Origin of the sequence: Arthrobacter sp. MSA 4-2, assembly GCF_016405885.1 — a bacterium.
GTDB lineage: Bacteria > Actinomycetota > Actinomycetes > Actinomycetales > Micrococcaceae > Arthrobacter_D.
The window spans coordinates 1-226,318 of record NZ_JAEKGC010000007.1; the positions used below are offsets into that span (position 1 = coordinate 1).

At 69.8% G+C, this 226,318-nt stretch carries 206 protein-coding genes, 2 tRNA genes and 1 riboswitch (1 of these 209 cut by a window edge); of the genes, 142 read left to right on the plus strand and 66 right to left on the minus strand.

Going from position 1 to position 226,318, the window contains the following annotated elements; genetic code table 11:
* Together I6N91_RS17360 and I6N91_RS09045 are read right to left on the minus strand one after the other, a co-directional pair.
* Positions 1 to 2,669 (minus strand): PKD domain-containing protein (locus tag I6N91_RS17360; protein ID WP_307843299.1); only part of this gene is annotated, 2,669 nt, incomplete at its 3' end.
* A 192-nt stretch (positions 2,670 to 2,861) separates the two neighbouring features.
* A complete protein-coding gene (locus I6N91_RS09045; protein ID WP_198812257.1) occupies positions 2,862 to 4,190 on the minus strand; it encodes an O-antigen ligase in 1,329 nt (442 codons plus the stop codon).
* A gap of 217 nt (positions 4,191 to 4,407) precedes the next feature.
* Here I6N91_RS09045 and I6N91_RS09050 point away from each other — a divergent pair, with 217 nt between their 5' ends.
* The gene (locus I6N91_RS09050) at positions 4,408 to 5,364 is read left to right on the plus strand and encodes a glycosyltransferase (RefSeq protein ID WP_233091671.1); all 957 of its coding nucleotides are present in this window, start codon (positions 4,408 to 4,410) and stop codon (positions 5,362 to 5,364) included.
* Positions 5,365 to 5,403: 39 nt separating this feature from the next.
* Complete coding sequence (locus I6N91_RS09055; RefSeq protein WP_198812258.1) at positions 5,404 to 6,870, plus strand: hypothetical protein; 1,467 nt, start codon at positions 5,404 to 5,406, stop codon at positions 6,868 to 6,870.
* Here the strand turns inward: I6N91_RS09055 and I6N91_RS09060 are convergent.
* Entirely contained in the window at positions 6,867 to 8,165 is a 1,299-nt protein-coding gene (locus I6N91_RS09060) for a hypothetical protein (RefSeq protein ID WP_198812259.1), read from the minus strand. The two genes, I6N91_RS09055 and I6N91_RS09060, sit on opposite strands and share 4 nt — an antisense overlap.
* Positions 8,166 to 8,453: 288 nt before the next feature.
* On the opposite strand from I6N91_RS09060, the gene I6N91_RS09065 reads away from it, so the two are divergent.
* The 3 genes from I6N91_RS09065 (at position 8,454) to sufU (ending at position 11,082) form a co-directional block, all read left to right on the plus strand.
* Positions 8,454 to 9,203 carry a hypothetical protein gene (locus I6N91_RS09065; protein WP_198812260.1) on the plus strand — a complete coding sequence of 250 codons (750 nt, stop codon included), beginning with the start codon at positions 8,454 to 8,456 and terminating at the stop codon, positions 9,201 to 9,203.
* 108 nt (positions 9,204 to 9,311) lie between these two features.
* Positions 9,312 to 10,628, plus strand: a complete 1,317-nt coding sequence (locus I6N91_RS09070; protein ID WP_198812261.1) for a SufS family cysteine desulfurase — start codon at positions 9,312 to 9,314, stop codon at positions 10,626 to 10,628.
* 1 nt (position 10,629) lies between these two features.
* The gene (gene sufU, locus I6N91_RS09075) at positions 10,630 to 11,082 is read left to right on the plus strand and encodes a Fe-S cluster assembly sulfur transfer protein SufU (RefSeq protein WP_133403191.1); all 453 of its coding nucleotides are present in this window, start codon (positions 10,630 to 10,632) and stop codon (positions 11,080 to 11,082) included.
* Between the two features lie 30 nt (positions 11,083 to 11,112).
* Here sufU and I6N91_RS09080 read toward each other — a convergent pair whose 3' ends face one another.
* From I6N91_RS09080 to I6N91_RS09095, 4 genes are all read right to left on the minus strand, one after another.
* Entirely contained in the window at positions 11,113 to 12,855 is a 1,743-nt protein-coding gene (locus tag I6N91_RS09080; protein ID WP_198812262.1) for a PAS domain-containing sensor histidine kinase, read from the minus strand.
* Positions 12,856 to 12,884: 29 nt separating this feature from the next.
* Positions 12,885 to 14,237 carry a Na+/H+ antiporter NhaA gene (gene nhaA, locus I6N91_RS09085; RefSeq protein ID WP_198812263.1) on the minus strand — a complete coding sequence of 451 codons (1,353 nt, stop codon included), beginning with the start codon at positions 14,235 to 14,237 and terminating at the stop codon, positions 12,885 to 12,887.
* A 118-nt stretch (positions 14,238 to 14,355) separates the two neighbouring features.
* The gene (locus tag I6N91_RS09090; protein WP_120166842.1) at positions 14,356 to 14,577 is read right to left on the minus strand and encodes an SCO4848 family membrane protein; all 222 of its coding nucleotides are present in this window, start codon (positions 14,575 to 14,577) and stop codon (positions 14,356 to 14,358) included.
* Between the two features lie 32 nt (positions 14,578 to 14,609).
* Complete coding sequence (locus tag I6N91_RS09095; protein ID WP_198812264.1) at positions 14,610 to 15,107, minus strand: DUF2505 domain-containing protein; 498 nt, start codon at positions 15,105 to 15,107, stop codon at positions 14,610 to 14,612.
* A 280-nt stretch (positions 15,108 to 15,387) separates the two neighbouring features.
* On the opposite strand from I6N91_RS09095, the gene mfd reads away from it, so the two are divergent.
* Positions 15,388 to 18,987: a transcription-repair coupling factor gene (gene mfd, locus I6N91_RS09100; protein ID WP_198812265.1), complete on the plus strand. Its 3,600-nt coding sequence runs from the start codon at positions 15,388 to 15,390 to the stop codon at positions 18,985 to 18,987.
* A 96-nt stretch (positions 18,988 to 19,083) separates the two neighbouring features.
* On the opposite strand, the gene I6N91_RS09105 is transcribed toward mfd, so the two are convergent.
* From I6N91_RS09105 to I6N91_RS09120, 4 genes are read right to left on the minus strand one after another with little or no spacing between them, the layout of a single operon-like run.
* A complete protein-coding gene (locus I6N91_RS09105) occupies positions 19,084 to 19,443 on the minus strand; it encodes a hypothetical protein (protein ID WP_198812266.1) in 360 nt (119 codons plus the stop codon).
* Between the two features lie 43 nt (positions 19,444 to 19,486).
* Complete coding sequence (gene deoC, locus I6N91_RS09110) at positions 19,487 to 20,167, minus strand: deoxyribose-phosphate aldolase (RefSeq protein ID WP_198812267.1); 681 nt, start codon at positions 20,165 to 20,167, stop codon at positions 19,487 to 19,489.
* Positions 20,168 to 20,226: 59 nt separating this feature from the next.
* Positions 20,227 to 21,960 (minus strand): phospho-sugar mutase, encoded by a 1,734-nt coding sequence (locus tag I6N91_RS09115; RefSeq protein WP_198812268.1) that lies wholly within the window; start codon positions 21,958 to 21,960, stop codon positions 20,227 to 20,229.
* 37 nt (positions 21,961 to 21,997) lie between these two features.
* Positions 21,998 to 22,798, minus strand: a complete 801-nt coding sequence (locus tag I6N91_RS09120) for a purine-nucleoside phosphorylase (protein WP_198812269.1) — start codon at positions 22,796 to 22,798, stop codon at positions 21,998 to 22,000.
* Between the two features lie 333 nt (positions 22,799 to 23,131).
* Between I6N91_RS09120 and I6N91_RS09125 the strand changes: the two genes are divergently transcribed.
* From I6N91_RS09125 to I6N91_RS09140, 4 genes are all read left to right on the plus strand, one after another.
* Positions 23,132 to 24,529, plus strand: coding sequence for an NAD(P)H-quinone dehydrogenase (locus I6N91_RS09125; protein ID WP_198812270.1), 1,398 nt, complete (start codon positions 23,132 to 23,134; stop codon positions 24,527 to 24,529).
* Between the two features lie 203 nt (positions 24,530 to 24,732).
* Positions 24,733 to 26,136, plus strand: coding sequence for an MFS transporter (locus I6N91_RS09130; RefSeq protein WP_198812271.1), 1,404 nt, complete (start codon positions 24,733 to 24,735; stop codon positions 26,134 to 26,136).
* 178 nt (positions 26,137 to 26,314) lie between these two features.
* Positions 26,315 to 27,712, plus strand: coding sequence for a serine/threonine-protein kinase (locus I6N91_RS09135; protein WP_198812272.1), 1,398 nt, complete (start codon positions 26,315 to 26,317; stop codon positions 27,710 to 27,712).
* Positions 27,709 to 28,353, plus strand: coding sequence for a hypothetical protein (locus I6N91_RS09140; RefSeq protein WP_198812273.1), 645 nt, complete (start codon positions 27,709 to 27,711; stop codon positions 28,351 to 28,353). Before I6N91_RS09135 ends, I6N91_RS09140 begins: the two co-directional genes overlap by 4 nt.
* A gap of 11 nt (positions 28,354 to 28,364) precedes the next feature.
* Here I6N91_RS09140 and I6N91_RS09145 read toward each other — a convergent pair whose 3' ends face one another.
* The 3 genes from I6N91_RS09145 to I6N91_RS09155 form a co-directional block, all read right to left on the minus strand.
* Positions 28,365 to 30,197, minus strand: a complete 1,833-nt coding sequence (locus I6N91_RS09145; RefSeq protein WP_198812274.1) for a biotin carboxylase N-terminal domain-containing protein — start codon at positions 30,195 to 30,197, stop codon at positions 28,365 to 28,367.
* Between the two features lie 119 nt (positions 30,198 to 30,316).
* The gene (locus I6N91_RS09150; RefSeq protein WP_198812275.1) at positions 30,317 to 30,949 is read right to left on the minus strand and encodes a nucleoside triphosphate pyrophosphatase; all 633 of its coding nucleotides are present in this window, start codon (positions 30,947 to 30,949) and stop codon (positions 30,317 to 30,319) included.
* A gap of 66 nt (positions 30,950 to 31,015) precedes the next feature.
* A complete protein-coding gene (locus I6N91_RS09155; RefSeq protein ID WP_307843315.1) occupies positions 31,016 to 32,665 on the minus strand; it encodes a DUF885 domain-containing protein in 1,650 nt (549 codons plus the stop codon).
* Between the two features lie 217 nt (positions 32,666 to 32,882).
* Between I6N91_RS09155 and I6N91_RS09160 the strand changes: the two genes are divergently transcribed.
* Positions 32,883 to 34,139: a serpin family protein gene (locus I6N91_RS09160; RefSeq protein WP_198812277.1), complete on the plus strand. Its 1,257-nt coding sequence runs from the start codon at positions 32,883 to 32,885 to the stop codon at positions 34,137 to 34,139.
* 30 nt (positions 34,140 to 34,169) lie between these two features.
* Here the strand turns inward: I6N91_RS09160 and I6N91_RS09165 are convergent, their stop codons facing one another.
* Positions 34,170 to 34,388: an acyl-CoA carboxylase subunit epsilon gene (locus tag I6N91_RS09165; protein WP_198812278.1), complete on the minus strand. Its 219-nt coding sequence runs from the start codon at positions 34,386 to 34,388 to the stop codon at positions 34,170 to 34,172.
* Positions 34,385 to 35,968: an acyl-CoA carboxylase subunit beta gene (locus I6N91_RS09170; protein WP_198812425.1), complete on the minus strand. Its 1,584-nt coding sequence runs from the start codon at positions 35,966 to 35,968 to the stop codon at positions 34,385 to 34,387. Before I6N91_RS09170 ends, I6N91_RS09165 begins: the two co-directional genes overlap by 4 nt.
* A gap of 254 nt (positions 35,969 to 36,222) precedes the next feature.
* Between I6N91_RS09170 and I6N91_RS09175 the strand changes: the two genes are divergently transcribed.
* The 6 genes from I6N91_RS09175 (at position 36,223) to ligA (ending at position 43,292) form a co-directional block, all read left to right on the plus strand.
* On the plus strand, positions 36,223 to 37,104 hold the full coding sequence (locus I6N91_RS09175) for an NAD(P)-dependent oxidoreductase (protein ID WP_198812279.1): 882 nt from the start codon (positions 36,223 to 36,225) through the stop codon (positions 37,102 to 37,104).
* Positions 37,105 to 37,141: 37 nt separating this feature from the next.
* Complete coding sequence (locus tag I6N91_RS09180) at positions 37,142 to 38,035, plus strand: biotin--[acetyl-CoA-carboxylase] ligase (RefSeq protein WP_198812280.1); 894 nt, start codon at positions 37,142 to 37,144, stop codon at positions 38,033 to 38,035.
* A 97-nt stretch (positions 38,036 to 38,132) separates the two neighbouring features.
* The gene (locus I6N91_RS09185; protein WP_198812281.1) at positions 38,133 to 38,759 is read left to right on the plus strand and encodes a PH domain-containing protein; all 627 of its coding nucleotides are present in this window, start codon (positions 38,133 to 38,135) and stop codon (positions 38,757 to 38,759) included.
* On the plus strand, positions 38,756 to 39,976 hold the full coding sequence (locus tag I6N91_RS09190; RefSeq protein ID WP_233091673.1) for an adenylate/guanylate cyclase domain-containing protein: 1,221 nt from the start codon (positions 38,756 to 38,758) through the stop codon (positions 39,974 to 39,976). The genes I6N91_RS09185 and I6N91_RS09190 overlap by 4 nt, the downstream gene beginning before the upstream one ends.
* Positions 39,977 to 40,136: 160 nt before the next feature.
* The gene (locus I6N91_RS09195) at positions 40,137 to 40,910 is read left to right on the plus strand and encodes a PP2C family serine/threonine-protein phosphatase (RefSeq protein ID WP_198812282.1); all 774 of its coding nucleotides are present in this window, start codon (positions 40,137 to 40,139) and stop codon (positions 40,908 to 40,910) included.
* Between the two features lie 42 nt (positions 40,911 to 40,952).
* Positions 40,953 to 43,292 (plus strand): NAD-dependent DNA ligase LigA, encoded by a 2,340-nt coding sequence (gene ligA, locus I6N91_RS09200; protein ID WP_198812283.1) that lies wholly within the window; start codon positions 40,953 to 40,955, stop codon positions 43,290 to 43,292.
* A gap of 145 nt (positions 43,293 to 43,437) precedes the next feature.
* On the opposite strand, the gene I6N91_RS09205 is transcribed toward ligA, so the two are convergent.
* From I6N91_RS09205 to I6N91_RS09220, 4 genes are all read right to left on the minus strand, one after another.
* The gene (locus I6N91_RS09205; RefSeq protein ID WP_198812284.1) at positions 43,438 to 44,952 is read right to left on the minus strand and encodes a glycoside hydrolase family 3 protein; all 1,515 of its coding nucleotides are present in this window, start codon (positions 44,950 to 44,952) and stop codon (positions 43,438 to 43,440) included.
* The gene (locus I6N91_RS09210; RefSeq protein ID WP_374058938.1) at positions 44,949 to 45,794 is read right to left on the minus strand and encodes a carbohydrate ABC transporter permease; all 846 of its coding nucleotides are present in this window, start codon (positions 45,792 to 45,794) and stop codon (positions 44,949 to 44,951) included. Before I6N91_RS09210 ends, I6N91_RS09205 begins: the two co-directional genes overlap by 4 nt.
* Positions 45,795 to 45,832: 38 nt before the next feature.
* Positions 45,833 to 46,720, minus strand: a complete 888-nt coding sequence (locus tag I6N91_RS09215) for a carbohydrate ABC transporter permease (RefSeq protein WP_198812428.1) — start codon at positions 46,718 to 46,720, stop codon at positions 45,833 to 45,835.
* Positions 46,721 to 46,814: 94 nt separating this feature from the next.
* A complete protein-coding gene (locus I6N91_RS09220; RefSeq protein ID WP_307843300.1) occupies positions 46,815 to 48,089 on the minus strand; it encodes a sugar ABC transporter substrate-binding protein in 1,275 nt (424 codons plus the stop codon).
* Between the two features lie 265 nt (positions 48,090 to 48,354).
* Here I6N91_RS09220 and I6N91_RS09225 point away from each other — a divergent pair, with 265 nt between their 5' ends.
* The 9 genes from I6N91_RS09225 (at position 48,355) to I6N91_RS09265 (ending at position 57,927) form a co-directional block, all read left to right on the plus strand.
* Positions 48,355 to 48,888: a GNAT family N-acetyltransferase gene (locus I6N91_RS09225; RefSeq protein WP_307843301.1), complete on the plus strand. Its 534-nt coding sequence runs from the start codon at positions 48,355 to 48,357 to the stop codon at positions 48,886 to 48,888.
* Positions 48,889 to 48,992: 104 nt separating this feature from the next.
* A complete protein-coding gene (gene gatC / locus I6N91_RS09230) occupies positions 48,993 to 49,289 on the plus strand; it encodes an Asp-tRNA(Asn)/Glu-tRNA(Gln) amidotransferase subunit GatC (protein WP_198812287.1) in 297 nt (98 codons plus the stop codon).
* Positions 49,290 to 49,293: 4 nt separating this feature from the next.
* Positions 49,294 to 50,799, plus strand: a complete 1,506-nt coding sequence (gatA, locus tag I6N91_RS09235) for an Asp-tRNA(Asn)/Glu-tRNA(Gln) amidotransferase subunit GatA (protein ID WP_198812288.1) — start codon at positions 49,294 to 49,296, stop codon at positions 50,797 to 50,799.
* Positions 50,800 to 52,314: an Asp-tRNA(Asn)/Glu-tRNA(Gln) amidotransferase subunit GatB gene (gatB, locus tag I6N91_RS09240; RefSeq protein ID WP_198812289.1), complete on the plus strand. Its 1,515-nt coding sequence runs from the start codon at positions 50,800 to 50,802 to the stop codon at positions 52,312 to 52,314.
* A 214-nt stretch (positions 52,315 to 52,528) separates the two neighbouring features.
* Positions 52,529 to 53,572, plus strand: a complete 1,044-nt coding sequence (tdh, locus tag I6N91_RS09245; protein ID WP_198812290.1) for an L-threonine 3-dehydrogenase — start codon at positions 52,529 to 52,531, stop codon at positions 53,570 to 53,572.
* Between the two features lie 85 nt (positions 53,573 to 53,657).
* Positions 53,658 to 54,857, plus strand: coding sequence for a glycine C-acetyltransferase (locus I6N91_RS09250; RefSeq protein WP_198812291.1), 1,200 nt, complete (start codon positions 53,658 to 53,660; stop codon positions 54,855 to 54,857).
* A 183-nt stretch (positions 54,858 to 55,040) separates the two neighbouring features.
* The gene (locus I6N91_RS09255; RefSeq protein ID WP_198812292.1) at positions 55,041 to 56,135 is read left to right on the plus strand and encodes an FAD-binding oxidoreductase; all 1,095 of its coding nucleotides are present in this window, start codon (positions 55,041 to 55,043) and stop codon (positions 56,133 to 56,135) included.
* Between the two features lie 100 nt (positions 56,136 to 56,235).
* Positions 56,236 to 56,718, plus strand: coding sequence for a cation:proton antiporter regulatory subunit (locus I6N91_RS09260; RefSeq protein WP_120166782.1), 483 nt, complete (start codon positions 56,236 to 56,238; stop codon positions 56,716 to 56,718).
* 3 nt (positions 56,719 to 56,721) lie between these two features.
* Complete coding sequence (locus I6N91_RS09265) at positions 56,722 to 57,927, plus strand: cation:proton antiporter (RefSeq protein WP_198812293.1); 1,206 nt, start codon at positions 56,722 to 56,724, stop codon at positions 57,925 to 57,927.
* 115 nt (positions 57,928 to 58,042) lie between these two features.
* On the opposite strand, the gene I6N91_RS09270 is transcribed toward I6N91_RS09265, so the two are convergent.
* Positions 58,043 to 58,873, minus strand: a complete 831-nt coding sequence (locus I6N91_RS09270) for a siderophore-interacting protein (protein ID WP_198812294.1) — start codon at positions 58,871 to 58,873, stop codon at positions 58,043 to 58,045.
* 76 nt (positions 58,874 to 58,949) lie between these two features.
* Positions 58,950 to 60,599 (minus strand): histidine ammonia-lyase, encoded by a 1,650-nt coding sequence (hutH, locus tag I6N91_RS09275; protein ID WP_198812295.1) that lies wholly within the window; start codon positions 60,597 to 60,599, stop codon positions 58,950 to 58,952.
* Between the two features lie 111 nt (positions 60,600 to 60,710).
* Here hutH and I6N91_RS09280 point away from each other — a divergent pair, with 111 nt between their 5' ends.
* From I6N91_RS09280 to I6N91_RS09305, 6 genes are all read left to right on the plus strand, one after another.
* Positions 60,711 to 61,376, plus strand: coding sequence for an IclR family transcriptional regulator (locus tag I6N91_RS09280; protein ID WP_198812296.1), 666 nt, complete (start codon positions 60,711 to 60,713; stop codon positions 61,374 to 61,376).
* Positions 61,373 to 63,070, plus strand: a complete 1,698-nt coding sequence (hutU, locus tag I6N91_RS09285) for a urocanate hydratase (RefSeq protein ID WP_198812297.1) — start codon at positions 61,373 to 61,375, stop codon at positions 63,068 to 63,070. Before I6N91_RS09280 ends, hutU begins: the two co-directional genes overlap by 4 nt.
* 102 nt (positions 63,071 to 63,172) lie before the next feature.
* On the plus strand, positions 63,173 to 64,381 hold the full coding sequence (locus I6N91_RS09290; protein WP_198812298.1) for an allantoate amidohydrolase: 1,209 nt from the start codon (positions 63,173 to 63,175) through the stop codon (positions 64,379 to 64,381).
* Positions 64,378 to 65,895, plus strand: coding sequence for an amidohydrolase family protein (locus I6N91_RS09295; protein ID WP_307843302.1), 1,518 nt, complete (start codon positions 64,378 to 64,380; stop codon positions 65,893 to 65,895). The genes I6N91_RS09290 and I6N91_RS09295 overlap by 4 nt, the downstream gene beginning before the upstream one ends.
* Entirely contained in the window at positions 65,892 to 67,151 is a 1,260-nt protein-coding gene (locus I6N91_RS09300; protein ID WP_198812299.1) for an amidohydrolase family protein, read from the plus strand. The genes I6N91_RS09295 and I6N91_RS09300 overlap by 4 nt, the downstream gene beginning before the upstream one ends.
* Before the next feature lie 42 nt (positions 67,152 to 67,193).
* A complete protein-coding gene (locus I6N91_RS09305) occupies positions 67,194 to 67,976 on the plus strand; it encodes a CPBP family intramembrane glutamic endopeptidase (RefSeq protein ID WP_120166767.1) in 783 nt (260 codons plus the stop codon).
* Between the two features lie 287 nt (positions 67,977 to 68,263).
* Here I6N91_RS09305 and I6N91_RS09310 read toward each other — a convergent pair whose 3' ends face one another.
* Both I6N91_RS09310 and I6N91_RS09315 read right to left on the minus strand, forming a co-directional pair.
* Entirely contained in the window at positions 68,264 to 69,025 is a 762-nt protein-coding gene (locus I6N91_RS09310) for a glycosyltransferase family 2 protein (protein ID WP_198812300.1), read from the minus strand.
* A gap of 53 nt (positions 69,026 to 69,078) precedes the next feature.
* Positions 69,079 to 69,720, minus strand: a complete 642-nt coding sequence (locus I6N91_RS09315; RefSeq protein ID WP_198812301.1) for a VOC family protein — start codon at positions 69,718 to 69,720, stop codon at positions 69,079 to 69,081.
* A 107-nt stretch (positions 69,721 to 69,827) separates the two neighbouring features.
* A riboswitch (SAM riboswitch) is annotated at positions 69,828 to 69,942 on the plus strand.
* 52 nt (positions 69,943 to 69,994) lie between these two features.
* Between I6N91_RS09315 and I6N91_RS09320 the strand changes: the two genes are divergently transcribed.
* From I6N91_RS09320 to I6N91_RS09330, 3 genes are all read left to right on the plus strand, one after another.
* Entirely contained in the window at positions 69,995 to 71,311 is a 1,317-nt protein-coding gene (locus I6N91_RS09320; protein ID WP_198812302.1) for a bifunctional o-acetylhomoserine/o-acetylserine sulfhydrylase, read from the plus strand.
* A gap of 6 nt (positions 71,312 to 71,317) precedes the next feature.
* Complete coding sequence (locus I6N91_RS09325; protein WP_198812303.1) at positions 71,318 to 72,460, plus strand: homoserine O-acetyltransferase; 1,143 nt, start codon at positions 71,318 to 71,320, stop codon at positions 72,458 to 72,460.
* Between the two features lie 98 nt (positions 72,461 to 72,558).
* Positions 72,559 to 72,801 (plus strand): hypothetical protein, encoded by a 243-nt coding sequence (locus tag I6N91_RS09330; RefSeq protein WP_120166759.1) that lies wholly within the window; start codon positions 72,559 to 72,561, stop codon positions 72,799 to 72,801.
* Between the two features lie 65 nt (positions 72,802 to 72,866).
* Here the strand turns inward: I6N91_RS09330 and I6N91_RS09335 are convergent, their stop codons facing one another.
* The 5 genes from I6N91_RS09335 to I6N91_RS09355 form a co-directional block, all read right to left on the minus strand.
* The gene (locus tag I6N91_RS09335) at positions 72,867 to 73,322 is read right to left on the minus strand and encodes an Rrf2 family transcriptional regulator (protein WP_198812304.1); all 456 of its coding nucleotides are present in this window, start codon (positions 73,320 to 73,322) and stop codon (positions 72,867 to 72,869) included.
* A gap of 31 nt (positions 73,323 to 73,353) precedes the next feature.
* Positions 73,354 to 74,232 (minus strand): ABC transporter permease, encoded by an 879-nt coding sequence (locus I6N91_RS09340; protein ID WP_198812305.1) that lies wholly within the window; start codon positions 74,230 to 74,232, stop codon positions 73,354 to 73,356.
* The gene (locus tag I6N91_RS09345; protein ID WP_198812430.1) at positions 74,229 to 74,990 is read right to left on the minus strand and encodes an ABC transporter ATP-binding protein; all 762 of its coding nucleotides are present in this window, start codon (positions 74,988 to 74,990) and stop codon (positions 74,229 to 74,231) included. The genes I6N91_RS09340 and I6N91_RS09345 overlap by 4 nt, the downstream gene beginning before the upstream one ends.
* Before the next feature lie 32 nt (positions 74,991 to 75,022).
* On the minus strand, positions 75,023 to 76,069 hold the full coding sequence (locus tag I6N91_RS09350) for an ABC transporter substrate-binding protein (RefSeq protein ID WP_198812306.1): 1,047 nt from the start codon (positions 76,067 to 76,069) through the stop codon (positions 75,023 to 75,025).
* Between the two features lie 183 nt (positions 76,070 to 76,252).
* Positions 76,253 to 77,107 (minus strand): SGNH/GDSL hydrolase family protein, encoded by an 855-nt coding sequence (locus I6N91_RS09355; RefSeq protein ID WP_198812307.1) that lies wholly within the window; start codon positions 77,105 to 77,107, stop codon positions 76,253 to 76,255.
* 114 nt (positions 77,108 to 77,221) lie between these two features.
* On the opposite strand from I6N91_RS09355, the gene I6N91_RS09360 reads away from it, so the two are divergent.
* Positions 77,222 to 77,917, plus strand: coding sequence for an alpha/beta hydrolase (locus I6N91_RS09360; protein ID WP_198812308.1), 696 nt, complete (start codon positions 77,222 to 77,224; stop codon positions 77,915 to 77,917).
* A gap of 12 nt (positions 77,918 to 77,929) precedes the next feature.
* Here I6N91_RS09360 and I6N91_RS09365 read toward each other — a convergent pair whose 3' ends face one another.
* The gene (locus tag I6N91_RS09365) at positions 77,930 to 78,181 is read right to left on the minus strand and encodes an RNA-binding S4 domain-containing protein (RefSeq protein WP_159615893.1); all 252 of its coding nucleotides are present in this window, start codon (positions 78,179 to 78,181) and stop codon (positions 77,930 to 77,932) included.
* A gap of 51 nt (positions 78,182 to 78,232) precedes the next feature.
* Here I6N91_RS09365 and I6N91_RS09370 point away from each other — a divergent pair, with 51 nt between their 5' ends.
* The 3 genes from I6N91_RS09370 (at position 78,233) to I6N91_RS09380 (ending at position 81,692) form a co-directional block, all read left to right on the plus strand.
* Positions 78,233 to 79,240: a DMT family transporter gene (locus I6N91_RS09370; RefSeq protein WP_198812309.1), complete on the plus strand. Its 1,008-nt coding sequence runs from the start codon at positions 78,233 to 78,235 to the stop codon at positions 79,238 to 79,240.
* A gap of 155 nt (positions 79,241 to 79,395) precedes the next feature.
* The gene (locus I6N91_RS09375; RefSeq protein WP_198812310.1) at positions 79,396 to 80,784 is read left to right on the plus strand and encodes a glycine--tRNA ligase; all 1,389 of its coding nucleotides are present in this window, start codon (positions 79,396 to 79,398) and stop codon (positions 80,782 to 80,784) included.
* Positions 80,784 to 81,692, plus strand: a complete 909-nt coding sequence (locus tag I6N91_RS09380) for a GNAT family N-acetyltransferase (RefSeq protein ID WP_198812311.1) — start codon at positions 80,784 to 80,786, stop codon at positions 81,690 to 81,692. The genes I6N91_RS09375 and I6N91_RS09380 overlap by 1 nt, the downstream gene beginning before the upstream one ends.
* Before the next feature lie 105 nt (positions 81,693 to 81,797).
* On the opposite strand, the gene I6N91_RS09385 is transcribed toward I6N91_RS09380, so the two are convergent.
* Both I6N91_RS09385 and I6N91_RS09390 read right to left on the minus strand, forming a co-directional pair.
* Positions 81,798 to 82,613: a lysophospholipid acyltransferase family protein gene (locus tag I6N91_RS09385; RefSeq protein WP_198812312.1), complete on the minus strand. Its 816-nt coding sequence runs from the start codon at positions 82,611 to 82,613 to the stop codon at positions 81,798 to 81,800.
* An 83-nt stretch (positions 82,614 to 82,696) separates the two neighbouring features.
* Positions 82,697 to 83,461: an alpha/beta hydrolase gene (locus I6N91_RS09390; protein ID WP_198812313.1), complete on the minus strand. Its 765-nt coding sequence runs from the start codon at positions 83,459 to 83,461 to the stop codon at positions 82,697 to 82,699.
* Between the two features lie 152 nt (positions 83,462 to 83,613).
* Between I6N91_RS09390 and I6N91_RS09395 the strand changes: the two genes are divergently transcribed.
* The 6 genes from I6N91_RS09395 to I6N91_RS09420 all read left to right on the plus strand — a co-directional run bounded on the left by I6N91_RS09395 (position 83,614) and on the right by I6N91_RS09420 (position 91,681).
* Positions 83,614 to 85,029, plus strand: a complete 1,416-nt coding sequence (locus tag I6N91_RS09395) for a YibE/F family protein (protein WP_198812314.1) — start codon at positions 83,614 to 83,616, stop codon at positions 85,027 to 85,029.
* 262 nt (positions 85,030 to 85,291) lie between these two features.
* A complete protein-coding gene (gene dusB, locus I6N91_RS09400; protein WP_233091696.1) occupies positions 85,292 to 86,422 on the plus strand; it encodes a tRNA dihydrouridine synthase DusB in 1,131 nt (376 codons plus the stop codon).
* A gap of 72 nt (positions 86,423 to 86,494) precedes the next feature.
* Complete coding sequence (locus I6N91_RS09405; protein ID WP_198812316.1) at positions 86,495 to 87,778, plus strand: deoxyguanosinetriphosphate triphosphohydrolase; 1,284 nt, start codon at positions 86,495 to 86,497, stop codon at positions 87,776 to 87,778.
* Positions 87,779 to 87,881: 103 nt separating this feature from the next.
* On the plus strand, positions 87,882 to 89,894 hold the full coding sequence (gene dnaG / locus I6N91_RS09410; RefSeq protein WP_198812317.1) for a DNA primase: 2,013 nt from the start codon (positions 87,882 to 87,884) through the stop codon (positions 89,892 to 89,894).
* A 55-nt stretch (positions 89,895 to 89,949) separates the two neighbouring features.
* Positions 89,950 to 90,022 (plus strand) — tRNA-Asn (locus I6N91_RS09415).
* 171 nt (positions 90,023 to 90,193) lie between these two features.
* Positions 90,194 to 91,681, plus strand: a complete 1,488-nt coding sequence (locus I6N91_RS09420; protein WP_198812318.1) for an SDR family oxidoreductase — start codon at positions 90,194 to 90,196, stop codon at positions 91,679 to 91,681.
* A gap of 64 nt (positions 91,682 to 91,745) precedes the next feature.
* On the opposite strand, the gene I6N91_RS09425 is transcribed toward I6N91_RS09420, so the two are convergent.
* Entirely contained in the window at positions 91,746 to 92,969 is a 1,224-nt protein-coding gene (locus I6N91_RS09425) for a multidrug effflux MFS transporter (protein ID WP_198812319.1), read from the minus strand.
* A 397-nt stretch (positions 92,970 to 93,366) separates the two neighbouring features.
* Here I6N91_RS09425 and I6N91_RS09430 point away from each other — a divergent pair, with 397 nt between their 5' ends.
* The 6 genes from I6N91_RS09430 to I6N91_RS09455 all read left to right on the plus strand — a co-directional run bounded on the left by I6N91_RS09430 (position 93,367) and on the right by I6N91_RS09455 (position 98,741).
* On the plus strand, positions 93,367 to 94,182 hold the full coding sequence (locus I6N91_RS09430) for a phage holin family protein (RefSeq protein WP_198812320.1): 816 nt from the start codon (positions 93,367 to 93,369) through the stop codon (positions 94,180 to 94,182).
* Between the two features lie 45 nt (positions 94,183 to 94,227).
* On the plus strand, positions 94,228 to 94,881 hold the full coding sequence (locus tag I6N91_RS09435; RefSeq protein WP_198812321.1) for a CDP-alcohol phosphatidyltransferase family protein: 654 nt from the start codon (positions 94,228 to 94,230) through the stop codon (positions 94,879 to 94,881).
* Positions 94,882 to 94,953: 72 nt separating this feature from the next.
* Positions 94,954 to 95,829, plus strand: coding sequence for a DMT family transporter (locus I6N91_RS09440; RefSeq protein WP_198812322.1), 876 nt, complete (start codon positions 94,954 to 94,956; stop codon positions 95,827 to 95,829).
* A gap of 49 nt (positions 95,830 to 95,878) precedes the next feature.
* Positions 95,879 to 97,078 (plus strand): glycosyltransferase, encoded by a 1,200-nt coding sequence (locus I6N91_RS09445; RefSeq protein ID WP_198812323.1) that lies wholly within the window; start codon positions 95,879 to 95,881, stop codon positions 97,076 to 97,078.
* Between the two features lie 162 nt (positions 97,079 to 97,240).
* A tRNA-Ile gene (locus I6N91_RS09450) sits at positions 97,241 to 97,314 on the plus strand.
* Between the two features lie 236 nt (positions 97,315 to 97,550).
* Entirely contained in the window at positions 97,551 to 98,741 is a 1,191-nt protein-coding gene (locus I6N91_RS09455; RefSeq protein WP_198812324.1) for an acyl-CoA dehydrogenase family protein, read from the plus strand.
* Positions 98,742 to 98,807: 66 nt separating this feature from the next.
* On the opposite strand, the gene I6N91_RS09460 is transcribed toward I6N91_RS09455, so the two are convergent.
* Positions 98,808 to 99,335: a M23 family metallopeptidase gene (locus I6N91_RS09460; RefSeq protein ID WP_198812325.1), complete on the minus strand. Its 528-nt coding sequence runs from the start codon at positions 99,333 to 99,335 to the stop codon at positions 98,808 to 98,810.
* Positions 99,336 to 100,489: 1,154 nt separating this feature from the next.
* Here I6N91_RS09460 and rpsB point away from each other — a divergent pair.
* The 6 genes from rpsB to I6N91_RS09490 all read left to right on the plus strand — a co-directional run bounded on the left by rpsB (position 100,490) and on the right by I6N91_RS09490 (position 105,742).
* Complete coding sequence (gene rpsB / locus I6N91_RS09465; RefSeq protein WP_198812326.1) at positions 100,490 to 101,407, plus strand: 30S ribosomal protein S2; 918 nt, start codon at positions 100,490 to 100,492, stop codon at positions 101,405 to 101,407.
* A gap of 109 nt (positions 101,408 to 101,516) precedes the next feature.
* Entirely contained in the window at positions 101,517 to 102,353 is an 837-nt protein-coding gene (tsf, locus tag I6N91_RS09470; protein ID WP_198812327.1) for a translation elongation factor Ts, read from the plus strand.
* A gap of 136 nt (positions 102,354 to 102,489) precedes the next feature.
* Positions 102,490 to 103,230, plus strand: coding sequence for a UMP kinase (gene pyrH, locus I6N91_RS09475; RefSeq protein WP_198812328.1), 741 nt, complete (start codon positions 102,490 to 102,492; stop codon positions 103,228 to 103,230).
* Between the two features lie 100 nt (positions 103,231 to 103,330).
* Positions 103,331 to 103,888 carry a ribosome recycling factor gene (frr, locus tag I6N91_RS09480; RefSeq protein ID WP_120166711.1) on the plus strand — a complete coding sequence of 186 codons (558 nt, stop codon included), beginning with the start codon at positions 103,331 to 103,333 and terminating at the stop codon, positions 103,886 to 103,888.
* A 335-nt stretch (positions 103,889 to 104,223) separates the two neighbouring features.
* Positions 104,224 to 105,111, plus strand: coding sequence for a phosphatidate cytidylyltransferase (locus I6N91_RS09485; RefSeq protein WP_233091700.1), 888 nt, complete (start codon positions 104,224 to 104,226; stop codon positions 105,109 to 105,111).
* A gap of 52 nt (positions 105,112 to 105,163) precedes the next feature.
* Positions 105,164 to 105,742 carry a DivIVA domain-containing protein gene (locus I6N91_RS09490; RefSeq protein ID WP_198812329.1) on the plus strand — a complete coding sequence of 193 codons (579 nt, stop codon included), beginning with the start codon at positions 105,164 to 105,166 and terminating at the stop codon, positions 105,740 to 105,742.
* Here the strand turns inward: I6N91_RS09490 and I6N91_RS09495 are convergent.
* Genes I6N91_RS09495 through I6N91_RS09510 form a run of 4 tightly spaced genes read right to left on the minus strand, consistent with a single transcriptional unit; the run spans position 105,731 to position 109,607 of the window.
* A complete protein-coding gene (locus I6N91_RS09495) occupies positions 105,731 to 107,269 on the minus strand; it encodes a cation acetate symporter (RefSeq protein WP_198812330.1) in 1,539 nt (512 codons plus the stop codon). The two genes, I6N91_RS09490 and I6N91_RS09495, sit on opposite strands and share 12 nt — an antisense overlap.
* On the minus strand, positions 107,259 to 107,672 hold the full coding sequence (locus I6N91_RS09500) for a DUF485 domain-containing protein (protein WP_233091676.1): 414 nt from the start codon (positions 107,670 to 107,672) through the stop codon (positions 107,259 to 107,261). Before I6N91_RS09500 ends, I6N91_RS09495 begins: the two co-directional genes overlap by 11 nt.
* An 11-nt stretch (positions 107,673 to 107,683) precedes the next feature.
* On the minus strand, positions 107,684 to 108,403 hold the full coding sequence (locus I6N91_RS09505; RefSeq protein WP_198812331.1) for a LytTR family DNA-binding domain-containing protein: 720 nt from the start codon (positions 108,401 to 108,403) through the stop codon (positions 107,684 to 107,686).
* 16 nt (positions 108,404 to 108,419) lie between these two features.
* Positions 108,420 to 109,607, minus strand: a complete 1,188-nt coding sequence (locus I6N91_RS09510) for a sensor histidine kinase (protein ID WP_198812332.1) — start codon at positions 109,605 to 109,607, stop codon at positions 108,420 to 108,422.
* Positions 109,608 to 109,998: 391 nt separating this feature from the next.
* Here I6N91_RS09510 and I6N91_RS09515 point away from each other — a divergent pair, with 391 nt between their 5' ends.
* Both I6N91_RS09515 and I6N91_RS09520 read left to right on the plus strand, forming a co-directional pair.
* A complete protein-coding gene (locus I6N91_RS09515; RefSeq protein ID WP_198812333.1) occupies positions 109,999 to 110,484 on the plus strand; it encodes a DUF485 domain-containing protein in 486 nt (161 codons plus the stop codon).
* Positions 110,481 to 112,118 (plus strand): cation acetate symporter, encoded by a 1,638-nt coding sequence (locus I6N91_RS09520; protein ID WP_198812334.1) that lies wholly within the window; start codon positions 110,481 to 110,483, stop codon positions 112,116 to 112,118. Before I6N91_RS09515 ends, I6N91_RS09520 begins: the two co-directional genes overlap by 4 nt.
* Positions 112,119 to 112,255: 137 nt before the next feature.
* Here the strand turns inward: I6N91_RS09520 and I6N91_RS09525 are convergent, their stop codons facing one another.
* Positions 112,256 to 112,528: a hypothetical protein gene (locus I6N91_RS09525; RefSeq protein ID WP_198812335.1), complete on the minus strand. Its 273-nt coding sequence runs from the start codon at positions 112,526 to 112,528 to the stop codon at positions 112,256 to 112,258.
* A gap of 189 nt (positions 112,529 to 112,717) precedes the next feature.
* Positions 112,718 to 113,194 carry an Lrp/AsnC family transcriptional regulator gene (locus I6N91_RS09530; RefSeq protein WP_120166694.1) on the minus strand — a complete coding sequence of 159 codons (477 nt, stop codon included), beginning with the start codon at positions 113,192 to 113,194 and terminating at the stop codon, positions 112,718 to 112,720.
* Positions 113,195 to 113,382: 188 nt separating this feature from the next.
* Between I6N91_RS09530 and pdhA the strand changes: the two genes are divergently transcribed.
* The 4 genes from pdhA to I6N91_RS09550 all read left to right on the plus strand — a co-directional run bounded on the left by pdhA (position 113,383) and on the right by I6N91_RS09550 (position 118,234).
* Positions 113,383 to 114,522, plus strand: a complete 1,140-nt coding sequence (gene pdhA / locus I6N91_RS09535; protein WP_307843303.1) for a pyruvate dehydrogenase (acetyl-transferring) E1 component subunit alpha — start codon at positions 113,383 to 113,385, stop codon at positions 114,520 to 114,522.
* Entirely contained in the window at positions 114,522 to 115,529 is a 1,008-nt protein-coding gene (locus I6N91_RS09540) for an alpha-ketoacid dehydrogenase subunit beta (RefSeq protein WP_120166690.1), read from the plus strand. The genes pdhA and I6N91_RS09540 overlap by 1 nt, the downstream gene beginning before the upstream one ends.
* An 8-nt stretch (positions 115,530 to 115,537) precedes the next feature.
* On the plus strand, positions 115,538 to 117,046 hold the full coding sequence (locus I6N91_RS09545; RefSeq protein ID WP_198812336.1) for a dihydrolipoamide acetyltransferase family protein: 1,509 nt from the start codon (positions 115,538 to 115,540) through the stop codon (positions 117,044 to 117,046).
* Positions 117,047 to 117,502: 456 nt separating this feature from the next.
* Positions 117,503 to 118,234 (plus strand): GAF and ANTAR domain-containing protein, encoded by a 732-nt coding sequence (locus I6N91_RS09550; RefSeq protein WP_198812337.1) that lies wholly within the window; start codon positions 117,503 to 117,505, stop codon positions 118,232 to 118,234.
* Positions 118,235 to 118,297: 63 nt separating this feature from the next.
* Here the strand turns inward: I6N91_RS09550 and I6N91_RS09555 are convergent, their stop codons facing one another.
* The 5 genes from I6N91_RS09555 to I6N91_RS09575 form a co-directional block, all read right to left on the minus strand.
* Complete coding sequence (locus tag I6N91_RS09555; protein WP_198812338.1) at positions 118,298 to 118,627, minus strand: hypothetical protein; 330 nt, start codon at positions 118,625 to 118,627, stop codon at positions 118,298 to 118,300.
* A gap of 179 nt (positions 118,628 to 118,806) precedes the next feature.
* Positions 118,807 to 119,424 carry an N-acetyltransferase gene (locus tag I6N91_RS09560; RefSeq protein WP_198812339.1) on the minus strand — a complete coding sequence of 206 codons (618 nt, stop codon included), beginning with the start codon at positions 119,422 to 119,424 and terminating at the stop codon, positions 118,807 to 118,809.
* A gap of 124 nt (positions 119,425 to 119,548) precedes the next feature.
* The gene (locus tag I6N91_RS09565; protein WP_198812340.1) at positions 119,549 to 119,971 is read right to left on the minus strand and encodes a DUF6098 family protein; all 423 of its coding nucleotides are present in this window, start codon (positions 119,969 to 119,971) and stop codon (positions 119,549 to 119,551) included.
* 242 nt (positions 119,972 to 120,213) lie between these two features.
* Positions 120,214 to 120,585 (minus strand): hypothetical protein, encoded by a 372-nt coding sequence (locus I6N91_RS09570; RefSeq protein WP_233091677.1) that lies wholly within the window; start codon positions 120,583 to 120,585, stop codon positions 120,214 to 120,216.
* 86 nt (positions 120,586 to 120,671) lie between these two features.
* Entirely contained in the window at positions 120,672 to 121,985 is a 1,314-nt protein-coding gene (locus I6N91_RS09575; protein WP_198812341.1) for a DUF2252 domain-containing protein, read from the minus strand.
* Between the two features lie 401 nt (positions 121,986 to 122,386).
* On the opposite strand from I6N91_RS09575, the gene I6N91_RS09580 reads away from it, so the two are divergent.
* Together I6N91_RS09580 and I6N91_RS09585 are read left to right on the plus strand one after the other, a co-directional pair.
* Positions 122,387 to 122,944 carry a dihydrofolate reductase family protein gene (locus I6N91_RS09580; RefSeq protein ID WP_198812342.1) on the plus strand — a complete coding sequence of 186 codons (558 nt, stop codon included), beginning with the start codon at positions 122,387 to 122,389 and terminating at the stop codon, positions 122,942 to 122,944.
* Positions 122,945 to 123,158: 214 nt separating this feature from the next.
* Positions 123,159 to 124,433, plus strand: coding sequence for an MFS transporter (locus I6N91_RS09585; RefSeq protein ID WP_307843304.1), 1,275 nt, complete (start codon positions 123,159 to 123,161; stop codon positions 124,431 to 124,433).
* Positions 124,434 to 124,551: 118 nt separating this feature from the next.
* Here the strand turns inward: I6N91_RS09585 and I6N91_RS09590 are convergent, their stop codons facing one another.
* Entirely contained in the window at positions 124,552 to 125,019 is a 468-nt protein-coding gene (locus I6N91_RS09590) for a GNAT family N-acetyltransferase (RefSeq protein ID WP_198812344.1), read from the minus strand.
* Between the two features lie 77 nt (positions 125,020 to 125,096).
* Complete coding sequence (locus I6N91_RS09595) at positions 125,097 to 125,708, minus strand: TetR/AcrR family transcriptional regulator (RefSeq protein ID WP_159615967.1); 612 nt, start codon at positions 125,706 to 125,708, stop codon at positions 125,097 to 125,099.
* Positions 125,709 to 125,823: 115 nt separating this feature from the next.
* On the opposite strand from I6N91_RS09595, the gene I6N91_RS09600 reads away from it, so the two are divergent.
* The 7 genes from I6N91_RS09600 to I6N91_RS09630 are packed head-to-tail and all read left to right on the plus strand — an operon-like array spanning position 125,824 to position 133,612.
* Positions 125,824 to 127,428 (plus strand): carboxyl transferase domain-containing protein, encoded by a 1,605-nt coding sequence (locus I6N91_RS09600; protein ID WP_198812345.1) that lies wholly within the window; start codon positions 125,824 to 125,826, stop codon positions 127,426 to 127,428.
* A gap of 11 nt (positions 127,429 to 127,439) precedes the next feature.
* Positions 127,440 to 129,626 (plus strand): biotin carboxylase N-terminal domain-containing protein, encoded by a 2,187-nt coding sequence (locus I6N91_RS09605; protein WP_198812346.1) that lies wholly within the window; start codon positions 127,440 to 127,442, stop codon positions 129,624 to 129,626.
* A complete protein-coding gene (locus I6N91_RS09610) occupies positions 129,623 to 130,795 on the plus strand; it encodes an acyl-CoA dehydrogenase family protein (protein ID WP_198812347.1) in 1,173 nt (390 codons plus the stop codon). Before I6N91_RS09605 ends, I6N91_RS09610 begins: the two co-directional genes overlap by 4 nt.
* 30 nt (positions 130,796 to 130,825) lie before the next feature.
* Entirely contained in the window at positions 130,826 to 131,608 is a 783-nt protein-coding gene (locus tag I6N91_RS09615) for a CoA transferase subunit A (RefSeq protein ID WP_198812348.1), read from the plus strand.
* A gap of 3 nt (positions 131,609 to 131,611) precedes the next feature.
* Entirely contained in the window at positions 131,612 to 132,265 is a 654-nt protein-coding gene (locus I6N91_RS09620) for a CoA transferase subunit B (protein WP_198812349.1), read from the plus strand.
* Positions 132,258 to 132,794 (plus strand): MaoC family dehydratase, encoded by a 537-nt coding sequence (locus I6N91_RS09625; RefSeq protein WP_198812350.1) that lies wholly within the window; start codon positions 132,258 to 132,260, stop codon positions 132,792 to 132,794. The genes I6N91_RS09620 and I6N91_RS09625 overlap by 8 nt, the downstream gene beginning before the upstream one ends.
* Positions 132,791 to 133,612: a CoA ester lyase gene (locus I6N91_RS09630; RefSeq protein ID WP_198812351.1), complete on the plus strand. Its 822-nt coding sequence runs from the start codon at positions 132,791 to 132,793 to the stop codon at positions 133,610 to 133,612. The genes I6N91_RS09625 and I6N91_RS09630 overlap by 4 nt, the downstream gene beginning before the upstream one ends.
* Positions 133,613 to 133,779: 167 nt before the next feature.
* Here the strand turns inward: I6N91_RS09630 and I6N91_RS09635 are convergent, their stop codons facing one another.
* On the minus strand, positions 133,780 to 135,102 hold the full coding sequence (locus I6N91_RS09635) for an HNH endonuclease signature motif containing protein (RefSeq protein WP_198812352.1): 1,323 nt from the start codon (positions 135,100 to 135,102) through the stop codon (positions 133,780 to 133,782).
* 154 nt (positions 135,103 to 135,256) lie between these two features.
* On the opposite strand from I6N91_RS09635, the gene I6N91_RS09640 reads away from it, so the two are divergent.
* The 10 genes from I6N91_RS09640 to I6N91_RS09685 all read left to right on the plus strand — a co-directional run bounded on the left by I6N91_RS09640 (position 135,257) and on the right by I6N91_RS09685 (position 145,147).
* Positions 135,257 to 135,925, plus strand: a complete 669-nt coding sequence (locus tag I6N91_RS09640; protein WP_198812353.1) for an SDR family oxidoreductase — start codon at positions 135,257 to 135,259, stop codon at positions 135,923 to 135,925.
* A 55-nt stretch (positions 135,926 to 135,980) separates the two neighbouring features.
* Positions 135,981 to 137,234: a 1-deoxy-D-xylulose-5-phosphate reductoisomerase gene (dxr, locus tag I6N91_RS09645; protein ID WP_198812354.1), complete on the plus strand. Its 1,254-nt coding sequence runs from the start codon at positions 135,981 to 135,983 to the stop codon at positions 137,232 to 137,234.
* A gap of 68 nt (positions 137,235 to 137,302) precedes the next feature.
* Positions 137,303 to 138,649 carry a site-2 protease family protein gene (locus tag I6N91_RS09650; RefSeq protein ID WP_198812355.1) on the plus strand — a complete coding sequence of 449 codons (1,347 nt, stop codon included), beginning with the start codon at positions 137,303 to 137,305 and terminating at the stop codon, positions 138,647 to 138,649.
* A 65-nt stretch (positions 138,650 to 138,714) separates the two neighbouring features.
* On the plus strand, positions 138,715 to 139,485 hold the full coding sequence (locus I6N91_RS09655; RefSeq protein ID WP_307843305.1) for a helix-turn-helix domain-containing protein: 771 nt from the start codon (positions 138,715 to 138,717) through the stop codon (positions 139,483 to 139,485).
* Entirely contained in the window at positions 139,485 to 139,949 is a 465-nt protein-coding gene (locus I6N91_RS09660) for a hypothetical protein (protein ID WP_198812356.1), read from the plus strand. Before I6N91_RS09655 ends, I6N91_RS09660 begins: the two co-directional genes overlap by 1 nt.
* Before the next feature lie 17 nt (positions 139,950 to 139,966).
* Positions 139,967 to 140,257 carry a YciI family protein gene (locus tag I6N91_RS09665; RefSeq protein ID WP_120166643.1) on the plus strand — a complete coding sequence of 97 codons (291 nt, stop codon included), beginning with the start codon at positions 139,967 to 139,969 and terminating at the stop codon, positions 140,255 to 140,257.
* Positions 140,258 to 140,357: 100 nt separating this feature from the next.
* Positions 140,358 to 141,524: a flavodoxin-dependent (E)-4-hydroxy-3-methylbut-2-enyl-diphosphate synthase gene (gene ispG, locus I6N91_RS09670; RefSeq protein WP_133403298.1), complete on the plus strand. Its 1,167-nt coding sequence runs from the start codon at positions 140,358 to 140,360 to the stop codon at positions 141,522 to 141,524.
* Positions 141,499 to 142,380 (plus strand): GNAT family N-acetyltransferase, encoded by an 882-nt coding sequence (locus I6N91_RS09675; protein WP_307843306.1) that lies wholly within the window; start codon positions 141,499 to 141,501, stop codon positions 142,378 to 142,380. The genes ispG and I6N91_RS09675 overlap by 26 nt, the downstream gene beginning before the upstream one ends.
* 152 nt (positions 142,381 to 142,532) lie before the next feature.
* On the plus strand, positions 142,533 to 144,332 hold the full coding sequence (locus tag I6N91_RS09680; protein ID WP_198812357.1) for a proline--tRNA ligase: 1,800 nt from the start codon (positions 142,533 to 142,535) through the stop codon (positions 144,330 to 144,332).
* Positions 144,333 to 144,337: 5 nt separating this feature from the next.
* The gene (locus I6N91_RS09685; protein WP_198812358.1) at positions 144,338 to 145,147 is read left to right on the plus strand and encodes a TSUP family transporter; all 810 of its coding nucleotides are present in this window, start codon (positions 144,338 to 144,340) and stop codon (positions 145,145 to 145,147) included.
* Here the strand turns inward: I6N91_RS09685 and I6N91_RS09690 are convergent.
* From I6N91_RS09690 to I6N91_RS17475, 3 genes are read right to left on the minus strand one after another with little or no spacing between them, the layout of a single operon-like run.
* The gene (locus tag I6N91_RS09690) at positions 145,134 to 146,165 is read right to left on the minus strand and encodes an aminoglycoside phosphotransferase family protein (RefSeq protein WP_198812359.1); all 1,032 of its coding nucleotides are present in this window, start codon (positions 146,163 to 146,165) and stop codon (positions 145,134 to 145,136) included. The genes I6N91_RS09685 and I6N91_RS09690 overlap by 14 nt on opposite strands.
* Before the next feature lie 9 nt (positions 146,166 to 146,174).
* Complete coding sequence (locus tag I6N91_RS09695; protein ID WP_198812360.1) at positions 146,175 to 146,897, minus strand: VIT1/CCC1 transporter family protein; 723 nt, start codon at positions 146,895 to 146,897, stop codon at positions 146,175 to 146,177.
* The gene (locus I6N91_RS17475) at positions 146,894 to 147,994 is read right to left on the minus strand and encodes a DUF4439 domain-containing protein (protein WP_198812361.1); all 1,101 of its coding nucleotides are present in this window, start codon (positions 147,992 to 147,994) and stop codon (positions 146,894 to 146,896) included. Before I6N91_RS17475 ends, I6N91_RS09695 begins: the two co-directional genes overlap by 4 nt.
* A 105-nt stretch (positions 147,995 to 148,099) precedes the next feature.
* Here I6N91_RS17475 and rimP point away from each other — a divergent pair, with 105 nt between their 5' ends.
* The 5 genes from rimP (at position 148,100) to rbfA (ending at position 153,826) form a co-directional block, all read left to right on the plus strand.
* The gene (rimP, locus tag I6N91_RS09705) at positions 148,100 to 148,729 is read left to right on the plus strand and encodes a ribosome maturation factor RimP (RefSeq protein WP_198812362.1); all 630 of its coding nucleotides are present in this window, start codon (positions 148,100 to 148,102) and stop codon (positions 148,727 to 148,729) included.
* Positions 148,730 to 148,740: 11 nt separating this feature from the next.
* Positions 148,741 to 149,721 carry a transcription termination factor NusA gene (gene nusA / locus I6N91_RS09710; RefSeq protein WP_133403304.1) on the plus strand — a complete coding sequence of 327 codons (981 nt, stop codon included), beginning with the start codon at positions 148,741 to 148,743 and terminating at the stop codon, positions 149,719 to 149,721.
* A gap of 154 nt (positions 149,722 to 149,875) precedes the next feature.
* Entirely contained in the window at positions 149,876 to 150,133 is a 258-nt protein-coding gene (locus I6N91_RS17575) for a YlxR family protein (RefSeq protein ID WP_374058939.1), read from the plus strand.
* Positions 150,134 to 150,285: 152 nt separating this feature from the next.
* Positions 150,286 to 153,258 carry a translation initiation factor IF-2 gene (infB, locus tag I6N91_RS09720; protein WP_198812364.1) on the plus strand — a complete coding sequence of 991 codons (2,973 nt, stop codon included), beginning with the start codon at positions 150,286 to 150,288 and terminating at the stop codon, positions 153,256 to 153,258.
* 109 nt (positions 153,259 to 153,367) lie between these two features.
* Positions 153,368 to 153,826 (plus strand): 30S ribosome-binding factor RbfA, encoded by a 459-nt coding sequence (gene rbfA / locus I6N91_RS09725; RefSeq protein WP_120166623.1) that lies wholly within the window; start codon positions 153,368 to 153,370, stop codon positions 153,824 to 153,826.
* 84 nt (positions 153,827 to 153,910) lie between these two features.
* Here the strand turns inward: rbfA and I6N91_RS09730 are convergent, their stop codons facing one another.
* Complete coding sequence (locus I6N91_RS09730; protein ID WP_198812365.1) at positions 153,911 to 155,086, minus strand: pyridoxal phosphate-dependent aminotransferase; 1,176 nt, start codon at positions 155,084 to 155,086, stop codon at positions 153,911 to 153,913.
* A gap of 85 nt (positions 155,087 to 155,171) precedes the next feature.
* Here I6N91_RS09730 and truB point away from each other — a divergent pair, with 85 nt between their 5' ends.
* From truB to I6N91_RS09770, 8 genes are all read left to right on the plus strand, one after another.
* On the plus strand, positions 155,172 to 156,074 hold the full coding sequence (truB, locus tag I6N91_RS09735; RefSeq protein WP_307843307.1) for a tRNA pseudouridine(55) synthase TruB: 903 nt from the start codon (positions 155,172 to 155,174) through the stop codon (positions 156,072 to 156,074).
* The gene (locus I6N91_RS09740; RefSeq protein WP_120166619.1) at positions 156,074 to 156,442 is read left to right on the plus strand and encodes a hypothetical protein; all 369 of its coding nucleotides are present in this window, start codon (positions 156,074 to 156,076) and stop codon (positions 156,440 to 156,442) included. Before truB ends, I6N91_RS09740 begins: the two co-directional genes overlap by 1 nt.
* Positions 156,439 to 156,942: a hypothetical protein gene (locus tag I6N91_RS09745; protein ID WP_307843308.1), complete on the plus strand. Its 504-nt coding sequence runs from the start codon at positions 156,439 to 156,441 to the stop codon at positions 156,940 to 156,942. The genes I6N91_RS09740 and I6N91_RS09745 overlap by 4 nt, the downstream gene beginning before the upstream one ends.
* A 142-nt stretch (positions 156,943 to 157,084) precedes the next feature.
* Entirely contained in the window at positions 157,085 to 157,810 is a 726-nt protein-coding gene (locus I6N91_RS09750; RefSeq protein ID WP_198812367.1) for a DUF4345 domain-containing protein, read from the plus strand.
* A 190-nt stretch (positions 157,811 to 158,000) separates the two neighbouring features.
* On the plus strand, positions 158,001 to 158,996 hold the full coding sequence (locus tag I6N91_RS09755) for a bifunctional riboflavin kinase/FAD synthetase (protein ID WP_198812368.1): 996 nt from the start codon (positions 158,001 to 158,003) through the stop codon (positions 158,994 to 158,996).
* A gap of 135 nt (positions 158,997 to 159,131) precedes the next feature.
* On the plus strand, positions 159,132 to 159,401 hold the full coding sequence (gene rpsO, locus I6N91_RS09760; RefSeq protein WP_120166611.1) for a 30S ribosomal protein S15: 270 nt from the start codon (positions 159,132 to 159,134) through the stop codon (positions 159,399 to 159,401).
* Positions 159,402 to 159,670: 269 nt separating this feature from the next.
* Positions 159,671 to 161,929, plus strand: coding sequence for a polyribonucleotide nucleotidyltransferase (locus I6N91_RS09765; protein ID WP_198812369.1), 2,259 nt, complete (start codon positions 159,671 to 159,673; stop codon positions 161,927 to 161,929).
* Positions 161,930 to 162,028: 99 nt separating this feature from the next.
* Positions 162,029 to 163,399, plus strand: a complete 1,371-nt coding sequence (locus I6N91_RS09770) for a pitrilysin family protein (RefSeq protein ID WP_198812370.1) — start codon at positions 162,029 to 162,031, stop codon at positions 163,397 to 163,399.
* Positions 163,400 to 163,469: 70 nt separating this feature from the next.
* On the opposite strand, the gene I6N91_RS09775 is transcribed toward I6N91_RS09770, so the two are convergent.
* Positions 163,470 to 163,724: a MoaD/ThiS family protein gene (locus I6N91_RS09775; RefSeq protein ID WP_198812371.1), complete on the minus strand. Its 255-nt coding sequence runs from the start codon at positions 163,722 to 163,724 to the stop codon at positions 163,470 to 163,472.
* Complete coding sequence (gene moaA, locus I6N91_RS09780) at positions 163,725 to 164,795, minus strand: GTP 3',8-cyclase MoaA (protein WP_198812372.1); 1,071 nt, start codon at positions 164,793 to 164,795, stop codon at positions 163,725 to 163,727. It abuts the gene before it with no gap.
* Positions 164,796 to 165,063: 268 nt separating this feature from the next.
* Here moaA and glp point away from each other — a divergent pair, with 268 nt between their 5' ends.
* Genes glp through I6N91_RS09810 form a run of 6 tightly spaced genes read left to right on the plus strand, consistent with a single transcriptional unit; the run spans position 165,064 to position 169,027 of the window.
* Positions 165,064 to 166,398 (plus strand): gephyrin-like molybdotransferase Glp, encoded by a 1,335-nt coding sequence (glp, locus tag I6N91_RS09785; protein ID WP_198812373.1) that lies wholly within the window; start codon positions 165,064 to 165,066, stop codon positions 166,396 to 166,398.
* A complete protein-coding gene (gene moaC / locus I6N91_RS09790) occupies positions 166,395 to 166,886 on the plus strand; it encodes a cyclic pyranopterin monophosphate synthase MoaC (RefSeq protein WP_198812374.1) in 492 nt (163 codons plus the stop codon). The genes glp and moaC overlap by 4 nt, the downstream gene beginning before the upstream one ends.
* On the plus strand, positions 166,883 to 167,368 hold the full coding sequence (locus I6N91_RS09795) for a molybdenum cofactor biosynthesis protein B (RefSeq protein ID WP_198812375.1): 486 nt from the start codon (positions 166,883 to 166,885) through the stop codon (positions 167,366 to 167,368). Before moaC ends, I6N91_RS09795 begins: the two co-directional genes overlap by 4 nt.
* On the plus strand, positions 167,355 to 167,783 hold the full coding sequence (locus I6N91_RS09800; RefSeq protein ID WP_198812376.1) for a molybdenum cofactor biosynthesis protein MoaE: 429 nt from the start codon (positions 167,355 to 167,357) through the stop codon (positions 167,781 to 167,783). The genes I6N91_RS09795 and I6N91_RS09800 overlap by 14 nt, the downstream gene beginning before the upstream one ends.
* Positions 167,784 to 167,802: 19 nt before the next feature.
* A complete protein-coding gene (gene dapB, locus I6N91_RS09805) occupies positions 167,803 to 168,579 on the plus strand; it encodes a 4-hydroxy-tetrahydrodipicolinate reductase (RefSeq protein WP_198812377.1) in 777 nt (258 codons plus the stop codon).
* Positions 168,572 to 169,027 carry a tetratricopeptide repeat protein gene (locus tag I6N91_RS09810; RefSeq protein WP_198812378.1) on the plus strand — a complete coding sequence of 152 codons (456 nt, stop codon included), beginning with the start codon at positions 168,572 to 168,574 and terminating at the stop codon, positions 169,025 to 169,027. The genes dapB and I6N91_RS09810 overlap by 8 nt, the downstream gene beginning before the upstream one ends.
* 103 nt (positions 169,028 to 169,130) lie before the next feature.
* Here I6N91_RS09810 and I6N91_RS09815 read toward each other — a convergent pair whose 3' ends face one another.
* Positions 169,131 to 170,324, minus strand: a complete 1,194-nt coding sequence (locus tag I6N91_RS09815; RefSeq protein WP_198812379.1) for a heparan-alpha-glucosaminide N-acetyltransferase domain-containing protein — start codon at positions 170,322 to 170,324, stop codon at positions 169,131 to 169,133.
* A gap of 101 nt (positions 170,325 to 170,425) precedes the next feature.
* Between I6N91_RS09815 and dapA the strand changes: the two genes are divergently transcribed.
* From dapA to I6N91_RS09845, 6 genes are all read left to right on the plus strand, one after another.
* The gene (dapA, locus tag I6N91_RS09820; RefSeq protein ID WP_198812380.1) at positions 170,426 to 171,367 is read left to right on the plus strand and encodes a 4-hydroxy-tetrahydrodipicolinate synthase; all 942 of its coding nucleotides are present in this window, start codon (positions 170,426 to 170,428) and stop codon (positions 171,365 to 171,367) included.
* The gene (locus I6N91_RS09825) at positions 171,364 to 173,049 is read left to right on the plus strand and encodes a ribonuclease J (RefSeq protein WP_198812381.1); all 1,686 of its coding nucleotides are present in this window, start codon (positions 171,364 to 171,366) and stop codon (positions 173,047 to 173,049) included. The genes dapA and I6N91_RS09825 overlap by 4 nt, the downstream gene beginning before the upstream one ends.
* 106 nt (positions 173,050 to 173,155) lie before the next feature.
* Positions 173,156 to 175,978: a DNA translocase FtsK gene (locus tag I6N91_RS09830; RefSeq protein ID WP_198812382.1), complete on the plus strand. Its 2,823-nt coding sequence runs from the start codon at positions 173,156 to 173,158 to the stop codon at positions 175,976 to 175,978.
* A gap of 12 nt (positions 175,979 to 175,990) precedes the next feature.
* Positions 175,991 to 176,587 (plus strand): CDP-diacylglycerol--glycerol-3-phosphate 3-phosphatidyltransferase, encoded by a 597-nt coding sequence (gene pgsA / locus I6N91_RS09835; protein ID WP_198812436.1) that lies wholly within the window; start codon positions 175,991 to 175,993, stop codon positions 176,585 to 176,587.
* The gene (locus I6N91_RS09840) at positions 176,584 to 177,057 is read left to right on the plus strand and encodes a CinA family protein (protein WP_198812383.1); all 474 of its coding nucleotides are present in this window, start codon (positions 176,584 to 176,586) and stop codon (positions 177,055 to 177,057) included. The genes pgsA and I6N91_RS09840 overlap by 4 nt, the downstream gene beginning before the upstream one ends.
* Before the next feature lie 134 nt (positions 177,058 to 177,191).
* On the plus strand, positions 177,192 to 177,632 hold the full coding sequence (locus tag I6N91_RS09845) for a helix-turn-helix domain-containing protein (protein ID WP_120166579.1): 441 nt from the start codon (positions 177,192 to 177,194) through the stop codon (positions 177,630 to 177,632).
* 118 nt (positions 177,633 to 177,750) lie between these two features.
* Here I6N91_RS09845 and I6N91_RS09850 read toward each other — a convergent pair whose 3' ends face one another.
* Positions 177,751 to 178,224, minus strand: a complete 474-nt coding sequence (locus I6N91_RS09850) for a MarR family winged helix-turn-helix transcriptional regulator (protein WP_120166577.1) — start codon at positions 178,222 to 178,224, stop codon at positions 177,751 to 177,753.
* Between the two features lie 151 nt (positions 178,225 to 178,375).
* Between I6N91_RS09850 and I6N91_RS09855 the strand changes: the two genes are divergently transcribed.
* The 6 genes from I6N91_RS09855 to dapF all read left to right on the plus strand — a co-directional run bounded on the left by I6N91_RS09855 (position 178,376) and on the right by dapF (position 184,518).
* Positions 178,376 to 178,612 carry a DUF3046 domain-containing protein gene (locus I6N91_RS09855; protein ID WP_120166575.1) on the plus strand — a complete coding sequence of 79 codons (237 nt, stop codon included), beginning with the start codon at positions 178,376 to 178,378 and terminating at the stop codon, positions 178,610 to 178,612.
* Positions 178,613 to 178,807: 195 nt separating this feature from the next.
* Entirely contained in the window at positions 178,808 to 179,857 is a 1,050-nt protein-coding gene (recA, locus tag I6N91_RS09860; protein WP_198812384.1) for a recombinase RecA, read from the plus strand.
* 5 nt (positions 179,858 to 179,862) lie between these two features.
* On the plus strand, positions 179,863 to 180,933 hold the full coding sequence (locus I6N91_RS17480) for a regulatory protein RecX (RefSeq protein ID WP_307843309.1): 1,071 nt from the start codon (positions 179,863 to 179,865) through the stop codon (positions 180,931 to 180,933).
* Positions 180,934 to 181,029: 96 nt separating this feature from the next.
* Positions 181,030 to 182,595, plus strand: a complete 1,566-nt coding sequence (gene miaB / locus I6N91_RS09870; protein WP_198812385.1) for a tRNA (N6-isopentenyl adenosine(37)-C2)-methylthiotransferase MiaB — start codon at positions 181,030 to 181,032, stop codon at positions 182,593 to 182,595.
* Positions 182,592 to 183,566 carry a tRNA (adenosine(37)-N6)-dimethylallyltransferase MiaA gene (gene miaA / locus I6N91_RS09875; RefSeq protein ID WP_233091679.1) on the plus strand — a complete coding sequence of 325 codons (975 nt, stop codon included), beginning with the start codon at positions 182,592 to 182,594 and terminating at the stop codon, positions 183,564 to 183,566. The genes miaB and miaA overlap by 4 nt, the downstream gene beginning before the upstream one ends.
* 4 nt (positions 183,567 to 183,570) lie before the next feature.
* Positions 183,571 to 184,518, plus strand: a complete 948-nt coding sequence (gene dapF / locus I6N91_RS09880; RefSeq protein ID WP_198812386.1) for a diaminopimelate epimerase — start codon at positions 183,571 to 183,573, stop codon at positions 184,516 to 184,518.
* A 102-nt stretch (positions 184,519 to 184,620) separates the two neighbouring features.
* Here dapF and I6N91_RS09885 read toward each other — a convergent pair whose 3' ends face one another.
* The gene (locus tag I6N91_RS09885) at positions 184,621 to 185,232 is read right to left on the minus strand and encodes a class I SAM-dependent methyltransferase (RefSeq protein WP_198812387.1); all 612 of its coding nucleotides are present in this window, start codon (positions 185,230 to 185,232) and stop codon (positions 184,621 to 184,623) included.
* Positions 185,233 to 185,390: 158 nt separating this feature from the next.
* Between I6N91_RS09885 and hflX the strand changes: the two genes are divergently transcribed.
* Both hflX and I6N91_RS09895 read left to right on the plus strand, forming a co-directional pair.
* Positions 185,391 to 186,998 (plus strand): GTPase HflX, encoded by a 1,608-nt coding sequence (hflX, locus tag I6N91_RS09890; protein WP_374058935.1) that lies wholly within the window; start codon positions 185,391 to 185,393, stop codon positions 186,996 to 186,998.
* Complete coding sequence (locus tag I6N91_RS09895) at positions 186,991 to 189,021, plus strand: ATP-dependent DNA helicase (protein WP_198812388.1); 2,031 nt, start codon at positions 186,991 to 186,993, stop codon at positions 189,019 to 189,021. Before hflX ends, I6N91_RS09895 begins: the two co-directional genes overlap by 8 nt.
* A 32-nt stretch (positions 189,022 to 189,053) precedes the next feature.
* Here the strand turns inward: I6N91_RS09895 and I6N91_RS09900 are convergent, their stop codons facing one another.
* Together I6N91_RS09900 and lexA are read right to left on the minus strand one after the other, a co-directional pair.
* Positions 189,054 to 190,199, minus strand: a complete 1,146-nt coding sequence (locus I6N91_RS09900; RefSeq protein ID WP_198812389.1) for a GGDEF domain-containing protein — start codon at positions 190,197 to 190,199, stop codon at positions 189,054 to 189,056.
* A 199-nt stretch (positions 190,200 to 190,398) separates the two neighbouring features.
* On the minus strand, positions 190,399 to 191,094 hold the full coding sequence (gene lexA / locus I6N91_RS09905; RefSeq protein WP_198812440.1) for a transcriptional repressor LexA: 696 nt from the start codon (positions 191,092 to 191,094) through the stop codon (positions 190,399 to 190,401).
* A gap of 382 nt (positions 191,095 to 191,476) precedes the next feature.
* On the opposite strand from lexA, the gene I6N91_RS09910 reads away from it, so the two are divergent.
* The 8 genes from I6N91_RS09910 to I6N91_RS09945 all read left to right on the plus strand — a co-directional run bounded on the left by I6N91_RS09910 (position 191,477) and on the right by I6N91_RS09945 (position 197,684).
* Positions 191,477 to 191,899, plus strand: coding sequence for a LysM peptidoglycan-binding domain-containing protein (locus tag I6N91_RS09910; RefSeq protein ID WP_198812390.1), 423 nt, complete (start codon positions 191,477 to 191,479; stop codon positions 191,897 to 191,899).
* Positions 191,900 to 191,973: 74 nt separating this feature from the next.
* Complete coding sequence (locus I6N91_RS09915) at positions 191,974 to 193,068, plus strand: histidinol-phosphate transaminase (protein ID WP_198812391.1); 1,095 nt, start codon at positions 191,974 to 191,976, stop codon at positions 193,066 to 193,068.
* 92 nt (positions 193,069 to 193,160) lie between these two features.
* Complete coding sequence (gene hisB / locus I6N91_RS09920; RefSeq protein WP_120166558.1) at positions 193,161 to 193,778, plus strand: imidazoleglycerol-phosphate dehydratase HisB; 618 nt, start codon at positions 193,161 to 193,163, stop codon at positions 193,776 to 193,778.
* Complete coding sequence (hisH, locus tag I6N91_RS09925) at positions 193,775 to 194,419, plus strand: imidazole glycerol phosphate synthase subunit HisH (protein WP_198812392.1); 645 nt, start codon at positions 193,775 to 193,777, stop codon at positions 194,417 to 194,419. Before hisB ends, hisH begins: the two co-directional genes overlap by 4 nt.
* Positions 194,416 to 194,571 (plus strand): hypothetical protein, encoded by a 156-nt coding sequence (locus I6N91_RS09930; protein ID WP_198812393.1) that lies wholly within the window; start codon positions 194,416 to 194,418, stop codon positions 194,569 to 194,571. The genes hisH and I6N91_RS09930 overlap by 4 nt, the downstream gene beginning before the upstream one ends.
* A gap of 180 nt (positions 194,572 to 194,751) precedes the next feature.
* On the plus strand, positions 194,752 to 195,510 hold the full coding sequence (gene priA / locus I6N91_RS09935) for a bifunctional 1-(5-phosphoribosyl)-5-((5-phosphoribosylamino)methylideneamino)imidazole-4-carboxamide isomerase/phosphoribosylanthranilate isomerase PriA (RefSeq protein ID WP_198812394.1): 759 nt from the start codon (positions 194,752 to 194,754) through the stop codon (positions 195,508 to 195,510).
* On the plus strand, positions 195,507 to 196,346 hold the full coding sequence (locus I6N91_RS09940; RefSeq protein WP_198812395.1) for an SseB family protein: 840 nt from the start codon (positions 195,507 to 195,509) through the stop codon (positions 196,344 to 196,346). Before priA ends, I6N91_RS09940 begins: the two co-directional genes overlap by 4 nt.
* 30 nt (positions 196,347 to 196,376) lie before the next feature.
* Positions 196,377 to 197,684 (plus strand): MFS transporter, encoded by a 1,308-nt coding sequence (locus tag I6N91_RS09945; RefSeq protein ID WP_198812396.1) that lies wholly within the window; start codon positions 196,377 to 196,379, stop codon positions 197,682 to 197,684.
* Between the two features lie 136 nt (positions 197,685 to 197,820).
* Here the strand turns inward: I6N91_RS09945 and I6N91_RS09950 are convergent, their stop codons facing one another.
* Positions 197,821 to 198,276, minus strand: a complete 456-nt coding sequence (locus tag I6N91_RS09950; RefSeq protein ID WP_198812397.1) for a DUF1844 domain-containing protein — start codon at positions 198,274 to 198,276, stop codon at positions 197,821 to 197,823.
* A 348-nt stretch (positions 198,277 to 198,624) separates the two neighbouring features.
* Here I6N91_RS09950 and infC point away from each other — a divergent pair, with 348 nt between their 5' ends.
* From infC to I6N91_RS09970, 4 genes are all read left to right on the plus strand, one after another.
* On the plus strand, positions 198,625 to 199,707 hold the full coding sequence (gene infC / locus I6N91_RS09955) for a translation initiation factor IF-3 (protein WP_374058936.1): 1,083 nt from the start codon (positions 198,625 to 198,627) through the stop codon (positions 199,705 to 199,707).
* 113 nt (positions 199,708 to 199,820) lie between these two features.
* The gene (gene rpmI, locus I6N91_RS09960; RefSeq protein ID WP_120166546.1) at positions 199,821 to 200,015 is read left to right on the plus strand and encodes a 50S ribosomal protein L35; all 195 of its coding nucleotides are present in this window, start codon (positions 199,821 to 199,823) and stop codon (positions 200,013 to 200,015) included.
* Between the two features lie 92 nt (positions 200,016 to 200,107).
* A complete protein-coding gene (rplT, locus tag I6N91_RS09965; RefSeq protein WP_120166544.1) occupies positions 200,108 to 200,548 on the plus strand; it encodes a 50S ribosomal protein L20 in 441 nt (146 codons plus the stop codon).
* 38 nt (positions 200,549 to 200,586) lie between these two features.
* Positions 200,587 to 201,531: an RNA methyltransferase gene (locus tag I6N91_RS09970; protein ID WP_198812398.1), complete on the plus strand. Its 945-nt coding sequence runs from the start codon at positions 200,587 to 200,589 to the stop codon at positions 201,529 to 201,531.
* A 31-nt stretch (positions 201,532 to 201,562) separates the two neighbouring features.
* On the opposite strand, the gene I6N91_RS09975 is transcribed toward I6N91_RS09970, so the two are convergent.
* A complete protein-coding gene (locus tag I6N91_RS09975) occupies positions 201,563 to 202,786 on the minus strand; it encodes an MFS transporter (protein ID WP_198812399.1) in 1,224 nt (407 codons plus the stop codon).
* Positions 202,787 to 203,049: 263 nt separating this feature from the next.
* Here I6N91_RS09975 and I6N91_RS09980 point away from each other — a divergent pair, with 263 nt between their 5' ends.
* Positions 203,050 to 203,295 carry a hypothetical protein gene (locus tag I6N91_RS09980; RefSeq protein ID WP_198812400.1) on the plus strand — a complete coding sequence of 82 codons (246 nt, stop codon included), beginning with the start codon at positions 203,050 to 203,052 and terminating at the stop codon, positions 203,293 to 203,295.
* A 101-nt stretch (positions 203,296 to 203,396) separates the two neighbouring features.
* On the plus strand, positions 203,397 to 203,843 hold the full coding sequence (locus I6N91_RS09985) for a (deoxy)nucleoside triphosphate pyrophosphohydrolase (RefSeq protein ID WP_198812401.1): 447 nt from the start codon (positions 203,397 to 203,399) through the stop codon (positions 203,841 to 203,843).
* 89 nt (positions 203,844 to 203,932) lie between these two features.
* Here I6N91_RS09985 and I6N91_RS09990 read toward each other — a convergent pair whose 3' ends face one another.
* Positions 203,933 to 205,030 (minus strand): Rv2578c family radical SAM protein, encoded by a 1,098-nt coding sequence (locus tag I6N91_RS09990; RefSeq protein ID WP_198812402.1) that lies wholly within the window; start codon positions 205,028 to 205,030, stop codon positions 203,933 to 203,935.
* A gap of 68 nt (positions 205,031 to 205,098) precedes the next feature.
* Here I6N91_RS09990 and pcp point away from each other — a divergent pair, with 68 nt between their 5' ends.
* Positions 205,099 to 205,737, plus strand: coding sequence for a pyroglutamyl-peptidase I (pcp, locus tag I6N91_RS09995; RefSeq protein ID WP_198812403.1), 639 nt, complete (start codon positions 205,099 to 205,101; stop codon positions 205,735 to 205,737).
* Positions 205,738 to 205,771: 34 nt separating this feature from the next.
* On the opposite strand, the gene I6N91_RS10000 is transcribed toward pcp, so the two are convergent.
* The gene (locus I6N91_RS10000) at positions 205,772 to 206,215 is read right to left on the minus strand and encodes a DUF4157 domain-containing protein (RefSeq protein ID WP_198812404.1); all 444 of its coding nucleotides are present in this window, start codon (positions 206,213 to 206,215) and stop codon (positions 205,772 to 205,774) included.
* Between the two features lie 145 nt (positions 206,216 to 206,360).
* Here I6N91_RS10000 and pheS point away from each other — a divergent pair, with 145 nt between their 5' ends.
* The 3 genes from pheS to I6N91_RS10015 all read left to right on the plus strand — a co-directional run bounded on the left by pheS (position 206,361) and on the right by I6N91_RS10015 (position 211,347).
* The gene (pheS, locus tag I6N91_RS10005; protein WP_198812405.1) at positions 206,361 to 207,443 is read left to right on the plus strand and encodes a phenylalanine--tRNA ligase subunit alpha; all 1,083 of its coding nucleotides are present in this window, start codon (positions 206,361 to 206,363) and stop codon (positions 207,441 to 207,443) included.
* Entirely contained in the window at positions 207,444 to 209,987 is a 2,544-nt protein-coding gene (pheT, locus tag I6N91_RS10010) for a phenylalanine--tRNA ligase subunit beta (protein WP_198812406.1), read from the plus strand.
* 772 nt (positions 209,988 to 210,759) lie between these two features.
* Entirely contained in the window at positions 210,760 to 211,347 is a 588-nt protein-coding gene (locus I6N91_RS10015; RefSeq protein ID WP_198812407.1) for a neutral zinc metallopeptidase, read from the plus strand.
* Between the two features lie 15 nt (positions 211,348 to 211,362).
* On the opposite strand, the gene I6N91_RS10020 is transcribed toward I6N91_RS10015, so the two are convergent.
* Positions 211,363 to 212,328, minus strand: a complete 966-nt coding sequence (locus tag I6N91_RS10020) for a quinone oxidoreductase (RefSeq protein WP_198812408.1) — start codon at positions 212,326 to 212,328, stop codon at positions 211,363 to 211,365.
* Positions 212,329 to 212,458: 130 nt separating this feature from the next.
* Between I6N91_RS10020 and argC the strand changes: the two genes are divergently transcribed.
* The 9 genes from argC to I6N91_RS10065 all read left to right on the plus strand — a co-directional run bounded on the left by argC (position 212,459) and on the right by I6N91_RS10065 (position 222,107).
* Positions 212,459 to 213,490: an N-acetyl-gamma-glutamyl-phosphate reductase gene (gene argC / locus I6N91_RS10025; protein ID WP_198812409.1), complete on the plus strand. Its 1,032-nt coding sequence runs from the start codon at positions 212,459 to 212,461 to the stop codon at positions 213,488 to 213,490.
* The gene (gene argJ / locus I6N91_RS10030) at positions 213,487 to 214,656 is read left to right on the plus strand and encodes a bifunctional glutamate N-acetyltransferase/amino-acid acetyltransferase ArgJ (protein WP_198812410.1); all 1,170 of its coding nucleotides are present in this window, start codon (positions 213,487 to 213,489) and stop codon (positions 214,654 to 214,656) included. The genes argC and argJ overlap by 4 nt, the downstream gene beginning before the upstream one ends.
* A gap of 14 nt (positions 214,657 to 214,670) precedes the next feature.
* Positions 214,671 to 215,618 carry an acetylglutamate kinase gene (gene argB, locus I6N91_RS10035; protein ID WP_307843311.1) on the plus strand — a complete coding sequence of 316 codons (948 nt, stop codon included), beginning with the start codon at positions 214,671 to 214,673 and terminating at the stop codon, positions 215,616 to 215,618.
* Positions 215,615 to 216,910 carry an acetylornithine transaminase gene (locus tag I6N91_RS10040; RefSeq protein ID WP_198812411.1) on the plus strand — a complete coding sequence of 432 codons (1,296 nt, stop codon included), beginning with the start codon at positions 215,615 to 215,617 and terminating at the stop codon, positions 216,908 to 216,910. The genes argB and I6N91_RS10040 overlap by 4 nt, the downstream gene beginning before the upstream one ends.
* Positions 216,907 to 217,863 (plus strand): ornithine carbamoyltransferase, encoded by a 957-nt coding sequence (gene argF / locus I6N91_RS10045; RefSeq protein WP_198812412.1) that lies wholly within the window; start codon positions 216,907 to 216,909, stop codon positions 217,861 to 217,863. The genes I6N91_RS10040 and argF overlap by 4 nt, the downstream gene beginning before the upstream one ends.
* A complete protein-coding gene (locus tag I6N91_RS10050) occupies positions 217,860 to 218,456 on the plus strand; it encodes an arginine repressor (protein ID WP_307843312.1) in 597 nt (198 codons plus the stop codon). Before argF ends, I6N91_RS10050 begins: the two co-directional genes overlap by 4 nt.
* On the plus strand, positions 218,453 to 219,655 hold the full coding sequence (locus tag I6N91_RS10055) for an argininosuccinate synthase (protein ID WP_198812413.1): 1,203 nt from the start codon (positions 218,453 to 218,455) through the stop codon (positions 219,653 to 219,655). Before I6N91_RS10050 ends, I6N91_RS10055 begins: the two co-directional genes overlap by 4 nt.
* 1 nt (position 219,656) lies before the next feature.
* Entirely contained in the window at positions 219,657 to 221,096 is a 1,440-nt protein-coding gene (argH, locus tag I6N91_RS10060) for an argininosuccinate lyase (RefSeq protein WP_198812414.1), read from the plus strand.
* A 90-nt stretch (positions 221,097 to 221,186) separates the two neighbouring features.
* Positions 221,187 to 222,107: an SRPBCC domain-containing protein gene (locus tag I6N91_RS10065; RefSeq protein ID WP_198812415.1), complete on the plus strand. Its 921-nt coding sequence runs from the start codon at positions 221,187 to 221,189 to the stop codon at positions 222,105 to 222,107.
* On the opposite strand, the gene I6N91_RS10070 is transcribed toward I6N91_RS10065, so the two are convergent.
* Positions 222,083 to 223,372, minus strand: a complete 1,290-nt coding sequence (locus I6N91_RS10070; RefSeq protein WP_307843313.1) for an ROK family transcriptional regulator — start codon at positions 223,370 to 223,372, stop codon at positions 222,083 to 222,085. The genes I6N91_RS10065 and I6N91_RS10070 overlap by 25 nt on opposite strands.
* Before the next feature lie 33 nt (positions 223,373 to 223,405).
* Positions 223,406 to 226,318, minus strand: partial view of a glycoside hydrolase family 38 C-terminal domain-containing protein gene (locus tag I6N91_RS10075; protein WP_198812416.1) — the 3' portion only. 120 nt of this gene lie beyond the right edge of the window; 2,913 of the gene's 3,033 nt are visible here — the last part of the coding sequence; the start codon falls outside the window, past its right edge; the stop codon is at positions 223,406 to 223,408.

Below are 226,318 nucleotides of genomic sequence, written 5' to 3' on the forward strand. Positions count from 1 at the left end.
GTGGAGCCGCTGCCGTCGAAGGTGGCGGCCTGCCCTGTGGTCCTGGAGGTGAAGGCCGCAGCCGGGGCGGAGTTCGCAGCGGCCGTGCTGACGGTGACCGGGGCGGACTTGACGCCGGTGGCTCCCTTGTCGTCGGTGACCGTCAGTTTCACCGTGTAGGTTCCGGCCGCCGCGTAGGTGCGCGTTGCGGTGGCTCCGGTTCCCGTGCTTCCGTCGCCGAAGTCCCAGGCATAGGAGGCGATGGTGCCGTCGGAATCGGTGGAGCCGCTGCCGTCGAAGGTGGCGGCCTGCCCTGTGGTCCTGGAGGTGAAGGCCGCAGCCGGGGCGGAGTTCGCGGAGGTGAGCCCTCCGGAGGCCGTCACCACCGATGTGCTCGCCGAGAGGTTTCCCGCCGCATCCGCCGCGCGGACGAAGAAGCGGTTGTTGCCGTCCTTGGGAACCACAGCAGTCGTTCCGGTGGTGGTGGCCACAACGCGGTCGTCGCGCAGGATCTGATACGTCACCCGGCTGCCGGCGTCGGAGGACCCGGCCCAGGTCAGCCGGACGGTCGATGCCGTGTTGTCGGAGATTGTTGGTGTTCCGGGCCGGGTGGGCGCCACCGCATCCCGCTGCGGGAACCGGGCGAACCCGCCGGCCCAGGAGCTGCCGGAGGAGCGGGTGCGGGCAGTGGTCATGTCGCCGCCGGCCCAGAGGGTTCCATTGCTGTCAACGATCTGTGCCCAGATACCCGATCCCGAGCGGAACTTCATGGCGGGCGTGAAGCTGGGGATGTAATCTCCCGTTGCCGCGTTCCACGCACCCGTCCACTCGTAGGCGTCGGCCTGGGTCCAGCCGGTGCCCATGCTTGGCCAGAAGAAGGCGTTCGAGTAGTTGAAGTGGTGTCCGTGGGACCCGCCGTAGACAATTCCGCGCGGGCTCTCGGCAATGGCCTGGAAATCGCCGTTTTTCTGGCCGATGTTCCCCGAAAGTCGCGCGAAGGTGCTCGTCGAGAAGCTGAAGAAGCTGTGCTCGGAGCCGCCGACCCAGACCCGGTTTCCGACCTGGCCGATCGTCTGCTGGTAGTTCGAGTTGCTGCTCCAGGTGGGGTTCCAGGCCGGGGTGGCAAGGGGTGCGCCGTCGACCGTCTGCACCGCGGCCGCCTTGCTGGCCGCCGTCGAGCCCTTCGCCGTGAAGTAGCCGGCCGCGTAGAGGCGGGATCCGTCGTCGCTGGGGTCGATGGAGACCACCGTGCCGTTGAAATCCGGGTTCCAGTTCGTAGCGGGGGTGCCGTCGGTGACTGAGACCCGCGCGGCGTTGCGCGTGTACTTGAACGTGGTGGGATTGCTTCCACCCGCCACGTGGGTGAAGGCTCCGCCGAGGTAGAGCCAGTTGCCCTTGACGGCGAGGTCGCCGACGCGCAGGATGCCCGAGGTGGTCCGGTCTTCGACCTTCACCGTCCAGCCCGGAACTGTCGCACCGGTGGTCGGGTTCAGTGCCACGATTGACGTCGCGGCGGCTCCATTGGCCGTGGTGAAGTAGCCACCGGCGACTAGGTTCCCGTTGGGGAGCACGGCAAGGGACATCACCGGGGCGTTGAGCTTCGGCACGAAGTCGGTGAGCAGTTCGCCCGTTGTGACGTCGAAGGCCGCAAGGAAGCTGCGGGCGACCTTGTCGGTGCCGGTCGAGGTGCGCTGGACGGCGGTGAAGTTGCCGCCGACGAACATCCGGTTGCCGCTCTGCGCGAAGGCCTGGACCTCCACGTCTCCCTCGCGCCGGCGCGTGGTGAATCCGGTGACGCCCCAGGGGCTGTCGAGGGCGACGGACTCGGCCACGGGAAGGTTGGTTTTCGCTGCGGTTCCGGCGTCAGGGATCGCGGTGAAGCCCGTGGTCGAGACGAGCCTCGGCCGGATGAAGACCTCGGTGTAGGGCCGGGCTCCGCCCAGCCCCTCGGTGGCCGACCACAGGTAGGTGTTTGCGCTGGTCGTCCCCTTGACCCCGCTGCCGTAGGCGAAGCCCATGGTGTAGTTCTGCGCTGAGTCGGTCCGCGCATCCGACTTGACCTTCCGGTACGCGTCGTCGACACCGAAACTGGCAGTGACTCCTCCGCTGGGTGCCCGCACGCCGTCGAAGGAGTACCACGTGATGGGGTGCAGGGCGCTGAAGGTCCACACCCACCGGTCCCGTTTGGCGAGGGCGATGCGGGTTTCATGCCAGGCCGTGCCGGTGGTGTTCTTCGCCCGCTTGAGCCGGATCCCGTCGGCGAGCCCGTCGACCCGCCCGCCGTTGAGCAGGGCGTCGACCACTGTCGACGAATACTGGGTGGTGGCTCCCGACATGGGGCTGACGCCGGCGGTCTGGAGGGCGGTCGGGTTCCCGGTGCCCTCGTAGCCGGGCATCCACTTCTCCCTGCCCTTGCCGATGAGGACCCAGCCGCCGCCGCCGGTGACCATGTCGCAGTAGAACTGGGCGGGCGCTGCCATTTTCGGCGTCAACAGCCAGTAGGTGCCGGAGGGCACCGCGGCGTTGTTCTGCTTGATTTCCCAGCAGGAGGCGGCGGCCGTCGCCGCGTCGGCTCCCGTCCGGGCGACGGCGCCCGACGCCGGAGCCGACAGCGCGGCCAGGCCGGTCAGCACCATCAGCGACGCGACCGCCGAGCCGAGGACCTTGAGTAATGGCCGCTGTGTTCCCACGTTCGCGTGTGTTCTCACGTTCGCCCCTAGCACTTGCGCAAGCACGGTTTTCCCCGGTGTCCCGGGGCGGCAATTCCTTCGGAATCCCGCAGAGTGCACAAAGAGTAGCTGTGGGGAGCGCGCGGGCAGAACCCAAGCGGGGACGACTTCGGTACCTGTAAAGGCCGGACCGATACCCTACTTTTTCCTCGCCTACCTGACTGCCGCAGTCTCCCGCAGGGGGAGCTGCGGACGTCCCCGCATTCCGACGGCTGCGATCACCACGAGGATGACCAGTCCCGAACCGAGGATGCCGTAGTAGAAGATCTCCACGAGCCCCACGAGCAGCAGGGTATTGCAGACCAGGCCGACGAGGTCGGTGCGGCGGAGGGTCGAGAGGAAGGCATGGACCAGCCAGGCCAGGAACAGCCCGAGCCCGACGAACCCATGGGAGAAGAGGACGAGCCACACGTGCCCCTGCGTGCCGGCGGAGGGCTGCCCTGACCGCTCGGACGGCCGGGGCGCGCCGTAGCCGAACACCGGCGATTCGAGTGTGCGCCGGAAGGTCTCCTGGTAGAGCTCCCCGCGGTCTTGGATGCTTGAGACTTGGGCGGTGCGCTGCTCGAGCCGCTCAATGACCGGAAGCTGCACCACGGCCACGCCGGCGACGACGGCGAGTGCGAGGATCGTGCCGATGACCCGGGTGCGGCCCAGCAGCGCCGCCCGGAACCCCAGGTAGAGCAGTGCGATTCCCAGGCCCAGGAACATGCCCCGGTTCAGGGTGAGGAAGGCGGGGATGAAGGAGATGGGAAGCGCCGCCACAAGCCACCAGAACCTCCGCTCGCCGCGCACCATGGTGAGGTAGGCAACCACCGCGGGGGTGAGGAGTGAGTAGCCGTTTCCCCATCCATTGGCGTAGAGGAACGGCGCGCTCGGCCGCGGCGCGGAGATGACGGTGGCGTTCGGGTCCGGATTGTACTGGGTGAGATCCCGGGTGGTCATCTCGTCGACGTACGAATTGTCGAGCAGGGCCTGCGGGAGGACATAGGCCAAAGGCGTCTTGAGCTCGAAGAGGGGAAACGCGAGACCGGCGAACCCGCCGGCGACGACGATCAGCCAGAAGACCGTCAGGACCCCGAAGATGCGGCGGTCCGTGAGCGTCTGCCGTGCGTTGTAGACGTAGACGAAGACGACGGTTGCCGCGGCGTAGAGGAAGAACCGGTAGAAGAAGCCGAGGATGCGCAGCGGTTCGTCGATCTGAATCAGCGAACACAGCACCCAGAGCAGGAAGAGCAGCAGGATGCCGAAGCCCCGGGGAGCCCGGACCTTTCCTGCCCGTGCCAGGAGGAGCACCATCGCCGCGCCGAAGATCGGCCATGCCATGTCGCCGAACCCCAGCGCCCACCACAGCGGGAACCCCGCGAAGGCGGCGACGATCGGCCAGGCGGGCAGCCGGCCGACATCGGCCCCGGGACGGGAGGCCGCCGCGGTGCCGGGGGCAGAGCCCGGCTGTGCCTTCCGGCCTTCCACACTGTTGCTCATCAGCGCCGTGCCTCCCATCGTGGGCGTTCCCTCGATGGTAAAGGACCTCGCTCTTTTTGGTAGGGGGAGCCGGAAACTATTTGGGGAGGCGGAATCGCACCGCCGCTTTCCCGATTAAAAGAACCTCTTGCGGGTGGCGCCTTCGCTGGTACAGTGACCCATCAAACGCACTGCAGAGGGACGGCGGAACGTGACAGATAGAGCCACGAGGAGACCGTTGGGGCGGGAACCTCAGTTTCTCGATGCCCCGCCCCTGGTGCTGCCCGCCCCGCACGTGGGCGTCGTGCTCGCCACCCACCGCCGGCCGCAGCTCATGCGCCGGGCCCTTGCCTCAATCCTCGAACAGGACTATCCGGGCGCCATCACCGTCCTGGTGGTCCACGACAAGTGCGACCCCGACGAAGCGCTTGCGCTGGAGGGGGACCGCCGGCAGGTCCTGCCCGTGGCGAACTCAAGGACGCCGGGCCTGGCGGGAGCCCGGAACACGGGAATCCTGAGCCTGACGACGGACTTCGTCGCCTTCTGCGACGACGATGACACCTGGTTCCCCGAAAAGCTGACCCGCCAGATCGCCGCCCTCCAGGCCAACCCGGAGGCCGAATTCTGTTCGACGGCGATGAGTGTCGACTACTCCGGCACGGCGTCGGTCCGCCTCGCAGGCAAAGCGGAGGTGACCTACGAGGATCTGCTGCGGTCTCGGATGGCCATGGTCCACTCCTCCTCCTTCGTCATCCGCCGCGACGCGCTTCTCTCCACCATCGGACTCGTCGATGAGGAGATTCCGAACAGCATGTGCGAGGACTGGGACCTGCTGCTGCGGGCCGCCCGGCGTCAACCGATCCTCCACGTCGATTCACCGCTGGTGCGGGTGTTCTGGGGTGGATCGTCGTACTTCTACGAGCAGTGGGAGGTCAAGAACCGCGCCCACCTGTGGATGCTTGAGCACCACCCTGACATCCTTCGCAGCTCCGTGGGGAAGAGCCGCGTCTTCGGGCAGCTTGCCTTCGGGCATGCGGCCCTCCGGAACCGCAGGGAAGCCTTCCGGTGGGCCGGACGGTCCCTGCGGGCCAACTGGCGGGAACCCCGGGCGGTCCTGGCGCTGGGGGTGGCCGCGGGGGCCGTCTCCGACCGGCGGATTGTCGACCGCCTGCAACGACATGGACATGGAATCTAGGACGTAAACCGGCCGATACAGCAACAGAATGAGACGAAAATGGACGAGAAATCATCGCTGGGAATGGGACATTACCTCGCCGTTCTCAGGAGGCACTGGAAAACCGTCGTAGCGGCCATGCTCATTGGGCTTCTGCTGGCCCTCGCCTACCTGCTGACCGGGGGCGCACGCGTGACCGCCAGCGCATTGGTGAACGTCAATGTCATCGTCTCGGATCCATTCAATCCGTCTCGGCCCGCTTCGGGTCTGCTTGACGCTGCGACCGAGGGGGAGATTGCCAGCTCCTACGTCGTGGCAAGCGAGGCCTCCAAGGAGGTCCCCGGCGGAGACAGCACGGCGGACCTTCGGAACAACGTCGATGTCAAGACCGGAACCGACGGGACCACGGCCCTGATTTCCTATTCCTCGCGCACGGAGGCCCGTGCCATCGACGGTGCCGATGCGATGGCCACCTCCTACCTCGCGTACCGGCAGGACCAGGCCGATACCCGACGGACCACGATGCGCAATCAGCTCGAGGAACAGCTGGCGGCGCTGAACACCTCCCTGGCCGCCCCGGGTGCGGACCGGGTCACCCTCACCAACCGGATTTCGAACATCGAGTTCGAGATCAACGAGCTCAACGCCATCGACACGACGGGCGGCACCGTGATCACCCCCGCCGCCGAAAGCCCCGTGTCAACCAACTACGCCCGCGTGCTCGGGTCGGGGCTCGCCGGCGGACTGGTGGCGGGCGTCCTGCTGGCGTTCCTTTCCCACGCACTCAGGCGCAGGATCAACGACGGATACGACGTCGAGCAGGCGGGAAGCGGGCCCGTGCTCGCGGAGCTGGTGTCACCAGAACCGACCCTTCCTGCGAGGGGGGCGGAGCTCGATGCCTACCGGGCGGTTCGCGAGCGGCTTTTCGCCGGACGGGGCCCGGTGACCGCGCTTGCGGTCATCGACGCGACGAGCGGCCGCGCCTTCTACCCGGTTGCACCGAATCTCTCGGTGGTCCTGGCGCAGGCGGGGTTCGACGTCGAGCTTGTCCTCATGGGCACCACGCCGGAGGAGATGGAGTTGATGACCGAAGCCCTCCAGCTGCGTTTCGGCGCGAAGGAGGGGGGCGCCGAGGTCCTCGTCTCCGACTCGGTCCCCGGACTGAGGGTGGTTGAGGCCGTGCGCGGGGCCTCCGACCACGATGCCGACGATTACGTGACCGATGCCGTCCGGCGGCGTTTCCTCGCCCGGAAGGACTCATCGCCCGTGGTGGTCCTGGCCCTGCCTGCCAACGCGCCAAGCGCCAGCAGGATGGCGGCAGCCCGGCTTGCCGGAGCGGCCGTGCTGACGGTCGAAGGAGGCCGGACCCGGAAGGGAGAGGTGGAGTTGACTGCGACGGAACTCGCCGGAGTCCACGCGGAGCTGCTCGGGACGCTGCTCGTGCGGGGAGGGCGGAGGATGCCGCGCAAGCCGCGCAGCGCCGAGCAGAAGGTCCGGCGCCGCGCACCGGAGCCTGTGGCCTCCTAGCTCCGCGGCGGCGGCGGGGCCCCAGGTCCGGACAGCAGTCCCGCCGCCTTGGCCAGCAGGTCGAGAGTCTGGCTGCGGCTGGTCCGGGAAGCGGACCAGCCGCCGTTGCGGAGTGCGAGGGCCCAGGCCCTTTCGGCCACAACGAGGGCGTAGACAGCGGCGATGTCGGCCCAGCTCGACGGCGGCGCACCTGCCGCCCGCAGGAAGGGCGCGGCTTCGGCCAGGGCCGCGTCAAGGCTGTCGGCCGCAGGGATTCCCGCGGACTCCCTGCGTACGCTGATCGTCCAGTGAAGCGCGTCGAGCCCCGCCGCGGCGTCGGCATCGGAGGACTCCCAGTCCCAGCACCAGAGCTGGCCGTCCGGCTCCCGGGCCGTATTCCACGGCACCAGGTCGCCGTGCCAGCGTGCCGTGACGGGCACGCGCGCGTTCCGCTCGGACAGCAGGGAGGCCAGCGTGCCCGCGGCGCGGGCGACCTCCCCGTCACCCGTGGCGCCGAGCACCTCCAGGCGCTTGGTGAGGGCCGTGAACTGGAGGGTCGAGGAAAGGGAATCGACGCGTTCAACCGGGCAGAGAGCAAACATCTCCTGCGGGGTCGGCATCGGAATGCGGCCCCGGACGCCCCGTACCTTGCCGGGGAGGGGCTCGGTGATGAGGTAGGGACGTCCCTGCCAGCTGCCGGTTCCGAGCAGGCGCGGAGCACGCGTTGGGCCTGTACCGCCGCCGACCTCGGCAAGGGCGGCGGCCTCGGTGGAAATCGCTTCCTGGCTCGCATCGTCCCAGGCCAGTTTGGCGTACCCCGCGGGCACCCCTGCCGGTGAGAAGAGCTGGAGCGTCGGCTTGCGGTTGTCGCCGAGCCGGATGCCGATGGCGGCATACAGGTGCTCCCGGTTCAGGCACGCCTGAAGTTCTTCGAGGGGGAGCGGGAAGGCCCCGCTGGCGGCGCCGGTGCGCCGCTGGACGACGAGCCGGTGCGGTGCGGGCGGCAGCCCGAACCGGGACGGCACGCCCAGGAGGGTGCGGGCCGCCCGTACGCGCACGGGCCGCAGGCCACGGTAGGAAAGGAGCGCCGCGGCGGTAACTGCGGGGTGTCCGCGGGGGATCAGGATCGTAGGCCGTGCGGCGGAGGGGACCACCCAGTAGTCCTCGGCGTCCTCCCAGTCGGTGTCTGGTTCAGGATCAAGGACAATCCGGACGGATCCGGTGGCCACGGGCTCCCGCCACAGCTGCTCCACAAGGGAATCGAGCGGGGAGTCCCCCCGCCCGGTGATGATGCGGCCGCTGGCGCCCTTCCCCATAAGTCCCCTCCGCGTTGGCTTTCCTGTCGATGCCGGCAGCCGGTGCTCCGGTAGTGCCATTGTGCCGGAAGTTAAAGCCGAGCGGGGACATCCGCGGAAAAGATGCGGGAGCTTCACTGCGCCCGAGAGTCCCGTGAACGGCGCGCACCTCCGCCCGGCTGCCGTACCCCGGCCGGGCACCGGACAAATCGGTGGGCTCAAGCTGTGGACAAAGGCCTGGAAGGCAACTACATAATGGAGTCCGATTCCCGGCCGCCGGGAACCCTTTGCCTGGGGAAGGGAAAGTGCATGCTCTCACGACTACGCCCGACGCGAGGGCGCACGGTCCCTCACCTGACTCCCATCGCCCTGGTCGTCGGCAGCACCGTCCTCGCAGCGGACCTGCTGCTGGTCGCGGCGAGCGTCCTCCGCAACTATGTCGATGCCGGCGGTGCCTTCGGGTTCCTCCACCTTGAGCTCTTCGACGGCAACAAGGACCGGACCCTGGCTGAGCTTTTCGGTGATCTCCAGCTCCTCGTCGCCTCCGTCCTGCTGCTGTGGATCGCCGCGGCGCCGGCGCGTAAGGCGGAACGGTTCCGGGACGCGGCCGTGTACGGGGCGTGGGCCCTGGTGCTGCTTGCCATGAGCGCCGACGACTTCTTCCGCATCCACGAGGAGGTGGGCCGCGCCATCGACACCCGGCTCGAGCTTCCGGCGCTGTTCGGGCTGCGCTCGCAGGACCTCGGAGAGCTCCTCGTGTGGGCTGGAGTGGCCGCGGCGCTGGGTGCCCCGCTGCTCATCGCCCACCTGATCAGCCGCGGACGGCCCCGCCGGGACTCCTACGTCTTTATTGGCCTGGCCGTCCTCCTCGCCCTCTTCGCCGTCGGGATGGACATGCTTCACTTCATTCTGGGCGACCTCCTGCCCAGCCTGGCGCTGAGCGCAATGAACCAGCTGGAGATCGCAGGGGAGCTGGGCGCGATGACGCTGATGATGATCTGGGCGGTCCACATCTTCACCCGGCCGGCGAACCCCGCCGGGGACGATGGGTGGCTGTAAGGCACTGGGCAGCGCGGGCCGTTGCACCGTGCGAGAATTAGGTTAGATCCGTGTGATCTAACTGGCCCATGCCGGGCCGGCGCCTGCCGTTCCTAAGGAGCTTCCGCTTTGGCCGTGGTTTCCCCGCCCGTCACCCTGCTGCCCGCCGAGGCGCCGCTCGCCAACGCCGAAGTGCTGCGCATCCGCAATGACTTCCCGATCCTCGGCACCGAGGTCAACGGCCGGCCCCTTGTCTACCTCGACTCGGGGGCGACCTCCCAGAACCCCGTCTCCGTCCTTGAGGCGGAACAGGAGTTCTACGAACAGCGCAACGCTGCGGTGCACCGCGGGGCGCATACCCTCGCCGTCGAGGCGACCGACGCCTACGAGGCGGCACGCGCCGCCGTCGCCGGTTTCATCAACGCGCGCCCGGACGAACTGGTCTGGACGTCGAATGCCACCGAGGCGATCAACCTCGTCGCCTACGCCATGTCCAACGCCGCCGCGGGCCGCGGGGGAGCGCAGGCCGAACGCTTCCGCGTGGGACCGGGCGACACCATCGTCGTCACCGAGATGGAACACCACGCCAACCTCATCCCCTGGCAGGAACTGGCGGCCCGCACCGGCGCCGAACTCCGGTTCCTCCCCGTGGACGACGAGGGCGCCCTCCGGCTTGAGGGCGCAACCGGTGTGATCACGCCGGCGACGAAGATCCTTGCCTTCACCCACGCCTCGAATGTGCTCGGTACCATCAACCCCGTGGCGGAGCTCGTCCGGCTGGCAAAAGAGGTCGGTGCGCTGACGCTGCTCGACGCGTGCCAGTCGGTACCCCACCTTCCCGTCGACGTGAAGGCACTCGACGTGGACTTCCTGGTGCTCTCCGGGCACAAGATGCTCGGCCCCACCGGCATTGGAGCCCTGTATGGCCGCTCCGAGCTGCTCAACGCGATGCCGCCCTTCCTCACCGGCGGCTCGATGATCACCACCGTGACGATGGAGCGGGCGGAATACCTCCCGGCCCCGAACCGCTTCGAGGCCGGAACCCAGCGCATCTCGCAGGCCATCGCCCTCGGCGCCGCGGCGAACTACCTCTCCGAGACCGGCATGCACCGCATTGAGGCGTGGGAAGGCGAGCTCGGGGCGCGCCTGGTGGAGGGACTGACGGCCATCGAGGGAATCCGCGTCCTCGGACCGCGGGCCGGCCTGCCGCGGATCGGCCTGGCCGCGTTCGACGTCGCCGGCGTCCACGCCCACGACGTCGGACAGTTCCTTGACGAGCAGGGCATCGCCGTCCGCGTGGGCCACCACTGCGCGCAGCCCCTGCACCGGCGCCTGGGGCTGACGGCCACCACCCGCGCCAGCACCTACCTTTACAACACCACGGACGAGGTCGACTTCTTCCTGGAGGCCGTCGCCGGCGTCCGTCCCTTCTTTGGAGCGCGCTGACATGGCAACGAACCTCGAACAGCTTTACCAGCAGATCATCCTCGACCACGCCCGCGAGCGTCACGGTTCGGGGCTGCTCGAGAAGACCGGCCCGGGGTCGGTCGGGGAGTCGCACCAGCTCAACCCCGTGTGCGGGGACGAGATCACCCTGCGCACCGTCGTCGACGGCGGCACGGTGGCGTCCCTCAGCTGGGACGGGGCCGGCTGCGCCATTTCCATGGCCTCCGCATCGGTGCTCACCGACCTGATGGAGGGACTCGAGCGGGATGAGGCGGTCCGGCTCATCGATGCCTTCCGCGAGGTGATGCGCTCGCGCGGAACGATCCCGGCCGACGAGGAGGTACTCGGCGATGCCGCGGCCTTCTCGGGCGTCTCCCGCTATCCGGCCCGGGTGAAGTGCGCGATGCTCGCCTGGGTCGCCCTCGAGGAATCGCTCCTGGCGGCCAACAGCTAGCAGCCCGACGCGCGGGCCCGGGCCCGCCGCTCAGTGGGGCTGCGGCAGGGCTATCGTGAAGGTGCTGCCCTGGCCGGGCTCGCTGACCGCGCTGATCGTGCCGCCGTGTTCGGTGACGATGCTCTTGGTGATCAGCAGGCCGAGGCCCACGCCCTGCACGGTCGAGACGCGCACGGCAGGGGAGCGGAAGAACCGATCGAACACCCGGCTGAGCTCTTCGGCCTCGATGCCGATGCCGGTGTCCTCGACCCCGAGCCGGAGCAGCCCATCGGTGAGTTCGGCGCCCACGGTGATGGTGCCGCCCCGGCGGTTGTACTTCACAGCGTTCGACACAAGGTTGTCGAGTGCCTGGCCCAGGCGGACGGGGTCCGCAACGGCGGGCAGGGCGGCAGGGGCGGTGTTGATCAGCCGGACCCCCGCGGCGTCGGCCGCCGGCTGCGCCGAGGCGATGCACGCACCGATCAGCTCGCCGACATCGCACGGCACCGGTCTCACCCGGAAGGTGCCCGCGTTGATGGCGAGGAGGTCATCCACCAGGGCCTCAAGCTGCAGCGCATTCCGCCGCGCCACCGAGAGGTAGCGCACCACGTCGGGCTCGAGGGAATCCCTGCGGTCAAGGATCAGGTCGAGGAATCCCAGGACCGAGGTCAGCGGCGTGCGGAATTCATGGGAGACGTTCGAGAGGAAGTCATCCTTGGCGTGCAGCGCCCTCAGCAGCGAGGTGATGTCAGTGAAGGACACGACCGTTCCGGCGAACGCGCCGTCGTCGTCGGTCATGGCGCGCGCCGACACCGAGACCGCCTGCTGCGCGCGGCCGCTGCCCAGCCAGATCTGGACATCGTCGAAGCTCTCGCCCTGCACCGCACGCCGCACCGGGCGCTCCTCGGCCGGGATCGGGGTTTCCCGGTCGGGGCCGAAGATCAGCAGCTGCCCTTCGTTGGGGTCGTCATTGCCGGGCGGGGCGGCCAGCCCGTGTGAGATCCGCTGGCGGGCGTTCATCAGCACGTCGTGCCCGTCCCGGTCCACCACCACCAGGCCGACCCCGACGGTGTCGAGGATCGTGGCCAGGAGCCGTTCGCGTTCGACCCCCTCTGCCGCCGCTCTGCGCAGCGCGGCCTGGGACCGGCCGACGGCCTCCTGCTGGGCACGGCGCTCAGTGGTGAGGATCGAAATGAACGCCGCGAGTCCCGTTAGCACCACCGGCAGCAGGAACGGCCCGAGGAACTCGGCCGGACCCGGTCTGCCCTCGCCAAATAGCAGGGGCCCCCAGACGATGCACAGGGATCCGCCGGCGGTCAGGGCCGCGGCCGCGGCCGTCGGGATGCGGGAGGCGGCGATCCAGGCGGCCGGGAAGGCTGCGAGCACCCCCACCCCGGAGAGGTAGTCTCCGGCGCCGGCGCGCAGCAGCCCCAGTGCGGCGAAATCCAGCAGCGGAACCGCGAGCGCCGCCGAGGCGGGCAGGCGCTGCCACGGGACAACGAAGCAGAGCAGGAGCAGGCCCGCCTCGAGGAGGATACCGGCCGGGAAGAGAGGGTCGGCGAAGAGGGAATTCGGGTCGAGCAGCCACAGGACCGCGACGACAAGCACGACGACGATCGACAGGGCGCCCTGGCTGAGCACGACCTTCCGCCGCCGGTCGCCGCGGCGCAGCAGCGGGACCTCGGGTCCGCGCGGCCCGGTGCCCGCCGCTCCGCCCGCCGCTCCGCCTGCCGTGCGCGTGCCTGCCGCGCCCGCCGTCGTCCCCGCCGTTTCCGCAGTTGTGTCCGTTGCCATGCCTGCCCCCATAGGTCTCTCCACCGACGTTACCGGTCCCGGTCCTCAAACACGTCGGGGATTCCGTCCCGATCCCGGTCGAGCTTTTCCTCTTCCTCGATGGCCCGGTAGCGTCGATTGCGCAGCCGCAGCACCACAGTGGCGAGCAGCGCCGAGGTGAGCGATGCCGAGAGGATCGCCACCTTGGCATGGTCATTCGACGGGCTGCCGGCGTCGAAGCTGAGGTCGTTGACCAGCAGGGAGACGGTGAAGCCCACTCCGGCGAGGATCCCGACGCCCAGGACGTCCCACCAGCTGAGGCCGGGATCGAGGCTCGCCTTCGTGGTTTTCGTGACGGCCCAGGTGGTGAGCAGGATCCCCGCGGGCTTTCCGAGCACCAGGGCCGCGAGGATGCCGAGGGTCACCGGGTCGCCCAGCGCCGAGACGAATCCCTCGACCCCGCCCACCGCGACACCTGCCGAGAAGAAGGCGAACAGGGGGATCGCCACGCCGGTGGACAGCGGCCGGAACCGGTGTTCGAAGATTTCGGCCAGTCCCGGCTTCCCCGGCCGGGGCGGCTGCACGGTGCCGTCCTTCCGGCGCAGTACCGGCACCAGGAAGCCCAGCAGGACGCCGGCCACCGTGGCATGGACGCCGGAGGCGTGCATCAGGGCCCAGGCGGCGATGCCGAGGGGCAGCAGGATCAGCCAGGCCGCCGGGAGGCGGCGGCCGAAGAATTTGGGGTTGCGCTGGGCCAGGAAGCCGAAGAGGCCGAGCGGCAGCAGCATCCACAGCAGGTACTCGACGTGCACGTCGGTTGAGTAGAAGAACGCGATGATGGCGATCGCGATGAGGTCGTCCACCACGGCGAGGGTGAGCAGGAAGATCCGCAGGGCGCCGGGCAGGTGGGAACTGATCACCGCGAGCACGGCAAGGGCGAAGGCGATGTCCGTCGCCGTCGGGATGGCCCAGCCCCGCAGCGTCTCGGGCGAGGAGAGATTGACCGCCGTGTAGATCAGCGCCGGGACGATGACGCCGCCGGCTGCGGCGGCTACCGGGACGATGGCCCTGCTGGGCCGGCGCAGGTCGCCGGCGACGAACTCCCGTTTCAGCTCGAGGCCGGTGAGGAAGAAGAAGATGGCGAGGAGCCCGTCGGCCGCCCACTCACCGACGGTCAGCTTCAGGTGCCACGGCTCGTAGCCGAACTCGAAGTCGCGCAGCGCGAAGTAACTTCCGGCGAAGGGGGAGTTCGCCCAGATGAGGGCGGCGACGGTGACGACGAGCAGGATGATCCCGCCGACCGTCTCCTTGCGGAGGATCTCGTGAATGCGCAGCCACTCGGGATAGCTTGAGCGCTGCAGGACGCGGTTCGCCGCAGTGCTTCCGCTGTGTTCGTTGCTCATGTGCTGCTCCTCTGGCGTTGACGCTGCCGGGATGCGGTTCTTCGCTGTCCTTACGGCCGTCGAAGGCTGGAAGGGGGAGGCCGGCCCGGACCGGGCCGGCGCGACGGCACCGGCGGGCCTAGCCGGCCAGCGCCCGGACCCCGATGATCGCGGTGGCCAGGCCGAGGATCATCGAGGTCGAAATGAGCATGAAGTGAACCGTCAGGAAGCGCGTCGGCGCTCCCTTCTCGTCCCGGGCGCGCGGATCCTTGAGGATGCGGCGCAGGAACGGCGGCCAGACGATGAGGGTCCAGACCCCAGCGAGGATCAGGACGAGGGCAAGTGGTGCAGGCAGGGACACGGGGAAGTCTTTCGGGGTGGGGGCGCGGAGAGTTAGTGGGTTTCCAGCCAGCGCTGGGCTTCGGCGGCCTGGATGTTCAGTGCCTTGCCGATCATGGGTTCGGCTGCGCCGGCGATCTTTCCGCCGAGGAAGGGGATCGACGAACTGACGGCGCCCTGCAGGTCGACACGTGTCTTCTCTCCGTCGGTGACCAGGCGCTGGACGGCGGTGACGCTCAGCGGAACACCTGCCACGGCCATCTCGACCCGCGCCTCACGGGAACCATCGGCCGCCGGAGCGGCCCAGCGCTCGGTCTGGGTGACCCTGAGCGTTTCCCCAACGAATTTGCGTGCCATGTCCGGCAGCCGCGTCGTGGGCATGGTCCGCACGGCGGTGAGGGTGAAGGGGCCGGTGATCTCGCCGTCGACGGTGAGCGATTCGAGCGCTCCACCGACATGGCGGCTCATGTGCTGGAGGAATCCTTCGTCGGTGAACACACGGGTCACGGCCGCGGCGTCGTAGGGCAGAGTGGTCGAGGCGTTCAGTGCCATAGTTCCTCCGGGGGTTGTAGGTCGGGGGTTGGAAGTCTTTTGTGCCATCCTACGTGCCCGCCGTTGGTCGAACCTGTTCCGAGAAGCGCTGGGACCGGCCGGGGAAGCCGGTAAACTGGGGAACTGTCACCGGGATCCGCAGCGGATTCCGGCCTTTTGTGCTGTCCTGCGGCTCCAACCGGCCGCGGCCGACGCCGGATCCCCAGCGGCGGTACCAGAGGATGTCCAGCGCCGGACGATCACCATCCAACGCGTCACCGATGTGAGGAACCAGATACCCATGAGCCTCAATGGACTGCGGGCCGCACTGGCCGAGGACCCGTCCTACGCGCGGGTGCGGGCAAACGCCGCGCGCCCGGTGGGCCAGCGCAGCACCGACCTGCAGATCGGCGCCCCGGCCGGAATGCGCGCGGCGCTGCTCGCCGAAATGGTCGACGGCCTGCGCCGGGACGACGACGCCAGATCCGGCTCGGCCGTGCCGGTGGTCCTCGCGGTCACCGCCACCGGCAGGGAAACCGAGGACCTCGCGGCCGCTCTGCGCAGCTACCTTCCGGCGGCTGAGGTCGAGGAGTTCCCCAGCTGGGAGACCCTCCCGCACGAACGTCTCTCGCCGCGCTCCGACACCGTGGGGCGCCGGCTCTCCGTCCTGCGCCGCCTCGCCCACCCCGAAGGCTCCCCGGTGCGCGTCATCGCGGCGCCGATCCGCGCCGTCGTGCAGCCGCTCGTGGCAGGCCTGGGGGAGCTGCAGCCGGTCTCGGTCAAGGTCGGCGACGAGGTGGCCTTCACCGAGGTGGTGAAGTCCCTGGCCGACGCCGCCTACGCCCGGGTGGACATGGTCACCCACCGCGGCGAGTTCGCGGTGCGCGGCGGCATCATCGACGTGTTCCCGCCCACCGAGGACCATCCGGTGCGCGTCGAGTTCTTCGGCGACGAGATCGACTCGATGCGCTGGTTCGCCGTGGCCGACCAGCGCTCCCTGAACTCCGATGAGCACCCAACGGTGCTGTACGCGCCGCCGTGCCGGGAAATCCTCATCACCCCCTCGGTGATGTCCCGAGCGGCCAAGCTGCTGCCCGAGCTGCCCGCGGCGGCCGGCATGCTCGAAAAGATCGCCGGCGGGATCGCCGTGGAAGGCATGGAGTCGCTGGCTCCGGTGCTCGTTGACGCCATGGTGCCCTTCATCGGTGAGCTTCCGGCCGGTTCGATCGCCGTCGTGATCGAACCCGAGAAGGTCCGCACCCGCGCCCACGACCTGGCCGCGACCAACGAGGAGTTCCTCGCCGCGGCCTGGTCGACGGCGTCCGACGGCGGAGCCGCCCCGCTCGACCTCAGCGGCGGGCTCGGCACCGACCTGCAGGCCGCGAGCTTCCGCTCCCTCACCGACACACGCGCCACGGCCCTCGGGCACGACGTCGCCTGGTGGGGCATCACCTCCCTCGGCGCCGGAGAGGACCTCCTCGCCGACGTCGACAGCTTCTCCCTTCACGCCCGCGAACCGCGCGGCTATCAGGGCGACGTCGCGGAGATGATGGACTTCATCGGCGGGCGGGTGCGCGACTCCTGGCGCGTCGTCGTCGCCACCGAGGGCCCCGGCCCGGCCAAGCGCCTCGCCGAACTGTTCTCCGACTCGAACATCCCGGCCCGGCGGGTCGACTCCCTCGAGTCCGAGCCGCAGCCGGGCATCATCGAGATCACCACGGCGCGGGCCGGGCGCGGGTTCGTCCTCGACGGCCTGAAGCTGGGGCTGCTCACCGAGGCGGACCTGCTCGGGCGCACCAGCGCCCAGGGCACCCGGGACATGCGTAAGATGCCCTCACGCCGGCGCAACGCCGTCGACCCCCTGCAGCTCAAAGAGGGCGACTTCGTGGTGCACGAGCAGCACGGCGTGGCGCGCTTCGTCGAACTGATGCAGCGCTCCACCGGCGCCGGTCCCACCCGGACCACCCGGGAGTACCTCGTCCTCGAGTACGCCCCCTCCAAGCGCGGCGCCCCCGGGGACCGGCTCTTCGTGCCCACCGACCAGCTCGACCAGGTGACCCGCTATGTCGGCGGGGACACCCCGGCGCTGAGCAAGATGGGCGGCTCGGACTGGGCGAAGACCAAGAACTCCGCCCGAAAGGCCGTCAAGGAGATCGCCGGGGAACTCATCCGGCTGTACTCGGCGCGCATGGCCTCGCGCGGGCACTCCTTCGCCCCGGACACGCCCTGGCAGCGCGAGCTCGAGGAGGCCTTCCCCTATGTGGAGACCCCTGACCAGCTCACCACGATCAACGAGGTCAAGGCCGACATGGAGCGCGAGGTCCCGATGGACCGCCTCGTCTCCGGCGACGTCGGCTACGGCAAGACCGAGATCGCCGTCCGCGCCGCCTTCAAGGCCGTCCAGGACGGCAAGCAGGTCGCCGTCCTGGTGCCGACGACGTTGCTGGTGCAGCAGCATTTCGAGACCTTCTCCGAGCGCTTCTCCGGCTTCCCGGTCACGGTGCGGCCGATGTCCCGCTTCCAGTCCGCCAAGGAGACCCGGGAGACGGCCGAGGGGCTCGCCTCCGGGGCTGTCGACGTCGTGATCGGCACGCACCGGCTGCTCTCCAAGGAGATCGCGTTCCGGGACCTCGGGCTGGTGATCGTCGACGAGGAGCAGCGCTTCGGCGTAGAGCACAAGGAGGCGCTGAAGAAGATGCGCACCAATGTCGACGTGCTCGCCATGAGCGCCACCCCGATCCCGCGGACGCTCGAGATGTCGCTGACGGGCATCCGGGAGACCTCCACGCTGGCGACCCCGCCGGAGGAGCGGCACCCGGTGCTCACCTACGTCGGCCCATACACGGACAAGCAGGCCTCGGCGGCGATCCGGCGGGAGCTCATGCGCGAGGGCCAGGTGTTCTTCGTCCACAACCGGGTCTCCTCCATCGACCGCACCGCCGCGCAGCTGCGCGAACTGGTGCCGGAGGCGCGGGTCGCCGTGGCGCACGGGCAGATGAGCGAGTCGCGCCTCGAGCAGATCATCGTCGACTTCTGGGAGAAGCGCTTCGACGTGCTGGTGTGCACCACGATCATCGAGACCGGCCTGGACATCTCCAACGCCAACACCCTGATCGTGGACCGCGCCGACAACTACGGTCTCTCGCAGCTGCACCAGCTGCGCGGGCGCGTCGGCCGAGGCCGGGAGCGGGCCTACGCCTACTTCCTCTACCCCACGGAGAAGCCGCTGGGCGAGGTGGCCCTTGAACGCCTCAAGGCCGTCGCCTCCCACAACGAGCTCGGCGCGGGCATGCAGCTGGCCCTGAAGGACCTCGAGATCCGCGGGGCGGGCAACATGCTCGGCGGGGAGCAGTCGGGCCACATCCAGGGCGTCGGCTTCGACCTCTACATCCGGCTGGTCGGCGAGGCGGTGGCCAGCTTCAGGGGCGAGGCCGAGGAGAAGGCCGCCGAGATGAAGATCGAGCTGCCGGTCAATGCGCACCTGCCGCACGACTACGTGCCGGGGGAGCGGCTGCGCCTCGAGGCGTACCGCAAGCTCGCCGGAGCGGCGACGAACGAGGCTATCGCCGGCGTCGTCGAGGAGCTCACCGACCGCTACGGGGAGCTGCCGCCGCCGGTGGCGAACCTCATCGCCGTCGCACGCTTCCGCGTCTCAGCCCGGGCGGCCGGACTGACCGACGTCGCGCTGCAGGGCAACTTCATCAAGTTCGCGCCGGCCGAGCTGCCGGAGTCGAAGCAGATGCGCCTGAACCGCATGTACCCGGGTGCCTCGGTCAAGCCGGCGCTGAACGCGGTCCTAGTGCCCAAGCCGAAGACCGCGCGGATCGGCGGGAGGGACCTCGTCGACGCCGAGATCCTCGAGTGGGCCCAGAACGTCGTCGACGCGGTCTTCGCGGCCTAGTCGGCATAAACGCACCCGGAAAACGACGAACGCACCCGGATTATCGGGTGCGTTCGTCGTTTTCGGGCGCTTTAGCCGCGCCTGCGGGAGCCGCGGTCAGGAGTCGACGGCCGCCGAGCGCTTCTTGGCCTTGGTGCGGTTGCCGGCGGCGAGGTCGGCGCCGGTGTCCGAGCGGCCGATCACCCCCTGGGGAATGAAGAAGGCAATGAAGGCCAGGCCGATGCACACGGCGAAGGGCCAGACGTTCTCTCCGTCGGAGAAGCTGATGGCCCACAGGCCGACGAGGAACAGCACGAACATGATCGTGAAGACTAAAATGTTCTCACCGAGGTGGCCGACGCCGGCGTGGGCCGGCTGCTTGCCGGTGGGGCGGCCTGCGTGGTCGCTGTCCGCCTGCTCGCGCTGCGCCTGCTGACGGTCGGACGGGACGCTGCCCGGATCTACCGGATGTGACATTAGTACTCCTTCGAGAGAAAAATCGTGCTGATCGCGCAGTCCGTCAGTACCCTGAGGCGCCCTGTTCACCCTTAAGGATAGCGACTCCGGAGCTGGCGCCGATCCGGGTTGCGCCGGCGTCGATCATGGCGCGGGCGTCGGCCAGGGTGCGCACCCCGCCGGAGGCCTTCACACCGATGTCCGGGCCGACGGTGCGGCGCATCAGGGCGATGTCCTCGACGGTGGCGCCGCCGCCGTTGAACCCGGTCGAGGTCTTCACGAAGTCGGCGCCGGCCTCGACCGAGGCCCTGCAGGCGAGGACCTTCTGGTCGTCGTTCAGCTGGGAGGTCTCGATAATGACCTTGAGGATGGCCCCGCCCTCGTGGACGGCCTCGGCGACGGCGCGGATGTCGAGCACGAGCGCCTCGTAGTTCCCGGCGCGGGCCGCGGCGAGGTCGATCACCATGTCGACCTCGTCGGCGCCGTCGGCCACGGCGCCCCGGGCCTCGAAGACCTTCACCTCGGTGGGGGTGGCGCCGAAGGGGAAGCCGACGACGGAGCAGGTCAGCACGCCGCTGTCCTTGACGGCGGTATGGACGGTGCTGACCCAGATCGGGTTCACGCAGACCGACTTGAAGGAGTGTTCGACGGCCTCAGCGCAGACCGCGAGGATCTGCTCACGGCTGGCTTCGGGCTTCAGGAGGGTGTGGTCAATATAGGAGGCAAGGGAGACGTCGCTAGGCATAGGGCTATCTTTTCACGAGATGGGGAACGGGCGGCACGGCGGGAACCGGGGCTGCGGTGTCAGAGCCCGAGGGCGGCGCCGACATCGGCCCGGACCGCCTCGAGGCGGGCGCGGGCCGTGGCCTTCACGTCGGGAAGCCCCTCGGCAGAGGCGACCGGCTCGATCACCTCGAGGTAACACTTGAGCTTGGGCTCGGTGCCGCTGGGGCGGATGATCACCCGGGTCGAATCCGCGGTGAGGTAGAGCAGACCGTCGGTCGGCGGCAGGTTCTCCGAGCCCAGGGACAGGTCGACGGCGGTGGCCACCGGCGACCCGGCAAACGCCTGCGGCGGGTTCGAGCGCAGCCGGGCCATCATCTCGCCCAGCAGCGGGAGGCTGGCGACCCGGACGGAGAGCTGGTCCGCGGCGTGCAGCCCGTGGGCGAGGAAGGCGTCGTCGAGCAGGTCGAACAGCGTGCGGCCCGCGGCCTTGGTGGCCGCGGCGAGCTCGGCAAGCAGGAGCCCGGCGGAGATGCCGTCCTTGTCGCGGACCGTCGTGGGTGCGACGCAGTAGCCGAGGGCCTCCTCGTAGCCGTAGCTGAGGCCGGGCACCCGGGCGATCCATTTGAAGCCGGTGAGGGTCTGCACGTGGGAAATGCCCGCCGCAGCCGCCACCCGGCCCAGCAGGCGGGAGGACACGATCGAGTTGGCGAACACGGCGCCGCCCGTCGAGCCCCCGGCCGTGGCGCGGGCGGCAAGGTGCGCGCCGAGGAGGGTTCCCACCTCGTCGCCGCGCAGCATCCGCCAGGCGCCGGTGGCGGGGTCCTTGGCGGCCAGGGCGACGCGGTCGGCGTCGGGGTCGTTGGCGATCACCAGGTCCGCGTCGGTCTCCTGCGCCGTCTCCAGGGCGAGGTCGAGGGCTCCCGGCTCCTCCGGGTTGGGGAAGGCGACGGTGGGGAAGTCGGGGTCCGGTTCGGCCTGGCGCTCCACCATCGTCACGTTCTCGAAGCCGGCCGCCTGCAGCACGGAGCGCGCCGTGCGCCCGCCCACCCCGTGCATGGGGGTGAGGACGATGAACAGGTCCCGGTCCGTGAACGCGGGGTCGGCGAGGGCCGCCACGGCGGTGACGTAGTCCTTTTCGATGCTTTCGGGCAGGACGGTCCACCCGTCCGCGGCCAGCGGGACGGAATCGATGCTGCCGACCGCCGCGATGTGCGCGGCGATCCCGGCGTCGTGAGGGGCCACGATCTGCACCCCGCGGGCCTCCGGGGCCACCGCCCGGCCGCCGAGGTACACCTTGTAGCCGTTGTCCTGTGGCGGGTTGTGGCTGGCGGTCACCATGATGCCCACCTCGCACTCGAGGGCGCGCACGGCGTAGGCGAGGACCGGGGTGGGAAGCTCCGAGGGCATCAGGAAGGTTTCAAGGCCCGCCGCGGCGAAGATGGCAGCTGTCTCCTCGGCGAAGACCCGCGAGTTGTGGCGGGCGTCGTAGCCGATGACGGCGCGCGGCACATAGGCGCCGCCGGCCCCGGCCGAGGCCAGGTCGAGGGCGTGCGCCGCGACGCCGGCGGCGGCGCGACGGACCACGACCCGGTTCATGCGGTTCGGCCCGGCGCCGAGTGCGGCCCGCAGCCCGGCGGTGCCGAACAGCAGCGGCCCGGAGAACCGGTCGCGCAGTTCGGCTTCGGCCGCGGCATCGCCCTGCCGTACGGCGTCGAGGAGGGCCTCAAGTTCGGCGGCGGTCTGCGGATCCGGGTCGGCCTGCGCCCAGGCCGCGGCCGAGGACAAAAGGAGCTGCTGGTCGGGGGAAGTCATGGGGAGAACCTGCCTGGGTGGGTCGGGGCGTGGGTGCTTAGAGCTTGGCGACGATGTCGGCAAGCAGGCGGGAGATGCGCGGTCCGGCGGCCTGCCCGGCTTCAAGGACTTCGGTGTGGCTCAGCGGGACCGGGCTGATGCCGGCGGCCAGGTTGGTCACCAGGGACAGCCCGAAGACCTCCATGCCGGCGTGCCGGGCGGCGATCGCCTCGAGGGCGGTGGACATGCCGACGAGGTCGGCGCCAATCCGCTTGGCGTACTGCACCTCGGCGGGGGTTTCGTAGTGCGGGCCGGTGAACTGGGCGTAGACGCCCTGGTCGAGGGTCGGGTCGACCTCGAGGGCGATCTTCCGGATCCGGGCCGAGTACAGGTCGGTGAGGTCGACGAAGGTCGCCCCTTCGAGGGGGGACGTGGCGGTGAGGTTGATGTGGTCGCTGATGAGCACCGGGGTGCCCGGCGTCCACCGCTCCTGCAGCCCGCCGCACCCGTTGGTCAGCACCAGGGTCTTCGCGCCGGTGGCCGCAGCGGTGCGGACCCCGTGGACAACGGCGCGGACGCCCTTGCCCTCGTAAAAGTGGGTGCGCGCGCCAAGGACCAGTGCGCGTTTGCCGGCAGGGGTCAGCACCGAACTGATGGTGCCCACGTGTCCGACGACGGTGGGTGCCGAGAAGCCGGGGATGTCGGCGGCGTCGACGGTGGCCGTCGTCTCCCCGATCAGGCCGGCGGCGCCGCCCCACCCGGAGCCCAGGACGAGGGCGGTGTCGTGCCGCTCCACCCCGGTCTTTTCGGCGATGTAGTCGGCGGCACTGCGGGCAAGGTCAAAAGGATCATTCGTCACCGCACAAACCTACCGCGTGGACTGGGGCCGTTCCACCGGGCGGTGCACCGCGGGCCACGCACCGCGGGCGGCCCGGTGTGCGGGGGCGGTGGAGGCAGCGCCGGACCGGAAAGCGGCCTGCGCACCTGAAAGCGACGAATGTGCCCGTTTTATCCGGTGCGCCCGTCGTTTTCGGGTCCGGGCGTCGGTTTGGGGTGTGCTCGCCGTTCGACGGTGCGGTGGACGCCGGGCTGCACAGCAGTGCCGAGGGGAGATCCTGCCGTCCGACGCGCGCCGGCTGAAGCCCGCCAAATCGTTTGGGCCGCCGCCCGGGATGGGGGACAATAAGGTGCTGTGACCAATCAACTTGATTTCAGCTCCCTGCGTATTGCCATCCTCGGCGGCGGCCCGGGCGGATACGAGGCGGCGATGGTCGCTTCCTCCCTCGGCGCCAACGTCACGATCGTCGAACGGCAGGGGCTGGGCGGCTCGGCGGTGCTGACCGATGTGGTGCCATCGAAGACCCTCATCGCCACCGCGGACACCATGACCCGCTTCTCCGACGCCCACAGCCTCGGCGTCAACTTCACCGACACCTCCGTCGTGGCCGACCTGCACAAGGTCAACCAGCGCCTCCTGAAGCTCGCGGTCGAGCAGTCGGCCGACATCCGCGCCACCCTTGAGCGCAACGGCGTGCAGATCATCATCGGCACCGGGAAGCTCCTGGATAACCACCGCATCGAGGTCGTGTCCGAGGGGGAGACCTCGGTGATCGAGGCCGACGCCCTGCTGATCGCCGTCGGATCCCACCCCCGCGAGCTCTCCACTGCCGTGCCGGACGGGGAGCGGATCTTCAACTGGACCCAGGTCTACAACCTCACCGAGGTTCCCGAACACCTGATCGTCGTGGGCTCCGGCGTCACCGGCGCCGAGTTCGCCTCCGCCTACAACGGCCTGGGCGCCAAGGTCACGCTTATCTCCAGCCGCGACCAGGTGCTCCCCGGCGAGGACGCCGACGCGGCCGCCGTCCTCGAGGACGTCTTCCTCAACCGGGGCATGACGGTCCTCTCGAAGACCCGTGCCGACAAGGTCAAGCGCACCTCGACCGGCGTCGAGGTCCACCTCTCCGACGGCAAGGTCATCGAGGGAAGCCACTGCCTCATGGCCGTCGGCGCGGTTCCGAACACCGCCGACATCGGGCTTGAGGAGGCCGGGGTGGCCCTCACCGAGTCTGGCCACATCGTCGTCGACGGAGTCTCGCGCACGACGGCGCCGAACGTGTACGCGGCGGGCGACTGCACCGGGGTGTTCGCGCTCGCCTCGGTCGCGGCCATGCAGGGCCGGATCGCCATCGCGCACCTGCTGGGGGACACCGTCACCCCGCTCAAGCTCAAGCAGGTCGCCTCCAACATCTTCACCACGCCGGAGATCGCCACCGTCGGTGTCACGGAGGCCGACATCGCCTCGGGCAAGTATCAGGGCGACGTCATCAAGCTTTCCCTCCACACCAACGCCCGGGCGAAGATGATGAACGTCAAGGACGGCTTCGTGAAGGTCATCTCCCGCGCCGGCTCCGGCACGGTGATCGGCGGGGTGGTCGTCGGCCCGCGCGCCTCCGAGCTGATCTTCCCGCTGGCGATCGCCGTGACCAAGAAGCTCCACGTCGACGACGTCGCCAACACCTTCACCGTCTATCCCTCGCTGACCGGATCGATCTCTGAGGCGGCCCGCCGGCTTCACGTCCGCCTGTAGGGCGGCGGGCGGGGCCGCGGGGGAGGACGCCGCAGCCGGATGGCCTCGAGATCGGCACCGGAGTCCGTGTCCACGGGTTGGACACATTTCTCCACTGCGTGGACGCAAGTGGTCCAATATGTGGATTCACCGAACGGAGCGGCCGCCGGGATCGTTTAGGAGCCCCGGCCGGTCCTGAAGCCCCGCAAGAGAAAGCCGATCTCATGTCCTCTTCGTCACCCGCTGCACTGGGCGGGGCCACCAAGCCGCTGAATCCGCGCGGCCGCGTCATCTTTGCAAGCCTCATCGGCACCACCATCGAGTTCTACGACTTCTATATCTATGCCACGGCGTCCGTGCTGGTGTTCCCGGCCCTGTTCTTCCCCAACGCCACCCCGGCGAACCAGCTGCTGAGCTCCTTCGCCGTCTTCGGTGTCGCGTTCGTCGCCCGCCCGCTGGGCTCGATCATCTTTGGCCACTACGGCGACAAGATCGGCCGCAAGGCTACCCTGGTGGCCTCCCTGCTCACCATGGGCATCGCCACCTTCCTGATCGGGCTGCTCCCGACGGCGGAAAACGCCGGCTGGATCATTCTCGCCCCGCTGCTGCTCGTCGTGCTGCGCTTCTTCCAGGGCCTCGCCCTCGGCGGCGAGTGGAGCGGTGCGGCCCTGCTGGCCACCGAGAACGCCCCCAAGGGCAAGCGTGCCGTCTTCGGCACCTTCCCGCAGCTTGGCGCCCCAATTGGCTTCATCCTCGCGAACATCCTCTTCGTCGTGCTCAACACCACCCTGACCGACGAGCAGTTCCTGAGCTGGGGCTGGCGCGTGCCGTTCCTGCTCAGCGCCGTGCTCGTGATCGTGGGCCTCTACGTGCGGCTCAAGCTCATCGAGAGCTCGTCCTTCCAGAAGGTCCAGGACGAGGGCAAGGTCGTCAAGCTTCCCCTCGGCGAGGTCGTCCGCCGGCACTGGCGTCCGCTCCTGCTGGGCACCTTCATCATGTTCGCCACCTACGTGCTGTTCTACCTGATGACCTCCTTCACCCTGACGTTCGGCACCAGCCCTGCGACGGTTGAGCAGGCACGGGCCGCTGCCGAGACTGCGGGCAAGCCGTTCAGCGCGGAAGGATTCGTACCGGGCCTCGGTATCGCCCGCGGCGACTTCCTCTGGATGCTCATCCTCGGCGTCGTGTTCTTCGGGATCTTCACCCTCGTGTCCGGTCCGCTGGCCGAGCGGTTCGGCCGCCGCAAAATGCTCCTCGCCGTGACGGCCGGCATCGCGGTGTTCGGGTTCACCTGGGTTCCGCTGTTCGGCGCCGGTGCCACCGGCGCCATGGTGCTGCTGATCATCGGCTTCATCCTCATGGGCCTGACCTTCGGGCCGATGGCAGCAGTGCTGCCGGAGCTGTTCCCCGCGAACGTCCGGTACACCGGCTCGGCCGTCGCCTACAACCTCTCGAGCGTCATCGGCGCGGCGCCGGCGTCCTTCGTGGCCATTGCACTGTGGAAGGTCGCCGACGGAAGCACCTTCCTGGTGGGGCTCTACCTCAGCATTGCGGCGGTCCTGACCTTCGTCGCACTGTGGATCTCCCGCGAGACCCGCGACCGGGACTACGAGAACCACACCGCCTGATCCTTATCTCAACCAACGACGCCGGCGCGGTTCCCTCGGGGGCCGCGCCGGCGTCGTTTAACCCCCGGCGGGCCGTTTTTCGGGTGGTATCCGCGTTCCAGCAGGTGCCGCGTGGGCTCCGGGTTGCCCGTACAATCAACTAAACGAAGCTTACTTACGATTACTGGATGCGGGAGCGATGACGGTTTCTACACTTGCGGGCGGGCGCTATGCGTTGGGCCGGCGCGTGGGCGCCGGCGGCATGGCCGAGGTGTATCTGGGCCGGGATACCCGGCTCGAGCGCGACGTCGCCATTAAGGTGTTCCGACCGGGCACCGCCGACGGAATCGAACGCGGATCCGTCGAGGCGAGGCTCCTCGCAGGGCTCGACCACCCCGGGCTGGTCCGGGTGCTCGACATGGACACCGAACACGCCTCCGGCGACGGCGCCTACCTCGTGATGGAGTACATTCCGGGCCCCGACCTGGGAGCTGTGCTCCGCACCGGCCCGCTGACCCCCGCCGGTGCCCGCCACGCTGGCCTCGACCTCTCGCGGGCGCTCCACCATATCCACCACCGCGGCGTCATCCACCGGGACATCAAACCCTCGAATATCCTCACCCGCGACGCGGAGCCCGGAAGCGGTGTGTTCACCTACCTGCTGACCGACTTCGGCATTGCCCGGTTCTTCGACGGCAGCGGCATGACGGCCACCGGGCAGGTCATCGGCAGCGCCGCCTACTTCAGTCCCGAGCAGGCCCGCGGCGAGGTGGTGGGAACGCCCACCGACATCTACTCGCTGGGCCTGGTCCTGATCGAATGCCTGACCGGTGAACGGGCCTTCCCCGGGACCGGGGTCGAAAGCGCCCTGGCCCGGTTGCACCGCAGCCCCTCCATCCCGGCAACCGCCGGCGCCGGAATGGGCGAACTCCTGGCCGCCATGACCCTCGACGATCCCGGTGCCCGCCCCGACGCCCGTGCCGTCGCGACGGCGCTGGCCGCGCTCGACGGCGGCGCGCCGGTTGCCGCCGTGCACGCCGCCCTGGCGCCCCTGGAACCCACGCAGGCAGAGCCCGCGGTGGACAGCCCGGCTCCTGGCTCCGGCGCGGGGGCGGACAGTCGGACGGGGCCGGTGTCGCGGGTGGATGCGCCCACGGCTGCCGTGCCGGTAGCGGCGGCCCACACGGTGGCCCTGCCTGCGGCAGCAACCACGACGGCGGCACCGACGGCGGCAGCACCGACCACGGCAGCGGCCCCGACGAGGGCCATTCCCGCCGGTGCCGCCCCCGCCGCCCCGCCCACCGCCGGGGGTTCCGTCCGGGGCGGGGAGACCGCAGGGGTCCCCGAACCGGTGGGTGCCTCGCCGGTCGTCGATCCGGACCGGCTTCCTCCGTCCGGCGGGGACCGCGGTATCCGGCGCAGGCGCGTTCCGGGCTGGCTGATCGTCGGAACGGTGATCCTGGCAGCGCTGGCGGTGCTGGCCGCGGTGCTGCTGAACCGCCCCGCCGGATCGGGCGTCGACCCCGAACCCCTGCCATCGGTGCCGGGAACCACCGGCGAACGGCTTGAGGAACTCTACGAAAGCGTGAACCCATGATGCTGAGTATCCGGCAGGCCGTATCCCGCCCGGTCCTGGTCGCCGCCGTCGCCGGGGCGTTGGCCCTGTCCGGCTGCGGAGCGCCCGGCACGCTGGACGCAGAGGCCGCCCGGGAGCTTTCGGCCTCGGTGCGTGAAATCGCCGGCCTCACCGCTGCGGGGAACACGCAGGCGGCCCTGGACCGCGCCGAGGCACTGCGGCAGGAGGTTGAGGCGTCGGCCGCCGACGGCGCGATGTCCGAGGACCGCGCAGCGCTGATCTCGGCGAGGATCGACGCCGTCGTCGCTTCCCTCCGGGAGGCCGGCGAGGCGCCGACCCCTTCTGCGTCGATGACGCCCCTGGCCCCCGCGCCGGCGACCTCCGCCGCTCCGCCCGCGCCGGTGGTTCCGGCGCCGGTCGAGCCCGCACCGGTTGAACCCTCGCCGGCCGCGCCGGAACCGGAGACACCGGCGTCTGAGGAGCCCACGCCCGAGGCACCGAAGCCAGCGGAGCCAACGTCGGAGGCACCGAAGGGCCCCGAGGAGCCCGGCAAGGGCAATGAGAAGGACGACGACAAAGACGACGATAAGGACGACGACGCCGCGAAGGGCAACGACGACCCCGGCGAGGGGAAGTCGGAGGGGTCACAGAAGGACGGTTGACCGCCCGCCGCTTAGGAGCGGATGGCGGCGATGACCGACCCGGCCGACACGGTGTCCCCGGGGGCGGCGGAGAGGCCGGACAGGGTGCCTGACTTGTGGGCAGTGAGCGGCTGTTCCATCTTCATTGCCTCGAGGACCACGATGAGGTCGCCCTCGGCCACCTTGTCACCGTCGGAGGCGGCGACCTTGACGATGGTGCCCTGCATGGGCGAGGTCAGGTCGTCGCCGTTGGCGACGGCCGCACCCGCCCGGGGGCGCTGGGACTTCTTGGGCTTGCCCGCCGCCGCGGGCGGCCGGCCGTTGCCCGCGCCGAGCCCGGCCGGGAGGACGACCTCGAGGCGGCGTCCGCCAACCTCGACGGTGACCCGCTGCCGGGATTCCTCAGGAGCCGGGTCGGCGCCGGTGGGGACCCACGGCTCGATCCGGTTGTCGAACTCGGTCTCGATCCACCGGGTGTGGACCGCGAAGGGTCCCTCGGCGGGGGCGAAGGCCGGATCGGCGACCACCGCGGCGTGGAAGGGAAGCACGGTGGGCATCCCGCCGACCTCCATCTCGGCGATGGCGCGCCGGGCCCGCTGCAGGGCCTGCTCCCGGGTGGCGCCGGTGACGATGAGCTTGGCCAGCATCGAGTCGAAGTTTCCTCCGATCACCTCGCCCTGCTCCACGCCGGAGTCGACGCGGACGCCGGGGCCGGTGGGCAGCTTCAGCGTTTCGACGGTGCCGGGGGAGGGCAGGAAGCCCCGGCCGGCGTCCTCGCCGTTGATGCGGAACTCGAAGGAGTGGCCGCGCACCTCGGGATCCCCGTAGCCCAGGGCTTCACCGCGGGCGATGCGGAACTGTTCGCGCACCAGGTCGATGCCGGTGACCTCCTCGGAGACCGGGTGCTCAACCTGCAGCCGGGTGTTGACCTCGAGGAAGGAGATGGTGCCGTCCTTGCCGACGAGGAACTCGCAGGTGCCGGCACCCTGGTAACTTGCCTCGCGCAGGATCGCCTTGGAGGCCTCGTAGAGGCGCTTGTTCTGGTCCGGCGTCAGGAACGGCGCCGGCGCCTCCTCGACCAGCTTCTGATTGCGGCGCTGCAGCGAGCAGTCGCGGGTGGAGACGACGACGACATTGCCGTGCGCATCGGCCAGGCACTGGGTCTCGACGTGGCGGGGGGCATCGAGGAAGCGCTCGACGAAGCACTCGCCGCGGCCGAAGGCGGCGGTCGCCTCACGGACCGCCGAATCGTAGAGCTCGGGGATTTCCTCGCGCTCACGGACCACCTTGATGCCGCGGCCGCCGCCGCCGAAGGCTGCCTTGATGGCGACGGGCAGGCCGAACTCGTCGGCGAAGTCGAGCACCTCCTGGACGGAGGCGACGGGGTCCTTCGTGCCGGGGACCAGCGGGGCGCCGACCTTGTCCGCGATGTGGCGCGCCTGCACCTTGTCGCCGAGCTTGGAGATGGCGTCCGGGGACGGGCCGATCCAGGTCAGTCCTGCCTCCTGGACGCGCCGGGCGAAGTCGGCGTTCTCGGAGAGGAAGCCGTAGCCGGGGTGGATGGCGTCGGCGCCGCTGCGCCGGGCGGCATCAAGGATGCGGTCCATCACCAGGTAGGACTCGGCGGCGGTGGTCCCGCCCAGGGCGAAGGCCTCATCGGCGAGGCGCACGTGGAGAGCCTCCCGGTCCGAATCCGCGTACACAGCGACCGAGGCGATGCCCTCGTCGCGGGCGGCCCGGATGACGCGGACGGCGATTTCGCCGCGGTTCGCGACGAGCACCTTCGTCACCGAAGTGGACACGGCGTCGGGGGTGGCGGCGGGCGGCAGGGGCGCAGGGACAGTGCCTGGCGGTGGTGTGCTCATGGGGTGGAATGCTCCTTCGGGTCTGATCGGAGCCTAGCGCCAAATTGTTGATTCCGCCCATAAACGGTGCCGTCGTTGCGTGTTGCGGGCCCTTCCTTTGTAGGGGTCCTACAAATCGCTCAGGCGCGGTCCGCAGATTCCCACAGGTCGGTCACCGGGACGCCCGCCGAGGCCAGCAGGGCGCGCAGAGTGGAGATGCTCAGCCCGACCACCGTGTGCGGATCGCCCTCGATCCGTTCGATGAAGGCACCGCCCAGCCCGTCGATGGTGAAGGAGCCGGCGCAGTGAAGGGGCTCTCCGCTGGCGACGTAGGCGTCCACCTCCTGCTCGGACATCACCCCGAAGTGGACGGTGGCGGAGTTGACCCCGCCGATGGTGGCACCCGAACCGTCCTCCCGGTTGTCGACCAGCCAGTGCCCGGTGTGAAGCACCCCGGAGGAGCCGCTCATGCGCCGGATCCGGGCGCGGGCGACGTCGGGCTCGTAGGGCTTGCCGTGCGCCTCACCCTCGAATTCGAAGATGGAGTCGCACCCCACCACGAGGGCGTCCCCGGCCTCGGGCAGGGAGGCGACCGCTTCGGCTTTGGCGCGCGCGAGCAGCAGGGACGTGTCGGAGGCGTCGAGCTCCCCGTACCCGGCCGCGACGGCGGCCTCGTCGACGTCCGAGACGAGGGTGGTGTGCCGGATGCCGGCCTCCCGAAGGAGTTTGGTGCGGGCGGGGGAGGCCGAGGCGAGGATCAGGCGCGGAGTCATTCCCCTACCCTATGCAGGCGGCGGGCCGGCCGGGAACCGGGGCGGGCGGCGGCCCGCCCCGGAGCGTCAGCTCAGCAGCGCCCGGCGGAGCGTGTCCAGCCCCACCGACCCGAGGTTGAGGGCCCGGGTGTGGAAGGCCCGCAGGTCGAAGGCGGCGCCCTCGCGTTCCTTGACCTCGTCGCGGATCTGCTCCCAGAGCCGCTGGCCCACCTTGTAGGCGGGCGCCTGTCCGGGCCAGCCGAGGTACCGGTTGAACTCGAAGTTCAGCTGGCCCTCGCTGATGGCGATGTTGCTGCGGAGGAATTCGTAGCCCTTCTCGGGGGTCCACGTTCCCGAGCCCCACCGCTGCGGCACCTCGAGTTCGAGGTGGACGCCGATGTCGAAGACCACGCGGGCGGCACGCATCCGCTGGGCGTCGAGCATCCCGAGCCGGTCGCCGGGATCGTCGAGGAAGCCGAGTTCCTGCATCAGGCGCTCGGCGTACAGCGCCCACCCCTCGCCCTGGCCGGAGACCCAGACGGCGTTGCGCCGCCAGGAGTTCAGCAGCCGCCGCTGGTAGACGGCGGTGGCGACTTGGAGGTGGTGGCCGGGGACGCCCTCGTGGTAGACGGTCGTCGTCTCCTTCCAGGTGGTGAACGAGTCCTCACCCTCGGGCACGGACCACCACATGCGTCCGGGCCGGGAGAAATCATCGCTCGGGCCGGTGTAGTAGATGCCGCCCTCATGGGTGGGGGCGATCCGGCACTCGAGGGTGCGCATGATGTCGGGGATGTCGAAGTGCACGCCGGCGAGGGCCTGCACCGCGCCGTCGGACAGCTCCTGCATCCACTCGCGCAGCGCGTCGGTGCCATGGAGCTGGCGGGCCGGATCGGCGTCGAGGACCGCGATGGCCTCTTCGATGGAGGCACCGGGCCGGATCTCGGAGGCGACCGCCTCCTGTTCGGCGATGATGCGGTCGAGTTCCTCGACACCCCACTGGTACGTCTCCTCGAGGTCGACGGCGGACCCGAGGAACAGGCGAGACATCAGGGCGTAGCGTTCACGGCCGACGGCGTCCTTTTGGGGGGCACCCGGCAGCAGCTCCTCCTGCAGGAACGCGGCGAGCCCGCGGTAGGCCTGGCGGGCGGCCTCGGCTCCGCTGCGCAGCTCTGCGGCGAGCGGCCCGGTCACCGGCCCGTCGTCCGTCACCGCGCCCGCGGCGAAGCTGTCGAAGAAGCCGCCGTCCTCGGCGTACCGGGTGACCTGCTCGATGACGATGCCGATCTGGCGGGCGGCAGCGGTCAGGCCCAGCTCCCGTCCGCGGCGCAGGGAGGTGATGTAGCCCGAGAGGGCGGCCGGAACGTTCGACAGGCGGCCGGCGATGTGCGCCCAGTGCTCCTCGGTGGCCGTCGGCATGAGGTCGAAGATGGCCCGGACGTTCTGGGCGGGGCTTTCGAGGTTGTTGAGCTCGGAGAGGTTCGCCCCGGTCTCATGGATCTCCAGTTCAAGCCCGAGGCGTTCGCGCATCGCGTCGAGGGTGACGGCGTCGACGTCGTCGACCGGCTCAAGTCCGGAGAGGTCGGCCAGGGCGGAGCGGGCCGCCTCGGCGAAGGCCTCGACGCCGGCCGGAGAGTAGTCCCGGAATTCGGTCTCCCGGCCGGGGACGCCGAGGACCGTGGCGAATCCGGGGTCCAAGCGGGTCAGGGTCGCGGTGTAGGTCTCCGCGACGGTATCGATGGCCGTTGGCTGCCGTGCGGCACCGTCGGCGCCGGAGCCGGAGGACGGGGTGGAAGGGGTGGAGGCAGGGGGAGTCTCGTTGGTCACAGCCCGAGCCTAGCGCCGTCCGTTGCCCCGGGCTACGGTTCGGCCGAAATATCCGCGGCAGGTCCGGGCGCCTCAGCGCGGCGCCGCGCGAAAGCACCCTTCCCTTCCTCCAGACCCCTAGGGTGAGGGCATGAATACGGCGGCGGGGGACCCGCGGAGGAATTTTCAGGACCACGACCACGACCACGACCACGACCAGGGACAGGATCGTGCTCAGGACCGGCGCCCTGGACGGGACGACCGGCCGGGGCCGGTTCCGGAGGCCCTGCGCCGGAGTGCCTACCGGCTGGGCGCGGCGCTGCTGGCCGGAGCGCCCGGGAAGAACGTCGTCACCAGCCCGGTCAGTGCCCTGTGCGCCCTGCTGATGCTGCGGGCCGGGTCCGGGTCAAGCACGGCCGCCGAACTCGACGGCGTCCTCGGCCTGCCGGCGGAGGGCAGCGGCCCGGATCTTGAGGTCCTGCTGGCCCGGCTCGCACCCTACGATGGCGACCCCGGGGCGGCGAACGCGCAGGAGCCGCCTGCCGTTCCGGTGCTGCACCTGGCCAACGGCGTGTTCGTGGACCGGAGGACGCCCACCGGGGACGCCTTCCTCGCCACGCTGGCCCGCCATTCCGGCGCCGGCGTGTATCCCGTTGACTTCGCCGATCCCGCAACGGAGGCGGTGCTGAACGGCTGGGTGTCGGAGGCCACCGGCGGGCGCATGCCGGAGGCGCCCGTCGAGTACAACCCGGAGACGACCCTGACGCTGCTCAACACCGCGTACTTCGCGGCCGCCTGGGCGGAGCCCTTTGACCCGTCCGGCACCTACCCCGAGGACTTCCGGCTGCCCGACGGCACCACCGTGGCGGTCGATCGAATGCACACCCGCACCCCGGCCCGGTATGCCGCCGGGCCCCGGTGGGTGGCGGTCGACGTCCCCTACACCGAGGGGTTCGTGCTGCGGGTCGTGCTCGCCGACGGCGACGCCGGGCCCGGCCCCGCCCTGCCTGCGTGCTCGGAGGAGGCGCTGCTTGAGGTCGCAGAGGCGATGGAGGAAGCCGGCGAGGTCTTCCTGGGGCTTGGCCTGCCGCGCTGGGAGTCCGACAGCGCCTTCGACCTGCTGCCGCTGCTGCGCAGGCTCGGCCTGCGGGAAACCCTTGGCGGCGCCCCTGACCTTTCCGCCATCCAGCCCGACGCGGCCGTCTCAGCGGCGGCCCAGGCCGCCTCGATCACCGTGGGGGAGAAGGGGGCGGTCGCCGCGGCGGTGACCCAGTTCGAACTGATGGCCACCTCGGTGCCGGTCGATCCGGAACTGGTGGTCGAGATCGACCGGCCGTTCCTCTACGCAGTGCTCCACGAGGCCACCGGCCTGCCCCTGTTCCTCGGAACCGTCACCGACCCCCGCTGACAGGCAGGCGCCGGGCACGCGGCGGCGGTCCTACGTGCCGCTGCGCCGCCAGGAGCCGGGCCCTGGCAGAGGGTGCAGGCGCAGCAGGGTCCGGCGCAGCCACGCCCGGCCCGGGTGCCGCCGGTCGTTGGATTCCCCTGAGTCCGCCATGGCCAGGACGACGGCGGTCAGCGCGGCCACCTCTTCGTCGGTGGGGTTCCCCGCCACCACGCGCAACAACGGTTCCTCCTCCGGGGCGCCGGTGCTCACAGCGGGATGTTCCCGTGCTTCTTGGCGGGCAGGGTGGCCCGCTTGTCACGCAGCGCCCGCAGCGCCCGGACCACCTGGACCCGCGTGTCGGAGGGGGCGATGACGGCGTCGACGTAGCCAAGCTGCGCGGCCTGGTACGGGTTGAGCAGCTCTTCTTCGTACTGCTGGACGACCTCGGCGCGTGCCGCCTCGACGTCGCCGCCGGCCTCGGCGACGGCCTTTAGGTGGCCGCGGTAGAGAATGTTCACGGCCCCCTGGGCGCCCATGACGCCGATCTGCGCAGTCGGCCAGGCCAGGTTGAGGTCCGCGCCGAGCTTCTTTGAGCCCATCACGATGTATGCCCCGCCGTAGGCCTTGCGGGTAATCACCGTCACCTTGGGCACGGTCGCCTCGGCGTAGGCGTAGAGCAGCTTCGCGCCGCGGCGGATGATGCCGTTGAACTCCTGGTCCTTGCCGGGCAGGAAGCCCGGCACGTCGACGAGGGTCAGGATGGGGATGTTGAAGGCGTCGCAGTGGCGGACGAAGCGGGCGGCCTTCTCTGAGGCATTGATGTCGAGGGTCCCGGCGAACTGCATCGGCTGGTTGGCGACAATGCCGATGGTGTGGCCCTCCACCCGGGCGTACCCGATGAGTACGTTCGGCGCGTAGAGCGCCTGCATCTCCAGGAAGTGGCCGTCGTCGACGATCGCGGCGATCACGGCGTGCATGTCGTAGGGCTGGTTCGCGGAGTCCGGGATCAGCGTGTCGAGCGCCTCGTCCTCGAGCGTCGTCTCGAGCATTTCGGTGAACTCCCCGAGCGGGGCCTCGGCGAGGTTGTTCGAGGGGAGGTAGTCGAGCAGTTCGCGCACGAAGCCGACGGCGTCCTGTTCGTCTGCCGCGAGGTAGGTCGAGGTGCCGGTGGTGGTGTTGTGCTGGCGTGCGCCGCCGAGGGTCTCCATGTCGACGTCCTCGCCGGTGACGGTCTTGATGACATCCGGGCCCGTGATGAACATGTGGGAGGTCTTGTCCACCATCACCACGTAGTCGGTCAGGGCCGGCGAGTAGGCGGCCCCGCCCGCGCACGGTCCGAGGATGAGGGAGATCTGGGGGACGACGCCGGAGGCATGGACGTTGTTGCGGAAGATATCGGCGAACATGGCCAGGGAGGCGACGCCCTCCTGGATGCGGGCCCCGCCGCCGTCGTTGATGCCCACCACCGGGCAGCCGTTGCGCAGCGCGAACTCCTGGACCTTGACGATCTTCTCGCCGTTGACCTGGCTGAGGGAGCCGCCGAAGACGGTGAAGTCCTGGCTGTAGATCCCGATGAGGCGCCCGTCGACGGTGGCGTAGCCGGAGACCACGCCGTCCCCGAGGGGCCGCTTCTTGTCCATGCCGAACGCGTTCGAGCGGTGGACGGCCAGGGCGTCGAACTCGACGAAGGACCCGGGGTCGACGAGGAGGTCGATGCGCTCGCGGGCCGTGTTCTTGCCGCGGGCGTGCTGGCGTTCAACGGCCTCGGGGCCTGAAGGCAGCAGCGACTGGCTCTGCCGGCGCCGGAAATCGGCGAGCTTGCCGGCGGTCGTCTTGAGGTCGGGTTCCACGTCTTGCTTCATTGAATCTCCGAGTGCAGGGGGTAGGGCGGGCGTCTGGCGCGGCCGCCTCCGGAGGGCTCCTTGTGAGGAATCCTCCAAAAAAACGAGCGACCGTCCCAGTCTAGTGAGCCAAGGGGCCCCTCCGACTGTAGGACTCCTACAGGTTCCGGCGCGAACACTTAGTCCGACCCCTCGGGTTACCGGTCGGTAACATTCGGTGCGTCGCAGCCGGTGCCGCGCTCCCTCCTGCGTATTCTTGCCGCATGACCGCCAGCAACGCAGCAGAGAATCCAGTCCCGACGACGGCCGCCGACCCGCCGGAGGCACCCCTGCGCGGACGCACCCTCCTGATGTCGGGAGGGAGCCGGGGCATCGGCCTGGCGATCGCGCTGCGTGCCGCCCGCGACGGGGCGAACATCGTGCTCCTGGCCAAGACCGGCGAGCCGCACCCGAAGCTCGAGGGAACCGTCTCAAGCGCAGCGCGCCTCATCGAGGAGGCCGGCGGAACTGCTCTGCCCCTCGTCGGCGACGTCCGCCGCGACGAGGACGTGCGCGGCGCTGTCGACGCCGCGCTCGAGCGCTTCGGCCGGATCGACGCCGTCATCAACAACGCCTCCGCCATCGACCTCTCGCGCACTCCCGAGGTCGACATGAAGCGGTACGACCTGATGGCCGACGTCAACGTCCGCGGCACCTTTCTGCTCAGCAAGTTCTCACTCGACGCGCTGCGCCGCTCCGACAACCCGCACATCCTTACCCTGTCCCCGCCGCTGAACCTTGACCCGAAGTGGGCCGGCGCGCACCTCGCCTACACCCTGGCCAAGTATGGGATGAGCCTGACCACGCTCGGCCTGGCGGAGGAGCTGCGCGGGGAGGGCATCGCCGTGAACTCCCTGTGGCCGAAGACCCTGATCGACACTGCGGCGATCCGCAATATGCCAGGCGGCGGCACCCTGGTCCAGGCCGCCCGCCGCCCGGAGATCGTCGCCGACGCGGCACACGCGGTGCTCTCGCGCAGCTCACGCAGCTGCACCGGCAACTTCTTCACCGACGAGGAGGTGCTCCGGGAGGAGGGAGTGAGCGACTTTCGCCCCTACAGCCTGGGTGCGCCGGAGGACCGGCTCGTCCAGGACATTTTCCTTTGATCCGGTGGGCGCTGCCCGGCTGGGTAGAATCGGAGGCATGACCAACCGCTACTCAAACCTGGAGCGACCCGGTTTGGACGCGGCGGCGCTGTCGGTGGCCCTGTGCGCGCCGGCCGGACCGTATGCGCGAGTGGAGCTGGTTCAGGAGACCGGCTCCACGAACGACGATCTGGCCGGGCTGGCCGAGCTGGAACCCGGGCAGTGGCCGGACCTTTCGGTGCTGACGGCGGAGATGCAGCGCGCGGGGCGCGGACGGCTCGGCCGCAGCTGGGTGGCCCCGGAGCGGTCCTCCCTGATCGTGAGCCTGCTGCTGCGGCCCGTGAACGCCGGCGGCAGGCCCCTCCCGACGGAAAGCTACTCCTGGCTTTCGCTGCTTGCCGCCCTGGCCCTGGCCGAGAGCGTGGAGGACCGCACCGAGGTGAGCCCGCAGCTGAAGTGGCCCAACGATGTCATCGTCGATTCCCGCAAGCTGGCGGGGGTGCTCGCCCGGTTCGTTCCCGGAGCGAACGGCTCGCCGCCGGCCCTGGTGGTGGGGGTCGGGCTCAATGTCAGCCTCACCGATTCGGAACTGCCGGTGCCCACCGCCACCTCCCTGCTGCTTGAGTATGCGGGCACCACGGACCGCAATATCCTCCTGAAGTCCTTCCTGCGCACCTTCGCCGCCCGCTACGCGGCCTTCTGCGCCGTCGACGGCGACGCCTCCGCCACCCTCGCGGACGGGAGCACCCTCGCCGAAGCGGTTTCCGGGCGCATGCACACCCTCGGGCGGGCCGTCCGGGCGGAACTTCCCGGCGGCCGTGAACTGACCGGCCACGCGCTGGCGCTCGATGAGCGCGGCGGGCTCGTGATGCGCGACGACGACGGCGGGCGGCACACCGTCTCCGTCGGCGACATCGTGCACCTGCGGCCCGCGGATCAGGACGCCGGATGACGCCGTCAGCCAGCTCCGGACGGCCGCGCGGCCTGGGCGGGAACGTGCCCGCCGCCGCGCACGCCTCCGGCGTGAGCGCCGCCCCGGGGCCGTCGCGATGAAGGTGAAACTCGCCCCCGGCGAGCAGGTCCTCACCCGGACGCGGGCCACCCCGCGGAGCCTTGTGTGGCCGTCGATCGGTGCCCTGGTCGTGCTCACCGCCGGCGGCTACGCCCTGGGCTGGCTCAGCCGCGCCGCGGTGCCGCCGGAGCTGCAGCAGTGGCAGCCCCTGCTCGTCACGGTGGCGGCCGTCGGCGGCGCCCTGCTGCTGCTGAGGATGTTCCTCCGCCCGCTGCTGCGCTGGCTGGCCGGCCGCTATATCCTCACCAGCCACCGGCTCATCCACCGCCGCGGGATGACCAAGCGGAGCCTGTACGAGGTGCCGCTGGCCGCCGTCCACCAGGTGGGGGTGACACAGTCCCTGGTGCAGCGGCCTTTCGGCAGCGGAACGCTCACCCTCGACCTGGGGTTCGGCCGCTCGGTCAGCTACCGCGACGTGCCCTGCGCCGACGTGTTCAGGGACCACGTCGCCGAAGCGATCGGACAGCTCCCGCAGTCGGCACTCTTCAACGGCCGTGCCATGATGGGTCAGCCCGGACCGGACCAGTGGCCGGACCAGGGGCAGTCCGCGCATCCGGAAGCACGGCAGGAGGGCCCCGGAGGGGCCTGGAGGGGGGCGGTATGACCACCGCAAGCCGTCCCGACGCCGACGCCGACGCGGACACCGCCGTGCCCCCGGCGCCCAAGGCCGTGTGGCAGCCGCAGGAACTGCCCGGATCGAACGGGCACCCCGGTGAACGCCCGGACCCCGCACCCGCCCCTGTGCCCGCACCCGCGCCCGCGCCCGCTTCCGCCTCCGCCGACCCTCACCGCGAAGCGATCCGGGCGCTGGAGATTGAACTCCTCGGGGCGGAACGCACCCTGCGCCGGCGCGAGGTGGCCGCCCGCGCCGGGGTCTCCCTGCTGTCGGCCCGCAAGCTCTGGCGCGCCATGGGCTTCCCCAATATCGGGGACGAGGATGTCGCCTTCACCGAGAAGGACAAGGAAGCGCTGACGACCATCATCGAACTGGTCCGGCAGGAACAGCTCACCGAGGACGCCGCCATCTCCATCACCCGGGCGGTCGGCCAGATGACCGACCGCATGGTGGTGTGGCAGATCGAGGCCATCGTCGAGGAGATGGTCGTCCAGCGCGGCATCCCCGACGCCGTCGCCCGCAAGGCGCTGGTCTCGGAGCTCCCCGACCTGATCGAGCCCCTCGAGAAGATGTTGGTGTACGCGTGGCGGCGCCAGATGAACGCCGCCGTCCAGCGCCTGGCCCTCCGGGCCGAGTCGGGCCTGCGGGCGAGCGAGGAGGGCCGGGACGGGGACGAGGACGACGCACCCCTGCCGCTGGCGCGCGCCGTCGGATTCGCGGACCTGGTGTCCTACACCAGCCTGTCCCGGCAGATGAACGAGCGCACCCTCGCCCAGCTGGTGCAGCGGTTCGAGAACAAGTGCGCCGAGATCATCTCGGTCGGCGGCGGCCGGCTGGTGAAGACCATCGGCGATGAAGTCCTCTACATCGCCGAATCGCCCGAGGCCGGCGCGGAGATCTCCCTGGCCCTCGCCAAGGCCTTCACCGAAGACGACCTGCTGCCCTCGGCCCGGGTCTCCATGGTGTGGGGCAGGATCCTCTCCCGCCTCGGCGACATCTACGGTCCCACGGTCAACCTTGCCGCACGGCTGACGTCGCTGGCGGAACCGGGCACCGTGCTCATCGACGCCATGACCGCCTCCACCCTCGGCGGCAATGAGAAGTTTGTCCTGATTCCGCAGCAGGCCCGCACCGTGCGCGGTTTCGGGGAGGTCCACCCGGTGACCCTGGCGCGGGGGACCGGCAGCGGACTGGTGCTCGACTGAGCACCCGCCCGACCGCACGACGGCGCCCGGCACAGCCTCCGCTGGTGACCTACCGCACTCCAGTGCAGAATGGACAGATGACCGACCAGCTGAACATCCCCGCGGGCAGGCACCCGCTCCCCGCTCTCCGCACCGGTCGGCTGCTGCCCGGGGCGGCTCGATGAGCGGTTCGATCGAGGTTCCCGCTGACGCGGGCCAGGGCCTGCGCGTGGTGTGCGGGTACGCCACGCACACCGGGCTGCGCCGCGACAACAACGAGGACTCGCTGATCGCGGCGGACCCCATCTTCGCCGTCGCCGACGGAATGGGCGGCCACGAGGCGGGGGAGGTGGCCAGTGGCCTCTGCGTGCAGACCCTCGGCATGAGCGCGATCGCCGGCACCCGGCTGCCCCGGCTCACCGCGGAGGACCTCGACGAGCTGGTGCAGGAGGCCGATGCGCGTATCCGGCAGGAGACCAGCGGACGCGCCGGAACCACCCTCAGCGGCGTGGTGCTCGTCGAGGCGGCCGGCACCCCCCACTGGCTCTTCTTCAATGTCGGAGACTCCCGCACCTACCGCCTGAGCCAGGGACAGTTCGGCCAGATCACCGTCGACCACTCCGAGGTCCAGGAACTTGTCGACACCGGGCAGATCACCGAGGAGCAGGCCCGCACGCACCCGCGCCGGCATGTGGTTACCCGCGCCTTGGGCACGGGCGACGACGCCGAACCGGACTTCTGGCTGCTGCCTGTGGAGGAGGGGGACCGGATCCTCGTGTGCTCCGACGGGCTCAGCGGTGAACTCACGGACGAAGAGATCTGCGGGTTCCTCGCGACCGTCGCGGACCCCCAGGAGGCGGCCGACACCCTCATCGAGGCCACCCTGCGCTCCGGTGCCCGGGACAACGTCTCGGTCATCGTCATCGACGCCACGGGAGTCCCGGCGGCGCCCTGAGCCGCGCTAGAACGCCCGGCGGCCTTAGGGCAAGATGGGACGGTGACCTCAGGAACAGAAGACGCGCTCAGCACCACCGGCCCCGCGGACGGCACTCCCAGCGAAGACCTCCGCGAGGAATACCGGAACCTCGCCGACGCCATCCGCGCCCACCGGTACGCGTACTACCAGGAGAACGCCCCGACAGTCTCCGACGCCGAGTTCGACGAACTGTTCCGCCGGCTCGAAACCATCGAGGCACTGCATCCGGAGCTGGTCTCCAACGACTCCCCGACCCAGGAGGTCGGCGGGGACGTCTCCTCGGCCTTCGCGCCCGTGGAGCACCTCCAGCGCATGTACAGCATCGAGGACGTCTTCTCCCTCGAAGAGCTCACCGTCTGGCTCCGGCGCGCCCTGGCCGGCATCGAACAGCGCAGCCCGGGCAGCAGCGTCCGCTGGCTCACCGAACTGAAGATCGACGGCCTGGCCGTCAACCTGCTCTACCGCAACGGGGAACTGGTGCGCGCCGCCACCCGCGGGGACGGCGTCACCGGCGAGGACATCACCCACAACGTCCTCACCATCGCCTCCATCCCGCGGCAGCTCACCGGGGACGACGTACCCGAAGAGGTCGAGGTCCGCGGCGAGGTGTTCATCCCCTCCAAGGACTTCGCCGCCCTCAACGAGCGTATGGTCGCCGCCGGCAAGGCGCCCTTCGCCAACCCGCGGAACGCCGCCGCCGGTTCCCTGCGGCAGAAGGATCCGGCCCTGACGGCCGAGCGTCCGCTCGACGCCTACATGCACGGCATCGGTGCGCGCACCGGCCTCACCGCCGAGGCGCAGTCCGAGACCTACGAGCTGCTGCGCCGCTGGGGCCTGCCGGTCTCGCCCTATTCCGAAGTGCTCGACGACGAGGAAGCCATCGTCGGGTTCATCGAACGCTACGGCGACAAGCGGCACTCGCTGCGCCACGAGATCGACGGCATCGTGGTGAAGGTCGACAGCTTCGCCCTGCAGCGGGCCCTCGGTCACACCTCGCGGGTGCCCCGCTGGTGCACCGCCTACAAGTACCCGCCCGAGGAGGTCAACACCAAGCTGCTCGACATCCTCGTCAACGTCGGCCGGACCGGGCGGGTGACGCCCTTCGGGCTGATGGAACCGGTCAAGGTGGCCGGCTCGACGGTCAGCATGGCCACCCTCCACAACCAGGAGGTGGTCAAGGCCAAGGGTGTGAAGATCGGCGACATCGTCGTCCTGCGCAAGGCCGGCGACGTCATCCCCGAGATCGTGGGGCCCGTGGTCGCCCTGCGCGACAGCCAAGACCCCCCGGTCCGCGACTTCGTCATGCCCACCGAGTGCCCCTCCTGTGGAACGCCCCTGCAGCCGGCGAAGGAGGGCGACGTCGACATCCGCTGCCCCAACGCCCGGTCCTGCCCCTCACAGCTGCGCGAGCGTGTCTTCCACCTCGCCGGCCGGGGAGCGTTCGACATCGAGGCCCTCGGCTGGGAGGCGGCCATCGCCCTGACCCGGCCCGCCGAGCCGGCGGTGCCGCCGATCACCACCGAGGCACAGATTTTCGACCTGACCCCGGAGATGCTCGCCGATGTGAAGATCGAGCGGGACAAGAAGGTCAAGGGGGAGGTGGTGGGACGCGAGCTGGTTCCCTACTTCTACTCCAAGGGAACGGCGAAGAAACCCTCAGAGCCCAGCGCCACCACGCGCAAGCTGTTCGTGGAGCTCGAAAAGGCGAAGAAGCAGCCGCTGTGGCGGGTCCTCGTGGCCCTGTCCATCCGGCACGTCGGGCCCACCGCGTCGCGGGCGCTCGCCACGGCCTTCGGGTCGATGGACCGCATCCGCGCCGCGGGCGAGGAGGAGCTGGCCCATGTGGACGGCGTCGGCCCGACCATCGCGGCCGCGCTGAAGGAGTGGTTCGAGGAGGACTGGCACCGGGAGATCGTCGATTCCTGGGCCGCGGCCGGGGTGCGGATGGAGGACGAGCAGGACGAGTCGGTGCCGCGCACCCTCGAGGGCCTCACCGTCGTCGTCACCGGTTCCCTGGAGCGGTACAACCGGGACGAGGCGAAGGAAGCGATCATCACGCGCGGCGGCAAGGCCTCGGGGTCGGTGTCGAAGAATACGAGCTATGTGGTCGCCGGGGAGAACGCCGGCACCAAGCTCGACAAGGCCGAACAGCTGGGCGTTCCGGTGCTGGACGAGGAGGGCTTCGACCGGCTGCTGGCCGACGGTCCCGCGGGCCTGGCCGGCGCCGACGACGGCGGTCCGGGTGCGGATGACCCGGAAGCGGATGGTCTTGAAGCGGATGGTCAGCAAGCAGAAGGTCTGGACGCGGCTGATCCGGCCACCGACGCCCGGCATGTGCCCCTGGAGCCGGCCGAAGACTAACCGTCGGGTGCGCAGCACACCACCCTTCGGCTTCGTGTATTCCTGTCGAGTTGGCAGCACACCACGCTTTCGACGCGGGAAAGCGTGGTGAGCTGCAGTTTCGGCGGGGGAGCGGGGGCGGGGGGATGTGTGGGGGCGCCCGCCCTCAGCCGAGCAGCCGGGCCGCGAGCGCCTCGGCGGTGGCCCGCGAGGTGCCGTGGGTGTACACGGCCGGGAGATCCCGTCCGCCGGCCGGCACGGTTCCGGTGTGGACCCACGCCGCCCCGGGCAGCAGGGAGTAAACCGCCCGGGCGGCCGCGAGCTGGACGCTGCCGGGGGAGAGATCGTCGGTCAGCACCACCACCCGGCTCCCCGGCGTCAGGCCGAGCGAGCCGATCAGGTCCGCCGTCCCGGCCGGGCCCGGAAGGGTAGACCGCTGGACGGCGGCGCGCCGGGCGAGGGCCGCGGAGAATACGTCGCTGAGTGGGCCCGCAGCGATATTGGCACGGCCGCGGCCGTCCAGGAGCTGGACCGGGTCCGCCGTCGTACCGTTCCGGGACCAGGACGGCAGGACGCCGGTGAGAGCGCGCCCTGCGGCCTCCACCCAGTCCCGCCCGGAGGCCGCCGGAGCGCCGGTCGGATCCGGTGCCCCGGCGCGGGCCTGCCGCGCCGCCTCCGCGAAGCGCCGGATGCGCCGGGCGGCCGCCTCGAAGGAGGCGGCCGTCAGGGTGCCGTCGTCGAGGGCGGCCAGGAGCGCCCCGCGCACCTCGAGGTAGTCGTCCTCGTCCAAGGTGCTGCCGGCCTTGGGCCCGAGGTTCGACGGATTGCCGACGCACAGCAGGTCGGCCCCGGCCTTCAGCGCCAGCACCGCGCCCGGGCCGGATCCGACCCCGGCGCGGACCGCCGCCATGTCGAGGGCGTCGGTGACCAGAAGCCCGTCGTGGCCGAGTTCCCGAAGCAGGTCGACGGCGGCGGGGTTGAGGGTCGCGGGCAGTTCGCCGAGCTCCGGGATGACGATGTGGGCGCTCATCACCGCAGCCACACCCTGCTCCACCGCGGCCGCGAACGGCGGCAGGTGGTCCCGGCGCATCTCCTCGAGGCTCAGCCCCACCCGCGGCAGTTCGAGGTGGGAGTCGGTGCTGGTGTCGCCGTGGCCGGGGAAGTGCTTGGCGCAGGCCCCGATGCCCGCTGACTGCAGGCCGCGGACCAACGCCGCCGTGTGCGCGGAGACGCGGGCGGTGTCCGCCCCGAAGGACCGCACCCCGATGATGGGGTTGAGCGGATTGGTGTTCACATCCGCGACCGGGGCCAGCACCAGGTTCACCCCGGCGGCGCGGGCGAGGACGCCGATGTCGCGGCCGGCGTCCTCGGTGAGCCCGGTGTCGTCCAGGACGCCAAGGACGGCGGCGCCGGGGATGCTCGAGCCGGCGGCGGACTGGAGGCGGGTCACATTGCCGCCCTCCTCGTCGATGCCGATGACCGCGAGCGGGTTGGCGGCCAGGACCGCCTCCGAGAGCCGGCCGACCGCACCCGGCGAACCCGGGTCGATGTTCTGGCTGAAGTACACGACGCCGCCCAGCCCGTGCTGCAGCGCCTCCTCCAGCCAGGCGGGCAGGCTGGTGCCCAGGAACCCGGGAAGGATGACGCTGTTGACCAGGCGGAGGCGGTCGGCGGCGTTCACCCCTTCACCGCCCCGGAGACCAGGCCGCCGCTGAGCCGGCGCTGGACGAGGATGAAGAAGATCATCACCGGCAGGGTGATCAGGGTGGAGCCGGCCATCACGTAGCCCCACTCGTTGGAGTTCTCGCCGAAGAACTGCTGGAGGCCCACGGCGACCGTGTAGGTGGCGGGGCTGTCCATGAAAGTCAGGGCAAAGATGAATTCGTTCCACGCGATGATGAAGGCGAACACGCTGGTGGCCACCAGGCCGGGCGCCACCAGGGGCAGCAGCACCGACCAGAACATGCGGCCCCAGCTGGCGCCGTCGATGTACGCGGCCTCCTCGAGCTCGACGGGCACCGCCGCCACGAAGCCGCGGAGCATCCAGATGGCGAATGGGAGGGAGAACGCCACATAGACGATGATCAGGCCCAGGAAGGAGTTGAGCAGCTGCAGGTCCCGCACCTGGATGAACAGCGGGATCACCAGGGCCTCCAGCGGCACCATCTGGATGATCAGGATCAGCATGAGGATTCCGGTGCGGAACCGGAACCGGAACCGTGCGACGGCGACGGCGGCGAAGAGGGCGAGGATCCCGGACAGCACCACCGTTGACACCGCCACGATGGCGGAGTTGCGAAGGAAGGTGCCAAAGCCCGCCTCGGAGAGGACATAGCTGAAGTTCTCAAGCGTCGGCTCGGCGGGGAACAGCGACTGGGCCCCGCCCGTGGCGCGCCCGTCGAAGGCGCTGCTGATCATCCAGTAGGTCGGGAAGAGGGTGAACAGCAGCAGCGCAGCGACGGCGGCCGCCTTCCAGGCGAGCGTCCACCGTGCCCGGCGGCTGCGGGGCCGGCAGGCCGGGATGCGCACGGCGTCCGGCGCGGAGGGTGCCGGGGGTGCTTTCACTTTTCCTCCTTGAACAGCGTGCGGACATAGACGACGCTGATGGCCAGCAGCAGGACGGTGAGCAGCACGGCGATGGCCGAGCCGAACCCGTACCGGTTCTGGGCGAACGACTCCACGTAGGACCACACGCCGAGGTTGAACACTGAGCGGTTCGAGCCCGATCCGCCGGGCTGGAGGTAGATCTGCGCGAACACCTTGAAGTCCCAGATGGTGGAGAGGATCACCACGACCGCGAAGACGGGCCGAAGGGTGGGGAAGGTGATCGAAAAGAAGCGGCGGACGGCGCCGGCGCCGTCGACGGTTGCCGCCTCGAGCATCTCCTTGGAGACCCCGAGCAGGCCGGCCAGCACCGTAATCGCCACGAATGGGAAGCCGTGGTGGATGATGTTGACCAGGACGACGGCGTAGAAGGACCAGCGGTCGGTGAACCAGTTGTGCGGTTCATCGAGCAGGCCCACGCCCTGAAGGAACTGGTTGACGATGCCGCGGTCGGCGTCGAAGATCCAGATCCACACATAGGTGCCGGTCACCGCGGGCATCGCCCAGGCCACCATGACGGCGCTGCTGACGATGGTGCGCCAGACGCGGTCCAGGCTGGCCAGCAGCAGGGCCACCAGGGTGCCGAGGATCACGGTTCCGCCCACGGCGGCCACAGCGAATCCCACGGTGTTGGGAAGGACGACCGTCCAGAGCGCCGGGTCCGCGAAGACCTCGGCGTAGTTGGCGAAGCCGATGTAGTTCGAGCGTCCGCTGACGATCTCGCGCAGCCCGTAGTCCTGGAAGGAGATGAGCAGGACGCGGGCGAGCGGCCACAGCAGCAGCACGGCGAGCACTGCGAGGGCCGGGGCCAGGAGCAGCCACGGCCGGGCTGTCGACAGGCGCAGCCTGCCGGGCCCGCGGCGCTGGGGTGGGGTCGGGCCAGTGGCCGCACGCGGTGCCGGGCGTGCAGCTCCAGCCTTGGTGGGGGTGGTCAAAGAATTACTTTCCGTTCAGCAGTTCTTCGATTTCGGTGGCGGCGTCTTCGGTCGCCTGGTCGACGCTCTTGTCGCCCGAGAGAATTGACTGGATCATCGCCGGGACGGTCTTCTTCGCCTCGACGGCGCCCCAGCCCGGAGCGACAGGAACCGAGGTTCCGGCTTCGACCATCTGGGTGGCGAACGGCTTGACCAGCGGGTCGTCGGACTTGGCCGCTTCCTCGAGCAGGGAGGCCTGGCCGGGGAAGTAGTTGGTCTGTTCGGCCCACTCGGCCGCCGTCTCGCCGGTGGTCATCATCTCGACGAACTTCCAGGCCAGTTCCTGCTTCTTGGATCCCTCGAACACGCTCAGGTGGGAGCCGCCCAGGAAGGAGGGGCTGTAGCCGGACTCGGGGCCGGGGATCGGGAAGGCCCCGATCTTGCCCTCGAGGTCGGGGTTCTGCTCGAGGATCGCCGGCATCGCCCAGGACCCCATGGTGGCCATTGAGAGGTTGCCCTTGACGAAGTTGTCGAGCACGTCTTTCTCGTTCCAGGTGGTGGCCCCGGCGGAGGACAGGCCGTCCTTGACGGCGAGGTCGGTGTAGAACTTCACGCCTTCGCGGGCTTCGGGGGAGTCAAGGCCCGAGGACCAGGTGTCGCCCTCCTGTTCGGCGAGCTCGGCACCCGCGCCCCAGATGAAGGGGTAGGCCAGGTAGGCGGAGTCTCCGGGGACGGCGAACGGCGTCATGTCGGGCTCGGCCTCCTTCAGGGCGAGGCCGGCCTCGCGCAGCCCGTCCCAGGAGGTGGGCGGGGTCAGGCCGTGCTTTTCGAAGATGTCCTTGCGGTACACGACGGAGCGGACCCCGGCGTACCAGGGCATGCCGTAGAGGCTGTCCTCGAGGGTGCCGGCCTCGACCAGGCCTTCGACGAGGTCGTCCTTCAGCCCGGCCTTCTCGATCTGCTCGTCGAGCGGGGCCAGCGCGCCGGCTTCGGCGAACTCGGCGGTCCACGTGCTTCCGGTTTCGGCGACGTCCGGCGTCGTGTTCCCGGCGATGGACGTGACAAACTTGTCGTGGGCCTCGGCCCACTGGACGAACTGCACATCGAGGGTGGCGCCGGTCTCTTCCTTGAACTCGGATTTCACTCCCTGAAAGAAGCTTTCGGCGTCGGGGTTCGTCCCCTCCATGATCCAGACGCTGAGCGTCTCGCCCTCGGCGTCGGAACCGCCGCCGTTTCCACATGCTGTCAGCGCCAGTGCTGCCACTGCAGTCACGGCCATTGAACGCTTGAGCTTTCTCACTTGCTGTCCCCTCCATCGCGGCTGGGGCGGTGGCATGCGCCACGGCCTCTAGTGTGAAAGTAATCTCCATCACGGGCTAAGTCAACGTAACTGATTTCCAGACACGCCGCGTGGGTCCGCTGCCACCCCCGCGGGGGTCCCGGACCTGGAGCCGTCGGGGACCGGCCGGCCGGCGCGGGAATCGTGCCCGAAAACACACGCCGGACCGGCGTGGTGCAGTGGTGCCGGGCGTAAAATTGGCTTTTTATTCTCGATGAAGGACACCGTGGAAACCGCACGCACCGACTCCTCCCGCCCCGCCGACACCCTCTCGATCCGCCCGGTCCTGCCCAGCGACTTCGACGAGGTGGCGCGCATCACCCGCACCGCCTACCTCGAGGCCGGCTACTTCGCCGATGAGGACCACCCCTACATGGCGGTGCTCTCGGACGTCGCCCACCGGGCCGAGCACGCCGAGATCTGGGTCGCCGAACGCGATGGCAATGTGGTGGGCTCGGTGGCGCTGACCTTCGAAGGGCAGCGGTACACCGACATCGCCATCGCCGGGGAGCTCGAGTTCCGCATGCTTGCCGTCGACCCCGCCGTGCAGCGCGGCGGCATCGGCCGCGCCATGGTCGAGGCGATCATCGCCCACGCGCGGACCCTGCCCGGCATCAACGCCGTCAGCCTCACCAGCGGATCCAACATGGTGCGCGCGCACCGGCTCTACGAGTCCATGGGCTTCCACCGAGTCCCCGAGCGCGACTGGCTCGTGCCCAACGAGGACATCCTGCTCTGGGTCTTCCGCCTGGAGCTCTAGGGCCGGTGTTCTGAGGGTCCTCCGAGCGGGTTCCGCGGTGCCCGCTCGGGCCCTATCCGCCCGTAGACTAGAGGCAGACACCCATCCACTTCCAGGGGAGATCCATGGCTGAGATTAACCGTGAGGACGTCGCGCATCTGGCGCGGCTGGCGCACATCGACATGAGTTCCGAGGAACTCGACCGCATGGCCGGCGAGCTGGCCGTCATCGTGGATTCGATCAAGAGCGTCAGCGAGGTGGCCGGCGACGACGTCCCCGCCACCAGCCACCCGATTCCGCTGAGCAACGTCTACCGCGACGACGTCGTGGGGGAGACGCTCAGCAACGAGGAGGCCCTCGCCGGTGCGCCCGACAACGCCGACGGACGCTTCAAGGTCCCTGCAATCCTGGACGGGGAGTAACCCAATGAGTGAAATCATCCGCCTGAGCGCCGCCGCGCTCGCGCAGAAGCTGCAGTCGCGCGAGGTCTCCGCCGTCGACGCCACGCAGGCCCACCTCGACCGGATCGCCGCCGTGGACGGCTCGATCAACGCGTTCCTCCACGTCAACACCGAGGAGGCGCTGCTCGTGGCCGCCGAGGTCGACAAGGCCCGGGCCGACGGCGACACCCTGCACCCGCTGGCCGGCGTGCCGATCGCGGTGAAGGACCTCATCGTCACCAAGGGCCAGCCCACCACGGCCGGCTCGAAGATCCTCGAGGGCTGGCACAGCCCCTACGACGCCACGGTGATCCGCCGGCTGCGCGAAGCGCGCATGCCGATCCTGGGCAAGACCAACCTCGATGAGTTCGCCATGGGCTCCTCGACCGAGCACTCCGCGTACGGGCCCACCCGCAACCCCTGGGACCTCGACCGCATCCCCGGCGGGTCCGGCGGTGGCTCCGCCGCCGCCGTCGCCGCCTTCGAGGCGCCGCTGGCCCTGGGCACCGACACCGGCGGCTCGATCCGCCAGCCCGGTGCCGTCACCGGCACCGTCGGCGTCAAGCCGACCTACGGCGGCGTCTCGCGCTACGGCGCGATCGCCATGGCGTCCTCGCTGGACCAGATCGGCCCGGTCTCGCGCACAGTGCTCGACGCCGCGCTGCTCCACGAGGTCATCGGCGGCCACGACCCGCATGACTCCACCTCCCTCACCGACCCCGTCGGAGCCCTCGTCGAGGCCGCCCGGCGCGGCGAGGTGAAGGGCCTGCGCGTCGGCGTCATCAAGGAACTCTCGGGCGAGGGCTACCAGACCGGCGTCCTGAACCGCTTCGCGGAATCCCTTGAGCTGCTCCGCGGTGCCGGCGCCGAGATCGTCGAGGTGTCCTGCCCGAACTTCAAGTACGCCCTGGGCGCCTACTACCTGATCATGCCCTCGGAGGCCTCGAGCAACCTCGCCAAGTACGACGGCGTGCGCTTCGGCCTGCGTGTGGTGCCCGAGGGCGCCCCGACGATCGAGCGCGTTATGGGGGCCACCCGCGCCGCCGGGTTCGGCGACGAGGTCAAGCGCCGCATCATCCTGGGCACGTACGCCCTGAGCGCCGGCTACTACGACGCCTACTACGGCTCCGCCCAGAAGGTGCGCACCCTGATCCAGCGCGACTTCAATGCCGCCTTCACCCAGGCCGATGTCCTGATCTCCCCGACGGCGCCCACCACGGCGTTCCGCCTGGGCGAGAAGCTCGACGACCCGCTGGCGATGTACCTCAACGACGTCGCCACCATCCCCGCGAACATGGCCGGCATCCCGGGGCTGTCCCTGCCCAACGGGCTCGCCGACGAGGACAACCTGCCGGTCGGCATCCAGCTGCTGGCCCCTGCGCGCCAGGACGCCCGGCTCTACCGGGTCGGCGCCGTGCTCGAATCACTGCTTGAAGACAAGTGGGGCGGACCGCTGCTGGCGCAGGCCCCCGAGATTGCGGGAGTGAAGTAGATGACTGCTGTACACGACGAGGTCCTGTCCTTCGACGAGGCCATGGAGAAGTACGACCCGGCGCTCGGCTTCGAGGTGCACGTCGAGCTGAACACTCGGACCAAGATGTTCTCCTCGGCCCCGAACGGCTTCGGGGACACCCCGAACACCAACATCACCCCGGTGGACCTCGGCCTGCCCGGGGTGCTTCCGGTGGTCAACCGGGTCGCCGTTGAGTCCTCGATCAAGATCGGGCTGGCCCTGGGCTGCAAGATCGCCGAGCGCAGCCACTTCGCCCGGAAGAACTACTTCTACCCGGATACCCCGAAGAACTTCCAGACCTCCCAGTACGACGAGCCGATCGCCTACGACGGCGCCATCGACATCGAACTGGCCGACGGCACCGTGTTCACGGTGGAGATCGAGCGGGCCCACATGGAGGAGGACGCCGGGAAGCTGACCCACATGGGCGGGGCCACCGGCCGCATCCAGGGCGCCGAGTTCTCCCTCGTCGACTACAACCGGGCGGGCGTGCCGCTGGTGGAGATCGTCACCAAGCCCATCCTGGGCGCGGGCCGGCGCGCGCCGGAGCTGGCCAAGGCCTACGTTGCAGCCATCCGGGAGATCGTGAAGAACCTCGGGGTCTCCGACGCCCGCATGGAGCGCGGCAACGTCCGCTGCGATGCGAACGTCTCCCTGATGCCCAAGGGCAGCACCACCCTGGGCACCCGCACCGAGACCAAGAACGTGAACTCCCTGCGCTCGGTCGAGCACGCGGTGACGTACGAGATCCAGCGGCACGCCGCGGTCCTGGACTCCGGTGCCGCGATCGTGCAGGAGACCCGCCACTGGCATGAGGACACCCGCTCCACCACCGCCGGCCGGCCCAAGTCCGACGCCGACGACTACCGCTACTTCCCGGAGCCGGACCTGGTGCCCGTCGTCACCAACGACGCCTGGATCGAGAAGCTGCGCTCGGAGCTGCCCGAACCGCCTGCCGAGCGCCGCAAGCGCCTTCAGGCCGATTGGGGCTACTCCGACGCCGAATTCCGCGACGTCGTCAACGCCGGCGTGATGTCCTCGGTCGAGGACACCGTCGCCGCCGGCGTCAGCCCCGCCGTTGCCCGCAAGTGGTGGATGGGCGAGATCTCCCGCCGCGCCAAGATCGCCGACGTCGAGCCCGCCGAACTGGGCGTCACCCCCGAGCTGATTGTCGAACTGAACGCGCTGATCGAAACGGGCAAGATCAACGACAAGCTCTCCCGCGAGGTGCTCGACGGCGTCCTGGCCGGCGAGGGCACCCCCGCCGAGGTCGTTGAGGCGCGAGGCCTGGCCGTTGTCTCGGACGACGGCCCGCTCCTCGAGGCCATCGACGGCGCGCTGGCCGCACAGCCGGACGTCGCGGAGAAGATCCGCGGCGGCAAGGTCCAGGCGGTCGGAGCGATCGTCGGCGGTGTCATGAAGGCCACCCGCGGCCAGGCCGACGCCGGCCGGGTGCGCGAGCTGATCCTGCAGCGCCTCGGCGTCGAAGGCTGACGCTCCAGTATCGAGCCCCACGGCTGCCCACCGACAGCACCCTGTCGGTGGGCAGTCGGCTTTCCCGGGCAGGAGGAGGGTCCGCCAGCCTGCCTCGGGGGCCGGTGGGCACTGATAATCTTGCGGTGGTTGTCACAACAGCCACCCGAGTTGCACCAGCCCGCCGCCGGCAGATCCAGCCGGACGTGCGGAATTGGCGCGGAAGGAAGATGGAGTGAAGGCGCTTTACAAGTCCGGTGCGCATCCCGGATTCGAACTGGTCGACCGTCCCGAGCCGACGGTGGGCCTCGGAGAAGTGAAGATCCGGGTCATGACCACCGGGATCTGCGGAACCGATCTCCACATCGAGTCCTGGGACTCCTGGGCGCAGGGCATGATCAACGCCCCCCTGATCCCCGGCCATGAGTTCTACGGCGAGGTGGTCGAACTCGGCGGCGGCGTCCGCGACGTGAAAATCGGCGACAGGGTCTCCGGTGAGGGCCACGTCGTCTGCGGCATCTGCCGGAACTGCCGCGCCGGGCGGCGCCAGATGTGCATCCGCACCTCGAGCGTCGGCGTCCAGCGCGACGGCGCCTTCGCCGAATACGTCGTCCTTCCCGAAACCAACGTCTGGGTGCACCACGACGAGATCACCCCTGAACTCGGCGCCGTCTTCGACCCGTTCGGCAACGCCGTCCACACCGCCCTAAGCTTCCCGCTGGTCGGGGAGGACGTCCTCATCACCGGCGCCGGACCCATCGGGCTGATGGCGGTCGCCGTGGCCCGCCACGCCGGCGCCCGGAAGATCGCGGTCACCGACATCGCCGCGCCCCGCCTGGAACTCGCCCGGGCCGTTGGGGCCGACATCGCCATCGACGTTAGCCGCATGCGCATCCTCGACGCGCAGCAGGAGCTGGGCATGAAGGAGGGCTTCGACATCGGCATGGAGATGTCGGGCCACCCCTCGGCCCTGCCCGAGATGATCGACAACATGACCCACGGAGGGCGCATCGCCATGCTCGGCCTGCCGTCGGCGCCGATCTCCATCGACTGGGGCAAGGTGGTCACCCACATGCTCACCCTCAAGGGCATCTACGGGCGCGAGATGTTCGAGACCTGGTACGCCATGAGCGCCATGCTGCAGTCAAACCCGGCCCTGCGGGACGCCGTCGCGAGCGTCGTCACCGACACCCTGCCGGCCTCCGAATGGCAGGCCGGATTCGATACCGCCCGCCGCGGAGCCAGCGGCAAGGTGGTCCTCGACTGGACCTCCCTCTGACCTCCGGCGCCTCCGGGTCCTTCGCGGTCCCTGCCGGCTCCAGCCGTTCCAACTCCAGCCGTCCCATCCTTCAAGGAGCAGCGACATGTACACCTCCATCCGCGACCAGCTCACCGGCGAGCTTGAGGAGATCCGCAGCGCGGGGCTGTTCAAGCACGAGCGCACCATCTCCTCGCCCCAGTCAAGCCACATCCGGGCCGGGCTGCGCACCGGAGGGTCAGCCGAGGTCCTGAACTTCTGCGCCAACAACTACCTGGGCCTTGCGGACCACCCGCAGATCATCGAGGCCGCGAAGACCGCCCTGGACGAGCGCGGCTTCGGCATGGCCTCGGTGCGCTTCATCTGCGGCACCCAGGACCTCCACCTGGAACTGGAGCGGCGGGTGTCGCAGTTCCTCGGAACCGACGACGCCATCCTCTTCTCCTCCTGCTTCGACGCTAATGGGGGAGTGTTCGAATCCCTGCTCTCGGCGGAGGACGCCGTCATCTCCGATGCGCTGAACCACGCCTCGATCATCGACGGCATCCGCCTGAGCAAGGCCCAGCGCTTCCGTTACGCCAACCGGGACATGGCCGACCTCGAGACGAAACTCAAGGAGGCATCCTCGGCGAGGCGCCGCCTGATCGTCACCGACGGGATCTTCTCGATGGACGGCTACCTCGCCCCGCTCAACGCCATCTGCGACCTTGCCGATAAGTACGACGCGATGGTCATGGTCGATGACTCGCACGCCGTCGGCTTCATGGGCCCGACCGGTGCCGGCACCCCCGAACACGCCGGCGTCGGGGACCGCGTCGACATCTATACCGGAACGTTCGGCAAAGCCCTGGGTGGGGCGTCAGGTGGCTATGTCGCCGCCCGCCGCGAGATCGTTGAGGTGCTCCGCCAGCGCGCCCGGCCCTACCTGTTCTCGAACTCCCTGGCCCCCTCGATCGTCGCCGCGACCCTGACCGCCCTCGACCTGGTCCAGAACAGCGCCGAGCTGCGCGCCACCCTCGTCGACAACGCGGCCCACTTCCGCCGCCGGATGACAGAGGAGGGCTTCGAGCTGCTCGAGGGCGAGCATGCGATCATCCCGGTGATGTTCGGCGACGCGGTCCTGGCGGCGAAGACTGCCGATGCCATGCTGGCCCACGGAGTCTTCGTCACCGCGTTCAGCTACCCGGTGGTGCCCAAGGGCGCCGCGCGCATCCGCGTCCAGCTCTCCGCCGCGCACAGCAGCGAGGACATCGAGGCCTGCGTCCGGGCGTTCGTCGCAGCCCGCTCCGAGGCCGCAGCCGGCTAGGGGCCAGAGGAGCGGCGCGTTCCGGCCGAATCCAAGAGTTTCCGGCCGGCCCGGCCGGGGGAGGGCCGGCCGCCAGCGCGGTACGTTCCCACCGGAGCTGAGGCGCCCGGCGCCACTTCCCGCCGGAGGTGCCGGGCGGACCCGTCGTGCCCGACGCGCAGCGGATGTGCCTACGATGGCGCCATGAACCTTAGCTGCGATGTCCTCATTGTCGGTGGCGGCATCGCCGGCCTGTCGCTGGCCTCGGAACTCGCCTCCCGCGGGGGCCCGACCGTGGCCCTCGTCGAGGCCGAACCGACCCTCGGCTACCACACCTCATCCCGGTCCGCCCGGCAGCTCAATCCCAGCTACGGCCCGCCGGTGGTGCGCCGGCTCACCGCCCGCACCCTCGCGCTGCTCGCCGGGGTGCAGGAGCGGACCCACCTCGTGCTCACCACGCCGCGGAGCTACCTGCTGATCGGCAGCGAGGCCGACGTCGCCGCCAGGGCTGCCGATCCAATGCGCCTGGTGAGCCACGCCGAGGCCGTTCGGCTGTGCCCGCAGCTGCTTCCGGACACCTTCGAGGCGGCCGGGCTCGACACTACCTGCGTCGGCACCGACACCGACGCCCTGCTTGAATACCACCGGTCGGCCGCCGTGGAATCCGGGGCGGCGATCCTGACCGGCGCCAGGGTCACGGCCGCCGAGCGCAGCGGGGGCCGGTGGCGCGTGCGGGCAGGGGAGCAGGAGATCAGTGCCGGCGTGGTGGTCAACGCCGCCGGCGCCTGGGCCGACCGGCTCGCGGAGCTGTGCGGGGCGGCACCCCGGAACCTGGTGCCCTACCGGCGCACCGCCGCCGTCGTCCGGGTGGGGTCGCAGCCGGTCCCGGGCACGCCGATGGTCGCCTCGGCCGATGACTCCTTCTACTTCCGCCGCGACGAAGCGGGCGTCTTGATCTCGCCGTGCGAGAGCGTCCCCAGCACCGCGGAGGACGCCCGTCCCAACCCCGGGGACGTCGAGGCGCTGATCATCCGGCTCAACACACTCACCACCCTCGGCATCACCGGAGTCGTCCGGTCGTGGACCGGGCTTCGGACCTCCCCGCCCAGCGGAATCCCAATCGTCGGGTTCGATCCGGACGCCGAAGGGTTCTTCTGGCTGGCGGGCCAGGGCGGCTACGGCTTCCAGACGTCCTCGGCCATCGCCGAGCTCGCTGCGGCGCAGCTGAGCGGGCAGGAGCCGGGGGACACGCAGTCCGCGGCCGAACTCGCCCCCGCCGCCGTCGCCTCAGACGGATGATCTACCTCGAACCGGACCGGAATGTCACGCCGCAGTCCGCAGGCAGCAGCCGCGTTCGAGGGTCGGCAACGGCACCGCGGGACAGGCATAGGATGGTCCGATGAACGTTGATGAAGTCCCACTGCCCGGGATCGGGGTCCGCAGGGATATTGAAACCTCGTCAGGCCGCCGGATCGGTATCGTCGCGCACCGCGAGGGGAGCCTCGACCTCATTATCTCGGCGGCCAACGACCCCGACGCCTGCGTCGCATCGATCCCCCTGACCCCCGATGAGGCCGCGACGATCGGGAACCTGCTGGGCGCACGCCAGCTCGTGGCACGGCTGACCGAGGAACACCGCGACCTGCCCGGGGTCACCACCCGCCAGTTCCTGGTGGAGCGTGGCTCTCCCTTCGACGGGCGTTCCCTGGGTGAGACGCGCATGCGCTCGCGGTCGGGCGCGTCGGTCGTGGCGGTGCTCAGCTCCGGTGAGGTCCAGGCCTCTCCGACTCCGGATTTCGTCCTCGCCGCCGGCGACCTCCTGGTCGTTGTCGGTACCTCCGAAGGTTTGGACACCGCCGCGAAGATTCTCCGGCACGGCTGATCGGTGCACACAACCGCAATAACGCTGATTGAACTCGGCGCTGTCCTGCTGTGTCTTGGCGCCCTCGGCCGCCTGGCCGCACGCTTCGGACTGTCGCCGATCCCGCTGTACCTGGTCGGGGGGCTCTTCTTCGGCCAGGGCGGGTTCCTCGCCCTCGAGGGCCTCGAACGCTTCAGCGAGGTGGCCAGCGAGATCGGGGTCGTCCTCCTGCTGCTGATGCTGGGCCTTGAGTATTCGGCCAAGGAACTCGTCACCGGGATGCGGCAGTCCTGGATGGCCGGCGTCCTCGATATCGTCCTGAACGCCGTCCCCGGCGCAGCCGTCGCTCTCCTGCTGGGGTGGGGGCCCGTCGGCGCCCTGGTGATGGCAGGGGTCACCTATATCTCCTCATCGGGCATCGCCGCGAAGGTGATCTCCGACCTCGGGCGCCTCGGCAACAGGGAAACCCCAACGGTGCTGGCGATCCTCGTGTTCGAGGATCTCGCCATGGCCATCTACCTGCCGGTGCTGACGGCGGTGCTCGCCGGGCTCAGCTTCGCCGGAGGCCTCCAGGCCGTGGGCATCTCCCTCGTCGTGGTGACCCTCGTCCTGGTCGTCGCCCTGCGCTGGGGCAATGTGGTGTCGGCGATCGTGGACAGCAAGGACCGCGAGGTGTTCCTGCTGACGCTCATCGGGGCCGCGCTGCTGGTGGCCGGGCTCGCCTCGACCCTCCAGGTCTCGGCCGCCGTGGGCGCCTTCCTGCTGGGCATCGCGATCTCCGGCGCGACGGCGGAAAACGCCTCACGGGTGCTCGAGCCGCTGCGGGACCTTTTCGCCGCGATCTTCTTCGTGGTCTTCGGCCTGAATACCGATCCGGCGTCCATCCCGCCGGTCCTGGGCTGGGCCGTGGTGCTGGCGCTGGTCACGGCGGCCACCAAGATCGCCACCGGCTGGTGGGCTGCGGCCCGCCAGGGCATCAAGCCCCGCGGCCGGGCGCGGGCCGGGTCTGCGCTGGTGGCCCGCGGCGAGTTCTCGATCGTCATTGCCGGGCTTGCCGTGGCCTCGGGCTCTGTGGTCCCAGAGATCGCGGCGCTGGCGACGACGTACGTGCTGATCATGGCGATCCTCGGACCGATCCTGGCCAGGATCGCCGAGCCCGTGATGGACCTGCTGCTGCGCCGGGCGGGTCCGAAGACCGGCCGTGCGGATGGGATCCCGGCGGGCCGCTGACCTGGATGGCCAGGCGGCCGGGCCGCTGTGCCGCCGGCGAGGGCCCGGGCGGGCCGCTGACTTGGGCCGAGGGGCCGGGCGGTGAGCCACGCCGGCCCGGCAGCCGGGTCCGCGCTTAGTCGAGGATCTTGCCGATCGGCTCCCGTTTTTCGGCCTGGAACCGGTCCTCGGCCCGGCCGTAGGCCCAGTAGCCCGAGAGGGAGACCTGGGCGCGTTCGAGCCCGCGCTGGCCGAACAGGACATCCCGCAGCGCCTTCATGGCCCCCCGCTCGCCGTGGACGAAGGCCTCGACCCGGCCCTCGGGCCACTGCGCGGCGGCGACGGCGTCGGCGAGCAGCGTCGTCGTCCCGGCCGGCCGGCCGCGCCGAAACAGCCAGCGGAGTTCGACGCCGGCCGGGGCCTGGAGCGGGAGGATATCCGCCTCGTCATCCACTTCGAGCCAGGCGATACCGGTGGCAGCCTCCGGGAGCGCCTCGAGGCCCGCGGCGATGGCGGGAAGAGCCGCCTCGTCGCCGGCGAACAGGTACCAGTCGGCGTCGGGCTTCGGCGTCCAGGCCCCCGACGGGCCCATCAGCACGAGCGGGTCCCCGGGCCGGGCGCCGGCAGCCCACGGGCCGGCGATTCCCTCATCGCCGTGCACCACGAAGTCGATGGCGAGCAGCTGCCGTTCCCGGTCCATCCAGCGCACCGTGTAGGTCCGCTTGATGGGCAGGTCCCCGGGCGGAAGCTGCCCAGCGAGGGCCTCGAGGTCGTAGGGGGGAACGAGCCCGAGCTCCGGCCGTGCGAAGAGCAGCTTGACGTACCGGTCCGTGTGCTCGTTCTCAAGGAGCTTCGGGAAGGCCTCGCCGCCGGCGACGACACGGACCATGTGCGGGCTGAGCCGGATCGTCTCGAGGACACTGAGCACCACCTGGGGGCGGGGCTTTCGAATGGCGGGTGCGCTCATGGGGGTACGGCTCGCTTCTGGAAGAGGTTGGTAAGCCAACCCTAACAAACCCCCCGCGCGCGGCCGTTCCCCAGACCTACAGCAGTCCGGCCCCGAGCGTCTCCTCGGCGGCGGCAATCAACGAGCCGTTGTCGACAAGCACCCGTGCGGCCTCGATCTCCGGCGCGAGGTACCGGTCGGTGCCCGGTCCCTCGATGTCCCGGCGCAGGACCCGGCGCACCGCGGTGATAGCCTCCGAGCTGCGCGCCGTGGCGAGGCCGCCGTCCCGCAGATCGAGAGCGCGGGCCGCGGTGAGGATCTCGATGGCGAGGACCCGGGTCAGCCCGTCGAGGGAGCGGCGCAGCTTCAGCCCCGCCGCCCAGCCCATGGAGACGTGGTCCTCCTGCATGGCGGAGGACGGGATGGAGTCGACCGAGGCCGGGTTGGCGAGCCGCTTGAGTTCAGAGACGATCCCGGCCTGGGTGTACTGGGCGATCATGTGCCCCGAATCGACCCCCGGATCGTCGGCCAGGAAGGGGTTGAGGCCGTGGTTGCGTGCCTTGTCGAGGAACCGGTCGGTGCGGCGTTCACTCATTGAGGCGACGTCGGCGACGGCGATGGCGAGGAAGTCGAGCACGTAGCCGACGGGGGCGCCGTGGAAGTTGCCGTTGGATTCGATCCTGCCGTCGGGGGTGATCACCGGGTTGTCGATGGCCGAACCGAGCTCGATGTCGGCCACGAAGTTGCCGTGGGCGAGGGTGGCCCGGGCCGCCCCATGGACCTGCGGGGCGCACCGCAGCGAATAGGCGTCCTGGACCCGGGTGAAGCGGTGGCGTCCGGTTTCGGCGGTCAGCTCCGCGGCAATAAGCGCGGAATCCTTGAGGAGGGCGCGGATGTTCGCGGCGGAGTCGCGCTGTCCGGGGTGCGGGCGCAGTTCGTGCAGGTCGGCCGCAAAGACGGCGTCGGTGCACAGGAGCCCCTCGACACTCATGGCGGCGGCGAGGTCGGCCGTCTTCAGCAGCCGGTGAAGGTCCTCGGCGGCCAGCACCAGCATGCCGAGCATGCCGTCGGTGCCGTTGATCAGCGCCAGTCCCTCCTTTTCGCGCAGCTCGACCGGAGCGATGCCGGCGGCCGCCAGGGCCTCCGCGGCGGAGGCGGGGGAACCGTCGAGGGTGCGCACCGAGCCCTCGCCCATGAGGGCAAGTGCCACGTGGGAGAGCGGGGCGAGGTCCCCGGAGCACCCGAGGGAGCCGTACTCCCCGATCACCGGGGTGATTCCGGCATTGAGCATCGCCGCATAGGTCTCGGCGACCACCGGCCGCACGCCCGTGCGGCCCGTGGCCATGGTCGAGAGCCGCCCGAGCATCAGCCCGCGCACCACCTCACGGTCCACCTCCGCCCCCGAGGAGGCCGCGTGGCTGCGGATCAGGCTGCGCTGGAGCTGGGTGCGCTGGGTTGGCGGGATGTGTTTCGTGGCCAGGGCGCCGAAGCCGGTCGAGACCCCATAGTGGGGGGTGGTGTCCCCGGCGAGCTGATCCACAACGCGGCGGGAGGAGGCCATTGCCTCGAGGGCACCGCCGTCGAGCTCAACCTGCGCGCCGTGGCGGGCGATCGCCACGACCTCGGCCGGAGTGAGGGGGCCGGTGCCGATCCGGATGGGTCCGCCGCCGCCGGCGGTGGCGGAGCCGGGTGCCGGGACGGCCGGAAGGGTGCCGGTGGTGCCCGGGGCTGTGTGCTCTGCAGTCATGGGGAGCCTCGCTTCGCATGGCCTCCGGGGTTCACCGGACTATTGCCATTGAGTGAAAATGGAGTTTCAATAAGTGAAATACAAATCCGACCAAGGCGCAAGGGGATACGAGTGGCAGATACCTCAACCCGCTCAGTGGAGCGGGCGCTGCTGCTCCTGGGCGCAGTGTGCGAGCGGGGCACGGTCTCCCTGGCCGAGGCCGCCCGGGATGCAGGGCTCTCGGCCTCGACGGCGCTGCGGCTCCTGCGCACCCTCGAATCCACGGGCTTCGTCCGCCGCGACGGCGCCGGCGGCTACCGGGCGGGGCTGCGGGTCGTCCAGCTGGGCGCCCAGGCGCTCAGCTCCGAATCCCTCGTCTCCCTTGCCGAGGGGGCCCTTGACCGGCTCGTCGGCCTGACCGGGGAATCGGCCTACCTCAGCGTCCCCTCCCACGACGGCCACGGGGTCTACCTCGCCGTGCGCGAAGGCACCCACTCGGTGCGCCACGCCAGCTGGGTCGGCCGCAGCATCCCCCTTGAGGGGACGGCGGTCGGCGCTGTCCTTTCGGGGGCGACACCCTCCACGGGGTACGTCGTGGTGCGCGACGGCGTCGAAGCCGATATCACCGCCATCGCGGCCCCCGTCCGCGCCGGAGGGCGCATCGCTGCGGCGCTCAGCGTCGTCGTGCCCAGCTACCGCATTCGAGAAGACGAATCAGCAGGGATCGGGATGCATGTGGCCCGCGAGGCCGCCGCCATCCTCCCCGCCACCGCAACCCCTGAAGGAGAATCAGCATGAGCACACCCGAGGCCACTGCCCCGACTCCCCGCGCCACCACCTCCGATCCGTCCCGGAGCATCCGTGCGGCCCGCGGCACGGCCCGGACCGCCAAGAGCTGGCAGACCGAGGCTCCGCTGCGGATGCTGATGAACAACCTCGACCCCGAGGTCGCCGAACGACCCGAGGACCTCGTGGTGTACGGCGGGACGGGGCGGGCCGCCCGCAGCTGGGAGGCCTACGACGCCATCGTGCGCTCCCTCGAGGACCTCGAGGACGACGAAACCCTGCTGGTGCAGTCGGGCAAGCCCGTCGGCATCTTCCGCACCAACCCGTGGGCTCCGCGGGTGCTGCTGGCCAACTCGAACCTCGTGGGGGACTGGGCCACCTGGCCGGAGTTCCGCCGGCTCGAGGCGGAGGGGCTGATGATGTACGGGCAGATGACCGCCGGGTCCTGGATCTACATCGGCACCCAGGGCATCCTGCAGGGCACCTTCGAGACCTTCGCCGCGATCGCCGCCAAACGCTTCGGCGGCACCCTCGCCGGGACGCTGACCCTGACCGCCGGCTGCGGCGGCATGGGCGGGGCGCAGCCGCTGGCCGTCACCCTCAACGGGGGAGCGGTGCTGATCGTCGACGTCGACGAATCGCGCCTGCGCCGCCGCGTCGCCAAGCGCTACCTCGACACCGTCGCCGACTCGCTTGACGACGCCCTCGCCTCCGTCCTCGCCGCGAAGGCGGACGGGAAGGCACTGTCGGTGGGCGTCGTAGGCAACGCCGCGGAGGTCTTCCCGGAGCTGCTCCGGCGCGGGGTCGACATCGACATCGTCACCGACCAGACTTCGGCGCACGACCCGCTGAGCTACCTCCCCGAAGGAGTCGCCCTGGAGGACTGGGCGCGGGAGGCCGCGGCGGACCCGGTGGGCTTCACCAAGAAGGCGCAGGCCTCGATGGCCCGCCATGTCGAGGCGATGGTCGGGTTCCTCGACGCCGGCGCCGAGGTCTTCGACTACGGCAACTCCATCCGCGACGAGGCACGCTCCGGCGGCTATGCGCGGGCCTTCGACTTCCCCGGCTTCGTCCCGGCCTACATCCGCCCGCTGTTCTGCGAGGGCCTCGGCCCGTTCCGCTGGGTCGCCCTCTCCGGGGACCCGGCCGACATCGCCGTCACCGACGCCGCCCTCAAGGAGCTGTTCCCGGAGGACACGCATCTTCACCGCTGGCTCGACGCCGCCGCCGAGCACGTCGAGTTCGAGGGCCTGCCGGCACGCATCTGCTGGCTTGGCTACGGCGACCGCGCCAAGGCCGGCCTCCTCTTCAACCGCCTCGTCGCCGAGGGGAAGGTGTCGGCGCCGATCGTCATCGGGCGGGACCACCTCGATTCGGGATCGGTCGCCTCGCCCTACCGGGAGACCGAAGCCATGGCCGACGGCTCGGATGCCGTCGCCGACTGGCCGCTGCTCAACGCCCTGCTCAACACCTCCTCCGGAGCCACCTGGGTCTCCATCCACCACGGCGGCGGGGTCGGCATCGGCCGCTCCATCCACGCCGGGCAGGTCTCGGTGGCCGACGGCACCGAGTTGGCCGCCCAGAAGCTGGAGCGGCTGCTGACCAACGACCCCGGCATGGGCGTCATCCGCCACGTCGACGCCGGCTACCCCCGGGCCGCCGAGGTCGCCGCCGAGCGCGGCGTGCGCATCCCCATGCAGGAGTAACGGCGGGGCTCACCCGCGGCATGCCGCGTTCCGCCCCGCCACCGCCCGCACCCACCGGTGCCGCCACCCGTACCGACCGCAGCCGTTCTGCCCGGAGGCTTCATGGATTCCGTCTCAACCCTTCTCGACTCGATCGACGGCGTCGGCCGCGACGCCCGCCGCGGCGGGTACTCCCGGCCCGTGTACTCCGGCGCGGAAAGCGAACTGCGCGAGTGGTTCACGGCCGAGGCCGGCCGGCGCGGGCTGGCCGTCGAAACCGACCGCAACGGCATCCTGTGGGCCTGGTGGGACGTCCCGGGGATCGGGCGGAAGGGATCACTGGTCACCGGCAGCCACCTCGACTCCGTGCCGGGCGGCGGAGCCTTCGACGGGCCCCTCGGGGTCGCCTCGGCCCTGGCCGCGGTCGATATCCTGCGCGGGCGCGGCGTGCAGCCGAACCGCTCCGTCGCGGTCGCGGTCTTCCCCGAGGAGGAGGGCTCCCGCTTCGGTGTGGCGTGCCTCGGTTCGCGCCTGCTCACCGGCACGATTGACGCCGACCGGGCCCGCAACCTCACCGACGCCGACGGCACGACCTTCGCCGAGGCCTCCCGCGCAGCGGGCCTCGACCCCGCCCGGCTCGGGCGCGACGAGGAAGCGCTGGGAAACATCGGCGACTTTGTCGAACTCCACGTCGAGCAGGGGCGGGGACTGATCGACCTGGACTCCGCCGTCGCCGTCGGCTCCTTCGTCCTCGGCCACGGGCGGTGGAGGCTGTCGGTGCGGGGCCAGGGCAACCATGCCGGGACCACCCTGATGGCCGACCGCGCGGACCCGATGGTCGCCGCGGCGCAGATCGTGCTTGCGGTGCGCGAGGCCGCCCGCCGCCAGGACGGCGCCCGCGCCACCGTGGGCCGCCTGACCCCGGTACCCGGCGGCACCAATGTGATCGCCTCCCGCGTCGACCTCTGGCTCGACGTGCGCCATCCCGACGACGCCGTCACCGCCGCCCTCGTCGAAACCATCCACGGCAAGGCGCAGAAGGCCGCCGCCTTCGAGGGCTGTTCAGTCACCCTTACCGAGGAATCCTTCAGCGGCACCGTGGCCTTCGACCCCGCCCTGCAGCGGGGGCTCTCCAACTCCCTCGGCGGGGCGCCGTCCCTGCCCACCGGTGCCGGCCACGACGCCGCGGTGCTCGCCGGCGTCGTGCCCTCGGCCATGCTGTACGTGCGGAACCCCACCGGGGTCAGCCACTCCCCGGAGGAGTATGTCGAACGGGATGACGCCGACGCCGGCGCCGCCGCGCTCGCCGACGTGCTCGAGGACCTGCTGTGAGCGGCGGCGGGACGGACGGGTCCGGCGCCGGAACGCCGGCTCCGGTGCCTCTCTGGTGCGCCGCGGCCTGGCTCGGGGACCGCGGCGTCGTCGAGGGCGTCCGGGTGGTGCCCGCAGGCGACGGGACGGTGGTCTCCCTCGAGGAGGGGGTTGCCGCGCAGGCCGGGGACACGGTGCTTCCCGGCGTGGTCTTCCCAGCGGCCGCCAACGCCCACTCCCACGCCTTCCACCGGGTGCTGCGCGGCCGCACCCATGGCGGAGCCCCGGGCAGCTTCTGGACCTGGCGCGAATCGATGTACGCCGCGGCGCGGCAGCTGACCCCGGAGCTGTACGAGGAGCTGGCCACCGCCGTCTTCGCCGAAATGGTGGTTACCGGCTGGAGCAGCGTCGCCGAATTCCACTACGTGCACCACCGGCCCGACGGATCGCCCTACGGAGCGGGGACGGCGGGTTCGACGACGGCGGGCCCGGCCCCGGCGGGTTCCGGCACGGCCGGAAGTGCCGATGGCCCGGACGGGCCCCACGCCATGGAACTGGCCCTGGCCCGGGCGGCCGTCCGCGCCGGGATCCGGCTGACCCTTCTCGATACCTGCTACCTCGCCGGCGGCTTCGGACTTCCCGCCGGCCCGGACCAGGTGCGGTTCACCGACGCCTCAGCGAAGGAATGGCTGCGCCGTTTCGCCTCGCTGCGGGAAGCGGTGGCCGAACGCTTTCCGGCGTCGGCCGTCACTGTGGGCGCGGCCCTGCACTCGGTGCGGGCCGTCCCGCCGGAGGCGCTCGCGGAGATCGCCGGGGCCCTTCCGCCGGAGGTCCCGGTCCACATCCACCTCTCCGAACAGCCCGCCGAGAACGAGGCCTGCCTTGCGGCTACGGGGCTCACCCCCACCGGCCTGCTCTCCTCCTCCGGACTGCTGACTCCCCGGCTCTCGGCGGTGCACGCCACCCACCTCACGGCCGCCGACATCGACCTGCTCGGCGGCGCAGGAAGCACGGTGGTGATGTGCCCCACGACCGAGGCCGACCTGGCCGACGGCATCGGCCCCGCCGGCCGGCTGCAGCGCGCCGGCGTCCGGATCGCCCTGGGCACCGACCAGCACGCCGTCATCGACCCGTGGATCGAAATGCGGGCACTCGAGCACGGCGAACGCCTCGCCACGGGAGGCCGCCCACAGTTCACCCCCGCCCAGCTGCTCGCCGCCGGCACCGGGGGCGGGCTCCGGGCGCAGGGCCGCCCGCCGGTCGGCCTCGAGCCGGGCGCCGTGTGCGACCTCGTGGCCATCGACCCCCGCTCGGTGCGCACCGTCGGCAGCGACCCGGAGCAGCTCGTGTATTCGGCCACGGCGCAGGACGTCACCGACGTCGTCATCGGCGGTGTCCCCACCGCCCACCGCGGGCGGCACCTGGGCCTGGGCGATCCCGCGGACCTGCTGGGGGCCGTCCTCGGGAGGATGGACCGGGCAGGCGGCACCCACCGCAGCGACAGCCGCACGACCCTAGGAGCAGCAGCACCGTGACCTCGACGCTCATCACCAACATCGGCGAACTCTCAACCTCGGATCCGGACCAGCGGGTCCTCACCGACGCCGCCGTCGTCCTCGAGGGGGAGCGGATCAGCTGGATCGGCCCGGCGGCGGGCGCCCCGGCAGCGGACACGGTGCATGACGCCGAAGGCCGGGCGGGCCTGCCCGGCTGGGTCGACAGCCACACCCACCTCGTCTTCGCCGGCGACCGCACCGCCGAATTCGAAGCCCGGATGGCCGGGGCCGAGTACCGGGCCGGTGGCATCGCGGTCACCACCGAGGCCACACGGGCTGCGGGGGACTATGAGCTGACCCGGCTGCTGCTGGGCCGGGCCGCCGAGGCGGCCGCCGGCGGCACCACCTACCTCGAAACGAAGACCGGCTACGGGCTCGACGTCGAACACGAGGCCCGCAGCGCGCGGATCGCCGCGGGCGTCGTCGACGAGGTGACCTACCTCGGCGCGCACCTCGTGCCGGCCGGCATCGACGCCGATGCATATACCGAGCTGGTCTGCGGGCCCATGCTCGACGCCGTCCGCCCCTATGTCCAGTGGGCCGACGTCTTCTGCGAGCGGGGTGCCTTCACCCCCGACCAGAGCCGGGCCGTGCTCACCGCCTGCCGGGATGCCGGGCTGGGGCTGCGGGTCCACGGCAACCAGCTCGGCCCGGGGGAGGGGGCCGCCCTCGCCGTCGAGTTCGGCGCCGCGAGCGTCGACCACGTCAATCACCTCAGCGACGCCGACATCGACGCGCTCGCCGGGTCCTGGTCCGGCTGGGATCCCTCCGGCTGGGGTCCCGCGCGCGCCGAGGAGGCCGAGCCCGCCGGGCCGGCGGACGCACCGGGGCGGGGCACCGTGGCCACCTGCCTGCCGGCGTGCGACCTTTCCACCCGCCAGCCCTTCCCGCCGGCCCGCCGGCTGCTCGACGCCGGGGTCCAGCTCGCCCTGGCCAGCAACTGCAACCCCGGCACCTCCTACACCACGTCGATGGCGTTCTGCGTCACCACGGCCGTGCTGCAGATGGGTTTGAGCGTCCAGGAGGCGGTCCGGGCCGCCACCTACGGCGGCGCCCTGTCCCTCGGGCGCGAGGCCGGGACCGACGCCGACGGCCGGCGCGCGGTGGGCTCCCTCGCCGTCGGGCACCGGGCCGACCTTCAGCTGCTCAACGCCCCCTCCGCCACCCACCTCGCCTACCGGCCCGGCATCCCGCTGACCGGCGCCGTCTGGCGTGCCGGGGTGAGGCTCAGCTAAGGCGGCTGGGAATCGGAGGCGGGCGCTGGAAAGATAACCTCCATGCGCTCTCTCTCACCCACCGTCCACCCGCCTGCACTGCGGGAGCGGCGGCGGATCACCGCGGAAATCCTGATCGTGATGGGACTCTCCCTCGGACAGTCGGGGGTGTACGCGGTGGTGCGGCTGCTGGACAAGGCGACCTCCGGTCCGCTCGCCGGCCAGACCACCACCCTGAACCCGGTGCTCAACGACCGGCAGTACTTCGACCTGGCGTACCAGCTGCTCGGGATCTTCTTCGCCCTCGTGCCGGTCGCCCTGGCCCTGTTCCTGCTGAGCGCCGGCGGTGCCTCGGCGTTCCGGCGGATCGGCTTCACCTTCGAACGCCCCGCCCTGGATTTCGGCCTCGGGCTGGGGCTGGCCGTGGCCATGGGGGTGGGAACCCTTGGCGTCTACGCCGCCGGACGCGCGCTTGGCATTACCACCGCCATTGTCCCGGCGGCCCTCGATGACTACTGGTGGACGGTGCCCGTGCTCGTGCTGTCGGCCCTGCGCCACGCGGTGCTCGAGGAGGTCCTCGTGGTCGGGTACCTGTTTGAGCGGCTGCGCCGGCTGGGCTGGTCCGTCCCGGCCGTCCTCATCACCAGTGCGCTGCTGCGCGGCAGCTACCACCTCTACCAGGGCATCGGGCCGTTCGTGGGCAATGTGATCCTGGGACTGGTCTTCGGCTATGCCTACCTGCGCACGGGCCGGGTAATGCCGCTGGTCATCGCCCACGCGGCGCTCGACATCACCGGCTTCGTCGGCTTCGCCCTGCTCGGTCCGGCGATCGGCATCGGGGATTAGCGGGCCGGATTGAGCGGGACCGGGCGGGAAGCGCGTCTTAAAGAGAACGGTTGCAGGGCAAGGGCCCTGCAACCACTCCCGACCCCGCAGACTGCTCGCTGCTTGACAACTTCGGCGTCACCTTCCACTAAACCAGTCCCGGCAGCCCCCTGGGCGGATACTTCGGTGCCCAGGTTGTCTTGACACGCCTGCTTAACGTCAGGACGGGAAGCGCCGCAACGCTCCCGCCGCCGGTCCGGTTCCGCCGACGGACCGCTGGAGAGCCGGCTGCTGCGCGGACGTGCCGGTCAGCGGATGTCGGCATCCCTGCCCAGCCTGCCCCGCAGGCCGGGCAGCAGCTGGTGCACCGCTGCCCGCGCCGGCCCGTAGGCGCGGATCCTGCGCATCGAGGTCGCCACGACGAGGCCGCGGTCGATCCGGACAGCCGAGCGGCCCAAAGCCCGCGCAACCCGCAGCGTGTACTCGACGTCCTCGTCGCGCTCGGCGATCGAGGTGCGCGGAAAGCCGCCCGCCCGCTCGTAGGCGGCGGCGCGGGTGGCGAGGTTGTGTCCGGCGACGAGCCTCAGGTAGCTGCGGTCGAGGTGGCCGGCGGCCAGCGCCGTGCGCAGGATAAGGAAGGCGGCGGGGATCACCAGGGCGTCCCCGGCGCGGCGGTAGGCGTCGTCGAGGGGCACGCTCCTGCCGCCCAGCAGTGCGGTGCCCGGGCGGGCCGCGAAGCCGGCGAGGATCCGCCCGGTCCAGTCCGGCCGCGGAACGCTGTCTCCGTCGGTCCGGCACACCAGGTCGAAGCCGTCGGTGATGGCGCGGCGGAAGCCGGTATCGCTGGCCGCCCCGGTGCCCTTCACGGGCTCCTCGAGGACCGTCAGCGGAAAGCCATCGCGGCCGGCAAGGAAGGAGGCGATCCGCGCGCGGGTATCGTCGGTCGATCCGTTGTCGACGACGTAGACGGAGACGCCGTCCCGGTGCTGCTGGCGGTAGAGCCCCTCAAGAGTCCTGCCGATGGACGGCTCGTTGAAGACCGGGACCACCACCGCGAGCCCTGCGACCACAGCGTCCCCCCGGATGGCGTTTCGCGGCTAGATTTCGCGGCTAGATTTCGCTGCTAGATTTCGATCTTGCCGTTGCCGGTGTCGAAGGTGACCGACATGAGTCCCGGCGTTCCGTTTGGGGCGATCCACTTCACGGAGACGTCCCCCAGGGGCGCCTCGACGGGAGTGCCAAGCCATTCGGTGACCCGTGCGCACGATCCGGCGATGGTCAGGGAATCGAGGCGCACCGTCGAGGGGCGGGCATTGGAGGGGTGGAGCGCCTCGGTCCCGTCGTCCCACCGCAGCAGGTACGGAACCTGGGGGTCGGCGATCAGGCCCTTGATGCCGATCTGCTGCCAGGTGAGCTCCTGACCGTCGGGGAACTTCCGGTTGCCCGGCACCGACTGGCGCCCGAGCCGTTCTTCGAAGGGCGTGAGGTCGTCGACCGCCACCACCCAGCCCATCCAGCCGCCGCCGGCCTCGGAGCGGGCACGCACGGCCTGGCCGAATGGCGCCTTGTTGGACGCGGGATGGTCGAGGACCTCGACCACCTCGACATACTGGCCGTTGGCCAGCGGCACAATCATGTTCCGGGTCCCAAAACGGGGGTGCACACCACCCTTGACCGCTTCAACGCCCAAAGCTGAGGAAATCCGGTCCGCTGTGGCGGCCAGTCCGTCGGGTTCGCAGGCATAAGATACATGGTCCAAGCGCATGGCTACATAGTGGCACTTTGTGATCCGCGTCTCGACTTAGGGGAACCTTACTTAATGCGGAGTCACAAATTGCCCCCGGACGGGGGTTTCGGCTTTCATGGGGAAAAGGTCATGAGTGCCAGCACACAGCCCCGGCTTGCTGGCCGGCAACCCTCCACCGCGGCGGGGTGCCCCGGGTGAAGACCTGGCGGAGCGCCACACGGCGCTGCGCAAGCGCGGGTCCCCGCCGGCGGTTTCCGGCGGCGGACGGGCCCCTTCATCGACAGGGAACGCCATGTCCAGCAACTGGTCCTTCGAAACCCGTCAGATCCACGCGGGGCAGACGCCCGACGCCGCCACGGGGGCACGGGCGCTGCCCATCTACCAGAGCACGTCCTTCGTCTTCCCGAGCACCCAAAGCGCGGCCGACCGGTTCGCGTTGACCGAGCTCGCCCCGATCTACACGCGCATCGGCAACCCCACCCAGGAGGTCGTTGAGGCCCGCATCGCCTCGCTCGACGGAGGGGTGGGCGCCCTGCTGCTCGCCTCGGGGCAGGCGGCCGAAACCTACGCCATCCTTAATCTTGCCGAGGCGGGCGACCATATCGTCGCAAGCCCGAGCCTCTACGGTGGCACCTACAACCTCTTCCGGCACACCCTGAAGAAGTTCGGGATCGAAACCACCTTCGTGGAGAACCCCGACGACCTTGGGCAGTGGCGCGCCGCCGTCCGGCCCAACACCAAGGCGTTCTTCGGGGAGGTCGTCTCGAACCCGCGCCAGGATGTGCTCGACCTTGAGGGGATCAGCGCGATCGCCCACGAACACGGCATCCCCCTGATCGCCGATGCGACGGTGTCCACGCCGTACCTCATCCGCCCCATTGAATGGGGCGCCGACATCGTCGTGCACTCCGCCACCAAGTACCTTGGCGGCCACGGCACCGCCATCGGCGGCGTCATCGTCGACTCGGGCCGCTTCGACTACGGCCGCGACCCGGAGAAGTTCCCCGGCTTCAACACCCCCGATGAGAGCTATTCCGGGCTGGTGTACGCCCGGGACCTCGGGGTCGGCAGCGCCCTGGGGGCGAATCTCGCCTTCATCCTCAAGGCGCGCGTCCAGCTGCTGCGCGACCTCGGGTCCGCGATTTCACCGTTCAACGCCTTCCTCATCGCCCAGGGGCTCGAAACGCTCAGCCTGCGCATGGAACGCCACATCGCCAACGCCCGCGCCGTCGCGGAATGGCTCGAACTCCACGACGACGTCGAATCGGTCGCCTACGCCGGCCTGCCCTCAAGCCCCTGGTACGAGCGCGGGCTGAAGTACGGGCCGAACGGCACCGGCGCCATCGTGTCCTTCGACATCGCCGGCGGGATCGAAGCCGGCAGGCGCTTCGTCGACGGCCTCGAACTCCACTCCCACGTGGCCAATGTCGGCGATGTCCGCTCCTTGGTCATCCACCCCGCCTCCACGACCCACAGCCAGCTCGGCGCCGAAGCGCAGCTCGCCGCGGGAGTGCGCCCGGGCCTGGTGCGCCTGGCCGTCGGGCTCGAGAACCTCCAGGACATCCTGGCCGACCTCGACGCCGGGTTCCGTGCGGCCAAGGGAAGCTAGCGGGCCGTGACCGCCTACCTTCCTGCCTACCCCGGGCGCGCCCCGGCCCCGGGCGTTCCCGGGCGCGACGGCGTCGTCCGGACCGCACGCCTCGGCCCCGCCACCCTCGAGACCGGAGGATTCCTGCCCGGGGTCGAGCTCGCCTACGAGACCTGGGGTGTGCTCAACGCCGACGCCTCCAACGCCGTCCTGATCGAACACGCCCTGACCGGCAGCTCCCACGTGGCCCGGGGCGGGTCGGACGAGGACGGGTGGTGGGACGCGCTCGTCGGTCCCGGCCGCACCGTGGACACCGACCGGTACTTCGTGGTGGCCGCCAATATGCTCGGCGGCTGCTACGGATCCACCGGCCCCTCAACGCCGGCTCCCGACGGCCGGCCCTGGGGCTCGCGCTTTCCCTTCATCACCATCCGTGATTCCGTCCGGGCCGAAGCGCTGCTGGCCGATCAGCTCGGGATCCGCCGCTGGCACTCGGTGCTGGGCGGCTCAATGGGCGGGGCCCGGGCGCTGGAGTGGGCGCTGATGTACCCCGAGCGGGTGGCCCGGTGCGCCGTCATCGCCTGCTCCGCCGGGAGCACGGCCGAGCAGATCGCCTTCGCACAGGCCCAGCTGCAGGCCATCCGCCTCGATCCGCACTACGCCGGCGGGGACTACTACGGTTCTCCACCGCCGGCGGCCGGCCTGGGGCTCGCCCGGCGGATCGCCCATATCACCTACCGGTCCGAGACCGAGTTCGCCCTCCGGTTCGGGCGAAGCCCCCAGGGCACCGAGGCCCCCTTCGGAGGGCTGCGTCCGGCGGACCGCGGACGGTATTCCGTGGAAAGCTACCTCGACCACCAGGCCGCGAAGCTCGTGCAGCGCTTCGACGCCAACAGCTACCTCGTGCTGACCGAGGCTCTGATGAGCCACGACGCGGCACGCGGCCGGGGCACCCTGCGGCAGGCGCTCGGCGCGGTGAGCGCCGAAGTTCTCATCGCCGCCGTGGATTCGGACCGGCTCTACTTCCCGGAGCAGGCGCACGCCCTCGCGGACGCCCTCCCGGGCGAGGTGCCCGTCCACACCATTTCCTCACCGATCGGCCACGACGCCTTCCTGACCGAGATCGGGCAGCTCGACGCACACCTGCGCGCCCGTTTCTACCCCCGGTAGCGTCGGCAAAAACGCTGGGCGCGCCGGACCGGCCGCCCCTACAGTGGTGCCGAGCACGCCCCGGCGCCGGCCGTGGCGCCCGCGAGGAAGGACGGTTCATGGACCTGAACAGCATCGGTTGGAACGAGGAAGCCCGAGGGAAGATCCTGCTTGACGCGGACCGCGCGCTGCAGGAGGCGGTGAGGGAGGCGGTGGAGACCCTCGGCGGCCGCAGCAGGGAGGAAGTGTATGAATTCCTCTTCGCCAAGCTCCAGCCGCAGTTCGTCGACTTCCAGCCAGGCCCGGACCTCAGCGCCTGTGCCGACGCCGTGGCCCGCGGAGAGGTCTCCCTCGACGCCTAGGGACCCCGCGGTGCGTCGCCGGCCCCGCTGACGGGCCGGTCGCGGCCACCCTGAAGAGCAGGAGTTCAGCGGCGTTCCCACGCTCCGGGCAGCGTCAGCAGCTCCTGGACCGGGACGGGAAGTTCGCCCTGGGCGACGTCGGCGACGCTGGTCGTCTCAAGGACCAGGCGCATGCTGGCCCGGGTGGCCACCCACACGTCGCGCAGCATCCTCGTGGATTCCGGGTAGGTCACCTGCTCGGGGCTCTCTCCCCGCACCCCGGCCAGCGGACCGTCCACGGACCGGAGAACGTCGGCGAGCGTGATCTCCGACGCCGGCCGGGTCAGGGAATACCCGCCGCCGGACCCGCGACGTGAGGTGAGCAGGCCCGACCGGCTCAGTTCCCCGAGGATTGATTCGAGAAACTTGGCCGGGATGTGCTGCTGGCTGGCCAGGGCATCCCGGGTGAGCACCTCCTGCTCGCTGCAGGCAAGCTCGATGACCGCCCGGAGGGCGTAGTCGGCGCGCGCTGTCACCTGCATGGACGCCGACCCCCACCGGAAGCGGCAGGCATCAGGAGACCGGGCCCATGCCGCGCCGCGCCCGCACGCCGTTGGATACCCGGGAGAGCACACCGTCGATGAGCATGCCGAGAACCAGGATGATGATCATGACGGACATCAGGCCGGCGGTGTCGGCGAACTCCCGGTGGAACTGCAGCTGGACGCCCAGTGAGGGCTTGGACGCGATGATGACGAGCAGTTCCCCGGCCATGAGCGAGCGCCAGGCGAAGGCCCAGCCCTGCTTCAGCCCCGAGAGGTAGGCCGGAAGGGCGGCGGGTACCACGACATACCGGTAGAGGCTCAGCCCCCGGGCGCCGAGCACGCTCGCGGTGCGGATGAGGGCCTTTGGCACGTCGTCGATGCCGGAGATGATGCCGTTGGCGATGGACGGGGCCGCCCCGAGGATCACCACGAAGAGGATTGCGCTCTCCGAGAGGCCGAAGAGCAGGATCGCGAAGGGGAACCACGCGATGGACGGCATGGTCTGCAGCCCGGTGATCATTGAGCCGATCGCTGCCCGGAGGGTCCGGGAGAACGAGACGACCAGGCCGATGAGGGTGCCGATGCCGAGGGCCAGGCCGAAGCCGGCCGCCGCGCGGAACATAGTCGTGCCGAGGGCCTGCCAGAACTTGCCGCTGGCCACCATTTCGCCGGTGCGCTGCAGGACGGTCGCCGGGTCCGGCAGGACATAGCTGGGGCGCCAGCCGCTGAGGTAGACCACTTCCCACAGGAGCAGGGTGATGATCACCGCGAGCAGGGGCGGCCAGCTCCGGCGGATAACGCGGGAGCCGAGGGATGCGGCGCGTTGGCCCTGCGGCCCGGCGGAGCGGATCCGGCGCGCGGGTGCCGCTGCCTTGCCGACCAGGCGGCCGGCGTCGATGTCGCTCATGGCTCGTTCCTCTCCGAAAGGCGCCGGTGTAGTTCGGCGGCGCGGTCGGCGACGCCGGGGTCTTCCATCCGCCGGGGCCGCTGCAGCCCGATCCGGAGTTCGGAGTCGATCCGTCCGGGGTCCGGCGCCATCACCAGGACCCGGTTCCCCAGTCGGGCCGATTCCCGGACGTTGTGGGTGACGAAGACGATCGTCAGCTCCCGTTCGAGCCAGATGCGTTCGGTCTCGTCGTGCATGGCGTCGCGGGTGATCGCATCCAGGGCGGCGAAGGGTTCGTCCATGAGGAGGATCGAGCAGTCCTGGGCGAGCGTCCGGGCGAGGGCGACCCGCTGGCGCATGCCGCCGGACAGCTCGTGGGGGCGCATCGAGGCCGCCCGGGGCAGCCGCACCGTTTCGAGCAGTTCCTCGACGCGCGGCCCGAACTCCCGGGCCGGCACGCCGGACAGGCGCAGCGCCAGCTCGATGTTTCCCCGGACGGTGAGCCACGGGAAGAGGTTGGCGTCCTGGAACATCATGCCCACCCGGCGGCCGCCCACATCGATGCTGCCCCGGCTGGGGGAGTCGAGGCCTGCGATGAGGTTCAGCAGGGTCGACTTGCCACACCCGGACTGCCCCAGGAGGCAGACGAAGTCCCCGGCGTCGATGTCCAGGTCGACACCGTCGAGGGCGACGCATTCACCGGCGGCGCCCCGGAAGTCCTTGCCGACCCCGCGCAGCGAGATGGCGGCGCGTTCCGTGGTGGCCTCCGGAGCGGGCATCCGGCCCCGTGCCCCGGCGGTGCCGAGGCGCATCACGGCTCCTTCACCCCGGTGAGTCCTCGGTCCTTGAGCACGGTGTTGAGGGGGTCGAGCGTGTAGAGGCCCTCGAGCTCGACCTTTTCGAGGAGGCCCACCGACACCGCGTGGTCCGCTCCGGTGACGAGCGTTTCGGGGAGCGGGTCGTAGGTGAACTCGACGTTTTCCCAGGCGACGTCGAGGTACTCGTCCTTCACCCGCTGGCCGGTGATCTCCTCGATCTTGTCGTTGAAGACCTTCTGGGCGCCCTCGGGGTCCTCCTCCATGAACGCCAGGGCGTCGAGGTGGCCTTCGAGCACCGCCTGCACCGTCTCGGGGTGCTCCTCGAGGAACTCGGTGCGGACGATCAGGTTGGCCACGACGAACCGGCCGCCCGGCCACAGCTCCCCTTCGTCGACGAGCAGCTGCCCATCTCCCTCCTCGATGAGGCGGGTCAGCCACGGTTCAGGCACCCAGGCGCCGTCGATGTCACCGGCCACGAAGGACTGGAGGGCGGCCGAGTTCTCCTGCGGTTGAATGCTGACGTCCCCGCCGCCCTCGGTGTCTGCGGTGAGGCCCTCGCCCTCGAGCCAGGTCCGCAGCGCCACGTCCTGCGTGTTGCCCAGCTGGGGGGTGGCGAGGGTGGCGCCCTTGAGGTCCTCGGCGCTGTCGATCCCCGGCCGCACCACCAGCCCCGCGCCGCCGGAGGCGACACCGGCAAGGACCTTCAGGGCCTTGCCCTGGCTCTGGCTGAAGCCGTTGATGGTGGGATTGGGGCCGATGACGGTCATATCGATGGCACCGGAGAACAGGGCCTCAATCGCCTCCGGCCCGGCGCTGAACGTCTGGGTTTGGAGGTCCACCCCGTCCAGATGCTCGTCGTACAGGCCCTCGGCCTCGGCCACCAGGGCCGGAGCGTGGGTGAGGTTGGGAAAGTACCCGAGCCGGATCTCCTCCGGCAGGTCCTGTCCGCCCGGGTCCGCAGCGTCCGCATCCGAACATCCGGAAAGGACGGTGATGGTGGCGATGGCAAGGATGCCAATGTGTGCTGATTTAGTTCTCATTCCGACTCTCCCCAGCCGCTCGAATCCTAGTAATCCGACAGGCTATGCCGCTTACCAGGGCCGAGGAAGAGAATTCCGGAGGAACAGGTGGAACCCCGGCGGGACAGGGTAGGAGGGGATTTCGGGGCAGGTAGTGGACCTTGAGCGGGGCGCCGCCGCCGGATCGGACAGGGCCCGCCGTGCCTACAGGCCTGCGCCGGGCGGCATGGCCGGACCGAAGATCGTCGACGCCTCCGGACGCTTGGCGCTGATTCCATCACCGGAGGAACGGTGGCGCAGGCGCCTCAGGATCCAGGGCATCAGGTATTCCCGGGCCCAGACGACGTCCTCGGTGCGTGCAAGGCGCCAGCTTTTCGGCGGAAGCGGCTTGGCCTGCATCGGTTCGAGGGTGTGGTCCACCGCGAGCGTGTCGAGGACCATCATCGCGATCGTGTGGTGCCCCAGGGGGGAGAAGTGGAGACGGTCCTCGGACCACATCCGGGGATCGGAGAGCTGCCGCAGCGCCCACATGTCGGCGATCACGGCGTCGTGCCGGGCCGCGATAACCCGCAGGTTCTCGTTGAACACCGCGGTCTTCAGGCGCACCTTTCCCAGCACCGTGTCGCGCACGTCGGGGCCGGTGAACAGCACCACCGTCGCGCCCTCGCTGCCGAGGGTCTGCACTGCGGAATCGAGCCGTGCGGCGAGCTGATCGGGGTCGGCGCCGGGCCGCAGGAGGTCGTTGCCGCCGGCGGAGATGCTCACGAGGTCCGGCTTGAGGGCCAGTGCCGGCTCCACCTGCAGGTCCACGATCTGCTGGAGCAACCGTCCCCGCACCGCAAGGTTCGCGTAGGAAAAGCTGCCGCAGCCCCGGCTGAGTTCCTCGGCGACCCGGTCGGCCCAGCCGCGGTTTCCTCCGACGCTGTCGGGGTTGGGGTCCCCGATCCCCTCGGTGAAGGAATCACCAAGGGCGACGTACCGCCGCCAGGGGTGGGGGATAGCCTCCCCCTCGACGTGTACGGGTTCGTCAACTGCAGATACTGCCTGTTTTTCACTCACCCCTTCATCCTGCCAAGTCCGGGGCCGGCTACGCGACCGTAGGTAGCCCCGGTTACGGCGCCGCGGGTGGGCGGAGCGGGCGGGCCGGGGCGCCGCGCATGCCAGAATTGGGGGATGACGAAAACCGGCCCCGCACCCCTGCCCACGCCCGCCTGGGACCCGGTCACCCTCTGGTCCCGGCCGGAAAGCGAACGGGCCGGAACCCCGCTTCTTGTGCTTTTTCACGGCTATATGGCTGACGAACGCGACCTCATGGCGCTCGCCGATTACCTGCCCGGGGAGTTCACGGTGGTCTCGGTCCGCGCCCCCTCCACCGAGGAGCAGGGGTACTCGTGGTTCCCGCTGTCCCGGGACGCCGGGTACTCGGTGGAGGCCGTCGTCGAAGCGCTCAAGCCCCTGGCGGAATGGCTCGATGCCATCCGTGCACCGCACTCGAGCGTCAGCCTGCTGGGGTTCTCCATGGGGATGGGTGTTGCCACCTCGCTGCTGCGCCACCGCCCGGACGACTTCGCCACGGTCGTGGGCCTGTCGGGGTTCGCTGTTCCACCCGAAGGCCACTCCTTCTTCCAGGACGAGGCGCTGGCGGGCCGTCAGGTGCCCTTCTTCTGGGGCCGGGACCAGGCGGACGAGGTGATCGCCTCCTCGATGGTCGAGTACACGCACCGCTGGGCGACCTCGACCACCCGGCTGACCAAGGTGCTGTACCCGAACATGGGGCACAGCATCAGCCAGCAGGAGCTGGCCCACGTCCGGGAGTTCTTGACGCTGACGGTGCTCAAGGCGCCGACCGGGAGAACCGGCGGGGGCTGAAAGGCCCGGCGTTCAGCCCGCGACGATCCGCACGCTCTGACCGTTAACGCTCACGACGTCGCCGGGGTGGAGCTGGCGCCCGCGGCGCTCCTCGATGTCGCCGTTGACCTGGACCAGTCCGTTGTCGATCAGGGTCTTCGCCTCGGCTCCATCCTCGGCCAGGGAGGCGAGCTTCAGCAGCTGTCCCAGCCGGATCATGCCGTCGGAGATGGGAAGTTCGCTGATGCCGGCCGACGCGCCGGGTCCGTTCGGTTCACTGCTCATGAGCCAATTCTGCCCGACCGAAGGCGGGTGCCGGTCCACTAAACTTGACCGGTGACTTCCTCAGCCCCGCTCCCGCCCCTTATCGGCATCCCGGTGGCGCTCGCCGCCGGGACGGCCATCCCCGTCCAGGGGCGCATCAACGGGGCCCTGGGCGCCCGGCTTGACGACGGCGTCGCGGCGGCCCTGGTGAGCTTCGGCACCGGGCTGGTGGTGATGATCCTGATCTCCCTGGTGCTGCCGCGCGGCCGGGCGGGCTTCCGTGCGATCGGTCCCTCGGTGCGGGAACGCCGGTTCCCGCCGGTGTACCTGGCGGCCGGGGCGATCGGTGCGTTCTTCGTGTTCTCCCAGTCCCTGACCATCAGCCTCATCGGCGTCGCGCTGTTCTCCGTGGCCGCGGTCATGGGCCAGTCCCTGAGCGGACTCGTCGTCGACCGGCTCGGCATCGGCCCGGCCGGCAAGCGTTCCGCGACGCCGATGCGCATCATCGGCGTCGTGCTGACGGTGGTCTCGGTGATCTGGGCCGTCTCGCCCCGGTTCGGTGCGGCGGGGGAGCCCTCGTCCTGGCTGATCCCGGTCCTGCTGCCGGTCGCCGCCGGCATTCTGCTGAGCTTCCAGCAGGCCATGAACGGGACGGCGGCCTTCCACTACGGAACCCCCATCACCGCCACCCTGGTGAACTTCATCGCCGGGACCGTGGTCCTGCTCGCGGCCTGGCTGGCGAAGGTCGCGATTGCCGGGCCCGGCAACGCCCTGCCCTCGGAGTGGTGGTACTACCTGGGCGGGCCCATGGGCTGTGTCTTCATTGGTCTGGGAGCGCTGCTGGTGCGCAGCCTCGGCGTCCTGCTCACGGGCCTTGGCCTGATCGGCGGCCAGCTCGTGGGATCGCTGGCGCTTGACCTGTTCGTCCCGGCACCCGGCAGCGTCGTCGCCTTCGCCACCGTCGCAGGCACCCTCCTGACCCTCGTCGCCATCGTGCTGACCACCCTGCCCTGGCCCCGCGGCGCCGCGGCCGCGGCCGCGCGCCGCCGCCGGATCGGGACGACGGCCGGGCGGACCTAGGGGCAGGTTCGGCTCCGGTGCCGGTAGGCTTGGAGCCGGACTGTCCCTTCCTGATTTCCGTAGTTTCTCGTCGGAAATTTGGGAAGGATCCACAGCTTTGCACCCACCATCCCGCGGACCGCACCCAGCGGCCTGCTGACGACCGGAGAACCCCCATGGCGGCACCCAAATCAGCACTCGACCCAATCATCTCCCTCTCCAAGCGGAGGGGCTTCGTCTTCCAGTCCGGGGAGATCTACGGCGGATCGCGTTCGGCGTGGGACTACGGGCCCCTCGGCGTTGAACTGAAGGAGAACATCAAGCGGCAGTGGTGGCAGTCGATGGTGCGCGGGCGCGAGGACGTCGTCGGCCTCGACTCCGCGGTGATCCTTCCCCGCCAGGTGTGGGAGGCCTCGGGCCACGTCGACGTCTTCAGCGACCCGCTGGTCGAGTGCCTCAACTGCCACAAGCGCTACCGGCAGGACCACCTCGAGGAGGAGTTCGAGGAGAAGAAGGGCCGTGCCCCGGAGAACGGGCTGCTCGACATCACCTGCGCCAACTGCGGCACCAAGGGCCGCTGGACCGAACCCCAGAGCTTCTCCGGGCTGATGAAGACCTACCTCGGCCCCGTCGCCAGCGAGGAGGGGATGCACTACCTGCGCCCCGAGACCGCCCAGGGCATCTTCGTGAACTTCAACAACGTGCTCACCACCTCCCGGCGGAAGCCGCCGTTCGGCATCGGCCAGATCGGCAAGAGCTTCCGCAACGAGATCACCCCGGGCAACTTCATTTTCCGCACCCGCGAGTTCGAGCAGATGGAGATGGAGTTCTTCGTCGAGCCCGGCACCGACGACGAGTGGCACAAGTACTGGATCTCCACCCGCTACGACTGGTACACCGACCTCGGCATCCGCCCCGAGAACCTGCGCCTCTTCGAGCACCCGCTGGACAAGCTCAGCCACTACTCCAAGGGCACCACGGACATCGAATACCGCTTCGGGTTCCAGGGCTCGGAGTGGGGCGAGCTCGAAGGCGTCGCCAACCGCACCGACTTCGATCTCTCGACGCACTCGAAGCACTCCGGGACGGACCTGAGCTACTTCAACCAGGCCACCAACGAGCGCTACACCCCGTACGTGATCGAGCCCGCCGCGGGCCTGACCCGCTCCTTCATGGCGTTCCTCGTCGATGCCTACACCGAGGACGAGGCGCCCAACGCCAAGGGAGGCGTGGACAAGCGCACTGTGCTCAAGCTCGATCCGCGCCTGGCCCCCGTCAAGGCCGCGGTGCTGCCGCTGAGCCGCAACGAGGACCTCTCGCCCAAGGCCAAGGAGCTGGCGGCGCAGCTGCGGCGGAACTGGAACATCGACTTCGACGACGCCGGGGCGATCGGACGCCGCTACCGCCGGCAGGACGAGATCGGCACGCCTTTCTGCATCACCGTCGACTTCGACACCCTCGAAGACCAGGCCGTGACCATCCGCGAACGCGACACCATGGCGCAGGAGCGTGTCTCCCTCGACAAGGTCCAGGGCTACCTCGCCGAGCGGATGCTGGGCGCCTGATGGCCCTCGAATACCGTGCCTGGCAGGACGGCGACGACCTCGAGCTGCTCCAGCTGTGGGGCGGCCCGGAGTCGACCCCGTCGGAACAGTTCCGCGGCTCCTTCCGCCCCTCCTCCGAGGAACCCTGGAACCGGTGCATCACCGCACTCGACCAGGGAATTCCGGTCGCGGCGGGGTTCGCCTATGAGACGGCCCTGCACCCGGAGAGGCTCTGGTGCTACGTCGAGGTGGCGGCCGATCACCGCCGCTCCGGTGTCGGCTCGACCCTGCTGACGATGCTGCGCCATGAGGCCGCGGCGTCGCCGTCGGGCGTCACGGCGCTGCGCAGCAAGGTCCAGCCCGGCAGCTCGGGGGCGGCCTTCGCGGAGGCCACCGGATTCAGCACCATCCAGCGCTCCCGGGTGATTGTGGTGAAGCCGGGCGCCCTGGCGGCCCCGCGCTTCGAGGACGCCTCCGGACCCCAGCTCGAGGAGGCAGCGACCGGCTCGGTGGAACTCACCTCGGCCGTCGCCGCCTTCTACACGGCCGTCCACGGCTGGGACCGGGCGGAGATGACCCTTGGCCGGGCTCAGAACCTGCTCCTGGCCGACGCAACCGGAGCCGGAGGGGCGGTGGTGCTGCGGGACAAGCCCAAGAGCGACGGCGGGTCCATCGCGGCCTTCGCCGTCAGCTACACCTCGGCCCGCACCGACGCTCCGGCCGACGTGCTGCTCGGATACGACACGTCCCTGCCCGCATCGGAGCAGGAGGCCGCGGTGGCCAGCCTGCTCGCCATGCTCGTCCACACCTACCCGGTCCAGCTCGAGGTTGACGATTCGATGACGGCACTGGTGAACGTCGTCGAGCCGCTGCTCGCCGCGGGCTCCGCCGTGGAGGCCGCCCCGGCCACCTTCGTCGTCGCCGGCTGACGGCCCGCACCGGGGGAGCGGCAGCACCCGGCCGTCTGGCCGCGCCTGCCCGGTGGCTGCCCGCCCGGGCCTCCGGGGTGCGGGCCGTACCGGGCCGCCTGCGGCTCAGCCCCTGCTGTACCGACCGGTGGCGAGGTCGTGGGCGTCCGCGGCGGCCCGCTCGGCCTCCGTCATGGCACCGCCGCCGAGGTGGGCCGGCTGCCACCACTCACCGGGGGCCGGGACCAGCGGGAAGGTCTCGATGCACCGCTCGATGCCGTCCTGCAGCTCGGCGCGCAGCTTCTCCGTCTCCGCGGCCACATCCGCGCCGGGAGTCTGCCGGATGGGCTCGCTCACGTGGATCCGGACCGGAGACCCCCACGCGCGTCGAAGCGAAAAGCCGTGGCCCCGGGTCAGCAGGCGGTGCGATCCCCATACCGAGACGGGGATGATCGGCACGCCGGCCTCCGCCGCAAGCCGTACGGCGCCGGTCTTGAGCTCGCGTACCGTGTAGCTGCGGCTCACCCCGGCCTCGGGGAGGATGGCGACGTACTCGCCGGCGCGCAGCTTCGCCAGCGCGTCGGCGTAGGCCTCGGCCCCGGCACGGCGGTCGGTGACGACGTGCCCCAGGCCGTACACGATCGGCCCGATCACCGGATGTGATGCCGCCGCCTTCGTGATCATGTACCGCATCTGCACCCGCGCGTGCTTCCAGAGGACGAGTTCGGCGAAGGCGAAGTCGAGGTAACCAAAGTGGGTGATGGCCACGACGGCGCCCCTTCCGGGCACCGCCCGGCGGGAGCGGCCCTGCAGCGGGTCCGGGGCCTGAAGGTTGTCGGTGCCCGTGACCTCAACCCGCAGCCGCAGCGCCGCGAAGGTCAGCAGCCCCGCCCGGACCACCGCGCGGTACATCCGGTCGCTCTGCTTCGGTTTCCATACCATCGTGTTCCTGTCCTGTTCCGGTTGGTGGAGGGGCGGCGGTGGTCCACCGCCCCGGTGACTGTTGCCCGGCCGCACCCGGCGGCTCAGACACTAATGGCCAGTGGTTCGTCGGCGGCCAGCAGGGTCCGGGCCAGGCGCAGATGCGTGGTCTCGACGCCGGCTCCGGTGTCCGCCGCGAAACGGCTCAGGATGAAGGAGGCCGGAATGCCGTGCCAGCTGCCGACCTTGCGGAACATGAAGTGCCCGGCGTTGCGGACGCTGACATAGTTCACCGAAGCGGCGAGGGGCAGGGCGCGCTCGGCGAAGCGGCGGGACTGGCGGGGGCTGGTCCAGCGGTCGGTGTCGCCGTGCACGATCAACAGGTGCCGGTCCTTAATGGGATCCACCGGGGTGTTGCTTTCAAGCCACGGGGCGAGGGCCGCGACGGCGCGGACCTGGGGGTCGTCCGCCGCGCAGATTGCGGTGAGCCCTCCCATCGAGTGCCCCACCAGGTAGACCGGGACGCCCGGATGCTGCTGCCGGATGCGTTCGAGGGCCCACCGTGCGTCCTGCAGCGCCGACATCTCGGGGCCGTTCCAGCCGCGCACCCGGTTGCGCAGTGCCAGAACGGCCAGGCCGTGCGGACCGCCCCGGCGGTGGAGGACCTGGGCGAAGGGAATCATCCGGGAGGGGCTGAGGTGCCAACTGCGCACGGGGTCGAAACTGTGGGCCCGGCCCCCGTGAAGCACCAGGGCGACGGCGGTGACCTCGCCCCGCGGCGCGCGCACCGTCAGGACCGGGTCGGCCGGCACCGCCGCGCGGCCGGGACGCCGCGGCGTCCCGCCCTGTCCAGCACCGTTCCCGCTCATCGCGTCCCCTCCAACTCCTGGGCGCCGCCCTCACCGGTGCACGCCGGGTGCCTTTACCTCCAACCCTAGGCGGCACCGCCCGGGTGTCCACCCTGCGTAGACTCCGTAGAAAAACATTGCTCTTCTGTAACTTCTGCACCACCAACCGAAGGATGTCCGTGGGTACCAGCCACACTTCGACTGCCGGTTCTTCGGAGCCGACCGCTCCAATGATTGCCACCCGCCGCCGTGCGAATTTCCTCCTGGCGGCTCTCCTCCTTCCGCTGGGGCTGCTGACGGTCGCCGGCATGTGGTTGCTGTGGCCCTCGGGCGACACCTCGGAGATTTCGGTGGCCAACCCCTACGCGACCGCGGAGGGGGTCACGTTCGAGACCGGAACGGTGCAGCGCGCGGCCTTCGAGGACTGCCCGTCCTCCCAGCCCACCGTCGACGCCGGCGGCGAGGCCCTCACCTGCCTGGTCGCCTTCACGGTGCCCGACGCGGGCGGCCCCACGGTGCCCGTCGAAGTGACCCCCGAACTGGCCAAGGCCAGCGCCGTCGAGGCGGGGGACCGGATCCGGTACCTGAACCTCGAGGGGGTCATCCAGGGTGGATCGGCGCCCTATGTCTTCGTCGACTTCATCCGCACGGTGCCGATCATTGCCCTGACCATCCTCTACGCCGTCGTGGTGGTCGCCGTCGCCCGCTGGCGGGGATTCCGGGCGATGCTCGGGCTCGTCGGGGCGCTGTTCATCCTGGCGCAGTTCATCCTGCCGGGCCTCGTGGAGGGCGCGCCGCCCCTGCTGCTCGGCCTCGTGGGTTCGGTGGCCATCATGATCGGGGTGCTGTACTTCGCCCACGGTTTCTCCGCCCGCACCTCGACGGCGCTGCTCGGCACCATCTTCGGCCTGGGCATCACGGCGGTGCTGGCGGCCTGGGCCACCGGGACGGCCCACCTGACGGGGGTGGGCGACGACAACGCGTACGCCCTGGTCAACTCCTCCGACCAGTTGTCGATCTCCTCGATCATCCTGTGCGGGCTGATCATCTCCGGCCTGGGCGTGCTCAACGACGTCACCATCACGCAGTCCTCGGCGGTCTGGGAGCTCTACGAACTTGCGCCGTCAACCCCGGCGCGGCGGTTGTTCGCGGGAGCCATGCGCATCGGCCGCGACCACATCGCCTCGACCGTCTACACGATCGCGTTCGCCTATGCCGGTGCGGCCCTGCCCGTGCTGATCCTTGTCTCGCTCTACGACCGGGCCCTGATCGACACCCTCACCAGCGGCGAGCTCGCGGAGGAAGTGGTGCGCACCCTCGTGGGCTCCATCGGCCTTGTCCTGGCCATCCCGGTTACCACGGCCATCGCCGTGGCGGTGGTCAAGGCCGTCGGCGGGCGTGGAACGGGTGCGCCGCCGGTGCCCGCCACCGTTCCGGCGGGCCCGGGCGGCACGCCGGAGCCGGCCCGGCAGGACGCGTTGCAGGAAGCTTTGCAGGGCACACCGTCGCGGGCCGGGAACGCGCCCGGAGCGGAGCCGGAGGTGCCTGCGGGCTCCCGCCGGGCCCGCCGGGAGGCCGAATCGCACTAGGCGGCACCGTGGCCGACCCGGAGACGCCGCGCGGCCCCGCGGCGGCGCTGCCGGACCTGGGCCGCCGGGGGGCCGATGTGCCCGATTTGCCCGCACTTGCGACAATGGAGGGGTGACTGCCGTAACCACCCGGACCGCCGGGCCCGCGCTCCGTTCCGCCGCCCCCGCCGTCGACGCCCCAGCCCTTGACGCGCCTGCCGCAGCTGACGCGGCGGCATCAGCAGGGTCAGTCGACGCCGCCACCCGGCTCGACCTTCCTCCGCTGCGTCTTGGCCCGATCACCGTTGACACCCCCGTGATCCTGGCCCCCATGGCCGGCATCACCAACAAGGCCTTCCGCCGGCTGTGCCGCGAATACGGCGGCGGACTCTACGTCTCCGAGATGGTCACCTCGCGGGCGCTGGTCGAACGCAGCCCCGAATCCCTGCGGATCATTTCCCACGACGAGGACGAGTCGGTCCGCTCCGTGCAGCTGTACGGGGTGGACCCGGCCACCGTCGGCGCCGCCGTGCGCCTCCTCGTCGAGGAGGACCGGGCCGACCACATCGACCTCAACTTCGGCTGCCCCGTGCCCAAGGTGACGCGCCGCGGCGGCGGAGCGGCGCTGCCCTGGAAGCTCGACCTGTTCACGGGCATCGTCCAGACCGCGGTCCGCGAGGCCTCCAAGGGCGGCATCCCGCTGACTATCAAGATGCGCAAGGGCATCGACGAGGACCACCTGACCTTCCTCGAGGCCGGCCGGATCGCCCGCGACAGCGGAGTGGCTGCCGTCGCCCTCCACGGCCGCACCGCCTCGCAGTACTACTCCGGCAAGGCCGACTGGTCGGCCATCGCCGAACTGCGCAACGCCCTGCCCGACATCCCGGTGCTGGGCAACGGCGACATCTGGAGCGCCGAGGACGCGGTCCGCATGGTGGGCGAGACCGGCGTCGACGGCGTCGTCATCGGCCGCGGCTGCCAGGGCCGCCCCTGGCTCTTCGGCGACCTCAGAAACGCCTTCGAGGGAAGTGCCGAGCGCCACCAGCCGGGCCTCGGCCAGGTGGCCGAGACCGTGTACCGCCACGCCGAGCTGCTCGTCGAAGCCTTCGGCAGCGAGATGATGGGCCTGCGGGACATCCGCAAGCACATGGCGTGGTACTTCAAGGGGTACGTCGTTGGGGGCGAACTGCGCGCCAAGCTGGCCACGGTGCCCACGCTCGAGGTGCTGCGGGGCCTCCTCGCCGAGCTCGACGCCGATTCGCCCTATCCGGGTGCCGACGCCGAGGGCCCCCGCGGCCGGGCCGGCTCGCCGAAGAAGACCTCACTGCCGGAGAACTGGCTTCAGTCGCGGCGCCTCAACGAGGCGCAGCAGGCCGACATCTCGGCGGCGGAACTGGACGTCTCCGGTGGCTGACTCCCCGGACATGCGGCGTTCCGCGGCACGCCGCGCCGACCACGACCACCGGCCGAAAGGCAGGAAGGGCTCATGAGCTTTCCCTCCGCACCACTGACGGCGGGCTACGCCGTCGAGGATCTCCACCGGTGGGTCGACGAGCCCGCCAAGAGCACCCACCGCTCCGATTTCGAACGGGACCGTGCCCGGGTCCTCCACTCCTCGGCGCTCCGGCGCCTTGGCGCCAAGACCCAAGTCGTGGCCCCGGACACCGACGACTTCGTGCGGACCCGGCTCACCCACAGCCTCGAGGTCGCCCAGGTCGGCCGCGAACTCGGCCGCTCCCTTGGCTGCGACCCCGACATCGTCGACGCCGCCTGCCTCGCCCACGACCTCGGCCACCCGCCCTTCGGGCACAACGGCGAGACTGCCCTGAACGAGATCGCCCACGGCATCGGCGGGTTCGAAGGCAACGCCCAGACCCTGCGGCTGCTCACCCGCCTCGAACCGAAGGTCATCCGCCCCGACGGCACCTCGGCGGGCCTCAACCTCACCCGGGCCAGCCTCGACGCCGCCTGCAAGTACCCCTGGACGGCCGCGGACGCCCCGCTGATCAACGGGCACCGCACCTCCAAGTTCGGCGCTTACGACGACGACCTTCCGGTCTTCTCGTGGCTGCGCGCCGGCGCTCCCGCCGGCCGCTCCTGCCTTGAGGCCCAGGTGATGGACCTGGCCGACGACATCTCCTACTCGGTGCATGACGTCGAGGACGCCATTGTCGCCGGGCACCTCCAGCTGCGCTGGATGGACAGCCCCGACGCGCGGGCCCGCGTGGTGGGCTACACCCAGCAGTGGTACCTGCCCGGCAGCGACCCGGCCGCCGTCGATGCGGCCCTCGCGCGGCTAGAGAAGACAGCAGTCTGGGTGCGCGAGGCGGACGGGAGCCGCCGCTCCATGGCCGCCCTGAAGAACATGACCAGCCAGCTGATCGGCCGCTTCTGCCTGAGCGCCCTCGAGGCGACCCGCGCCATCTACGGCACGGACCCGCTCACCCGCTACGCGGCGCAGATGGTGGTCCCCGAGGAGACGCAGCTCGAGATCGCCGTGATGAAGGGCCTGGCCACCACCTACGTGATGACCACCGATCACCGGCAGCCGCTCTACGAACGCCAGCGCGAGGTGCTCTCCTCCCTCGTGGCGCAGATGGCCGCCAACGGGGATCGCTACCTCGAACAGTCCTTCGCGGCCGACTGGCAGGCCGCCGGCGACGACGACGCGCGGCTGCGCGTGGTGATCGACCAGGTGGCCTCCCTCACTGACGGCTCGGCGCTGGCCCTGCACGAGAGGATCGTCGGGCCCGTCCCTGCCCTTTGGTAGCGCGGTTCCGGGCCTCCGGCCGCCGCTGACCTCCGCGGCGGCGCAGCGGGGCCGCCGGGGCGCCGCCACCGAAGGTGTCAGTGGCGGGGCCTAAACTGTTGTCATGGCCGGACTCATCAAGCGCGAAGACATCGATGAGGTACGCCAGCGCACCGACATCAAGGAGATCGTCGACGGCTACGTCACCCTCAAGTCTGCGGGTGTGGGCTCCTACAAGGGGCTGTGTCCCTTCCACGACGAACGGTCGCCGTCCTTCCACGTGCGTCCCCAGCTGGGCTCCTACCACTGCTTCGGCTGCGGCGAGGGCGGCGACGTCATCTCCTTCCTCCAGAAGCTCGACCACACCTCCTTCACCGAGACGGTGGAGAAACTCGCAGCGCGCCTGGGCCTCGAGCTCCACTACGAGGACGGGGGCACCGGCCCGCGCCGGGAGGATGTCGGCCGGCGCCAGCGCCTTCTGGACGCCCACAAGATCGCCGCCGAGTTCTACCGCGACCAGCTGCTGACGCCCGGGGCGGCCGCCGGACGGCAGTTCCTCCAGGAGCGCGGCTTCGACCGTGAGGCCGCCGCACACTTCGGGGTGGGCTATGCCCCGCAGGGCTGGGACGGGCTGCTGAACCACCTCACCGGGCGGGGCTTCACGCACGACGAACTCAAGCTCACCGGCATGTTCAGCGTCTCCTCGACGAACGCCTCGCGCCTCTACGACCGCTTCCGCGGCCGGCTGATCTGGCCCATCCGCGACATCACCGGCGACACGGTGGGATTCGGGGCCCGGAAGCTGTACGAGGAGGATCAGGGGCCGAAGTACCTGAACACCCCGGAGACCTCGCTCTACAAGAAGTCATCGGTCCTGTACGGCATCGACCTCGCCAAGAAGGACATCGCCAAGACCCGCCAGCTGGTGGTCGTCGAGGGCTACACCGACGTGATGGCGTGCCACCTCGCCGGCGTCGGCACCGCCGTCGCGACCTGCGGTACGGCCTTCGGGGCGGACCACATCAAGATCGCCCGGCGGCTGCTCTCCGACGACGGCACCGGGGGAGAGGTCGTCTTCACCTTCGACGGTGATGCGGCCGGGCAGAAGGCCGCCCTGAGGGCCTTCGAGGAGGACCAGCGCTTCATCGCCCAGACGTATGTGGCCGTGGAGCCCTCGGGTGCCGATCCGTGCGACCTGCGCCAGACCCGCGGCGACGAGGCGGTGCGGAGCCTCATCGCCGACCGCCGGCCCCTTTTCGAATTCGCCATCAAGGCCTCGTTCGCGAACTTCGACCTGTCCACCGGCGAGGGCCAGGTCAAGGCGCTGCGCCATGCCGCCCCCATCGTGGCGCGCATCCGCGACGTGTCCCTGCGCTCCACCTACACGCGGGAGCTTTCGCGCTGGCTGGGTATGCAGTTCGTGGGGGAGGACCAGGTGGCGCGGGCCGTCACGGCCGCCGCGCGCCGTGAGGGTGCGGCCCCATCGGCGACCGCAGGAACTTCGACGGGCGCCGGTTCCGGGCGCTCAGACTCCGGTCGTGCCGGGTACGGCGGGCCCTCCGGCGGCGACCGGCCAGCCTCCCCGGCCGGGGACGCACAAATGGGGTCCCCGGCGGCCGGTCAGGACGGTGCTGCCGCCGAGGGTGCCCTTAACCAGCCTCAGTTCACCCGGCCGGATCCGCGCGATCCGATGGCGCGGATGGAGCGTGAAGCCCTCGAGGTGGTGCTGCAGCAGCCGGGACTGCTCGATGCCACCCAGTGGGAGCGGTTCGGCGACGCCCCGTTCTCGGTGCCCGTCTACGCCGCACTGCGCACCGCCGTGCTCGCCGCGGGAGCCGCCGGGACCGATGCCGCGCAGTGGGTCGAACGGGTGCGCCGGGAGGTGCCCGACGTCCTGCGGCCGCTGGTGAGCGAGCTCGCCGTGCGCCCGCTGCCGGCGAAGGACGCCGACGCCATGGCCGTGTACTGCCGGGACATCCTGAACCGGTTGACCGAGCTGCGGATCACCCAGCAGAAGGCCGAGAAACTGGGGCAGCTTCAGCGCATGGATCCGGCCGCCGATCCGGTCCTCTACAACCAGCTGCAGCGTGAGCTGATGGACCTCGAGATGCAGCGCCGGCAGCTCCGGCCGGACTGATCCGGCGCCAATTTCACTTCACCCGGTTTCGTATGTAAAGTTGTATCTGCCGCTTTCCTCCGTAGCTCAATTGGCAGAGCATTCGACTGTTAATCGAAGGGTTACTGGTTCAAGTCCAGTCGGAGGAGCAATCAGGGCCGTTGACGGTTTTTCCGTCAACGGCCCTTTCTTTTTGGGCCTGGACTTCTTCGACTCGAACCCCGCGGGTGCCGGGTTACTGCAGCGAGGCTCCCGGCAAGGCGGCTCCCGCGGCACCGGGGCCCTGCTGATGGTGGGTCCTCCGGGCGTAGGGTTGAGCCATGAACTCCCACGGCAGTGTCATCCTGGTCACGGGCGCCACCGGCTACATCGGCGGACGGCTCGTCTCACGCCTCCTGAACGAAGGCCACACCGTCCGGGTGGTGGTGCGCACGCCCGAAAAGCTCAAGGACGTCCCCTGGGCCGAGCGCGTCGAGATCGTCCAGGGCGACCTCCAGGATCCTGAGACCATGGAGGCCGCCTGTGGAGGCGTCGAGGCCCTCTACTACCTGGTTCACTCGATGGGCTCGGGCCGCGGGTTCGAACGCCGTGAATCGTCGATCGCCGCCACTGTGGCTTCCGCTGCGACGGCCGCCGGGGTGGGGCGCATCATCTACCTCGGGGGGCTCCACCCCGACGGTGTCGCCCTGTCGACCCACATGCGTTCGCGCACTGAGGTCGGGCGCATCCTGCTCGAGTCGGGCACCCCGACCATCGCCTTCCAGGCCGGCGTCGTCATCGGTTCGGGATCCGCGTCCTTCGAAATGATCCGCCACCTCGCCGACGTCCTGCCCGTGATGCCCGCACCCAAGTGGGTGCTGAACCGGATCGAACCCATCGCCGTCCGCGACGTCATCCAGTACCTCATCGGTGCCCTTGGCCTGCCCGCGGGCCTGAACCGGACCTTCGACATCGGTTCACGGGAGGTGCTGACTTACGCCGAGATGATGAACCAGTATGCCGAGGCGGCGGGCCTGCCACGCCGGACGATCCTGGCCCTGCCCGTGCTGACCCCGCGGCTGGCCGGGCACTGGGTGAACCTCGTCACTCCCATTCCGCGGGTCATGGCCATGCCGCTCATCGAGTCGCTCCAGCACGATGCCATCACCGCCGAACACGACATCGACGAGTTCATCCCCCTCCCCGCCGGCGGGCTGACCGGCTACCGCACGGCCGTTGACCTGGCGCTCGGCAAGATGCGCGGCGGCGAGGTCGAAACGAGCTGGGCGGGGGCCTCGAGTTCCGACGCCGTGGCGGACCCGCTGCCGTCGGACCCGCAGTGGGCCGGCCACACCGTCTTCACCGATTTGCAGACCTACCGCTCCTCGGCCCCGGCCTCAGCGCTGTGGAACGTTGTCGAAGGCATTGGCGGCGAGAACGGCTGGTACTCCTGGCCCGTCGCCTGGGCCGCCCGCGGGTGGATGGACAAGCTGGTCGGCGGCGTCGGCCTGCGCCGCGGCCGACGGGACGCCGACGAGCTCCTCACCGGTGAAGCGCTCGACTTCTGGCGCGTCGAGGAGCTGGTCAGGGGGGAGCGGCTCCGCCTGCGGGCGGAGATGAAGGTTCCCGGCCGGGCCTGGCTTGAACTGAGCGTCGAACCGGATGGCACCGGGAGCACCTACCGCCAGCGTGCCGTGTTCTTCCCCCGTGGCCTTTCAGGACGCCTCTACTGGCTCGCGGTGCTGCCCTTCCACAACTTCATCTTCAAGCCGATGGCGCGCAATATCGCCCGGGCCGCCGAGGCCCAGGCCGCCCAGACGGCGGGCTGAGCGTACCCCGCCGGCTCTCCCGGTCCGCCGGCCGCCGTGGTGCCGGGGGACCTGCGCCCGGCGGCTAGGCCAGTGCGGGCACGCTCCGTGGCCGCACGATCGTCCAGAGGGCCACGATAGCCAGGGCGATGCAGGCGGCCATCACCACCGCCATGGGGGTGGCGCTGTCGATGCCCAGCACGCCCACGATCGGCGAAACGGCACCGGCCAGGCCGAAGGTCACGGCCCCGAGGATCGAGGCGGCGGTACCGGCCTGCGCGCCGTGATTGAACAGGGCAAGCACCTGCACGCAGGGGAAGACGAAGCCGGCGGCCATGATGTAGAACCACAGGGGGACGGCGGTGCCCCACAGCCCCAGCCCCAGCTGGTCGAACGCCACGATCAGCAGCGACATGACCAGCATGACGACGGTGGCTGCGGCAATCACCCACTGCGGCCCGAACCTCCGCAGCACCCGGGAGCTGATCTGCACGCCGGCGACGATGCCGAGGGAGTTGATCCCGAACAGCAGGCCGTACTGCTGCTCACTGAGCCCGTAGAGGGTCTGGAAGAGGAACGGCGATGCCGACAGGTAGGAGAACAGGCCCGAGAAGTTCATCCCGCCGACCAGAAGCACCCCGAGGAAGATCCGGTCCGTGAGCACGGCGCGGTAGCGCTGGAGCGCGGTTGAGCCCGAGCTTCTCCGTCGCTCCCGCGGAAGCGTCTCGATGATGAAGACCGACACCGCAATGATGACCAGGATCCCGTAGGCGGCCAGGAACCAGAAGATCCCAGGCCAGTCCACCACCACCAGCAGCTGCGACCCGATCACCGGGGCAAAGATCGGGGCCATGCCGTTGACGAGCGCCAGGTAGGAAAACATCCGCACCAGTGCGTAACCGCTGAACAGGTCGCGCACCGTGGCCAGGGCGACGACGCCGCCGCCCGCGGCACCCACGCCCTGCAGGACGCGGAAAAACATGAGCATGCTGATGTCCATGGACAGGGCTACGCCGATCGAGGCTCCGACATGGAGCGAGGTGGCCAGGATCAGCGGCACCCGCCGGCCGACCTTGTCGCTGAGCGGGCCCACGATGAGCTGGCCCACGGCAAGGCCGATGATCGTGCCGGTGAGGGTCAGCTGGACCGCGGCTTCCGTGACGTTGAAGTCACGCTGCAGCGCGGGGAAGGCCGGAAGGTAGAGGTCGATGGTGAAGGGGCCCAGCGCCGTCAGGGCACCGAGAATGCCAACGTAAATAAGTTTCTCCCTGCGGGAGAGGCTGTCGCCGGGGGAGATCGGGGTGGTCAAGGGCTACCTATCGGGACGTGGTGGTTCGGGGTGGCTCGGGCAGCCCCGGTCGTCAGCAACGCTATTCCACCGGGGGATTGAAACGGTAGGGAGGCGCCGCGCTGCGCCGTTTCATGACGTGGGCCGAAGGGTCGAGGCCGCGACAGGCCCGCCATTTAGTTGCTGGGGCGAACCAGTGTCTTGGATATCTTAGAACGTCTCCCGGGGAAATGGGTGCTAAGCAGGCTTCCCACTGACGTAGTGTGTTGGGAATGCGGGCGGCGGACGGGTCCAGCCGGAGCTGGACCCGTCCGCAAGTACGCAGAGGAAACAATTTACGGCTGCCCCTCCTCCCACCGGTGGTAATTTTAGGGTCAGTATCTCTCAGGCAGCAGGATCACGAATGGAGGCAGGGCGTATGAGCAGCTCGGCTAGTACACGCGGCAAGCGGTCAACCGGCTCGCTTTCCCTCTTTGGCATACTTCGGCTCTTCGCGCGGCTCACCCCGCGCCAGCTCAGCGACGAATACTCGCTGGCCCTGGAGCAGATGAAGCAAAAGGGAATCAAGGCCGGGGTCGCGGCCGCGTTCCTCGCCGTCGCTGTGGTGTTCCTCGTCGCCTTCGCGATCTCCCTGCTCGTCGCGGGCATCATGGGCCTCGCCACGATCATGCCGGCCTGGCTCGCCGCCCTGCTGGTCGCCGCCCTGTTCCTCGTCCTCGCGGCAATCATCGGCCTGATCGGTGTCTCGCGCTTCAAGAAGGCCCTTCCGCTGCTGCCCGAGGACGCGATCCGCGGCGTACGGTACGACATCGGCGTCCTGCGTGAGGGCCGCAGCTTCGACCCCGCGACGCTCGATGTCAAGAAGCCGAAGGACGAGCAGGAGGAGGCCGAGAAGGCCAAGGAGCGCAAGCCCAAGGAGCCCACGCCCTCGTACCAGGAACTGCGCGGACGCTCCGGGGAGCGCCGGATCCACATCGCCGAGGCCCGCGATTCGCTGGGGAACCGCCTCGACGTCAAGAGCCGCTTCGCCGAGAACCGCGAGAAGGTCAAAGCACGCGCCGCGCAGACCCGCGTGGAGCGCGCCGAGCGGAAGGGTACCCCCGTCGCCGCGACCGCCGTCGAGAAGCCCGTTCCGCACACGATCGAACTCAAGGACCGCTGGCAGCCGCTGAGCGTCCTCGGCGCTTCCCTCGTGGCCCTGGCCGTGATGGTCCGCCGTCTGGCTGCCAAATAGCGGATTGCGCCGGATCTGCCTGCATAATGGCAGTGGAGGCACTTAGTGATTCGACTTATCGGCGCCGGCACGCGTCCCGGCGGAGAAGGCCCCGTGCTGGCCACCGCGTGGACCCTGCCAAACGCCGTCACCCTGGTCCGGTTCCTTGGGGTGCCGTTGTTCGTCTGGTTCATCGTCACCAACCAGTACGGCCCTGCTGTGGTCACCCTGGTGCTCATCGGGTCGACCGACTGGGTTGACGGCTACCTTGCGCGGCGCTTCAACCAGGTGTCCTCCGTCGGTCAGTGGCTCGACCCGGTCGCCGACCGCACGGCCCTAATCATCGTCGCCATCACCTTCGTCGTTGACGGGGTGGCACCGGCCTGGCTCGTCTGGTCGATTGTGATCCCCGACGCCATCCTCATCACCAACGCCCTGATCCTCTTCGGCAGCCGGCTGCGCCTGCGCGTCAGCATCGTGGGGAAGATCCGCACGGCCCTGCTGCTGCTCGGTTCACCGCTGCTGCTCCTTCACCGGGTGCCCGGGTATGACGATCCATTGCTCCTGGCGGTCGCCCACGCGCTCCTGATCGCCGGCTGCGTGGGCCACCTGATCGCCTTCTACGGGTACTTCACCGCGGCCCACCGCCTCCACCGTGCCGAGCGCGCGGCGGGCCGGCCGCTGACCCAGCCGGCGGCAGAGACGGCACGTGAGGGCTGATCCGCCGCGGCGGACCTCACGGGGACGGGGGCCAGGCGGAGGGTACGGGCAGCGGCGGCAGCCGGTGCGCCCATGACGCTTCTCGCGATCCTCCTCGCCCTGGTGGGGGCTGCCTGCCTTGCCCTCGGCGCCCAGCGGCAGGGTAGCGCGGTGCGCGCGAACACGGGAGGCCTCGCACTTGGCTCCGCCGCCGTCCTGCGCCTGCTGCGCAACCCCCGCTGGGTTTTCGGGCTCGCCCTGCTGGTGGCCGGGATGGGGATGAACGTCGTCGCCCTGGCCATGGCAACCCTCACCGTCGTCCAACCCATCGGCGCCATCGCCCTGGTGATCACGACCATCATCAACTCCAAGGACCAGGGGATCCGGCTCAACCGGCCCACCGTGGCCGCCATCACCGCCTGCGTCACCGGCAGCGCCCTGTTCGTCCTGCTCGCGGTGAACGTCACCCGGGCGGAGCACCGCGTGGGCGTGAACCAGGAACTGTCGGCGGTGCTGCTGCTCACCCTCGCCGTCGCCGTCTTTGGCTCCCTGGGCCTGGCGGCGCGCCGGCGGCTCAACGCCTTCGCCTACATCCTCGGCGCCGGAGTGCTCTTCGGGTTCGTGGCGGTGCTGACGAAGATCGTCGCGACGCACCTGCTTGACCCCAACGGGCGGTTCCTGCTCAACGTCCCTTGGTACACCGTCGTCGCGCTGGTCGCCGCCGCCCTGCTCGGGTCGTGGTTCGTGCAGAGCGCCTACGCCACGGGCCCGCCGGACCTCGTGATCGCCGGGCTCACGGTGATCGACCCGATCGTGGGAATCGCCGTCGGTATCACCATTCTGGGCGAACTGAAGCCAGAGGTTCCCACCGTCACGGCGATTGGAATGGCCGGGGCCGCATTGATTGCTATCGTTGGAGTGGTTGCGTTGTCGCGCCATCATCCTGATGTCGTAAGGCGGCGGCGCTGACGACGACGGCGCTCTGCCGCTACCGATACACCTACGTAGGGGATCCAAAGTGAGTTATCCGGCTGGTACCAAGCCACTGACCGTCCTGATTGCCGCAGATACCTACCCTCCCAATATCAACGGCGCCGCCCAGTTCGGGTACCGCCTGGCCAAGGGGATGGCCGCCCGCGGCCACAACGTGCACGTCCTGGCGCCCAACCCGGCCAACGGCCGGAGCTACACCGAGGAGCCAGCCGGGGCATGGACGGTCCACCGGCTCCGTTCGCACAGCGTGCCCACCCACGATTACTGGCGCATCTGCCTGCCATGGGAGATCAAGCGCGATATCAGCATGCTCTTCGACCGTGTCCAGCCCGACGTCGTGCACGTCCAGTGCCACTACATGGTGGGGGAGTACACCCTCTACGAAGCGGTGAAGCGCGGCATCCGGGTGATCGCCACGAACCACTTCATGCCGGAGAACCTCAACCCGTTCCTGCCCTTCCCCGAGTGGTTCAAGCGCATCGTCGCCAAGAACTCCTGGCGCGACATGGGAAGGGTGATGGGCAAGGCCGACGCCGTCACCACGCCCACCCCGCTGGCGGCCAAGGCGATGCACGATCACGCGTTCCTGCGCCGGGTACTGCCGATCTCCAATGGCATCGACGCCGCGGCGTACGAGCCGCGCCCCGGCGAGCAGCTGCCCCCGCGAAAGCACCCGACGGTGCTCTTCGTCGGGCGCCTGGCCGAAGAGAAGCACGTCGACGTGCTGATCGACGCCGTGGCGAAAACCCCCGCCGAGCTGGATGTCCACCTCGAGGTGATCGGCGGCGGTGAGGTCAAGCGGGCCCTGCAGGCCCAGGCCGAACGCCTCGGAATCGGGAACCGCGTGAAGTTCCTTGGCCTGGTCAGTGACGAGGAACTGCGCCTCGCCTACCTTCGGGCCGACATCTTCTGCCAGCCCGGCACCGCGGAACTGCAGTCGCTGGTGACGCTTGAGGCGATGTCGGCGTCGACCCCGGTGCTGCTGGCCAATGCGATGGCCCTGCCGCACCTCGTGGCCGACGGCGAGAACGGCTACCTCTTCACGCCGCACGACAGCGACGAGCTGGGCCGCCGCATCACCGAACTCGTCACCCTGCCGGACGCCGACCAGGAGCGGATGGGCAAGGCGAGCCGTTCCCTCGTCGAGAAGCACAGCATCGACGCCACCCTCGAAACCTTCGAACGGCTCTACTACGGGCTCAGCGTGGAGGTCGAACTCGCGTAGTTCCGGTTTACGCCCCGGCCGGCTCCTCCCCGCGCACCGGGGCGGGCCCGGCCCGTGGCCTCCGCAGGACCGGCTTCCCGTGCCGTTTCGGGCGGCGGGCGGCTCCGGCCGAGCGGATACAATAAACCGTGCCGCCGGCGCGGCCGTCGCCGCCCGGCACGCGGGGCTGTAGCTCAGCTGGTTAGAGCAGCGGACTCATAATCCGTTTGTCCTGGGTTCAAGCCCCAGCAGCCCTACATGGAAGATCCTCGGAACCACAAGGTTCCGGGGATCTTTTTGTTCGCCGTCCCCCTGTCCGCCGGTCGCCTGCGTTCTCTTTGCCACCTCTTTGACACCCGCGGCGCGCCTTTCACGGGCCCCTACTGGCGCACTATGTTACCGACGGGTAACCTTGGGGGACGGCGCCCCGCGCGCCACCAGCACCGGCCGGCCGACATTCCTGATCGTTGAGGATCGGGACGAAGGAACCCTCATGAGCAAGCTCCAGATCGACCTAAATAACCTGCCCTATGCCGACGGCGATTTCCTCGCATTCGAAGCCCTGCTGAGCGATAAGGAGCGCTCGCGGCTGGCCGAGATCCGTACGTGGCTGGACGCCGAAGTCCGCCCGAACGCCGTCGGCTGGTGGAATGAGGGCGTGTTCCCCAAGAGCATCATCCCCAAGCTTGCCGAGCTCGACGTCGTCAGCCCCATCCGCCGCCAGGGCTACTCGAACCTTTTCGCGGGCATTGTGCACTCGGAATTCACCCGCGCCGACACCTCCATCGCGACATTCATGGGCGTCCACGACGGACTGTTCACCGGCTCCATCGAAGCGCTGGCTTCCAAGGAGCAGCAGGAGGAGTGGCTGCCGGACATCTACTCCTTCCGCAAGATCGGGGCGTTCGGGCTGACCGAACCCCTGGGCGGCTCCGACGTCGCCGGCGGGACCCGGACCACGGCCCGCCGCGACGGTGGAAACTGGATCCTCAACGGTGCCAAGCGCTGGATCGGCAACGCCACCTTCTCCGATTGGGTCGTCATCTACGCCCGCGACGTCGAGGACAACCAGGTCAAGGGCTTTCTGGTCGACACAACCCTCCCCGGCTACTCGGCCACGAGGATCGAGAACAAGATCGCACTGCGGTCGGTGGAGAACGCCGATATTGTCCTGGACAACGTTGTGGTTTCGGATGACTTCCACCTCAAGGGGGCCAACAGCTTCCGCGACACGAACAAGGTGCTGAAGGTGACGAGGCTGTCGGTCGGCTGGCAAGCCGTCGGTCAGCAGATGGCGGCCTTCGATGTGGCACGCCGGTACGCGGTGGAACGCCAGCAGTTCGGCCGCCCGCTCGCGTCCTTCCAGCTGGTGCAGCAGCAGCTGGTGCAGATCCTGGGCAACGCCATGAGCTCGATGGGCATGATGGTCCGGCTCTCACAGCTCGAGGACCTCGGCCAGGCCAAGGACGAGCACTCCGCGCTGGCCAAGGCGTTCACGACGGCGCGCATGCGCGAAAGCGTCGCGGCAGGGCGGAACATCCTTGGGGGCAACGGCATCGTCACCGACTACGAAATGGCGAAAATCTTCTCGGACGCCGAGGCGATCTACTCCTACGAAGGAACGCAGGAGATCAACACGCTGGTGGCGGGGCGTGCCATCACCGGCATCGCCGCGTTCGTGTAGCAGCCGGCAGGCCGCGCGAAGACCCCCGAAATCGGGCAGATTCCGGGGGTCTTCCGCGTTTCCGGGTCATCGCAGCCCCTCCGGGAGGGGAAGCAGGACCGAAGGGCGGCGATCGGTGACGTAGTTGAGCGGATTGACGTACTTCCCGTCACGGCGGACGCCCCAGTGGATGCAGGCGAAGGGACAGTGCGGCGGCCCCGCCGGAGTGCCCACAGTTTGGCCCCTCACCACTCGAGCGCCCTTGGTGAGGGTGCTCTTCACCGGCTCGAAGCTGCTCACGAGGCCTCCGCCGTGACCGATGCTGAGCACCGGCCGCCCTGCGACCATCCCCACGAAGGTGACAACTCCATCGGCCGGACTGAGCACGTCGTTCCCCGGGTGGACCGCAAGATCCACCCCGCGGTGGCCCACCTGCCAAGGCTCGGGCGGCGGAATGAAGTGGCGGGTGACGGCAGGGACGGGTGGCAGCGGCCAGGACCACGGCGGCACGTAGTTACCCGTCGGTGCGCCCTGCAGGAAGTCCGTGAGGGCAAAACCTCCCGGGCTGAGGCTCTGCACCAGCCCGGCAGCGTCTCCCGGTGCGGGCAGCGCCATCGGTTCAGTCGATCCTGCAGGCCCCGCCGAAACCGACAGCACCACTGCGATCAGGGCGTTCGTGAAGCGCCTATGCGGCCACCACTTTGCGGTACCGCACGGGCCCCGTCGGAGGTCCTTCCGGGATAGCCATGACCTACCCGGGGCGGCATGCATCGGCCGGACATGGGGATCGGGGTCCTCCTGTCGCATGGCGTCCCTCCGGTGAGTTTGGCACCATCGCAAGCGGACCGCAGATGCAGGGGTCATGCCTTCAACGATGCGCTCCTTCAATGGGGGTGTGATCGTCCGCGGCTGGTATGTGGAAATGGGATCCGAAGACCAGGCAGGCATGTCGTCGTGGCTCCCGTCCGGCCCGTCGGCATCCGAAAGCGACCGGCGCGCCCGAAAGCGACCGGAGCGGCTGATATTCCGGGTCCGCTCGTCGTTTTCGGGCGCGTGTGTCGTTCGTGGTCCGCTCGTCGCTCCTAGGTCCGCTCGCGTCGTTTCCAGGCCCGGTGGCCGGCCGCGGCGCGGGACGCCTCAGGCGGCTATGGTCCCGGCCAGCGTCCGCGAAAGCGACCGGCGCACCCGAAAGCGACCGGAGCGGCTGATATTCCGGGTCCGCTCGTCGCATTCGGGCCCGCTCGTCGCTCCTAGGTCGGCTCTCGTCGTTTCCAGGCCCGGCGGCCGGCCGCGGCGCAGGACGCCTCCGGCGGCTGTGGCCCCGACCAGCGTCCGCGGAAGCGACCGGCGCACCCGAAAGCGACAAAAGGGGCAGGTATTCCGGGCGCGATCGTCGTTTTCGGGCGCGTTCGTCGCTTGACGGTTCGTCCTGGTGCGGCCGACTGCTATGCACCTCCCGGGTCGTCCGGAGGCATAACACCGCTGTAGTACACTTGACGGAGCAGTCTGCCGTTTTCCCCGCGTCCTGGAACACCACCAAACCGCGCAGGAAATGTGCCGGCTGACTACGCGTGCCTGCGACCCGCCTTCGTCTCGACGACGTGCGGGGCACTATCCCAGCGGTCCGGAGCGATCCGGTTGGGGGAGTGGGTTTTCCAACGACCAGGCACCAGGAGGAACGCCCATCCCGGGCGGAACGCTAATAACCGTCAACAAAGCAGCGGAAGCGCCGTGTCGCGCGCACGCCCTGCTGAAACGAAAGGCATCCCATGCCAGTAGTAACCATGCGCCAGCTGCTCGACAGCGGCGTCCACTTCGGCCACCAGACCCGTCGCTGGAACCCGAAGATGAAGCGCTTCATTTTCACCGAGCGCAACGGCATCTACATCATCGACCTGCAGCAGTCGCTGTCCTACATCGACCGCGCCTACGAGTTCGTCAAGGCCACTGTCGCCCACGGCGGAACCGTCCTGTTCGTCGGTACCAAGAAGCAGGCCCAGGAAGCGATCGCCGACCAGGCCACCCGCGTCGGCCAGCCCTACGTCAACCAGCGTTGGCTCGGCGGCATGCTCACCAACTTCCAGACGGTTTCCAAGCGCATCGAGCGCATGAAGGAACTCGAAGAGATCGACTTCGAGGACGTCGCCGGCTCGGGCCACACCAAGAAGGAACTCCTCCTTCTGAAGCGTGAGCTCACCAAGCTTCAGAGCAACCTCGGCGGTATCCGCAACCTGACGAAGGCCCCCTCGGTCATCTGGGTTGTCGACACCAAGAAGGAGCACCTCGCCATTGACGAGGCCAAGAAGCTCAACATCCCCGTCGTTGCGATCCTCGACACCAACTGCGACCCGGACGAGGTCGACTTCCCGATCCCGGGCAACGACGACGCCATCCGCGCCGTGAACCTGCTGACCCGCGTTGTCGCCGACGCCGTTGCCGAGGGCCTCATCGCCCGCAACAACCGCGCCAACGGCACCGATGCCGCTGCAGCCGAAGAGCCCCTCGCCGAGTGGGAGCGTGAACTGCTGGGCGCCGCCGAGGCCAACGCCGAGGCTCCCGCCGCCGAGGCTCCCGCCGCTGAAGCAGCTCCCGCCGCCGAGGCTCCCGCCGCTGAAGCAGCTCCCGCCGCCGAAGCTCCTGCCGCTGAAGCAGCTCCCGCCGAGGACGCCGCAGCCGACACCAAGTAGTTCTCTTGCGTAAGGGGTGTGGGTGATTCCGCGCCCCTTACGCATGTTCCACCGGCTGAGCGCCGGCAGGGATCCTCTTCGCAGATCAACAAGAATTTAGGAGTTTTCCATGGCGAATTACACCGTCGCTGATATCAAGGCCCTCCGTGAGCGCACCGGCGCAGGCATGATGGACGTCAAGAAGGCCCTCGACGAGGCCAACGGCGATCCGGACAAGGCCCTCGAGGTCATCCGCATCAAGGGCCTCAAGGGCGCCACCAAGCGTGAAGGCCGCTCGACCGCCGAGGGCCTCGTCGCCGCACGCGTCGACGGCAGCGTCGGCGTCATGGTCGAGGTCAACTGCGAGACCGACTTCGTCGCCAAGGCCGGACCGTTCATCGACTTCTCCAACAAGGTCCTCGACGCCGCCATCGCTTCGGGCGCCACCGACGTCGACTCCCTGCTGGCCTTCGAGGTCGACGGCCGCCCCATGTCGGAGCACGTCATCGAGGCCGGCGCCCTGCTGGGCGAGAAGGTCGACATCCGCCGCGTGGCCCGCGTTGAGGGTGCCGTCGTCGACGCGTACCTGCACCGCACCTCGAAGGACCTCCCCGCCCAGGTCGGCGTGCTGTTCGCCGTCGAGGGTGAAGGCGCCGCTGCGGTCGAGGCCGCCCACGACGTCGCGCTCCACATCGCCGCCTACACCCCGACCTACCTGACCCGCGACGAGGTTCCCGCGGACCTGGTCGAGTCGGAGCGCCGCATCGCCGAGGAGACCGCCCGCGCCGAGGGCAAGCCCGAGGCAGCGCTCACCAAGATCGTCGAAGGCCGCCTGACCGGCTTCTTCAAGGACGCCGTCCTGGTCGACCAGCCCTTCTCGAAGGACACCAAGAAGTCGATCGCCCAGGTCCTCAGCGACGCCGGAGTGAAGGCCACCGCCTTCGCCCGCTTCCGCGTCGGCGCGTAGGTCCGCACGCCGGATCGGTTGTAACAATGGAAAGGGTGGCCACCCCTGGGTGGCCACCCTTTTTCGCGCCCGCGCGGCGCACCGTATTCTTTTATCGATTGTGCAGAACGCACCGCTTTACGCCCTGGGAGGCATCATGGACAACCTTGAACCGGCAATCACGGGTGGCAAGAACGGACGACGACGGGTGCTCCTCAAGCTTTCCGGCGAGGTGTTCGGCGGCGGCAAGCTCGGCGTCGACCCGAACACGGTGAGGGCTGTGGCCAAGCAGATCGCGGCCACCGTGGGCGAGGTGGAGGTGGCGATCGTCGTCGGCGGTGGAAACTTCTTCCGCGGCGCTGAACTCTCCCAGAGCGGGATGGACCGCTCGCGCGCCGACTATATGGGCATGCTTGGCACGGTGATGAACTGCCTCGCCCTCCAGGATTTCCTGGAGCAGGCGGGCGTCGAAACCCGCGTCCAGAGCGCCATCACCATGGGTCAGGTCGCCGAGGCATACATTCCGAGGCGCGCCATCCGCCACCTCGAGAAGGGCCGCGTGGTCATCTTCGGTGCCGGCGCGGGACTGCCGTACTTCTCCACAGACACCGTGGCGGCCCAGCGAGCGCTCGAGGTGCACGCCGATGAGGTGCTGATGGCCAAGAGCGGGGTCGACGGCGTCTACACGGCCGATCCGCACAAGGATCCCTCCGCCGAGAAGCTCATCACCCTCTCCTACGAGGAGGCCCTGCGCCGCGATATCCGGGTGATGGACCAGACCGCCATGACCATGTGCAAGGACAACGACCTGGAGATGGTGGTGTTCGGCATGGAGGGCGAGGGCAACGTCACCCGTGCCATCCGCGGCGAGAAGCTGGGCACGCGGGTCACCAACTAGCCCGCGGGCTCCGAATCCGGGCCGCGGGGTCCGGTCGGTGAACTAGGATTGAACACTGGACCGGTTGCCGGGCAACTGAACGCAGAGCTAAGGAGACATCGTGATCGAAGAGATCTTGCTAGAGGCCACCGAGAAGATGGATAAGGCCGTCGAAGCGGCGAAGGTCGACTTCGCGACAGTGCGGACCGGGCGGGCCAATCCTGCGATGTTCTCCAAGGTCATGGTCAGCTACTACGGCGCGCCGACGCCGCTGCAGCAGCTCGCCTCCTTCCAGAACCCCGAGGCACGCACCCTGCTGATCACCCCGTTCGACCGGGCCGCCCTCAACGACATCGAGCGCGCCCTCCGCGACTCCGACCTGGGCGCCAACCCCTCCAACGACGGCAACGTCATCCGGGTGGTGCTCCCCGAGCTCACCCAGGAGCGCCGCAAGGAATACGTCAAGCTCGTGCGCACCAAGGCCGAGGACGCGAAGATCTCGATGCGGAACATCCGCCGCAAGGCCAAGGACGGTCTGGACAAGGCCGTCAAGGACGGCGACGCCGGCGAGGACGAGGGTTCGCGCGGCGAAAAGGAACTCGACGCCCTGACGAAGTCCCACACGGACACCATCGACGACATGCTCAAGCGTAAGGAAGCCGAGCTCCTCGAAGTCTGATGCATGTTCCCAAGCCCTCAGAGGGCGGCGACGTCCCCTCGGGTGACGGCGCCGCCCGGGATACACCCGGTGGAAGCGCACCCCGTCCGTCCGTTGCCTCAACCGCGGTCCCGCGGGTGACCGGCGCGGTGCCGGCGGTCCGAGCGGCCGGCACAGCAGGCATGGCCGCCGGACCCGGGACCCGCCCGGCCGGAGTCACTGCCTCCGTCCCCGCGGATCCGACGCCGGGCGTTCCGGCAACACCCGAGCCTCTCCCCGCCACCGCGCATCCCGGCACGTCCGGAACGGCGTCGCCCGCGGCCGCAGTGCCGGCCGGACCGGTGACCCGGCGCGAACTGCGTGAGGCCCGCAAGCGCGGCCCACGCCTCTTCCGCCGGTCACGCCGGCCGCCGCGCGTGCGGGGAGCGCCCTCGCGGGCCGGCCGGAACCTGCCGGCCGCAATCGGGGTCGGGGTGGGCCTGATGATCCTGGTCCTTGCAGGCCTCCTCTTCTTTCCGCTTGCCTTCGTCGCACTGGTGACGGTCCTCGGCGTCCTCGGCGTCCTTGAGGTGTCGCGCGCCCTGGCGGTGCGCCGCATCGGCATGCCACTGGTCCCGGCGGTGGCCGCAAGCGTGGCGCTGCCCTTCGCCGCCTACTACGGCGGCGCGGAGAGCCTCGCCTTCGCCTCGGTCTTTTCATTCCTGGCCCTGCTGCTGTGGCGGTCGCTCGACCCCGCACCGGGGGCGCCGCGGGCCGTGATGGCCGGGGCCTTCACCCTTCTGTGGGTGCCCTTCATGCTCAGTTTTGCGATGCTCCTGCTTCAGCTTCCCGGCGGGTACCTGCTTATCGCGACGCTCCTGCTGCTGGTCGTCGCCAACGACACGTTCGGCTACCTGGTCGGCGTGCTGTTCGGGAAGCATCCCATGGCCCCGAAGATCAGTCCGAAGAAGTCCTGGGAGGGCTTCGGCGGTTCGGTCGCCGGCGCCATGGTGATCGGCGCGCTGTGCGCGGTCTTCCTGCTCGACCAGCCGCTCTGGGTGGGCCTGGTCCTTGCCGTGGCCATCGTTGCGGCGGCCACCGCCGGCGACCTGGCCGAATCGATGATCAAGCGTGAACTGGGCGTCAAGGACATGGGCACCATGCTGCCCGGCCACGGGGGAGTCATGGATCGGCTCGACTCGGTGGTCTTCGCCTCGCCGATGGCGTTCCTGCTGTCCGCTACATTGGTACCAGGGCTGATCTAGCGGACGGGGATTCCGCCAGCCTTTTTGGTCTCAGCAGAAAGACACAGGCACCATGGACGATGCTCGCCAGGGCAGCTCACCTTTTGCGCGCGTCGGCCGGCGCAGCTATGGCTACAACACCCGGCAGGTGGACCGCTTCCTGGTCCGGGCCCGCAACTTCTACAACAACGGTGAGTCCGGTGACGGGCCGATCACCAGCGCTCAGGTCCGCGCCATCGTGTTCGAACCGGCGAAGGGCGGCTACGAGCCGCAGGACGTCGACGCCGCGCTCGACCGGCTCGAGGATGCCTTTGCCCAGCGGGAACGCGACCAGCTGATCGAGGCCAAGGGTGAAGACGCCTGGCTGATGCAGATCGGCCGCGCCTCCGCGGTCCTGCGCGGCCGGCTCCACCGGGCCCCCGGCGAGCGTTTCCGCAGGCCGACCAAGAAGAAGGCGCTGAGCTACAACAGCGAGGACGTCGACGCCCTGTGCGAGAAGCTGCTGCGGTACTTCGAGAACGATCTGCCGCTGAGCGTCGACGTGGTGCGCCGGGCCGTCTTCCGGGAGACAGTGGGGCCCGCCGGCTACGAGGAGAACCAGGTCGACGCTTTCCTTGACCGGGTCGTCGAACTCATGGCCTCAATCGACTGACGGCTCGGTCCTCGAGCCGGCGAGCCGGTGCTCGGGAGCCTCCGGTGTGTGAAGCCTCGCAAGCACGCGGGAGGTGCCCGCAGGCCGCCTGCCCCGGGTCGCCCGGGACACGACGATCATCACGAGGAACGCGGCCGGCACCGTCCAGAGCGCGGGCTGCCGGAGCCAGTCAAGGGACGCCGCTTCCGGTCCGAGCAGGGCAGCCGTGAGGATCGAGCCCCCGCACAGGACCGCGCCGGCGAGCATACCGGCCACCGCCCCGGCGTCGGTGAGCCCGCGCCACCAGATGCCCAGCAGCAGCAGCGGGCACAGCGTTGAGGCGGTGAAGGCGAAGACCGAGCCTACGCTGCCGGCAAGCGCCAGCGAGTCGGTCAGCAGCGCCAGGACCAGCGGCACCAGGGTCGAGAGGACCGCGGCCCGGCGGAACCCCCGAACACTGCCGGAGAAGAACTCCTGGCTGACGACGCCGGCCAGCGAGACCACGAGGCCGCTCGAGGTGGACAGGAATGCGGCGAACGCGCCTGCCGTGACGAACGCTGTCAGCGCGTCCCCGGCGGCGCCGTCGAAGATCCTTCCAGGCAGCATCAGCACGGTGGCATCGGCCGCCCCCGGCACCGCCAGGTCGGGGGTGTAGATCCGCCCGAGGATGCCGAAGAGCGTGGGGAAGAGGTAGAACACCGACAGCAGGGCCAGCACGATCAGCGTGGTGCGCCGCGCCGAGGCGCCGTCGGGGTTGGTATAGAACCGCACCAGCACGTGCGGCAGCCCCAGGGTTCCGAAGAGCAGGGCGATCACCAGGGAACTGGTGCTGTAGAGGGAGGCGCCGGCGGTGGTGTTCAGGTCCGCGGTGAAGGCGGCGCCCCCGTCGGTCACGGGCAGGCCCTCCACGCCCAGGCGCAGCAGGATGAACACGGCCGGCACTGCCAGCGCCGTGAGCTTGAGCCAGTACTGAAAGGCCTGGACGAAGGTGATCGAGCGCATCCCGCCGCCCATCACGCCGGCACACACGACGACGACGACGGCGAGGGGGCCCACCCAGGCCGGCAGCCCCGTCGTGATGCTCACGGTGAGCGCGGCCCCGTGGAGCTGCGGCACGATGTACAGCCAGCCGACGACGATCACGAGCAGGCTGGTGATGCGGCGGGCAGCCAGCGATTCCAGTCGCGCCTGCGCGAAGTCGGGGATGGTGTAGGCCCCCGAACGGCGCAGCGGCGCGGCGACGAACAGCAGCAGCATGAGGTACCCGGCGGTGTAGCCGATGGGGAACCACAGGGCATCGGTTCCCGAGATGAGGATCAGCCCGGCGACGCCGAGGAAACTGGCGGCCGAAAGGTACTCCCCGCCGATGGCCGAGGCGTTCCACCAGGGCCGGACGGTGCGGGAGGCCACGTAGAAGTCGCCGGTGGTCCGCGAGATGCGCAGCCCGTAGATCCCGATCAGGAGCGTAGTCACCGCCACGAGCAGCAGGGCGGCGTACCCCACGGCGGGGTTGAGCCCGAAGGCGTCGCCCACCTCGTCAGCCCTCATCGATCAGGTCCTGGAACCGCTTTTCGTTGCGTGAGGCGCTGCGGACGTAGAGGGCCGCGCAGGCGATGGACAGCGGATAGACCCCGAGCCCGAGCAGCAGCCAGGGCACGGGCACGGTGAACACGGTGACCTCCCGGATCGAGGGAAACAGCCCGAGCAGGACCGGGATGCCGATCAGGATGATGAGGAATCCGCCGGCCACCACGAGCGCCAGGCGCAGCTGGGACCGGATGAGGGAGCCGACGACGACCTCGCCGACCGCCGAGTGTTCGGCCATCTCGCGGGTCACCGGGTAGGTCCCGGAACTGGGCTTGGCGCTGGTGCGCGGCGCGGTGACCCGCACCCGGGCGGGGCGCCGGGGGTCGGTGGCAGGGGGCGGCCGGTGCGGCTCGGGAGTGGTCATGGCGGGGCGGTCTAGTGGCCGGGCCGCAGGCGCGTCGCCTCGAGCTGTTCGCGGACCCCGGGCAGGTGCCTGCGGCTCACCGGCAGTTCGGCGTCGCCGACGGTCACGCTGGGGCGTCCCGCGCCCAGGCGCACCAGGCGCACCTGGTCCATGGCCACGAGGTAGGACCTGTGGATGCGCAGGAAGCCGGCATCGGCCCACTGCCGTTCGAGGTCGTTCAGCGGAATGCGGATCAGGTAGCTCGCCCCGGCGGTGTGAAGCCGGGCATAGTCGCCCTGCGCCTGGACATAGCGGACCTCATCGCGGCGGATCCGCCGGCTGATCCCGCCCTGGTCGACCGTGATGACCTCCGGCGCAGCAGCGCTTCCCTCGGCGAGTTCGCAGATGCGCCGGACCGATTCGGACAGCCGCTCCCGGCGCACCGGCTTCAGCAGGTAGTCGACGGCCCGGAGGTCGAACGCCTCAAGCGCCCGGTCCTCGTCGGCGGTGACAAACACGACGGCGGGCGGCCGGTCGAGGGCGGCGATCGAGCGTGCGATATCGAGTCCGGACACGGCCGGCATATGGATGTCGAGGAACAGGGCGTCGACGTCGGACTGTTCAAGGGTGGCCGGCACCTCGGCGCCGCTTGAGGCGCGGTGGATGGTCCGGACCCTGCTGTCCTGGGAGAGCAGGAAGGCGAGCTCCTCCACTGCCGGAAGCTCATCGTCGGCGATGACCACGTTGACCATAATCCCTAGCGTACGCTCAGGCGCGGTTGCCGGGCTGGAATTTGGGGACCCGCAGCGTGATCAGGGTCCCGGCGCCGGGGGCGGTGTCGATGATCAGGCCGTGGTCGTCCCCATACACCTGGCGCAGCCGCGAATCGACGTTGCGCAGCCCCACGTGGACCCCGTCGGCGTGGCCGGCGAGGACGGAGCGGAGGTGGTCGGGCTCGATGCCCACGCCGTCGTCCTCAACCGTGACCTCAGCGAAGGTCCCGGCGTCGCGGGCGGTGATGGTGATGTGCCCGGTGCCTTCCTTCGACTCGAGGCCGTGCCGCACGGCGTTCTCGACGAGCGGCTGAAGGCTCAGGAACGGGATGACGGTGCCCAGCACCTCCGGGCCGATCTCGAGCCGCACCTTCAGCCGGTCACCGAAGCGGGCGCGCTCAAGGAGCAGGTACCGGTCGATGCTCCGGAGTTCCTCGGCCACGGTGGTGAAGTCGCCGTGGCGCCGGAAGGAGTAGCGGGTGAAGTCGGCGAACTCGACGACGAGGTCGCGGGCGCGCTGCGGGTCCGTGTTGATGAACGAGGCGATGGCGTTGAGCGAGTTGTAGATGAAGTGCGGACTGATCTGGGCGCGCAGCGCCCGGACCTCGGCCTCGATCAGCAGCCGGCGGGAGGAGTCGAGTTCCGCCAGTTCGACCTGCGTCGAGACCCAGCCCGCCAGTTCGTTCGTTGCGCGCACCAGGCCGGCATTCGCCTCTGCGGCGAAGGCGCCGACGGTGCCGACCACCCGCTGGTCTACCCGGACCGGCGCGACGACCAGCTCGCCCAGGCCGGTGATGCCCGCCTGCTCCAGCTGGGGCCGGCGCACGATCTGAGTACGTCCATTCGCCAGCGATCCGCCGATCGCGTCCATCACCCCGGCCGGAAGAGTGCGTGCACCGTCCCAGCCGAGCACGGCGGCCTCATCGGTGATCATCAGGGTGTCGCACCGCAGCAGCCCCCGGAGGTGGCGGCTCGCCTTGGAGGCCCCCGCCGGGGTCAGTCCCTCCCGCAGGTGTTCGGAGGCGAGCGCAGCGGTGTGGAGGGTGGTGTAGGTCGCGCGGTCGGCGTCGGATCCGAGGTCCCGAAAGGATCGGGACAACCGGAACCCGACCGAACCGACCACCGCCAGGGTGATGGCGGCGACGGCGAACACCAGGGCGGTGTCGACGGCGGGGCTGACCATGGCTCTACAGTAGTGGCTCGGTCCTCGACGGGCGGCGAGTCCGCCGCCGGGCGGGCCCCGCAGCCGCGGGACTGCCGCTGCTGCTCCACCGCTGCCTGACCTCCCTGCCTGACCTCCCTGCCTGACCTCCCTGCCTGACCTCCCTGCCTGACCTTCCCGCCTGACCTCCCTGCCTGGCAGCCCCGGCTTCACCTCCATGCCTCGGCGGGCCCATCCGGGCATCCCGGCCTGACCGTTCGGCGCAGCGCGCCGCCCGTTGGGCGCGGGACTATCGCGCAGCGCTGGAAAAGCGCCCCGGGAGGAGTGAGAGTGAGTGAAGTCACATCGCAGGTCGACCCTGCCCGGCAATGCCGCCGGCACCGCAGGGAAGTGTCCAAGCAGAGGAGGAACAATGGGTTCGCATCCAATCGAACCGGACGGGGGATCGCCGGGCCCGGACGGCGGAGCTCCGGAGACCGGCCGGACCGACGGCGTCCAGGCACATCAGGCGGCCCCGGCGGCCGGTGCGCACACTGCGGGTGCCGCCGCCCGGCCCGCGGTCGACTTCACGGAGGTCCAGGAGGCCGAGCAGTTCCAGGAACTGCGCAAGCGGCACCGCAGCTTCGTCTTCCCCATGGCAGTGGCGTTCCTGCTGTGGTACTTCGCCTACGTGCTGCTGGCCGACTACGCCCACGAGTTTATGGCTACCCCGGTCTTCGGCAACGTCAATATCGGCATCCTCCTCGGGCTGGCGCAGTTCGTCAGCACGTTCGCCATCACCATGTGGTACGTCAGCTACGCCAACCGGCGGCTCGATCCCATCGCGGCCAACCTCCGGCACGAGCTTGAGAGTGCCGCCCCCGAAGCATTCAGCGATCCGACAGGCGGGAAGAAATGATCAGTCCCCTCACCGCAGGTCCGTTCCTGCCCCTGCAGACCACCGAGTCGACCCGCGTCGGCGAGCCCTGGCTGAACATCACGATTTTCGGCCTGTTCGTCGCGATCACGCTGGTGATCGTGCTGCGGGCCAGCCGCAACAACAAGACAGCGGCCGACTACTACGCCGCAGGCCGCTCCTTCACGGGCCCGCAGAACGGGACGGCGATCGCGGGGGACTACCTCTCCGCAGCCTCCTTCCTGGGCATTGTCGGTGCCATCGCCATCAACGGCTATGACGGGTTCCTCTACTCCATCGGCTTCCTCGTCGCATGGCTCGTAGCCCTGCTGCTCGTTGCGGAGCTGCTGCGGAACACCGGCAAGTTCACCATGGCCGATGTCCTTTCCTTCCGCCTCCAGCAGCGTCCGGTCCGGATCGCGGCGGCCATCACCACACTGGCCGTGTGCTTCTTCTACCTGCTGGCCCAGATGGCCGGCGCCGGCGGTCTCGTCTCCCTGCTGCTGGGCATCGACGACCGCATTGGCCAGTCCCTGGTGATCGCCGTCGTCGGAATCCTCATGATCATCTACGTACTGATCGGCGGCATGAAGGGCACCACCTGGGTGCAGATCATCAAGGCCTTCCTGCTGATCACCGGTGCGTTCATCATGACCGTGTGGGTCCTCGCGATCCACGGGTTCAACTTCTCCACCCTGCTCGGCGCGGCCATCGAGACCTCGGGCAACGCGGCGATCACCAGCCCCGGCCTTCAGTACGGCCTGACCGGCACCACCCGGCTCGACTTCATCTCGCTGGCGCTGGCCTTGGTCTTCGGCACCGCGGCCCTGCCGCACGTGCTCATGCGCTTCTACACGGTGCCCACCGCCAAGGAGGCCCGCCGCTCGGTGGTGTGGGCCATCTGGCTCATCGGCGCGTTCTACCTGTTCACCCTGGTGCTGGGCTACGGCGCCAGCGCCCTGATCGGTGCCGAGCGCATTCTTGCGGCGCCGGGCGCGGTCAACTCGGCGGCCCCGCTGCTCGCGTTCGAGCTCGGCGGCCCGCTGCTGCTCGGCCTGATTTCAGCGGTCGCGTTCGCCACGATCCTCGCCGTGGTGGCGGGACTGACCATCACGGCGGCGGCGTCGTTCGCCCATGACATCTACGCGAACGTCATCCGCCGCGGCAAGGTCGACCCGGACGGCGAGGTCAAGGTCGCACGGCGTACCGTCGTCGTCATCGGCCTGCTCTCCATCCTGGGCGGCATCGGCGCCTCCGGGCAGAACGTCGCGTTCCTCGTGGCCCTCGCCTTCGCGGTGGCTGCTAGTGCGAACCTGCCGACCATCCTGTACTCGCTGTTCTGGCGGAAGTTCAACACCCAGGGCGCCATGTGGAGCATGTACGGCGGCCTCGGCTCGGCGATCCTGCTGATCGCACTGTCACCGGTTGTCTCTGGCGGCGAGACGTCGATGATCAAGGGGGCCGACTTCTCGATCTTCCCGCTCAACAACCCCGGCATCGTGTCGATTCCTCTGGCCTTCTTCCTCGGCTGGCTGGGGACCACACTGTCCAAGCGGACCGAGGACCCCCTCGTCCAGGCGGAGATGGAGGTCCGCTCGCTCACCGGTGTGGGCGCGGAGAAGGCGGTCGACCACTAGGGCGCGGCAACCGACCTCCCCGACCCGCATCGACGAAGGGCCGCAGCACCCCTCGTGGTGCTGCGGCCCTTCGGCGTCCGGGCGGGATCGGTCGTGCCGTACCGTGCAGTACCGTGCCCTACTGTGCCGTGTCCGCGCTAGTCGCTGGGACTGATGTCCGTGGTCAGTTCCCGCTCGTCGGTTTTCTCGCGGTCCTCCTCCTCGGCGGGGCCGGCCGCGACGTTGAGCCCGGGAGCCTCCTCGGGCTGGTCCGGCTCATCGGCGCCGCTGAAGTTGAAGTCGAGGTTGGCGGAGCCATCCGCGTCGTCGGCAGGGGCCGTCTGCTCGGTCCGTTCGCGGGGGAGGGGTGTGGTCGGTTGAGTGAGCCCGTCACGGACCGGGCTTGAGGGGTCTTCTGATTCGGGGGCCATGGTCTACTCCTTCGCAGGCGTGGTTGCACCTGGGCAGTGCGCTGTTCCGCCGGGGTACCCGGCGGTGGTTCGACCCTAGCTCCGGCCGGGAGCAACCAAAAGGGAAAAGAGAAGCGTGCCCACCGGGGCCGGCCGCGGTAGGGGCCCGCTGGAGCGTCCGGGCATAGCCGCCGCGGGCCGGGGCGTTCGTCAGGACGGCTGCCGCGGCCCGCGGTGCAGCAGGGGCTCGACCCGGAAGGGAATGAGTTCACCCATCGCCAGGGACGTGTCGCAGCGTTCGACGCCGTCGCAGGCGAGGATCTTTCCGTTCACCCGGAACAGGTCCTCGGCGTCCGCCGAGACGACGCGCACAAGGATGTCGGCCTGCCCGCTGAGGCCGTACGCCTCGATCACCTCCGGGATCTCGCTGATCCGGGCTGTGATCTCCGAAAGCTTCTGCTGCTGGACATGGACGTGGATGAAGGCCATCAGGGGATACCCCAAGGCGGCGGGATTGATGCGCCGTTCGAAGGAGAGGAAGACCGATTTCTGCTCGAGTCGGGTCATGCGGGCCTGCACCGTATTGCGCGAAAGGCCAAGTTTTTCGGCAAGGGCGACGACGGTCCGCCGGGGGTCCTTGGCCATCGCGAGGAGCAGGCGGAGATCGGTGCCATCAAGGGGTTGCATACTGCGCAACGCTAACACGCCGGGACCACCCGGAATAGAGCATATTGCTCAGTGAATAACATTTCGGTTGTGCCACCTGTGGTGTGTGAGTAGTGTCACAGGTACTTCGGGTAATGGCGCCCGGGGTGTCCTGGGGGTGCTGCGGCGCCGCGGACGGACCGGCCTGACAGTGAAGGCGAAGTGCAATTGTGGCCCTGAAAAACATCGAATCCGTTCCCGGTGGCCCGGGTGAGACAGGCTCCGGACTCATCCAGCTGATCACCGCCGACGGCGTCCGCGTTCCGGAACCGGCCTACGACGCCCTGGTCGCCGATATCGACGGCGCCGCGCTTCAGGGCCTCTATGAGGACATGGTCGTCGTCCGCAGGATCGACTCCGAGGCCACGGCGCTCCAGCGCCAGGGCGAACTGGCCCTGTGGCCGCCGCTGCTCGGCCAGGAGGCGGCGCAGATCGGCTCGGGCCGCGCGCTGCGAAGCGACGACTTCGTCTTCTCGAGCTACCGCGAGAACGCCGTCGCCTACTGCAGGGGAGTGGACCTCACCGACATTTTGCGCGTCTGGCGGGGCAATGCCTCCTCGGGCTGGGACCCCTACGCCATCAATATGGCCACTCCCCAGGTCATCATCGGAGCGCAGACCCTCCATGCCACCGGCTACGCGATGGGCATCCTCAACGACGGCGACGACGCCGTAGCGGTCACCTACTTCGGTGACGGCGCCACCAGCCAGGGCGACGTGAACGAGGCGATGGTCTTCGCCGCGAGCTTCCAGGCGCCGGTCATCTTCTTCTGCCAGAACAACCACTGGGCCATCTCCGAGCCGGTGGGCCTCCAGGCCCACGTGCCGATCGCGAACCGCGCCCCCGGCTTCGGCATCCCCTCCGTGCGGGTCGACGGAAACGACGTGCTCGCGTGCCTCGCCGTCACCCGCCAGGCCCTCGCCCGGGCACGCTCCGGCGGCGGGCCGACCTTCATCGAGGCGGTCACCTACCGGATGGGCCCGCACACCACCGCGGACGACCCCACCCGGTACCGCGACGCCAACGAACTCGAGGACTGGGCGGCGAAGGACCCGCTGAAGCGCCTCGAGGCGCACCTCGGCTCTCTAGGCCTGTTCGACGAGGCCTTCACCGCCGCCGTGAAGGCCAAGGCCGACGCCGTCGCCGCCGAGCTGCGTGCCGGCTGCCTGGGCATGGCCGAACCCGCGCCGTCGGACGTGTTCAAGCACGTCTACAGCACCCCGAATTCCTGGCTCGACCGCCAGCAGGACCACTACGAGCGGTACCTTTCATCCTTTGCCGACAGCGCATCCTCCGACGGGAGCTCCTGATGTCCACTCTTACCTTCGGCCGCGCGATCAACGCGGGCCTGCGCCGGGCCATGGACAACGATCCCAAGGTGATCCTCATGGGCGAGGACATCGGCAAGCTGGGCGGTGTCTTCCGCATCACCGACGGGCTGCAGAAGGATTTCGGCGCCCACCGGGTCCTTGACACTCCGCTCGCCGAGGCCGGGATTATGGGCACCGCCGTCGGCATGGCCTACCGCGGCTACCGGCCCGTCGTCGAGATCCAGTTCGACGGCTTCATCTACCCGGCGTTCGACCAGATCGTCTGCCAGGTCGCGAAGATCCACTACCGCACCCAGGGCGCGGTGAAGATGCCGATCACCATCCGGGTTCCCTTCGGCGGCGGCATCGGGTCCCCGGAGCACCACTCGGAATCGCCCGAGGCGTACTTCACCCACACCTCCGGCCTGCGCGTGATCAGCCCGTCGAACCCGCAGGACGCCTACACGATGATCCAGCAGGCCATCAGCTCCGATGACCCCGTGCTGTACTTCGAGCCCAAGCGCCGCTACCACGTCAAGGGCGAGGTCGACGAGGGCTCCGACCCGGCGGCCTCAAGCATGGAGAAGGCGCGCGTCGTCACCGAGGGCTCCGACGTCACTCTGGTGACCTACGGGCCGCTGGTTCCCACCGCGCGCGACGCCGCGGTGGCCGCCGGCGACGACGGCGTCTCGGTGGAAGTCATCGACCTGCGCTCGCTGGCACCCATCGACTTCGAGACCGTCGAAGCCTCCGTGCGGAAGACCGGGCGTCTCGTCATCACCCACGAGGCCGCGCAGTCCGGCGGACTCGGAGCGGAGATCGCCGCGAGCATCACCGAGCGGTGCTTCTACCACCTCGAGCACGCACCGGTCCGGGTCACGGGGTTCGACATCCCCTATCCGTACTCCAAGCTCGAATTCCACCACCTGCCGGACCTCGACCGCATCCTCGACGGCGTCGACCGCGTGCTCGGCCGGCCCAATTCACTGAGCGGACTTGAAAGGTAGTGGCAGGCGTGATCAAGGAGTTCCGGCTTCCGGACCTGGGCGAAGGCCTCACGGAATCTGAAATCGTCAGCTGGCATGTGGCGGTGGGGGACACCGTCGAGCTGAACCAGATCATTGCCGATGTGGAGACCGCGAAGGCCGTCGTCGAACTGCCCTCGCCCTACGCAGGCGTCATCGCCGAGCTTCACGAACAGCCCGGCACCGTCGTCGAGGTCGGCGCGCCGCTGGTGTCCTTCGAGGTGGCCGGGCCCGCCGGAGCGCCGCCGTCCATCGGCAGCGCCGCGTCCGGCGGGGACACCGGAGCCCCCGCCAAACGTGAGCCGAACCTGGTGGGATACGGTGCCGCTGTCGAGAAGGGCGGGCGGCCCGAACGGCGTGCCCGGCGCTTCGCGTCCCAGCTTTCGGGTGGCTTGAATCCGGCCGGAGGGTCCGCCCTTCCCGGGTTGGCCGAAAGGGTCGGATCCGCACCGATGATCGCGGCCGTTCCTGCCGTTCCTGCCCGCCCTGCAGTCGAGGCCGTGCCCGTGGCTCCTGTCCTCGAATCCGCCGGTTCGCTCCCCGCCTCCCCGGTCCGAACGATCAGCGGCGAGCGTCCGCGCTCGACTCCTCCGGTGCGGAAGCTGGCTCGCGATCTGGGCATCCGCCTCGAGGGGGTTCCGGGAACCGGGCCCGGTGGGCTGATCACCCGAGACGACGTCCTGGCAGCCGCGCAGGGGGCTTCCGCATCCGACGGCGCGGGCAACGGCGGCAGCGTCGCACCGGCATCGGTCATCCCCTCACCGGTCAACCCCTCACCGGCCGGGGCACAGGACACTGCCCGGGAGACCCGCACACCGATCAAGGGGATGCGCAAGCACACGGCGGCGGCCATGGTGGCCAGCGCCTTCACCGCGCCGCACGTGACGGAGTTCCTGACCGTCGACGTCACGCCCACTATGGAACTCATCGGCCGGGTCAAGGAATCGAAGGCGTTCGCGGGTGTGCGGATCACGCCGCTGACGATCGTCGCGAAGGCGCTGTGCATCGCCCTTCGGCGCAACCCGACGCTGAACTCCCGCTGGGACGAAGCAGCCGGGGACATTGTGCAGTTCAACTACGTGAACCTCGGCATCGCCGCTGCAACACCGCGGGGACTGCTAGTGCCCAATATCAAGGACGCCCAGGAGCTCAGCCTGATGGATCTGGCTGGAGCGCTGACGGGCCTCACCGAGCGGGCACGCGCCGGCAAGACGGGTCCTGCGGATCTTTCGGGCGGCACGATCTCCATTACGAACATCGGTGTTTTCGGGATCGACGCCGGAACGCCGATCCTCAACCCCGGGGAAGCGGCGATCCTTGCCATGGGAGCAGTCCGCCGCATGCCTTGGGAATACGAGGGGCAGATCGCACTGCGGTCCGTCATGACCCTGAGCCTCTCCTTCGATCACCGGCTGGTCGACGGCGAGCAGGGTTCGCGGTTCCTCGCCGACATCGGCGCCATCCTGGCCGACCCGGGGATGGTCCTCACGATGGTGTGACGGCTGTCGCCGCACCCCGCCGGGATGCCCGGGCACCAGGACGGTTTGCCGCAGGGGCCCGGCGCGGCCCCGCATCGTCCAGCGTGGGATCAGCGGGCGTAGGCTCCTGCCGCTGCCTGAAATCCACGGAAATACTGTGGCTTTCGAGGCGGCCGGGTTGACGGCGGGAGTAGAGTCGGGAAATCAACAGAAGGGCACCGGTCGGACACCGGCCCCGCCTGCATGGAGGTGCACGCTCCGCCAGGAGCGGGCGGCGCGCCGGGTGGCCCGATCCACTCAAATTCCAATGTCCAACGTCGCAGCAACCGGTGCGCCGCGGATCGTCCTCCAATCGACTGCGCAGATGGGCGGGGACGTGGGGCCGGTCGGCGGCGGCAGATGACCAGAACGGGAGCAGCGACGTGAGGGCGGACGGTGATTGAGTCGAATTCCCAGGCGGGGGACCAGCCGCGCGACATGGGGGATCTCGCCGATCAGCTGGGCCTGCTCGCGCGCGAGCTGCAGAAGGAGCAGGACACCGAGGCTGTCCTCGAAGACATCGTGCGGGCGGCGATCCGGTTGATCCCCCAGGTGGCGCACGCGTCAATCAGTCTGGTGAGGGCTCGCCGGACGGTGGAGTCCCGGGCCGCATCCGGCGACCTGCCCCGCAGGGTCGACGCAGTCCAAAGTGAAACCGGTCAGGGTCCGTGCCTTGATGCCGCCTATGAAGAGCAGATGGTCCGGGTTCCCGATATGGGCAGCGAAACCCGCTGGCCCAGATTCGCCCGGCGGGCCTGGGACCTGGGTGCCCGGAGCATGTTGTCGTTCCAGCTGTTCGTTGAGGGCGACACTCTTGGGGCACTCAATCTCTATGGTGCCGAGGTTGGCGCTTTTGATGACGAGAGCGAGCAGATCGGGCAGCTGGTCGCTGCCCATGCCGCCGTCGCATTTGCCGATGCCCTGGAGATCAGCCAGCTCAATCAGGCCCTCGTCAACCGGGATGTGATCGGCCAGGCCAAGGGGATCCTGATGGAACGCTTCAAGATCAGTGCACCACAGGCCTTCGTGCTGCTCTCGGCCGTGAGCTCAACAACGAATACGAAGCTTCAAGTGGTCGCCGAACAGCTCGCCGACACCGGCGATATCCGGCTGAACGGCAATGGTCACGGCAACGGCAACGGTCACGCGCAGGCGGCAGCCGGAGGGTAGGGCCAAACGGTCGGCTGTCGACGCGGGTGGCACGCGGGCGCAGCCGAAGGGTGCGGCCGGTGATCAGCTGTCGACGCGGGTGGGTCGCAGCCGGGACCTCAACCTTGCAGGTGGTGCCGGAGGTGACTGCCGGCGCAGGTTGGAACGGTGTTCAGGGCTGTAGGGGGCGCGGCAGCAGTGGTAGCTCGCGCCCGTGAACATATCGTCGATGAGTTCATTGACGGCCTGCGAGATGCAGTCGCGCTCCTGAGCGGGGAGCTGAATCAGCCCATGCAGGTACGCATCGACCTCAAGCTCGTCCATCGAGCCGCCCATGTTCAGGTAGTGCTGGACGACCTCACCGAGGGACAGGCCGGAACACTCGAGGGCCTCGTAGGTGCGCTGGTGCTGCATGAGTCTGTCCCTTGGGTGAGTCGGCGGCGAAAGCGGCCGGCGCCCCTGCCTAAGGCCGCCCCCTGACCCGTCATTCGGGACTCCTGCTTTCCGTACTCTCCCATTGTGTTCCCCACACCTCAAGGAGCCCCCGCGGAAACCCTATGATTTACCTCAAGAATGAGCGGTCGGCACGCCGCTCAGCCGCCGGCAGCGGCGAGGAACCGGTCGCGCTGATGGGGGAGGAGCAGGCGCAGGAACTGGGGGTTCTCCCGCAGGAACTCCTGGGATTCGGCGCAGTATGGTGCAATATCGAGGCGCCGGCGGTGGGCGTTCATCAGGACGGCCTGCATCAGCACGGGCTCGAGTCCCATGGAGCGGAACCGGCGGTCAATGACTGCCTGGATCAGCAGGACTTCGCCGCCGCGCAGCTCGTATTTTACGTACCCGGCCATCAGGCCGTCCCGGTACAGCTCGAACCGCGAGTACAGCACGTTGTCGCGGAAGGTCCCCCGCTGGCCCGCCGACTCCACCGGTACCGGAGCCTGCGCCGTCTGCTCCCTGTTTTCCAACTCCTCGACGAGGGCCTCGTAACGCTCCCGCACCTCAAGCGGTGGGTACGCGGTATCCATGAGTTGGTAGGTCTGGTTGCACATGGTGCGCAGCTGCCGGGTGGACAGCGCGGAAAGGTCCGTGGGGAACTGGACTTCGCCTGCGGACGAGCCGGACACAGTCACCGGCTGGGGGACGTGCCCCCACAGTGCGGCAGGGGCGTCAAGGTCGGACGTGGGGAAATGAACATGCAGAGCGTTGTTCATGAGAACTCCATGGTCGAGGGGCCACAGGCCTCCTGCTCGACCGGTCTCCTCAGTCTAGGTCGGAAGTCCGGAAAGCGAAAGGTCAGGGGGCTTATTAATTTCCCGGGCGTGCGGAATTGCCCCGCTATGGCCCCTGCCGGGCCCTGAACCGCTCCTCGTAAATGCGCTCTGCCTCCTCCAGGACGGCTGAATCGAGCCGCCCTAGGGGACGGATGTCGGTTAGGAGGGGCTCGCAGTCCGGTCCGCGGCCGGCACAGGTTCCAGCGAGGATCCAGGCATGGCGGTCCCGCCGTTCGCTCAGGTGCTTGTACTGGCAGATCTGACGGGCCAGCCAGTCTTTAAGTGGGCGGGTCCACCAGGCTTCCGGTGTCAGGGGGTTCACCGAGAGACCGGGGAGTGCCAGCCCGCTTTCGGTGTCGGTGCTCTGTGATCCGGAGTCGGCCTCGAACCCTTTCGAGTAGCGCAGGCAAACGCCGTCCACCGTCGTGACCAGCCGCTCGAGTTCGGCCAGATCCTTCACGAGGTTTTCTTTCGCTGTGGTTGTCATTGCCGCCTTTCGCGTCCGCCTATCGAAAGGAACTCCGGATCGGCCCGCATTCGACTCCGGACTGAGCCAGGGTGCGTGGCGCCCCGGTGTCCGGCAATCGGTCACCAGGTGCCCGTCACGACGCTGGTGGAGGGTCCTCCGATGAAGTCCTAAGCATGCTTAGTAGATTCAAGGATGCTCGACGGCGCCTGCCCGGTCAACAACTATCCCAGCGGCCGGATGCGACCTGCGCGGGACCCGGGTCAGGTGGCGGATGGCTCCGGTTCCTGTCCGCATGCTCCACGGAGTTCGGACAGGGCGTCGTCGGGCACCGCGTCGCCGGCCTCGGCCAGCCGATCCGCCGGCGCGAGAATCTTCTCGGGTACGCCGGCGGTTCGAGCGGGAGCGATGAGGCCGCCGAGGAGTTCCTTGTCCTGCGCGCTGACCAGGCCATCCTCGGTCACTTTGCAGATCTGCTCCTTGACCTCACCTGCTGCGGCGGTCGCGGCCGAGGACACGGCGTCCCGGGCTGTGTCCTCGACCTGGGCGCACGCTCCCAGCAGTGCGGCGAACGGAACCACGAGCAGGGCGAGGCGCCACTGTTTACGGCCGGGGGTGTGGGTCTGGACGGTCATCAATGATTCTCCTTGGTTCTGCGGAAGGGCGGCATGGGACGCCGGACGACGCGCGATAGGTTGATATCCCCTCTGCTGGGGAAGATTCAGGTGGCCGGAACCGCTGTGATCTTTCCTTCCCGGAAGGCATCGACGAACAGTGAATGGTCCCGGCGGACCTCGGCCGCGTAGGCGGTGGCGAAGTCGATGATGTCTTCGATGAACTCCTCCTCACGGCCCTCAAGCAATTCAATGATCGCAGTTTCGATGCGGAAGGGCACGAGGTCGTGGTCACTGTCCTCGTCGCTGGCACAGTGGATCTTGGCGGTGGCCTGGCCGAGGCTGGCCAGGACGGCTTCCATCTGGGACGGCTCGGTCAGGTCCTCCCAGTCAAGGTCCCGCTTGTAGGGGGAGAGTTCGCCGACGACGAAGGACACCCCGTCGATCGTGGTGTAGCCCAGGAAGGGGTCGGTGTGGGTTTGGAGTGAGCGCTGGCTGATGACCGCGCGGTGGCCGTCGTCAATGAAGTAGGAGCGTACCCGTTCATCGGAGACGATCCTGCTGGGCGCGGCGACGTTCGACTGCTTCATGGCGAGGATGATGTCGTTTTCCTGGGCCTCGTCGAAGCCTTCGATGAGGACGTTGTAGGCTGGCAGGCCCGCACTGCCGATGCCGAAGCCCTTCTTGCCGACGATTCCCTTCACCCGGTAGAACACGCGCCGTCGGGACCGTTCGCTGTCGGGGATGGTGGTCAGGTATTCCTCGAACGCGGCGTCGACCTTTCGGTACTCGGCCTCCTCAAGCGTGCGGATGGAACCGTCCTCGCGGAAGTGCCGTTCGTAATCCTCGATCCGGGTCAGTGCGTCGAGCAGCACCGTTCGTTTGGAGGCCCGGGCCTCCTGCAGGACGGCGCGGATCGCCCCGTCGGTGTTGGCGAGGCCGAAGGCGAAATCGGCGTCTTCGGCACGAACATAGTCGCGCACCCGGTCAAGGTAGGCCTGAAGGTAGACCCTGGCGAGGTCGTGCACGGCCCGGGTGGGCAGGGCCTTCTGCCAGCACAGCAGGGCAAGGGACGCAGCGAAGCGGCGGAGGTCCCAGGAGAAATGGCCCACGTAGGCCTCGTCGAAGTCGTTGACGTCGAAGGTCAGGCGTCCTTCATTGCTCATGTAGGTGCCGAAGTTTGCGGCGTGCAGGTCACCGTGAATCCACACACGGCTGGTGCGCTCGTCCGCCCAGCGGTCGTCGAGGTCCGCCATATCGGCGTAGAAGAGGGCGGCGCTGCCCCGGTAGAACGCGTAGGGGTCGGCGGCCATCTTCCGGAACCGGGCACGGAAAGCGTGAGGATCGGCCTCCATCAGTGCCTCGTGGGCTTCCACAAGGGTGTCGATGATGAGTTGTTGGCGGCGCGTGGAGTCGACCATGGAGTCAGACTACCCTCGCTCCGGCGGGTGCGGCGGGCTCTCTAGGGACGTGGCGGATGTTGTGCGTGCGGCGGGCGCTGTGGGGACGTGGCGGATGTTGTGTGCGCGGCGGGCGCTGTGGGGACGTGGCGGATGTTGTGCGTGCGGCGGGCGCTGTGGGGACATGGCGGACGCGGCGGGCGCTGTGGGGATGTGGCGGGGAGGACTGACAGGGGCGGGATGGGCAGGTGCCGGATTGGTGGAGCCGGGCGGGCAGCCCGGGGTACGCTTCGTCGGAAATCTGACGGTCGACGGAACCGGCCAGCTGGTCCGTTCCGGCTCGTGAAGCGGCCGCCCCGGCCGGACAGCGCGCAGACCGCGTGCAGACCGCGCAGAGTGCCCCGCGTACCCGAAGGAGAAGCATGGCAAAGCTGATCTACTCGATGATCACCTCGCTCGACGGCTACGCAGAGGCGGCGGAGGGAGACCTCGGCGCCGGGGCCGAGGTCGAAGAGGTGCATACCTTCATCGGTGACATTTTCCGCCCTGTCCGCACCTTCCTCTACGGCCGGCGGATGTACGAGACGATGGTGTTCTGGGAGACAGCGCATACCCTGCCCGACGTGCCTCCGCACATCCTGCAGTACGCCCGCGACTGGCAGGCCGCGGAGAAGATCGTGTACTCCACGACGCTGGAGTCGGCGTCAAGCGCGAAGACCCGGATCGAGCGGACCTTCGACCCTGACGAGGTGCGTAGGCTCAAGGAGGAGTCCGACTCCGACCTCAGCGTCGACGGTCCGACCCTTGCGGCCCAGGCGATCGCTGCCGGCCTGGTGGACGAGTACCACCTGTTCATCACCACGAGTGTGGTCGGGGGCGGCAAGCGGTTCTTCCCCGACGGCGTGAGGCTGGATCTCGACCTGGTCGAGGAACGCGCCTTCGACAGCGGACTGATCTACGCGCGCTACCGGACCCGCTGAACCGGGCCTGAAGTCACGACCCTCGGCCGGCTGCCTGGTGCGGCGCGCCGGAAGCGGCGCTTCAGGGAATAGCGCTTTACTTGGACCTTGGGGAGCGGGTGCCGTTCTCGACGGGTCGGAGCCAACGGCCGAAGAGAACGGCCGAAGCGACCCCAGGCTGTGCCGGCAAACGTTGCCGGCAGTTCGTGCAGGCTGGAGACAGGACGGGGATTCCGTGGTGGAGGATGGAGGGCGCCCTCCCGGGGATCCGGTGCCCGATGGCGAACGGCAGCCGCTCGGGGCCCCGTTCTGGACGCTGTGGACCGCTTCGGGCTTCTCGAACCTCGCCGACGGCGTCCTCAAGGTCGCCCTGCCGCTGATTGCCCTGCGCTTCACCGATTCCCCGACGCTGATCGCCGGGCTCGCCATCGCCCTGTCGCTGCCGTGGCTGCTCTTCGCGCTCCCGGCCGGAGCGCTGGCCGACCGTGGCGACCGCCGTCGGATCATGCTCACGGCCAACACCGCTCGAGCCGCCCTTCTCCTGGCCCTCGTCGCCGCCCTGCTGTCCGGCGCGGAGCCGATCTGGGCCCTCTACCTGGTGGCGTTCGCCATCGGCTGCTCCGAGACCGCCTACGACACCTCGGCCCAGTCGATCCTGCCGCAGGTGGTGCCCCGGCCGGTGCTCTCGCGGGCCAACGGCCGGCTCTTCGCGGTGGAACTGACGGCAAACCAGTTCATCGGGCCACCGCTGGGAGGAGCGCTCGTCGTCGTGGGTGCCACCCTGGCCCTGACCGTCCCGGCGGCCCTGTGGGCCTGCGCGGTGGGAGCACTGCTGTTCGTGCGCGGCAGTTTCCGGGTGGAGCGGACGACATCCTCCTCGATGCGTGCCGACATCGCCGAGGGGCTGCGGTTCCTGTGGAGCCGGCCGCTGCTGCGCACGCTCGCGGCAATGGTCGGGGGCTTCAACTTCGCCTCCAGTGCGGCGTTCACAGTCTTCGTGCTCTTCGCCGTCGGACCCGGATCGGCCATGAAGCTTTCGGAGCCCGGATTCGGGCTGCTGCTGACCTCGATCGCCGTCGGAAGCCTCCTTGGTTCGCTCGTGGCCGAGGGGATTGAGAAGCGGTTGGGACGCTCCCGGTCCCTGGCCGTGGCGATCCTTGCGAGCGTGCCACTCGTCGGCATGCCGGCCGTGACCGCAGACCCGGTGCTCGTTGGCCTGGCCTTCTTCCTGGGCGGGGTGGCCATCGCCGTCTGGAACGTCGTTTCGGTCTCGCTGCGGCAGCGGATCACTCCGGACCGGCTGCTCGGACGGGTCAACAGCGCCTACCGCCTGCTGGCCTGGGGCACGATGCCGGCGGGCGCGGCCGCCGGGGGGCTGCTGGCCCAGTACTTCGGCCTGACAACGGTGTTCGCTTCGATGGGCATCCTGTCCCTGGTGCTGCTGCTCGGAATGCGGGTAGTGACCGAACCGGCCATTGAGGCCGCGGAGCGTGATATCGAAGCCGCCTGAGCCGCGGAACGACGTCGTGGGCGCCTGAGTGGGCGCCGCAGTGACGGACGGCGGCCCGCCGGACCGTCCGCCCCGGCCGCGCAGCGCCCTCGGCCGGTTCAGCGCAGTTCTGGCCGGTTCAGCGCAGTTCGAGGATCAGTTCCTTGACCACGGCGCCGCGGGCGTTGGCGAAACCCTGGGCCTCGCCCACGCGCTGGAAGCCCCACCGCTCAAGGATGCGGATCGAGCTGACGTTGTCGACCACGGCCCGGGCACGCAGGGGGCGTTCGGTCACCTCGGCGAGGAACTGGCCCACCGCCGCCGTCGTGATGCCCTGACCCCAGCGGGCCTTGTCCACCCAGTAGCTGATTTCGGGGGTCTCCTCGTCCTTGTAGGCGAGGATGCTGCCGACGACCTCGCCGTCCGCGAGGATGGTGCGCACCGTGATCTTCGGGTTGTTGAGGATGTCCTGCCAGTGGTGGTCGAACACCCCGCGGTCCGATGGATTCTTCGCGGCGAAGCCCGCCATGTGGTTGGCGCTCGGGTCCAGCTGGTGGGTGAAGAACTTATCCAGGTCGGCGGCTTCAACGGGGCGGAGTTCAATCACGGCGGAACTTTCGGTTAGGAGGCACTGTCGGTATCGGTAAAGAACCAGCGTACCTGCGGGTCAGGCGGATGCCGGGCTCAGGCGTTCAGCGCGGCCCAGGCCATGTTCTCCAGGAGGAGACGCAGGCCGCCGAGATCCCTGCTGCTCCTGCTGCCCTGGGTGGTGTGCGGGGTCGAGTTGATGAGTCCGAACACCGCATGGGCCTTCCGGCGCAGCTGCACGAGGTCCGCACCCGGGGTGCGGTCGGCCATCGCCTCGACCCACACCTCGAGGTAGCGGCGCTGCAGCGACCTCACCGTTTGGGCGTCCTCCCGGGACAGGCTGCTGAGGTCGCGGTCCTGGACGCGGATGACGTTGGCGTTGCTGAGGGCGAAATCGACCTGGAACTCGATGAGTCCGCGCAGAGCGCTGTCGGCGTCGGCGGAGTTGGCCAGGACGGCGCGGCCGCCGTCGAGGAGGTCCTCGCTGACTCCGGTCAGCAGCGCCGAGAGCACTGCGGGCTTGCCGCTGAAGTGCCGGTAAACAGCCGGCCCGCTGACGCCTGCGGCAGCGCCGAGGTCCTCAATGGAGACACCGTTGTACCCGCGCTCGGCGAAAAGCTGGGCGGCCGCGCCCAGGAGGGCGGCGCGCCGCGAGGCCTTGGCCAGGCTGCGGCCCGTGACCCGGTCGACGGTGGGCGGTGATTCCATGAAAATATCCCCCTGTTGGTGTGTGTGCTCTTATTGTGGTGGACAGGCCGGTTAATAGCCACTAACCTAAACTCGGTTAGCGCTTACTAACTTAAGTCGTTTGAGGGAAGAGTCGATGGAGACGCTCACGTCGAAGGTGGACACCACCTCGCTGGAATTCTTGGAGAACGACGAGGCGCAGCGCCGCCTGGCCGCAGAACTCCGCGGCCGCCTCGCGGAAACCGCCCTGGGCGGACCCCCGCGGTCCCGGGAACGCCACGTGGCCCGCGGCAAGCTCCTGCCGCGCGAACGCATCGACTTCCTGCTCGACGACGGCAGCCCCTTCCTCGAGATCGCACCGCTGGCGGCCAACGGCATGTACGGCGACGAGTCCCCGGGTGCCGGCGTCATCGCGGGCATCGGCCTGGTCCACGGCCGGCACGTGCTGGTCATCTCGAATGACGCGACGGTCAAGGGCGGCACCTACTACCCGCTCACGGTGAAGAAGCACCTGCGGGCCCAGGAGATTGCGCTCGAGAACAACCTGCCGTGCGTCTACCTCGTCGACTCGGGCGGGGCCTACCTGCCGAAGCAGGACGAGGTGTTCCCCGACCGCGACCACTTCGGCCGCATCTTCTACAACCAGGCCACCCTGTCGGCGCGGAAGATCCCCCAGATCGCCGCCGTGATGGGCTCCTGCACCGCAGGCGGCGCCTACGTCCCCGCCATGAGCGATGAAACGGTGATCGTCCGGAACCAGGGCACCATCTTCCTGGGCGGGCCGCCGCTGGTGAAGGCCGCCATCGGCGAGGTCGTCACGGCGGAGGAACTCGGCGGGGGCGAGCTTCACTCCCGGGTCTCAGGAGTCACCGACCACCTCGCGGAGAACGACCACCACGCCCTGGAGATCGTGCGCGACATCATCTCGACCCTCCCGGTCCACCGGCCGGCGGAGGAGACCGTTCCGGTGCAGCCGCCCGCCGTCGACACCGACGAGCTCTACGGCGCCGTGCCGGTTGACGTCAACGCCTCCTACGACGTCCGCGAGGTCATCGCCCGCCTCGTCGACGGAAGCCTCTTCCACGAGTTCAAGCGCGACTACGGCACCACGCTGGTTACCGGCTTCGCCACCCTGCACGGGCACAAGGTCGGGATCGTCGCCAACAACGGAGTGCTCTTCAGCGAGTCGGCGCTCAAGGGCGCCCACTTCATCGAACTGTGCGACCAGCGCGGCATCCCGCTGATCTTCCTGCAGAACATCTCCGGCTTCATGGTCGGCAGGGACTCCGAGGCCGGCGGCATCGCCAAGAACGGGGCCAAGATGGTCACCGCGGTGGCCACCTGCCGGGTTCCCAAGCTCACCGTGGTGATCGGGGGCTCCTTCGGGGCGGGCAACTATTCGATGTGCGGACGGGCCTACTCCCCGCGCTTCCTGTGGATGTGGCCGGCGAGCCGCATCTCCGTCATGGGCGGCAATCAGGCCTCCTCGGTGCTCAGCACGGTCAAGCGCGACCAGCTTGAGGCCCGCGGGGAAGCATGGAGCGCCGAGGAGGAAGCGGCCTTCACCGCCCCGATCCGGGAGCAGTACGAGGCCCAGGGAAGCCCCTACTATTCGACGGCCCGGCTGTGGGACGACGGCATCATCGACCCCGCCGACACCCGCACCGTGCTCGGCCTCGCCCTTGACGTGTGCGCCAGCACCCCGCTGCCGGAGACCTCCTTCGGCCTCTTCCGGATGTGAGAGAACTGCCCATGACTGCTCCCCACCAGCCGCCGTTCTCGACGGTCCTTGTTGCCAACCGCGGCGAGATCGCCTGCCGGGTCATCCGTACCCTGCGCTCCCTGGGCATCCGTTCCGTCGCCGTCTACAGCGACGCCGACGCCGGGGCCCGCCACGTCCGGGAGGCCGACACCGCCGTGCGGATTGGCCCCGCCTCCGCCGCCGAGAGCTACCTCAGCGCCGAGGCGATCCTCGCCGCCTGCCGGCGGACCGGAGCCGAAGCGGTCCACCCGGGCTATGGGTTCCTCAGCGAGAACGCCGGGTTCGCCCGGGCGCTGGCGGAGGAGGGCATCGTCTTCATCGGCCCGGACGTTCACGCCCTGAACGTCATGGGCGACAAGATCCGCTCGAAGAATCACGTGGCAGGCCACGGCGTGCCCGTCGTTCCCGGGCTCGCGGAGCCGGGCCTGACGGACGAGCAGCTGATCGAGGCCGCAGGAGACATTGGCTACCCGCTGCTCATCAAGCCCTCGGCCGGCGGCGGCGGCAAGGGCATGCACGCCGTGTACGAGCCGGCGGAACTGCCGGCGGTGCTGCTGACCGCCCGGCGCGTTGCCGCCTCCGCGTTCGGCGACGACACCCTGTTTCTCGAACGGCTCATCCCCACGCCGCGCCACATCGAGGTTCAGGTGCTGGCCGACCAGCACGGGAACGTCATCCACCTGGGGGAGCGCGAGTGCTCCCTGCAGCGCCGCCACCAAAAGGTCATCGAGGAGGCGCCGTCGGCCCTGCTCACCGAGGCGACCCGCGCACGCATCGGCGAGGCCGCCTGCAACGCCGCACGCAGCGTGGACTACACCGGGGCGGGAACGGTCGAATTCCTCGTCTCGGATGCCTCGCCGGACGAGTTCTTCTTCATGGAGATGAATACGCGCCTGCAGGTGGAGCACCCGGTGACCGAACTCGTCACCGGCGTCGACTTGGTCGAGTGGCAGGTGCGCATCGCCGGTGGGGAGGCGCTCGCCTTCGGGCAGGACGACGTCGTCCTCACCGGCCACGCCGTTGAGGCGCGGGTCTACGCGGAGAATCCCGAGGCAGGCTTCCTTCCCTCCTCTGGCACTGTGTTGCGCCTCGAGGAACCGGCGGGCGAGGGGATCCGGGTGGACAGCTCGCTCCTGCCCGGACTCACCATCCCGGCCGCCTACGATCCGATGCTCTCCAAGGTCATCGCGTGGGGTGCCGACCGGACCGAGGCGCTCGACCGGCTCGATACCGCCCTCGCCTCCTCAGTGGTGCTCGGCATCGACACCAACACCGAATACCTGCGCCTGCTCATCGGCGACGAGGACGTCCGGGCCGCCCGGCTCGACACCACGCTGATCGAGCGGAAACTGCCGGGGCTTGCCTTCCGGACCGTCACCGACGCCGAGCTCGCCGTCCTCGCCGTCGGGATGCTCACGTCCGATCCGCAGGGCGATGGCTCCGGCAGCTCTCCTGCCGCAGCGGCGGAGCTGCCGCCGTGGCAGCGCCGGGACGGCTTCCGGCTGGGCGTGCCCCAGCCGCGCCGGCTGAGCCTCGAGGTGGGCCCCGACGACGTCCGTGAGGTATCGATCCTTCCTGCCGACTCCGCGGGGCCGGATGGGACGTTCGCGGTCGCCGTCGACGGTGGGCCAACCCACACCGTTCGGCTCGATCCGGCAGGTGGCGCCGTCGTGGACGGCGTGCGCACCGGTGTGGCGATGGTGCACGCCGACGGCGTGTCCTGGCTGGGGGAGGACGGCTGGTCGGTCTCGGTGCGCCGGCTCAGCCGCAGCGCCCGCCTGCAGGCCCAGCTCGCGCTGGTGGCCCGCGCCGCCGGAAACGCCGATCCGCTCGTGCGAAGCCCCATGCCGGGCACCGTCGTCTCGGTGTCCGTCAGCGACGGTGACGCCGTCGAGGAGGGCCAGGTGCTCCTGGCCGTCGAAGCGATGAAGATGGAGCACCAGCTCCGGGCCGCCGTCGCCGGAACCGTCCACCTCACCCTGAAGCCTGGAGACCTGGTGCGGGCCGATCAGGTGGTCGCAAGCATCCATGTCGAGGAGGCCGTCCCGGCAGGAGACTCCGCCGGGCAGGACGCGGCCGATCAGGAAACTGCAGGTCAGGAAACAGCAGCGCAGGAACCAACAGCGCAGCAAACAGCAGCGCAGGAACCAACAGCGAAGGAAGTATCAGCACGATGAACTTTGAACTGTCTGAGGAATACCAGGACCTCGTCGACACAGTGCGCGAATTCGCCGACGAGGTTGTCGCGCCGGTTTCCGCCAAGCACGACGAGGAGCACAGCTTCCCCTACGACGTGGTGAAGCAGATGGCGGACATGGGCCTGTTCGGCCTGCCGTTCCCCGAGGAATACGGCGGAATGGGTGGCGACTACTTCGCGCTGTGCCTCGCGCTCGAACAGCTCGCCCGGGTCGACCAGTCCGTGGCCATCACCCTCGAGGCCGGTGTCTCCCTGGGCGCCATGCCGATTTACCGGTTCGGCACCGAGGAACAGAAGCAGACCTGGCTGCCGTCCCTGGCCTCCGGCAAGGCCCTCGGCGGCTTTGGCCTGACCGAATCCGAGGCCGGCTCCGACGCCTCCGGCACCCGCACCACCGCACGGCTCGAGGACGGCCCGAACGGCCGCGAATGGGTCATCAACGGCACCAAGGAGTTCATCACCAACTCCGGCACCGACATCACGAGCCTGGTCACGGTCACCGCGGTGACTGGCACCTCCGAGGGCCCCAACGGGTCGGTGAAGAAGGAAATTTCGACGATCCTCGTTCCCTCGAACACCCCCGGTTTCACCGCCGAGAAGGCCTACAACAAGGTCGGCTGGAACGCCTCCGACACCCACCCGCTGACCCTGCGCGACGTCCGCGTTCCCGAGGCAAACCTGCTGGGCACCCGCGGGCGCGGCTACGCGAACTTCCTGCAGATCCTCGATGAGGGCCGGATCGCCATCGCAGCGCTCGCCACCGGTGCGGCGCAGGGCTGCGTTGAGCAGTCGCTGCGGTACGCCAAGGAACGCCAGGCGTTCGGCACCAACATCGGCTCCTACCAGTCGATCCAGTTCAAGATCGCCCGCATGCAGGCCCGGGCGCACACTGCACGCCTTGCCTACTACGACGCCGCGTCGCGGATGCTCGCCGGCAAGCCGTTCAAGACACAGGCCTCCATCGCCAAGCTGGTCGCCGGCGAGGCGGCAATGGATAACGCAAGGGACGCAACCCAGATCTTCGGCGGGTACGGTTTCATCAACGAGTTCACCGTCTCCCGGCACTATCGGGATTCGAAGATCCTCGAAATCGGCGAGGGCACCACCGAGGTTCAGCTCATGCTGATCGCACGCGAGTTGGGCCTGTAACCTGCCAGCAATGGAGTTGAAGGAGAAGCAGTGATCGACAAAGTTGTGGCAAGCGCCGCGGAGGCCGTCGCCGACATCCAGGACGGGGCAAGCCTCGCCGTGGGCGGGTTTGGCCTGTGCGGGATTCCCTCGGTTCTGATCGACGCCCTGCACGCGCAGGGCACCGGGAACCTTGAAACGATCAGCAACAACTGCGGGGTGGACGAATGGGGGCTCGGTGTCCTGCTGATGGACCACCGGATCCGCCGCACCATCAGCTCCTACGTGGGTGAGAACAAGGAGTTTGCCCGCCAGTACCTTTCGGGCGAACTGGAGGTCGAGCTGACCCCGCAGGGCACCCTCGCCGAAAAGCTCCGGGCCGGCGGCGCGGGCATCCCGGCGTTTTACACCACCGCCGGGGTGGGCACCCTCGTGAGCGAGGGCGGGCTGCCGCAGAAGTACGACGCCGATGGGAACGTTCTCATCTCCTCCAAACCCAAGGAGGTCCGGACCTTCGACGGCGTCGACTACGTGCTCGAGGAATCGGTGCGCCCCGACTTCGCGCTGGTCCACGCCTGGAAGGGCGACCGCCACGGCAACCTCGTCTTCCATGCGACGGCCGCGAACTTCAATCCGTTGTGCGCCCAGGCCGGGCGGATCACCATCGCGGAGGTCGAGGAACTGGTGGAGCCGGGGGAGCTCGATCCCGAACACGTCCATCTCCCCGGGATCTTCGTGCAGCGGGTGGTGCACGCGCCCGACGTCGAAAAGCGGATCGAGAAGCGAACCGTCTCGCTGTCGGCCACCGAACCATCACCAGCCAAGGAGGCCTGAGACGTGGCATTGACCAGGAATGAACTCGCGGCCCGCGTGGCCCGGGAGCTCGAAAACGGCCAGTACGTCAACCTCGGCATCGGAATGCCGACGCTGATCCCGAACTACATTCCGGAGTCCGTCGAGGTTGTGCTTCACTCCGAGAACGGCATCCTCGGGGTGGGACCGTATCCGACGGAAGAGCAGCTGGACCCCGACCTGATCAACGCCGGCAAGGAGACCGTGACTGTCAACGCCGGTGCGTCGTTCTTCGATTCGGCCGCGTCCTTCGGCATGGTCCGCGGCGGCCACGTCGACCTGGCCGTGCTCGGTGCGATGGAGGTCGCGGCGAACGGTGACCTGGCGAACTGGGTTATCCCGGGCAAGATGGTCAAGGGGATGGGCGGTGCCATGGACCTCGTGTTCGGCGCCAAGCGGCTGATTGTGATGATGGAGCACGTCGACCGCACCGGGAATCCCAAGATCGTTGAACGCTGCTCCCTCCCGCTGACGGGCAAGGGCTGTGTCGACCGCATCATCACCGACCTCGCGGTGATCGACGTCGATGCCACCCGCGGGGGCGGAACGCTCGTGCTGCGCGAAACGGCACCGGGCGTGAGCGTTGACGAAGTCATCGCCCGGACCGGCGCTCCGCTTGAGGTCCGCATCGATGGGTGAGGCGCAGGAGCCGGGCGAGGTGATCGTGCAGCGCGGGCTCTACTTCGATGAGCTGAAGACGGGGGTGAGGTACGCCCACCGTCCGGGCCGTACGCTGACCGAGGCCGACAATGTGCTCTTCACGACCCTCACCATGAACACACAGGGCCTTCACCTCGATGCCGCCTGGTCCCAGGGCCAGCCCTTCGGCCAGCGGCTCGTCAACTCGATGCTCACGCTGGCGACGCTCGTGGGCCAGTCGGTCACCCAGCTGACCCAGGGCACCATCGTGGCCCAGCTCGGGCTGACGGACATCCGGTTTCCCCATCCGCTCTTCCACGGCGACACCCTGTACACCGAAACGGAGATCACCGGGGTGCGGGAATCGTCCTCCCGCCCCGGACAGGGCATCGTCACCATGGTGCACACCGGCCGGAACCAGGACGGCGTCGTCGTCGCTTCCGCGGAGCGCTCGGTCCTGATGTGGTCACGGGCAGGGCATGAGGCTGCAGGATCTGAGCCGGCCGGACGCGAGGCGGCGGGCTCGTGAGCGGCTTCACGATAGGTCCGTCGCTGCTGTTCTGTCCGGCGGACAGGCCGGAGCGGTACCGCAAGGCCGCCGAGCGGGCCGACGCCGTCATCCTCGACCTTGAGGACGCCGTCGCGCCGGAGAACAAGGAGGCGGCGCGGGAGGCGCTCGTCGACAGCGCGCTGGATCCGGAGCGCACCATCGTGCGGATCAATCCGGTACCGACAGGCGACTTCCTGCGCGATTGCGCGGCGCTGCGCCGTACCTCCTACCGCACGGTCATGCTGGCGAAGGCCGGATCAGGTGGTGACCTCCGCGATGTCGGACTGCACTTGCCGTCCTATGACGTGATCGCCCTGTGCGAGACGGCCGCGGGGATCCTCAAGGCACCGCACATCGCGATCCAGCCCAACGTCACCGCGTTGATGTGGGGCGCCGAGGATCTTGTCGCATCGCTCGGGGGTACCTCGAGCCGCGGCAAGGACGGCGCCTACCGCGGAGTGGCCGCCCACGCCCGCTCGCAGGTCCTCCTCGCTGCAGGGGCCGCGGGCATTCCCGCCATCGACTCCGTGTACCTCGATATCCCCGATCTTGACGGGCTCGCGGCCGAGGCAGAGGATGCCGCGGCATCGGGGTTCTTCGCGAAGGCCTGCATCCATCCCAGTCAGGCCGAGCCGGTGCGCAGGGCCTATGCGCCGAGTGATGAGGAAGTTGAGCAGGCACGTGACCTGCTGCGTGAGGCCGCCGGCCGGGGCGGGGTGTTTCAGTACCAGGGGCGCATGATCGACGGCCCAATCCTGAGGCACGCCGAGCAGGTGCTCTCCCGGCTGCGCGACTGACGTCACGGCCTGAAGCGTCACTGCAGGCGGAGCATATGGAGATGGGCGCTATTCGGGGACCACACCGTCTATGCGATGCGCAGTCTGTTCATGAGATGCGCGGTTGCTCGTCCAGGGCGTGTCCTCCCGAGTCCATCCGCTCCTTCCGGCCGGGGGAGCGGCCCGCGTCAGAACGGAGGTGGCTCGGCCAGTTGTCCCGGAGGCGCCGTCGTGTAGTGGCGGCCGGCGGGTGACTTCCACTTCAGGGTGCCGGCGTCGTTCTCGAGGAGGTTCCAGCCGGTCGCCGACTTGTACATGTGATGCTTGCGGCAGAGATGGGCGAGGTTTCCGTGGTCCGTCCGCCCGCCCCGTGACCATGGAATGCTGTGGTCGATGTCGGAGTGCGCCGCCGACCGGCCGCACCCGGGGAACCGGCAGGTCGCGTCGCGGTACCGGAGCCACCTCCGCAGCGTCGTGGATGGCAGTCGAGCCTTCCGGCCCATGGCCAGCACGTTCCGGCCCTCGCAGGTCAGCAGGGGGAGGAAGCTGCCGGACAGTGCCGCGAGTTCCCGCGCTGTGTCCGGACTGATGGGCCCGTATCCCTCGAGCTCGGCGGGGTGGTCGGCGACACCCAGGAGGGTCTGGACATCCATGGTGACCAGAACGTCGGCCGGGGCGGATGGGTCGCTTCCACCCGCCGGGAGGGCGGACTTGACCAGCAGATCGGCAAGGACATCGGCCCGCAGCTGGGTGAGAGTCCTCGGCTCATCCGGGCCCTGCACCGCCCGGGCCAGGGTGGTCAGGCGGTTGTAGGCGGCCGCCGCCGTGTCCGCGGGAAGGTAGGCGGAGAACCAGCACATTCCATCGAGGTCGGGGGCGAGGGACACCCTCCGGTCGGCTGCTGCTTTCCTTGTTCGCTGCTGGATCGTCTCGGGGTGGTGTTTCTCCCGCTCGCGCCGGCTGCTGCGGGCCAGCTCGGCCGTCGTCTGGGCCGGAGCACCGGCAAGCAGGTGCTCCTCGAAGCCGGCCCGGGCATCGGGTGGCAGCAGGAGTGCTTCGTCGACGATCATCTCCGCCTGGCGGTAGTTGACCTGGCCGTTGCGCAGGGCCAGGAGGGTTGCCGGGAAGTCCTCGCACAGCAGGCGGGCGGTCCGCAGCTTCCCGAGTGCCGTGCGCTCCGGAATGCGCAGCGCACACGCGGCCTCCGTGGCGGCGAGGCTTGTTGCGAGGTCTTCGTCGAGCCGGCGGAGCGCTGCCCGGGTGCTCCCGTTGGTCCCGGCAGGCTGCGGGAGGGAATTGCCGCCTGCGGCGTCGAGGAAGTTCTGTTCAAGCAGGTGCAGGATCCGTGCCTGGCCCGCCTGTGCCCAGTTGATCAGAGACTCGACTTTCCCGAGGGCGGCCACGAGGCCGGGTCTATCGAGCAGTTCGGGGGAAAACAGCTGGATTGCACCGCTGAGCCCCGCCGGGACGGGAATTTCCCGGGTGGTGGATGGCTGCGTCGGTGCTTCCATAACCCCACTCTGTCACCCGCCACTGACATTTTGGCGGGTCGATTGGCGTGGCAACGGCCTGACGTCTGTCCTCGGGCGCACCCGACCAGCGCCGCCGACAGGTTCACATATCGAGCACGGGGAATGTGCCCGGGGCCACAACCGTTGTCCCCATATGAGAACAGTGATTGCAGGAGCCCACGGAAAAATTGCCCGCGAACTGACCCGCCGGCTGGTGGCACAGGGCCACTACGTCACCGGACTGATCCGCAACCCCGACCACGCGCCAGACCTCGAGCAGGACGGGGCCGACCCGGTGGTTCTCGACCTCGAGTCGGCCACCGCCCAGGAAGTGGCCGATGTCCTCACCGGGGCCGACGCCGTCGTCTTCGCCGCCGGAGCAGGGCCGGGCAGCGGCATAGATCGCAAGGACACCGTAGACCGCGCAGCCTCGGTGCTGCTCGCCGACGCCGCGGAACTCGCCGGAGTGGGGCGCTTCCTGCAGATCTCCTCGATGGGCGCCGACTCCGTCGACGGCGGCGTCCGGCCCGACGGCATGGATGACGTCTTCTACGCCTACCTGCTGGCCAAACTTGCCGCCGAACAGGATTTGCAGGCCCGAAAGCAGCTGAGTTGGACGATCATTCGGCCAGGAGGGCTCACTGACGAACCGGGGACCGGCCGGGTGAAGCTCGCCGCCAAGACCGGCTTCGGCTCCATCCCCCGCGCCGACGTCGCCTCCGTCCTCGCCGCGCTCCTGGTCGGCAACACCGGCCGCTCGGTGGTCCTCGAACTCACCTCGGGGGAGCAGACCGTGCGCGACGCCGTCAGCGCGCTCGCCTAGCGCCGGCCGCCCGGTTTGTTTCTGCCGACGGCGCGCCGTGCGGGATACTTGGGCCATGGACTTCACCAAGCTTCCGCGCGGCCACCGCCGGGTCGTCATCCTGGGATCCACCGGTTCCATCGGCACCCAGGCGCTTGAGGTGATCGCCCAAGCCCCGGACCGGTTCAGCGTCGCCGCGCTCGCCGCCGGGGGCCGGAACCCGGCCATGCTGGCACAGCAGGCCGTGGCAACCCGCGCCCCGGCGGTCGGGGCCGCCCTGTGTACGGAAAGCGAACTCGAACAGGCCGTCGGCAAGGCCGCGGACGCCGCGGGAGTGCGCGGCTACACCCCGGAGATCGTTGCCGGACCCGACGCGGCCCAGCGCCTGGGCGCCTGGCCCGAGGCCGACGTCGTCCTGAACGGCATCACGGGTTCGATCGGCCTCGCGCCCACCCTCGCCGCCCTGCGGGCAGGGCACCTGCTGGCCCTGGCGAACAAGGAGTCCCTGATCGTCGGGGGGCAGCTCGTGAAGGACGCCGCGGCACCCGGGCAGCTGGTGCCGGTCGACTCCGAGCATTCGGCCCTCGCCCAGGCCCTCCGGTCGGGCCTCCCGGACGAGGTCGACCGGCTGGTGCTCACCGCCTCGGGCGGGCCCTTCCGCGGAATGTCCCGACCCGACCTCACCGCGGTCACCCCGGCCCAGGCGCTGGCCCACCCCACCTGGACGATGGGCAGGGTGGTCACCACCAACTCCGCCACCATGGTGAACAAGGCCCTCGAGGTCATCGAGGCGCACCTGCTCTTCGACATTCCGCTGGACCGGATCGACGTCGTGGTGCACCCCCAGTCAGTCATCCATTCGATGGTCCAGTTCATCGACGGCTCCACCATCGCCCAGGCCTCGCCGCCGGACATGCGCCTTCCGATCGCGCTCGGCATCGGGTGGCCCTACCGTGTCCCCGGTTCCGCCGCAGCCTGTGACTGGAGCACCGCCGCAAGCTGGACCTTCGAGCCGCTCGATGAGGAAGCATTTCCCGCCGTGCGCCTCGCGAAGGCGGCGGCCGCGGCGGGCGGTACGTCGATGGCGGTGTTCAATGCCGCCAACGAGGAAGCCGTCGAAGCCTTCCACGCGGGCATCATCGGCTTCACCGACATCGTCGATACGGTCGCCGCGGTGGTGGCCGAGACCAGTGACTCCGGGCACACCGGGGCGGCGCCCGGCGGCGCCGACGCCGGCGGCATCACCCTTGAGGCGGTGCTCGACGCCGAACGCCGGGCACGGGCCTCCGCCCGCGCCCGTTGTGGAGTGAAGGAAACCTCCGCCGGATAGGGACACGCCTGCCGGACGCACCGGCGTCCGGCACAACCCCGACGGAACACGAACTCGAAGGAAACGCCTTGTCTATTCTGCTCTTCATCCTCGGAGTGCTTTTCGTTGTGGTGGGCATCGGTGCGTCCATCGCGCTCCACGAGGTGGGGCACCTGGTGCCGGCCAAGCTGTTCAAGGTCCGCGTCACCCAGTACATGGTCGGCTTCGGCCCCACCATCTGGTCCCGCCGCAAGGGCGAGACGGAGTACGGGATCAAGGCGATCCCCGCCGGCGGCTACATCTCGATGATCGGAATGTTTCCCCCGGGGCCGACCGACGACGAAGGCAGGGCCCGCCAGTCCGGCACCGGCGTCTTCCAGCAGCTGACCAACGACGCACGCCAGGCCGCCGCCGTGCAGCTGCAGCCCGGCGACGAAAAGCGCGTCTTCTACAAACTCCCGATCCACAAGCGCATCATCATCATGCTCGGCGGACCCCTGATGAATCTGCTGATCGGCATAGTCCTGTTCGCCGTCCTCATCATGGGCTTCGGGACCGCCCAGGCGACGACGACCGTCGCCGAGGTCTACAAGTGCGTGGTTCCGGCCGACCGGCAGGCCGAGACCGGTCAGACGGACTGCGCCGACGGCGACCCGGCCGCCCCCGCGTTCGAGGCGGGACTGCAGCCCGGTGACCGCATCCTCACCTTCGACGGCCGCGACGTCGAAAGCTGGGGCCAGTTCTCGGAGTGGATCCGTGAGGCCGCGGGCCGCAGCGTTCCGATCAGCTACGTCCGCGACGGGGAGACGCGCAGCTCGTCCATCACCCCGCTGCTCACCGCGCGGCCCGTGGCGGGGCCGGACGGCCAGACCCGCGTCGACGCCGACGGCACTCCGATCACCAAAGAGGTCGGCTTCATCGGCATCGGTTCCCAGCAGGAGCTGGTGCCGCAGCCGGCCAGCGAGGTCCTGCCCGCGGTCGGGGATTCCCTGGCCCGGGTCACCGGCGTCGTGCTGAACCTGCCCCAGCGGGTGGTCGATGTCGGGGAGGCCGCGTTCTCGGACGCACCCCGCGACCCGGAGGGCCCGATCAGCGTGGTGGGCGTCGGCAGGATCGCCGGCGAGGTCTCCGCCATGGAGGAAATCCCCCTCAAGGCACGGGCAGCGACCCTCGTCGGGCTGGTGGCCGGAGTCAACCTCGCGCTGTTCGTCTTCAACCTCATCCCCCTTCTCCCGCTCGACGGCGGACACGTCGCCGGCGCCCTGTGGGAGGGGCTGCGGCGCACCGTGGCCCGGATCTTCCGCCGCCCCGACCCGGGACCGTTCGACATGGCCAAACTGCTGCCCCTGACCTACGCGGTGGCCGTCCTCCTGATGGGCATGGGCATCCTGCTCATCTACGCCGACATCGTGAAGCCGGTTGCCCTCTTTGGCTAGGGTGTAAATTCATTTGAACCCCAATATGGTTGAAAATCGGCTTTCAGCCTTATAGGCTCGGGCCCGTGTTCGTACTCACGATCGACCAGGCCGGCAGTCAGCACGACGTCGACCGCGTCCCCGACCTCCTGGAGCTGCTCCGCGGGGTCGATGTGGTCACACCCTTCGAGCGCTCGGTCGGCGACGAGGCGCAGGGCATTCCCGCATCGGCCGAGGCTGCCATCGAAGCGGCGCTGCTGTGCCTGCGCCAGGGCGGCTGGTACGTGGGCCTCGGGATCGGCGGCATCGAGCATCCCCTGCCCGCCAGCCCCCGGGAGGGACGCGGCAGCGCCTTCGTGGCGGCGCGTACCGCCGTCGAGCGGGCCAAGAAGACCGGCGACCGCGCTCCGCTGGCCGTGGAGGGCCCGCCCGGAGCCGCCGAAGCCGAGGGGGTGCTTGCACTGATCGGGCGCCACGTCATGCACCGCTCGCGGGCCGAGTGGCGCATCCTCGACCGGCTGCAGCCGGGCAAGTGGGGGAGCCAGACGGCCGCCGCGAGGGAACTGGGCATCGCACCGCAGTCGGTCAGCAAGGCCGTGGCGCGCTCGGCCTGGACCGAGGAATGGGCGGCCCGTCCCGCGGCAGCGCTCCTGCTGGCATGGGCGGATAAAGCGTCGGACGCAGAGCCTACAGTCGACGGGAAGGCCGCAGCGGGTGCTGGACGCCCCGGGGACGCGGGACACCGCGACACAGATGCCCCCGGCACCCCCGGCGGAAACCTGCACGGCTCCGGCGGAACCCCCACTGTGGCCGGGCCGGACTCCGCGGCTGCCGAAGCGGAAGGAGAGGGAAATTGATGGACCTGCTATGGATCGTCCTCACCCTCGCCGTCGCGGGAGGCCTAGGCTGGCCGGTCACCACGCTGGTGCTGCGCCTCGCCCGCACCGTCGATGCCCAGGAACGCCTCAATGAATCCGGGCCGGAACCGGCGGACCAGCCCCAGCTCGCCTTCCCGGCCCCGCCCCGGCCCAACCCCTGGGAGCAGGGGGCGCAGCCCGCACCGGCGCCGCCGCCTGAGCTCCCCGCGGGGGTCCTCCGCGGCGGACTCGTCATCGGCGTGCTCGAACGGCTCGCCGTCGCCACCGCCATCCTCACCGGGGAGCCGGTGGCCATCGCCTACGTGGTGGCGATCAAGGGCCTGGGCCGGTACGCCGAACTCAAGGAAACCCCGGCGGCCGCCGAACGCTTCATCATCGGCACTCTGACCTCAATGCTGTGGGCCGCCGGCGTGGCCTCACTCGCGGCGAACTACCTGCTCTGATCACGTAGGGTGGGTTTATGAGTGTTTTCGCCGTCGAGTACGTCTACAGCCCCGACCAGTCCGACCTTCGGGCCGAGCACCGACCGGCCCACCGGGAGTGGCTGGCCCGTCTCGTCGAGCAGGGACGGCTCCTGGCCTCCGGGCCGTTCGCCGACGGGACCGGAGCCCTGCTGGTCTTCACCGCCGACTCCGAGGACGATCTGCACCAGCTGGTGAGCGAGGACCCCTTCACCCGGGCCCAGGCGATCTCCGCCGTGAAGACCACGGAGTGGAACCCCGTCGTCGGTGCTTTCGCCAAGTACGTGTGAGCTTCGTCCTTCAACTAGGAGAACCGACTTCTCCGGGGTGGATAATGGGATCAGGAAAATCGGACTGCCACGCGGCTAATGCCGCCACATGGAGGATGTTTTGACTTCGGTCAGCCTAGGAATGCCAGCAGCGCCCCCGCCCGTACTCGCCCCGCGGCGCAAAACCCGCCAGATCAAGGTCGGCTCGGTGGGGGTGGGTTCGGATTCCCCGATCAGCATCCAGTCGATGACCACGACGCCGACAACCGACATCAACGCGACGCTCCAGCAGATCGCCGAACTGACGGCGACCGGCTGCGACATCGTGCGCGTCGCCTGCCCCTCCGCCGACGACGCGGCCGCACTGCCGATCATCGCCAAGAAGTCCCAGATCCCGGTGATCGCCGACATCCACTTCCAGCCGAAGTACGTCTTCGCCGCGATCGACGCCGGCTGCGCCGCGGTCCGCGTCAACCCGGGCAACATCCGCAAGTTCGACGACCAGGTCAAGGAGATCGCCGCCGCAGCAAAGGCCGCAGGCACCTCGATCCGCATCGGTGTCAACGCCGGATCGCTCGATCCGCGCCTGATGGAGAAGTACGGCAAGGCCACCCCTGAGGCCCTCGTCGAGTCGGCCGTCTGGGAAGCCTCCCTGTTCGAGGAGCACGACTTCCACGACTTCAAGATCTCGGTCAAGCACAACGACCCCGTGATCATGGTGCGCGCCTACGAGCTGCTCGCCGAACGCGGCGACTGGCCGCTCCACCTCGGGGTGACCGAGGCCGGACCGGCCTTCCAGGGCACCATCAAGTCGGCCACAGCCTTCGGCGCGCTCCTCTCCAAGGGCATCGGCGACACCATCCGCGTGTCCCTCTCGGCTCCTCCAGTGGAGGAGGTCAAGGTCGGAAACCAGATCCTGCAGTCGCTGAACCTCCGGCCGCGCAAGCTCGAAATCGTGTCCTGTCCCTCCTGCGGCCGCGCCCAGGTCGACGTCTACACCCTCGCGGACCAGGTCACCGCCGGACTCGAAGGCATGGAGGTCCCGCTGCGCGTCGCCGTCATGGGCTGCGTGGTGAACGGCCCGGGCGAGGCCCGCGAAGCCGACCTCGGAGTGGCCTCCGGCAACGGCAAGGGACAGATCTTCGTCCGCGGCGAAGTGATCAAGACCGTCCCCGAGGACCAGATCGTCGAAACACTCATCGAAGAAGCAATGCGGATCGCGGAGGAGATGGGGGAGACCGATGGCGAAAATGCTGTCCCGGGTGGCCCCGTGGTTACCGTTAGCTAAGGCACCGGCCGACCCTGTCGGGCCGTGGTCCTTCCGCGTCCTCGAACAGCAGGACACCGCGGCCCTGTGGGCCCTCGTGAACCGGGATCCGGTGGCCAACGTCTTCCTCGCGGCGCACCTCGAAGCCACCGGAAGCGCCGCGGGCTCGGCGGTGGGCGGCCATATCGTGGGCATGTACCGCAACGGCGGACTGGAATGCGCCTGCTGGGCCGGGGTGAACCTCATCCCTGTCGGCGTGACAGCAGAGACCGGAGCCGAGTTCGGCGAACACCTGGGCCGCTCGGGCCGCAGCTTCTCCTCGATCTTCGGGCCGGCCGCCGGCGTGCTGGCACTCTGGTCAACCCTTCAGGACTATGCCTCAGAGCCCTTCGACCTGCGCCCGGTCCAGCCGCTGCTCACGCTGGACAGCGAACCCGCGGTTGAGCCGGCACAGGAAATACGCTTCACCCGGCCCGATGAGCTGGATGTCCTGCTGCCCGCCTGCGCCGCAATGTTCGAGGAGGAGGTCGGCTACTCGCCCTACATCGGCGGCACCGAACACTACCGCCGCCGCGTCGCCTCGCTCATCCGCAGGAAGCACTCCCTGGCCGCCTTCGCGGACGACGGAGCCGTGATCTTCAAGGCGGAACTCGGCACTGTGTCATCGCAGGCCGTCCAGGTCCAGGGCGTCTGGATGAATCCGGACTACCGGGGCAGGGGCCTGAGCGCCGGCTACATGGCGGCCGTCGCAGTGGCGGCCCGCGCCCTTGCGCCGACGGTCAGCCTCTACGTCAACTCCTACAACGCCCGCGCCATCGCCTCCTACCGCCGGGTCGGATTCACCGAGGCCGGAACCTTCGCCACCGTCCTGCTCTAACACCTGCTCTCCTGCAAGCCGGCCCCTCCACCGCCGGGGAGGCAGGGCTGCGGCTGGAGCGGCTGTCGTTTCCGGAGCGCCGGAGCCGATAGATTGGTACCTGTTGTTCCCCGCCCGGTCGGGGCCTGTCTCGAAGAAACGGATTCCCCAGCGTGGTCCTACGACTTTCAACCCTTTTCCTGCGCACCCTGCGTGAAGACCCTGCTGAAGCCGAAGTGGCAAGCCACCGCCTGCTGGTGCGCGCAGGCTACATCCGGCGGGCCGCGCCGGGGATCTACAGCTGGCTGCCGCTGGGCCTGAAGGTCCTGGGCCGGGTTGAAGCGATCATCCGTGAGGAGATGGCGGCCATCGGCGCGCAGGAGGTCCACTTCCCGGCCCTGCTGCCGAAGGAACCCTACGAGGTCACGAACCGGTGGACCGAGTACGGCGACGGCATCTTCCGCCTGCAGGACCGCAAGGGCGCCGACTACCTCCTGGCCCCCACCCACGAGGAAATGTTCACGCTGCTGGTGAAGGACCTTTACAACTCCTACAAGGACCTCCCGGTCAGCCTGTACCAGATCCAGAACAAGTACCGCGACGAGGCCCGGCCCCGCGCCGGCCTGCTCCGCGGCCGCGAATTCATCATGAAGGACTCCTACTCCTTCGACATCGACGACGCCGGCCTGGACCGCAGCTACCAGCTGCACCGGCAGGCCTACCTGCGCATCTTCGAACGCCTCGGACTCGAGGTCATCCCGGTGACGGCGACCTCCGGCGCCATGGGCGGCTCCAAGAGCGAGGAATTCCTCCACCCCACCGAGATCGGCGAGGACACCTTCGTCCGCTCCGCCGGAGGCTACACCGCGAACGTCGAGGCCGTCACCACCGTCGTGCCCCCCGCAATCGACTACTCCGGCGCCCCGACGGCCGAGGTGCTCGACACCCCCGACACCCCCACCATCGAGACGCTGGTGAACTCCGCCAACGCGGTTGCTCCGCGGGACGGCCAGCCCTGGACGGCTGCTGACACCCTCAAGAACGTCGTCCTCGCCGCACTGCTGCCCACCGGCGGCCGCGAGATCTTCGTGGTCGGCGTGCCCGGGGACCGCACCGTCGACCTCAAGCGCATGGAGGCCACCATCGGCAGCCACCTCGAGGTGGGCGGCGAGGTCGCCGTCGAAGCCGCGACCGATGAGGACCTCAAGAAGCACCCCGGCCTGGTCAAGGGCTACATCGGCCCGGGCGAGAGCCTCGGCGGTGCGGTCCTCGGACTGGAGGGCAGCACCGGGCTGCGCTACCTCGTCGACCCGCGCATTGTCTCCGGCACGACCTGGATCACCGGCGCGAACCAGCCCGGACGGCACGTCTTCGGGCTGGTCGCAGGCCGCGACTTCGCCTGGGACGGCACCATCGAGGCCGTCGAGGTACGCGAAGGCGACGAGGCCCCGGACGGCTCCGGGCCGCTCGAGGCCGCCCGCGGCATCGAAATGGGCCACATCTTCCAGCTCGGCCGCAAGTACACCGAGGCCCTCGGCCTGAAGGTCCTCGACGCCAACGGCAAGCTGGCCACGGTCACCATGGGCTCCTACGGCGTGGGCGTCACCCGGGCCGTGGCCGCACTGGCCGAAGCCAACCACGACGACAAGGGCATCATCTGGCCCCGCAACGTCGCCCCCGCCGATGTGCACATCGTCGCCACCGGCAAGGGCGAGGAAATCTTCGCCGCCGCCGAGCAGCTCGCCGGCGACCTCGAGGCCGCCGGCTTCGACGTGATGTACGACGACCGGCCCAAGGTCTCACCGGGCGTGAAGTTCGGCGACGCCGAACTGATCGGTGTCCCCACGATCGTCGTTGTGGGCCGCGGCCTGGCCGACGGCGTGATCGAGGTGAAGGACCGGCGGACCGGTGAAGCCACAACCGTCGCCGTCGGCGAGGCGCTGGAGCACCTCCGCACCCTCCTGAACGGCTAGCCCCGGTGGTCTCAGGGCTCGAGGAAATCGAGCTGGCGACGATCCTGCTGGTGCTCATCGCGGGCCTGGCCGCCGGCTGGATCGACGCCGTTGTCGGCGGGGGAGGGCTGCTGCAGCTGCCGGCGCTGCTCCTGGTGCCGGGCATCACGCCCGTCCAGGCGCTGGCGACGAACAAGATGGGCTCGATCTTCGGCACCACGACGAGCGCCATCACCTACTACCGCCGTGCCCACCCCGACCTTCGCACCGCCGTTCCCATGGCGCTGATCGCGCTGGCGGGCAGCTTCGGCGGGGCGGTGCTGGCGGCCTCGCTGCCCTCGTCGGTGTTCAAGCCGATCATCGTCGCGGCCCTGATCGCCGTCGCGGTCTTCACCGGGCTGCGGCCCACCGTCGGAACCCTGACGAAGCTTAAGTATTCGGGCCGGCGTCATTACGGGACCGCGGGGGCCATCGGCGGCGTGATCGGGTTCTATGACGGACTGATCGGCCCGGGTACCGGCTCGTTCCTCGTCATCGCGATGGTGACGCTGCTCGGCTACAGCTTCCTGGGGGCGAGTGCGAAGGCCAAGATCGTCAACATGGCCACCAACTTCGGCGCCCTGGTGTTCTTCCTGCCGCACGGCTCCATCCTGTGGGGCCTCGGGCTCCTGCTGGGGGCGGCCAATATGGTCGGCGGGTATCTCGGCTCCCGGATGGCCATCACCCGCGGGAGCCGGTTCATCCGCATCATCTTCCTCGTCGTGGTCGGCGCCCTGATCGTGAAGCTCGGCTACGACGTGTGGATCGAAAACCTCAGGCCGCTCACGGAGCGCTGAGCAGGTGCGCCGGCGGGAGGTCCGGCAGCGTCCGGCCCAGCAGTGAACTCGCCACCCAGAGTGACCGCCTCGCGTCGCCCGGCGAGCCCAGCTCAAGGTAGTAGAGGGCGTTGCGCACCTCCCGAACCACCGCCCAGTCGCGGGCCAGTTCCGGATCCAGGCCGGCCGACCCAGCCAGCGCGGCGCACCGCCGGCGCAGCTCCGCGGCCGGATCGGCGGGCGGGAGGTCCCCGATCCGGTTCCACAGCATGGGTGCGACGGCGTACTCGGCGTCCCCGAGCAGGGGCTTGGGATCGATGGCGACGAAGCCGCGGGCCGACGGCTGCTCTCCTTCAGCATCTCCGGCGCCGGCGTCCGGCGTGCGGCGGGCCAGGATGTTCCCGTAGTGAAGGTCCGAATGCACCAGCACGTCCCGCGCCGAGCGCCGGCCCACGGCCCCACGCACCTGGCAGGTCTCAAGGGCGTGCTCAAGCAGCCACCGCGGGAACGGCCTGCCGGTGGCCTCCCAGTCCGCGGGCAGGGTGTCGGTCCAGGTCTCGGCCTCGGCGGCGAGCGCGGGGATCTGTGCCCATTCGCTCCTCCCGTCCGGGCGCAGCGACAACCTCCGCATCAGAGCACCCCAGATCGACGTCGTCTGCTCCAACGGGAGCGACCCGAGCGGGCGGCGCGCATCGAGGCGCTCCAGCAGAAGCACCGAGTCCGCGGTGTTGGAGGCGAGCAGCCGCACGGCCCCGGCGCCGCCCCACAGCGTGAGCGCCTCGGGCTCGGTGCGGGACTCCTCGTGCGGAACGCCGATCTTCAGCGCGGCCTCCGTGCCATCCGAGGTGCGCACCGGCAGCACCACCGAACACTGTCCGGACCAGGGCGGCCGGCCGGAGGGAAGATCGAGGGTCAGCTCCCATCCCTCGAGGTACCGCTGAAGGATGCCGGGCCAGTTCCGCAGCCACGCGCTTCCGCCGGGCAGCTGCCGCGCGGCGCGCTTCAGCCCCTCGGGGAGCTCGACTGCGAAACCTGTCATTCCAGCACGCTATACGAGATTTGTGGCCCCGAGCAGGTTTCCGATCAGGAAGGTGGCCGAGAGGGCGAGGAACCCTCCGACAACGACCCTCAGCGCGGCGCGCAGCTTCGACCCGCCGCCCACCTGCGCTCCGAGGCCGCCGGTCAGGGCAAGGGCCACGAGGACGGCCGCGAAGGTGACGGGAACCCGCAGCCCGGTCGGGGGAAGCATAACGGCGATCAGCGGCAGCAGTGCTCCAACGGTGAAGGCCACGGCCGACGCGAACGCCGCGTGCCAGGGGCTGACGACGTCGTCCTCTTCGATGCCCAGCTCCGCCGAGAGGTGTGCGCCGAGCGCGTCCCGTTCGGTGAGTTCGACCGCCACCGTCATCGCGGTCTCGGCGCTGAGGCCCTTCGCCTGGTAGAGGCCGGCGAGTTCGAGCAGTTCCTCCTCCGGTTCCTCCTCGAGCTCCCGGCGTTCCTTCTCGATCAGGGCCCGCTGGCTGTCGCTCTGGCTGCTCACCGACACGTATTCGCCTAAGGCCATCGAGAGGGCTCCGCCGACAAGGGCCGCAACACCGGCGGTGAGGATGGGCCCGGAGGCGGTGGTCACGCCGGCAACCCCGACGACGACGGCGGCCACCGAGACGATGCCGTCGTTCGCCCCGAGGACTCCTGCGCGCAGGCGGTTCAGGCGTTGCGCGAGCGCGCCCCGGTGCGGTTCGCCGTCGTGGAAGGCATCATTTCCGCTCATGGTTTCCCAGTATCCTCTGCGTTGGCTCCGTCGGTGCTCTCCGCCGCGGGCAGCGCCTGCTCCTCGACGGGAATGCCGGGGAAGGGCTCAGCGACGCCGTCCAGGGCGAAGCTGCGCTGGACGGCGGTGGTGAGCCGCCCGACCGCCCAGCCCCGAAGTGCCGGTCCGCCCGAACCGACCACCGAACCGTAGAACACGCCCAACTCCTGCTCCAGCCGCGCGATGCCGGCCGCGGGGTCGGCGAGGAACTCCGGGGCCAGGGCGTAGGCCGGGGGAACCGGCGCCGGTGGGGCACAGAGCCCGGCCAGCGCCGAGGTGGCCGCGGCGGCAACCTCAGCGTGCTCCCGGGAGGCCGCCAGCAGGACCTCCGGATCGGGCAGCCGTGCGGCGGCCACCTCGTAGGCGTAGACGGCTCGATCCTCGGTGCGGACGGCCGACAGCAGGGCGCGGCGCTGTTCGGCGCTGCCCCGGGGTTCATCCGTGCACTCCGGAGAGTCGGCCGCGTCAAGGCCGGCCGCACCAGGAGCCTCGACGGGCAGGCCCAGCAGGGCGCCAAGGGAGGCCGCCTGCTGCCACTGACTGCTGCCGACCGAGGCGAGGAGCCTCGCGATTCCGGGCTCGGCCTTGACTGCATCGGAGAGGTTCCTGCCGGCAGAGGCCATGAGGTCCTCGAGGAACCCCGCAGGGGTCACGGGCACGGCCGGGGCGGTGCTTCCTGCGGTCGACTCTGGAACGCCGGGCTCGGTGCCGGACCGGGTGCCCGAATCCTGCCCCTGCGCGCCGGCCGGGCCGGCGGGGGCGAGGCCGCGCGCCTGCGCCCCAAGCAGCTCCGCTGTCTCGGCGTAACCGGCCGTCGGCGCGGAGGCGGCAAGCACGGCGGCGTCGGCGGCGAGGTCCCGGGCACGGTTGGCGGAGGCCTGCTGCGCCCGTTCCGTGAAGGTCGGTTCCGACCCGCCGCGGGGGCTCAGCGCGGCGACCCCGGCGCCCGTCACCAGCAGGAAAACCAGCACCGGGACCAGGAGTCCGGCCGCCCGGGAACCGGCGGGAGGGGCCCCCTTTTTCCCGTTGACGCGCTGGCGGGGCGGGGGTGTCTTCACAGGAAGAGATCATGTCATGATCGGGCCGGTTTGAGCCGCCGATACATCTGCGCCTGCCGAAAGTCGGTACTCTTGGGAGACAACATCATCGAGTGGGAGGCAGCTATGGCGGTTCGGTCCGGCCAGGGAAATCCGTCGTCGCCGCGCAAAGCGGCCCGAGATGCCGAGCTGCAGGCGGAAGCGCAGAGACTCCGGGATCTGCTCCAGCCGGTCGTCGAGAAGCACGACCTCTTCCTCGAGGACATCGACATCAAGACCGCAGGCGTGCAGCGCACCGTCCACGTCATCGTCGACCTCCCGGAGGACCGGCAGGGCGGCGTAGGCCTCGACGTCATCTCGAGTGTCTCCCTCGACCTCTCCGAGGCCATGGACAACGACACCCACGACGACGGCAGGCCGTACAGCCTCGAAATTTCCTCCCCCGGAGTTTCCCGGCCCCTGACCGAGCCGCGGCACTGGCGCAGGAACGTCGGCCGGCTCGTCGAGGTGACCCCGGCCAGCGGCGACAACGTCGTGGGACGGCTGCTCGAGGTCTCCGCCGACGGCATCCGGCTGCTTCCGCAGCTGCCCGTCAAGAAGGGGATGAAGCCCCGCCAGGGCGAACCGATGACCCTTGAATTTTCCCGGATCCGCAAAGGCACGGTGCAGGTCGAATTTGCGCACGCCGAGGATGAACACCACGAAGACAACGGTGCCGACGGTCCGGGCGATCCCGGTCCGGCGCACCCAGCATAAGGAGTCCCCCAATGGATATTGATATGAGCGCGCTGAGGCTGCTCGAGCGCGAACGGGAGATCCCGCTTGACCTGCTGATCCCCACGATCGAACAGGCCCTCCTCGTGGCCTACCACCGCAGCCCCGGCGCGGTGGAAAAGGCGCGGGCCGAACTCGACCGCAAGAACGGCCACGTGACCATCTGGGCGACCGAGGTCGACGACGACGGCGAGCCGGTCGGTGAGTTCGACGACACGCCCAGCGGTTTCGGGCGCATCGCCGCGAGCACCGCCCGGCAGATCATCCTGCAGCGGCTGCGCGACGCCGAGGACGACAACATCCTCGGCGAGTTCCGCGGCAAGGAGGGCGAACTCGTCGCCGGCATGATCCAGCAGGGCAGCAACCCGCACATGATCCAGGTCAACCTCGGCTCGGTCGAAGCAGTGCTGCCGCCGCCCGAGCAGGTGCCGGGGGAGAAGTACCTTCACGGCACCCGGCTGCGCGCCTTCGTCGTCGACGTCCACCGCGGGATGAAGGGCCCCTCGATCACGCTCTCACGCTCCCACCCGGGCCTGGTGCGGAAGCTCTTCGAACTCGAAGTTCCCGAGATCGCCGATAAGACCGTCGAGATCGTGGCGCTTGCCCGCGAGGCCGGGCACCGCACGAAGATCGCCGTCAAGGCCAATGTCCCCGGCGTCAACGCCAAGGGTGCCTGCATCGGGGAGATGGGCTCGCGAGTGCGTGCGGTCATGAGTGAGCTCAACGACGAGAAGATCGACATCGTCGACTACAGCGACGACGCCGCCACCTTCATCGCCAGCTCGCTGTCGCCGTCGCGGGTGTCCTCGGTGACGATCACCGACGAGACGACCCGCTCGGCCCGCGTCGTCGTCCCCGACTACCAGCTCTCCCTTGCCATCGGCAAGGAGGGCCAGAACGCGCGCCTTGCCGCCAAGCTCACCGGCTGGCGCATCGACATCGTCTCCGACGCCGCCCAGCCCGCCAAGGCCTGAGCGGGGCGCGGGTAACAACATCGTTCGCGGAAGCGGTAGAATGGAAGGGACTGAGGATTTCATGCGCCTCGGCGGACCGGGCACGACGGACACGGGGTTCCACCCCATCCGGACCTGCATCGGCTGCCGGCAGCGCGGAGACCAGTCGGAACTAATGCGGGTGGTGGCCCAGGCAGGCGACGAAGGTAAGGTCGCCGTGCTTGATGCGCACCGCCGGCTGTCCGGTCGGGGCGCATGGCTGCACCCGGATCCGGCCTGTATGGAAACGGCTCTTCGACGCAAGGCATTTCACCGTGCTTTTCGGGGCGCTGTCGAGACCGGGCAACTGGCGCTTCAATTCCATGCACTCACTGGGACCTCCAACGGCCCCAGGCAAGAAACCGTCCTCCCTGAAAGCGGGTCAGAAAACTGATGGAAACCCGATGAGTACCCAGCGATGAGTGCCCAACGATGAACAATCCGTTGAGCTCTGCATTCGGCTTCCCGGCTGCCTCGGCAGGCGGGTTCTGCAGTAGGAATTAGACGGTTCGTACCTGACTCGGTGCGGACCGAGACAGGAGAAATGTGGCCAAGGTCCGCGTACACGAACTCGCAAAAGAGCTCGGTATTACCTCGAAAGATGCAGTAGCAAAACTGCAGGAACTGGGCGAATTCGTCCGTTCCGCCTCCTCAACCATTGAGGCCCCCGTCGTGAAGAAACTTCGCGGCGCCTTCCCCGCCAACGGTGCATCCAAGACCGCCGCGGCCGCTTCGGCGCCCAAGGCCTCTGCACCGGCACCGTCAGCGCCGGCCAGCGCGGAGCCCGCACCGGCGGCCCCGTCACCGGAGCCCTCCACCCCCGCAGTTCCCGGCCCCGGCGCCCAGCCGAAGCCGGCAGACGCCGAGCAGGCCCCGGCGCAGCAGGCTCCGGCCCCCGCGCAGGAGCAGGCTCCCGCTGCCAGCCCCTCACCGTTCTCCGAGCCGGCCGCCCCGCAGGCACCGGCCGGCGACGGCACCCCGGCCGGAAACTCCTCGGCCGCCAAGCCAGGTGCACGTCCGGCACCCCGCACCGCGGCAACCCCTCCTGCGGCAGGCGCGGCCCGTCCCGGCAGCACCCGCCCCAGTGGCGCACCGCGTCCGGGCAACAACCCCTTCGCCCCCTCACAGGGCATGGGCTCCCGTCGCGGCGACGGCGATCGTCCGGCCGACCGGACGGGCGACCGTCCCGGTGGCGGACCTCGTCCGGGCAACAACCCGTTCGCACCCTCCCAGGGCATGCCCCGTCCGGGTGGACGCCGTGATGACGAGCGCGGACCCCGCCCGGCGGCAGGTCCGGGCGGTCCCCGTCCGGCAGCAGGTGCAGGCGTACCCCGTCCGGCAGCAGGCGCCGGTGGACCCCGTCCGGGCGCTCCGCGTCCGGGTGCGCCCCGTCCCGCCGGTCCCGGCGGCTCCCGGCCGACCCCGGGCATGATGCCCAACCGCACCGAGCGTCCCGCAGCCCCCGGCCGCGGCGCGCCCGGAGCGGGTGCAGGGCCGCGCCGCGGTCCCGGTGGAGCCCCGGCCAGCCCCGGTGGAGCCCCCGCAGGCGGCGGTTTCGGCAAGGGCGGCCGCGGACGCGGCGGCACCGCCGGAGCCTTCGGTAAGGGAGGAGCCGGCCGCGGCAAGCAGCGCAAGTCGAAGCGTGCCAAGCGGCAGGAACTCGAGCAGATGTCGGCTCCCTCGCTGGGCGGCGTCAGCGTTCCCCGCGGCGACGGAAACACCGTCGTCCGGCTGCGGCGCGGTGCATCGATCACCGACTTCGCCGACAAGATCGAGGCGAACCCGGCAGCCCTGGTCACCGTGCTCTTCCACCTCGGTGAGATGGCGACGGCGACCCAGTCACTCGACGAGGACACCTTCCAGGTGCTCGGAACCGAGCTGGGTTACCTGATCCAGGTCGTTTCCCCCGAGGACGAAGAGCGCGAGCTGCTCAGCAGCTTCGACATCGACTTCGATGCCGAGCTTGAGGCCGAAGGCGACGAGCAGCTTGAGGCCCGTCCTCCGGTTGTTACCGTCATGGGCCACGTCGACCACGGTAAGACGCGCCTCCTTGACGCCATCCGCAACACCAAGGTTGTCGAGGGCGAGCACGGCGGGATCACCCAGCACATCGGTGCGTACCAGATCCAGCACGAGATGGAGGACTCGGAACGGGCGATCACCTTCATCGACACCCCCGGTCACGAGGCGTTCACCGCCATGCGTGCCCGTGGTGCCAGCGTCACCGACATCGCGGTGCTGGTTGTCGCAGCGGACGACGGCGTCATGCCGCAGACCGTTGAGGCGCTCAACCACGCCCAGGCGGCCAACGTGCCGATCGTCGTCGCTGTGAACAAGATGGATAAGGAAGGCGCGAATCCGGACAAGGTCAAGGGTCAGCTGACCGAGTACGGCCTGGTTCCCGAGGAGTACGGCGGCGACACCATGTTCGTCCACGTCTCCGCGCTCAAGGGCGACGGCATCGACGAGCTGCTCGAAGCGGTCCTGCTGACCGCCGACGCGGCGCTCGACATGCGGGCCAACCCGAACAAGGACGCCCGCGGCATCGCCATCGAGGCAAACCTCGACAAGGGCCGCGGCGCCGTTGCGACCGTCCTGGTCCAGTCGGGTACCCTCCGCGTCGGAGACACCATCGTCGCCGGAACTGCCCACGGACGCGTCCGTGCCATGTTCAACGAAAACGGCGATGTGGTCACCACGGCCGGACCGTCGCGGCCCGTCCAGGTGCTCGGTCTTTCCACAGTGCCGAGGGCAGGCGACACGTTCTTCGTCACCGACGACGAGCGCACCGCCCGCCAGATCGCCGAGAAGCGTGAGACCGCTGACCGCAACGCTGCCCTGGCGAAGCGCCGCAAGCGCATCAGCCTCGAGGACTTCGACCAGGCCGTGGCCGAGGGCAAGGTTGACACCCTCAACCTCATCCTCAAGGGTGACGTCTCCGGTGCCGTTGAGGCGCTCGAGGATTCGCTCCTCAAGATCGACGTCGGCGAAGGCGTGCAGCTGCGCGTCATCCACCGCGGCGTCGGCGCCATCACGCAGAACGACGTCAACCTGGCGACCGTGGACAACGCGATCATCATCGGCTTCAACGTCAAGCCCGCCGAGCGCGTGGCCGACCTGGCCGAGCGTGAAGGCGTGGACATGCGCTTCTACTCCGTCATCTATGCAGCCATCGATGACATTGAGCTCGCCCTCAAGGGCATGCTCAAGCCGGAGTACGAGGAGGTCCAGCTCGGCACCGCCGAAGTCCGCGAAGTCTTCCGTTCCTCGAAGTTCGGAAACATCGCAGGCTCGATCGTCCGCTCGGGGATCATCCGCCGCAACACCAAGGCCCGCGTCCTGCGCGAGGGCAAGGTTATCGGCGAGGGCCTCACCGTCGACTCGCTCAAGCGGTTCAAGGACGACGTCACCGAGGTCCGGACGGACTTCGAGTGCGGTATCGGCCTTGGGTCCTTCAACGACGTCAAGGAAGGCGACACCATCGAGACCTTCGAAATGCGGGAGAAGCCCCGCGTCTAGCAGGTAGCACAGCGCAGGCGCTCCGGGATCCGGGGCGCCTGTGCTGTCCGCCGGCCGTTCCGCGGCCGGCTCAACGTTTCAGCAGACCAGAGCAACAGGAGGAAGAGTAATGGCAGATCCGGCACGCGCTGCGCGGCTCGCACAGCGGATCAAGGTGATTGTCGCCGAGGCTCTCCGCCGCAGGGTCAAGGATCCACGGCTCGAAGCAGTGACCCTGACCGATGCACGCGTCACCAACGACCTCCAGCACGCCACCCTCTACTACACGGTGCTCGGTGACGAGGACGAGCAGCAGGCCACCCGGGCGGCCCTCGAGTCCGCCCGCGGCATCCTGCGCGCCGAAGTCGGCAAGAACATCACGGCCCGGCTCACGCCGACGCTCGAGTTCGTTCCCGATGAGATTCCGGTGAACGCTGGCCATCTCGAGGAGCTCCTCCGGAAGGCCCGCGAACGCGACGCTGAAGTGGCGGCCATCGCCCAGGGCGCCGAATTCGCCGGCGACGCCGACCCGTACCGCACCGCCGAGGAGCGCGACGAGGAGTCAACCGAGGCTCCGCGCGGGCTCTAGGGTCACCGCAGGATTGAGGGCCGGGTACACCCGGCCGAACCGGTGCCCGCCTCCGGGCACACAGAAGAAGCAGTTGACCCTTGGTCAGCTGCTTTTTCTGTGTGGGAGGCGGCTGAGGCCCTCGACCAGCGCGTCGGTCTCGGTGCACAGGGCGATCCGGACCCAGCCCTCACCCCCGGATCCGAACGCCGTTCCCGGCGCCAGCGCCACCCCGCGGGTCTCCAGCAGGGAAGCGACCCACGCCCGGACATCGCCGCCGGAGGCGTGGGAAACATCGGCCCACAGGTAGAACGCCCCCTGGGCCGGCAGGTACGGGATATTGAGCTCCCGGAGCACCGCCGTGGCCGCGTCCCGGTTCTTCCGGTAGTGCGCCAGGGCGTCGACCACGTAGTCCTGAGGCCCGGTCAGCGCGGCGAGGGCGCCGTACTGGGACGGCGCGGAAACGCAGGAGACGGTGGCCTCCATGATGTTGTTGAGCAGCGGCTCCATGCCGGGCGGGGTGACCAGGGCGCCTATCCGCAGCCCGGTCAGGCCGTAGGTCTTCGACAGGGTCAGGGAGGTGAAGACCCTCGGGCTGCCGGCCTCCGCGGGGGCCTCGGGGCCGCCCGCGTCGAAGCGTGCCGGGCTCACATGCTCGACGTCGAAGGTGAACGCCTCGTAGCACTCATCGGAGAGGATCCACAGGTCCCGCCGCCGCGCGAGGTCCACCAGCGCCCGGGTCAGGTCGGCGTCGAACACGGCGCCGAGCGGGTTCGACGGCGAGTTGAGGACGAGCATCCGGGTGCGCGGGGTCACCAGCGCCTCGAGGTCCTCGATGCGCGGCTGGAAGCCGTTGTCCGGCAGCAGCGGGTAGGGGACGGCGACGGCGTGCACCAGCCCCGCCGTCATGGGGTAGGTGGGATAGCCGGGGTTGGGGATGAGCACCTCGTCGCCGGGCCCGAGGAGGGTGCTCATCGCCAGGTGCAGCCCCTGCTGGGCGCCGGCGGTCACGTAGACCTGCGAGGGATCCACGGCCACGCCGTTGTGCTCGAGGAACCGGGCGGCGAAGGCCTCCCGCAGCGGTGCGATGCCCGCATTGGGCGTGTAGTTGGTCTCGTCTCGGTCCAGGGCCGCCATCGAGGCCTCAAGCACGTGCCGGGCGACGGTGAACCCGGGCTCGCCGATGCTCAGCACGATGGAGTGCGGGGTGGCCCATGCAGCCTGGGTGATCTCGCGGATCTGGTTGACCGGAACTCGGCGGGCGTGGGCGGCGGGAAGCATAGGGGAATGCTATCGCCTGCGCTGCGCCGCGCGGGCGGCACCGGTCGGCGGGGAGCGCCCAGGGCTTCGCCCTATACTGGGAGGCGTGAATTCCGGGCAGGTCCACTCAGGGCTGATAATCGTGGACAAGCCCCAGGGCTGGACCAGCCATGACGTCGTTGGACGCATGCGCCGGCTGGCAGGCACCCGCAAGGTCGGCCACGCCGGCACCCTCGACCCGATGGCCACCGGCGTGCTGGTGATCGGCGTCAACCGCGCCACCCGGCTGCTCACCTACATCGTGGGCACCGACAAGACCTACACCGCCACCATCCGGTTGGGCCAGTCGACGATCACCGACGACGCCGAAGGCGAGATCACCGGAGGCAGCATCGCGGCCGCCATCACCCCCGAGGACATCTCCGCCGGCGTGCTCGCGCTTACCGGGACGATCTCCCAGGTGCCCAGCAGCGTCAGCGCCATCAAGGTCAAGGGCCAGCGGGCCTACGCCCGGGTGCGCTCCGGGGAGGACGTCCAGCTTGAGGCCCGGTCCGTCACGGTCTCACGGTTCGAAGTCCACGACATCCGCCGCGTCAACGGCGGACGGCAGCAGGACGTCGACGTCACTGTCGAGTGCAGCTCCGGCACCTACATCCGCGCCCTCGCCCGGGACCTCGGGACTGCCCTGGGGGTGGGCGGGCATCTCACCGCGCTGCGGCGCACCCGGGTGGGCCCCTACACCATCGAGCAGGCCTCCACCCTTGACCAGCTTGCCGAAAAGCTGACGCTGCTTGAGCTCGACGACGCCGGGCGCGCCCTGTTCCCGGTGCGGGAGCTCAGCGCCGCCGAGGCCGACGACGTCTCCCACGGCCGGAAGATCCCCGCCGGGCAGGATGGCGGGCCCGTGGCCGCCTACTCGCCTGAAGGAACCCTCGTAGCCCTGCTCGAGAACCGCGGCCAGGATGCCCGGGCCCTGCTGGTCTTCGCGCCCGGAAACGGTCCGGCGTGATGGACGGGTTCCTCCTGGCGGGCTCGGTGATCGGCGTCGTCTCCGCCCTGCTGTGCATCGGGGCGGCGCTGCTGCGCCAGCCCCCGAACGACATCACCATCCTCTCCGTGGCCGCCGTCGAGCTGTTCTTGCTCGTCTATGCCGTGGCCGCCGGCGTACGGCAGGCCGGAGGAGAGCCGGTGCTCGGCGAGGCCTGGGAGTTCTGGGGCTACCTCCTGACGGCCCTTGTCCTGCCGGTCGGTGCCTTCTGGTGGGCGATCCTCGAGCGGAGCCGCTGGAGCAATCTCGTGCTGGCCGCCGCCGGGCTCGCCGTATTTGTAATGCTGGTTCGAATGGAGCAGATTTGGGACGGAGTGGCAGGACTGTGAAGCACACCGGAAGCGGGGGAGCCGGCGGCCCCGGAAACGCAGGGACGCCCTCCGGCGGCGGCGCCAACCCCGCCGGCCGTTCCGACGGGGGAGGGGACAGCCGGCGGACTCACGGCCCGGGCCGGCTGCTGATTGCCGTCTACGGGATCTTCGCCCTGGCCGCCTCCGCACGGGCCGCCTTCCAGATCGCCACCAAGTTTTCCGAGGCACCGCTGGCCTACCTGCTGACCGCCTGCGCGGCCGCCGTCTACGTCCTCGCGACCGTCTCGCTGGCCCGGCCCGGCGCCCACTGGTACCGGATCTCTGTCGCCGCAGTCAGCGTCGAACTCATCGGCGTGCTGGCCGTGGGCAGCTTCAGCCTCCTCGACCCGCAGGCCTTCCCCGCCGACACGGTGTGGTCCGCCTTCGGCCAGGGCTACGGCTACGTCCCCCTGATCCTTCCGGTCCTCGGCCTGGCCTGGCTGTACCGCAACCGGCCAGCGGCCCCCGTCGCCGCGTAGGCGGCACCGCCCTCAGCCCGGCAGCTGCCCGGATCCGCGTCCCACGGACCGACCCACCGGGCACCCCCAAGATCGCCCTTTCCGGTCCCTGTGCTGCGTGAGAGTATTGCGGCAGGAGCAGCAAAGACAGCGAGGAAGCGCCATGAGCACGAACATCCCGGACCCGCACGGCCGGCCGGGGACCAACACCCCGGGCTCGGCGGCTTCAGCATCCAGCGCGGGATCGACCGGCACCGGTCCGGTCAGCGGCGGAACCGGCAGCGGTCCGGCCGGAACCCCGCCCGTCACCCGGCCGCCCTCCACGCCGGCGCCGTCCCGCACCGCGGCCGGTCCGGCCAAGGAAGGGACGGCCAAGGACGGGACCACGAAAGAGGGGACCACGAAAGAGGGGACCACGAGGGACCAGACCAAGACCAGGGAGGGCGCCAAGCCCCGCGAGGGGATCGGCGGCAGCGACTGGAGCATGTTCCGCACCGTCGTCGTCCTCGTCGGCCTGATCCTCGCCGGCTTCGGCGCCTACTACCTGATCCTCGGCACCGCCGGCCTTCCCGACACCGACGCCCGGCCCGTCAACCCGACCCTCGAGAACCAGTTCCGCTTCTTCTCCGCCATGATGGTCGGCGTGGGGGCCGCCTTCGTCACCATCGCCGTGAAGTTCCAATGGGCCAACATGCTCTGGCTGGTCTGCCTCATGGTCTTCGCCGGAGGCATCGGCAGGGTGCTGTCCTGGGCGTTCTCGGGAACCCCCCACTACCTGCTGATCATCCTCATGGTCGTTGAGCTCGCCTTCCCAGCCGCCCTGCTGGTGTGGCACAAGTACATCACCAAGACCACCCAAATGCGGAAGGACTTCAGCTCCCGCAGCTGATGCCCGTGACGGCACTTTCCCCTGATCCTGCCCTGCGGCTTCTGCGAAGCTTTTCTGCGGCATTTGCGAAGCTTTCCTCCGGCAAACGTGAAATGGCGGAGCGCGTTATCGGCAATAATGGACAGTGGCGCTGCAGGGAACCGGACGCTCCGGCCCGCGCCGCGGAAAGCCGCAACGGCGAAGGAGATGCGTGTTCTACTGGAGAGACCTTGCCGATGTGCCCCACGATTTCGGCCCGTCGGTCCTCACGCTCGGCAACTTCGACGGCGTCCACCGGGGACACCAGCGCGTGCTGGAGCACCTGGTTGAGGCGGCGCGGAAGCGCGACGCCGCGGCCGTCGCGATCTCCTTCGATCCGCACCCCGCCCAGGTCCACCGCCCCGACAGCGCACCGGCCCTGATCATGGGGCTCGAGGACCGGGTGCACACGCTGGCCGAGACTGGCATCGACGGCGTCCTGATGATGCACTACACCCTCGACCTCGCCTCCTACACCCCCGAGGAGTTCGTCGAGAAGGTCCTCGTGAACTCGCTCCACGCCTGCGCCGTCGTCATCGGCCATGACGTGCGTTTTGGGCGGGGCAACAGCGGCGACCTCGAGACGATGCGCGCCCTGGGCCACCGGTTCGGCTTCGAGGTCCTCGCCATCGACGACTTCGCGGCCAGCGTGCCCCTGGCCACCGGCCAGGGCGAGGCAACGCGCCGCTGCTCCTCGACCTGGGTGCGGGAATCGCTTGACGCCGGGGACGTGGAAACCGCGGCCCGGATCCTCGGACGCCCGCACCGGATGCGCGGCGAGGTCGTCCACGGCGCGAAACGGGGAAGGGAGATGGGCTTTCCGACGGCCAACCTCTCGAACGACGCCGAGGGCTACGTCCCGGCCGACGGCATCTATGCCGGCTGGCTCGTCGATGAATCGGGCACCCGGTGGCCCGCCGCCATCTCTGTCGGATCGAACCCGACCTTCGACGGTGTCACCCGGCAGGTCGAGGCGCACGTCATCGACCGTCCGGAGGAGGAGATCTCGGCCTTCAACCTGTACGGGCAGAGGATTGTCGTCGAGTTTCTCCAGCGGCTGCGGGGCCAGGTCACCTACACCGGACCGGAGGCGCTGGCCGAGCAGATGTCCCTCGACGTGGACCGCTCGCGGCAGGTGCTTTCGACAGATCTGCAGGCCAGCGGCTAAACTGGAGGCTGAGATCCGGCTGCAGTCCGTGGTGGCTGGATTTTTGTGTGTCAGGCATTCGCGCGGTCCGCTCCGGCGGACGGTCCGGCAGCCGGCCGAAACCTCTTATTCACGGTACAACTCTAGGAGTTACACGTGGCCCTTGACGCCGCTATCAAGCAGGAAATCATCAAAGAGTACGCCACCTCCGAAGGGGACACCGGTTCCCCCGAGGTGCAGATCGCGATGCTTTCCCGCCGCATCCTCGACCTGACCGAACACCTGAAGATGCACAAGCATGACCACCACACCCGTCGTGGCCTGCTTCTTCTGGTCGGACGCCGCCGTCGCCTGCTGGACTACCTGCGCGACACCGACATCACGCGTTACCGGACGCTCATCGAGCGCCTCGGCCTGCGCCGATAGGTTGTATGGAAGGCGGCGCCATCTCCCCAGGAGACGGAGCCGCCTTCCGCTTATGCCCGGTCAGTCCGGGTGCACCACCGCTAGATAAACATCTGGAGCCAGCAGGCACCGCGCATTCGCGGTCCTCGGTAGTGATCTCCGGGAGGCGGGCCGCAGGGGCCGCCGTCCCGTGGATCTCGATCGAAGACCGGGTGCACAGGCGGCCCACGAGGGGCCGCCCGACAATGGTGCCGACTGCCCCCACCACAAAGAAACGGAGGTGACTCTCTATGGAGGGTCCCGAGATCCAATTTGCTGAAGCCGTCATCGACAATGGCCGCTTCGGAACACGCACCGTCCGCTTCGAGACCGGCCGCCTTGCCCAGCAGGCCGCCGGCGCAGCGATGGTCTACATCGACGAAGACACCGCGCTCCTTTCGGCGACCACCGCCGGAAGCTCCCCGCGCGAAGGCTTCGACTTCTTCCCGCTGACCGTCGACGTCGAAGAGCGCATGTACGGCGCCGGGCGCATCCCGGGCTCGTTCTTCCGCCGCGAGGGACGCCCCTCCACCGAGGCGATCCTCGCCTGCCGCCTGATGGACCGCCCGCTGCGTCCGGCCTTCGTCAAGGGCCTGCGCAACGAGGTCCAGATCGTCGTCACCGTGCTGGCGATCAACCCCGACGTCCGCTACGACGTCGTCGCCATCAACGCGGCCTCGATGTCAACCCAGCTCTCCGGACTTCCCTTCTCCGGCCCGATCGGCGGCGTCCGCGTTGCGCTCGTCTCCGACGGCAGCGGAAATGACCAGTGGATCGCCTTCCCGAAGCACTCCGAGCTCGAGAACTCCGTCTTCGACATGGTCGTTGCGGGCCGCGTCGTCGGTGACGACGTCGCCATCATGATGGTCGAGGCCGAAGCGACCGACAACTCCTGGAACCTCATCAAGGAAAACGGCGCCACGGCACCGACCGAGGAGATCGTCGCCGAGGGCCTGGAAGCGGCGAAGCCGTTCATCCGCGCCCTGTGCGAAGCGCAGTCGGACCTGGCCTCGCGTGCGGCCAAGCCGACGGTCGAGTTCCCCGTGTTCCTCGACTACCAGGACGACGTCTACGCCGCCGTCGAGTCGGCCGCCGCGCAGAAGCTCGCCGAGGTCTTCCAGATCGCCGACAAGCAGGAGCGCAACACCGCCTCCGACGCCCTCAAGGCCGAGGTCCTCGAGTCCCTCGCCGGGTCCTTCGAGGGTCGCGAGAAGGAGCTTTCGGCAGCCTTCCGCTCGGTCACCAAGGCCGTCGTGCGCCAGCGCATCCTCAAGGACCAGGTCCGCATCGACGGCCGTGGGCTTTCCGACATCCGCAAGCTCACCGCCGAGGTCGAGGTCCTGCCCCGCGTCCACGGTTCGGCCATCTTCGAGCGCGGCGAGACCCAGATTCTGGGTGTCACCACGCTGAACATGCTCAAGATGGAACAGCAGATCGACTCGCTGTCCCCGGTGACGCGCAAGCGCTACATGCACCACTACAACTTCCCGCCGTACTCCACCGGTGAGACCGGCCGCGTGGGTTCGCCCAAGCGCCGCGAAATCGGCCACGGCGCCCTGGCCGAGCGTGCCATCGCCCCGGTCCTGCCGAGCCGCGAGGAATTCCCTTACGCGATCCGCCAGGTCTCCGAGGCGCTGAGCTCCAACGGCTCCACCTCGATGGGCTCGGTCTGCGCCGCGACGCTGTCCCTGCTCAACGCCGGTGTCCCGCTGCGCGCACCCGTCGCGGGCATCGCCATGGGCCTCGTTTCCGATGAGGTCGACGGCCAGACCCGCTACGCGGCGCTGACCGACATCCTCGGAGCCGAGGACGCCTTCGGCGACATGGACTTCAAGGTCGCCGGTACCTCCGAGTTCGTCACCGCCATCCAGCTCGACACCAAGCTCGACGGCATTCCCGCCTCCGTGCTGGCCGCCGCGCTGAAGCAGGCCCGCGAGGCCCGCCTCCACATCCTCGGCGTGCTCGAAGCCGCGATCGACGCCCCGGACGAGCTCTCCGAGTTCGCGCCGCGGATCATCTCGGTCAAGATCCCCGTTGACAAGATCGGCGAGGTCATCGGCCCCAAGGGCAAGATGATCAACCAGATCCAGGAGGACACCGGCGCCGACATCTCCATCGAGGATGACGGCACCGTGCTGATCGGCGCGACCGACGGCGGCTCGGCCGAGGCCGCCCGCGCAGCGGTCAACGCCATCGCGAACCCCCAGGTTCCCGAGATCGGCGAGCGCTACCTGGGCACCGTCGTCAAGACGACGACGTTCGGCGCGTTCGTCTCCCTCACCCCGGGCAAGGACGGCCTGCTTCACATCTCCGAGCTGCGCAAGCTCTCGGGCGGCAAGCGCGTCGACAACGTCGACGACGTCGTCGCGGTGGGCCAGAAGGTCCAGGTCGAGATCACCAAGATCGACGACCGCGGAAAGCTCTCGCTGTCGCCGGTGGTCGCCGAAGAGGCTGCCGACGACGCCGGGATCGAGCTCCCTGAGGTGCCCGCCGAGGACACCGTCAGCTAGGTGCCCGCGGTTCCGCCGCCGACGGCCCCGCCGTGGACCCTGGTCCACGGCGGGGCCGTTGGCCGTTCCCCGATCGACGCTCAACCCTGAGAGACCCCGATGTCACTGCCTTCAGCTGTTTCCCTTCCGCTGCTCCCCACGCCGCTTGCCGACGGTGAGAGCGGCGACCCGACCTTCGTGGCCGGCGACCCCGGCGGGGCCGTGGTCCGCCGATCGGTGCTGCCCGGCGGAGTGCGCGTACTGACCGAGGCGATGCCCGGGCAGCGCTCGGCCACCATCGGGTTCTGGGTCGGGGTCGGATCACGGGACGAGGCCGAGGGCGAGCACGGCTCCACCCACTTCCTTGAGCACCTGCTGTTCAAGGGCACCCGGAAGCGTTCCGCCCTGGAGATCGCCTCCGCCTTTGACGAGGTCGGCGGCGAATCCAACGCGGCGACGGCCAAGGAGAACACCTGCTACTACGCCCGGGTGCTCGACACGGACCTGCCCCTGGCCATCGATGTGATCGCGGATATGGTCACCTCGGCCATCCTCGACCCCGAGGAACTCGAGCAGGAACGCGACGTCATCCTCGAGGAAATCGCGATGGACAGCGATGACCCCGCCGACGTCGCGCACGAGGAGTTCGTCTCGGCCGTCCTTGGCGGCCACCCCCTGGGGCGGCCCATCGGAGGCACGCCCGAGGCCATCCGCGCCATCCCGCGCGACGCGGTGCTGGCCCACTACCGCCGGTACTACACCCCCGCCGAACTCGTCGTCACCGCCGCCGGCGGCCTCGACCACGACACCGTCTGCCGGCAGGTGCAGCAGGCACTCGAGGAGGCCGGCTGGGTCCTCGAGGAGGGCGCCGTGCCGGTGCCCCGCCGCCCCGGCAGGCCCGTCGAGATCTCCGGTGCCCCCGGAGTGCATGTGATCCGCCGCGCGGTCGAACAGGCCAACATCCTGATCGGCTGCCCCTCACTGGTGGCCACGGACGAGCGCCGCTTCGTCATGAGCGTGCTGAACGCCGTGCTCGGCGGCGGCATGTCCTCGCGGCTGTTCCAGGAGATCCGGGAGAAGCGGGGCCTCGTGTACTCGACCTACTCCTTCTCTGCCTCCTACGCCGACGCCGGCTACTTCGCCATGTACGCCGGGTGCTCACCGGCCAAGACAGGACAGGTCATTGCCCTTCTGGGGGAGGAGCTTGACCGCCTCGCCCGCGACGGCATCAGCGAGGAGGAACTGCGCAAGGCCGTGGGCCAGCTCTCCGGCGGCCTGGTGCTCGCCCTCGAGGACAGCAGCTCGCGCATGTCGCGCCTCGGCCGCTCCGAACTCGTTTCGGGGGAGTTCATCGACCTCGATGAGTCCCTCGCCCGGGTCCGTGCCGTCACCCCGGCCGAGGTCCAGGAACTGGCCGCGGAGCTGGCCGCCGCGCCGCGCACCACGATGGTTGTCGGACCCTTCGACGGTCCCGCGGACTTCGGGCTGTAGGCGCCCGGAGGCAGTGCGCCCGACGCGGGCGCGCCGGCCTGACCGCTGCGGCGGCCGGTGGAGCTGCCGGTCAGCCGCCCGCGAAGGGCGGCAGGACGTCGAGGACGTCCTGCTCGGCCAGGACCCGGCCGCGGTCACGCAGCGCCACCTCGTTCAGCAGGAAACTGCTGCGCCGCAGGACCTGCTCCATTGACGGGCTTTGGGTTCCGGCATAGCGGTCGCCGATGATAGCCAGGATGTCTTCGACGGTGGCCCCGGCGCCGTCGAGCGTTTCCTCGGCGGTGCCCGCTGCCGCGCGGGCCGCACCGAAATAGCGGATCAGCATTCAGCCACCGATCGCGCTCATCGAGCGGTCGGGCTGGATGAAGCCCTCGGCACCGAGCCCGGTCCGGGCCATCCCGTGCGCCTTGGGCTTGGCCCACATCGCCTCCTGCCACCGCCGGGCGACGGCGGCGTCGTCAGCGCCCGAGCGCAGCAGTTCCCGCAGGTCCGTCTCCTCACGGGAGAACAGGCAGCTCATCACCTTTCCCTCGGCGGTGATCCGGGTCCTGCGGCAGTCGGCGCAGAACGGCTCAGTGACGGAGGCGATGATGCCCACCGAGCCCACGACCGTCTCCGGTGCGCTGCGCCGCCGCACCTCCCACCGCTCGGCCGGCGCGCCGTCGCGGCTGCGCGGGTCGGCGGTCAGGACGAAGGCCGGTTCGAGCAGCGCGCGCATCTCGGCGGCCGTGACCATTCCGTCCCGGGTCCAGCCATGGTCGGCGTCAAGGGGCATCTGCTCGATGAACCGCAGCTCGAACCCGCGCGAGACGGCCCATTCGAGCAGCTCGGGGGCCTCATGGTCATTGATGCCGCGCATCAGCACCGCATTGATCTTCACCAGGCCCAGCCCCACCTCCGCAGCGGCCTCGATCCCGCGCAGCACCCGGTCGAGGAACGGACGCCGGGTCAGCTGGGCGAAGGTCCCGGGGTGCAGGGAGTCCATCGAGACGTTGATGCGGGTGAGTCCCGCCTCCTTCAGGAGGGCGGCCTTCCGATCGAGCCCGAGCCCGTTGGTCGTCAGGGAAATCGGAAGACCGGGGTGGGCGGTGCGCAGGTCCGAGATGATCTCCACCAGGTCCGCCCGCACCAGGGGTTCCCCACCGGTCAGGCGGAGCTCGCGCACCCCGAGGAGGTCGACGCCGATCCGCACCAGGCGCACGATTTCGGCCCGGGAGAGCACCTGCTCCTTCTGCAGCCAGTTGAGGCCCTCCGCCGGCATGCAGTAGGTGCAGCGCAGGTTGCACTTGTCGGTCAGCGACACGCGCAGATCGGTGGCGCGGCGCCCGAAGGTGTCGAGCAGGCCTCCGCCCGGATCCGTGGGTGCCGGGCCCGGCAGCCCGAGAGATATTCCCATAGTGAGAGGTTACGCCTTTTCGCATCCGCTCCACGGGCGAATATGGAGCCCTGGGACAGGCAGGTCGAGTGGCTGCTCCTCATTCAGCCCCGCCGGGGGCCGCGGAGGCCCCCGGCGGACTAGGGTTGAAGCACCGCAGCACCGCAACACCGCAGCACCCCCGGCCAAGCTCCAGCACCCAGCCCGACCCGCACCACCGCCCGCCGCCGAGACACCGACCGACCCGCCGCCGAGACATCCGCCCACGGGGCGCAGCCGAAAGGACGTCATGACCCGCAGCGTTTCCGAGCACCAGTTGGCGGTCGAACAGCTCCTAAGCGTCGGCGGCTACGCCCGCGCCGGGCGCGGAGCCGGCGCCGCGGAGTCCCTTCCGCTCAGCGCGGCTCTCGGCCGGGTCCTCGCCGCGGACGTCCATGCCCCGGTGGCCCTTCCTCCCTTCGACAACTCGCAGATGGACGGATACGCGGTGCATCTGCGCGACCTGGGGGACGGCTCGGCGGCGGCAGGAGACGGCCAGCATCCCGATGGCCACCTCCGGCTCCACGTGGGGGCGCCCGTTCCCGCCGGCAGCTCCCCGCCGCCGCTTGAGCCCGGCACCGCCGTGCCGATCATGACCGGGGCGATGGTTCCCTCCGGCACCGGCGCCGTGGTGCCGATCGAGCGCGCGGACCCGCCGCGGTTCCCCGCCCTGTCCGGAGGCCACGGCGGGCCGCCCGTGGTGCGGCTGCCCGCCGGAACCCCTGCGGGCACTTTCATTCGGCGCGCCGGCAGCGACATCGCCGCCGGGGAACTGGCCCTGGCGGCCGGGACCCTGCTGGGCCCGGCGCAGCTGGGGTTGCTGGCTGCCTGCGGCCTGGCCGAGGTCGCCGTCCGCGCGCCCTTCCGTGTCCTCCTGCTGTCCACCGGGGACGAAGTGACCGAGCCCGGCGGGCCGCTCGGGGACGGCCGGATCTACGACGCCAACACCACCCTGCTTGAGGCCGCCCTGCGGGAGGCCGGCGCCGAGGTCCTCCGGACCCGGGTCCTCTCCGACGACCCGGAGAAGCTGCGCGAGGCGCTCGACACCCCGCCCGCGGCGGAGGTCCACCTGATCCTCACCTCCGGCGGCATCAGCCAGGGCGCCTACGAGGTGGTCAAGCAGGCCCTGTCCGGCAGCGGCGTCGAGTTCCCCGTGGTGGCTCTGCAGCCCGGCGGGCCGCAGGCCATCGGCACGCTCGGCGGGGTTCCGTTCCTCGGCTTTCCCGGGAACCCCGTCAGCGCCCTCGTGTCCTTCGAAATGTTCCTCCGGCCGGCCCTGACGGCCCTGACCGGCGCGCCCGCACCGCGGGTCGCGCTTCCGGCCCGGCTCACCGCGCCGGCGTCGTCCCCGGCCGCCAAGCACCAGATCCGGCGCGGGCTGTACCGGGACGGGCAGGTCGAACTCATCGGAGGCCCTGGATCCCATCTGCTCAACGCCCTCGCGGGCTCGAACGCCCTCGTCCACTTCCCGGTCGGCCTCTCTGCGGCGGCCGCCGGCGACGAAGTGACCGTCTGGCTCATCGGCCCCGTCCCGCCGCCGGAACCTCCCGCGCCGGCCCCAACCGACCAGGAGCTGCCCTCATGACACCCAACGAACCCGCCGACGCACCCGCGCTGTCCCATGTCCGGGCCGACGGCACCGCACACATGGTCGATGTCTCCGCCAAGGCCGTGACAGCCCGCCAGGCGGTGGCACAGTCGGTCCTGGAGACCAGCGCCGGGGTCGTCGCCATGATCACCGACGGGTCGCTGCCCAAGGGGGACGCCCTCGCCGTCGCCCGCGTCGCCGGGATTATGGCCGCCAAGCACACCTCAACCCTGATCCCGCTGTGCCATCCGCTGCCGATCAGCCGCGTCTCGGTCGACTTCACCGCCGACGCGGGGACCATCACGGTGACGGCGCTGGTCAAGACGACCTCGGTGACCGGGGTCGAGATGGAGGCGCTGACCGCCGCCTCCATCGCCGCCCTGACCCTCTACGACATGATCAAGGCCGTCGACCCGCGCGCCGTGATCCGGGAGACGAAGGTCCTTTCGAAGACCGGCGGGAAGAGCGGAGACTGGAGCGTATGACCCCGCTGAGGAACGCCGCGGTGATTATCGCCTCGACCCGCGCCGCCGCCGGCGCCTACCAGGACGAATGCGGCCCCCTCGTGGCCGGCTGGCTCCTCGAGCACGGCTTCGCCGTGCAGGACGCCGAGGTGGTGCCGGACGGGGACGCCGTGGGCGAGGCCATCGGCCGGGCGCTGGCTGCCGGGCCGGCCGTGCTCATCACCAGCGGGGGCACCGGCCTGAGCGTCGACGACGCCACGCCGGAGCAGACCCTGCCCTACCTCGACCGGCAGCTGCCGGGCATCATGGAGGCGGCGCGCCGGGCGGGAGCGGACAAGGTGCCCACCGCGGCCCTGACCCGCGGCCTGGCCGGCACCGCCGGACGCACCTTCGTGATCAACCTTCCGGGCTCACCCGGGGGAGTGCGTGACGGGCTCGCCGTCCTCGAACCGCTCATCGGCCACATCTGTGCCCAGCTGGAAGGATCCCATGACCACCAGTGAAGTCGTCCGTGCCTGTGTCTCGGACACGCCCATCACCCCCGAAGAGGCCGTGGCTGCCGTGGACTCCCCGCGGTGCGGCGCCGCGGTCTCCTTCAGCGGCGTCGTGAGGAACCACGACGGCGGGCGGGAGGTCACCTCGCTGACCTACACCTCCCACCCCAGCGCCGAGCGGGTCATCGCCGAGGTCGCGGCCGAAATCGCCGCCCGGCACGTCGGCGTGCGCCTTTGGGTGGCGCACCGGATCGGCCCGCTCGAAATCGGCGACTCGGCCCTCGTGGCCGCCGTCGCCGCCGCCCACCGTGGCGCGGCCTTCGCGGCCTGCTCGGAACTCGTCGACGCCGTCAAGGAGCGCGTGCCGGTCTGGAAGGAACAGTTCTTCACCGACGGCACCGTGGAATGGGTCGGCGCCGGGTAGGAACAGTAGGCTGGGAGGCATGACGCAGGAACTCCCGGTTGCAGTGCTCGGCGCCTCGGGGCGCATGGGCTCCGAGGCGGTCGCCGCCATCGAGGCCGCGGAGGACCTCTCCCTCGTGGCGGCACTGGGCCGGGGGGATGACCTTGCCACCCTGGTCTCCTCCGGCGCCCGGGTGGTGCTCGACCTGACCGTGCCCGAGGCGACCTATGACAATGTCTGCTTCGCCGTCGAGCACGGCCTTCACGCCGTCGTCGGAACCACCGGCTGGACCCCCGAACGGCTCGACGGGCTGGGCGCCCTGCTCGAGCGCACCCCGTCCACCGGTGTGCTGATCGCCCCGAACTTCGCCCTGGGCTCGGTGCTGGCCACGGCGTTCGCCGCCCAGGCCGCCCGGTACTTCGAATCCGTGGAGATCATCGAACTCCACCACCCCGACAAGGTGGACGCCCCCTCGGGGACGGCCCTGCGCACCGCACAGCTCATCAGCGCGGCGCGCGGCGCGGCCGGAGTGCCCGCCGCCCCCGATGCGACGGCGGGCGGCCTCGCCGGGGCCCGGGGCGCGGACGCCGACGGCATCCCCGTCCACTCGGTGCGCCTGCGCGGGCTCACGGCCCACCAGGAGGTGCTGCTGGGCAGTCCGGGCGAGCAGCTGACCATCCGCCACGACTCCTTCGACCGAGCCTCCTTCATGCCCGGCGTCCTGCTCGGGCTTCGGAGCGTGGCCTCCCATCCCGGCCTCACGGTCGGCCTCGAGGGCTACCTCGACCTCGCAACGAACAAGGACCCCCATGCTTGAGACCTTCCGCCGTCACCGGGTAAAGATCGGCGTCGTCTTCGTCACCCTCCTGCTGGTGCTCTGGCTGGCCGTCACGTTCCAGCGCGGCGTCCTGCTGCTCGGCGACCCCTCACCGGTGGCCAAAGCCCTGGGCGCGGGGTACCTGTTCCTGCCGATGATCGGGGCCTGGGCCCTGATCCGCGAACTGCTTTTCGGCGCCCAGACGGAGCGCATGGCGAAGGTCCTCGAGGCCGAGGGCGGACTGCCCGTTGACGACCTGCCGCGCACCCCTGCCGGACGGATCGTCCGCGCCGCAGCCGACGAGCGCTTCCCCCGGTACCAGGCGGAGGTCGAGAACGACCCGGAGAACTGGCGCAGCTGGTTCCGGCTCTCCTGCGCCTACGATGCCGCCGGTGACCGCACCCGCGCCCGGAAGGCAATGCGCGACGCCGCCCGCCTGTTCCGCTGAGCCCGGCGGGTCCGGCACCGGCAGGGAGCCGGGCCAGGTGTCAGCTCTGGGGTTTGCCCCGGTGGCGGGGCCGGCTGACACCTGCCCGCCGTCCCGCGGTGGGTCAGCGCCGGTCCGGACGCGACGCCGGGTGCCCGCCGCTCCTGGCGGCCTGTGCCGCCCCCGAGGCGATCAGCTCAAGGGGGCCGCGGGCGTGGATCCGCTGGAACAGGATGCCGAGTGCCACCGCACCCAGCGCCTGGAACCAGAACACCGGAGCGGGATCAAGCACGGGCTCCTGCTGGTCGACCCAGCTCATGACGCAGATGTGGAGCGAATACAGGGTCAGGGTCATCGCCCCCGGCGCCGAGAGCGGAAGAAGCAGCTGCCGGTAGCGGCGGGTGATCAGCAGGCAGATCCCGGTCACCGCGGCGGCGGTCCCGGCCGTATGCAGCAGGTCGAAGGGCGTCCCGGAATGCGGGGTGCTGACGGCCAGCCACCACCACGACCCGGTCGAGTTGAGGCCCCCGATCCCCACCTGCAGCATCGCCTCAAGGGGGTAGCGCGTTCCGTCCGGCGTTCGGAGCAGCGCGTCGAGGCCGCCGGCGGGGCCGAGCAGGTAGCCGCTGGCCGCCTTCGCGGCAACGGCGGCCGCGGCGCCGCCGAGGATCAACGCGGCCTGGACGCCCAGCCGGGCGAGGTCGAGGCGTCCGATCACCACCCCGATGAGGAGATAGCTCAGCCACTGCAGCGCCGGGTAGTACCCGGTGACGAAGACGTCGGCCAGCAGTGTCGCCGGCTCAAGGAAGTGTTCCCAGACCGGATTCCCGTCGAGCGAGGGCGGATTGAGCGTCCCCTCGATCCAGGGGCGCAGGAGGAAGGCCGCGACGGGGGAGAGCAGCAGCCAGCCTGCCGCCCAGGCCGCGAGGACCGGCAGCCGCAGGCCCAGGAAGGGAAGGGCCAGCAGGAACAGGATCCCGTAGTGGAAGAGGATGATGGCGATGTTCGTCTCGACGCCGCCGAGCACGAGCCCGACGGCGGCGATGATGACGGCGCGCACGGCGATCCCGCGGCGGTCCTGCGAGAGGACCCCCGACCGGTGCGGAGTGCTTCCGCCCGTCAGCAGTGCGAGCCCGATCCCTGCCACCACGGCGAACAGGGCCGACGCCCGCCCCGTGAAGAGCAGCGCGACCCACGACGGCTCGGCCGTCCCGGGGACGTACAGGGGAACGATGTGGGTGCTCATCATTCCGAAAAGGGCAATGCCGCGGGCTGCGTCGAGACCGGTCAGACGCCGTACGGCCGGGGAGGACACCATCCCTCGATCGTCTCACAGTGGCCCGCCGCGGCGGGTGTTCCACCCGAGGCTTCGGCGGCCCCGCCCTGCACCCCGCGGCCCGAACAGGTAACGTTTTACCCATGGTTGAAACCCTCCCCTCAAACCCGTTCGGCACGCTGGTCACCGCAATGGTCACCCCGTTCACAGCCGACGGGGCGGTGGACCTCGACGGAGCCGCCGCCCTGGCGTCGCGGCTCGTCGACGACGGCTGCGACGGCCTCGTCGTCTCCGGCACCACAGGGGAGACCTCGACCCTTGAGGACTCGGAGAAGGAAGACCTGTTCCGCGTCGTCGCCCAGGCCGTCGGCGGCCGGGCGAGGGTGATCGCCGGAACCGGCACCAACCACACCTCGCACTCGGTGGAGATGGCGCACCGTGCCGTCCGTGCCGGCGCCGACGCCCAGCTGGTTGTTACCCCGTATTACAACAAGCCAACCCAGGCCGGGGTCCTCGCGCATTTCACCGCCGTCGCCGACGCGACCGACCTGCCGATCATGGTCTACGACATTCCGGGCCGCGCCGGTATCCCCATTGCCACCGAGACGATGATCCGGCTGGCGGACCACCCGGCGGTCCTCGCACTCAAGGACGCCAAGGGCGACTTCGGCGAGGTGACGAGGGTGCTGGCCAACACCGACCTCGCCGTCTACTCGGGCGACGACGGCCTCACCCTGCCCTGGATGGCGGCCGGGGCCGTCGGCGTCGTCAGCGTCACCGCCCACGTGGCCACCGCCCAGTTCCGGGCGCTCGTGGACGCGGCCGCGGCCGGGGACTTCGCCACCGCCCGGCGCCTTCACTTCGAGCTGGACCCGGTGATCCGCGCCGTGATGACCCATCTTCCCGGGGCGATCTCCGCCAAGCAGATCCTCCACCGCCAAGGCACCCTCGCGGGCGCCGCCGTCCGCCTGCCGCTTGTCGCTCCGACCCCGGCGGAGCTCGAGCCGGTGTTCGCGGACCTCGCCGAGGCCGGGTGGGACCTCCCGCCGGCCGCGCCCTCGCAGGCTGCCGGAGCGCGCGCATGAGCCCCACCGCCCCGCTGGCCCCGGCGCCCCCGCTCGCCGACGGAACACTCCGCATCGTCGCGCTCGGAGGCCTCGGGGAAATCGGCCGCAACATGGCGGTGTTCGAGCTGAACGGCAAGCTGCTCATCGTCGACTGCGGGGTGCTCTTCCCCGAGGAGCACCAGCCCGGCGTCGACCTGATCCTGCCCGACTTCTCCTACCTCGAGGGCCGCCTCGACGACGTCGTCGGCCTCGTCCTGACGCACGGCCACGAGGACCACATCGGGGCCGTGCCCTACCTGCTGCGGCTCAAGGAGGACATTCCGCTCATCGGTTCCCAGCTCACCCTGGCCCTGATCGAGGCGAAGCTGCAGGAACACCGCATCCGCCCCTACACCCTCACGGTGTCCGAGGGGCAGATCGAACAGTTCGGCCCCTTCGAGTGCGAGTTCGTCGCGGTGAACCACTCGATCCCGGACGCGCTGGCGGTGTTTCTCCGCACCGAGGCCGGAAACGTGCTTCACACCGGCGACTTCAAGATGGACCAGCTTCCCCTCGACGGGCGCATCACCGACCTGCGCGCCTTCTCCCGGCTGGGGGAGGAAGGCGTCGACCTGTTCCTCGTCGACTCGACCAACGCCGACGTGCCCGGCTTCACCGCCGCCGAGCGGGAGATCGGGCCGGTCCTCGAGCGGCTGTTCGCCGACGTCCGCAAGCGGATCATCGTGGCCTCCTTCTCCTCCCACGTGCACCGGGTCCAGCAGGTCCTCGACGCCGCACACGCCCACGGACGCTTCGTCTGCTTCGCCGGGCGCTCCATGGTGCGCAATATGGGCATCGCCGCCCGACTGGGCTACCTCCAGGTGCCCGAGGGCATCCTCGTCGACCTCAAGGACGTGGACAACCTGCCCGACGATCGGGTGGTGCTGATGTCCACCGGCTCCCAGGGCGAACCCATGGCGGCCCTGTCCCGGATGGCCAACGGCGACCACCGCATCACGGTGGGCCCGGGCGACACGGTGATCCTTGCGTCCTCGCTCATTCCCGGCAATGAAAACGCGGTGTTCCGGGTCATCAACGGCCTGCTGAAGCTCGGCGCGGACGTCGTCCACAAGGGCAACGCCCGGGTCCACGTCTCCGGCCACGCGGCGGCGGGGGAGCTACTCTACTGCTACAACATCCTGAAGCCGCGCAATGTGATGCCGGTCCACGGGGAGACCCGCCACCTCATCGCCAACGGCCGGCTCGCCGAGCTGACGGGGGTTCCGGCGGAGAACGTGATCCTCGCCGACAACGGCTCGGTCATCGACCTCGTCGGAGGGAAGGCGCGGACTGTCGGTGCCGTGGAGTGCGGCTTCGTGTACGTCGACGGATCCAGCGTCGGCGAGATCACCGACGCCGACCTCAAGGACCGCCGCATCCTCGGCGAGGAGGGGTTCATCTCCATCGTGGCCGTCGTCAACCGCACCACCGGCAAGATCGTCTCCGGCCCGGACATCCACGCCCGCGGCTTCGCCGAGGACGACTCGGTGTTCGACGAGATCACCCCCAAGCTCAACGCCGCCCTCGAAGAGGCGGTTCGCAGCAACACCGACCACACCACGTACCAGCTCCAGCAGGTGGTGCGCCGGGTCATCGGCACGTGGGTGAACCGCCGTTACCGCCGCCGCCCGATGATTATCCCGGTGGTCCTGGAGGCCTGACCCGGCGTCCCGCCCCGCTCCGCGGCCGGAGAGGCCGGGGTCCCTGCGTGCCCCGGAAACCGCGTATATTCCGGTGAACGCGGGCCCCGTCCGGTACCGTAGCAGTATGGCGACTCGTACTTCCCCTGCCCCGCGGGGCCCCCAGCGATCGCGCGGCAAGGCCGTGCCCGCTGGACGCTCAACGTCGGGCCGGGGTTCCTCCAGCGCCAGGACGCAGACCACCAAGGCTCTCGCGGTGCCGGCCGATGACCGGCCGCCGCTTCCAGTCCGCGCCGTGCGCGGAGCCTGGCTGGGCGTCGCCCGGATGACCGGCGCAGGGGTCCGGAAGTTCGGCCACGAGGTCCACCCGGAGCGCGAACTGCGCCGGGACGGCACCGGATTCTTCCTGCTGCTGCTGGCCGTGGCCGTCGCCGCCGTCGAGTGGTGGGCCCTCAAGGGCCCGGGCGCCGACGTCGTCCACGCCGTCGCCGGCGGGACCTTCGGCTGGATGGCGCTGCTGATCCCCTTCCTGCTCGGCATCGGCGCGGTGCGCCTTTTCCGCTACCCCGAGGCGCACCGGGCCAACAACCGGATCGCCATCGGCCTGCTGATCCTCCTGTTCGCCGGTTCCGGCATCTCCCACCTCGTCGGCGGCCAGCCGGGCCTCTCCGCGGGCCTGCCGCTGCTGTGGCGCGCCGGGGGAGTCGTCGGCTTCCTGGTGGCCGGTCCGCTCAGCTCCGTGCTCACCCCCTGGCCGGTCGGTGTGCTGCTCGGCTTCGTCGTCTTCGTGAGCCTCCTGATCATCACCGCCACGCCCTTCCGCCACATTCCCGACCGGCTTCGGAGCCTGTACGAGCACCTGATGGGCCAGGACCTGATCGAGGCCGCCGACCGCGACGGCCACGACCAGAGCTACCTCTACGAGTCGCACGGCTCGACCGCCGTGAAGCCAAAATCGAAGCGCAAGGAACGCCAGGCGAAGAACCGCGGCGACGATCCGGCCGAGGACCCGTCCTCCGACGGGTTCGTCGGCGACGAGGCGTTCGAACGCGCCCTGATCGAGGACGAGGAACGCAAGGCCCGCGAGGCCGAGCGGCAGATCCCCGCCGGCGTGCGCCGCCCCACCCAGCAGGAACTCGCAACCGAAAAGATCAAGCGCGCCCAGGGCCTGGGGGACGAACCCGCGGGCGAGCCCGCCACCGAAGCGATCGACGTCGTGCCGGCCGCCAAGGCCCTCATCGTGCCCTCCACCCCCGTCCAGCCGCAGACCCCGCCCTCGCCGATCCCGCAGCGCACCGAGCAGCTCCAGCTGGCCGGGGACGTCGCCTACACCCTGCCGCCCTCGGACTACCTTCCGGCGGGCACCCCGCCCAAGGAACGCTCCGAGGCCAACGATGCCGTCGTCGCCGCCCTGACGCACACCCTCGAGCAGTTCAACGTCGACGCCAAGGTCACCGGCTTCTCCCGCGGCCCCACGGTGACCCGCTACGAGATCGAACTCGCCTCCGGCACTAAGGTGGAGCGGGTCACCGCCCTGTCGAAGAACATCTCCTATGCCGTCGCCAGCTCGGACGTGCGCATCCTGTCGCCGATCCCCGGCAAGTCGGCGATCGGCATCGAGATCCCGAACACCGACCGCGAGACCGTCTCCCTCGGGGACGTGCTGCGCTCGGGCAACGCCCGCAAGACCGAACACCCGATGGTGATGGGCGTCGGCAAGGACGTCGAGGGCGGCTTCGTCGTCGCGAACCTCGCCAAGATGCCCCACCTGCTCGTCGCGGGCGCCACCGGTGCCGGCAAGTCCTCCTTCGTGAACTCAATGATCACCTCGATTCTGATGCGGTCCACCCCGGACGAGGTCCGCATGGTCATGGTCGACCCGAAGCGCGTGGAGCTCACGGCCTACGAGGGCGTTCCGCACCTGATCACCCCGATCATCACCAGCCCCAAGAAGGCCGCCGAGGCCCTGCAGTGGGTGGTCCGAGAGATGGACACCCGCTACGACGACCTCGCCAACTACGGGTTCAAGCACATCGACGACTTCAATAAGGCCGTCCGCAACGGCAAGGTCGTACCTCCCGAGGGCTCCAAGCGCGTGGTGCGCCCCTACCCGTACCTGCTCGTGATCGTGGACGAGCTCGCGGACCTGATGATGGTCGCCCCGCGCGACGTCGAAGACTCGATCGTGCGCATCACCCAGCTGGCCCGTGCCGCGGGCATCCACCTGGTCCTGGCCACGCAGCGGCCCTCCGTCGACGTTGTCACCGGCCTGATCAAGGCGAACGTCCCCTCCAGGATGGCCTTCGCGACCTCCTCGGTCACCGACTCCCGCGTGGTGCTCGACCAGCCCGGAGCCGAGAAGCTGATCGGCCAGGGCGACGCCCTGTTCCTGCCCATGGGCGCCTCCAAGCCCATCCGCGTCCAGGGCGCCTGGGTCACGGAGTCGGAGATCCACCGCGTGGTCGAGCACGTCAAGGGCCAGCTCGGGGCGGTGTACCGCGAGGACGTCGCCGTCGAGGCGCCCAAGAAGCAGATCGACGACGACATCGGAGACGACCTGGAGGTGCTGCTGCAGGCCACCGAGCTGGTGGTGACGACCCAGTTCGGGTCGACCTCGATGCTCCAGCGCAAGCTGCGGGTCGGCTTCGCCAAGGCCGGCCGGCTCATGGACCTGCTCGAGTCCCGCGGCGTCGTGGGCCCCTCGGAGGGCTCAAAGGCGCGCGACGTGCTCGTCAAGCCGGACGACCTCGCGCCGGTGCTCGCCGCCATGCGCGGCGATGAAGGCGCCGCCGTGCCGCCGGCGTCCGCCGCCGCTGCCGCACCGGCCGCGGCCCCCGTCGACCTCGTGGCCGACGACCTCGCAGCGCGCTCCCAGGCGGTCGAATGGAACGACGGAAATGACGACGCCGAAGAGGACGGCGAGGACGCCTGGAGCCTCACGGGAAGGTAGCCTTATCGCGTGATGAACACCCCAGCCAAAGAAGTGCCCGTTCTGAATATCGCGAACATCCTCACTGTCGTGCGGATCGTGCTCGTCCCCTTCTTCGTCTGGTTTCTCGCCGCCGATGAAAGCACGGGCGGGCTGTTCCGCTGGCTTGCTGTGATCACCTTCGCCGTGGCGATCTACACCGACAAGCTCGACGGCGACCTCGCGCGCAGCCGCGGGCTGATCACCGACTTCGGGAAGATCGCCGACCCGATCGCCGACAAGCTGCTGATCGGCTCGGCACTGATCATGCTCTCGATCCTGGGCGAGCTCTGGTGGTGGGTCACCATCGTGATCCTCGTCCGCGAAGTGGGCATCACCCTGCTGCGTTTCGCCGTGATCCGCTACGGCGTCATGCCGGCCTCGCGCGGGGGCAAGCTCAAGACCGTCGTCCAGACAGTGGCCATCCTGGTCTTCCTCCTCCCATTCGCCAGCACCCCCGGCGCGTGGGGCTGGTGGATCGCGGCGGCCTTCATGGCGGCGGCCCTGGTGATCACTGTGGTGACCGGCCTCGACTACATCCGGCAGGCCGCACAGCTGCGTGCCAAGGCCCGCTCCAACGGACAGCAGTGAACGCTGCCGACGTCGTGGCGGCCGCCCTGGCCGCGCACGTCACCGTCGGGACCGCCGAATCCCTGACCGCCGGGCAGGTATCGGCGGCGCTGGCCGATGTGCCGGGAGCGTCAGGAACGCTGCGCGGCGGGGTCGTCGCCTATGCCAACGAAGTGAAGCGGGACGTGCTCGGAGTCGATGCGGCGCTGCTCGACTCTGCGGGCTCGGTGGATCCCGGCGTCGCCGCCCAGATGGCCGAGGGTGCCCGCCGGGTGCTCGGCGTTGATGCCGCTGTCTCCACCACCGGAGTGGCAGGGCCAGCCCCGCACGACGGGCAGCCGGTGGGCACCGTTTTCATCGCCGTGGCCACCGCGGGCGGGACCGAGGTGCGAAGGTTCGGCTTCCCCGGCGGACGGGAGTCGGTGCGTGCTGCGTCCTGCGGAGCCGCCCTGGACCTGCTCGGGGCGGCCATCCTAAGGGAACAAATGTGAAGACACACTAGTTATCTATACAGCGAGCCGTTGATAAGGTTGACGACTCAGGCCCAAAGAAGCTCGGGCCGGACCGACTATGCATTCTCCGCTTCCCGGCGGGTCCGCATTTATGAGGGAGCAAGGCGATACAGATGGTAAGACAACCCGTATCCGTAAACGGCGTGGTCCGTTGGCGTGATGTGGGGTTGGCAGATGACGCACAACGCAAGCCAAAGGAGCGCAAAATGGTCGTACTACGCCATGAGATCGGAGACGTCCTCCGGGACGTCCGCCAGCGCCAGGGCCGTACGCTGCGTGAAGTCTCCCACAGTGCAAGGGTTTCCCTGGGTTACCTGAGCGAAGTGGAGCGCGGCCAGAAGGAAGCGTCATCTGAACTCCTCTCATCAATCTGCAGCGCGCTGGACGTACCACTGTCCTCGATGCTGCGGGAGGTCAGCGACCGGCTCGCGGAGGCGGAGGGTGTTTCGGTACCGGACACCGTTCCGCAGGAATTCTCCCGCGAGTTCGAGAACAACATCCCCGACGATCTCACCGAAAACTTCCGCAGGGGCCTGGCGGCAACGAACCGCTAGGCAGCAGCGACTCACAAGGACCCGCCCACCGGCGGGTCCTGCTGCCTTTAAGGCGCGGCTTCAACCACGTGGCTTCCTCCCGCTGGGGGGTGCGGCCCTCAACGCCCGGCAGAGGGGCCTACCAGTTGTCCTTGGCGTAGGTGGCATTGAGCTGGGCGATCAGGTGGCCAAGCTGCTCGAGGTCGGAGACGTCCCAGTCCGCCATCAGCTCGTGGAAGGCCTGCTTGCGGGCGGTCTGGGCGTTCACCAGCTGCTGCGTGCCTGCCGGTGTCAGCGAAATGGCCTGGGCGCGGCCGTCAAGCGGATCCGCCTCCTTCTGCACGAGGCCGAGCTGTTCGAGCATGGCAATCTGCCGGCTTACCGACGGTTTGCCCACCCCAACGCTCGCGGCAATGTCGGTGAGCCGCATCGAGCCCTCCTGCTGAAGGATAACGAGGAGACCGTAGGCGGCAGGCTCCATCTCCGGGTGCACCCTGCGGGCCACCTTGTAGGAGTTGGACCGGGCGCGCCTCCAGAGCATACTGAGTTGCTGCTCAAGCGCCACGATGGCGGAATCCACTGCGGCGTCGGTAGTGCTGGGGTCAGGGGTCATACCGCTTATTCTATGGTTCGCGGTCCCTCCAGCCGCCCCGCTGCGGGTAACGGATCGGCATCCTCCCGGCCCCGGCACCGCCGGAAAATCGAATGCGCCCCCCTGCGCGGTTGGGGCATCCTGTAGGAACAGCAACGGCAAAGGACAGAAAATGCGGCTCAGCGACTTTTGGCGGCTGATGGACGACGAGTTCGGCGCCCACTACTCACGGAGCCTCGCGGGCGATCTCGTGATCGGCGAACTGGGGGACCGGACCGCCCTCGACGCGCTGCGGGCGGGCATCGACCCCCGGCGGGTGTGGGAGGCGGTCTGCACGGTGCAGGACGTGCCCCGCGAGCGGTGGCTGGGACGCGACCTCAAGCCCCGGGCCCGCAGCCGGGCCGAATAGGACACGCCGTCAACCCACCCAATTCATTCGAATATCTGTTCGGATCGAGATATGCTTGGAGGACGGGTCCTGCCGGTTTTTTCACATACCGGACGACCTCCCAAGACTGTCAGAGCCGGCCGGTAGGGTCGGAACGAACATGCAAACGGCCCGCGGGGTTTCGCAAGCCCAGGGCACAATCAACCGAGGTGAACAATGGCTGCACCAGCCGATCGTGAGAAGGCCCTCCAGGCTGCCCTCGCGCAGATTGACAAGCAGTACGGCAAGGGCTCCGTCATGCGCCTTGGCGATGAGATCCGAGCGCCCATCGAAACGATTTCGACGAGCTCGATCGCCCTCGACGCCGCGCTCGGCATCGGCGGCCTGCCCCGCGGCCGCGTCGTCGAGATCTACGGTCCGGAGTCCTCGGGTAAGACCACGGTGGCCCTCCACGCGGTGGCCAGCGCCCAGCGCAACGGCGGCATCGCGGCCTTCATCGACGCCGAGCACGCCCTCGACCCGGAGTACGCAAAGAGGCTTGGCGTGGACACCGACGCACTCCTGGTGTCCCAGCCCGACACCGGCGAGCAGGCGCTCGAGATCATGGACATGCTCATCGGATCCGGATCCATCGACATTGTCGTCATCGACTCCGTGGCAGCGCTTGTTCCCCGCGCCGAAATCGAAGGCGAGATGGGCGACAGCCACGTGGGCCTGCAGGCCCGGCTCATGAGCCAGGCCCTCCGCAAGATCACCGGCCGGCTGAGCCAGACCAAGACCACCGCCATCTTCATCAACCAGCTGCGCGAAAAGATCGGTGTCTTCTTCGGCAGCCCCGAAACCACGACCGGTGGCAAGGCGTTGAAGTTCTACGCCTCCGTGCGCATCGACGTCCGCAGGATCGAAACCCTCAAAGAGGGAGTGAACCCGGTCGGCAACCGCACCCGGGCCAAGATCGTGAAGAACAAGATGGCTCCGCCCTTCAAGCAGGCCGAGTTCGACATTCTCTACGGGCACGGCATCTCCCGTGAGGGCGGACTGATCGATGTGGGCGTCGAGAACGGGCTGGTCAAGAAGTCCGGCGCCTGGTTCACCTACGACGGCGACCAGCTGGGCCAGGGCAAGGAAAATGCCCGTAAGTTCCTCATCGACAATCCCGACCTCGCCGATGAGCTGGAGCGGAAGATCCGCGTCAAGCTCGGGATCGATGCCCAGCCGGAAGAAAATGAGGACGGGCCCAAGCTGAAGGCCGTCGGCGGAGAGTAGCCGCAGTGGCGGGAAACGGATCCTGGGGGCGGCCGGCCGACGGCCCGCCGCCCTCCGGTAAGTCCCCGTTCGGGTCCTCCGGCCGCAGGGCTTCCTCGGGCAAGTCGTCGTTCGGGTCGTCCTCGGGTAAGTCTTCGTTCGGGTCCTCGTCGGGTAAGTCGTCGTTTGGGTCCTCGTCGGGTAAGTCATCCCTGGGCGGGCAGGGGGGAAAGCCGCGCCGCCGACGGAAGGCCGAACGGGAGACCGAGGATTCCGCCTTTGGGCCTGTCGTCGGGCGTTCCGCCGATCTGCCGCCCGAACACGACGGGGATGCGCCCGAACCGTGGAGCACCCCGGATCCCGGACCTGCCGGCGGCGCACCCGGTGAAGCCGGCAGGACCAGAACCGGCAGGACCAGAACCGGCAGGGCTCCAACCGGCGGCCGCGGGCGCTCACGGCGCCCCCACGGCGGAGAAGGCGCAGCCGGCGAGCCGTCCTTCGGCAGGCCCGCCTTCGGAGAGCCCGGACCCGGGGAGTTCGCGACCGAACGGCCAGAACGCGAACCGGCACCAGGGGAGACCCGGTCAGAAGGCTCTCCCGACGCGTCGGACCCGCTCGCCCTGGCACGCTCGATCGTGCTGCGCCAGCTCACTCTGGCACCCCGGAGCCGGCACCAGCTGGCCGTGAAGCTCGCCGAGCGGGGCGTGCCCGAGGAAGCCGCCACGGCGGTCCTGAACCGCTTCGAAGAGGTCCAGCTCATCGACGACGCGGAGTTCGCCCGGATGTGGGTCCGCAGCCGCTCCGCCACCCGGTCGTTGGCCCGCTCCGCTCTGAAGCGTGAACTGGCCGAGAAGGGAGTCGACCCGGCCTTCGCCGAGGACGCCCTCGCCTCGATCAGCGACGACGACGAGCGGAACGCCGCACGTGAACTGATCCATCGCAAGATGCGGCAGGGCGTTGACCTTTCGGACCGCGCCGCGCGGGACAAGGAAATCCGCAGGCTCGTCTCGATGCTCGCCCGGAAGGGCTACGCACCCGGCCTGGCCTTCACCCTCGTCAAGGACGCCCTCGACGGGCAGGACACCACCTTCGGATGACGAGGCCAGGGCATCCCGTGCCCCTCCCGCCGGAGTGAATCCTGCCCTCCGGCGCGGGATTGTGGGCCGGTGGCGGGGCGGTCGTACCCTTAAGCCGTGAGTATTACAGCCCCCGCACCTTCCTCCGCCAAACCGTCGACAATTCCGGCGGCTGCGGCTCCCGCCGGCCCGCAGCGCACCTACGAGGTGCGCACCTTCGGGTGCCAGATGAACGTCCACGACTCGGAACGGATCTCGGGCCTCCTCGAGGGGGCGGGACTCACCGCGGCCACCGGCGGCGGGCAGGCCGACGTCGTCGTCTTCAACACCTGCGCCGTCCGTGAGAATGCCGATAACAAGCTCTACGGAAACCTCGGCATGCTCGCTCCGGTCAAGGAAGCCAATCCGGGAATGCAGATCGCCGTCGGCGGCTGCCTGGCGCAGAAGGACCGGGAGACCATCCTCCGCAAGGCACCCTGGGTCGACGCCGTCTTCGGCACGCACAATATAGGGGCGCTGCCGGCCCTGCTTGAACGCGCCCGGCACAACGACGCGGCCCAGCTCGAAATCCTCGAATCCCTCGACGTCTTCCCCTCGACCCTGCCCACCAAGCGGGACTCGGTGTACGCCGGGTGGGTCTCCATCTCGGTCGGGTGCAACAACACCTGCACGTTCTGCATCGTGCCCTCCCTCCGCGGGAAGGAGCGCGACCGGCGGCCCGGAGAGATCCTCGCCGAGATCGAAGCCCTTGTGGCCGACGGAGCCATCGAGGTGACGCTGCTCGGCCAGAACGTGAACTCCTACGGCGTCGAATTCGGCGACCGGGGCGCCTTCGCGAAACTGCTCCGCGCCTGCGGCAGCATCGAAGGACTTGAGCGGGTCCGTTTCACCAGCCCCCACCCGGCGGCGTTCACCGACGACGTCATCGACGCCATGGCCGAAACCCCCAACGTCATGCCGCAGCTCCACATGCCGCTGCAGTCCGGCTCCGACCGCATCCTCAAGGCGATGCGCCGCTCGTACCGGTCGGCGAAGTTCCTGGGCATCCTCGACCGTGTGCGCGAGCGGATGCCGTCCGCCGCGATCTCCACCGACATCATCGTCGGCTTCCCCGGGGAAACCGAGGAGGACTTCCAGGCCACGCTCGACGTCGTCGAGAAGTCCCGCTTCGCGACGGCCTTCACGTTCCAGTACTCGAGGCGGCCGGGCACCCCGGCAGCGGACCTTCCGGACCAGCTGCCCAAGCACGTGGTGCAGGCACGCTTCGAACGCCTCACCGCGCTGCAGGACCGCATCGCCGAAGAGGAAAACGCCCGCCAGGTGGGCCGGTCCGTCGAGGTGATGGTGACGGCGAACCAGGGTCGGAAAGCCGGGGAGACCCACCGCCTGACCGGGCGCGCCCAGGACCAGCGGCTGGTGCACTTCAGCGTTCCCGCCGGCGCCGAGGTGCCGCGCCCCGGCGACCTGGTGACCGTCCCGGTGACCCACGCGGCGCCCTTCCACCTGCTGTCCGATCCCACCGCCGCCGAATACTCGGTGCGGCGCTCCCGTGCCGGGGACGCCTGGGACCGCAGCCAGGCCGATTCGTGCGGGGCACCGGTTCCCGGTGGAACACCCGGCACAGCCGGCGCGGGCGTGTCCCTGGGCATGCCGTCGCTGCCCCCGCGCCGCTCCACCCCTTGATACCGCCCGTCGCGGGCACCGGGCCCGCAGGAGGACCCGGGGGAGGAGAAGCCGGTGACGCCCGGCCGCCCATCGTCGCGGTCGTCGGTCCCACCGGCACGGGCAAGTCCGACCTTGCCATCGCCCTCGCGCTCGAACTCGGCGGTGAGGTCATCAACGCCGACGCGCTCCAGTTCTACCGCGGCATGGACATCGGGACGGCCAAGGTGCCGGCCGTGGAGTGGCGGGGCGTTCCTCATCACCTCCTCGACATCCTCGACATCCGCGAGGAGGCGAGCGTCGCCGCCTATCAGGCCGAGGCCCGGCGGGCCATCGATGCCCTCCGGGCCCGCGGCAGGGTCCCCGTGCTCGTCGGCGGGTCGGGACTCTACGTCCGCGCCGTCCTCGACCGGCTGGAATTTCCCGGCACCGATCCGGCCCTCCGGGAACGCCTCGAGGCCGAACTCGCCGCCGGAGGGTCCGCCGCGCTGCGCGTCCGGCTCGCCGCGGTGGATCCGGTGTCGGCGGAGCGGATTGCCGATGACCGCCGGCTGGTCCGGGCACTGGAGGTGGCCGAACTCACCGGGCGCCCGTTCAGCTCCTTCATGCCCGACCGGCAGTACTACGCGCCGGCGGTCCAGATCGGTCTGGCGGTCGACCCGCAGGAGCTCCAGGTGCGGCTCGCGGAACGGGTACACACGATGGTCCGGGGGGGCCTGCTCGAGGAGGTCCGGGCCCTCGACGCCCGGGGCCTCCGGGAAGGACGCACCGCCTCGCGGGCCCTGGGCTACTCCCAGTTCCTTTCGGTCCTCGACGGCACCCTCAGCGAGTCCGCGGCCATCGAGGACACCATCACCGCGACGCGGCAGTTCGCCAAGCGCCAGCGCACCTGGTTCCGGGGCGACCCGCGGGTGCAGTGGCTGCCCTGGCGGGCTCCGGACCTGATCCAGCGGGCCCTCCTCCTCGCCCGCGGTGCCGGGCCACTATCCTAGAAGGGTGAGTACCGCACCCGCCCGGCAGGCCCCGACCGTATCGCCCCTTACCGGTGTGCCGTTCACCAAGGGCCATGGAACGGGAAACGACTTTCTGCTCCTCCTTGATCCCGAGGCGGCACTCGACCTTCGTGCCGACGCCGTCGCCGCTGTGTGCGACCGCCACCGTGGGGTCGGAGCCGACGGGCTGATCCGCGCCGTGCGCTCCGGGCAGCTCCCCGAGGGGCGTGAGCTGCTCGCCGGGACCCCGGAGGCCGAGTGGTTCATGGATTACCGCAACGCCGACGGCTCCGTCTCCGAGATGTGCGGCAACGGCGTACGGGTCTTCGTCCACTTCCTGATCAGCAAGGGCCTGCTGAGCCTCGACGACGGGGCCGCGGTGTCAGTGGCGACGAGGGCCGGCATCAAGGTGGTCTCGCGCTCGGCCGACGGCTACTCGGTGGACATGGGCCCCTGGGAGTTCATCCATCCCGGGGAGGCTGCCGCCCGGGCGGTGGATTCGACGGTGGAGGCGGCGGGCCTGGGTGTCCCGCGGCCGGGCCTGTCGGTGAGCATGGGCAACCCGCACACGGTCGTCGCCCTGGCGGGGCTCGACGAGCTCGCCGCGCCCCCGCTGATCGAGGTCCCGAAGGTCGAGCCGGCGCCCCCGCACGGAACGAACGTCGAATTCGTCGTGCCCGCCGAGCCCCTCGTGGAGGACGGCGTCGGCAGGCTCACGATGAGGGTCCACGAACGCGGGGTGGGCGAGACCTTCTCCTGCGGCACCGGGGCGTGCGCAGCCGCCGTCGCCACCCGCTACTGGGCCGGGCCGGAGTCGCCCTCCCACTGGGCAGTCAGCGTTCCCGGCGGTGTGCTGGGAGTCGTCTTCCATGTCGGCGCCGATGGACGGGAGCACGTCGACCTCAGCGGGCCCGCGGTGCTCGTGGCCGAGGGAACCCTGCTCGGGGCCTGAACGGGGCCTCTACGCAATCGATCGGGCCTGCGGTCTCAGGCACGCCCGCGCTGGTCAGGGCAGCGGCCCCTCCGCCGCCACGGCCCTGCCCGGCGGGCGCCGTCAGTCCGCCGGACGGGTGATGGAGAGGATCCGGAAGGACTTCGCGGTGTCTGCCCGGCGCACGGTGAAGCCGGAGGGTAGGGCTTCGGCGAGCCAGCGCTGCAGGGAATCGGCGCCAAGGTTCTTCTGCACCACGAGCCAGGCCTCCCCGCCGGGGGCGAGCCGCGGCAGCCAGCGCAGCAACAGGGCGTGAAGCTCCGCCTTGCCGATCCGGATGGGGGGATTCGACCAAATGGTGTCGAACTCGAGCGACGGGTCGACGTCGTCCGGCGTGCCGGCAGAGACATTCGCCAGACCGAGGCGGGCCGCATTGTCCCGGGTCAGGGCGATGCACCGCTCATTGACGTCCACGGCGTACACCTGGGCCTCCGGGGCCTTCAGCGCAAGGGTCAGGGCCAGCGGACCCCACCCGCTGCCGACGTCGAGCAGGCGCGTGCCCCGCGGCTCGGGGACGGAGCCGAGCAGGATGGCCGTGCCCTTGTCGATTCCGTCGGGGCTGAACAGGCCCGACGACGTCACGAGGTCGCGCTGCTCCCCATTGAGGACAACCGACAGCGGCCGCCGGACGCCCGGGCCGGCGGGCTGGGGGCTGAAGTAGTGCTGGGATTCCATAAGCGTCAAGCCTAGTGCCCCGCCGGGCCGTCCACCGGGCGGTGGCCTGCCGGAACCCGGTCCGCCGGAAGCGGCCGGCCGGCCGGGGGCAAGTCCGTTGCGCGGAGAGTGAATTCGCTGTGCTGGCGGTTTTCGTGCTACTAGCATTGAAGGACGCAATGACAAAGGAGAACATGACCACGAACCACGAAGGATCGACCGGAGCCGAGATGGGACCCGCGGAGATCCAGGCTGTCATCGACCGGATTCTCGCCCACGACGAGGCGGTCGAGTCCAAATCTTCGGCGGCAGCCAAGCCCCCGGCCGGCGACGGATCGACCGGTGGTGCCCCGGCGACGTGGCGCTCACGCGCCCAGGCGCTTTCCGCATCCGCACAGGAGCACTCGGAGTTCGACGGAGACCAGGAGGACCTCGCCGAGCGGCACGCCCTGCGCCGCGTGGCCGGTCTTTCGACCGAACTTGAAGACGTCACCGAGGTCGAATACCGCCAGCTGCGCCTTGAGCGCGTCGTCCTCGCCGGCCTCTGGAGCGACGGCACGGCGCAGGACGCCGAGAACTCGCTCCAGGAGCTCGCCGCCCTCGCTGAGACAGCCGGCTCGGAGGTGCTCGACGGGATGGTCCAGCGGCGCCTGAAGCCGGACCCGGCCACCTTCCTTGGCTCCGGCAAGGCCCAGGAACTCAAGGACGTGGTGGCGGCCGTCGGAGCAGACACCGTCATCGTCGACAGCGAGCTTTCCCCCTCCCAGCGCAGGGGCCTCGAGGACATCGTCAAGGTCAAGGTCATCGACCGGACCGCCCTGATCCTCGACATCTTCGCCCAGCACGCCCAGTCCCGCGAGGGCAAGGCCCAGGTGGAACTCGCCCAGCTCGAATACCTCCTGCCGCGGCTTCGTGGCTGGGGTGAATCGATGTCCCGCCAGGCCGGTGGACAGGTCGGCAGCGCCGGCGCCGGAATGGGCTCCCGCGGTCCGGGTGAGACGAAGATCGAACTCGACCGCCGGAAGATCCGCACCCGCATGGCGAAGCTGCGCCGCGAGATCGCCGGCATGAAGCCGGCCCGGGAGACCAAGCGCTCGAACCGGCGCCGCAACCAGGTGCCGTCCGTGGCCATCGCCGGCTACACCAACGCCGGGAAGTCATCGCTGCTGAACCGGCTCACCGACGCCGGTGTGCTGGTGGAGAACGCCCTGTTCGCGACCCTTGACCCGACGGTGCGCCGGGCCGAGACAACCGACGGCCTCGGGTACACCCTCGTGGACACCGTCGGCTTCGTCCGGTCGCTGCCAACACAGCTCGTCGAGGCCTTCCGGTCAACCCTCGAGGAGGTGGCGGACGCCGACCTGATCCTCCACGTCGTCGACGCGTCCCACCCCGACCCCGAAGGGCAGATCGCCGCCGTGCGCACGGTCCTCGCGGAGGTCGACGCCCGGAAGATCCCCGAGATCATCGTGCTCAACAAGGCCGACGCCGCCGACCCGTTCGTCCTCGAACGGCTCCGGCAGCGGGAGCCGCGCCACGTCGTCGTCTCGGCCCGCACGGGCCAGGGCATCGATGAGCTGCGCATGCAGATCAGCACCTCCATCCCGAGGCCCGGGGTGCGGATGTCGCTGCTCGTTCCCTACGACCACGGGGAGATCACCAGCCGTCTCCACGAAGAGGACGCGGAGATCCTCTCCCTGGACCACGCCGAAGAGGGAACCGTGCTTGAGGTGATGGTGAGGGAGGGCCTCGCCGCGGAGCTCGAGCCGTACCTGAGGCATGAGTAAAGGGCCCGAGCCCGACGCGCTGGACCTGCTGGATGCCGCCGTTGCGGCCATGGGCGGTGAAAGCCGCGCCGGTCAGCATGAGATGACGCGCCGGGTGAGCGAGGCCATCGACACCGGCGAGCACCTTCTCGTGCAGGCCGGTACCGGAACGGGAAAGTCCCTGGCGTACCTGCTGCCGCTGATCGCCCACGCCATGGAGAGCGAGAAGCCCTCGATCGTGTCAACGGCGACCCTGGCCCTTCAGGCGCAGATCGTGGGCCGGGACCTGCCACGGCTGCTGTCGGCGGTTCAGCCGCACCTTCCCCGGCCCGTCGATGTCGCCCTCCTGAAGGGTCGGTCGAACTACGTGTGCCTGCACAAGACGGCGGGGGGATTCCCGGAGGAGGACGCCCCCGACGCCCTGTTCAGCCTCGGCGAGGACGCCGTCCAGCACCCCGGCGCGGCACCGGCCGCGCCGGGCAGCGCGCTAGGCCGGGAGGTGGTGCGCCTCCGCGAATGGGCCGAAGACACCGAGACCGGTGACCGCGACGAACTGCTGCCGGGCGTCAGCGACCGGGCCTGGCGCCAGGTGTCGGTCAGCAGCCTCGAGTGCCTCGGCGCCCAGCGGTGCCCGGTGGCCAAGGAGTGCTTCAGCGAGCGTGCCCGCGAGGCCGCCGCGACCGCCGACATCGTCATCACGAACCACGCGATGCTCGCCATCAGCGCCTTCGAGGGCCTGGCCGTGCTGCCGGATTACGACGTCGTCGTCATCGACGAGGCCCACGAACTCCACGACCGGGTCACCGGGGCGGTCTCGGGGCAGCTCTCGGCGGCGATGGTCTCCGCGGCCGCGACCGCGGTGCGCCGTCATGCGTCGCTGCGCACCGACGCACTCGACTCCGCGGGCAAGGCCCTCGAGGAGGCCTGCGCGCTCCTGCCGTCGGGGCTGATGCCCGGACGGCTTCCCGAGGAGCTCGAATCCGCCCTCGAACAGGTCCGCGACGCCTCCCGTGCGGCCCTGTCGGATACCAAGACCGATGGCAAGGCCGACGGACCGGGCGACGCCGACGGCGGCCGGCAGCAGGCGCGCGGACGGCTCGGCCTCGTCTTCGAGGTGGCCGAACGGCTCCTCGCCGCCGGTGAGGCCAGTGAGGTGGTCTGGGCCTCCCGGCCCAGCACCTTCACCCCGGGCGCCGGCTACTCAATGGCCGACGAGAGCGCTCCGGCGATCCTGAACGTGGCACCACTGTCCGTCGCGGGGCGTCTGCGCGAGGGATTGTTCGAAGATCACACGGTGGTCCTGACCTCGGCGACCCTCGCCATCGGTGCCGAATTCGGGCCTGTCGCCGGGTCGCTCGGGCTCACCGGGGCCGGCGCACCGTCCTGGGCCGGAGTCGACGTCGGAAGTCCCTTCGACTACCCGCGCCAGGGGGTGCTGTATGTGGCGAAGGACCTCCCCAAGCCGGAACGGGGAACCTCCGAGGCCCAGCTGGCTGAACTGACCGCACTGCTCAAGGCCTCCCGCGGCGGAGCGCTCGGGCTGTTCTCCTCCCGCCGGGCGGCGGAGGAGGCAGCCGAGGCGCTGCGGCCGCTCGTCGACTTCGAGATCCTGTGCCAGGGGGAGGCGTCGCTTCCCTCGCTCGTGCAGCAGTTCGCCGAGGAACCTGACACCTGCCTGTTCGGGACGATGTCCCTGTGGCAGGGAGTCGATGTGCCGGGGCAGTCCTGCCGGCTCGTGGTGATCGACCGCATCCCCTTTCCCCGCCCGGACGATCCGCTGATGACCGCCCGCACCCGGGCGGTGGCGCGCGCCGGCGGGAACGGGTTCATGAGCGTGTCCGCCACGCACGCGGCCGTGCGGCTGGCCCAGGGGGCGGGGCGGCTGATCCGGGCCTCGGGCGACCGCGGCGTCGTCGCGGTCCTCGACTCGCGTCTTGCCACTGCGCGCTACGGGTCGTTCCTGCGTGCCGCCCTGCCGCCGTTCTGGCACACGACCGATCGAAAGACGGTGCTGGGCATCCTCGAGCGGGTCGCCGCCGGGTAGGAGCCCGAGGGGCGCAGCGGGGGAGCAGCGGGCTACGCGGCTGCCCGGACCGCCCGGTTCCGGCCCTGCGACTTCGCAGCGTAGAGCGCGGCGTCGGCCGAGGCGATGACCGCCTCCAGCCCGTGGCCCGCCGCCCCGGCGTCGGCGATGCCGTAGCTTACCGTGGGCAGCGGGAATCCGTCCGCCGTCGGTGTTCCCTGCAGCACCCGGCTGATCTCCGCGCTGACCGCCTCGGCACGCTCCCCGTCGGCGCCGGCGAGCAGGATGATGAACTCCTCCCCGCCGTAGCGTCCCACGAGGTCGGTCGAGCGCACCGACCGCGAACACGCCTCGGCGAACGCACGCAGCGCCGTGTCGCCCGCTGCATGGCCGTAGGTGTCGTTGACCTGCTTGAAGCGGTCGAGGTCCGCAAGGATCAGCGCCCCTGGGATTCCGGCGGCGGTAAGGCGTTTGAGCTCACGGTCCGCCCGGTCCAGGAAGGCGGAACGGTTGAGCAGCCCGGTCAGTCCGTCCCGTGCTGCCTTGTGCCGGAGGTCCCGGGTGACCTGGTCGTTGCTCAGGGCGGCCATGGTGAAGGAGACCACGACGAGGAGGGTCAGGGTGATCAGGGTGGTCACCGCCGACCCGAAGTAGGTGGTGAAGACGAACCCGTCCACGCCGTCAACGACGAACGCGATGCCGCGGCCCAGGTAGAAGAGCGAGAGGAACCCCGAGGCGACGGCCAGGGGCACCTGGGTGCGCACCCGGTGGGGCACGGGCCGCCAGACCTCAAGGGCGCCGAGGCCGAACAGCAGTGACATCATCGCCAAGAACACCGGTCCGCCGGACCAGGCGTTGACTGCGGGGCTATCCGCGGCCGAGGCGAGAGCCGTGAGCAGGGGAGGGGCGGCGAGCTGCGCCACCCGCGGGCGCCCCCGGTGGAGCGAACGCGCCGCCGCCCAGACGGCCGCGGCACCGGCCACGAGCAGGGTGTTCCCCAGGGGGTTGGCCCAGACCTGGTGGGAGGTGCCGTCGAGGAGGAACGCCGCGGACCCGGCGAGGAACAGGCCGATGGCCGCGCACCACCAGGCGCTGTAGGCCGAGCGGGTGCGGCGGAAGGTCACAAGGTAGAACAGCACGAGCTGGATGAGCGCGACGACGCCGAAGGCGACCCTCAGGGTAGAGGTATCAAGCGGCATCCGGCGGACCTTCCCTTCCGAGCGACATGCCGCCAGTATTGCACCGGGGGCCGACTATTCCGGCCGAGCCCCGCCTCCGGCGTGGCCGGCACGACCGGTCTCGATATCCACAACCGACGCGGTCGGCCCGGCGGCACGACGCCCACGACCGATGAAGCGGGCCCGCCGACACCGCCCACCCTGGCGGCGGACCGGAAGCCTACAGGGCGCGCATCACCGAGACCACCTTGCCCATGATGCTCGCATGGTCGCCCAGAATCGGTTCATACCGGGTGTTCTGCGGAAGCAGCCAGGTGTGTCCGTCGCGCTGGCGGAAGGTCTTGACGGTCGCCTCGTCGTCGAGGAGTGCGGCGACGATCTCGCCGTTCTGCGCGCTCTGCTGGCGCCGGACCACCACCCAGTCGCCGTCACAGATGGCGGCGTCGATCATCGAGTCACCTGTTACCCGGAGCATGAAGAGTTCGCCGTGGCCGACGAGCTGGCGCGGCAGCGGCATGACGTCCTCGACGACCTGGTCGGCCAGGATCGGACCACCCGCGGCAATCCGTCCGACCATGGGCACCATGGCGGTGTCCACGGCGCCGGAGAACTCGGAGACCGGGCCTGTCCCGGCCCGGCCCTGCTCGGGTGCCGGGGCGTCCGTCAGGGTCAGCGGCAGCAGGATCTCCATGGCCCGCGGCCGTTTCGGGTCCCTGCGGATATACCCAAGCCGTTCCAGCTGGGACAGCTGGTGCGTGACGCTCGAGAGACTCGCGAGCCCCACCGTGTCTCCGATCTCACGCATCGACGGGGGATACCCGTTGGCGCCGATCGACCGTTGGATCGTTTCGAGGATCTTCATCTGCCGCGTGGTCAGACCCTTGGGGACGCTCCGGCCCCTCGGGCGTCCACGCATCGGCGTGCCGGTGGGCACTCCTGCGGCTGCCTCTCCCGCCGGGACGGCCGGAACCGCCCGAGCCTCTTCCGCTGCCCGCTCTGCCACTGGTTTGTCCCTTCGCTGCGCCGCCACCTGCGCCGGACCCGTCGGCGGATCGTTTTGTCGGTGGCAGGTGGTGTTGTCAGGTTGTCGCCGTCCGGTAGTGAAACCCCGGAACCCGCGCCTTCCTCTGAACCCAACGGTAGGCGAGCGCGGGGGTGTTTTCAAACATATGTTCGAGCGAGTCTCGACAAAGCTCGATAACAGATGCTAAGAATAAGCAGGACGAAATAGAAGACATGTTCGAATAACTTGTTCGAACAGGTTGAACTTATTCGAAACTCCAGAAGAGGTACACGTCATGACCGCAACGCCAGGCCCGCTCAGTGCCACCGCAGGTTCCGCCGTGGCGGGTGGTTTCCGGCCCCTCGGCCAGCGGGGCGGCCGTCTTCCCAGTCAGCGGGATGCGGATCTGCCCCCGCTGCGGCTGACGCGCCGCGGCCGGGTGCTGCTGGTCGGGGTGCCGCTGGTACTGCTGGTGGCCGCCCTGGTGTTCCTTGCCGCATCCACGACGGCGCCGGCCCGGGCCGGCAGCGACGCCGGCCAGCCGACCGAGACTCTGGACGTCAATGTGGCACCGGGGGAGACGCTCTGGTCCCTGGCGGGTGAATTCGCCCCCGAGCGGGATCCGCGCGATGTGGTCTCGGAGATCGTGGAGCTCAATGGGCTGGGGTCATCGACGGTGCAGGCTGGCCAGGTCGTTGCGATTCCCGTCTCCCGGTAGCCCTCGCCTGCCGGTGGCGGCCGTCGTCCCGCCTCAATTCCACGCCCGGGCGGGCTGTCGCTTAAGCTCGATGGGTGAGGAACCGCCTTGAGTCCCTGTCCCGCCTTCCGCTGCGTGCGAACCTTGTGGGGCTATCTCCCTACGGTGCACCGCAGATTGACGTACCGATCCTGCTCAACGTCAATGAGAACACCCATGGCGTGCCCGCCGAGGTTCACCGGGCCATCGTGGACGCGGTGCAGGCAGCAGCCCTGGGCCTGAACCGTTATCCCGACCGCGAATTCACCGAACTGCGCGGAAACCTGGCCCGCTACCTCGGCGGTGGAGTCACCGCCGACCAGGTCTGGGCCGCCAACGGCTCCAACGAGGTGCTCCAGCAGATCCTGCAGGCCTTCGGGGGCCCGGGGCGCACCGCGATCGGCTTTCCGCCCACCTATTCCATGTATCCGCTGCTGGCCAGCGCCACGGACACCCGCTATGTAACCGCCCCGCGGGACGCCTCGTTCCAGCTCGACGCCGGCTATGTCGCCCAGGAGGTCGCCTCCTCGGGGGCCAACATCGTCTTCCTCTGCTCGCCGAACAACCCGACGGGTACGGCGCTCGGGCTCGACGTCGTCGAGGCCGCCTACGAGGCCGGTGCGGCGGCGCGGGCCATCATCATCGTCGACGAGGCCTACGCTGAGTTTTCCCACGCCGGAACGCCCAGCGCAATCACCCTGCTGCCGGGCCGGGAGCGGCTCATCGTCTCGCGCACCATGAGCAAGGCCTTCGCCCTGGCCGGGGCCCGCCTGGGGTACCTCGCGGCGGCGCCGGAGGTCGCCGACGCGCTCCGCCTGGTCCGCCTGCCGTACCACCTCTCGGCCATCACCCAGGCCGCCGCCAACGCCGCACTGACCCACTCCGCGACCCTCCTGGCGAACGTCGAGGCGATCAAGGTTCAGCGCGACCGCATCGTCACCGAGCTCACGGCGCTGGGCCTGAATCCGGCCCCCTCCGATGCCAACTTCGTCCTGTTCGGGGGGCTGGCGGATCCGCAGCGGGTCTGGCGGGGCCTGCTCGAGGCCGGGGTGCTGATCCGCGACGTCGGAATTCCCGGCCATCTGCGCGTGACGGCCGGTACCGAGAGCGAAACCACAGTGTTCCTTGAGTCACTGAAGCGCCTCCTCTGACCGGCGTCTCTTAGACTGGAGGGGAACGTGCGCCGCCCCTGAACCTCCGGATGCAGGCAGCACCGACGCGAAGCCCCTAGCGAAGGACACCAATGACTGTGGAGATCTCCGCCGCCCGCACTGCGCGGATCGAGCGGACCACCAGCGAATCCAGCGTGTACCTCGAGGTCAATCTCGACGGCACGGGTACCTCGGACATCAGCACCTCCGTGCCGTTCTACGACCACATGCTCACCGCCCTCGCCAAGCATTCGCTGATCGACCTGACGGTGAAGGCCACAGGGGATACGCACATCGACGTCCACCACACCGTCGAAGATACGGCGATCGCCTTCGGGGAGGCCCTCCGCGAGGCGCTCGGCACCAAGGCCGGCATCCGGCGTTTCGGCGAGGCGACAGTTCCCCTCGACGAGGCCCTTGCCAATGCCGTGGTCGACATCTCCGGGCGCCCCTTCCTCGTTCACGGCGGCGAGCCGGCCGGCCAGGAGTACCACCTCATCGGAGGACACTTCACCGGATCGCTGACCCGCCACGTCTTCGAAGCCATCGCGCTGCACGCCGGGATCTGCCTGCACCTCACCGTGCTCGCCGGCCGCGATCCCCACCACATCGTCGAGGCGCAGTTCAAGGCCTTCGCACGGGCCCTCCGTGCCGCAGTGGAGTCCGACCCTCGGGTCGAAGGCATCCCGTCGACGAAGGGGGCGCTGTGAGCGCGCCCAAGGTGACCGTGCTCGACTACGGGTCGGGCAACGTCCGCTCCGTGGTGCGGGCCCTTGAACACGTCGGTGCCGAGGTCACCCTCAGCGCCAAGTCGCAGGACGTCCTCAACGCCGACGGGTTGGTGGTGCCAGGCGTGGGCGCCTTCGCGGCCGTCATGAAGGGCCTGAAGGACGTCGATGCGCTGCGCCTGATCGGACGCCGCGTAGCCGGAGGCCGTCCCGTCCTCGGCATCTGCGTGGGCCTGCAGATCCTCTTCGACGAAGGGGTCGAGCACGGCGTGCGCACCGCAGGGATGGGGGAGTGGCCCGGCAAGGTCGAGCGCCTCCAGGCCGACGTGGTGCCCCACATGGGATGGAACACGGTCAGTCCGCCGGAGGACTCGGTGCTGTTCAACGGCATCGAGGACGAGCGGTTCTACTTTGTCCACTCCTACGGAGTGCAGCACTGGGACTTCGACGTCAGCCAGCCCATGATGAAGCCGCCGCAGGTGACCTGGTCCGACCACGGCGGGCGGTTCATCGCCGCCGTCGAGAACGGCCCGCTCTCGGCGACCCAGTTCCACCCGGAGAAGTCAGGCGACGCCGGAGCCCAGCTCCTGCGCAACTGGATCGGCAGGGTAGCAAAATCATGATCAGCGTCATCCTGATGGGGGTTGCGGGCCTGCTGATCGGCGGGGCGTTGTCCTTCCGCTCGCAGGGCTTCCCCAAGGCGCTGATCATCAGTTTCTGGATCCTCGCCGGCATGGCTCTGGTCGGGGCGTACCTCTTCACCCTGGACGCCTAGGCGGGCGCAGCACGGCACGACGGGGACACCATCCACCGCCGTCCCGCGCCCGCCCGCACCAGCGCCCTGCACCCCGGCCTTGCACCCCCGCCAGCTGCGCACCCACACCGGATGCACCCCCACCCCAGCTGCGCACCCACTCCCGCGGCCCGTCCCGGCCACGTCGACCGAAAGAAGCCCATGAGCCCGTTCACCGACTCTCCCAACCTGGAACTCCTCCCCGCCGTGGACGTCGCCGACGGCCAGGCCGTCCGCCTCGTCCAGGGGGCCGCCGGCAGCGAAACCAGCTACGGCGACCCCGTCGACGCGGCGCTGGCCTGGCAGGAGGACGGCGCGGAGTGGGTCCACCTCGTCGACCTCGATGCCGCGTTTGGCCGCGGGTCGAACCGGCCGCTCCTCGAAAAGGTCGTCCGGAAGCTCGACATCAAGGTCGAGCTCTCCGGCGGGATCCGCGACGACGAATCACTCGACGCCGCCCTCTCCCTCGGAGCCACCCGGGTGAACCTCGGTACGGCCGCCCTTGAGAACCCCGAGTGGACCGCCAGGGCCATCGCCCGCTACGGCGACGCGATCGCCGTCGGGCTCGACGTCCGCGGCACCACCCTTGCCGCCCGGGGATGGACCCAGGAGGGCGGGGACCTGTGGGAGGTGCTGCAGCGGCTCGAGGACGCAGGATGCGCCCGTTACGTCGTCACCGACGTCACCAAGGACGGCACCCTGCAGGGGCCGAACCTCGAACTGCTGAAGCAGGTGATCGAGCGCACCAGCCGGCCCGTGGTGGCATCCGGTGGCATCTCGACCCTCGATGACCTCGCGGCACTGCGCCAGCTGGTGCCCAGCGGCCTCGAAGGAGCGATCGTCGGCAAGGCCCTCTACGCCGGGGCGTTCACCCTTCCCCAGGCGCTGGACGTGGCCGGCCGCCCGGCACCCCGGGAATGAGCAGGGAACTCCCGGCGCACATCGCCGCCGCGCTGGCGGGAAACACCACGGACTCGGCGGGACGGCCCTGGGCCGGACGGGACCTCTCCGGTGACGGGAACCCCCTCCATAACTTCGACGACGACGACGGACAGGCCGACCCCGGCTACTCGGCCGCAGTCCAGGCCCTGATCGAGGGCACCGGCGGCGAGGAGCAGGTGATCCAGGCGCTGGCGTCGGCGCGGGTCTTCATCCCCATCGTGGCCCAGCTCGCCGCCGCCGGGGAGGGCGTCGACGGGGTCGAGGCCGACAAGGAAGCCGACATGGCCCTGGTGACCCTGCGTGCGCCCGACGGGCGGGCGGCGCTGCCGGTGTTCACCTCGGCGGACCGGCTCGCGGCCTGGCACCCCGATGCCCGTCCGGTGGCCGCCTACGCGGCGCGGGCGGCCCTGGCCGGCGTGGCGGAAAAGGCCGAACTGCTGGTCGTCGACCCAGGAGCTGACTTCACGTTCGTGGTGCGCCGTCCGGCGGTCTGGGCGCTGGCCCAGCAGGAGCCCTGGACCCCGTGCTACCGCGACCCCGGCCTCGGCTCCATCGTCGCGCCGATCAGCACCGCCGAGGAGGCGATCCTCGACGTCGTCCTTGAGCCGGGCTCCGGGGTGGCCGCCAGGACCGCTGGCGGTAGGCTTGTCTCCGGCGGCGGAGCCGGGCCGGAGCTCCGGATGAGTGTCCGGCTGCAGTCCGGGCTCAGCCCCACCGCCGTCCGGGACCTGGTGGAGCGCCTGCGCGCCTCGCTCCAGGCCCGCCGGGAGTTCGTCGAACGGGTCGACTCCCTGGAGATCCGAATAACCCGCTGACCGCGAAGGATCAGCAAGGAAGATGCCGCCGTGAACTTTGCCGTCTACCTGGAACTGCTGCGCATCGTTCCGGTCCGGAGGCTGCTGCTCGTCGGCATGGTCGCCCGGTTCCCCCACTCCGCCGCGGGGGTCCTCCTGACCCTTCACGTCGTTCAGACCCTTGACCGCGGCTACGCCGCCGCCGGGACGGTGGCCGCGCTGGTGACCATCGGCATCGCCGTCGGCGCACCCTGGCGGGGCCGGCGGGTCGACAGCGTCGGGCTGCGCAGGGCGCTGATCCCCTCGATCATCGCCGAGGCCGTCATCTGGTCGATCGCCCCGCGGCTGCCCTACGAGTGGCTCCTGCTCGCGGCGCTGGTGGGCGGGCTGTTCACCCTCCCGGTCTTCTCCGTGGTGCGCCAGTCCCTCGGCGTGCTGGTCGAGGGGCAGTCCCGCCGCACGGCCTTCACCCTTGACGCCATCTCCACCGAAACAATCTTCATGGTGGGCCCGGCTGTCGGCATCGTGCTCGCCACCCAGGTATCGACGGTGCTCGGCCTCACCCTCGTGGGCTTCGCCACCGCCGCGGCAGGCATCCTGCTGATGATCTACAACCCGCCCACCCGCACCGGACAGCCCGGGGCGCTTCCCGCGCCGAGCGACGCGGAGGATCAGGCGATGGCCGTCGAATCCGTGGTGGCCGCCGCACCCGCCCGGGTCAACGAGGCATCGGCAGAGTTGATGCCGCGCGCGGCGGTGCCGATGCTGCGGCGGGTGGGAGGCCGGGTCGGTTCCAGGTTCACCTGGGTCACCATCCCGCTGGCCGTCGTCATGGCGGTCGCCGCCGGGGCGGGCCTCGCGCTCTCCGGGACCGAGGTCGGCATTATCGCGACCCTCGAGCACACCGGCCGGGAGGAGCAGCTCGGTCTGGTTTTCGCCGCCTGGTGCGCCGCCTCGATCGTCGGGGGACTTCTCTACGGCGCCCTGCACAAGCCGATCTCACCCCTGGTGCTCCTGCTCGGCATGGGGGTGCTGACCATCCCGATGGCCTTCGCCACCGACACCCTGTCCCTGAGCCTGCTCTCCATCGCCCCTGGCCTGCTCTGCGCACCGGTGCTCTCCGCCGCCTCCGAGAAGGTCGCCGACCTCGTACCGGAGAAGCGCAGGGGAGAGGCCATGGGCTGGTACGGCTCGGCCCTGACCTCCGGCGTCGCCGTCGGAGCCCCGCTCGCCGGGGTGCTGATCGACACTGCGGGCCCGTGGGGAGGCTTCGTCGCCGTGGGCGTTGCCGCGGCGCTCATCGGCACCGCAGGGCTCGCCGCCCAGCAGGTCCGGCGCCGCCGGGCGCCCGTCGGCTGAGAGCCGGTCCCGAATGCCGGTCGGCTGAGAGCCCGTCCCGTACGTCGGGCCGTTGACCGCGGTCCTTAAACGCAGCGGCGGCCGGCCCCGTTGGAGGCCGGCCGCCGTCGGACCTGTGCCGGGCGGTGCCGCGGTGCTAGTTGACGGGGCCCGTGAACTTCTCGCCGGGACCCTTGCCCGGCGCATCGGGAATCACCGACGCCTCCCGGAAGGCCAGCTGCAGCGATCGCAGGCCGTCTCGCAACGGGCCGGCATGCTGGCTGCCGATCTCCGGGGCGGCTGCCGTGACGAACCCGGCGAGGGCGGTGATCAGCTTCCGGGCCTCGTCGAGGTCCTTGAGCTCCTCCGCGTCCTCGCCGGCGGCCAGTCCGCATTTGACGGCGGCGGCGCTCATCAGGTGGACGGCCGAGGTGGTGATGACCTCCACGGCGGCCACCTCTGCGATGTCGCGCATGTGCTGCTGGACCGACTCGTCGGAGCCGTGCTCCGGCGCCGCCTCCTCCGCGAAGCTGCGGCGGGTCGGAGAGGGATCGGAGGCGGAAGCCGGGGCCTCGGGCCCGGTTTCGGCGGGATTGCTGTTCGGAGTGCTCATACTGGTAAGCTTGTCACAGACCAACTGATCGTCGTTACTTCCAGCGCCCCCTGCGGGTATGGGAAATGACACGTTCAGGATGCAAGCGGAGTCCTCTCCCACCCGCGATTGCCTGGTGCTTCTTCGGGAAGTGCTTCAGGCAGCCGGGTCCAGGTCGGTGCAGCAGGCGCAACCCGCGCCTCAGCACACGCCGGTATCTGCCGGACGTGTACGCACTGATACCCGAGGCCTTCGATTGCGCATGCGATTGGAGGCCTTCTCCATGTGCAGGCGGTCTCCCCGGTTTTCAACAATCAGGAGCTACACATTAGCGAGCCAAGAATCAATGATCGTATCCGCGTTTCCGAGGTGCGGTTGGTTGGGCCTGCCGGCGAACAGGTAGGGATTGTCCGTATCGAGGACGCACTTCGACTTGCCGCCGAGTCAGACCTGGATCTTGTTGAGGTTGCACCGCAGGCCAAGCCTCCGGTTGCCAAGCTGATGGATTTTGGCAAGTACAAGTACGAAGCCGCGGTCAAGGCGCGTGAGGCGCGGAAGAACCAGACCAACACGGTCCTCAAGGAAATCCGTTTCCGCCTGAAGATCGACACCCACGACTACGAGACCAAGCGCGGGCACGCCATCCGGTTCCTCGGCGCGGGTGACAAGGTCAAGGCCATGATCCAGTTCCGCGGCCGCGAACAGCAGCGCCCCGAAATGGGTATCCGGCTGCTGCAGCGCTTCGCCGAGGATGTCGCCGAGGTCGGCGTCGTCGAGTCCTCGCCGAGGATCGACGGGCGCAACATGGTCATGGTGATCGGCCCGGTCAAGAACAAGGCCGAGGCGAAGGCCGAAGCCCGCCGCGCGACGCAGCGCGCCGATGCCAAGGCGGCGAACGAGGCGGCCAAGTCCGGCGTGCCCCGCGTCGACGTCTCCGGAGGCAGCGGCGCGCCGCTGACGCAGACCCTCGCGGACCTGCTGCCGGAGGGGTACTCGATCACCGGCAGCCAGCCGGAGGAGACAACGGCTCCCGCCGAGGCAGCGCCGGCAGCGCCCGAGCAGGCAGCACCCGCCCAGGAGGCGGCCCCGGCCGTCGTCGAGCAGGCAGTGCCCGCCGCCGAGCCGGCAGCACCCGCCGCCGAGCCGGCAGCACCCGCCGCTCAGCCGGCCAAGGCGCCGGCACCCCGGCAGGCACCCGCCAGGGCCGCCCGGCCGGCAGCCGCGGCATCAAAGCCCGCAGCCGCCCGCCCGGAGGCCAAGCCGGCCGCCGATGCAGCACCCGCGGCACCGGCAGCGCCGGCGCCCGCGCCGAAGCCCATGGCGGCACCGAAGCCCGGTGGCGCCCCGAAGCCGATGGCGGTTCCCAAGCCCGCTGCCGCCCCCAAGCCCGCCGGAAGGACGGCTCCCTCGAAGAGCCCGTCGAGCCGGCCGAAGCCTGGAAGCTCCGAGTAGGAACTTCCCAGCTCTTGGAATCCCTCCGGGTGACCAAGTAAAACCGCAGGCGCTCCTGGGCGCCGTCCAACCGCTGACACCCGTCCGCGGCTAGCAGAAGGAGATCGGTTCCCATGCCGAAGATGAAGACCCACAGTGGCGCCAAGAAGCGCTTCAAGCTGACCGGCAGCGGCAAGCTGAAGCGCCAGCAGGCCAACCGCCGCCACTACCTCGAGCACAAGTCGTCGACGCTGACCCGCCGTCTGGCCAGCGACAAGATCGTCTCGAAGGCCGACACCAAGGTCATCAAGAAGATGCTGGGCGTCTAAGACCACACCAACCATTCCGTCTTCGGGCACCGCACAGCGGAGGGCACCGCGGCCAGCAGGCCGGACGGACGAACTACTGAAGGAGTACGCACGTGGCACGTGTGAAGCGGGCGGTAAACGCCCACAAAAAGCGTCGGGTTATTCTTGAGCGCGCCAAGGGCTACCGCGGGCAGCGTTCGCGCCTGTACCGCAAGGCCAAAGAGCAGCTGCTGCACTCGTTTGTGTACAGCTACGGTGACCGCCGCAAGCGCAAGGGCGACTTCCGCCGCCTGTGGATCCAGCGCATCAACGCTGCATCCCGCGCGAACGGCCTCACCTACAACCGCCTGATCCAGGGCCTGAAGGCCGCGGAGATCCAGGTGGACCGCCGCATGCTCGCCGACCTCGCCGTCACCGACGCCGCCGCGTTTGCCACGCTGGTATCGCTGGCCAAGGCCGCCCTGCCCGCCGACACCTCCGCTCCCGTTGTCGCGGAAGAGAAGGTCGTCAAGGCGCCCCGGGCCACCAAGGCCAAGGCCGCAGCGAAGGCCTAGGTCCGTTGCCGGCACCGCCGGCTGCAGCCTGAAATTTCATGAGCATATCCGGACGCCCCCAGGCACCAGCGATGACCAACCCCCGAGCCGATCGGGTGAGGGAGGTCGCGCGGCTTGCGGGGCGTCCGGCGCGTTTAAAGCGGCGGCAGTTCCTCGCCGAAGGCCCCCAGGCGGTCCGCGAGGCGCTTCGGCTGCACGCGTTGCGCGGGGCCTCCGGCGGGCAGGAGGTCGTCACCGAGCTCTTCGCCACCGGCGCCGCCCTCGAACGCAACCCCGACATCGCCGCGCTGGCCGACGGGCCGGGCCTGCCCGCCGCGCGGCTGGTCACCGACGAGGTCCTCGCCGAGATGTCCTCGACCGTCACACCGCAGGGTCTCATCGCGGTCTGCCGCTTCATCGACGTCTCCCTTGAGAGCGTGCTCGCGGCGCGTCCTAAGCTGCTCGCGGTGCTGGTCGAGGTCCGCGATCCGGGCAACGCCGGAACCATCCTGCGGGCCGCCGACTCCGCCGGAGCCGACGCTGTCATCCTCACCGCCTCAAGCGTCGACCTTTACAACCCGAAGGCGGTGCGCTCGACCGCCGGCTCGCTCTTCCACCTTCCCGTGGTGCTGGGAGCCGACCGGGACGAACTCCTCGCGGCCCTGCATCAGCACTCCCTGACCGTCCTTGCGGCGGACGGGTACGGCGACGTCGACCTCGATGCGCTCCAGGACGAGTCCTCGGCACGCCGGCTAACCCAGGCCGGTACCGCCGTCGGCGCCGCGGGGGACCGGGCCCGGCTCGAAGAGCCGACCGCCTGGCTCTTCGGCAACGAGGCCCAGGGCCTCCCTGCTGAGCTGGTCGAGGCGGCCGGACACCGGGTGGCCGTGCCTATCTACGGGCAGGCCGAGAGCCTCAATGTCGGCACCGCGGCCACCGTCTGCCTCTACGCCTCGGCCCGCGCCCAGCGCCGGACACCGCCGGACGCCTCTTTCCCCGCCTGAGCGGCCCGCTTCCGGGCCCTGCCCCAGGGGCTCAGCCGACCGGTTCGAGGGTGCGCGCCTTGGCCCGCGCCGCCCGGGCGTCCATCCTGCCGCTGGTCAGCGCCACAAGGAGCCCCACCACGGCCAGCCCCGCCCCGACCAGGGCCGGCGCCGTGAATCCCCAGCCGGCGGCGATGACCGCCCCGCCCACCGCCGCGCCCAGGGCGTTGGCGATATTGAGTGCCGCGTGGTTCAGCGACGAGGCCAGCGAGGGCGCGCCGGGGGAGACATCGAGGAGCCGGGTCTGCAGCGACGGGATCAGGGAGGCGCCGCTGGCCCCGACCAGGAAGACGAACAGGAACGCCGTCGGCGGGAAGCGCATCGCCAGCGGGAACACCACGAGGACGACGACGATGACCGCCATGACCGCGTAGATGCTGCCCAGCACCGACCTGTCGGCGATCCGCCCGCCCACCACGTTGCCGACCAGCATGCCGACGCCGTACAGGGCAACGACCAGGGGCAGGACGCCCGCGGGCAGGTCGGTGACCTCGGTGATGATCGGGGAAATGAACGAATAGACGGCGAAGAAGCCGCCAAAGCCCACCGTACCGATCAGCAGGGTCATCCACATCTGCGGACGGCGCAGCGCGGAGAGCTCGCTGCGGATGCTCGCGTCGGGGTGCACCTCCTGCAGCGGAACAAACCGAAGGACCAGGAGGACGGTGGCGACACCGGCGACCGCGACCAGCAGGAACATGGAGCGCCAGCCGAACTGCTGGCCCAGCCAGGTGGCGAACGGCACCCCGACCACGTTGGCGATGCTGAGGCCGACCATCACCATCGAGATCGCCCAGGCACGCCGGGTCGGCTTGGCCAGGGAGGCGGCGATCACGGCGGCCACCCCGAAGTAGGCGCCGTGGGGCAGGCCCGAAAGGAACCGGGAGAGCAGAAGCATGCCGTAGTCGGCGGCCAAGAAAGAGAAGAGATTGCCGAGCGTAAACACACCCATGAGCACCAGCGCCATGGTGCGCTGGCGCCTGCGCGCCCCGAGCGTCGCCAGGACCGGCGCGCCGACGACGACTCCGATGGCGTAGGCGGAGATGACGTGGCCGCCCTGGCTGTAGCTCAGGCCGAGGTCGTCGACCATCTCCTGCAGCAGCCCCATGATGGCGAACTCGGTGGTTCCGATGGCGAAACCGCCGACGGCGAGGGCGGCAATGGCGAGGCCAAGCTGGCGGGGCGTAATGGCGGCGGCGGGCCGGGAGGAAGACATAGACGACTTTCGGCGTGAAGTGGATGTCGACGCCGGAACTCCGGCGGGTGACGCCGTTGTCTTCCCCCACTGTAGTGCGGGCGGGAGGAGTGCGCAGGTTGGATGGGTCACAGCACCGGCGGCTCCCCGCACGCCAGCACCGTTCCGCCGGCGCCGGCGTCTTACCCCACGCCTGCTCCCACGCCTTCCCCACTCCTTCCCGTGTCCGCGCGGCGCGCCGCGGGGTTCTGGTGCAAAACGGCGCGGTCTGATTGGCTTAAGGCATGAGTTGGTTCCACCCCAAAGACCAGTTGCCGGAGAGCGAGCACCTCCGGGAGGACATCAATCTCCCCGAGGCCGGGCACGAGTCCGCTGGGGAGTTCTCCGAGGAGGCGTACACCTCGACCCAGCTCAACGCGGGGCAGTTCGTTCCCGGGCTGAGCCCGCACGGCGAGTACCGGCACGAGCTCAATCCCGAGCACTTCGATGAGCCGGGCGACGGCCGGCTGGTCCACCCCGAGGAGAGCTGAGGGGCTGGACGGCTCCGATTCTGGTCTGACCTAGCGTTGGTGAGACTCCACGCTGGTTGGACCCGGGGCTGGTTGGACCCGGTGCTGGTTAGACTCGAGGCGTGACCCTACGCGAAACCGCTCCCGCGCTCCGACAGATCGTCGGCGCCGCCATCGTGGACTCCCTCGCCCGCCCCACCGCCCTCCTTGTGGCGCGCCGCACGGCACCCGAGCAGTTCGCCGGCATGTGGGAATTCCCGGGCGGCAAGGTGGAGGCCGGCGAGAGCTGCACCGACGCCCTCCACCGCGAGCTGAGGGAGGAACTCGGCGTCGATGTGAGCCTCGGCGCCGAGGTGAGCGGACCCCTTCCGGGCGGGTGGCCGCTGAATGCCACGGCGGTGATGCGGGTCTGGCTTGCCGAGGTGGCCGACGGCGACCCGCAGCCCCTCCAGGACCACGACGAACTGCGCTGGATCGACCTGGCCGACGCCCCGGCCCTGGCGGCGCTGCCGTGGATTCCGGCCGACCGGCCCATCGTCAGCGCCATCCTGGAGCTGGCGGGGTCCTAGGCCGGCGCTCCTAGTGCGGCGTACCGTCGGCGGCCCGCCGCGGGCTGGAACAGTGCGGGCTGGAACAGTGTCGGCTGGAACAGTGTCGGCTAGAACAGTGTCGGCTCGGTCTGCTCCGGCGGGGTGCGCGCACCCGGCCCGTTCCAGGCAATGGGCGGCCGAGACCGCGTGTCTCCCGCAGGTCCCTCCCCGGTGCCCTCCCGGCCGGCCGGGGCGCTGCGCATAAAGCCGGCTCCGGCCGGGAGCCCATGGCGTTTCCGGAAATAGCGGACCCGTCCGGTGAGCCACTGCGTGTACTCCTTCGAGGCGTAGGAACCACTCCCGTAGAGGTCGCGGTACCTGGGGAGGAGGTGCCTGTGGTTTCGGGACAACCAGTTCAGGAACCATTCCCGCGCACCCGGCCGCAGGTGAAGCGGACCCGCAGTGACTCCCGTGGCCCCGGCCGCTGCCAGCGCCGCAAAGAGCCCATCGAGGGCTTCATCGGTATCGGTGAGCCAGGGCAGGATCGGCATCGCCATCACCCCACAGGGAAGGCCGGCGTCCCGAAGCCTGCGGATCAGCCCGAGGCGCGCCTTGGGCGCGGGCGTCCCGGGCTCCACAGCTTCGGCCAGGGCCGCGTCGGTCAGCGCCAGGGAAATGCCCATTCCCACCGGTACGGAGCCGGCGGCGGCGGTCAGCAACGGAATGTCCCGTGCCAGGAGCGTGCCCTTGGTGAGGATTGAAAACGGCGTCCCGAAATCGGCGAGTGCGGTGATGATGCCGGGCATCAGGCGGTAGCGTCCCTCGGCCCGCTGGTATGGGTCGGTATTGGTGCCCATCGCCACGTGCTCGTGCTTCCAGGAGGGCCGGGCGAGCTCCCTCCGCAGGACCTCCGGGGCGTTGGTCTTCACCACGAGCTGCGAATCGAAGTCCAGTCCCGAGTCGAGGTTGAGGTAGCTGTGGGTCTTGCGGGCGAAGCAGTACACGCACGCGTGGGAACAGCCGCGGTACGGGTTGATCGTCCAGGAGAACGGCATGCCGGAGCCGGCATGCACCCGGTTCAGCACGGACTTGGCAACCACCTCGTGGAAGGTGATACCGGCGAACTCGGGGGTGCGGACCGTGCGGACGAGCCCGGCAAGGGGCAGCAGCGGTTCGGTGCCGGTGACCGGCAGGGCGGAGTCGGTCTTCTGAGCATCCCAACGCATCCCTGAATTAGAACACATATTCGAGTAAAAAGCAGGATGGGCGGGCCCGGATGGCCTACGCTGGTTTCATGATCCTCCTGACCGGCTTCGAGCCTTTCGGCGGCGAGGCCGTCAACCCCTCATGGTCGGCGGCCCGCGGCGCCGCCGACCGGCTGGCGTCCGAGGGGTACGAGGCCGCGGCGGTCGAACTGCCGTGCTCCTTCGCCGAGGCACCCCTGGTGCTCGCCGCGGCGCTGGAGCAGTTCCAGCCCCGGCTCGTGCTGTGCTCGGGGCAGGCGGGCGGCCGGAGCGCCATCTCGCTTGAGCGGGTGGCGATCAACCTCGTCGATGCGCGGATCCCGGACAACCGGGGGGAGCAGCCCGTCGACCGCCCGGTGCGGGATGGGGGACCGGCGGCCTACTTCACCTCCCTCCCAATCAAGGCGGCACTGGCACGGCTGGCCGGGGCCGGGATCCCGGCAGAGGTCTCGCAGACGGCCGGCACCTATGTGTGCAATTTCCTCTTCTACGCCCTGATGGATCTGCTCGCCTCGCGGGAGAACATCGCCGGCGGATTCATCCACGTGCCGTACTCGACCGGCCAGGGAGCCGTGCACGGCAAACCCGGCCTCGACGTCGGCTCGATGGCGACGGCGCTCGCCCTCATCGCCGTCACGGCGCTGGAGAACCCCGTCGACATCGAGGTCCCCGCCGGCGCCGAACACTAGCCCGGAATACCGATGGCCGGCGTCGCCCGTGCCGTCAGCGCCGGCGGATCACCGCGGCCGCAGCGGACCGCAGGCTGCGCACGGGGCGCTGCCGATAGCCGCCGTCGGCCAGGCCCGCATGGCGTTCGAAGGGGTTGAGCGAGGCGGGGTCCCCGGTGCGCAGCACCGACCACGCGGCGGCGGCGAAGTACAGCGGAAGGAAGGGCAGTCCCAGGCAGGCCGCGTACTGCAGGCTGTGCCGGGCCTCGTGGGTGAGCAGGGCCGTTCCCGCCCGTGAGCGGGGCCCGCGCAGGAATACGACGCTTCCTACGGTGAATGCCCCGGCAATCGGCAGCCGGCCGGTCCAGCCTTCGGCGATGATGATCCCGCCGGGCCCGGGCGAAAGGGTGCACCCTTTGGCCCGGGCGAGCAGCAGTGCGCAGGGGGTCGAGAGGTTCAGCCAGTTGAGGGCGCTGGCCACTGCGCCTCCGGAGCTCATGCGGATATCCTAGTTCCCGGTCAATTAGACTGGCCATGCCGGGAAGTTGGTGTTCAACCGCTGCTCCCGGAACTTCCCCGATCGGCTCCGCAGACTTCCTGCGTCCGCCGGACCCGCAAACGAGAGTGCTAGGTAAGCCATCCCGATGTCTAACTCCCACGAGCAAGTCGGGGCCGGGAGCCCCGGCGCCGAAATCCCCGACCCCCTTGATGCCGCGGCCGTCTCCGCGGCGGTCGACCGGGCCCTGGCCGACATTGCAGCGGCCGACACCCTCGATGCGCTCAAGGCGGTCCGGATTGCGCACACCGGGGAGAAGTCGGCCCTCAGCCTGGCCAACCGCGGTATCGGAGCCCTCGCCAAGGACCAGAAGGCCGCCGCCGGCAAGAACATCGGCCCGGCCCGCGGCAGGATCAACGCCGCGCTCGCCGCCCGCACCCTCGAACTCGAAGCCGAACGCGACGCCCGGATCCTCGTCGAGGAGGCCGTCGACGTCACCGCCGCCCCGCAGCGGCGGCGCATGGGCGCCCGGCACCCGCTGTCCACCCTGCAGGAACGCGTCACCGACGTCTTCGTCGGCATGGGGTGGGAGATTGCCGAGGGCCCGGAGCTCGAGTCGGAGTGGTTCAACTTCGACGCCCTGAACTTCAAGCCGGACCACCCGGCGCGCGAGATGCAGGACACGTTCTTCGTCGAGCCGCCCAGCGCCCACCTGGTGCTGCGCACCCACACCTCCCCGGTGCAGGTGCGCTCCATGCTTGAACGCGAGCTGCCCATCTATGTGCTGTGCCCGGGGAAGGTCTTCCGCACCGACGAGCTCGATGCCACCCACACGCCGGTCTTCCACCAGTTCGAGGGCCTCGCCATCGACAAGGGCCTGACGATGGCCGACCTCGTGGGAACCCTCGAGCACTTCACCCGGCAGCTGTTCGGAGCGGAGGCGAAGGTCCGCCTGAGGCCGAACTACTTCCCGTTCACCGAGCCGAGCGCCGAGCTGGACATCTGGCACCCCGGAGCCAAGGGCGGTCCGCAGTGGATCGAGTGGGGCGGCTGCGGCATGGTCAACCCGAACGTGCTGCGCGCTGCCGGGATCGACCCCGAGATCTACTCCGGGTTCGCCTTCGGCATGGGGATCGAGCGGGCGCTCATGTTCCGCAATGAGGTCAGCGACATGCACGACATGATCGAGGGCGACGTACGTTTCAGCCAACACTTCGGGATGGAGATCTAAGTGAGAATCCCCCTTTCATGGCTGCGGGAGTTCGCCGCAGTGCCCGCCGACGCCACAGCGGAAGGCGTCCTGGCCGACCTTGTCACCGTAGGCTTCGAGGAGGAGGCGGTCCACCGTCCCGTCGACGAGCTGAAGGGCCCCATCGTCGTGGGCCAGGTGCTCAGCATCGTCAAGGAACCCCAGTCCAACGGCAAGACCATCAACTGGTGCCAGGTGCGCGTCGTGCCCGAAGGCGCCGAACAGACCCTGACCGGTGAGGGCATCGACCCCTCGGGTGTGCAGGGCATCGTCTGCGGCGCCCATAACTTCGCCGAAGGGGACAAGGTGGTCGTTACCCTGCCCGGCGCCCTGCTGCCGGGCAACTTTGCCATCACCCCTCGCAAGACCTACGGCCACCTCTCGGCCGGCATGATCGCCTCGGTGCGCGAGCTGGGTATCGGCGAGGACCACGACGGCATCCTGGTGCTCTCCACCCTGGGCCTCGACCCCGAGGTGGGCTCCGACGCTCTGGAGCTGCTCGGACTGTACGACGAGGCCGCCGAAATCAACGTCACCCCCGACCGCGGGTACGCCTTCTCCCTGCGGGGCGTCGCCCGCGAGTACGCCCACGCCACCGGGACCAAGTTCACCGACCCGGCCGGCGCCGTCACCGTCCCCGAGGCCTCCGGGCCCGGTTACCCCGTGCGGCTCGAGGATTCGGACCCGATCTACGGCCGGCCCGGCTGCGACCGGTTCGTGGCGCGCACCGTGCGCGGCGTCGATCCGACCCGACCCACCCCGCCCTGGATGGCCGCACGCCTGCGGCTGGCCGGAATGCGCTCGATCTCGCTGATCGTCGACATCTCCAACTACGTGATGCTCGAACTGGGACAGCCGCTCCACTTCTACGACCTCGACCGGCTGTCCGGCGACATCGTGGTGCGGCGCGCCACGGAGGGCGAAAAGCTGAAGACCCTCGACGACAAGGAGCGCGCCCTCGACCCGGGCGACCTGCTGATCACCGACGCCTCCGGGCCGATCGGCATCGCCGGGGTGATGGGCGGTGCGGCGACCGAGGTCTCCGCAGCGACCGCGAACGTGCTGATCGAATCGGCCCACTTCGAGGAGGTCAGCATCGGCCGCTCCCGGCGCCGCCACCGCCTGCCCTCCGAGGCGTCGAAGCGGTTCGAGCGCGGCGTCGACTGGCACGTCGCCGACATCGCGGCCCAGCGCGCCGTCGAACTCATCGTCCAGCTCGCCGGCGGAACGCCCGACACCACCGCCACCGACGTCGGGACGGCCCCGGAGCCGCGCCGGATCGACCTGCCGGAGGGTTTCCCTGCCCGGCTGATCGGGCTCGACTTCACCCCGGAGCAGATCACCGGCACCCTCGAGGACCTCGGCGCCGCCGTCACGGCGCACGACGGCGGCCACCGGGTGCTACCGCCGAGCTGGCGCCCCGACCTCGAGACGCGCGAGGACCTCACCGAGGAAATCATCCGGCTCGTCGGCTTCGACAAGATCCCGTCCTCGCTGCCGACGGCGCCTCCGGGGCGCGGCCTCACCCGCCTGCAGCAGCAGCGCCGCCGCCTCCTGAACGCCCTCGCCGCCGCCGGGCTCACCGAGGTGCTTTCCTACCCGTTTGTCTCCAAGGTTTCCAACGACACCTTTGGATCCGCCGAGGAGGGCGTGCCGGCCCGGGCGGTGAAGCTGGCGAACCCGCTCAGCGCCGAACTCGGGTACCTGCGCACCTCCGTGCTGCCGGGACTGCTCGACATCGTCCGGCGCAACGTCTCCCGCGGGTTCCGCGACCTCGCCCTGATGGAGACCGGCCTGGTGTTCCTCCCCGGTGAATCCATGGGCACCGGGAGCATCCCGCCGCTTGGCGTGCGCCCGTCGGAGGAGGTGCTCGACGCCCTCTACGAGGGGATCCCGTACCAGCCGCAGCTGGTCGCCGCCGTCTTCACCGGCCATGAAGCGCCCGCCGGCCCGGGCCTGGCGCCGCGGGCGTGGGACTGGGCCGACGCAGTGGATGCCGTGCGCCTGATGGGGGAGGTCACCGGTGTCGACCTCGTCGTCGAGCAGGGCGCGCACCAGGCCTTCCATCCCGGGCGCACCGCACGCATCCGGCTGCGCAGCGGGGAAGTCCTTGGCTACGCGGGAGAACTGCACCCGAAGCTCACGGCGGCCTCGGACCTTCCGGCCCGGACCGTCGCGCTTGAAATCAACGCCGACCTGCTGTTCGAGGCGGCCCCGGATGTCATCGTGGCGCGGGACCTCTCCGCCTTCCCGGCGTCCACCCAGGACGTGGCGCTGGTCGTCGGGGACGACGTCCCGTCCTCGGCCGTGCTTGAAGCCCTGCGCGAGGGGGCGGGGGACCTCCTCGAGGACCTGAGCCTGTTCGACGTGTACTCAGGCCCGGGCATCGACGAGGGGAAGAAGTCCCTCGCCTTCGCCCTGCGCTTCCGCGCGCCGGACCGCACGCTCACCGTCGAGGAGGCGAGTGCCGCCCGCGGCTCTGCCATCGCGGTGGCCGCCGAACGGTTCGGTGCCTTCCAGCGCTGAGGCAAGACGGCGGCACCGGGGCAGTTCACATGCACCCGGTGCCGCCGGCGTCCTCCGGCGAAATGCTTCACCGCCGGGGGTGGAGGGAGTTCTGTCACCGACGCGTCACGTAACCGGCTCGCGGGCCAAGCGCGGGCATTCAGGCCTAAAATTGTTCCTACGGCAACCACTCTGGTTGCGACGGTGAACCTTTGGGCCCGGCTCCCTTCCCAGCGGCCTCTGATCGAGTGGGGAACCGGGACGTTTCAGGCGGTGGCGCGCCTCCACCAGCTGATGCAGGCCCCGGGGAGGCCCAAGGCACCACGACATCCCTGTTGGAAGCTCAAGCCATGCCCGGTACCCGCTCGTTTTCCGCTGGCCTGCTCGCCCTCTGCCTGATCACCGCCTGCACGCCCCCTCCGGCGCAGACGAGCGTGCCGGAGGCTTCACCGTCAACGGCCGGAACGTCTTCCCTCTACGGGTCGGGAGGGGCCCGGGACCAGGCCCCAAAGCGCTGGTACCCTATGTCCGCGCCGCCTGCGCCACCGTCGGATCCGACCGGTGCCGGGCCGGCGGTCCAGGCCCCCGGGTGCACCCGGGGGGACGAGCCCGTCTGTCTGCTGGCTCTATCTCCGGCGCCGCCGGGACGGCTTCCGCCCGCCAGCGGGATAAATGACCCGGCGGTCCCCGCAACCGTGCGGGCCTACCTTCTGGCGGTGCTCAGGGACCTTATCGGAAATGGATTGCCTGGTTCGGCGAGAACGGTTTCGGGAGACCGGAGGTCTACTACACGATGATCCGTGAGGGGAAGACCCATCCCTCGAACTGCAGGAATCCCCGCACCCGGCACCGCATCGCCGTCGAGCACGACCACCCCAACGCTTATTACTGCCCGGCCGATCCCTACGACCCCGGCGACCCCACCGGCACCCTGGGCATCAGCGACTCGGACAACGGCATGATCATCCTGCCGGTGACAACCCTCCAGCGGCTGTGGGACGCCGACCGCGGCGCAGGAGGCACCGGCGACTTTGCCGTGGCGTTGGTGCTCGCCCACGAATTCGGCCACCATGTGCAGGACGAACTGGCGATCCACTGGTTCGAGAAGTTTGCGGTCCCGATCCCCGAATTCACCGGAGCACATAAGGAACTGATTGCCGACTGCTTCGCCGGTGCCTGGGCAGCCAACTCGCAGGCCCCCAGCTCCCTGGATGCGCCAGCCGTCGATCAGGCACTGGCCTCGGTCGCGGCCATGGGAGCCCGCCAGCCGGGTGCCGGGTACGGATCGGGCAGGGAGCGGCGGGAGGCGTTCCTCCTGGGAGCCGCCGGAAAAGGTTCAACGAGCGGCCCCCAGGCCTGCCTCACGGCGTACTGGGGCTGATCCCGCCGCCGGGGCTCAGGGGATCAGGAGCACCTTCCCGGTGGTCCGGCGGGCCTGAAGGTCCTCATGGGCGCGCGCGGCCTCCGCCAGGGGATACCTCGCTCCGATCCGGACCGTCAGGGCACCGGTGGAGACGGCATCGAACAACTCGCCGGCCCGCCAGCGGCGCTCCTCGGCGGTGAGCAGGTAGTGGCCGAGCGTCGGCCTGGTCAGGAACAGCGACCCGCCCCGGTTCAGCCGCTGCGGGTCGACCGGGGGGACCGCGCCCGACGCCGCCCCGAAGAGGACCATGGTGCCGCGCACCCGCAGCGAGTCCAGCGAGCCGTCGAAGGTGCTCTTGCCCACCCCGTCGTACACGACATCGACGCCGGTGCCGCCGGTGAGCTCCCGGACCGCCTCGGCGAACCCGTCATACCGGAGCACCTCATCCGCCCCGGCGCCGCGGGCCAGTTCCTCCTTCTCCGCGGTGGACACCGTCGTGATCACCCGCGCGCCCTTGGCCTTGAGCAGCTGGATCAGCAGCAGGCCCACACCACCGGCCCCCGCATGGGCCAGCACCGTCTGGCCGGAAGCCACCGGGAAGGTGGAGTTGATGAGGTAGTGCGCCGTCAGGCCCTGCAGGGGGGCGGCGGCGGCCGTCTCCAGGTCCACGCCGTCGGGCACCGGCAGTGCCTTGTCCGCCTCCACCAGCGCGTACTGGGCGTAGGTGCCGGTGCCCTCGGCGAAGGCCACCCGGTCTCCCACCGCGAATCCCGCAGCGGAAGGCCCAAGGCCCACCACGACGCCGGCGGCCTCGGCACCCAGGGGGAAGGGCAGCTCAAGGGGGTAGGCGCCGCTGCGCTGGTAGGTCTCGATGAAGTTGACGCCGGCCGCGGCGACCTCGACCAGCAGTTGGGTGCCCTGCGGTTCCGGGCGCGGCACCTCGGTGCTGGTCAGGACTCCGGGGCCGCCGGTCTCGGTGAGGAGGATGGCCTTCGCCATGGTGGGGCTCCGTTCGTTGGGGTAAATCCTCATGCTAGGCGCGGTCCGCTTCGTCCGCCATCCGACCACCGCCCTCGATCGTGTGCATAACTATGTGGAGGTCTGCATAAATCTGCCGTATGCTTGCGGAATGAGTCTTTCAGTTGCCGTGTCGGGAGCCAGCGGGTACGCCGGCGGGGAGCTGCTGCGGCTCCTCGCATCGCATCCGCAGGTGAAAATCGGCGCCATCACCGCCCACAGCAACGCCGGCGAGCGGCTCGGTGCGCTCCAGCCGCACCTCCACGCGCTCGCCGACCGGGTCCTCGAGGAGACCTCGGCCGAGACGCTCAAGGGGCACGACGTCGTCTTCCTCGCCCTTCCCCACGGTGCCAGCGCCGGCCTCGCCGCCGAGCTGTCCCCGGACACCCTCGTCATCGACGCCGGAGCCGACCACCGCCTCGAGGACCCCGCCGCGTGGGAGGCCTTTTACGGCTCGGTGCACGCAGGTACCTGGCCGTACGGACTGCCCGAGCTCCCCGGACACCGGGAGGCACTGCGCGGCGCCCGCCGGATCGCCGTGCCCGGCTGCTACCCGACCTCCGCCCTGCTCGCCCTCGTCCCCGGGTTCGCGGCGGGCCTGCTGGAGCCCGACGACGTCGTCATCGTCTCCGCCTCGGGCACCTCGGGGGCGGGAAAGGCCGCCAAGGCACACCTCCTCGGCTCCGAAGTGATGGGTGGAATGAGCCCGTACGGCGTCGGCGGAAGCCACCGGCACACTCCGGAGATCGAACAGGGTCTCAGCGCCGCCGCGGGGGAGGCGGTGCGGATTTCCTTCACCCCGACCCTCGCCCCCATGGCGCGCGGCATCCTCACCACGGCGACGGCGCGGGTGCGTCCGGGCACCACGGCGGAGGCGCTGCGGGCCGCCTGGGCCGACGCCTACGGCGCCGAGCCCTTCGTGCGGCTCCTGGCGGAGGGGCAGTGGCCGGCCACGAAGGCGGTGCTGGGCTCCAACTACGCCAACCTCCAGCTCGCCTTCGACGCGCACGCCGGGCGGGTGATCGTCAGCTGCGTCATCGACAACCTCACCAAGGGAACCGCCGGCGGGGCCGTCCAGTCAATGAACATCGCCCTCGGACTCGACGAGACCGCGGGCCTGACCCTCCAGGGGACAGCACCATGAGCATCACCACCCCGGGCGGCTTCCGCGCCGCCGGCGTTGCCGCGGGCCTGAAGGCCTCCGGCGGCTCCGACGTCGCCCTCGTCGTCAATGACGGGCCACTGAAGCACGCCGCGGCGGTCTTCACCTCCAACCGGGTCGCCGCGGCGCCGGTGCTCTGGTCGCGCCAGGTCGTCTCGGACGGCCGGGTCGACGCGGTCGTCCTGAACTCCGGGGGAGCCAACGCCTGCACCGGCCCGGAGGGATTCGCCAACACCCACCGCACGGCCGAGGCCACGGCGGACCTGCTGGGCGTCTCCGCGACGGACGTCTTCGTCTGCTCCACCGGGCTGATCGGGGAGCAGCTGCCGATGGACAAGCTGCTGGCGGGCGTCTCGGAGGCAGCCGGAAACCTCAGCTCCGCCGGAGGCCCGGCCGCCGCCGAGGCCATTATGACCACGGACACCGTTCCCAAGGAGGGGCGCTATCCGGCTTCCCCCGACACCGCGAGCGAGGGGTACTCGATCGGGGGGATGGCCAAGGGTGCGGGAATGCTTGCTCCCGGGCTCGCGACCATGCTCGTGGTGCTCACCACCGACGCCGTGCTCTCCCCGGTGCAGCTCGACGCAGCGCTGCGGGCCGCCGTGCGGGTCAGCTTCGACCGGACCGACGCCGACGGGTGCATGTCGACCAACGACACCGTGGTGCTGCTCGCCTCGGGAGCCAGCGGAGTTGTCCCCGATCCGGACCAGTTCGCCTCCGCGCTGACCGGCGTCTGCCTCGACCTTGCCGCCCAGCTGATCACCGACGCCGAGGGGGCCAGCCACACCATCGCCATCACCACGGTCCGTGCAGCCTCCGAGGCCGACGCCGAAACCGTGGGGCGCGCAGTGGCACGCTCGAACCTCTTCAAGACGGCGATCTTCGGCAATGACCCCAACTGGGGGCGGGTCCTGGCGGCCGTGGGCACCACCGACGCAGCGTTCGAACCCGACCGCCTGAACGTGTCGATGAACGGGGTGCAGATCTGCCGCAACGGCGGCATCGGAGACTCCCGTGACCTCGTCGACCTGTCGGGCCGGGAGGTCGCCGTGGAGATCGACCTCGCGGCCGGGGCGGCCAGCGCCACCATCTGGACCAACGACCTCACGCACGAATACGTGCATGAGAACTCCGCCTACTCGAGCTGAGAGAAGGACCGAACGTGACGCACTCCGCCGCCTCCGCAGCCGGCCTGCTCCGGGCGCAGGGCACCGCCGCCGCCCTGGTCGAGGCGCTGCCCTGGATCCAGCGCTTCGCCGGAACCACCATGGTGATCAAGTACGGCGGCAACGCGATGATCAACGACGACCTGCGACGCGCCTTTGCCGAGGACATCGTGTTCCTGCACCACGTCGGCGTCCGGCCGGTCGTGGTGCACGGCGGTGGACCGCAGATCAGCTCGATGCTCGGCCGCCTGGGCATTGAATCCGAATTCGCCGGCGGCCTGCGGATCACCAACGCCGAGGCCATGGACGTGGTGCGCATGGTGCTTACCGGGCAGGTCGGCCGGGAACTGGTGGGCCTGATCAACGCCCACGGCCCCTACGCCGTGGGACTCAGCGGCGAGGACGGCGGCCTGCTGCAGGCAGCGCGCACCGGCACCGTCGTCGACGGGCAGGAGATCGACCTCGGCCTGGTGGGGGAGGTCACCGGGGTAAACCCCGGCGCCATCCTTGACATCCTCGAGGCCGGCCGGATCCCGGTGATCTCCACCGTTGCCCCGGAGACCGACGGCGACGGCGCCGGGACCGGGCAGGTGCTCAACGTCAATGCGGACACCGCGGCGGCGGCCCTGGCCGCGGCGCTGGGGGCCTCCCGGCTCGTCATCCTCACCGACGTCGAGGGGCTGTACCGCAGCTGGCCCGACAAGGACTCGCTGATCTCCTCCCTCCCGGCCGCGGAGCTGCGGGAACTGCTGCCCTCGCTGGCGGCGGGAATGATCCCGAAGATGAAGGCCTGCCTCAAGGCCGTCGACGACGGCGTGGAGAGCGCCTCCGTCATCGACGGGCGGCTGGCCCACTCCCTGATCCTCGAGACCTTCACCAACGCAGGAATCGGCACCCAGGTCACCGCCGACACCCCCGCCCAAGCGCCGGAGGCCCGGGCATGAGCGTCGGAGGCCCGGGTGTGAGCGGCGGAACCGGGGGAGCGCCCGAGGCCGGCGGAGCGGATTTCCTGGCGCGGCTCGGCGCACCCACGGGCACCCCGGCGTCCGGTGCGGACTGGCTGGCCCGGTACGGTACGTCCCTCCTCGGAGTCTTCGGCGCCCCGCAGCGCGTCTTGGTGCGCGGCAGCGGATGCACCGTCGAGGACGCGGACGGCAACACCTACCTCGACCTGCTCGGCGGAATCGCGGTGAACACCCTGGGCCATGCCCACCCGTTCGTCACCTCGGTGGTCTCGGCCCAGCTGGCAACCCTGGGCCACGTGTCCAACTTCTTCACGAGCCCCACCCAGATCGCGCTCGCCGAGAAGCTGCTGGCGCTCGCCGGAGCCCCGGACGGTTCCCGGGTGTTCTTCACCAACTCCGGGACCGAGGCCACCGAGGCCGCGTTCAAGCTGGCCCGCCGGAACGGTTCGCCCACCCGCACCCGGATCCTCGCCCTCGACGGTGCCTTCCACGGCCGCAGCATGGGCGCCCTGGCCCTGACCGCGAAACCGGCCTACCGGGAGCCGTTCCAGCCGCTTCCGGGGGGAGTGGAGCACCTTCCGTTCGGGGACCCGGAGGCCCTGCTGAACGCCGTCGACGACACGGTGGCCGCAGTGTTCCTCGAGCCGATCCAGGGCGAGGCGGGCGTGCGCCCGCTGCCGCCGGGCTACCTCCGGCGGGCCCGGGAAGCCACCGCGGAACACGGCGCCCTGCTCATCCTCGACGAGGTGCAGACCGGCATCGGCCGCACCGGCACCTGGTTCGCCCACCAGGCCGAGGGGATCGTCCCCGACGCCATGACCCTGGCCAAGGGCCTCGGCGGCGGATTCCCGGTCGGCGCGCTGATGACCTACGGGCCGGCGTCGGGCCTGCTCACCGCCGGCCAGCACGGGACGACGTTCGGCGGCAACCCGGTCGCCGGCGCCGCGGGCCTTGCCACCCTCGCCGTCCTCGAGGAGACCGGTGCCCTCGACAACGCCCGGACCCTGGGGGAGCACCTGCGCGCCGGGCTGGCCGCCGTGCCCGGGGTGGTCGAGACCCGGGGCGCCGGGCTCCTCGTCGGGTTCGACCTGGACGGCGGGTACGCGCCCGCGGCGGTCCAGGCGGCGCTGAACGCGGGATTCATCATTAACAGCACCGCGGAGCGCACGCTGCGCCTGGCGCCACCGCTGATCCTCACCCGGCCGCAGGCCGACAGCTTCCTTGAGGCCCTCCCCGGAATCCTCACCACCGCGCAAGGAGCCGCATCATGACCCGACACTTCCTCGTCGACACCGACCTCAGTCCCGCGGAGCAGCGCGAGGTCCTCGACCTCGCCGATGAGCTGAAGAAGGACCCCTACTCGCTCGCCCCGCTGGCGGGCGGGGAGCACGGGCGCCGCACGGTGGCCGTCATCTTCGACAAGACCTCCACCCGGACCCGGATCTCCTTCGCGGCAGGCATCGCCGACCTCGGCGGCTCGCCGCTGATCATCGGCGCCGGGGAAACCCAGCTCGGGCACAAGGAGTCGATCACCGACACCGCGAAGGTCCTCGAACGCATGACCGCGGCCGTCGTGTGGCGCACCTACGCGCAGGCCGGGCTCGAGGAGATGGCCGCGGCGTCCTCGGTGCCTGTCATCAACGCCCTCTCCGACGACTACCACCCCTGCCAGCTGCTCGCGGACCTCATGACGATCCGCGAGCGCAAGGGCGAACTCGCCGGGCTCACCCTGGCCTACCTCGGCGACGCCGCCAACAACATGGCCAACTCCTACCTGCTCGCCGGGGCCACCGCCGGCATGCACGTGCGGATCGCCGGCCCCGAAGGCCACCTGTCCGCCGGCGCCGTCGTCGACGCCGCCCGGGAGCGGGCCGCGGCGACCGGCGGCTCGGTGCTCATCACCACGGACCCGGCCGAGGCCCTCCGGGACGCCGACGTGGTGGCCACCGACACCTGGGTCTCCATGGGCCAGGAGGAGGAGAAGGCGGCCCGGCTCGAGCTGTTCCGCCCCTACGGCGTCGACGCGGCCGCGATGGGCCGGGCCCGTCCCGACGCCGTCGTCCTGCACTGCCTGCCGGCCTACCGTGGCTACGAAATCTCAGCCGACGTGATCGACGGCCCCCAGTCGGTGGTGTGGGACGAAGCCGAGAACCGGCTGCACGCGCAGAAGGCACTCCTGGCCTGGCTACTGCGCAACCCTGCGCCGGAAGACGGATCGCCGTGACCCGCGACTCGCACCGGCCGGCGACGAAGACCGCCCGCCAGGCCCGGATCACCGCCCTGCTCACCGCTCAGTCGGTGCGGTCCCAGGCCGAACTGGCCGCACTGCTGGCCGCCGACGGCGTCCAGGTCAACCAGGCGACCCTCTCCCGGGACCTCGTCGAACTCGGTGCAGTGCGGATCCGCGGCCGCGACGGGGCGCTCGTGTACGCGGTGCCGGGCGAGGGCGGCGGCCGGACCCCGCAGACCGGGCTGACCCAGGAAATCCTCGACGCGCGCCTCGCCAGGCTGTGCGCCGAACTCCTGGTCACCGCGGAAGCCTCGGCGAACCTCGTCATCCTGCGCACCCCGCCGGGCGCCGCCAACTTCCTCGCCCTCGCCATCGACCACTCGGTCATGCCGTCGATCCTCGGCAGCATCGCCGGGGACGACACGGTGATGCTCGTGACCCGCGACCCGAACGGCGGCGCGGAGGTCGCCGACCGCTTCCTGAACTACGCCCGCGACCCCCTCAGCGCGGGCGAGCCCCACCCCGTACCCTCAAACCCCCTCCCGGACGCCGTGTCCGGGGATTCACCCAAGGAGCACACCCAGTGACCGAACGCATTGTTCTCGCCTACTCCGGCGGACTCGACACCTCGGTGGCCATCGGCTGGATCGCCGAGGCCACCGGCGCCGAGGTGATCGCCGTGGCGGTCGACGTCGGACAGGGCGGTGAGTCCCTCGAAGACATCCGGCAGCGCGCCCTCGCCTGCGGCGCCGTCGAAGCCTACGTCGCCGACGCGCGGGACGAGTTCGCCAACGAGTACTGCATGCCCGCCCTGAAGGCCAACGCCCTGTACATGGACGCCTACCCCCTGGTCTCGGCGCTGTCCCGGCCGGTCATCGTCAAGCACCTCGTCGCGGCCGCCCGCGAGTTCGGCGCGACGACGGTGGCGCACGGCTGCACCGGCAAGGGCAACGACCAGGTCCGCTTCGAGGTCGGCATCCAGACCCTCGGCCCGGACCTGAAGTGCATCGCCCCGGTGCGCGACCTCGCGCTGACCCGGGACAAGGCCATCGCCTTCGCCGAGGAGAAGAACCTGCCGATCGAGACCACGAAGAAGAATCCGTTCTCCATCGACCAGAACGTGTGGGGCCGCGCCGTGGAGACCGGCTTCCTCGAGGACATCTGGAACGGGCCCACGAAGGACGTCTACGACTACACCGACGCCCCCGAGTCCTCCCCGGCGCCCGACGAGGTCATCATCACCTTCGCCGGCGGCATCCCCGTGGCGATCGACGGCAGCCCCGTCACCCCGCTGCAGGCGGTCGAACAGCTCAACCGCCGGGCCGGCGCGCAGGGCGTGGGCCGCATCGACATCGTCGAGGACCGCCTTGTCGGCATCAAGAGCCGCGAGATCTACGAGGCCCCCGGCGCGATGGCGCTCATCGCCGCCCACCGCGAGCTCGAGAACGTCACGGTCGAGCGCGAGCAGGCCCGCTTCAAGAAGACCGTCGACCAGCGCTGGACCGAACTGGTGTACGACGGCCAGTGGTTCTCCCCGCTGAAGCGCTCCCTCGACACCTTCATCGAGGACACCCAGAAATACGTCAGCGGCGACATCCGGATGGAACTCCAGGGCGGCCGCGCCACCGTCACCGGCCGCCGGTCCGAGACCGCGCTCTACGACTTCAACCTGGCCACCTACGACACGGGGGACACCTTCGACCAGTCGATGGCCCGCGGGTTCATTGAGATCTTCGGCCTGTCCTCCAAGGTGGCCTCCGGCCGCGACCAGCGGGCAGGGGCCTGACGTGGAGGCCCGCGCCACCGGAAGCACCAACACCGGATCGCTGTGGGGCGGCCGGTTCGACGGCGGCCCGGCCGACGCCCTGGCGGCGCTGAGCAAGTCGACGCACTTCGACTGGCGCCTCGCGGTGTACGACATCGAAGGCTCCCGGGCCCATGCCCGGGTGCTGCACCGGGCCGGGCTGCTGGACGAGGGCGAGCTGGCCGGGATGCTGAAGGCCCTCGACGCGCTCGACGCCGATGTCCGCTCCGGGGCCTACACCCCGGCGGACTCGGACGAGGACGTGCACGGTTCCCTCGAGCGCGGGCTGATCGAGCGGGCGGGCGCGGAGCTGGGGGGCCGGCTGCGCGCCGGCCGGTCCCGGAACGACCAGGTCGCCACGCTCGGGCGCATGTACCTGCGCGACCACGCGCGCGTCATCGCCGGCGGCGTTCTCTCCGTCGTCGACGCGCTCGTCGGCCAGGCGCGGGCCCACCCGGAGGCGCCCATGCCGGGGCGCACCCACCTGCAGCACGCCCAGCCGGTGCTGCTGAGCCACCACCTGCTCGCCCACGCCTGGGCGCTGCTGCGCGATGTGCAGCGGCTGCAGGACTGGGACCGGCGCGCGGGCGTCTCGCCCTACGGGTCCGGGGCGCTGGCCGGCTCCTCGCTGGGCCTCGACCCGGAGGCGGTGGCCGCCGACCTCGGGTTCGACTCGGCCACGCACAACTCGATCGACGGGACCGCCTCCCGGGACGTCTACGCCGAATTCGCCTGGGTCGCGGCGATGATCGGCGTCGACCTGTCCCGGATCAGCGAGGAGATCATTCTCTGGGCCACCAAGGAGTTCTCCTTTGTGACGCTTCATGACTCCTTCTCCACCGGTTCCTCGATCATGCCGCAGAAGAAAAATCCGGATGTCGCCGAGCTGGCCCGCGGCAAGGCCGGCCGGCTGATCGGAGACCTCACCGGGCTCCTGGCCACCCTGAAGGGACTGCCCCTTGCCTACAACAGGGACCTCCAGGAGGACAAGGAACCGGTGTTCGACGCCGTCGACACCCTTGAGCTCCTGCTGCCGGCGGTGTCCGGGATGATCGCCACCCTCACCTTCTCCACCGAACGGATGGCAGCGCTGGCGCCCCAGGGGTTTGCGCTGGCAACCGATGTCGCGGAATGGCTGGTGAGGCAGGGGGTTCCCTTCCGTGAGGCGCACGAACTGTCCGGCGCGGCGGTGCGGCTCGCGGAGGGCCGCGGGGTGGACCTGGACGGTCTCACCGACGAGGAGTACGCGGGAATCTCCGCCCACCTCACCCCCGGGGTGCGGGAGGTCCTGAGCGTCGAGGGGTCCCTCGGCAGCAGGGACGCCCAGGGCGGAACCGCTCCGGCCGCCGTCGCCCGCCAGCTCGAAGCCCTCGAGCGGGAGCTGCGCGCGGCGGCCGACTTCGCCCGCCCCTGGGCCTCCTGAGGATCTCCGGCGGCCCGGACGGGCCGCCGGAGGAGTCTTCCGTCGGGCCCGGAGCCGGAGTAGGTTGTGGCTAACCCACCCGGAGGGACCATGGACGCAGGCACCAGAACCGAAACCCCCGCCGGTACGAACGTGCCCGGGCAAACCCACCCCGGCGGAACGCCCGCGGGCGGCCCCGGGCGGGCGGATCCCACCGGACGGGTCGAGCAGGTCCACGGGAACCACGTCCTGGCCTTCGACGAGCAGTTCGACTACCCGCGGTCGTATCTGTGGGAACTGCTGACCTCGCCGCCGAGGCTCGAGCGCTGGCTCGGACGGCTTAGCCCGGGGCTGAAGCTGGGCAAGGAGTTCTCCCTCGAACTCGATGGCGGAATCATCAACGGCACCGTGGTGCACATTGACCCGCCCACCAGCGTGCAGTTCACCTGGGAGGACGAGTTCGGCCTCGTCTCGATCGTCGAGTTCCGGGTGCTGCCCAGCAACGGCGGCACCCTCCTCCAACTCCGGCTGCACCCGGAGACCGACGAATTCCTGGCCGAGGGAGCGGCGGGCTGGCAGCTGCTGCTCGGGGCCCTGCGCGCGGCGGCGGCGGGCCTGCCGGCGGAGGGGCCGGGGACGGACTGGATGGAGCTGCGCGACGCCTACTGCCGGCGCTTCGCGCTTTCACCCAGCATGGGCGTGCTCGAAGAGGAGGAGGGCGTGGCCCTCGTCCGTTTCGACCGGCGCTACGAAGGGAAACTGCTCCTTGTCAATGATGCGCTGACCGCGGACCCCGAGGACCAGCCCTTCGTCGAGCTGGCCGAGGTGGACCTCACCCGCGAGGGCAAGAAGTGCACCCGGGTGACGGTGCGCGCGGTCGTTGAGGACTGGGCGGGCCTTCCCCGGCTCATGGCCCGCTGGCATGCCCACCTCGACGCGGTCGCCGTGAACCTCGCGGGCGGCTCACCCCACCGGAGCGAGCGCAAGATCCGGGTCCTCGAGGAGTTCTACCGCCGGGCCCTGGCCGCCTGAGCCGGGCCGGGGCCGTCGGTCCGCAGCAGCAGTTGTTCGGGCGAGGGCGAGAGGGCGTTGGTGAACACCGTGCACGCGGCCCCGACAGCGCCCACATCGGTGCCGAAGGCCGTTCCCTCGATCTGGATCCCGTCCGCGTGCGGGGCCACGGTCAACCTCCTCAGCACGTCCGGAACGATGCGGAGGTAGGACCCGGCCAGCAGCGGCCAGTACGGACCCCCGAACACCACGCGGTCGAAGTCGAGGGCGTTCGTCAGCACGGAGACGGCCTTGGCCACGCGCTCGGCGGAGACGTCGATGATCCTTCGGGCAGCCGTCCCGTCCACCGCACGGGCACACAGGTCGAGGAACGCCGTTTCGACCGCTCCCGGGTCGGCGTTGTCCACGGGATAGTCGAGCACGCCCAGCAGCACGGCCTCCTGCACGAGGTTCTGCGGCATGCAGGTCACCGCCAGGCAGCCCCGCAGTCCGCAGGTGCAGGCCGGCCCGTCGGGGGCCACGACGATGTGCCCGACCTCGCCGGCGTTCTGCGTCCGCCCGCGGAGCACCGAGCCGCCCGACACCAGGCCCATGCCGATGCCGGTCCCGAGGTAGACGAAGAGGAAGTTCTCCGGCGACTCGCTGTGACTGCCCCAGATCTCCGCCACGGCCGCCGCGGCGACGTCCTTTTCAAGCACCACCGGGAAGCCGGTCGCCTCGCTGAGGGAGCTCCGCAGGGGCACCTGGTGCCATCCCCGAAGGAAGGGAGGATCGACAACGACGCCGTGCTCGGGGTCGATGGGGCCGGGAGATGCGACCCCGACGCCCAGCACGAGGCCCCGGTCAACCCCCGCACCGGCCAGCAGGTCGGCGACGGCCGAGGCCATGACATCCACAATCGCCTCGGCGCCGGGCTCCACCGGCGTGCGCCGCGTGGAGTGGGCGACGACCCGGCCGCTGAGGTCGAGGATCACGAAGGTGATGACCGCCGGATCGAGGTGCACGCCCACCGCGTATCCCGCCGTCGGGTTCAGGGTGAGGACCGTCCGCGGCTTCCCGCGCCCCTTCCTCACCGTGCCCGATTCGACGATCAGCGCCTGGTCGAGCAGGCGCCGGGCGATGTTCGAGAGTGTCTGCGCGGACAGGCCGGTGGCACCCGCCAGCTCAATGCGGCTGAGCCCGTCCGGGGACCGCCGAATGGCATCGAGGACCACCGTCTGGTTGAAGTCGCCCATCCGGGGAAGGTTGGTGCCCCGGCGCGACGGCGCACCAAATTCAGCGCTCAAGGCACAACCTCTCCGTCGATCGGGCTCCCCGGCTTAAGCCCTGCGTGCAAATCTTAGCGTTGCGAGCTGGAACGGCCGCAGCTCCAGCTCCACTGCCGGCGATTCCGCCCGGCGGAGAGCGGCACCCTCGACGGGCCGCTCCAGCAGGTCGGTTTCACCCACCGAGGTGAACGCGAAGCCGGCCGTGAGGGTTCCCCGGGCCCGCGTCCCGTGCGCCTCGTAGAGGCGCACGACGACGTCGCCGCTGCCGTCCTCGGCCAGCTTGACCGCCTCGATGACGAGCGCATCGGAGTCGACGGTGAACAGGGGAGCGGCGTCCGGAGCGCCCACGCCCTCAACGGTCCGCAGCGGCAGGTTGAGCCGGTACCCTTCGCGCACCGCCTCAGGAATGCCGGCGCCCACCCGTAGCGACACATTCATCAGATGCCGGCCCTGGTCGGACGTCGGGTCCGGAAAGGTCGGAGCCCGCAGCAGCGACAGGCGCACGGTGGTGGTCGATCCCCGGCCGGTCGAGGACGAGCGCGCGACGTCGTGGCCGTAGGTCGAATCGTTCGCCACGGCCACCCCATAGCCGGTTTCGCCGACGTGCACCCAGCGGTGCGCCACCGTTTCGAAGCGGGCGGCGTCCCAGGAGGTGTTGGCGTGGGTGGGCCGGTGGATATGGCCGAACTGGATCTCGGAGGTGGCGCGGTCGGCGTGCACATCGAGCGGGAAGGCGAGCTTGAGCAGTTTCTTCTGTTCGTGCCAGTCGACCTCGGTCCGGATATCGAGCCTCGGCTCGGTGCCGTCGAGGGAGAGGAACTGGACCACCCGAGAGGCGCTGAACTCCCGTTCGATCCGCAGCGCCGGGCCGCCGGGCCCGTCGACGACCCGCAGGTCCATGAGCTCGGTGAGGTCGCGCGTGTTCCGGCGGTAGTGCTCATCGATGTCCCAGGCATCCCACTGGGTGGGAGTGTCGCGGTGCAGCTGCAGGAGGTTCGCCGCTGCGCCGTCGGGCACCAGCTCCCGCCCGGCGGCGACGTCGTAGACGGAGCGCACCAGCCCGGTGCCGTCAACGAAGACCCGGACCGCGGCGTTCTCGAGCCGGTAGCCGCCGTCGGCCGCGCTGATAGTGCCCGCGCCGGGCTGCCGGTCCTGTGCGGCGGCAGACAGCGCCGGGACGCCGTCGACAGGGTAGGGCGAGGCGTTGAGCACCGCGGTGTGCGGCCCGGTCCCGAGGAGGCTGCGGGCGGCGCTGTCGATGATCGCCCCGAGCCGTACCGCCACGTCGGCGTAGTTGCGCTCGGCCTCCTGATGGACCCAGGCGATGGAGGAGCCGGGCAGGATGTCGTGGAACTGCTGGAGCAGCACCACCTCCCAGATCTCCCGCAGCTCCTGCTCCGGATAGGCGGCCCCGGTGCGCACGGCCGCCGTCGTGGCCCACAGTTCGGCCTCCCGCAGCAGGTGCTCGGATCGCCGGTTGCCGCGCTTGGTGCGGGCCTGGGAGGTGTAGGTGCCGCGGTGGAACTCAAGGTAGAGCTCGCCGGACCAGACCGGTGGCTGCGGATACTCCGCCTCCGCGTCCTCGAAGAAGGCCCGGGGACTGGAGAGGGCCACCGTGGGCGATCCCTCGAGAGAGGAGGTCCGCCGGGCGGCGGCGATCATCTCGCGGGTCGGTCCGCCGCCGCCGTCGCCGTGGCCGAAGGGGACCATCGAGGTGGTGCCGATTCCCTTCTCCGCGTACTGGCTCTCGGCGCGGGCCAGTTCCTCGCCGCTCAGGGTCGAGTTGTAGGTGTCCACGGGAGGGAAGTGAGTGAACAGCTGGGTGCCGTCGATACCCTCCCAGCGGAAGGTATGGTGCGGCATGGTGTTCGTCTCGTTCCACGAGATCTTCTGCGTCAGGAACCAGCGCGCCCCGGCGGCGGCCATGATCTGGGGCAGCGCCGCCGAGTAGCCGAAGGAATCGGGCAGCCACACCTCCTCGCACTCGACGCCGAACTCGCGGAGGAAGAAGTTCTTGCCGGCCACGAACTGGCGCGCGAGGGCCTCCCCGCCGGGCAGGTTGGTGTCGGATTCGACCCACATCCCGCCGACGGGGACGAAGTTTCCGGCCGCCACCTTCTCCTTCACCCGGTCGAAGAGCTCAGGGTAGGAGGCCTTGAGCCACGCGTACTGCTGGGCCGAGGATGCCGCGAAGACGAAGTCGGGGTTTTCGTCGATGAGGTCGCACACGTTGGAAAAGGTCCGCGCAACCTTCCGGACCGTCTCACGGGTCGGCCACAGCCACGCGGAGTCGATGTGGGCGTGCCCGACGGCGTGGAGCCGGTGCGCGCTCGCCGACGCGGGCTTGGCGAGCGCAGGCGCCAGGATGTCCCGGCCGAGCTGCGCGGTGCCGGCGACGTCGTCGGGGTCCATCTCGTCGACGGCCCGGTCGAGGGCGCGGAGGATCTCGGCGCGCCGCTGGGAGGACGCGGGCAGCTGCCCGAGCAGTCCCAGCAGGGCGGCGAAGTCCTGCTCCAGCTCCCACACCGTCAGGTCGAGCAGGCCGACTTCGATCTGGGCGAGGCGGTACAGTCGAGCGTCCCCGGCCGTGGCTCTGTCCCCGTAGGGGGTGGGGATGAACAGGAAGTCCTGGGCGACGTTGGGGTTCGCCGCGGCCTCGATGTAGAGGTCGATGGGCTCACCGAGCCCGGTATCGAGCCGGACGCCGCGGTTCAGGGGCTCGACGGCCTTCAGGATGCGGCCCGACGCCGAGTACACCGTGCCCTCGGCCTGGAATCCGGGCTGCGCCCCGGTGAAGCCCAGGTCGACGACGAGTTCGACCCGGGTGTCCTGCTCGTCCGCCCAGACGGCGGGAATCTTCCCCTCGGCGTGGAACCAGACGGTGCCCCACGGCTTGCCCCAGTACATTCCGTGCCCGGCGGGGGTGAACTCGTTACGCACAGCCTCCTCGAAGGGCACGGGCTC

What these genes read in the sequence shown, in the direction of transcription:
- I6N91_RS09045 (WP_198812257.1), bottom strand. Translation starts at nt 4,190, where the DNA reads ATGAGCAACAGTGTGGAAGGCCGGAAGGCACAGCCGGGCTCTGCCCCC.
- I6N91_RS09055 (WP_198812258.1), top strand. Translation starts at nt 5,404, where the DNA reads ATGGACGAGAAATCATCGCTGGGAATGGGACATTACCTCGCCGTTCTC.
- I6N91_RS09060 (WP_198812259.1), bottom strand. Translation starts at nt 8,165, where the DNA reads ATGGGGAAGGGCGCCAGCGGCCGCATCATCACCGGGCGGGGGGACTCC.
- I6N91_RS09065 (WP_198812260.1), top strand. Translation starts at nt 8,454, where the DNA reads ATGCTCTCACGACTACGCCCGACGCGAGGGCGCACGGTCCCTCACCTG.
- sufU (WP_133403191.1), top strand. Translation starts at nt 10,630, where the DNA reads ATGGCAACGAACCTCGAACAGCTTTACCAGCAGATCATCCTCGACCAC.
- I6N91_RS09080 (WP_198812262.1), bottom strand. Translation starts at nt 12,855, where the DNA reads ATGGCAACGGACACAACTGCGGAAACGGCGGGGACGACGGCGGGCGCG.
- nhaA (WP_198812263.1), bottom strand. Translation starts at nt 14,237, where the DNA reads ATGAGCAACGAACACAGCGGAAGCACTGCGGCGAACCGCGTCCTGCAG.
- I6N91_RS09095 (WP_198812264.1), bottom strand. Translation starts at nt 15,107, where the DNA reads ATGGCACTGAACGCCTCGACCACTCTGCCCTACGACGCCGCGGCCGTG.
- mfd (WP_198812265.1), top strand. Translation starts at nt 15,388, where the DNA reads ATGAGCCTCAATGGACTGCGGGCCGCACTGGCCGAGGACCCGTCCTAC.
- I6N91_RS09105 (WP_198812266.1), bottom strand. Translation starts at nt 19,443, where the DNA reads ATGTCACATCCGGTAGATCCGGGCAGCGTCCCGTCCGACCGTCAGCAG.
- deoC (WP_198812267.1), bottom strand. Translation starts at nt 20,167, where the DNA reads ATGCCTAGCGACGTCTCCCTTGCCTCCTATATTGACCACACCCTCCTG.
- I6N91_RS09115 (WP_198812268.1), bottom strand. Translation starts at nt 21,960, where the DNA reads ATGACTTCCCCCGACCAGCAGCTCCTTTTGTCCTCGGCCGCGGCCTGG.
- I6N91_RS09130 (WP_198812271.1), top strand. Translation starts at nt 24,733, where the DNA reads ATGTCCTCTTCGTCACCCGCTGCACTGGGCGGGGCCACCAAGCCGCTG.
- I6N91_RS09135 (WP_198812272.1), top strand. Translation starts at nt 26,315, where the DNA reads ATGACGGTTTCTACACTTGCGGGCGGGCGCTATGCGTTGGGCCGGCGC.
- I6N91_RS09140 (WP_198812273.1), top strand. Translation starts at nt 27,709, where the DNA reads ATGATGCTGAGTATCCGGCAGGCCGTATCCCGCCCGGTCCTGGTCGCC.
- I6N91_RS09145 (WP_198812274.1), bottom strand. Translation starts at nt 30,197, where the DNA reads ATGAGCACACCACCGCCAGGCACTGTCCCTGCGCCCCTGCCGCCCGCC.
- I6N91_RS09150 (WP_198812275.1), bottom strand. Translation starts at nt 30,949, where the DNA reads ATGACTCCGCGCCTGATCCTCGCCTCGGCCTCCCCCGCCCGCACCAAA.
- I6N91_RS09160 (WP_198812277.1), top strand. Translation starts at nt 32,883, where the DNA reads ATGAATACGGCGGCGGGGGACCCGCGGAGGAATTTTCAGGACCACGAC.
- I6N91_RS09175 (WP_198812279.1), top strand. Translation starts at nt 36,223, where the DNA reads ATGACCGCCAGCAACGCAGCAGAGAATCCAGTCCCGACGACGGCCGCC.
- I6N91_RS09180 (WP_198812280.1), top strand. Translation starts at nt 37,142, where the DNA reads ATGACCAACCGCTACTCAAACCTGGAGCGACCCGGTTTGGACGCGGCG.
- I6N91_RS09185 (WP_198812281.1), top strand. Translation starts at nt 38,133, where the DNA reads ATGAAGGTGAAACTCGCCCCCGGCGAGCAGGTCCTCACCCGGACGCGG.
- I6N91_RS09190 (WP_233091673.1), top strand. Translation starts at nt 38,756, where the DNA reads ATGACCACCGCAAGCCGTCCCGACGCCGACGCCGACGCGGACACCGCC.
- I6N91_RS09195 (WP_198812282.1), top strand. Translation starts at nt 40,137, where the DNA reads ATGAGCGGTTCGATCGAGGTTCCCGCTGACGCGGGCCAGGGCCTGCGC.
- gatC (WP_198812287.1), top strand. Translation starts at nt 48,993, where the DNA reads ATGGCTGAGATTAACCGTGAGGACGTCGCGCATCTGGCGCGGCTGGCG.
- gatA (WP_198812288.1), top strand. Translation starts at nt 49,294, where the DNA reads ATGAGTGAAATCATCCGCCTGAGCGCCGCCGCGCTCGCGCAGAAGCTG.
- gatB (WP_198812289.1), top strand. Translation starts at nt 50,800, where the DNA reads ATGACTGCTGTACACGACGAGGTCCTGTCCTTCGACGAGGCCATGGAG.
- I6N91_RS09250 (WP_198812291.1), top strand. Translation starts at nt 53,658, where the DNA reads ATGTACACCTCCATCCGCGACCAGCTCACCGGCGAGCTTGAGGAGATC.
- I6N91_RS09255 (WP_198812292.1), top strand. Translation starts at nt 55,041, where the DNA reads ATGAACCTTAGCTGCGATGTCCTCATTGTCGGTGGCGGCATCGCCGGC.
- I6N91_RS09260 (WP_120166782.1), top strand. Translation starts at nt 56,236, where the DNA reads ATGAACGTTGATGAAGTCCCACTGCCCGGGATCGGGGTCCGCAGGGAT.
- I6N91_RS09270 (WP_198812294.1), bottom strand. Translation starts at nt 58,873, where the DNA reads ATGAGCGCACCCGCCATTCGAAAGCCCCGCCCCCAGGTGGTGCTCAGT.
- hutH (WP_198812295.1), bottom strand. Translation starts at nt 60,599, where the DNA reads ATGACTGCAGAGCACACAGCCCCGGGCACCACCGGCACCCTTCCGGCC.
- hutU (WP_198812297.1), top strand. Translation starts at nt 61,373, where the DNA reads ATGAGCACACCCGAGGCCACTGCCCCGACTCCCCGCGCCACCACCTCC.
- I6N91_RS09290 (WP_198812298.1), top strand. Translation starts at nt 63,173, where the DNA reads ATGGATTCCGTCTCAACCCTTCTCGACTCGATCGACGGCGTCGGCCGC.
- I6N91_RS09305 (WP_120166767.1), top strand. Translation starts at nt 67,194, where the DNA reads ATGCGCTCTCTCTCACCCACCGTCCACCCGCCTGCACTGCGGGAGCGG.
- I6N91_RS09315 (WP_198812301.1), bottom strand. Translation starts at nt 69,720, where the DNA reads ATGCGCTTGGACCATGTATCTTATGCCTGCGAACCCGACGGACTGGCC.
- I6N91_RS09320 (WP_198812302.1), top strand. Translation starts at nt 69,995, where the DNA reads ATGTCCAGCAACTGGTCCTTCGAAACCCGTCAGATCCACGCGGGGCAG.
- I6N91_RS09330 (WP_120166759.1), top strand. Translation starts at nt 72,559, where the DNA reads ATGGACCTGAACAGCATCGGTTGGAACGAGGAAGCCCGAGGGAAGATC.
- I6N91_RS09335 (WP_198812304.1), bottom strand. Translation starts at nt 73,322, where the DNA reads ATGCAGGTGACAGCGCGCGCCGACTACGCCCTCCGGGCGGTCATCGAG.
- I6N91_RS09340 (WP_198812305.1), bottom strand. Translation starts at nt 74,232, where the DNA reads ATGAGCGACATCGACGCCGGCCGCCTGGTCGGCAAGGCAGCGGCACCC.
- I6N91_RS09345 (WP_198812430.1), bottom strand. Translation starts at nt 74,990, where the DNA reads ATGCCCGCTCCGGAGGCCACCACGGAACGCGCCGCCATCTCGCTGCGC.
- I6N91_RS09350 (WP_198812306.1), bottom strand. Translation starts at nt 76,069, where the DNA reads ATGAGAACTAAATCAGCACACATTGGCATCCTTGCCATCGCCACCATC.
- I6N91_RS09360 (WP_198812308.1), top strand. Translation starts at nt 77,222, where the DNA reads ATGACGAAAACCGGCCCCGCACCCCTGCCCACGCCCGCCTGGGACCCG.
- I6N91_RS09365 (WP_159615893.1), bottom strand. Translation starts at nt 78,181, where the DNA reads ATGAGCAGTGAACCGAACGGACCCGGCGCGTCGGCCGGCATCAGCGAA.
- I6N91_RS09375 (WP_198812310.1), top strand. Translation starts at nt 79,396, where the DNA reads ATGGCGGCACCCAAATCAGCACTCGACCCAATCATCTCCCTCTCCAAG.
- I6N91_RS09380 (WP_198812311.1), top strand. Translation starts at nt 80,784, where the DNA reads ATGGCCCTCGAATACCGTGCCTGGCAGGACGGCGACGACCTCGAGCTG.
- I6N91_RS09385 (WP_198812312.1), bottom strand. Translation starts at nt 82,613, where the DNA reads ATGGTATGGAAACCGAAGCAGAGCGACCGGATGTACCGCGCGGTGGTC.
- I6N91_RS09390 (WP_198812313.1), bottom strand. Translation starts at nt 83,461, where the DNA reads ATGAGCGGGAACGGTGCTGGACAGGGCGGGACGCCGCGGCGTCCCGGC.
- I6N91_RS09395 (WP_198812314.1), top strand. Translation starts at nt 83,614, where the DNA reads ATGTCCGTGGGTACCAGCCACACTTCGACTGCCGGTTCTTCGGAGCCG.
- I6N91_RS09405 (WP_198812316.1), top strand. Translation starts at nt 86,495, where the DNA reads ATGAGCTTTCCCTCCGCACCACTGACGGCGGGCTACGCCGTCGAGGAT.
- dnaG (WP_198812317.1), top strand. Translation starts at nt 87,882, where the DNA reads ATGGCCGGACTCATCAAGCGCGAAGACATCGATGAGGTACGCCAGCGC.
- I6N91_RS09420 (WP_198812318.1), top strand. Translation starts at nt 90,194, where the DNA reads ATGAACTCCCACGGCAGTGTCATCCTGGTCACGGGCGCCACCGGCTAC.
- I6N91_RS09430 (WP_198812320.1), top strand. Translation starts at nt 93,367, where the DNA reads ATGAGCAGCTCGGCTAGTACACGCGGCAAGCGGTCAACCGGCTCGCTT.
- I6N91_RS09440 (WP_198812322.1), top strand. Translation starts at nt 94,954, where the DNA reads ATGACGCTTCTCGCGATCCTCCTCGCCCTGGTGGGGGCTGCCTGCCTT.
- I6N91_RS09455 (WP_198812324.1), top strand. Translation starts at nt 97,551, where the DNA reads ATGAGCAAGCTCCAGATCGACCTAAATAACCTGCCCTATGCCGACGGC.
- I6N91_RS09460 (WP_198812325.1), bottom strand. Translation starts at nt 99,335, where the DNA reads ATGGCGCTGCCCGCACCGGGAGACGCTGCCGGGCTGGTGCAGAGCCTC.
- rpsB (WP_198812326.1), top strand. Translation starts at nt 100,490, where the DNA reads ATGCCAGTAGTAACCATGCGCCAGCTGCTCGACAGCGGCGTCCACTTC.
- tsf (WP_198812327.1), top strand. Translation starts at nt 101,517, where the DNA reads ATGGCGAATTACACCGTCGCTGATATCAAGGCCCTCCGTGAGCGCACC.
- pyrH (WP_198812328.1), top strand. Translation starts at nt 102,490, where the DNA reads ATGGACAACCTTGAACCGGCAATCACGGGTGGCAAGAACGGACGACGA.
- I6N91_RS09490 (WP_198812329.1), top strand. Translation starts at nt 105,164, where the DNA reads ATGGACGATGCTCGCCAGGGCAGCTCACCTTTTGCGCGCGTCGGCCGG.
- I6N91_RS09495 (WP_198812330.1), bottom strand. Translation starts at nt 107,269, where the DNA reads ATGAGGGCTGACGAGGTGGGCGACGCCTTCGGGCTCAACCCCGCCGTG.
- I6N91_RS09500 (WP_233091676.1), bottom strand. Translation starts at nt 107,672, where the DNA reads ATGACCACTCCCGAGCCGCACCGGCCGCCCCCTGCCACCGACCCCCGG.
- I6N91_RS09505 (WP_198812331.1), bottom strand. Translation starts at nt 108,403, where the DNA reads ATGGTCAACGTGGTCATCGCCGACGATGAGCTTCCGGCAGTGGAGGAG.
- I6N91_RS09510 (WP_198812332.1), bottom strand. Translation starts at nt 109,607, where the DNA reads ATGGTCAGCCCCGCCGTCGACACCGCCCTGGTGTTCGCCGTCGCCGCC.
- I6N91_RS09515 (WP_198812333.1), top strand. Translation starts at nt 109,999, where the DNA reads ATGGGTTCGCATCCAATCGAACCGGACGGGGGATCGCCGGGCCCGGAC.
- I6N91_RS09520 (WP_198812334.1), top strand. Translation starts at nt 110,481, where the DNA reads ATGATCAGTCCCCTCACCGCAGGTCCGTTCCTGCCCCTGCAGACCACC.
- I6N91_RS09525 (WP_198812335.1), bottom strand. Translation starts at nt 112,528, where the DNA reads ATGGCCCCCGAATCAGAAGACCCCTCAAGCCCGGTCCGTGACGGGCTC.
- I6N91_RS09530 (WP_120166694.1), bottom strand. Translation starts at nt 113,194, where the DNA reads ATGCAACCCCTTGATGGCACCGATCTCCGCCTGCTCCTCGCGATGGCC.
- I6N91_RS09540 (WP_120166690.1), top strand. Translation starts at nt 114,522, where the DNA reads ATGTCCACTCTTACCTTCGGCCGCGCGATCAACGCGGGCCTGCGCCGG.
- I6N91_RS09550 (WP_198812337.1), top strand. Translation starts at nt 117,503, where the DNA reads ATGGGGGATCTCGCCGATCAGCTGGGCCTGCTCGCGCGCGAGCTGCAG.
- I6N91_RS09555 (WP_198812338.1), bottom strand. Translation starts at nt 118,627, where the DNA reads ATGCAGCACCAGCGCACCTACGAGGCCCTCGAGTGTTCCGGCCTGTCC.
- I6N91_RS09560 (WP_198812339.1), bottom strand. Translation starts at nt 119,424, where the DNA reads ATGAACAACGCTCTGCATGTTCATTTCCCCACGTCCGACCTTGACGCC.
- I6N91_RS09565 (WP_198812340.1), bottom strand. Translation starts at nt 119,971, where the DNA reads ATGACAACCACAGCGAAAGAAAACCTCGTGAAGGATCTGGCCGAACTC.
- I6N91_RS09570 (WP_233091677.1), bottom strand. Translation starts at nt 120,585, where the DNA reads ATGACCGTCCAGACCCACACCCCCGGCCGTAAACAGTGGCGCCTCGCC.
- I6N91_RS09575 (WP_198812341.1), bottom strand. Translation starts at nt 121,985, where the DNA reads ATGGTCGACTCCACGCGCCGCCAACAACTCATCATCGACACCCTTGTG.
- I6N91_RS09580 (WP_198812342.1), top strand. Translation starts at nt 122,387, where the DNA reads ATGGCAAAGCTGATCTACTCGATGATCACCTCGCTCGACGGCTACGCA.
- I6N91_RS09595 (WP_159615967.1), bottom strand. Translation starts at nt 125,708, where the DNA reads ATGGAATCACCGCCCACCGTCGACCGGGTCACGGGCCGCAGCCTGGCC.
- I6N91_RS09600 (WP_198812345.1), top strand. Translation starts at nt 125,824, where the DNA reads ATGGAGACGCTCACGTCGAAGGTGGACACCACCTCGCTGGAATTCTTG.
- I6N91_RS09605 (WP_198812346.1), top strand. Translation starts at nt 127,440, where the DNA reads ATGACTGCTCCCCACCAGCCGCCGTTCTCGACGGTCCTTGTTGCCAAC.
- I6N91_RS09610 (WP_198812347.1), top strand. Translation starts at nt 129,623, where the DNA reads ATGAACTTTGAACTGTCTGAGGAATACCAGGACCTCGTCGACACAGTG.
- I6N91_RS09625 (WP_198812350.1), top strand. Translation starts at nt 132,258, where the DNA reads ATGGGTGAGGCGCAGGAGCCGGGCGAGGTGATCGTGCAGCGCGGGCTC.
- I6N91_RS09635 (WP_198812352.1), bottom strand. Translation starts at nt 135,102, where the DNA reads ATGGAAGCACCGACGCAGCCATCCACCACCCGGGAAATTCCCGTCCCG.
- I6N91_RS09640 (WP_198812353.1), top strand. Translation starts at nt 135,257, where the DNA reads ATGAGAACAGTGATTGCAGGAGCCCACGGAAAAATTGCCCGCGAACTG.
- dxr (WP_198812354.1), top strand. Translation starts at nt 135,981, where the DNA reads ATGGACTTCACCAAGCTTCCGCGCGGCCACCGCCGGGTCGTCATCCTG.
- I6N91_RS09660 (WP_198812356.1), top strand. Translation starts at nt 139,485, where the DNA reads ATGGACCTGCTATGGATCGTCCTCACCCTCGCCGTCGCGGGAGGCCTA.
- I6N91_RS09665 (WP_120166643.1), top strand. Translation starts at nt 139,967, where the DNA reads ATGAGTGTTTTCGCCGTCGAGTACGTCTACAGCCCCGACCAGTCCGAC.
- I6N91_RS09690 (WP_198812359.1), bottom strand. Translation starts at nt 146,165, where the DNA reads ATGACAGGTTTCGCAGTCGAGCTCCCCGAGGGGCTGAAGCGCGCCGCG.
- I6N91_RS09695 (WP_198812360.1), bottom strand. Translation starts at nt 146,897, where the DNA reads ATGAGCGGAAATGATGCCTTCCACGACGGCGAACCGCACCGGGGCGCG.
- rimP (WP_198812362.1), top strand. Translation starts at nt 148,100, where the DNA reads ATGGCGGTTCGGTCCGGCCAGGGAAATCCGTCGTCGCCGCGCAAAGCG.
- nusA (WP_133403304.1), top strand. Translation starts at nt 148,741, where the DNA reads ATGGATATTGATATGAGCGCGCTGAGGCTGCTCGAGCGCGAACGGGAG.
- I6N91_RS17575 (WP_374058939.1), top strand. Translation starts at nt 149,876, where the DNA reads ATGCGGGTGGTGGCCCAGGCAGGCGACGAAGGTAAGGTCGCCGTGCTT.
- rbfA (WP_120166623.1), top strand. Translation starts at nt 153,368, where the DNA reads ATGGCAGATCCGGCACGCGCTGCGCGGCTCGCACAGCGGATCAAGGTG.
- I6N91_RS09730 (WP_198812365.1), bottom strand. Translation starts at nt 155,086, where the DNA reads ATGCTTCCCGCCGCCCACGCCCGCCGAGTTCCGGTCAACCAGATCCGC.
- I6N91_RS09740 (WP_120166619.1), top strand. Translation starts at nt 156,074, where the DNA reads ATGGACGGGTTCCTCCTGGCGGGCTCGGTGATCGGCGTCGTCTCCGCC.
- I6N91_RS09750 (WP_198812367.1), top strand. Translation starts at nt 157,085, where the DNA reads ATGAGCACGAACATCCCGGACCCGCACGGCCGGCCGGGGACCAACACC.
- I6N91_RS09765 (WP_198812369.1), top strand. Translation starts at nt 159,671, where the DNA reads ATGGAGGGTCCCGAGATCCAATTTGCTGAAGCCGTCATCGACAATGGC.
- I6N91_RS09770 (WP_198812370.1), top strand. Translation starts at nt 162,029, where the DNA reads ATGTCACTGCCTTCAGCTGTTTCCCTTCCGCTGCTCCCCACGCCGCTT.
- I6N91_RS09775 (WP_198812371.1), bottom strand. Translation starts at nt 163,724, where the DNA reads ATGCTGATCCGCTATTTCGGTGCGGCCCGCGCGGCAGCGGGCACCGCC.
- moaA (WP_198812372.1), bottom strand. Translation starts at nt 164,795, where the DNA reads ATGGGAATATCTCTCGGGCTGCCGGGCCCGGCACCCACGGATCCGGGC.
- glp (WP_198812373.1), top strand. Translation starts at nt 165,064, where the DNA reads ATGACCCGCAGCGTTTCCGAGCACCAGTTGGCGGTCGAACAGCTCCTA.
- moaC (WP_198812374.1), top strand. Translation starts at nt 166,395, where the DNA reads ATGACACCCAACGAACCCGCCGACGCACCCGCGCTGTCCCATGTCCGG.
- I6N91_RS09795 (WP_198812375.1), top strand. Translation starts at nt 166,883, where the DNA reads ATGACCCCGCTGAGGAACGCCGCGGTGATTATCGCCTCGACCCGCGCC.
- I6N91_RS09800 (WP_198812376.1), top strand. Translation starts at nt 167,355, where the DNA reads ATGACCACCAGTGAAGTCGTCCGTGCCTGTGTCTCGGACACGCCCATC.
- dapB (WP_198812377.1), top strand. Translation starts at nt 167,803, where the DNA reads ATGACGCAGGAACTCCCGGTTGCAGTGCTCGGCGCCTCGGGGCGCATG.
- I6N91_RS09810 (WP_198812378.1), top strand. Translation starts at nt 168,572, where the DNA reads ATGCTTGAGACCTTCCGCCGTCACCGGGTAAAGATCGGCGTCGTCTTC.
- I6N91_RS09815 (WP_198812379.1), bottom strand. Translation starts at nt 170,324, where the DNA reads ATGGTGTCCTCCCCGGCCGTACGGCGTCTGACCGGTCTCGACGCAGCC.
- dapA (WP_198812380.1), top strand. Translation starts at nt 170,426, where the DNA reads ATGGTTGAAACCCTCCCCTCAAACCCGTTCGGCACGCTGGTCACCGCA.
- I6N91_RS09825 (WP_198812381.1), top strand. Translation starts at nt 171,364, where the DNA reads ATGAGCCCCACCGCCCCGCTGGCCCCGGCGCCCCCGCTCGCCGACGGA.
- I6N91_RS09830 (WP_198812382.1), top strand. Translation starts at nt 173,156, where the DNA reads ATGGCGACTCGTACTTCCCCTGCCCCGCGGGGCCCCCAGCGATCGCGC.
- pgsA (WP_198812436.1), top strand. Translation starts at nt 175,991, where the DNA reads ATGAACACCCCAGCCAAAGAAGTGCCCGTTCTGAATATCGCGAACATC.
- I6N91_RS09845 (WP_120166579.1), top strand. Translation starts at nt 177,192, where the DNA reads ATGGTAAGACAACCCGTATCCGTAAACGGCGTGGTCCGTTGGCGTGAT.
- I6N91_RS09850 (WP_120166577.1), bottom strand. Translation starts at nt 178,224, where the DNA reads ATGACCCCTGACCCCAGCACTACCGACGCCGCAGTGGATTCCGCCATC.
- I6N91_RS09855 (WP_120166575.1), top strand. Translation starts at nt 178,376, where the DNA reads ATGCGGCTCAGCGACTTTTGGCGGCTGATGGACGACGAGTTCGGCGCC.
- recA (WP_198812384.1), top strand. Translation starts at nt 178,808, where the DNA reads ATGGCTGCACCAGCCGATCGTGAGAAGGCCCTCCAGGCTGCCCTCGCG.
- I6N91_RS09885 (WP_198812387.1), bottom strand. Translation starts at nt 185,232, where the DNA reads ATGGAATCCCAGCACTACTTCAGCCCCCAGCCCGCCGGCCCGGGCGTC.
- hflX (WP_374058935.1), top strand. Translation starts at nt 185,391, where the DNA reads ATGACAAAGGAGAACATGACCACGAACCACGAAGGATCGACCGGAGCC.
- I6N91_RS09895 (WP_198812388.1), top strand. Translation starts at nt 186,991, where the DNA reads ATGAGTAAAGGGCCCGAGCCCGACGCGCTGGACCTGCTGGATGCCGCC.
- I6N91_RS09900 (WP_198812389.1), bottom strand. Translation starts at nt 190,199, where the DNA reads ATGCCGCTTGATACCTCTACCCTGAGGGTCGCCTTCGGCGTCGTCGCG.
- lexA (WP_198812440.1), bottom strand. Translation starts at nt 191,094, where the DNA reads ATGCGTGGACGCCCGAGGGGCCGGAGCGTCCCCAAGGGTCTGACCACG.
- I6N91_RS09910 (WP_198812390.1), top strand. Translation starts at nt 191,477, where the DNA reads ATGACCGCAACGCCAGGCCCGCTCAGTGCCACCGCAGGTTCCGCCGTG.
- hisB (WP_120166558.1), top strand. Translation starts at nt 193,161, where the DNA reads ATGACTGTGGAGATCTCCGCCGCCCGCACTGCGCGGATCGAGCGGACC.
- I6N91_RS09930 (WP_198812393.1), top strand. Translation starts at nt 194,416, where the DNA reads ATGATCAGCGTCATCCTGATGGGGGTTGCGGGCCTGCTGATCGGCGGG.
- priA (WP_198812394.1), top strand. Translation starts at nt 194,752, where the DNA reads ATGAGCCCGTTCACCGACTCTCCCAACCTGGAACTCCTCCCCGCCGTG.
- I6N91_RS09940 (WP_198812395.1), top strand. Translation starts at nt 195,507, where the DNA reads ATGAGCAGGGAACTCCCGGCGCACATCGCCGCCGCGCTGGCGGGAAAC.
- I6N91_RS09950 (WP_198812397.1), bottom strand. Translation starts at nt 198,276, where the DNA reads ATGAGCACTCCGAACAGCAATCCCGCCGAAACCGGGCCCGAGGCCCCG.
- rpmI (WP_120166546.1), top strand. Translation starts at nt 199,821, where the DNA reads ATGCCGAAGATGAAGACCCACAGTGGCGCCAAGAAGCGCTTCAAGCTG.
- I6N91_RS09970 (WP_198812398.1), top strand. Translation starts at nt 200,587, where the DNA reads ATGAGCATATCCGGACGCCCCCAGGCACCAGCGATGACCAACCCCCGA.
- I6N91_RS09975 (WP_198812399.1), bottom strand. Translation starts at nt 202,786, where the DNA reads ATGTCTTCCTCCCGGCCCGCCGCCGCCATTACGCCCCGCCAGCTTGGC.
- I6N91_RS09980 (WP_198812400.1), top strand. Translation starts at nt 203,050, where the DNA reads ATGAGTTGGTTCCACCCCAAAGACCAGTTGCCGGAGAGCGAGCACCTC.
- I6N91_RS09990 (WP_198812402.1), bottom strand. Translation starts at nt 205,030, where the DNA reads ATGCGTTGGGATGCTCAGAAGACCGACTCCGCCCTGCCGGTCACCGGC.
- pcp (WP_198812403.1), top strand. Translation starts at nt 205,099, where the DNA reads ATGATCCTCCTGACCGGCTTCGAGCCTTTCGGCGGCGAGGCCGTCAAC.
- I6N91_RS10000 (WP_198812404.1), bottom strand. Translation starts at nt 206,215, where the DNA reads ATGAGCTCCGGAGGCGCAGTGGCCAGCGCCCTCAACTGGCTGAACCTC.
- pheS (WP_198812405.1), top strand. Translation starts at nt 206,361, where the DNA reads ATGTCTAACTCCCACGAGCAAGTCGGGGCCGGGAGCCCCGGCGCCGAA.
- I6N91_RS10015 (WP_198812407.1), top strand. Translation starts at nt 210,760, where the DNA reads ATGATCCGTGAGGGGAAGACCCATCCCTCGAACTGCAGGAATCCCCGC.
- I6N91_RS10020 (WP_198812408.1), bottom strand. Translation starts at nt 212,328, where the DNA reads ATGGCGAAGGCCATCCTCCTCACCGAGACCGGCGGCCCCGGAGTCCTG.
- argC (WP_198812409.1), top strand. Translation starts at nt 212,459, where the DNA reads ATGAGTCTTTCAGTTGCCGTGTCGGGAGCCAGCGGGTACGCCGGCGGG.
- argJ (WP_198812410.1), top strand. Translation starts at nt 213,487, where the DNA reads ATGAGCATCACCACCCCGGGCGGCTTCCGCGCCGCCGGCGTTGCCGCG.
- I6N91_RS10040 (WP_198812411.1), top strand. Translation starts at nt 215,615, where the DNA reads ATGAGCGTCGGAGGCCCGGGTGTGAGCGGCGGAACCGGGGGAGCGCCC.
- argF (WP_198812412.1), top strand. Translation starts at nt 216,907, where the DNA reads ATGACCCGACACTTCCTCGTCGACACCGACCTCAGTCCCGCGGAGCAG.
- I6N91_RS10065 (WP_198812415.1), top strand. Translation starts at nt 221,187, where the DNA reads ATGGACGCAGGCACCAGAACCGAAACCCCCGCCGGTACGAACGTGCCC.